The sequence below is a fragment of the Oceanobacillus sp. FSL K6-0251 genome (assembly GCF_038004725.1).
In the GTDB taxonomy this organism is placed as follows: Bacteria; Bacillota; Bacilli; order Bacillales; family Amphibacillaceae; genus Oceanobacillus; species Oceanobacillus oncorhynchi.
The window spans coordinates 834044-1064729 of record NZ_JBBORS010000001.1 but is presented as its reverse complement, the minus strand read 5'-3'; the positions used below and the strand labels follow the sequence as shown (position 1 = coordinate 1064729).

The following is a 230686-nucleotide window of genomic DNA, read 5'->3' as shown; positions in this document are numbered from 1 at the left end:
TCAATGGTGTTTTCAGCTCATGGCTCGCATTTTGAAAAAAGGTCTGCTGCGATTTCATATATTGCTCTAATGTCTGTGACATCTCGTAGACACTCTGTTCCACTTCTTTTATTTCTCCGCTGGCCCGGATCCGCTTCATCTGGTCAAATTGGCGGTTTTCCACCTTCTTCAATTCTTTCTTCAGCAAGGATAATGGTGTTACCAATTTATTCGTCATATAATAGCTTAAAATGACTGCCGCCAGAGCTCCAATTAAAAATACCCATGCTAATCGGAAGAAAAAGTTTTGCTGCACGGCTCGTAAATCGTTGATGGGTGTTAATAAAATCAATTCCATCCCGGACTGCTCCGGAGAAAATATAATTCGTTGCGTTACGAAACGGTCATTTCCATGCTGCCACAGTGTTTCTTCGTTGTCCTCAAAATTGTTTTCCTGAAAAAACTCATTTACAACCGAAATAGACATGGTCGAAAATAAAACTGTATCTAAGTTCCGGTCATATAAGAAAAGCTGCAATTCTTGATCCTTCAAGAAGTCATCAATATTTCGATATTCACTTGCATCATCATACTGTTCCGATAGAAAACTGATAAGTAATTCTCCTGTTTCTGCAAGCTGACGCTGTTCATCCTGGATGAGCACATCTAATACCAGCGAGTAAATAACCAGGCCCGCAGTGGTCATAATAACAAGCAGCAGCGCTGTAAAAGCAGCATTTAGTTGCGATTGTAATTTCATTATTATGCTTCCTCATCTTTTCTCAAACGATAGCCGAATCCCCATACTGTCTCAAGGGGAATATGCTCCATCTTTTTCCGAATCCGTTTCATTAAATCATCTACCGCACGGTCACTCCCAAAATAATCATCGCCCCATACCTTTACCAGCAATTCTTCACGAGAAAAAGCACGATTAGGGTTCTCTGCTAAAAGGAGCAGCATATCATATTCTTTTGCAGTTGTTTCATATTCGATTCCTTCAAAAAATACTCTCCGTTCATTTTTATACACAAGGAGCTGATCTACTTTTACCCGATCGTCCGGTTCTTTATATTCCGAAGACTTTGGCTGCACCCGTTTGAACAGCCTTTTCATTCGGGCAATCAGTTCTCTCGGGCTGAATGGCTTGGTTAAATAATCATCACTGCCCAGCTCCAGACCTAAAATTTTATCGATTTCCTCATCTTTCGCTGAAATAATAATAATGGGAACATCGCTTTCATTACGAATTTTCCTGCAAAATTCATAACCATCCATCCCCGGGAGCATAATATCTAATACCCACATATCCGGTGGATTATTTTCCCATAATGTCCAGCCGTCTTCTGCATTGTCCAGAACAGTTATCTGATACCCTTCTTTTTTTAAATAGGCAACAACAATATCTTGTATGTTTTTATCATCTTCTACTAAACCAATATGGTATGACATGTATTTCCCACCTCTTTCATCCTGTACTAAATTGTAGTTTATCAACTGCGGATTTGGCAAGATGCCGCTTCGGCAGACCCCAGCAATAAAACGAAACTTTATTCAGAGGGAGTTTTACGGACGATTCTCCGTGATAAAGCAATATACTTGATTATTTTCAGGCGTTTTCACGTTTATTAAAAAAAACAAATCGGGTAATTCTAATATAGGAAGAAAGAATATCCCCATTTTCAACAATCTTTCATTCTATACTATTTATTTTTACATGAACACCCTGCTTCTGACAAACGGGATTTAAGATTACACAGTTTTTACACAATTATACCAAAGGATTTCCCATGGTCGGTACTATAATAAAATTAAATCAAATAACTTGGAGGTGCTTTACAATGAGTAACAACGATTATGAAAATGAAAGAAATGAAAATGTATCGGGTGACCTTGAAAAGAATAATGAGCCTTTGACTGATGAAGCATCGACAATTGATAATAATAGATCAGAGCAAAATAGAACAACCGATGAAAAGCAGCAAACATATGTCGCTTCATCAGAAACCAATCCGCCAAAGCAAAAAAAATCGAAAGGCTGGTTCCGCGGTTTTTTTAGCGGAGCAATTGGAGGAATTATTTCTTCCGTACTTGTTGTCCTGCTCTTAGGAAATCAATTGCTGCCGGCTTCGGAGGGCATAATGGATTCCTCTGGAGGAGAAACTGCATCATCCAGTGCCTCTTCAGAATCTATTATCCCTACGATAGCTTCTGATGATGCAGACGTTTCTGCTGATATTACAGAAGTTTCCCAAGCTGTTGTCGGCGTTATTAATATGCAGCAGCAAAATTTATGGGAGGACAGCCAAGAAGCTGGTACTGGTTCAGGAATCATCTATAAAAAAGAAGATGGAAAAGCGTATGTTATCACAAATAACCATGTTGTAGAAGGCGCAGAACAGCTTCAAGTAGCTTTGAATGAAGAACATCAGGTAGATGCCACTGTACTTGGAACAGATGCATTAACAGACTTAGCTGTGCTTGAAATTGATGGAGAGCATGTTGATACAGTTGCAAATTTAGGATCCAGTGAAGATATTGAAGTAGGAGAAACGGTTATGGCAATCGGTAACCCGCTTGGTATGGACTTTAATAACAGTGTAACAAGAGGTATCATCAGCGGTTTAAATCGTAATGTTGAAGTAGATACAAACGGAGACGGCGCTCCGGATTGGGTAACAGAAGTACTGCAAACAGATGCAGCAATCAACCCTGGTAACAGTGGCGGCGCATTAGTTAATGCAGACGGTGATGTGATTGGCATCAACTCCATGAAAATTGCTCAAAGCCAAGTAGAAGGCATCGGTTTTGCCATTCCTATTGACGAAGCCTTGCCAGTTGTTGAAAAACTGGAAACAGACGGTGAAGTTTCCCGTCCATTAATCGGTATTTCTACAGCGCCATTAACCCAGGTTCCGCCTCAATACCAGCAAGAAATCGAGCTTCCTGAAGATGTAGAAGGCGGCATGGTCATTGCAAATGTTCAATCTGGTTCACCAGCAGACAATGCGAACCTGCAACAATTTGACGTCATTACAAAAATAAATGGGAATCCAGTCACTTCCATTATCGAGCTTCGCAAAGAGCTTTTTGATCAAGGGCAGGCTGGAGAACATGTAGAAATCGAATTTGCACGTGATGGAGAACTGCATTCCATTACATTAAAAATGGATGAATTAAAAGCCAGCCAACCAGAAGCAAATCAATAAACAGCATAAAGGAACACTTTCTTCAACGAGGAGTGATCTCACTGAATGCGGGTATAAGAATTACTAAGCTATCTATAGCAACGGAAAAAGCAGACTGTTGAATATCAGCAGCCTGCTTTTTCTATACACAGAAGGAAATATTAGGAGAATAAACCTATTTCCCCCTACCGATTCCCTGAAAAATCGTATATAATTAACTTTCAAAGCAAGATTTATCTTGCTGAATTATTGGAAAAGGAAGTGATTTTTTGATTTGCCCAGCATGTAATCAGGAAACGGAGGAAGGAAAGTTTTGTACAAAATGTGGTTCACCGCTGCATCCACAAGAAAAAACAGCAACAGAGGATCCATCTAAAGAAAATACTCCTGAGGTACATACAGAGACATCACAACAGGAAAATGCATCCACTGCAGAAACATCACAGCAATTCAATGCAACACTTGAAAAAGTAAAAACAGGTTCAAATCAATATTGGAGTTATTTTATTACCCGGATTAAAAATCCGAATGTCGCTTTTAGGGATAATGAACAGCACGTAACTAATTCTATTATTACCGCAATTATACTTACCCTTGCAACCACATTATTCTTTTGGGGACTTCTTAACACAATATTTCAAGACACTATCGGAGTCTTTTCCAGCAACGAGTCACTAAGCGATTATGTACCTTTTTTCTCAACCACGCTAAAAGGGATGCTTATTTTTATTATTCTTTTCTTTGCGGGACTAATTGCTAGCTTTATTACGCTTAATCTTGCGAAACATTCATCTTCCTTTGTGCAGCAGTTCACTCGTTACACAGGCACACTCGTACCATTTACAGGCTTATTTGTTGTGCTAGCTTTATTATCACTGCTGGGTATTGTTAAGATTGATATATCCGAAATGGATACGTGGATTCTTCAGCCGGAAGAAGCAAGTTTTCCATGGGGAATATCTTTTATAACCATTTTATTTATTATCGTGATGTACGTTAATCCGATTATTCATGCGCTTCATGCACTTACTCAAGAAAAAATAAAACACAGTTTTTATTTTACAATCGTATCGTTAGCCATCACCTTTGTTATTATTACAATTATGAATACCTTATTTATTTCGGATATCCTAACAAATATATTTGAATCAACATTATAATCTCTATATTTTACTAAAAACCGGACAGATAAAATTCCAACATAACGGGATTATCGTCCGGATTTTTTTGTGAATTACTCTTCTTCGCTATCCAATTCATCCTCATACGCCTCATGATTAGGCATCACGCCTGTATACTTGCCTTCTATATCAGCAGCCAAAAAGTCTTCCACCTCTATATCATCAGAGCTCTCTTCCCCATCTTCCGGCACCCCTGCACCGTCATGATAATCCGGAGTATAGCTGGATGTTCCATATTGCTGGACATCCTCCCAACTATTTTCTCCGCCATCTTCTCTTACTTTAAATACTTCTTTTGGCGGTGTCTCTCCATGAAATGTCCGCTGTTTTTCATGTTCGGCGCAGCAATCTGCAGTCGGTAATGCCTCCAAACGCTCTGGTTCAATATTTTCGCCGCACACCTTGCAAATTCCATAGGTTCCTTCTTCCATCGCATGAATGGAATTATTTATTTCTTCTAATTCTGATTCCGCATGTCGCTGCAGAGCACTGTCTTTTTCTCTTTCAAAAAGCTCCGTTCCTGTATCAGCAGGATGATTATCATAATTGGATAATTCACCTAACACCTCTTGGCTAAATTCATATTTCATTTCTGTTTTTTGATTTATTCGTTCAATTAACTCCTCTTGTCTCGCAAGCAGCCGCTGCTTTAGCCTTACCGTATCTACTCTCATCGTTATCCTCCCCTTCTATCTATATTTATTTAGGATTGAAGTTTCGTTTTATACTATATGTAAATGGAAAAATTCGATGCAAGGCAATCGTTGCCAAGTATATTTTAACGAGTGAAAAGAATTTATTGGAAATTCAGCTGTTTTTTCTTAATAATTATTTGCGTTTTTTGAATTTTCATGACAAGATTTAGATACAACATTTATACAAAGGAGAGAGACAATGATAACGGCATCAACGGCTACTATCGGTTTTATTGGTTTAGGTGTAATGGGGAAAAGCATGGTAAAAAATCTAATGGAAGCAGGCTACAAGCTTAATGTTTACACAAGAACAAAATCAAAGGCAGAAGAGTTACTGGAGCTTGGAGCTGCCTGGCATGATACACAAGCCAGCTTGGCAAAAGCAAGTGATGTCATTATTACAATGGTTGGTTATCCAGAAGACGTGGAAAAAGTGTATTTTGGAGATGAAGGTATTTTAAACCATGCAAATAAAGGGGCTTATGTCATTGACATGACGACATCTAAGCCAAGCTTAGCAATCGAAATTTATGAAGAAGCAAAAAAAACAGGTTTGACCGCTTTAGATGCTCCTGTCTCTGGAGGGGATATCGGCGCAAAAAATGGCACATTGGCTATTATGACCGGCGGAGATAAAGAAGCTTATGATGAAATTGCACCTATCTTTCGTGTCCTGGGAGAAAGAATTACCTTACTTGGACCTGCAGGAGCTGGGCAGCATACTAAAATGGCAAATCAAATTGCGATTGCGACCAATATGATTGGGGTCAGTGAATCCATTATCTATGCAAAAAAAGCAGGTTTAGATGCGGAGGAAGTACTCGCCACTATTTCTACCGGAGCTGCGGCCAGCTTCTCCTTATCCAACTTAGGTAAGAGAATGCTTGAACGGGATTATGAGCCCGGTTTCTATGTAAAGCATTTTATCAAGGACATGGAAATAGCTTTAGAATCAGCTCATAATATGGGAATGCCAGCACCTGGACTGGAATTGGCATTAAAGCTTTATAAAGAATTAGCTGACATGGGCGAAGCTGACAGCGGCACCCAAGCATTGATTAAATTGCTTGCATATGAAGCGGAAATGACACTGTAACAAAACTTTTTCCTCAGAAAAAACCTCGAATGTTTCTAGAAAACATTCGAGGTTTTTTAGCTGGCTTATCCAGCGTTTTATATCATTCGAATTAAAGACGAACAACGTTTGCAGCTTGCGGGCCACGGTTGCCTTCTACGATTTCGAATTCAACATCTTGACCTTCTTCAAGAGTTTTGAATCCTTCAGCTTGAATTGCAGAGAAGTGTACAAATACGTCATCTCCGTCTTCACGCTCGATGAAACCAAAACCTTTTTCTGCATTAAACCATTTTACTTTACCAGTCATTATCATGACCTCCTTATACAAGATATGCAAAGTCATTGAAACTTAAATACTTTTACACCGTCTTGAAAAAGAGATCGTAAAGTATTCTTGTAACTCCAATTACCTTTTGCAAGTATTATTTTAACCCCTTTCATAAAAAAATGCAAGTGAATATCGATGAAGATTATTAGACAAAATTCGATGTTTTTCAACGGAAGAAGCGTTTTCATATGACGATAGCGTTCTACACTATAAAATCCATTAATTTTTAAAATTGCTAAAAACAGGAATTATGCATAGTTTTCACCTATGAAAAGTATAAAATACCGCAGCTCTGTATATCTATTCTTAAATGAATAGAGCTCCCTTTAACAGTTTTATAAAGGGAGCTCCGGTAAAAAACGTACCGTTATTTTTCGCAATTAATGTTCTTATAAAATATCCAGACTTACTACAATTGCCAGCAGCAGCTGAATCAATAACTGAATATTAATAGCAATATCAATATCGGTAGTAGTGATATTTACATTTTTCGATTTTTCAACAATAGTTTTTTGACGGTTGCTTTGTTTCGTTTTCATCACTTGTTCTAAATCCTGGAAAACAGCCTTTGCCTTGTCTGAATCAGCCAATGTAATGCTGAGCACCACAGCAATAGCTACTTCAATCCCTACCTGTAAACTGATTGCTGCTTGCGTATCTGTCGTTGTTACTGTAACTCCCTCAGAGTCTTTAATGATAATCCATTCCTCAGAGGATTGCTTCGTTATATTCTTTTGTTTGGCTGCTTCCTCTACTTCTGCCTGGTTGTTTCGTTCGTCATCACAATAATCTAGGGCTCTCCACTCTTTTTTGTGCATCATGTTCGTCTACACTCCTTTCTATACCAAATTTGGATTACAGAATATCAATCATGATTACCAAAGCGATGAGGATTTGTAAAAGCAGCTGAATATTAACAGAAATATCTGTGTCGGTTGTTGTCACAGTTGCATCTTTTGTATTATAGATAAATATTTTTTGTTTATTTACCTGGCTGGCACTGATTGTTTGCATTAATTCTTGTTCTACCGCTTCCTCATCTCCAGAATCAGCAATGGATAAACGGATAACAATGGAAATAGCTAATTGCAGTGCTGCTTGTAAGGATGCGCCGATTTGCGTATCTGTTGAATTCACATTAATATTACAGGATTCTTTAACCCAGATAACCTCTGCAGATTCTTGTTCCATATACGAAAATTCATCTGCAGTTTGAACAACACTCGCCTCGCCAAAATTCGGGCTGAAGGAATTATCATAATAAGCCGGTGCGTATTGATTATCTTTTGTGTCACAGGCATTTTCTTCAGGTTGACATGCATAATCGTTTCCATATAAGTCATCGTGGAAACGGTTGGTCCCTTCTGTTTTACTTCTGTAGACAGACATCGATTAACACTCCTTTCTTAAAGTTCTAAATTAATTTATGGTATTGATAACTATACTTCCTGTACACCAGCACAAAGAACACGGAAAATAACAAAATCACCTAGTCCAATTTTTAGGGAATATGCAATGCTGCCGTTTTTGGAAAGCAGCACAAAAAATGTGAAGAAATCATATATTTCCTTCACATTTTAGATAGAAATTATTCTGCTTTAGACTCATTCTTCTTTTCCTGAAACTCCTCTACCTGCGCTTTTAAATCCGTCACCATTTCTTTTAACATTTCACGCTGTTTTTCAGAAAGGTTATTTTTCACTTCTTCTGGTTTAATCCCGTTCTTACGGAAAATACTGTCTACCATTACCTCAACCACTTTATTGGACATCATTGGGTCTTTAGATGATTCGCTCATTATTTCATCTCCTTCCTTCATAGATACTCCATCTTATGGAGAAAAAGTTCAGATTGACTATGCTCACGTCTACAGCGGGATAAATAATGAGAGGCGCGTTTGTCTTATGGACTGGAATCAAGCAATAAAACATGCTAAAATAAAGAATTGCAAGACGAAAAATGAATAAACGAAACCAGACTCATTTGTATCTTGCAAATATAAATGAACAGGTGGTAAACCAAATGGAAACAAATCAAGAATATCGCGTTTTACTTTATTACAATTATGTGCATATTGAGGATCCGGAAGCATTTGCGGCTGAGCATCTTAAATATTGCAACGAGCTTGGGCTAAAAGGACGTATTTTAGTAGCTGAAGAAGGCATTAACGGAACTGTTTCAGGGACAGTGGAACAGACAAATGCCTATATGGAGCATATGCATGCAGATTCTCGCTTTGAAGATATGACATTTAAAATAGATGCTCATGATAAGCATGCTTTCAAAAAAATGCATGTCCGTCCCAGAAACGAATTAGTTACACTGCGTTTAGAAGATGATATTAACCCGTTAGAAACAACCGGAAAATATTTGGAACCGAAAGAATTCTATGAAGCATTACAGGACGAAGATACCATCGTATTGGATGCCCGCAATGATTATGAGTATGATTTGGGACATTTCCGAGGCGCAATCCGCCCAGATATCAAGACATTCCGTGAACTGCCCGAGTGGGTCCAAGAAAACAAAGAAATGCTTGAAGATAAAAAAATCGTAACATATTGCACAGGCGGCATTCGCTGTGAGAAATTCAGCGGCTGGCTGAAGGATGAAGGCTTTGATGATGTAGGTCAATTACATGGCGGCATTGTTACTTACGGAAAGGATCCGGAAGTTCAAGGCGAGTTATGGGATGGACAGCTGTATGTATTTGACGAGCGTATCAGCGTTCCTGTTAACCAAAAAGAACATGTCATCATTGGCAAGGATTACTTTGACGGAGAGCCTTGTGAGCGTTATGTAAACTGTGCAAATCCAGAGTGTAATCGACAAATGCTTGCTTCTGAGGAAAATGAACATAAATACTTACGCGGATGCACGCATGAATGCCGGGTGACACCACGTAACCTTTATGTGAAAGAACATGATTTATCTACAGAAGAAGTGAAAGCCCGCTTAGCAGCGATTGGGGAAACACTTCCAGAAACAACAACGGTTTAATTATATAGATACGAAAACAGGCTGGAGAATTTAGATTCCCCAGCCTGTTTCTTATTTCTGATAAGTAATTGTCCATTCCCTATCTGACTTCTTCATCTCTACACCAAGATAACCTTCTTCGATCAGCTTCTCTTGCCCGTCAATATCGTTCATATTTATCTCCGTTTGATTTTCTGCCCTGATTTCTTTTAATTTTAAATCATTACAATAAACATAGCGCAGCTTTCCGCCATACTTCTCTTTTACTTTATAAATGCGCATCCCCAGTGCAAATTTATCTTTCATGCTTGGAATATTTCCGGGAGCTACTGTAGCTAAGACATAACGGAAAAGTGAAGTATCTAATTGATTCATAATGAATCGGCCCATTTGGGTTTGTAAATGGTTGCCCCGGTAATTTGGATGTACATTGGAAATCTCTGAATAAATGATTTCTGCAAATTCTTCTTCTGTCAAGCCGATATCGCTTCCTAGCCCTTCTTCATCAGCAGCTGGATTCAGAAAAGCCCGGAAAGCAATCAGCCTGTCTTGATGAAAGATACCGACCATCAGCGGCTCTCCCTCTAATATCGTCCGAAATTCACTTTCATCCAGCGTCTCCAGCCTTTTTTTATCCTCTAAAGCTTCATAAACAATCGTTTGCAATTCTAAAATATCGGGTAAATCCGTAGTAGTGAGATAACGTAAATAAGCATTTTTTTCATCCGTCTTTAATGGAATATCTTTTATTATTTTAGTCACAAATAAACGCCCTTTCTTGCTATAATACAATTGGAATTATTTTTAATGCATGTACATCTTATCATTTTTTCGAGGTGAAGTAATATGACAACCATCTATGATTTTTCAGCAAAAACAATGGAAGGCGAAGAGAAATCGCTGTCAGATTATGAAGGGAAAGTACTGCTCATCGTAAACACTGCAAGCAAATGCGGCTTCACCCCTCAGTTTGAAGGCTTACAAAGACTATATGAAAAGTATAAAGATCAGAATTTTGAAGTACTCGGTTTTCCATGTAATCAATTTGGTCATCAAGATCCGGGAGCAGACGAAGAAATTAACCAATTTTGCCAGTTGAACTACGGGGTTACATTTCAAATGTTTTCCAAAGTCGACGTAAAAGGAAAAAATGCGCATCCGCTTTTTGATTTTTTAACGACCGAGCAAAAAGGGATATTAGGCGAACAGATCAAATGGAATTTTACGAAATTCCTCGTTGATACGGATGGAAAAGTTGCAAAACGATTTGGTCCGCAAAAAAATCCGGATACGATGGAAAAGGATATCGAAGCACCTCTTAAATCGGAAAACAGCGGAGAAGGATAACATCCTTCTCCGCTGTTTTCTAACTAGTTAGACCAAAGCCTGCGCTTTATTTTTATTAAATTCTTCTTTCATTGCTTTCAAAGCTTCTTCATTTGTTAATAAATCATAGCCTGTTTTTGCTAGAGAGAGCGCTCCTTCGTACAAAGCCAAGTGCCCGTCTTCTGTAATCGTCTGGTCAGCAAATTCTTTCGTATGCCCAATCAACCCTTCTTTGTTTAAGCCGATATAAGGGTGGATTGCCGGAACGACCTGGCTGACATTTCCCATATCAATGGAGCCATAGCTTTCCTTTGAACCGTGCACAGGTAGTCTGCTTGTTTCTTTTAAATTTGCTGTAAATAGATCGGATAACACTTTATTTGTTGTCATATCATCGTAGCTTAATTCATAATTGGATATCTCTAATGTTGCTCCTGTCATGGAAGCGGCGCCTTCAGCAATATTTTTCACCTTTTCCACAACCTCATTCAGGTAGGTGCGATCCGCTGCCCGGACATAGAATTGAGCAACTGCTTTATCAGGCACCACATTGGCAGCCTCTCCTCCTTCAGGAATGACGCCATGAATACGGACATCTGATTTCACATGCTGTCTTAATGCGTTAATGCCATTAAATAATTGCAGTACGCTATCTAATGCATTAATTCCTTCTTCCGGAGCAGCTGCAGCATGTGCTGTTTTTCCATGATATTCAAACTGGATCGCATCCATTGCCAAGGAATCACCGCTCTCCTGCGAAACATCACTGGGATGTAAAATCATCGCAGCATCTACCCCTTCAAATACACCCTGCTCACTCATCGGCACTTTTGCTCCGTTTGTCTCTTCAGCAGGCGTACCGAATACATGAACGGTTCCGCCAATTTCATCGATCAGCTTGCTTAATACCACGCCTGCTCCGACACTCATGGTTCCAATTAAATTATGTCCGCAGCCATGTCCGATTCCTGGAAGCGCATCATACTCAGCTAAGTATGCAATCTGAAGACCAGGCTTTCCGCTTGAATAGGTAGCTTTAAATGCAGTATCACGGCCAACAATTCCTTTTTCTACGTCAAATTGATGTACTGTTAAATAATCTGTTAACCGCTTCATTGATTCAAATTCTTGATCTCCCAACTCTGGATGATTAAAAATTGTATCGCTTAAATCTGTTAAATCATGTATCACTTTATCTAATTCATTTTTTAAATTTGCTTTCATTATTATTCCCTCACTCAATGTATATATATAAATCAACATGTATATTTATAACATATTTATGCATGCTTATACAAGGTACAAAACAAAAAATATGTATTCAGATAATTATCCATTAGAAAAAACAGACTGAGCTATACACCCAATCTGTTTTCTCTTTTTATTAATAAGCTCTGGCCCAGTAAACCAATTCTTTTGCTTCTTTACCGCAGCATACACATGTTTCAGATACGCTTTCCGGTTCAAATGGGATACAGCGGGACGTAGCGGATGTTTCTTCTTTAATCTTTTCTTCACAGGCAACGTCTCCACACCACATTGCTTTGATGAATCCGCCTTTTTCAATTTCTGTTTTGAATTCATCCATGTCTGTTGCCGTATGAGTCATCTCTACCCGGTGCTCTAAAGCACGACTATAAAGATTAGCCTGTACTTCATCCAGTAATGCAGGAAGGCGCTCTTCTACATCTGCTAAAGCAACAAACTCTTTTTCCCCTGTATCACGGCGGACAAGAACAACCTGTTCTTTTTCAATATCCTTTGGCCCCATTTCGATACGGACCGGAATACCTTTCATTTCATATTCATTAAATTTCCAGCCCGGCATTTTATCACTGCCGTCAATATCAACACGGGCAATATCAGCTAACTGGTCACGTAAGGCATATGCTTTGTCCAGTACGCCTTCTTTGTGCTGCGCAATCGGTACAATCATCGCCTGTGTCGGAGCAACCTTTGGAGGCACTACTAATCCGCGGTTGTCGCCGTGTACCATAATTAATGCACCCATAATCCGGGTAGATAATCCCCAGGAAGTTTGATGAACAAATTGGCTTTCTCCATTTTCATCCAGGTACGTAATGTCAAATGCTTCTGCAAATCCGGAACCAAAATGATGAGAAGTACCAGATTGCAAGGCTTTTCCATCATGCATCAACGCTTCAATCGTTAACGTGAATTCAGCCCCGGCAAATTTTTCTTTATCTGTTTTCTTTCCTTTTAGAACAGGAATTGCTAGATATTCTTCCACCAGCTTGGCATAAATTTCAAGCATCCGGTTTGTTTCTTCCGTCGCATCTGCATCTGTCGCATGCGCTGTGTGACCTTCCTGCCAATGAAATTCAGAGGAACGCAGGAACGGACGGGTTGTTTTTTCCCAACGGACAACATTAGACCATTGGTTATACAGCTTTGGCAAATCACGATAAGAGTGGATGTTGTTCGAGTAATAGTCACAGAAAAGCACCTCAGAGGTTGGACGCACTGCGATACGTTCTGTTAATTCCTCATCTCCCCCATGGGTTACCCAGGCAACCTCGGGAGCAAACCCTTCTACATGATCCTTCTCTTTTTGCAGTAAGCTCTCAGGAATAAAAAGCGGGAAGGCCACATTGGTGTGCCCTGTTGCTTTAAACATACGATCTAATTCATCTTTGATGTTTTCCCAAATTGCATAGCCATAAGGCTTGATAATCATTGTACCGCGCACCTGACCGTAGTCCACAAGCTCCGCCTGCTTGACAACGTCTGTATACCACTGTGCGAAATCATCCTCCATCGCTGTAATTTTTTCTACAAATTGCTTATTCTTCTTACCCAAAAGTAAGCACCTCTTTCTTATTTTGCTCTTCTATTATTTGAAAATCCCATGTAAACGCAAAAAATCCTCCATCCAAAAAAGGGACCGAGGTTTAGTGGTGGTACCACCCTTGTTTATATATAAGCTGCTACCTATTATTTTATAGACGTGTCCAGCATATATATACACTTTATTGGATAACGGTCCAAAACCGCGCCAATTTCAGAGCAGGGCTCCTTATATGGCGAACTCGGAAGGCAGGTTCCCTTGTATGTCTAAGAAAAAGTCTCAGCATTCTTTTTCTCTCTGTTTTAGACATTTACAACGTACTATTCTCCGTCAACATTTCAACTATGCTTTTAATATATAGTTCTCACTGATGAAAGTCAAGAAGCTGACGATTTTTTTCATCTATCTTGGTTAGGCGAGAGGACTCCCAACCTCAAGGCAGGCTAACGTCGCAACGTCCTGGGGTTGCGATTACTCACCCCATCGAAAAGAGTTGTTGCAACGCCTGCACTAGTACATCCTGGGACTGCGATTACTCGTCCCATCGAAAACATTTGTACGTCGGAATGTGCAGGGTGAAACCCAATGAGTAGGTGGGAGGTGAATTGCCTTTTTATATTTACGAACATAAGTTTGCATGGTATAATGTTCTTGAAAGACGCTCTTTGAAAACTGAACATAGTAGGTTGTGGCGAGAATCGTTGCTTTGCCACGTAAAATGTTCAAGCCAAACATGTCAGCCAAGGCACACAAACGTGTGAACCTCATATAGGCTGAAAAGTAGTCTCAGGAGGCAGGACCAATGGGATAGCGGGGTTGGGTGTTTTTAGCACACCGATGTGTCAACTCCACTGGCGGTTAATCGTCATCTTGAAAGTCGACACCCCAGAAACCCCCACTTCAAATTTCTTTAGAAATTAAGTGGTGGGAGTATTCATGCTGTCTGGTTAAAACCAAATTGCGATCAAGAACCAGCCAATCATTATCAGCTGCAAGACTACTTTCGCAACCGATCCGCCTAAAAATCCTAAAAAAGAACCGATCGATGCTCGGATTGCTTCTTTTGCAGTCCTGCGCCGCATCATTTCAATAGCGAGAACTGTCAAAAATGGCACATAAATAATACCAAATGGCGGTGTAATAAATGATCCGACAATCACAGCAACCGCAGCTCCTCTTTCACCTGCCTTACTCCCTCCAAATTTTTTCACAAAATAACTGTTGGCGATAATATCCGCTACAAAAAGAATGACTGTGATAACTATCATTCCTGTCCAAAACCACCAGGTCAGGGACTCACTGTTTATAAAGAAATAATAGACTAAAAATCCGCCCCAAATCGCAATAACGGATGGAATCATTGGGAAAATAATTCCTAGAAAGCTTGCGATAAATAATAGGATAATGATAATCCATAATAAAATTTCCACCAAGTGCACGCTCCTTCATAATAAAACTTCCTTTTTAAATCTTTCTCTTTAAGCACTCTTTTTAAACATACTGGATAGTCTGGTCTCTTCTTTTAATAGAATCCGGCGATAATTTTCCATATGTTTGTATATACATAACAGTGTTAAAAAGATTACTACCAGCGCAGGTGCATTTCCAAAGAAATAGTAGGTTGTTATTAAAAAGGAAAGATACATAAACAGCACGCCGATAACAAGATAGTCCGTTGCAAAGGTAAAGAATAATAAGATAGCAATTCCAATTAATGCAACCCGCCAGTCAATGGCAATTAGCGCACCTACTAACGATGCCGTCCCCTTCCCGCCGCTGAACTTCATCGTAATTGGATAATTATGCCCAATAATAACAAATAGAGCCGTTAAATAAATGGATAAAGAAATTCCCGCAGCCGACATTCCAGCTTCATTTAAAATAAAAAGAACAAGTAAAATAGCAAGTGTCGCTTTAAAAATATCAATGATTGCAACAACAATCCCATATTTCCAGCCTAGCAGAATCGTTGTATTCGATGCTCCGGCATTCTTTACGCCTTCTCCTTTAATATCCCGCTTCTTTATTTTGCCAACGATTTGCGATCCATGAATACAGCCAAAAATATAGCCAATCAAACAGCTGATGAGGTAATACATTGGTTTCCCTCCATTTCTGTCAAGTTTATCTCATTATATGTCTAGATAAGTGAAGAAATCAATTTGCAAAACTGCCAGATTTCGCTAGTTGTTCAACCCTTCATCAGAAGCTTGTACATGTTATGATATGACTAGAGATTCTTTTTAAAGGAGCCCGAAATATCGAATGAAAGCTATAAAGCATTTTACGCTTTCTTGGATTGCCATTATTCTTTTTATAGGTTTGCTGTTCTGGCTTTACGAGCAGACAACCCCTTCTTATGAAAGAGTGGATGGAGAAGAAACGGTATCAGAACTTCATCCTGTTGTCCAAGAAGCGGTGGATACGTTAATCGATCGTGCGGATGATATAGATATAGAGGTCGTTATTACAGATGGTCTGCGTACAGAGGTAGAGCAGGAATCCCTGTATGCCAGAGGCAGAGAAAATGAAGAAGATATTGTTACCCATGCCAGAGGCGGGGAAAGTTATCATAATTATGGACTGGCTGTCGATTATGCGATTCGTAATCATGATGGAGAGGTTATTTGGGATATCCATTACGACGGGAATAATAATGGAGAGTCTGACTGGTTTGAAGTTGCAGACATTGCAAAGGATTTAGGCTTTGAATGGGGCGGAGATTTTAATAGCTTTACAGATTACCCGCATCTGCAAATGACATTTGGTTTGAGCATTTCTGAGCTGCAGCAGGGGTACCGTCCTCCTGGTGAAGGGGAATAAGATGGTCTGATTTATTATATTCAAATATATTTCACAAAAAGAAATGCAGGCAGAAAAAACTTCTGTCTGCATTTCTTTTTATCATCTTATTTTAAAACAGACGAAGTTCCTCGATTTCGCTCTTGGTTTTATCGGTTCCTAAATCATACAATTTGCGGTAGAGGGCAATCAATTCTCCCTCGTAATTATCACGCTTCGCATCGACAGGCTGTTCATCAAAAGGTTTTCCTACAAATTTAACGGCATCCTTTGCATTTTTTTCTTTTCTTGCAAACAGAACTTCCACTTCTTTTACCTCTTCCGGTGTCGCATATATTTCATACTCAATTCCGTTTTCAGGAAGCGAAACCTCTCGGATTTCCTCCGTATCTACTGTTACATAGTATTTCTTTCGTGCCATCTTTAGAAACCTCCTTTCTAAAAATATTACCTATTTTGGGAGGTCTAAAACTTCTCTATTGGATTAGGAAAAAATATGACTTGGATTGCCGTCTGTTTTTCACAGCAGGAGATGCCCTTTTAAACAGACAATACAGCCCGCTTTATTCCCCAATATATTGACCTTTATTTTGATCGTTTCCATCCACCGCTACGTAAATTGCCTGATTTGTAGAATAAAGCGAATAAAAAGCAAATAAAACACCAGCAGCTGCACATGCTGCAATCATAAATAATCCCATTCTCTTCATAGCTTTCTCCTGGATAACCTTATTTCTTTTCTTCTTTCTGGTTCTCCTCATTGCTGTCACTATCCTTCTTTTCCTCTTCACCGGGAAGCGGGTCTATTTTATGCTTATAGCCATACCCTTTTGATAAAGTAACCAAAGATAAAATAATAACCATCGCTACCACAATGACTGAAACAGCAATTACTGCGATATAGGGCCCCATAATATACCTCCATCATCTCTTCTTATCTTCTATCCTATTAAACTATGCATGCCTTTTCAATTAATTTCTATTTTCGTTTTTAGAAAATGGAGTTTTTAGTTATACAGAGAATATGAAACTATACCACCGTATATGTTGGTATCTGAAAGTTATTTACCATTCATCCCGTAAAACGGTAAATAAACCATATTTTTGCTAAAATATCCGGTTTGAGAATCTCCCTCTTTCTCTGTAACATATTTGTTAACTCATGTTGATTTCATGTAACATTCTTTCTTCAAAGAATAGCGGCATTGTTAATCAACATTTTTTATTATCTATTATTTTTGAGGGGGAGCATTTAGTTGAAGAATAAAATAATACTTATTGGATTGATTTTAATTCTAGCATCTCTAGCTGCTTGCGGCGGTTCAGATAATAGTCTGGAAAGCATTCAAGACTCCGGCACTGTCGAAGTCGGTTTCGCCAATGAATCACCTTACGCTTATGAAGAAGACGGTGAATTAAAAGGTGCGGCAGTTGATATTGCTACAGCGGTTTTTGCTGAACTTGGAGTCGATAATGTAGAAGGTAAATTATCCGATTTTGGTGAACTAATTCCAGGAGTACAAGCTGGACAGTTTGATGTTGTTACTGCTGGTATGGCTATCAATCCGGAACGTTGTGAAAATGCGCTTTTCGGTGAGCCGGAAATGGTATACGGAGAAGGGCTTGTTGTCGAAGCCGGCAATCCGTTATCCATTGAAAGTTATGAAGATATTGCAGATAACCCGGATGTGACCGTAGTTGTTATGGAAGGTGCCACAGAAATTGAATTTTTAAAATCAGAAGGTGTAGATGACGATCAAATTATTACTGCTTCTGATATTCCTGCAACCTTTTCAGCTATTCAAGCTGGACGCGCTAATGCAACAACTGGTACAGAAATGACTGTTCGCGAAGCATTTGAATCCGCTGATACAGAAGATTTAGAGATTGTTGAAAATTTCGAACAACCGGAAAATATTGACGGTGTACCAAGTTATGGGGCTGCTGCCTTCAGTCTTGAAAACGAAGAGCTTCGTGATGCCTATAACGAAAAACTAGAAGAATTAAAAGAAGATGGAACTGTTGCTGAATTACTAGAACAAAATGGATTCCATCCAGAAAGTAATTTTGTTGAAGCTGGGTCTGTAACAGCAGAGCAAGTTTGTAAAGGTGAATATTAATCTTGTAAGCTTATGAAACATATATTTTTCAGACTCCATAGGGCGGTTCCTTCACGCAAGGAGCGCCCTATCTTTCTTTTTAATAGAAAATAAGACATTCCATTCATTTTACACATAACGATTATGAAGGAGGTACTTACTATTAGTGCTATATTCGAAATCGCCCCGCAATTATGGCGTGGTGTTCAAATAACTGTATCTATTTTAATTGCTTCTGCATTGTTTGCATATGCTATGTCATTTATAGCAGGACTTTGCCGGCTGTCCAATAATTTTCTATTACGAAAACTGACCGGATTTTATGTAGAGGTATTTCGCGGGACGTCTTTGATAGTTCAGCTATTCTGGCTGTACTATGCAGTACCGATGCTATTTGGGATTAATCTGGGTTCGAATTGGTGGATTGGTGTCATTGCCATCGGTTTAAACTACGGCGCATATCTTTCAGAAGTTGTCCGCAGCTCCATTCTATCTGTATCCCAAGGACAGTATGAAGCAGCAACTGCGTTAAATATGTCTTCTTTTCAAAGGATGCGCCTGATTATTTTCCCACAGGCAATACGTATGATGCTCCCTGAATTCGGTAATTATACCATTCAAATTTTAAAAGGAACCTCTCTTGTCTCTTTAATTGGCTTAACAGATATTTTATATTATGGAGATGTGATGCGAAGCACCAGCTTATCTTTATCACCATTGATTTATCTAACTGTGCTTGTATTCTATTTCATTTTAGCCCTTCCATTAATTTTCCTTACCAGAAAGGCTGAAAAAATTGCTAAAAAGGGGGTAGCTAGCTGATGAATTTGAATTATTGGAGCTGGGATACATTTTTTGATGCGTTACCAGTGGTATTACAAGGACTTGGAATTACGATTGGACTGACGATAGCCAGCTATCTCTTTGCCTTGATTTTTGGTTTTTTGTGGACATTCTTACGCCGTATCCCAAATCGATTTATTCATTTTATTGTCACCTGGACCATGGAATTTATACGTTCTACGCCTCCACTCGTTCAATTGTTTTTTATCTATTATGCTTTGCCGGTAATACCTTATATTGGCATATCGCTCCACCCATTCGCTTGTGCCGTTTTGGGACTTGGTATACACTTTAGTACGTATATCGGTGAAATTTATCGATCCGGAATTGAAAGTGTGGATAAAGGACAATGGGAGGCTTCCACTGCACTGAATATTTCTACATGGGATAAATGGCGAAAGATTATTCTGCCACAAGCTATCCCGCCCACCATTCCGATGCTTGGAAATTACTTTATCATTATGTTTAAAGAGGTTCCGCTGGCATCCACCATCGGGGTAGCTGGTATTATGCTGCTCGCCAGATCATACGGTGCGGAAAACTGGTCCTATCTTGAGCCATTGACCATTGTAGGAATCATTTTCTTAGTACTAAGCTATCCTTCTGCAGTGCTGATTAAAAAGTTAGAGAATCGTTTCAACAGAAGGTTCCATAAAAATCAAATGATAAAAGATAAAGGAGCAATGCAATAATGGCAGAACCAATCGTTACTTATCAAGATGTTCATAAATCCTTTGGAAATGTGGAGGTATTGAAGGGGATTGATTTAGATATATATCCAGCTGAAAAAGTCGCTGTCATTGGTCCAAGCGGATCAGGGAAAACAACAATTATCCGGATGCTGATGACATTAGAGCAGCCAACATCTGGGGACATTATCGTAGACGGCCGCAATCTGTGGAAAATGGAGAAGAACGGAAAGTGGATGCATGCGAATGAAAGTCATCTGCGCTCTATTCGCGGTGAGATTGGAATGGTATTTCAGCATTTCAACCTGTTTCCGCATATGACTATTTTAGAAAATTGTATGACAGCACCTATTCATGTGAAAAACGAAGAAAAAAGTGATGTAAAAAAACGCTCGATAGAAATGCTGGAGCGTGTAGGACTCGGGAGTAAGCTGGATAATTACCCCAGCCAGCTTTCAGGCGGACAAAAACAGCGGGTAGCTATGGCCCGCGCCCTTGTGATGCGCCCTAAAATCATGTTATTTGATGAGGTTACCTCTGCGCTTGACCCCGAACTCGTCGGAGAAGTATTAAATGTCATCCGTGATCTTGCAGAAAATGATGATATGGCGATGGTCCTTGTCACGCATGAAATGGACTTTGCCTTGGATATAGCGGATAAGGTACTGTTTTTAGATGAAGGAATTATCGCAGAACAAGGAACGGCCAGCGAGGTTATCGAGCATTCAGAAAATCCTCGTGTACAATCGTTCTTGCAGCGTTTTAGAGGATGAGCGAATTTTTATATACTCCCCGGTCAGGTTTTATTTTTGAGCCGGGGTTTTATTTTATATGTACATTCTATAAATAGTCGTTTCTCTCTGCTATCTGTCTAGTTAAAAATGATACAGATGAACCGCCTTTATATTCAAAACATAACGTTTTGCTTCTGTCTGCGCCTGCCGGCTTGCCAATCGCTAAGTCTTCTTTTCACCCTCGGGGCATAAGTGCGACTTTAGCTCTGTCTGCGCCTGCCGGCTTGCCAATCGCTAAGTCTTCTTTAAAGGAGATGAGATTGGGGACCACGGAAAGCGGAGTGTATTTCTGGGAATTACTCACCCCATGAAACCCGTTGGAGCGGCTATATTCAGCATTTTTTATATGCTTTCCTATTCTTGAACCTAAAAAAACCAGCCGTCTGGCTGGTTTCTTGGTATGATAGGTTATTCAAAGTGATAGGGCATCAGCTGATCTTCTCAAGAAGCTTCTAACAACTCCGCTTTGTTTTTCACCTCATATTTACGTATGCACCGTACAAGAAGATAAACAAATGGCGTATCAATTATTGCCACCATCACCTTCCATATGTACTGCGATACAATCATCCCGATTAAAACACCTGTTGGAACAATCCCCCAAAATGCAATCGTAATAAATAGAACGGTATCAAAAAGCTGACTGGTCATCGTTGATAAGCTATTACGTAACCACAGCTTCTTTCTTCCATGCCGGTGCTTTAAGCGGTGAAAGATAGATACTCCTAAATGCTGACTGACAAAATAAGAAACTAAACTAGCTAAAATAACGCGAAAGCTTCCGTTAAAAATCGTTTCAAAAGCAGCCTGTTCCTGAAAACCTGCTGCTGGCGGAAGGTGTATGGCAATAAAAATAAAAATCATTGCAATAATTTGTGTGAAAAATCCTGCTTGTATCGTTTTGCGGGCAGCTTTTTTTCCATAAACCTCGCCAACCACATCCATTATCATATACGTAATCACATAAACAATCGCTGCAGCCGGCAATACAAAACTTCCCATTTGAAACAATTTGACCGACAAGACATTCGACAATAATAATAAGCCAACAAAGATGGCGTTAAAATAAATATACATTCTCCTGTTCCCTTCTCTTCAAAGGTGCAAGGATCTTAGTTTCCCTCTATCGATTATCAATCTTTTCCGGATACATATCATGCTGCATCAACCGGTTTTCTGCCATCTTTTCAAATTTTGTCCCTGCTTTTCCATAATTGCAATACGGGTCGATGGAAATACCTCCGCGGGGCGTAAACTTTCCTCTTACTTCAATATAACGCGGATCCATCAGCTCAATTAAATCGTTCATAATAATATTGACACAGTCCTCATGGAAGTCACCATGATTCCGGAAACTGAATAAATATAATTTTAAAGACTTACTCTCTACCATTTTGATATCTGGAATATAGCTGATATAAATCGTCCCAAAATCCGGCTGATTCGTTATCGGACAAAGCGTTGTAAATTCCGGACAGTTTAATTTCACAAAATAATCACGATTTGGATGCTGATTATCAAATGTTTCTAAAATCTCAGGTGTATAATCAAACGCATATTTCGTTTCTTTATTCCCCAGCAATTCAATTCCTTGAAGATCCTTCTCACTTCTTCCTGCCATACTCATCACCTCCTTTAGATATATTACGATAACAGAAATCAGTTATTTTCTATTACCTTGCAGTTCAAAACTTCCTCACATAGAAAAAGCCGTGCTCCCAAGGAACACGGCTTGATAATCGCAAGTTGTCCTTAGTTTTTTATAGAGGGTTTAAGCTAAGAACCTCTGCCTGAAGTTTAAAATAACACTTCATATTATAAGAATAGATAAAAGGCATGTCAAATTTTCTTTTTATCCCAGCCATCCTCTATCACAGCCAGAACCTGTGCCATGAGGCTATCCTTCCACATCCTCGCCAATAATCCGCACTTCCCGCTCTAACTGCACATCAAATTTCTCTTTTACCGTCGCTTGAACAAATTGAATTAAGGAAATATATTCGGAAGCCGTTGCATTTTGTTTATTTACAATAAAACCGGCATGCTTTGTGGAGACTTCTGCTCCGCCAATTTGCTTCCCTTGAAGATTACAGTCTTGGATCAGCTTGCCGGCAAAAAAACCGGGCGGGCGTTTGAACACACTGCCGCAAGACGGGTACTCGAGCGGCTGTTTGGATTCTCTTTTATATGTAAGATCATCCATCATTTCTTTAATTTCTTCTTTGTTCCCGGGCTTTAACGCGAATGTTGCTTCCAACACAATATAACCGTTGTCCGGGATGTTACTTGTGCGATAGCTGAGATCTAATTGCTCTGCTGTTAATGTCAGCAGTTCGCCGTCCTTTGTCGCAACTACCGTACTTTCCAGCGCATCTTTAATTTCTCCGCCATATGCACCTGCATTCATATATAGCGCTCCGCCGACGGAACCTGGAATACCGCAGGCAAACTCTAAACCGGCAAGCTCTTCATTTAAAGCAAAACGGGAAGCATCAATAATTCTTGCTCCGCTCTGAGAGATAACTTTATCTCCTTCTCTCCAAATAGCCGACAGCTGCTGCAGGTTCATAACGATTCCGCGGATGCCGCCATCCTTCACAATCAGATTAGAACCATTTCCAAGCATTGTAAATGGGACATTTTCCTGATTAGCAAAGCGAATAATCGCCTGTACTTCCTCGTAAGTGGACGGAGTAATGTAAAAATCCGCTTTCCCGCCTAATTTCGTATACGTATGTTCTCTAATCGGCTCATTCATCAATACATTCTCTTTTTTCGTATGTTGAATTAATTGATCATAAAGATGATGGTATTTATTCATGCTATCATTCCTTTAATTTGTCAAAAGCTTTTCTCTATTTGACCTTTATATTCTCATTCTTTTCCTACTTTGTTAAAAACAGGCATTCATCTTACTCCAGTTGAGCATTTCCGCATAACTGAAGTAAGATTATTTGATAAATCAATCCTATACCATTGTAGTTGATTCACTTTAATCTTGCCACAAAAAGCTATGAATCAATTTATCAATTTGCATACTTTCGTGCAGGGCACTGTGTGTCAGCTGCGGGTCATCAATAATCGTCTCTTTGAAATTTTGTTCGGGTATCATACTCCTCAGTGCCTTCACACTTTCCGGAACAGCAACGGAATCACCTGTACTGGCAATGCTGTAAACATCCACATCCGCAGGAAACATATTCTGCTGCAGCATATTTATCGCATGCGAATCGGGTTTCAAATCTTCTGCAGCTGCATCTTGATGAATTTCAAAATATCTTTCATTATAAATACCATCAAATGGACTGCCGATGGCTACAAGTTTATTAACAGATGGATAGTCATTCCTTGCATATTCCATCGTATATTTCACAGCAAGAATACCGCCCATAGAATGTCCGACCAGGTTAACTTCCTCCACTCGATAATTTTCCTTTAGATGAAGAAGCACTGCCGCAATCCATTCTGTACTTTCCTCAAAGCTTGCACGATTATCCTCTAAAACAATCTGTACAAACATGGGCGCATATCTCCCGTTATTTAAGTTATAATCGACAATATCTCCGTTCTCTGTCACATAGTAGATAAATCCTTTATTTCCCCATTGGTACGTATTTTCAAAACGGTCAAGCATATGACCAAATGAATTCTCCGTTCCTTTATAACCATGTATAAAAATCGTCGGTGCACCGGTATACTCCTCTGCTTGCGTTTCATCGTTCTGGTAAAAATAAATACCTGTTGCAATGGCGCAGATAACCAGGAGACCCAGGACAATACCTGCAATCTTCTTTCTCATTTATTTCCCTCAATTTCTGTTGTAAATCTAAGTACATCTCATGCTCTGAAGTACATAGCTATTATAACATCCTTCCTTTGCTGGAACACCATTTCTTCTACTTTATGTGTTTATTTTTTTACTTCATTGGCATATTTTTTATCAGGAATTAAAATACAAATTTTAAGAAAATAATGATTGAAAAATAAGTACCTGCAGGAAGCCCTCTGTTCATTCCTCCGCCATGGGTATCTATAAAAAGAAAGCAAATAGAATCTGCTTTTTAAACAGCATTCTATTTGCTTTCAATCATTATTGGGCAATCCGTTCATAAAAATATCCCGTCCGATAATCCATTTCTGCTTATAAGTCTTTATTGCCCTCTATTCATAATATGATTAATGATGATGGTCGTCATCTTCATGCTCATGATCGTGGTCATGATCGCCTTCCTCACCATCTTCATGCTCATGATCCTCGCCTTCATGGTCGTCAATCGTAATTTCTGTAACCGGAGACTTGGCAACTGGATTATGATCATCATCGTAAAGAACCGCAAGAACTTCCTGTCCATCTACTTCTGCATCACCCATATAAGAATCCCCGTATTGATCTTCTGCCACCGTCCATTCCTCTTCAGCAGAATCACGTATGTACCAGTACCAATAATCCAAATCTTCCTCTTCTGTTACTGCCTCTAATTTAAAAACATCGCCTGTATGGTAATGGTCGGATAACCCTTCAATTTCAATATTTTCCGGCACATCCTCGAAGGAAACCGCTTCGTCATCATGATCATGGTTATGCTCTTCTTCTTCATGATTTCCTTCTGTCTCTTCCTGGCTGGCTGTCCCTTCATCTTGATTATCTGCTTCTTCATTTCCGGACTGACAGCCAGCTATAAACAGGAAACTAATTAAGCCTAATATAATTCCTAATTGCCAAAACTTCTTCATAAAAAACACTCCTTCCGTAATGCGTAATGATTACGTTTCGTAACGATTACGATTAAAATTATACATAGATGCCTTTTAGTGGTCAAGTGATTTTTTTAAGGTACTATTCTTCATAGACATGAAAATATGCTGCCATACTACGCTGATCGAATGATATGATTGCTGCTGCCACTAATCGTTTGGGCAAAAATGGCCTGAAACCTGATTCAACCCTTATAAATAAAAGTCTCAAGCTCCCACGAACAAATATCCTGGGAGCTTGAGACTTTTATTTATCCTTTATTTCACAACAAGCACTTTACACGCTGCCTGATGAACGATTTGCGTACTGACACTGCCAAGAAGAAGCCTTCCTACTCCGCCAAGCCCCCGGCTTCCTATAACGATTAAATCTATTTCCTTCTCTTTGGCATATTCAATTACTTTATAACCCGGATTACGGAAAGAATAATCTATCAAAACCTCTGTTTCACATGTTATCCCATCCGCTTCCAGATCATTATATACTTCTTGAATGGCAGGGCGCGCTTCCTCTGCCAAATCATTCATAAAAGTGCGGGCAAGAGCGGCATTCACCGTTGGCCCTCCATTGGAGATTACGGTAACAACATGTACAACGGCATCTTCAGCAAGTTTCACCTGCTCTTTGGCTTCTTCTATTGCTTTTTTACTAAGGTCGGAGCCGTCATAAGCTACTAATACATTCATACTCATCCCTATTCCTCCCTATTTCGTATTATATTCCTACTATTATCGTAACACATTTCTGTTAAAACGGTTACATGTTCAATAGAAGTGTTGAAAAAGCGTCATTAATTTACGCAGTGTAACTGACTGTAAGAATCCCGACTCCTAAACCAAGAAATACGGTGTTTCATTGCGGAAGTTCTAACAGTCAGTAACGACCAATTAGTTCTACTTGCAGCCACCCCCGCTGAATTGCCTTTTTATTTTATGGAGTGATATTGGACCTCGTCTTCATTCATACTGCATATATAAGAAAAACCGCAATCTGTTAATATCTCTTTAGCCTCTTCAAAATGAGCAGCAATCTCTTCCGGACGGTGCGCATCAGAACCTAATGTGATAATTTCTCCGCCAAGCTTACGGTATAAGCGCAATAAATTTTTACTTGGCAGCGGTGCATTCATGCCATATTTATAGCCGGATGTGTTTAATTCGATTCCCTTGCCTTCTGAAATAACCAGTTTTAATATTTCTTCCATAATATCCTGCGGCACATGCTCCCAGCCCCCAGAGGCATATCTGCTGACTAAATCAAGATGGCCTAAAATATGATAGTTTTTAAAATTTTTCAGGCATTCATAGTACTCTTCAAAATAAATACGATATGCTTCATCTACGGTTCTATCTTCAAAAAATTCACCGGAATGCAAATCCTGTTTATTCGCAGAGTGCATGGAACAAATGATAAATTCCGGATCCAGCCGTTCAATAAAATCGGAAGTTTCCTTAAGCACATGCGGTTGCACACCTACCTCAATTCCCTTGCGGATTTTAATCCTGTCCTGATACTTCTCCCGCAGCCCTTCTAATTTTTTTTGATAAGCTTCTGTATCAAAGCTAAAATCCCACTCCTTATCCGGGTAGTCCACATCTAAATGCTCGGTGAACGCAATTTCCTCCATCCCTTTGTTTATTGCTTCCTGAACCATCTCCTCCATCTCTGCCTCACAATCTGCCGAAAAGCTTGAATGCATATGAAAATCGTACATAAAAGTTATGCTCCTTTCATTGACTTTTTTTCTGAACATTACTATAATACTAAATAACTTTAATTAGATAAAGCATTAAATTGATAAAGTGTTGAATACGAAGGAGAATTTTATGAGAAATAAACAACTGCTTCATACCATGTTTTACCCGAAACAATTTTCAAAAAAACGTCATGTTATCCATACATTAACCGGCCGCTTTTCTAAATTTGGATATCAGCAGGTGGAGACACCCATTTTTGAAAATTATGATTTATATAACGATGTTCAAGGGACCGTCAATACAGCCGATATGCTGAAGCTGATCGACCCATCTGGAAAAGTGCTCGTACTGCGGCCGGATGCAACCATCCCGATTGCCAGACATTATACCAATTTGCAGGAGGAAGTAGCAATCGGACGCCTCTCCTATGTGCTGGATATTTTCCGTTCCACGACAGAAGAACGCTCCCGCACACAAGCAGGTGTAGAGCTATTTGGAGAACGTACGCCGGAAGCTGATGCAGAGCTGATTGCATTAGCTGTAACCAGCTTAAAAGAATTAGAGATTCCTTCTTTTAAAATAGAAATTGGTCATGCTGCTTTTTATAAAGAATTATTACGCGAGGCTGACCTGGACGCCATGCAGCAGAAAGAACTGGATCAATATATTCAGTCGAAAAACATCTCGGAGATTGTTCCCTTTTTAAAAGACTTGGGACTGGAGGCTGCCTTAATTGAAAAGCTTCGTAAAATTCCAATGTTATACGGAGATGCAAGCTTTGTTATCGATGAAGCGGAGAATATTATCTCATCAGACAAGATGCGTGAAGAACTGGACTATGTATCAAGAGTGTACCAGCTTCTCCAGGATTATCAGGTGGATTCCTATATTTCGATCAACCTTGGCCTGATCAACCATATGAATTATTATTCCGGCATTATCTTTCAGGGCTTTGCGGAGGGGCTTGGCCAGCCCATTATGATGGGAGGACGCTATGATTATTTAACCCGCTCCTTTCATCAGGAAACGCCGGCAATCGGCTTTGCTTTTGAGGTTGATTTGCTTGTTGACCTGCTCCCTGGCATCTTTACAGAAGCTGAGATAATCCAGCTTCGTTATGAAGCTTCTGAACGCCAGCATGCTTTTCAACTCGCCGAATTGTTCCGGGAAGCAAATCAGACAGTCATTGTAAAGGCGTTCGATAAAAAGGAAAATCGCTCTGATTCACCGGAGATACTCGTAAAATCCGAAGAGATAGTATATAGTAAACAAAAAGAAGCAGCAGTGTTTAAGACAAATCAGGAATTACTAGATTGGTATTTTAGAAAGGACGTTAAATGATGCAGCCAGTAACTATCGCTTTAGCCAAAGGCCGCCCTGCAAAGCAATCGATTGATTTACTAGAAGCAGCAGGAATCCATTTTGAAGGGTTTCATGAAAAAACCCGTAAGCTCGTTTTTTTTAATAAAGATAAGACATTACGGTTAATCTTTTTAAAAGGGATGGATGTTCCAATTTATGTTGAAAAAGGCGCTGCGGATATCGGGATTGTCGGCAGAGATAATATTATTGAAACAGAAGCAGATGTTTATGAAATTCTTGATTTAGGGATTGGAAAATGTAAATTCTCTGTCGCCGGAAAAAAAGGAGTCTCTCTTCCTGATAATCAGTCGTTAACGATTGGCACCAAATATCCGAATATTGCCAAGAAATTTTTTGACAAACGTAATCAGACAATTGAGACCGTACATCTCAATGGATCCGTTGAGCTGGCGCCATTAATTGGACTTGCGGATTACATCGTTGATATTGTCGAGACAGGAAACACCCTGCATGAAAATGGATTAGAGGTATTAGCAGATATCGAAACCATCAGTACAAAATTTATTGTGAATAAAGCAAGCTTCGTAACACGTTCAAAAGAAATTCAAGATGTACTAAAAAAATTGGAACAGGTTGTGAGTGAGAAAAATGCAAATTCTCCGTTATGAAACATATAAACAAAATGCAGTAAATACTGAAAAAGCAACACAGCTGATGCAGCGAAATTTAGATGAGCAGGTTTTGGAAATTATCCGTGCTGTACAGGAGCACGGTGATGAAGCAGCACTTGCATATACTAAAAAATTTGATAAAGCTGATTTATCCTCCTTGCTCGTTTCTGATGAGGAATGGAATATTGCCTTTGATAAAGTAAAATCTGAACAGCCAGCTCTCCTTCAAGCATTAACAGAAGCTGCGGAAAACATTCGCCAGTACCAGCGACGAACCAAAGAAGAAGGTTTTCAGTTCAGCCCGCAGCCCGGCATTCGTCTTGGTCAAATAATAACCCCACTGGAGCGTGTCGGAGTCTACGTTCCCGGAGGAAAAGCAAGCTATCCTTCCACGGTATTAATGGATGTGATTCCAGCTGTCGTTGCCGGTGTCGAGCAGGTTGTGATTACAACCCCTCCCCGCCCCGACGGAACGATTGATCCTGTTGTACTGACAGCAGCAAAAATCGCCGGTGCGGATCAGGTATTCAAAATTGGCGGCGCTCAGGCTGTTGCTGCTCTGGCCTATGGAACAGAGAGTCTCCCTAAAGCTGACAAAATCGTTGGACCCGGGAATGCATTTGTCGCCCGTGCGAAAAAATGGGTGTTTGGCGATGTTGCCATTGATATGATTGCAGGTCCAAGTGAGATTTGTGCCTTTGCTGATAATACCGTCCCTCCTTCCTACGTTGCCGCTGATTTATTATCCCAGGCGGAACATGCAGAGGATGCTGCCTCAATTTGTGTGACAACAGATGCTGCTTATGCAGAGAAAGTACAAAAAGAGGTTGAGCGGCAAATTCCTTTACTGGAGCGGGCAGCTATTATCCGTGAATCGATTCAGACAAACGGAAAAATTATTATCTGCGAGGATGAAGCACAAGCAATCGAATTAATTAACACGATTGCTCCGGAGCATCTGCAATTAATGGGAAATAATGCGGAAGAACAAGTGGAGAAAATTAAGCATGCTGGAGCTATTTTTATCGGTCCGTATTCCAGCGAACCTTTAGGTGACTATTTTGCTGGCCCTAACCATACGCTGCCGACAAATGGGACCGCTCGCTTTTCCTCCCCGCTCGGTGTGTATGACTTCATGAAAAAATCGAGCACCATTCATTATTCAAAGGAACGGCTGCTGGATTATGCTGATACCATTATCACAATTGCTGAAGCGGAAGGCCTGACCGGGCATGCCAATGCAATTCGAATTCGAAAGGAGAACAACGATGCGTCAAGCTGAAAAAGAACGGCAAACCAAAGAAACGAATATATCCCTTGCTCTTAACGTAGATGGAGAAGGAAAATCAGAATTAAAAACAGGGGTCGGCTTTTTAGATCATATGCTGACTCTCTTTACCAAACACGGCGGATTAGATTTGCAGGTCGCATGTGACGGAGATTTAGAGGTAGACCAGCATCATACGGTAGAAGACATCGGCATTGTGCTTGGTCAGGCATTTAATGAAGCATTAGGAACAAAGGAAAGCATTAAACGCTATGCAACAGCAACAACACCAATGGATGAATCTCTTTCCTCCATTTCCATCGATATCAGCGGCCGCTCCTTTTTAGTTTATCGTGTAGACGGGTTAAAGGACAAAGTCGGGAATTTCGATACCGAATTAGTGGAAGAGTTTCTGATTGGCTTCACCAGCCATGCCAAGGTGACCCTTCATGTGGAAGTTTTATACGGAACCAATACACATCATATGATTGAATCCATCTTCAAAGGATTGGGCAGAGCAATTCGTGAAGCGGTATCCATTGACCCGACCATAAAGGGTGTTCCTTCTACGAAAGGAAGCCTATAAGATTAAAAGGAGGCTGGGATATGATTGCCATTATTGACTACGGTGCAGGAAATATTAAAAGCCTGCAATTTGCATTAGATAAATTAGGGAAAAACTCTAAATTGACCATGGATCCGGAAGAAATCCATCAGGCGGATTCCATTATTCTTCCAGGCGTCGGCGCCTTCAAGGATGCGATGGAAGCATTACAGCGCTACAAATTAGATACGATTTTGAAAAAAGAAGCGGCAAGCGGCAAGCCAATTTTAGGCATCTGTCTTGGGATGCAGCTTTTCTATGAATTCAGCGAAGAAAATGGTGGATGTACAGGACTTGGTCTTCTATCCGGTTCGGTAAAACGTATTTCAGACAGGGTCAAAGTGCCGCATATGGGCTGGAATATCCTGCAATCCAATCAGCCTCAGCGCTTATTACATCAGCTCGGAGAAAATCCATATGTTTATTTCGTCCATTCCTATGCAATTGATGAACTGGAAGAAAAAACATTGGTCGCCAGTGCCGATTATGGCGGACGCGTACCAGCAATCGTGCAGGATAAAAATATAACAGGAATGCAATTTCACCCGGAAAAAAGCGGGGATATCGGTATTGCATTATTGAAAAATTATGAGGAGATGATTTCATGATCATTTTTCCAGCAATTGATGTGAAAGATGGCAACTGTGTCCGCTTAAAGCAGGGCGATTATAATCAGCAGACAACCTATAATGACTCCCCGGTGGACACAGCCAAAAGATGGCAGGAAGCAGGCGGCACCTTCCTCCACATGGTCGATTTAGACGGAGCTAAAACAGGAGACCCCCAAAATAAAGAAATTATCCTTAAAACCATTCAGGCATTATCCATTCCTGTTGAAGTCGGCGGCGGTATCCGCTCCCTGGACACGATTAGAGAGTACGTGGAAGGCGGTGCTGCCCGGGTTATCCTCGGCACCTCTGCAATCACTGATTGGGACATGCTCACTAAAGCAATTCAATTATATGGAGATAAAATCGCAGTTTCTCTCGATGCTCGGAATGGTTATATTGCAACAGATGGCTGGACAAAAAATAGCGATAAAAAAGCTGCTGACCTTGCGAAGGAATTAGAAGCAGCCGGCTTAACAACGATTGTATATACGGATATTTTAAAGGATGGCATGCTGCGCGGACCGAATCTGGAGGAGCTGAAAGCGATGCAGGAAGCAACCAATATGAATATCATTGCTTCCGGCGGGGTTTCCCGAAAAGAGGATGTTGCCAGCCTTCAGGCACTTGACCTTTACGGGGCAATTATTGGAAAAGCGCTATATGATGGTACTATTCAACTGGAAGACGTTGTAGAGGAGGACAATCATGCTCGCTAAACGCATTATCCCCTGTCTGGATGTAGATAAAGGCCGGGTCGTTAAAGGTAAGAAATTTCAGGACATCAAGGACGTTGCTAATCCGGTGGAATTGGCTGCCCGCTATAACCGTGAAGGAGCAGATGAACTTGTTTTTTACGATATTACTGCCTCCAACGAAGAGCGAAACATTTTTCTGGATGTCGTTGAACAAGTTGCACGCGAAATTGCTATCCCTTTTATGGTCGGCGGCGGTATCCGTACCACCCAGGATATTCACAGTGTGCTTCATGCCGGCGCGGATAAAGTTTCGGTAAACAGTGCAGCTGTGCAGCGTCCAGAATTAATTAAGGAGTCCTCTGATAAGTTTGGCAGTCAATGTATCGTGCTCTCGATTGATGCAAAAAGAACAGCAGATGGTGCGTTCCATGTATTTATTAACGGCGGAAGAAAAGATACCGGGATAGATGCAGTGGAATGGGCGAAACGCGGAGAAGTACTCGGGGCAGGCGAGCTGGTTGTCAATGCCATGGATGCAGACGGTGAAAAAAATGGCTATCAAATCGAATTAACCAAGAAAATTGCAGATGCCGTCAATATCCCTGTGATTGCCAGCGGCGGCGCAGGTAAAATAGAGCATTTCTCAGAAGTTTTTGCAGAAGGTATCGATGCTGCACTTGCTGCATCTGTCTTTCATTACGAGGAGATTCCTATTCCGGAATTAAAAGAATATTTATCCTCACAAGGAATACCAATGAGGAGGAAAGCATAATGGAGATTTCAATCAAATACGATGAAAATGGACTCGTTCCGGCTATTGTTCAGGATTACGCAACGGGAAAAGTATTGACTTTAGCTTATATGAACGAGGTTGCTTTAGTAAAAACATTAGAAACCGGGGAAACCTGGTTCTATTCCCGCAGCCGTAAGGAGCTCTGGAATAAAGGGGAAACTTCCGGAAATAAGCAGATAGTCAAAAACATTTCAGTGGATTGTGATCAGGACGCTTTAGTTGTCCAGGTACAGCCGCTTGGCCCTGCCTGCCATAAAGGCACAACGACCTGCTTTGAAACAACCTTATCTGAAACAGAAAAACCGTTATTCTCTATCGTTAATGAGCTGACCGACAAAATCAAAGACCGTAAAGAAAACCCGCAGGAAGGCGCTTATACAACGTACCTGTTTAATAAAGGATTAGATAAGATTCTTAAAAAAATCGGTGAAGAGTCGACGGAGGTCGTTATCGGCGCAAAAAATAATGATAAAGAGGAATTAACCAATGAGCTAGCTGATTTATTGTATCACTCCCTTGTTTTAATGGAGGAGCAAGGCGTAAGTTCCAAAGATATTAAAAAAATATTGAACGAACGCCATATTGAAAAAGAGGGACAGCACCGTGAGTAGATTTTGGAATCCTTTAATCGAACAGCTGGAACCTTATATTCCCGGGGAACAATTAGATGATTCATCCATTATTAAATTAAATACGAATGAAAACCCTTTTCCCCCTTCTCCAAACGTTATTGCAGCGATTGAGGAGGAGGCAAGGACGAAATTGCAGCTTTACCCTTCCCCTGCTGTCGATAATCTCAGAGAGGAAATTGGAGGCTGCTATGGATTAAAAAAAGAACAGGTTTTTATCGGCAATGGTTCCGATGAAGTGCTTGCGCTTAGTTTTATGACTTTTTTTGAACCTGGGAAGGCCATTAAATACCCAGATATCACCTACAGCTTCTACCCTGTATATGCAAAGCTTTATCAGCTGGATGTAGAGGAAGTGGCGTTGGAGGATGATTTCACCATCTCTCCCCCATCACTCTTTAACGCAGAAGGCGGCGTTATTTTTCCCAATCCGAACGCACCGACCAGCTTATACATGGAGCTGGAAGCGATAGAAGAAATCTTAAAAAATAATCCTGATCAGATTGTGATTGTGGATGAAGCATACGTTGACTTTGCTAAAGCATCAGCTGCTTCCCTGATAGACAGCTATCCGAATTTACTTGTTATACAAACCCTGTCTAAATCCCGTTCGCTTGCCGGCCTCCGTGTAGGTATGGCGATGGGTCATAAAGATCTGATTGACGGATTAACGCGGGTAAAAGATTCGTTTAATTCCTATACGATTGACCGGTTAGCCATTGCCGGCGCTATGGAAGCATTCCGGGATACTGCTTATTTTGAAAAAACGAGAAACGAAATTATTAAAACGAGAGAGTACTTTCGGCAGGAATTAGAGAAAAGAGACTTCCATGTCCTTCCTTCTCAAGCCAATTTTGTGCTTGCTTCACCGGCAGGGATAGAGGCTGAGAAACTGTTTATGGAGCTGAAGCAGGCCGGCTTCCTAATCCGCTATTTTAATAAACCAAAGCTGGAAAACTATTTACGGATTTCCATTGGGACAAAGGAACAGATGACGAAGCTATTACACGCTATAGATTACATTATTGAAAAATAAGGTATTTATTTTAACCAAGCAGAATAGGTTCATGGAAAGCCGTTAGAGGAAATCCTCTAATGGCTTTTTATATAGCGAAAATTAAGGTTTATATATTTTTCAGAAGTGTATATATAAAATAAGGAATATTTTTAAATCTGTCCTTATTCCGGTGGCTTGATAAACAATCTATTTTCTATGATTGTTTAAGAATTAACAGATAAAACGAATTCTATTCAAAAAAGGAGAATGATAATGAGCACAAATATTTATGGCAATACACCGCCGCTGTTAGGAGCGAGAAATCTGACAAACCAAAAGAATCCTGATACCGATGTACTAATCTATGGCGTACCTTGGGAAGGCGCCTGTACATGGGGAGATTATACGGGCTGTGAGCTTGGTCCAAAGCAAATTCGTTTATCCTCTGCCAGATACAGTACATATCTGCCGGAATTAGACCATATCAATGTAGAAGACCATCTAAGTTTAGGCGATGTCGGCGATGTCAGCATCGTTCCTCATGATGTACCGGAAACCATGAATCGAATTGAGGACTTTGCAGAAAATCTGTGGAAAAGCGGGAAGTTTCTAGTCGGACTTGGCGGAGACCACGGTATTACTTATCCGATTGTAAAAGGCCTGACCAACACAGGCAAAAAAGTAGGTATTATTCACCTTGATTCCCATTATGATAATATGCCGCATCATGAAGGAGATAAGTTCGCCAGAAGCACCCCTTTTATGCGCTTATATGAAACGGAAGGTGTACGTAACGAAAGCTTGATTCATACAGGAATCAAAGGCCCGCGTAATAAACCGGAAACAGGCAAGCATGCAAATGAAGCCGGCGCTGTAACGATAACCATCAATGACATCCGCGAGCAAAGTGATTTAAAGAAATATGCAAATGAAATCTATAAGATGGCTTCCAAGGACGTTGATGTTGTTTATTTGACGATTTGCAGTGATGTGCTTGATTTTGCTTTCAATCCGGGCGGACCAGTGGACGGAAATGGATTGACTTCCTATGAGCTTCTGACAATGATTTATGAATTTGCTAAACGCGGCCTTTGCGGGATGGATTTTGTAGAGGTCTATCCGCAGCAGGATTTCAATCAAAATTCAGCACATTTTGTATCGACAGCCGTGCTGTATGTATTGGCCGGTCATGTTCATGGCGGGCAAGCCAAGTAAGCAGGAAAAGGGAGCTTCCCCTTCCTGCTTATCATACAAAGGAGGCGTTTTACTTGGCGCAATCAAAATTAGTTGAGAAGCTCAAAATCATTGGACCGGGTGCTATCATTACAGCATCTTTTATCGGCCCCGGTACAGTAACGACTGCGACAAGAGCAGGGGCAGGATTTGGTTTTGCTTTATTATGGGCAGTTATTTTCTCCATTATAGCGACGATTTTCCTGCAGGAAATGGTAGCCAGAATTGGAATTGTAACAAAACAGGGCTTAGGAGAAAACATTCGCGAATTATTCCAGAATCAAATTCTAAAATTCGCATCCGTATGGATTGTCCTTATTGCGGTTTGTGTAGGCTGTGCCGCATACATAAGCGGAGATTTATTAGGAACCTCTCTAGGTGTTTCTTACTTAACCGGCATCTCTGAAAATTATGTTGCGCCAATTATCGGAATTATTATTTTAATGCTCAATTTACTTGGCGGTTATAAATTTATTGAAAAAGTCATGATTTTTTTAATCGTTATTATGAGTATCACCTTTATTACCACGATGTTTGTCGCCGGACCTGACGTTCTCCACGTTCTTGACGGAGCATTTATTCCATCGATTCCAGACGGATCTATTCTGATGATTATTGCTTTAATTGGTACTACCGTTGTTCCCTATAACTTCTTTATTCATGCTTCTACAGTGAGTGAGAAATGGAACAATGTAAAGGATTTAAAAGCAGTAAGAACAGATACCATCCTTTCCATTACAGTGGGCGGTATTATTACCGCAGCAATATTAATTACAGCTGGTGCATTAATCCAAGGTACAGAGGTGACAAGCGTGGTACAGCTTGCTTCCCCATTAGAGCCCCTGATGGGAGATTTAGCTCCAATATTTGTTAGTATCGGTCTCTTTGCAGCCGGTTTTTCATCTGCTATTGCTTCTCCTATGGGCGCTGCGGTGACTGTAAGCAGCTTTATGAGATGGGAAGGCGGATTTGCTAATAAGAAATATAAAACGGTCTTTAGTGTCGTCATTATTTTAGGAATTATCACTTCTGCAATTGGTTTTGAACCTCTAGAAGTATTGCTTGTCGCACAAGCATTAAATGGAATCATCCTGCCGCTTATTGCAGTTTTCATCATGGTAGTTGTGAACAGGAAAAATGCAATGGGGAAATACGTAAATCCATTATGGTTAAATATCATTGGCGGTCTGGTTACTGCGGTTGTTTTCTTTCTCGGTACGTACAGTTTAGTAGATGCTATCAGCAGCTTTTTATAAGAAAAAAAGGAAGTGCTCTCCCTTTGGAGAATCACTTCCTTTTTTATTCATGAGATTTTTTTCTTCTGTAAAGGTTCATCCTGTCTGGTATCAGGCAATCATTCGCCGACCCTGACGATCCTTCCCAGAAAAAATTCTCTCTGCTGCTTTCTAAAAATAAATTGCTTCATCTTTAGAAAGTTTTAAATTTGTTCCTCTATCTCAGCAGATTCTTTTAATTCATCTACTTTATTGGTATAAGCTTCCTGCTGTTTGTTCTGGATAACCATTTGTTCCACATCATCTCTAATTTCATCCAGGTCTTGCATTTCCTGGTCACCCATTTGTGCAGATAACTGATCATACATTTCCTGCACTTCTTCATCTGTTACTTCTGTATCTACTTCTTCTTCCATATATTGCTGTGTTGCTAAATCAAATCTGAGCTGCTGTGCAAATTGTTCTTCTGTTAAATTTAACTGCTCCAGTGATTGTTGAAAGCCTTCTTCTCCGCCGCTTTCTTTCGCCGCATCTACTTCTTCTTGCACTTCTTCATCACTTACCTCGATACCGGCATCTTCTGCTTCTTGCATAATAAGCTCTTGTTCTACAAGATAATCAATCGTTTGATCCTGTACTGCTTCTAAATCTGAAACATCCTGACCGTATTGAGCAGACATTGATTTTACTAGAGAATAAGCTGCGTTATACGCTGCTCCATTCACTTCTTCTCCATTTACAACAACAACTGGTTCCTCTTTATCTAAAAATTCATCATCAGAGAATTCTACCGGATCCGGCTCTTGCGGTGCGGCTTGCTCTTCTCCCTGTTCTTGCTGCTCTTGTCCTTGTTCAGCGCCTTCTTGCTCGCCTTCGTTATCATCATTTCCGCATGCTGCTAGAAGCATGGTGATTATCATCAATATTGTTAGTGACAGTTTCTTCATTGAAACATCCCTCGCTTTTTTGATTTGTCATGTTCCATTCAATCATACATGCTTTCCCTGTTTCAAGTTTTCAAGCATTAATTTTTGTTACAGTTCTATAACAGTATGAGTCTGTCTGACTTTTTTTATTCTTTAAAATAAGCAAGAGCAGGATTTTACGCTGCTCTTGCTTAGGTTGACCCGGAAATATAATATGAAGCAGAACCGGTTTTTAATTATTTTTCTTTCCTTTTCTAACTTTTGAAATCAATGGAATGAATAAAGATAATGCCGCTACTGCTAAAATACTGAGAGCAATCGGGTCTTGAAAGAAAATAGACAAACTTCCATTCGATATCGTCATCGATTGACGGAAGGATTGCTCCAGCATTCCTCCCAGGATAAATGCCAATATAAATGGCGGCGCAGGAAATGAAAATAACCGCATTAAAAATCCGATGACGCCAAATAGCAGCAGCATGTATAAATCGAACGTATTGAAGCTGATTGCATAAACGCCAATCATACTAAACATAACAACCAATGAAATCAGCAGCGGTCGGGGCACCATTAATATCTTTGCTATGTAAGGAATTAACGGTAAATTCAGTATAAGCAAAAAGATATTGCCAATATACATACTGACGATGACCCCCCAAAATATATCAGGCTGATCGGTCATCAATAGTGGTCCAGGCTGTACGCCCAGTACTAAGAAAGCGCCTAATAATACAGCTGTTGTTCCAGATCCAGGAATCCCCAAGCTTAACAGCGGTACAAATGCGCCGCTGGTTGCAGCATTATTGGATGTTTCCGGAGCGGCTAATCCTTTGACAGAACCCTTTCCAAATTCTTCTGGATTTTTAGAGATTCTTTTTTCCGTAATATAGGAAATAAATGATGCAATCGTTGCTCCTGCACCAGGAAGCACTCCCAGGATAAACCCGATAATAGAATGCCTGGACATGGGCCCGGTCATATCCTTCCAATCCTGTTTGCTTAATTTCAAACTGCCGATTTTATGTGCATTTTGAATCGATTTATCTTTTCTATTTAATATCAACGTACACACTTCTGCCAAAGCAAATAACCCAAGCGCAATTACTAAGAAGTCAAGACCGTCTAATAAATTTGTATTTCCAAATGTAAACCGCTGCGTTCCAGATTGAGCATCTATTCCTACCGTGACGACCATAAAACCAGCTACAGCAGAAATTAATGCTTTTATTGTCGAGCCTTCAGATAAGCTCGAAATCGCAGTCAATCCCAACAGCATCAAAGCGAAATAAGCTGCCGGAGAGAAGGAAATAGCCACGCTTGCAAGCATCGGAGCCAGCAGCATAAGCAGCACAACACTCACCGTTCCGCCGACAAACGATGCTATCGCCGCTATCGCTAAAGCTTTCCCTGCTTCTCCGCGCTGCGCCATTGGATATCCGTCAAAGGAAGTAGCTACCGTTCCGGATACACCTGGAGCATTTAATAAAATAGATGATGTAGACCCTCCAAAAATGGCTCCGTAATAAACACCTGCCATCATAATCAATGCAACCGTCGGGTCCATTCCAAATGTAATTGGTATCATCACAGCTATTGCACTAATTGGACCTAAACCAGGCAGCATCCCGATAAACGTTCCAATAAATACCCCTATCATAACGAAAAAAATACTTTGCAAACTAAATGCTGTTTGTAACCCTGTTAACATTCCTTCCATAGCTCCCATAAAATTTCCCCTCCCTCTTTATAAAGGTAAGATTCCTGATGGTAAAGATATCTGTAATAGCGAAGTAAAAACAAAATAAATAAAAGCCGAAAATGCAATAGAGACAATACCATTAACGATATGGCTTCTATACCCTAAAAACAGCGAACAGAAAAAAATAAAAAGTGCTGATACCAAAATAAACCCGAGTATTTCTAAAAGGAAAATATATATAAATATGAGTGCGCCAACGCCGAGAAGCATCCCGATTTCTTTTTTAGGTATATTTCTTTTTTGTCGCTGCGCTTCTGTCTCATTATCCTTTGAAAAAAATAATAATATTGCTAAAAAGACTAACAGCCACCCCAAGGCTTTTGGAATAACATCCGCATCTACCTCCGTATAAGCGTAGGACGGCAGCTGATACGAGAAAATCAAATAGACAATAGCAATAACGAGCAACACCAGACTTACCCGGCTGTTTATTGACTTTAACAATGCAATCACCTCAAATCCAATTAATTGGCGGCAAAGCCAATGAAACAGATGGATACCGAATCATTGGCTTTGCGCATCTTATTCGTTATTTAAACCTAAATCATCTAACAATACTTGCACCTGTTCTTTTTGTTCATCCAAGAATGCCTTGTATTCCTCATGCCCCATGTATTCTTCATCCCAGCCAAACTGGTCGCGAATCTCTGCGAATGCTTCTGAATCACTCAACTCCTTAAATTTATCCTCATAATAAGCAATCGAAGCTTCATCCATTCCTGGAGGTCCAAAGAAGCCTCTCCAGTTAACAAACGTTTCATCAATTCCTTGTTCTATTGCCGTTGGGAAATCCTCGATAACCTCTCCTTCTAATCTTTCAGGAGCAGTAATACCCAGTACTTTAATATTGTCTGCCTTTACTTGCTCTACCGTCTCAGCCATCCCTGTAGAATATACATCGACACTGCCATTCAGCAATTGCGTAAGTGATTCTCCATCTTGCGCAGAAACATATCTGATTTTTGTTATATCTACCCCTGCAGCTTTTGCAATCTGTACAAATTGGATATGATCCATACTTCCCGGAGCTGATTCACCAACAACGGTTACACTTTCCGGATCCTCTTTCATATCCTCGAACAGATCATTTAAATCATCCCATTCCGCATCTTCCCGAACTGCAAATGCGCCATAATCAGCAATTAGATTCGATAGCGGTGTAAAGTCTTCATGACCGTATTCCGATTGCCCATTCAATGGAATCAATATAATCGGCGGGGAGGCAACAAATAACTTATGCGGATCTCCTTCATAATTAGCGATATAGGACCATCCTACAGCTCCGCCGCCGCCAGTTTTATTCACAACACCGATATTCTCTTCAATCATTCCTTCTTCACCCAATACTTTAGCAACCATTCTCGCAGTCGTATCCCAGCCGCCCCCTGCTCCGGCCGGTGCCACAATTTCTATGCTTTCTTCCGGCTCCCAGCTTCCGCCTTCTCCTGAATCACCTGATTCGCCAGCATCTGCATCATCACTGTTTCCACAAGCAGCTAGTACGATAATAAAAAAGAATAAGGCAATAAGTAACAACTTTTTCATTCTTCTTTCTCCCCTTTTATGAATTTATTTTCTGTCTTAAAAACACTATAGAGGATGCATCACATTTATGTAAACGTTTTCAAAATTAATCACAATGATTTCTTTCTGTTTATTTTGTTCATTTCGTTCACGCTATCCATTTGTTTTAAAAAGAAAAAAATTGCAGAGGAAGCTGCCCTGCAATTTTTTTCATATAAACTGCCGTAAAACTTCAGCTTAAGTGAAGTTTTGTTTTATAACCAATAATATCTGCGCTCCGGTCTGCCAACAGCCCCATATGCCAAGTCTGCCTTTATTTCTCCCAAAGAAGTAAGATATTCCAGATAACGCCGGGCTGTTGTGCGGGAAACACCTATGTGCTCTCCCATTTTCTCTGCTGCTACTCCTTCTTTAGTTTGATCAATCTTTTTTTTAATTTTATTTAAGGTTAAAGGATCAATTCCTTTTGGTGTCCGCTGCGCTTCTATTTCTATACTTCCTTTTAACCCAAAATGATTATCTAAAAAATGCTGATTAACCGTCTCCTCATTACTAAAACGCTCATTAAATAACTGGTAGCGTTTAATGGACTCAATGAGCCTCTCCTGTTTAATCGGCTTAATCATATAATCAAAAACACCCTTACGAACTGTCCGCTGAATCATATTTTTTTCGGATGCAGCTGAAATAATAATGGCATCAATTTCTCCTTGGATTTTTCGTAATTCCTCTAAAATCTCCAAGCCTGAAATATCTGGAATATAGAGATCCAGAATTACCAGATCAATTGGATATTTTTCTGCAAATCCAATTGCTTCTTTTCCATTTAATGCTTTGCCAACCAATTTTACATTGTCGAGATGTTCGATGAATTCACTGTGAATCTCAGCGATACGATAATCATCTTCTACTATCAGCGTTTGTATCATACATTCATCACCCCGTCTTTTTCGCCTGTTGCTTGGGAATAAATATGGTGAAAATGGTTCCCTCAGCCAGATTACTTTTGACTTCAATTCTGCCGTTTAGATTTTCAATTGTTTCCTTAACCATAGCTAATCCATACCCGCGCGTTGTTTTATCCTTTGTGGAGAATCTGCGGTGAAAAATACGATGGATATCTTTTTTACCAATTCCAACTCCATTATCAGCTACTTCAAAAATATAGTCATGACCGATATCCGTTGAGAAAAACTGGACCGTTCCGTTTTCTGTCTCTCTCACAGCATCCAGAGCGTTATCAATCACATTGCCTAAAATAGTAATCAAATTTGTCGGTTCAATATAATCTGCCATTTCGGACAGGGAACTATAATCATCAATCAGGAAATTAATTTTTAACTCGGAGGCTTTCCCTATCTTTCCTAATAAAATAGCCTGTATCGTTTTATCGCTGATTTGGTCGTATACGATTTTATTTTGCGTTTCTACCGTCTGTGTCTCTTTTTGAATCAATTCAATTGCTTCTTCAAAATTTCCAAGCTGGAGCATCCCTGAAAGTACATAAAGCCGGTTCGTATATTCATGCGTCTGTGCTCTGAGTTCTTCGGAATAACTTCTTACTTCTCCTAAGGTATCAATGATTTCTTTCAATTCTGTTTTATCACGAAAACTTAATACAGCCCCCCTTACTTGGTTCTGATTATAAATGGGAACCATATTAAATATGATATGCCGATCATTTACTTCCACTTGCTTATTACGGCATACTTGTCCGTTTTTAATCAGTGAGGATAATGGAAGCTCGGGCAGAACTTTTGAAATTGGCTGATTAAAAAATGCCTTTTGCTTGCCGCTGAGCAATTTCTCAGCAGATTGGTTCATTAATTGAATGACTCCATCTTCATTAACTGCAATCATTCCCTCGTGAATCGCTGAAAGAATAGCATTCCTCTCACGATACAAAGAAGTTATTTTATGAGGTTCAAATCCCATTAATTGACCGCGAATATTTCGAGTCAGCAGCAGTCCGCCGATTGTTCCCACAAATAGTACAATGACAGAAGGCAGAATTAATTTTTTAATATTTGATAAAATCGTTGCATTAATATCTTTTATCATATATCCGACAGAAACAACACCAACAATGTCACCTTCATAATTCCAGACAGGTGTCTTTCCCCTTAAAGATGGTCCCAGACTTCCTTCTGCGCGCGAAACATAGGATTCACCATCTATAAGCGCCGCATCATTATCGCCTCCTACCATGTTTTTGCCCAGCTTATCCTGATCCGGATGAGAATAACGAATCCCTTCCGTATTTCCGATAACAATAAATTCAGCCCCTGTTAATTTCCTCATTTCTTCAGCGATCGGCTGTATCGTTTCCTCAGGTGATGCTTGTGAAAAACCTTCACGAATGGAAGGTATATTTGCTACCATTTGCGCTGTTTGTAAAGCTTGTTCACCAATTTCCTCCTCCGTCATTTCTACTTCCATATAGCTGTAAAAAGCCGTTAGTAATATGGTTACAAATAAGATTAGTCCAATAATAAGTACAAGAATCTTGGTGAGTAGATTTACTTGGTTTAACCGGTTTATGATTATAATCACCTCCTATGGTAAGCGTTTACTATATTATTTATTATACTACCTTTATTTGTACTATCTACATTTTCTAAAAATTAAAATAAGAAAAGAGAGCATTTTTTACCAAAAAGTTCTATTTATAGAATGTCCCCATAGACAGACCGCACAAAAAATCCTCAAACCTGTTGAAAGCAATCACATACTGCTTTTAACAGGTTTGAGGATATAAAATATGAATAAACTTAAATTTATTTATCATAACGTCTTTCTCTTTAAGATAATAATTAAAAATGTTAGCCCGCCAGCAATTTCAATAATAATGGAAACGACGCCCTGCGCATTAAATACATGGTTCATAATAAAATATGCACCAGTTAATACCAAGAAACCAATAGCAAGAGCCATAGGAAAAATATATCTGTGGTCATACGTCTGTGCTAACTGATAACTCAACGTTGCAACCAAAAAACCAAAGAAAGTAAGCGGTCCAACTAAAGCCGTTGAGATGGACATTAAAATAGAAACTAGTACAAGAACATAAATGATACTAAATTTATGATTCAATCCTAATGAACTAGAAATCTCTTTTCCGAGCGATAATACATTCAATCGCTTAGAATACGCAAGAAGAAGAACTGCTACGATGATGACAATCGGAATCGCAATCGGAAAATATGCTGCATCCGCATTATTAACAGATCCAAACAGCTTTGCCTGTAAAATATCAAACTCGGAAGGCGCAAGCAGTTTTCTCATAAACGTTGATAAAGACCTTAGTCCTGTTCCAATAATGATACCGACCAAAAGCATAAGTTGTAAATTTCCATACTTTCCGGAAAGTAACCACCCATACAGTATCAAACACATCGCGACCATAATAGCTACTTGAAATAAAAACGATCCAGTACCCATATAACCTATAAATGCCGTGGTACCAAAGAAAAACATGGTACTCGTATGTATTGTGGAGTAAAGTGCTTCAAATCCTAAAAGCGAAGGAGTGATCACCCGATTATTCGTAATCGATTGGAATGCAACGGTCGCCAGACTCTGACAAACTGCAGCAATAATCATGGAAACAATAGCTACCATTCTTCTTTTAGCAACTGGGATAAAGGAAGGGGAGTCTACTGGAACCGGGTTATTATAAACTAAAAGTCCATACGAAGAAAGAATGCCTAATCCAATAAGCGTTATCAACAGTATCCAATAACGTCTTTCCTCCTTTTTAGAACGAAAAGCTTTAGATGGTTTATCATTTTTAAGAAGGCTAGAATTCATTTTGACATTTTTTTCATTAGTATATTCCAATTCGTTATCCCAGCCTCCTTCTTCTTAATAAAATAACAATAAATACAACTGCGCCCACCGTTCCAAGTATCAAGGATACAGGTACTTCAAATGGCATGATAACGGTGCGGGATATAATATCAGCGGCGGTTAGAGCCGCCATTCCGGACACACATACCCATGGCAGGTTACTTCTTAAATCATCGCCTCTAAACATGGAAACAATATTTGGTACAATCAAACCTAAAAATGGTAAGTTTCCAATAACAGCGGCAACAATTCCAACTGCAACAGCAATAAGAGCCGTACCAACAAGAACAATTGTATTATAACTTACTCCAAGGCTTTTTGTAACATCCTCCCCTAATCCAGCTAGTGTCAGTCTATTAGCATAGATAAAAATAAGAAAAGTAACTACAACAATCAGCCATAAATATTCATATCTTCCAACCTGAATCGATGCAAAAGAACCTACAAACCAGGTTTCAACACTTTGTGACATTTGAAAAACGAGCCCGACAAACGTGGAAACTGCTGAAATAACTGCGCCAAGCATAATCCCAATAATCGGAACAATTAAAGACGAACGAAGTTTAACTCTTCTCAAAAACAAAAAGAAAACCATCGTTCCTATAAAGGAAAAAATGATTGCTCCAGTCATTCTTTCAACTAAAGATGGTGCGGGAATTAATAAATAAACGAAAACCAACCCCAAGCCTGCCCATTCAATCGTTCCTGTTGTGGTAGGTTCAACTAAACGATTCTGTGTAATAAGCTGCATGACGAGTCCAGACATTGCCATTGCAGCCCCAGTAAGCATGAGTGCAGCTGTCCTTGGGATACGGGTAATGAAAAACATATCCATTCCATCTTCGCGTCCCCGTATGTCATAAACTCCGACAGACATGGAAATAACGCCTAAAATAATAACAATGAGGATTGCTAATATAAAAGGCTTTGTCCATATTTTTTGATGATTAGAATGCAGGGGCTGAGAATTCCCAGCCCCAAACATTTTTTGTTTTGTATTTTTAAGCACTATAGTTATACCCCTCTAAATTACTCTGCTAAAGTTTCTGCAAGATCTTCAAATAATTTAGTAAATGTTTGTATAGATTCATTTGTATACGTGTCTTCCGGTGCATAAACGATTTGTCCTTCAGAAACAGCTTTTGTGTTTTGAAGAGCAGGTGCATTATCGATTACATCTTGAGCAGGACTTGCTTCTTCTTCAGATGATACAGCAGCATCACGGTCCATGACGAAAAGCCAATCAGGATCGGTTTCTGCAATAGCCTCAACAGAAACATCATCACCTTGGTGATCTGCAGAAGCTTGATCAATTTCTAACGCCGGTGTCCAATCGAAAATATCATATAATGGGCCCCAAACCCGGCCGGAATGAGGAGCTGCAAAATTAATATCTCCTCCAGATACTATAACACTCATGATTGTATCTGTCCCGTTATAAGCTGATTTAGCATCTTCAATGGATTGTTCAAAATCAGCTATTAATTGTTCAGCTTCTTCGTTTTTATCAAAAATTTGTCCAAGAGAGATTGTAATATCTTTAAATCCGTTCTCTAAATTTTCTCCGGGTGTGTCAGCTTCCTCAGAAACATCAAAATTAAGATCAATAACTGCTGCATCTGGCACTAATTCTTTTATATCTTCATAAAATCCTCCAAACCTTTGGCCCACAATAACAAGATCAGGATCTGCAGCTGCGATAAGTTCAAGATTTGGTTCACGATGATTTCCTATATTTTCAATTGATTCATCACTTGCATAAGGTATATCCTCAGGTATTAAATCTCTTGGAGCAGCAGCTAATTCAACTCCCCAATCAGATAATGTTTCAAACGTTCTATTATCTAAAGCTACCACGTTCTCTGGATTTACTGGAACTTCAACGGTTCCGTGAGCATCCGTAATTTCAACCGTTGCATCTTCAGAAGAACCCTCCGTTTCAGCAGACTCATTCCCTTGGTCATCGGCTTCTTCGTTTCCACTGCCTGAATCGGAGCAAGCAGCCAACACCAAAGCAAAAATTGCGAATATTGCTATAATAAACGTTGACTTAAAAAAGTTTGATTTTCTCATTTCTCCTACCTCTTCCCCTATGTATATTTTTTTGATGAGCAGACTATTGGATTGATTAAATCAATACCCGCATTATATTTTGCGCTTGATTTAAAAAAATAATTCCTGTTTTACTATAGTGCATTGATATAACCTAACACATTGATAATGATAATCAATCTCAATTAGCTTGTTTAAAGTATATCAAATAAAAAAACATTGTCAACTGTATTTTTTAATCTTATCTCTTGTACGATTATCACCAATTAAAAATTCCATTATTCTCGTTTTATTCTCAACTGCAATTGCGCCAATCCAGATGAGAATAATTACTAAAACAATGGAAAGAAACCGCTTAAACACGATTTTCATGAGAATGTGCAACTATTTGGTTGAAAAACGATGTTTCAACATCATCGGCATGCGTACTCCTGACAAAAGGAGTACGCATGGATCAAATCAATCGTTTTCAAGCAGCTGCACCTGCTCAAGTTAAGTTATACTAGCAAAGATATATTCATTGAGAAAGCATAAGGTTTGGACATTTTTAAGAAAGCAATTATTGGATTTACCCATCATATATAGGGTTTAAACAATTAGCCGCTTTTACTTATATGTGAGTCAAAGTATACACAAAAACGACAGCCGTTTTGCATATGGACCGGAATATGCATATCATAGATTTCGTTTAATGCTTCTGAATTAATGATTTCATGTGTCGGACCGTTTTTTACCAGGCGCCCCTCTTTTAAAGCTACAATCTGATCTGAATAAACCGAAGCAAAGTTAATATCATGCAATACAATCACAACTGTTTTCCCCAGCTCATCGACAAGCTTGCGTAATATTTTCATAATCTGTACAGAATGCTTCATATCCAAATTATTCAACGGCTCATCCAATAAAATATATTCCGTGTCTTGGGCAATAACCATGGAAATAAACGCACGTTGCTTTTGACCGCCAGACAGCTCATCTAAGAATTTATGCTGGATATCTGTTAAATTCAAATATTCAATGGCTTGATCGACAATCCGATTATCTTCTTCATTTAAACGGCCTTTCGAATAAGGATAACGGCCAAAGGATACTAATTGGCGAATCGTCAGTTTCACAGTGAAAAAATTCGCTTGTCTTAAAATGGCAATGCGCTTCGCAAATTCATTTGATTTCATATTCTTTACATTGTTTTGGTCCAGTAATACATCTCCTGTGTCTGCATCAAGCAAACGGCTTACCATGGAAAGCAGCGTTGATTTCCCTGCACCGTTTGGTCCGATAAACGATGTAATTTTATTAGGCTGAATTTGAACCGATATATCATTTACGATAGATTTATTCCCATATTTCTTTGTCAATCCTTTAATATCAATCATGTCATCGCCCTACTTTCTTTAAGTATTAAATAATAAAATAGAAGTATGTGAAAAAAGGATAGCTAATGTAGTTAAGTGTAAAGCTTCATTAAATATAAGGCATTTCCACCAAAAATACATCAACCTTTCTTATCCTGAAATTTTACTTAAATTAATCTAGATAATAATTATTATCAAGTTCTAATTGTTCTAAATAAGAATGATATTCATTATCAATTAGATAACAATACCTAGTATATCAAATTTTCAGCCATCGTCAATGGCTGATTTATGTAAATATGACGATAATCAAAAAAACTGCCGTTTCCGGCAGTTTTTTTGATTATTCTGTTCAATTTTTCGTCAAATTTATTGATAATAGTTCGTTCAATCAGGGTACTCCCATTCATTTACAGGTATATATGGAATAGATTACTACGTTTATTTTTTCTCACAACCATCACCTGTACAATAGGAGGTTTTATTCTCATTTGGGTTCAATGATTGCAAAACAGGCGTTTCCTGTTCTTCCTGCCACACCTTTTCAAGTACCTGTGTAAAAGCTTCTTCTGGCTGTGCACCGGACACGGCATATTTTTCATTAAAAACAAAGAAAGGAACACCCTGGACACCAAGCTGCTTTGCCAAATCTATATCTTCATTGACTTTATTACGGAATTTACAGCTGTCCAATACATTTTCAACACACTCTCTCTCCAAACCCACTTCTTCCGCTAACTGAATCAGTGTCTTTTTATCACTCAACTGTTCGGAATCAGTAAAATAGGCTTGAAAAAAACGTTCTGTCAGTTCCGCTTCCTTTCCATTCTCGGCAGCTAATTTAGCAACTCGATGCGCGTCAAATGTATTCCCGTATTTCATCGTATCAAAGCGGTAGGTCAAGCCTACTTCTGCTGCCTGCTCCGCTACCTGTTTATTCATTTCATATACTTGTTCTAAAGACATTCCCTTCAGCTCAGAAAAAGTTTCTGCGAAGTTCTTTCCCGGAAGATGCTGTGCATCCGGATCAAGCTGGTAGCTTCTAAACTGAACTGCTACTTGTTCACGATGTGTGAATTTCTCCAAGGCATGTTCAAACCGGCGTTTTCCGATATAACAAAAAGGACATACAAAATCAGACCAAATTTCAACTTTCATTTATGTTCACCTCAATTTCCTCACTTATTTTAGCATAAGGAAACCTGGGAACAAAGTAATCTGCATTCCTTCTTTAGTCATATTTGCGAGTCTCTTCAACCGTCCCATCTGCACGATAAACCGTCAGGGAGGTTCCTTTATTTTTAGCAATATCTTTCGCTCTTTTCACCGCTTCCTCTTTTGTATCAAATCGTTCACTTGCCTGACTGGAACCGGAAGAGCCGACAGCCCATCCTTCTTCCTGCTTATAGACTTCCTCTCCCTCCTCCAGCCGCTCCGGATTATTTGTTTTTTCTTTTCCTTCCTTTGAGCGCTGGGTCGGTTTTCCGCCTTTTTCATAGCTTTGAATTTCTTCTTTATCCGCGTTCTTATACCATTCTTTAGCCTGCTCCGTAGCTATTGGAATTGCCCTGTTCTCCTTATAGCCATCATCCAGCATTGAATTTGCGATATCAATGGCCTTTTTACGGACAGGTTTTTCTAGGTTTTTCATTGAGCTTGGATAATCATTCATTGTCCAAACCATTAAAATGCCTCCTTTTTCCGTAGTGTAAGTAGCTGTAAGGGTCATTTTATAAGGACTTTTCCCTTTTCAAAACACATTAAACATTTTTATAACCAATTATTTCTTCTAAAACGTCACTTGGCCTTTAAGCATCGGTGTTCTTGCTGTATGGTAACATGTTCCGCCAAGATTCCTTTCTGTGCATCGAAGCGATTCCCTGTATTTCATATCCATACTGTCATGATTGGGTTGTTCAGACGAAAGCTGCTATTTCATTCAGCTCATTAAAATCTTATTTCTTTCATTCGCTGTAGAATCCTATCAGAGCGCAGGCCAACCACGTAGACTCCTAAGTGGTTTGCAGGCTAAACCCGTGACTCCTGTCACAACGCCTGCACTTGCACGTCCTGGGACTGCGATTACTCGTCCCATCGAAAACATTTGTACGTCGGAAAGCGGAGTGGTTGGCCGGAGCGGAGCTATGCACCATCACCAATTCCAAAAAGGCCGGATATTTCATCAAAATGCAAGCATGGTAATGGAGAACATGTTCACCCTGAAATAGCAAGATATATATGCTTATTCTTAGGTGCGAAAGTTGAGTATTTAAGAAAATTCACTAACCTGACAACATTGGTAATCGCAGTCCCAGTCCCAGGGTGAAGATCCAACAGGAAAAAAGTGAATTTCTTTTTTTACCCTTGGGGCATAAGTGCGACTTTAGCTCTGTCTACGCCTCTCGGCTTGCCAATCGCTAAGTCTTCTTTAAAGGAGATGAACTCGGGGGTCACGGGAAGCGGGGTATATTTCCGGGACCTAAAATAAAAAGGCGTGGAATTCTCCACACCTTCTAGCTTGCAAATTATGCATCTAACAGCGATTTTCCATTAATGGATACACGCTTTGTATTTTTTAGTTCATTTAAATCGGCTGCGCCAACGCCAAACATCGTCATCTTCAGCTCTAATTCCAATTGGTCCATTGTCTGAACAACGGCTTCTGCTGATTCTGTGGCTGCCTGGAGCAGATGTCTGGCATACCCGATAATATCTGCCCCAATCGTAATTGCCTTCGCAGCATCCACGCCTGTTTTCATGCCTCCGCTGGCAACTAAAGGCGCTTCAGGAAGCTCACTGCGTACAGTGACCAGACAATCCTTGGTCGGATTTCCCCAGTTATTAAATGCTTCCGCAGCTGCCCGCTTTAATGGGTCCTTCGAGCGCAGCTTTTCCACCTGGCTCCAGGAGGTTCCGCCCGCTCCAGCAACATCAATATAAGAGATGCCCGCATCATACAATCTTTTGGCAGCTTCCCCGTCAATGCCGAATCCTACTTCCTTGACCCCTACTGGCGCTTCCATCTGTTTACAAACCTGTTCAATTTTTGGCAGTAAATCTTTGAAATTCAAATCGCCGCCGTCCTGCACAGCTTCCTGCAATGAATTTAAATGAAGAACGATGGAATCAGCCTCTGTCTTATCAATAATACGCTGGCATTCCTCTGCTCCATAGCCATAATTTAATTGGACAGCGCCAATGTTTACGATTAATGGCACAGTTGGCGCCTGTCTGCGAATAAGGAAAGAATCCTTATGCTGCTCACTTTCTAAAAATGCTCTTGTCGAACCAATTGCCAGTGCCCAGCCTTTTTGCTCTGCCGCTATAGCCAAATTTTGATTGATTGTGGTCGCCAGTTCAGATCCGCCAGTCATGGAACTGACTAGAAATGGCGCCTGCAGCGCTTTGCCTAAAAATGATGTTCTCAATGAAATATCAGCAAAATCAATTTCCGGCAAAGCATTATGAAGAAAGTGAATGCCTTCCAGTCCTGTAGATTTATTTACACCCTCTACGTCTCCTTCCAGACAAAGGCGGATATGTTCTGTTTTACGTTGGTTAATTCCTTTTTCCATGAATGTCCCTCGCTTATCTCAAATTATCAAACTATTTTTTGCAGAGAGTAAAGGCATTTTCAATTATTCGTCCCCCTGCTTTTTAAATAAATATAGGTATGATTTTTTAATTTCCTTCGTTATCTTTACATCTAGTGTACTTGTTTCCTGCAATAATTGAAAGGCAAATGATGCTGTTTCAAAAGTTCACGTTCATTTGTCCTTCATTAAGAAAAAATTCAGTTGATACCTGTATTTTCTGTTATAATAGGACTACTTATTTAAGTTTTTAGGAGGATATAATGAAAAGAGATAATGCAAAAGCTTTTGCCTCAAAAGCACATCAAGGTCAAGCACGTAAAAATTCAAATGAACCGTACATAACCCATCCTGTTCGTGTTGCAGAACGTCTAGAAAAAGAAGGCTGTTCCGATGATTTAATCAGCGCCGGATACTTGCATGATGTTGTTGAGGATACCAATGTCAGCATCGAGGACATTGAACGTCAGTTCGGAAAAGAAATTGCTGACCTTGTTGCTTCTCATACGGAGGATAAATCAAAGTCTTGGTGGGACAGAAAAAAAGCGACAGTGGAACATTTAAAAGATGCTCCAAAGGAAGTGAAATATCTGATTATTGCGGATAAATTAGATAATCTTTTAGAATTGGAAAAAGAGCATCAACAGCTCGGCGATGATATCTGGAAGAACTTTAACGCCGGGTACAAGCAGCAAAAATGGTACAACGAGGCTATCGCAGAAGAAATGTATGCTCATTTATCTCCGGATGAGATTCCTTCTTATTTTAAAGAGTTTGAACAGGCTGTTAAACGTTTTTTCAAATAATAAAGGAAACACCTTCTCTCTTTAAATAAATGAAAGAAGGTGTTTTTTAATTGTAGTTTGTTAACGTGAATTCATTTCATTCGGATGCCATCCGCTGCGAATATTACGATCCAGCGCATCGATTGTTTTTATTTCTTCTTCGTTTAATTCAAAATCAAACACATCCAGGTTAGCTTCGATACGAGAAGGTGTTACTGATTTTGGAATGACAATCAAATCAGACTGTAAGTGCCAGCGCAGAATAACTTGCGCAATGGTTTTCCCTTTGTTCTCAGCAATTTGTTTTAGCGCTTCATCTTTTAAGACATCTTTTCCATTCATGAGAGGGCTGTATGCTTCTACATAAATACCTTTCTCTTTACAAAAGGCACGCAATTCTTTCTGTTGCAAGTATGGGTGGCACTCTACCTGATTTACAGCCGGTACAACCTCACATTCGTCTAGTAAACGTTCTAAATGCTCTATTTCAAAATTACAGACGCCAATCGCTTTTGCTTTGCCGTCTTTATAGATTTTTTCCAACGCTTTATACGTATCGATATATTGATCATGCTCCGGGGTCGGCCAGTGAATCAAATAAAGGTCCACATAGTCTGTACCCAGTCTTTCTAAGCTTGCATCAAAAGCTTTTAAGGTTTCATCATAACCATGATCTGCATTCCACACCTTTGTTGTAAGAAAGATTTCTTCACGAGGGACACCGCTGTTTGCAATTGCTTGTCCAACGCCTTCTTCATTCCCATAAACTTTTGCCGTATCAATGGAACGATAATTTGATTTTAATGCATGCTCCACAGCAGGGATAGCTTTTTCATTTTCTACCTTCCAGACGCCGAAACCAAGCTGCGGCATTTCTAAGCCATTATTAAGTGTAATGTAATTCATATTCCTGGATGACCTCCTGTAAATGATTTTATCTCTGTTTGTTTCACAATAGTCCCTAATGCATTTTTTAGTTTACAATAACAGGCAGATAAAACAAAGGAATGTGCTTGGTTCTATGATAAAGATACGATTCGCTTATAAAAATATCCGGTCAGCTGGCTATTCATCCACTCAAAAAACAATTTTTAGTATGGTCATTTACCATACCTGTCGCTTGCATAAAAGAGTAACAAATCACCGGTCCTACAAAGGAAAATCCTCTCTTTTTCAAATCCTTGCTTAGCTGTTTTGACAAATCTGTTTGAGCAGGCACATCCTCATGCTGTTCCCAATGGTTCACAATTGGTTCTCTGTCAACAAAGCTCCAGATATAATCATCGAATGAACCAAATTCTTTTTGAATCTGCTGGAAGGCCTTTGCATTTTTAATGACAGATTCAATTTTACGCCTGTTCCGGATAATCCCTTCATCCTGCATCAATGCTTCTACTTTTTCATTTGAATAAGCAGCAATAATATCGGCTTCAAAGTTGTCAAAAGCCCGGCGGTAATATTCCCGGCGTTTTAAAATTGTAATCCAGCTTAGTCCTGCCTGTGCCCCTTCTAATGTCAGCATTTCAAATAAATAGCGATCATCCTGAAAAACAGGCCGTCCCCATTCTTCATCGTGATATGCGATATAGACAGGCTCTTCACTGACCCAGGCACAACGTTCCTTATTCATCTTCCTCACCAATAGCGACTTCATTCTTTTCATACGAAATCCAATCGCTGAAGCTGCCTGGATAAAGCTTCACATTTTTAAAACCGGCATTATCCAGAGCCAGAATATTTGGGCATGCCGAAACACCGGAACCACAAGAAACGATAATCTCCGCATCTTTATCTAATTTGGAAAAATGCTCTCTTAACTGTTCCTCGTTTTTCCAAGTACCGTTCTCTTTTAAAACACCCTTCCAAAAATAATTGACCGCTCCCGGAATATGCCCTGCACGAGCATACATCGGTTCCTCGTCACCTAAATATCTTGCAGGTGCTCTGGAATCGATAATCGTTGTTTCTTCAGATTCAAGTTTTTCCTTGACCTCCTCCATATCAACATAGCGATTTTCCTTCTCGTTTCTGCGAAAGATGGTCGGCCGAAGATTGGGAACCGTTGATGTCAGTTCGCCTCCCTCTGCGACCCACCTGTCCAATCCGCCATCAAGAAGGTATACCTTCTCATGACCTAAATAATCAAGCAGCCACCAAAATCGAGGCGCGAACATATCATTTCCCTGATCATACACAACAACTGTTGTATTATTGGAGATACCTAGTTTTCCAAGTTTATTTGCAAATAAATCCCAATCGGGTAAAGGGTGATTTCCGCCATGCTTACCTGCTTTGCCGGATAAATCTCTATTTAAATCCATATAGACAGCACCAGGTAAATGCCCGTGTAAATAAGCTTTTCGCCCAGCATCAGCATCCATTAAATCAAATCGTACATCTACAATAACGACATTATTTTGCGGTAAACGTTTCTTTAATCTCTCTACGCTAATGATGTTTCTCAAAATCTAACCCTCCCATATGCTATTTTTCTAATCATATCATTCCTTATTTATTTTAACAGAAAAAATTTTCTGCAGAAATTAATAATTGAGCTTCATAAAGGGTATTCTTAAACTCTGTTAAACATGTCCACGTCCAGAAACTTTTACTGTTTTAAAGCTTTATACGTTACTTTTTGGACACGCATGAATACGGTTTTTGTGTTGAGTATGGTAAAATATACAAAGCGTTGTAAAATTAGAATAGCAGAAATTTTCGCTTCAAAGGAACAATCAAAAATTTATTTAGAAGGAGCCATTTTGATGAAAGAACAATTAATCAAGCGTTTAGAAACCTATGCAAAAATAGATACCCAATCGGATATGCATTCTCAAGCCACCCCTTCCACTCCAGGTCAGTGGGATTTGATTAAGCTATTGGAGAATGAGCTGAAGGAAGTTGGACTGGAAGAAGTATCTTATGATGAAAATGGTTATTTAATGGCTACATTGCCGGCGAATACGGATAAGGATATCCCGGCTATTGGCTTCTTGGCACATGTCGATACAGCAACAGACTTTACCGGCAAAGGGGTGGCTCCTAAGGTAATCGATTATAAGGGCGGGGATATTGTATTGAATGAAGATTTACAAGTCACCCTTTCTCCAAAAGACTTCCCTGAGCTTTCTAATTATGAGGGGCACCAGCTAATGGTGACTGATGGTACAACTTTACTTGGAGCGGATGATAAGGCAGGCATTGCTGAAATCATGACTGCCATGGAATACCTCATTCATCATCCGGAAATCGAGCATGGAAAAATCCGTATTGCTTTTACTCCTGATGAAGAAATTGGACGCGGGCCGCATAAATTTGATGTAGAACGCTTCGGCTGTGACTATGCGTACACCGTGGATGGCGGCCCTTTAGGTGAATTGCAGTATGAAAGCTTTAATGCCGCAGCTGCCAGAGTGACGTTTTACGGAAACAGTGTTCATCCGGGAACAGCGAAAAACAAAATGGTGAATGCAGGAAAGATGGCTGCGCAATTTATTAATAAATTTCCTGATAAAGAATCTCCCGAGCATACAGAAGGATACGAAGGCTTCTATCATCTTATTTCTGTAGAAGGCGATGTAGAAAAATCAACAGTCTATTACATTGTCCGCGACCATGACCGGGAAAAATTTGAAACACGCAAAGACACCCTTAAAAAGTACGTAGAAGAAATCAGGAACGCATATGGAGAGAATGCTGTAGAGTTAGAAATGAATGATCAATATTATAATATGCGTGAAAAAATTGAACCGGTAAAACATATTATAGATATTGCTGATCAGGCAATGAACAATCTTGATATTAAACCGGTTATTCATCCAGTCCGCGGCGGTACAGACGGTTCACAAATTTCATTTATGGGATTACCGACACCGAACCTGTTCACTGGCGGCGAAAATTTCCATGGCAAGTTTGAGTATATTTCTATCGATAATATGGAAAAAGCAGCAAAAACGATTGTTGAAATCAGCCGTTTGTTTGCAGAAAAAAAAGCAGAATAAGATGAAAAACAAGAGCCAATTTCACTGGTTCTTGTTTTTTTATTGTTCTTTTTCCTGAAATTATTTCTTCACTTTCCTTTCTTTTTCACTTCCATACATCATATAATATATATTGAAATGCAGCCTACGTTCACTGTTTAATAAGCAGAATTTATACTGCATCATTTCAAGGATTATGGGAATCAGCCTGCTGATTGTTTTCATCTTTTTTTCGAGTTTTCATATACCTCAAAACAGATTGGAAAACCATTCTCGTTACTGATTACCTGCAATTAATTTTTATAAAATAACTCTGCACTCCAAACTTATTTAGCAGATCATAGTGTTTGAGTTTCATTCATTCTATTAAAAGCAAGGAGTTAACATGACATGCGAGGAGTTAGTTGGATTATCCTTTCGGCAATTTGCTTTGTACTGATTGGCTGCGGAACACATGAGCCATCCCCATCACAGGAAGATGCTCCGGCATCGGAACAATCAGCACCTGAAGAGCAAAAAGATACAGATGATAAGCAAGCGGAAGGACAACAGACGGAAGAGCCAGAACAAGAAGAAACAGAGCCGCCTGATGCGGTGCTGCAGAAATTTGATACAGATGATGCTGTATTACAATTAAAGCAAGCACTAAATACCATCGGTTATGATTTAGAAGCAACAGATGAATTTGATGAAGAGCTTACTTGGGCTATAACAGATTTTCAATTGCAAACAGATGACACAGCTATTTCAGGTGTCTATGATAAAGCAACAAGAGAAGAGTTACTGCTTTATTATGAAAACGAAAAAAGTATTGAACCGGGAGAGGGCTTAGCTCCTCCCCCTGAAGAACCTGAAGTGACAGAAGCTGGAACAGAAGTTGTCGGTAATCCATACGATGAATTATCACTGGTGAATAAAAGCTTTGCACTTCCGGATGATTATATCCCTGAAGACTTGATTGTACCAGATGTGCCCTTTCCTTTCACAGAGGACTTACCTAAAAAATATCTGCGCGAGAACGCGGCACATGCCTTAGAAGAATTATTTGAAGGTGCTGAAGAAGCAGGATTAGAAATGTTTGCCCAATCCGGCTACCGTTCTTATGACCGGCAGGACGATATCTTTGCAGCGAATGCGGCACAGAATGGTGAGGATTATGCAAACACCTACAGTGCACGTCCCGGAGAAAGTGAGCATCAAACTGGACTGGCGATGGATGTTACCAGTGCAGAAGTCAATTTAGAGTTAGTAGAAGCATTTGGTGAGACAGAGGAAGGACAGTGGCTTGCTGAAAATGCTCCGGAATATGGCTTTATTATCCGTTTCCCTAAGGGTAAAGAAGATATTACCGGATACCAATACGAGCCTTGGCATCTTCGCTATGTCGGTGAAAAAACAGCGAAGTATATAACTGAACAAGGGATTACACTGGAAGAGTACTATGAAGAACAAGCTGAATAAAGTAATGAAGAAAACACCTTGAGAAGCAGATTTTCAAGGTGTTTTCTTTATCGAATAAAATGAATCGATATGTCATAATCACATTATTTATTTTTAAAATAGGAAGATAATCAATACAAAAAGAGAAGGAATAAGCAGCATTTCAATAATCAAAGGAATCCGCATTTTTCCGGCAGTTTTATATATCGTAATTAAATGCGCCAAAGACAAAATAGAAAAAACGGCCGCAAACAGATAGACAGAACCAATTGCAATATTCGTAGACAGAATAAGTATAGCTAATAAAAACAATACTAGTACTTTAAGCACACTGAATAAGATATCTGCCTTAAACCATGCAGGTATCTTTTTATTTTCCATTACATCGTCCCCCATTCCATATACATGTTATCGTATCATATTGGCGCACAGGATGGTAAGAATGAAAGTAACTGTTCACTTCTAAATTCCACCAAACATTCCTTTTCCTACTGATATGTTAAAATAGATATGGAAAATTAAATATAGAAGGGTTGATTATATGAATAATAATGAGTCTATAAAACTAACCGCTTTATCTTCTAAGGGCGGATGCGGATGTAAAATCGGACCGGCTGATTTACGGCAGGTTTTACAAACCCTCTCCCCTGCGACGGATAATCCTAATCTATTAGTCGGCTTGGATACCAGCGATGATGCAGGAGTTTACAAATTAAATGACGACACAGCCATTGTTCAGACACTCGACTTCTTCACTCCCATTGTAGACGACCCCTATTCTTTCGGGCAAATTGCCGCTGCAAATGCGATCAGCGATGTCTACGCAATGGGCGGAAAGCCGATTACAGCATTGAATATTGTTGCTTTCCCAATTGCTGATCTAGATAAACAGATTCTTTCCCGTATCTTAGAAGGCGCAGACAGCAAGCTGAAAGAAGCTGGCGTGGCCTTAGCCGGCGGACATTCCATCGACGATAAAGAACCAAAATTCGGATTGGCTGTTACTGGAACAATTCATCCTGATAAAATCCGCACAAATAGTGGCGCAAAACCCGATGATGTGCTTATTTTAACCAAACCAATTGGTGTAGGGATTTTGACGACTTCTATAAAAAGAGGCTTGTTACAGGAAGCAGAAATAGACCGGGTAACTAACGTCATGGCAGCATTGAATAAAACGGCTGCGGAAACAATGGATAACTATGAAATACATGCTTGTACCGACGTTACCGGATTTGGCTTGCTTGGACATGCTTCGGAAATGGCAAAAGGAAGCAACGTCGAAATCCAGATTTCAAATCAGCACGTACCTGTTTTGCCAAGAGTAAAAGAACTTGCGGAGAACGGCGCAGTGCCAGGCGGTACGAAGAATAACTTTAACTATTTAAAAGAGGATGTTACCTTTACGGAATCACTGGATCAGATTGACCAGTGGATACTATGTGATGCGGTTACCTCCGGAGGCTTACTTGCTGCTGTAAAAGAAGCAGACGCAGAAAAATTACTTTCGGATCTGCAGGATAAAAATATCGAGGCAGCAATAATTGGCCGCGTCACTGATAAGAAAAATGGACATATCACGGTTGAAGAATAATTCGTTTATTAGGAAGTGAAAAAATGTTTCAGGATATAGAGTTACTTGATTTATTAAAAAAACAAAAAGAAGAGACTATTTGCTTAGTTGATGTGCGCTCTCCACAGGAATTTGCTGCATTTCGTATTCCAGGAAGCATCAATATTCCTGTTTTTGATAATGAAGAGCGCGTTGAAGTAGGCACGGTTTATAAACAAGTCGGCCCTGAAGCAGCAAAGGAAAAAGGGCTAGAAATCTTCTCTATCAAGCTGCCGGAATTTATTGCCCAGTTTCAATCTCTTGGGAAAAAAAAGATTGTTTATTGCTGGCGCGGCGGCATGCGCAGTAAAACCGCTGCCACCGTTGTCGATTTAATGGGTCAACAGGTTTCCAGATTGAATGGCGGCATTCGCTCTTACAGACAATGGGTGGTAAACAAGTTAGAGCAGCAGCCGTTTTCTCCCAATATGTACGTGCTGAATGGTTATACCGGATCCGGAAAAACTATTTTGCTGCACAGGTTAAAGCAGCATGGCTATCCTGTGCTTGATTTAGAAGAAATGGCAAACCACCGAGGGTCTATCTTTGGCCAAATTGGACTGGAACCGAATAATCAAAAAACATTCGAGTCTTTATTAGTCCAAGAAATGGAACGCTATGACCAAGCGCCTTTTGTTCTATTGGAAGGAGAAAGCAAACGTATCGGCAAGGCGACACTGCCTTTGTCTTTACATGAAACAAAAGAAGCCAGTATGCAGCTGTTTATCCATTTGCCTTTAGAGAAACGAATTGAAAATATATTACGTGAATACAATCCTGAAGAGCATCAAGCGCAAATAATCGAAGCCTTCGGGCGAATACGGAAGCATATTCACACCCCTGTAGCGAAACAAATAGCGGAGGACTTGGAGCAGGGTAATTTCCCATCCGCTGTAGCGCTCCTGCTGGAATATTATTACGATCCCAGATATGAGCATACGCTCCACCACTATCCAGAAGACAAACAAATGCATATCTATGCCGATGATTTAGACGAGGCTTTCAATGCAGTTGTTAACTTAATCAAACAGAAAGAAAAGATAAATATCAAGCTGTAAGCAGTATTTGGATAAACTCTCCTCTGATTAATCGAGGGGAGTTTATTTATGCATTGAGCAAAATTTGAAACTTCAGTTCGTGAACGACGAAGCAGAAGCAGCTCCTTTTTCGTCAGCCTTCACACAATCAATGGCGACAACCAGTGCAATCATGCTGGTTTCCATCTCTTCCTTAACAACTTGCACCTTATAGCTGTCTCCCCAACTAAACCACTCTTTGCTCACTTCCCCGATGATTTCACCGTGCTGATATACCTGAAAGTTCATGTCCCACCAATTCCCGCGCACTTCAATCCCTGCCGCATCAATGGTATAACGCGCTTTGAAAAAGGAAAGCCCCTTCTTGATTGCTAACACTTCCTTTCCATTTACCTCCACAAAAAACTTCGGTAAAAAGCTGAGCGTTTTTTTCGTTATAAGCGCTACTTCCTCTCCAGTATCATTCTTAATGGAGAAAGTTTTGGGAATTTTCATAAAACTTCCTTCTACGTAATAAACATCTTTTTCATCCTGATTCTTTACGCTAAACTTTTCATTTAAACTAAATACTTTTTGCTTTATATAGAGTTGTTTCATCCTCATGTCTCCTTTATTATTCCGATTATATCTGAATTTTGCTATGGAACTTCAATTTCTTTTTTCACGCAGTTTAGAAATACATTTATTATGTATTACTTAAATTAAGCTGATAAAGTTTCATTCTATCTTCTTTTTATCAACTATCACCGAAGTATAATTTATAAAATGAAACTTCACTCAGTGGGAGTTGTCGGACGGTTCTCCGTGATAAAGCTTTTAGACAAGATTTTAAAGAACATTGCTTCCTCATTTCCAAACAACATCTCTCACTTAAATATCAGAGTCTATTTCATGCATAAAAAGTAATTATCTGAACAAATTAGGGATAATCCCAACAACGAGGTGTTCTGTGCTATGTCCTATCGTAAATTACGAAAAAAGATGCATTATAAAGAGCAAATTCCAGATTCAGCAAGCGATACCCAAAAAAGCATAGACACTTCGATTACTGAAAACCTGAACTTCATCAAACAAAAAACAGGCAACAGCCCTGATATCATTATCCGCACGCTTGCTATTAGTCACGATCCTAAGGTATCTGCTGCAATCATTCACGTGGACGGGCTGGTGGACAATCCTACGATAAATGAGTTTTTGGTGCAGACAATGGAAGATAGCGTGCAGGAAAAATTACAGGACGAAGATCTTTTTACCGTTTTCACCGAAAAAGTAGTTGCGGTTGGCAGTTTAGAAACGGTTAGCGATTGGGATACCTTATTTCAATCGCTGCTATCTGGTGACACAGTAATTCTCCTGGATGGAAAAAACGAAGCGCTGATTGCCAGTACCAGAGGCGGAGAAAGGCGTCCCGTTGAACAGTCTGATTCCGAAATAACGTTACGCGGATCCAAAGAGGGATTTACGGAATCCATTAACACGAATACTGCGCTCGTGCGCCGAATTATCAAAAACCCGAATTTATGGGTAGAATCCATGAATCTCGGGAAGCAGACGAATACAGACCTATCGATTATGTATATCAACGGGATAGTTGATGAAGACATAGTGAAAGAGGTCCGCCAACGCTTGGGACGGGTCGATCTCGATGCCATCCTTGATTCAGGCTATATTGAACAGGTGATTGAAGATGAAAGTTCAGGGCTGTTCCCAACAGTTACTCATACGGAAAGGCCGGATGCGGTTGCCGGAAACCTTTTGGAGGGCAGGGTGGCTATTTTTGTCAACGGAACCCCCCATGTGTTGATTGTTCCTGCTATTATGATTCAATTTTTTCAAACACCGGAAGACTATTACGTGCGCTTCCCAATTAGTACTTTGATTCGGATGCTGCGCGTTTTCATGTTTTTGATTTCATTAATAGGCCCTGCTTTTTATGTAGCAGTTACCACCTTTCATCAGGAAATGATTCCAACAGACCTGCTTGTTATTATTGCCTCACAGACGGAATCCGTACCTTTTCCTGCGATTGTTGAAGCGCTGATAATGGAAGTCACTTTTGAGATTCTTCGGGAAGCCGGCTTAAGGATGCCGAACAAAATCAGTGCGACCATCTCGATTGTCGGAGCACTTGTTATCGGGCAAGGGGTCATTCAGGCCGGAATCGTCTCTCCCGCAATGGTCATTGTCGTGGCAACTACAGCCATTGCCAGTTTAGCTACTCCAAATTATGACATCGCTATTTCAGCCCGTTTACTCCGCTTTGCATTTATGCTGGGTGCAGCGATTGCCGGGTTTTATGGAATCATCCTTGGATTGATTATGCTGATTGTTCATCTCGTCAGCTTGCGTTCATTCGGGATCCCCTATATGGCACCATTTGCACCATTGATACCGAAAAGCTTGAAGGATTCCATTATGCGCGGTCCGATATGGTCATTCAACGAAAGACCGAAGTCCTTAAATCCTCAAAATCGAGTTCGCCAGGGTACGGATCAAAAACCTCTGCCTCCGATAAAACGGGGAATGATGAGAGCGGAGACGAAAGAAGGAGATAAAAATGAGTCGTAAATGGATAATTCCTTTTTTCATGGCAGCCTGCCTCCCTTTCCTTTCTGGATGTTGGAGCAGTATCGAATTAAAAGAATTAGCGATTGTCTCGGCTTATGCGCTTGATAAAAAGGAAGATGGCACATATGTTGGCACATTTCAACTAATCAATCCAATGAACGTGCCCGGGGCGCTTCAAGGAGGAGCATCCGGGCAAAATCCAAGTATTGCCACCTATACAGCAACAGGAGACAATCCGCTGGAGGTAGCTGATCGGGCATCCACCATTGTTTCAAGAGACCTCTATTTTGCACATACCAGTCTGCTGGTCATCAGCGAAGAGCTTGCCAGAGAAGAAGGGCTTTCCTCTATTTTAGATGCGATGGAGCGGGGTATTGAGTTTCGGACAACGACGAAGATAGTGATTAGCCGGGATGTGAAGGCGGGTGAGTTCGTTCAAGTTTTAACGGCGATTGATCAGGTCCCTGCTGAAAAAGCAATTAAGTCCTTAGAATTCACTGAAGAACTGTATGGAGAAAATATAGCCACCAATCTCCAGAAATTCATCAATGCAGCTGTTTCGACAGGAAAAGAGCCTTTGGTCAGCGGTTTCTCTGTGGAGGGTGATATTGAAAAAGCGAAAACGATGGAACAACTGCAATCATCAGATGGATCAGCAACCATTAAAGTAAATGGCATGGGCGTTTTCAAAGAAGGCAAACTGGTTAATTGGATTGATGGCGAAAAGAGTGAAGGAACACTTTGGGTATTAGATCAAATTCGGCAGGCACCTGTAAACATTGATTGGGAGAATCATGAAGATGCCATCTCCTACAAGGTAGTACGCCAAAAAACAAATGTAGCGACAAAAATAAAGGATGGGAAACCGGCGATTTCCGTCCATATCCGTGCTGAAGGAGACCTCCGAGTGATAGAGGTGCCAGTCGATATAACTAACCCGCATGTATTATTCCGGATTGAGGGAGCATTGCAGCAGAAAATTCAGGCAGAGGCCAAAGCTGCAATTGAGGAAGCACAGAAAACCAAAACGGATATCTTCGGCTTTGGTGAAAAGCTGCATCATTCCGAACCCAAGGTGTGGCAACAGTTTGAAAAAGAGTGGCAAGATGTGTATTTTCCTGCATTGGACGTCGATGTGACAGTGGAAGCCTTTATTCGCCGTACTGGGATGCGAAACAATCCGTATCTTTTTGATTTGAATAAGAAAAGCGAATAAAAAGGAGGGAATTCGTTTATGGAAAAGGCAAAAATCAGCACAAGCCAATTGTTTATCGTTATGATTTTATTTCAGCTAAGCAATTCGCTGCTGATTCCACTTGCGATGAGAGCAGGCCGAGACAGCTGGTTAGCGATTCTTATCGCGACGGCGATAAGTATCTTCTTATTTTTTATCTATCGGGCGCTTTATCTGTATTATCCTTCACTCTTGCTGACGGACTATACAGAAAAGCTGATTGGCAAGGTTTTAGGACGAACATTGGCATTCCTGTATATCCTCTTCTTTTTATATTCGGCTGCGAGAGTATTACGGGAATTTGGTGTCATGCTGCTTTCTTTTGCCTTTCCAGAAACTCCTCTATTCGTTGCGAGTGCTCTGATGATTCTGGTGGTTATTTACACGATATATAAAGGAATCGAGGTCGTTGCCAGAACAGGAGAACTGCTTTTTGTCGTCATGCTTATGCTGGCATTCTTTCTATTTCTTCTTATTGCTATATCCGGCTTAATCGATATCTCCAATTTAAGACCGACTTTGGAGGATTCGCCAAAAATTTTAAAAACGGTCTTTACAGAAACGCTATATGTTCCCTTTGGTGAAATCATCGTATTTACAATGATTTTCCCATACTTAAATCAAGCAAAGAAGTTAAAAAAAACGGCTGTGGCGGCAATCAGCATAACTGGTGTCGCTCTCGCGTTCACCACCATTTTAAATATCAGCGTTCTTGGCGTCCCGCTTATTGAGCGTTCTCTTTTCCCTTTATTAACAACTATTCAGTCGATTGAAGTTGGAGAATTTTTAGAACGTCTGGACGTTATCTTTATTCTAGCTCTGATTATTGGAGGTTTTTTCAAAGTAGCGGTATATACATACTGTGCCCTTATAGGAACAGCAAGTTTATTTAATATCAAAGAACCCTCGAAGCTGGCTTATCCGCTTGGAATAACTGTTTTATTTACATCCATGGTTATTGCGAGCAATTATTCGCAGCATATTGAAGAAGGGCTAAATGCATTTCCAATCTATGTTCAGCTTCCTTTTCAAATTATTCTTCCTGTTTTCTTGCTTTTTATTGCCTTTATCAAGAACAGGAAAAAGTAAGCAAATTAGCAAATATGAATAGCTATCCAAATACGGATAGAAAAATGTTTAAAGGCTGATTGGAGAGTGATAGAAGTGAAAATCCTAGGTATTTCTCTGACTATGTTCATCCTATTAGCGGGTATTTCTTTTGGTATTGACTTTATAAAAGGATATAAAATACCCGCTATCAAATCGCTGAATCCTTTGTATGTGATGGAAATTCCTGAATTGGCAATCATGTATCTCCTTCTTCTTTTCTTATTTGTCGATCCTGTATTATCTTTTTTGCAAAAAAAACGCAACCGGAAGTAATGAAAAAGGAGCTTACCAATAGCCATCATGATAAGCTCCTCCATATACTATAGAGAATGTCAAATCCACTTCGTCGTAATCACTTTTTTCCTCGTATAAAATTGCAGCCCATCTTTTCCATTCGCATGCAAATCTCCGTAGAAAGAGTCTTTCCAGCCAGAGAATGGGAAAAATGCCATTGGGGCAGGCACACCGATATTGACGCCAAGCATTCCAGCATCAATTGTTTCACGGAACTGCCGAACCTTTCCGCCGTCTCTTGTAAAAATACAAGCGCCATTCGCAAAGCGTGATTGATTCGTTAAAGCTATCGCATCATCCAGATCTTTTACACGAGCAATTGATAATACGGGTGCAAAGATCTCTTCTTTCCAAATATTCATTTCCGATGTGACATAATCAAAAATGGTTGGGCCTACAAAATAGCCTTTTTGTTTTACAGCTTCGTCTTTTCTGCCGTCACGAATCAGCTTTGCTCCTTCCTTTTCTCCCGTTTCAATATAATTTAATGTCCGCTCTTTATGCTGTTCGCGAATGACTGGACCCAGGAAAACCCCTTCGTCCAGGCCATTGCCAATTCTAATTTCATTGGCTTTTTGAGTGAGACGTGCGATAAACGCATCTGCAACAGATTCCTCAACAGCTACCACAGATGCGGCCATACACCGTTCCCCTGCAGAACCAAATGCTGCATTCATGATTTGGGTCGATGCATTTTCTAAATTCGCATCACGTAATACAATGGAATGGTTTTTTGCACCAGCAAGTGCTTGCACACGCTTCAGATTATCCGTTCCGCGCTTGTAGACATATTCTGCTACAGGCTGGGATCCAACAAAAGAAATCGCTGCTACCTGTTTGTGATCTAATAAACCGTTTACTACATCATGAGCACCATGAACGATGTTAAATACGCCAGCAGGCAACCCCGCTTCTTCCAGTAATTCTGCTAACCGATTCGCTAAAAGTGGTGTACGCTCTGACGGCTTCATGACAAACGTATTTCCAGTTGCAATGGCCATTGGGAACATCCAGCACGGCACCATCATTGGAAAATTAAAAGGAGTGATTCCAGCAATAACACCAATTGGATAACGATACACACCAGATTCCAAGTCGGTGGCAATCGATGGAAGCTGCTCTCCCATCATGAGGGAAGGAGCTCCGGCAGCGAATTCTACGTTTTCAATCCCTCGCTGCACTTCCCCATACGCTTCCGTATAGCTTTTTCCATTTTCAATGGTAATTAATTTTGCCAGCTCCTCCCAATTGGCAACGAGTAATTGCTGATATTTAAATAGGATTCTTGACCGTTTAGGTACAGCCACGTCCTTCCATGTTTCAAAAGCTTTGTGAGCAGCCTGGATTGCATGTTCCACATCCTCTTGCGTCGAGATAGGTACATTTGCTATTGTCTCTCCAGTTGCCGGATTATAGACAGGTGCCGTTTTATCTGTCTTTGCTTCCATCCACCTTCCTCCAACATAGTTTTTTAATTCGTTTACTTTTGTTTGAGTCACCTGAAACCCTCCCGATATTTTAATCAATATTCTCCATTAGAAGATGTTCATCCCGGAATAGCAGGATATATATGCTTATTCTTAGGTAATAAGCTTTCGTTCCTTATTTAAAAAACATTAATTTACTTTTTCATGAAATACTTTTTTCAAGACGTTAATCATAAAATCAAAATCATCATCCGTACTGGACAATGGCGGGCTGAGTGTCAAAATATTATTATGCCCGGCGACGGTATCACCGTTTTTCCCAATGATTAATCCATTTGCCTTGCAAGCAGCAATCAATCCTCCTACACATTCTGGGGAGGCAGGCTTTTTGGTAAGCTTATCTTCAACGATTTCTATGCCGATAATCAAGCCTAAACCGCGGATATCACCTACAAAGTCAAGATTTCGAAGATCATCCAGACCGTTTAAAAGACGATTCCCTGCTTCCGCTGAACGGTTAAATAAATTTTCTTTTTCCATAATTTCAATGTTTTTTAATGCCAAAGCACATGCAGCGGGATTACCGCCAAATGTATTTACATGACGAAAATGACTATTTTCTTTACCATCCTTAAATTTTTCATAGATGTCTTTTCGAACAGCTGTAATCGATAATGGAAGATAAGCACTCGTAAGCCCTTTTGCCATGGTAACCATATCCGGTTTTATATTAAAATGCTGATGTCCAAAAGCTTTTCCTGTACGGCCAAAGCCGCAGATAACCTCATCGATAATAAGCAGGACGCCGTGACGGTTACAAACCTCTTGTACCTTTTCTACATAAACAGGATCTGGAACCAGTACACCGCCTCCTGTAATCAGCGGTTCCATAATAACTGCTGCAATTGTCTCCTTCTGCTCCCAAATAATCGTTTCTTCTAATTCTCTCGCTCGCGCTATATTATAATCCTCTATAGACATGCCTTCTGGTTTACGATAATTATCAGGTGGAGCAACATGTAAAAATCCGGAAGTAAGCGGCTCGTATTTATATTTTCTCAATGCTTGACCTGTTGCTGACAACGCTCCAGCCGAGCTGCCATGATAGGCACGATAGCGTGAAATCACTTTATAGCGGGTGCCCTCTCCCTTTTGCTGGTGATATTGACGAGCCATTTTGAAAGCTACTTCATTCGCATCGGAACCACTATTGGAATAAAAAATCACATAGTCCCCGCCAAGCATTTCGTTTACTTTTTCCGCCAGCTCAATGGCAGGACCATGGCTTTGTGTCATTGGCACATAAGCCATTTTCTTGATTTGTTCATACGCAGCTTGTGCTAACTCTTCCCGGCCATATCCTACATTGACACAAAAAAGCCCGGACATTCCGTCTAAATACTGTTTTCCTTGATGATCTGTAATCCAGGAGCCCTTCCCCTCTTCCACGACCATAGGCGGATTTTTTTCACTATACGGCGAAATATGATGCCAAACATTCTGACGATCTCTTTCCACTAAAGATTGTTTCTTCTGCACAGATTCCATCCCATCTTCTCCTTTCTGTACTTCAAATAATTAAAACAATCTGGTCAAACAGCATAGATTCATATCTGAAATTTTTGAACTTGACATAATATTAGGTATATTACATAGTTTATTCTATAACCAATTCATTTATTTTTCATTTTACAAAATGTCAATCATTTTACGTTCTGCTTTAACGAAATGAGGGGGCTCATATAAATGGAGAAATGGAGTATTCAAGTAAAGGACGTTCTTTCCAGGGATTTATTCCAACATGCCGTCGTAGTTGCCGGCAAAAACGGATTACACCGTGAAATTAAATGGACACATATACTGGAAAGCGGAGATATGGAATCTTTCATTAACGGAGGTGAATTAATCCTGACGACAGGCTCCGGGGTGAAATTTGACTCTCCAGAAGGCCTTTCCCACTTGGACAAATTGCTAAATAAGAATGTCGCAGGAATATGCATTGAACTAGGCACCCATGTTAAAGAAATCGCACCTGAAATTATTCAATACGGCAATGATCATGACTTACCTTTCATTATCTTCAACGAAATTGTTAAATTCGTAGACATCACCCAAGATCTTCACACCGTCATCATTAATCATCATCACCATATGCTGAGCCAACTCTATCATTTTTCAGAAAAATTTAATGAACTTTCCTTATTGCCAAATGGAACCTTAACTATTTTAAAAGAACTATATGCATATTTTAATGTACCGGTCTTATTTGTATCATTCGACTCAAAAGCTGATTACTATCCTCCAAAGATGAAAGAGCAAACACAGTTGATGAAAACGCGAATCAAACATGCCAAGATGCCAAGCCCCTATACAGGCTGTAAACTGGACAAGGATGATTACACCATTTTTCCTGTTAAAGGTCTCGGACATACCTGGGGATATTTATGTTTACAGATAGCCCCTGACACATTAGATAAATTCTCATTCTCTATCATTGATCGGGCAGCCCTGGCAATCGCACAAATTATGCTTCGGAATAAAACGATAGAAGAACGGAAACAAAATCAAGAAGAAGAGATTGTCAGAAGGATGTTAAAGGGAAAAGACATTGATGGCAGTGAAATCCAAAAAATATTGCCTTCTCCGGCAAAGAACTTATCTTATCGATTATTTTTGATTGACACGAACTCCTATAATATAACCAATAAAGAAGGCAATTGGGAGGAAGCCAAGCTGCAGCAAGCGATGATTATCCGCTCCCTGTTTCGAAAAAACGGGTTTATTCCTGCTGTAGCTGTCGGCCGGAATGAAACGGCTGTTATCGCTGCCTTCTATAAGCAGAAGAATGCCCCAAAAGATACGAATCGATTGACAGAAATTATTAATGAACTAAAGCATATGCAACAAAAAGAAAATTTTAATGGTAATCCATATACTTTTGGAATCAGTAATATTCATCTTGATTACGATACTTCTCCTACCAGTTATAAAGAAGCAAAAGATGTGATACTCATTCAAAACGCTAAATTAATCGAGACACATTTTTATGAAGAAATCGGTGTTTATCGCTTATTGATTGAAATGTATAACAGCAACAAGCTGGAAGTATACGTACAGGATTATTTAGGAGCAATTTTGCAATATGATAAAAAAATGAAAACAGATCTGCTTTCCACACTTTCTGTATACCTGAAATGTATGGGCTCCAAAAAAGAAACCGCTAACAAATTATATATTGTACGGCAAACCTTGTATCACCGTTTAGAAAAAATTGAAGAGTTACTGAGAACTAACCTTGCAGAGCCAATCAACCGGCAAGCAATCGAACTGGCATTAAGCGCTTATTATCTATTGAATTGGACATCGCTGGAGGAAGCATATCCCAATATAAAAGAACTTTGATAAAAGGAAACTTCATTAAATATGAGACGAAAAGAAATCCCAGCGGAATAATATTAAACTATCGAAGCGTTACCGGCTGCCCCGCTCCCGCTTAAAACTGACTTTTTCCTTCTCTTCATGCGGAAAGCTCACAGTCAGTTATATTGCATTAAATTGCTTTTAAGGGATTCCTATCTAATTCATAGACACTTTGTAAAATAAGGCTAGTACCCGTTTGACATTTTGCTGATTGTGGTAATTTAGCAGTTACTTTATAGTCAAATTAAATTACGTTAATTTTGAAAACAACAAACAATTTAAAAAGGGCGGTAACAAACTGATTATCTGTTCGAAATTAGAGGGTTATTCAATGATACACCTTAATTCGCAAATCATCTTTTTTTTACGTCTTGTTTTATGCTTACAAATCAGGAAAAGGGCGGTGAGTCTATGTTTAATTTGCCTCTAGAAACCGTATTATTAATGCTGCCATGGCCTTTCATATGGGTTACGCTGGCTCTGGTTATGTATTTTAAATTGCGGCGCGATGAAAAGCGCGAAAATCATAATGAATAAAGTATAAGACGTTAACAGAAGGGACTGGTTATGAAATGAATTTGGATATTATCATTTTTTTCACCTATCTGTTGGGAATGCTTGGGATTGGTTTATATTTTACCAGGAGTGCTTCTGCATCTGCTGATCATTATTTATTAGGCAACCGAAAAATCGGAGCTCCTGTCACTGCAATAAGTATGCAGAGCACATCTATGAGCGGTTTTATGTTTATGGGCGGACCTGCGCAAGCCTTTCAAGAGGGCTGGCATGCATTATGGTATGCCATTGGAGATGCCGGCGGATCTATTGTCAATTTATCTGTACTGGGGAAACGGATGAGACGATTATCTCAGCTTCTCGGAGCACTCTCACCAATCGAATACTTGGAGAAACGTTTTGAAAGCTTTGGAATACGCGTTTACGGCGCAATTATCGCAATCATATTTCTTTTCGCTTATGCATTCGCCCAGTTTATTGCTGCCGGTAAAGCATTATCGGCAATGTCAGGATTTCCGTATGAGTGGGCACTTATTCTTGGTGTAGGGGTTATTGTGATTTATACTGTGGCTGGCGGCTATCTTGCTGTGGCCGTTAGTGGTTTCATTCAGGGAATTATTATGCTGATTGGAGTCACGGCTATTGGTATTATGGTCTTGCCAAAGGTTGGCGGCCTGTCAGGCCTGAATGAACAATTGGCGGCGATTGACCCGACTTATTTAAGTATTTGGGGGAAAGACTTGATTTATTATGGCCAGTGGGGAGTGATTATAGGAGCTGTACTTATCTATGCCATTGGCTACATGGGGCTTCCACATGTCACGGTAAGACATATGTCGATGCAAAATGCAAATACAACAAAAAATGCAATTATTTGGTCTGCTGCCTTTAATCAGTTGTTCACATTTACACCGTATATTTTAGGTTTATCAGCTATTGTAATTATGCCTGTTGTATCGGATCCCGAAATGGTTATTCCAGAACTCGTATATATATTCTTCCCAGGGATATTGGCTGCTGTTTTACTTTCAGCCATCATGGCGGCAATTATGTCCACCTGTGATTCCCTGCTGATGCAAGCAGGTACGACACTTTCGCGTGATGTTTATCATCGTTTTATCAATAAAAAAGCCAGCCATAAACAGTTGCTTTTGGTATCCAGACTATGCATTTTATTTGGGGGCATTATCGGCATTATTGTTGCAACTTATGAACCTCCAACCGTATTTGCTCTTGTTGTGTTTGCCTTTGGTGTACTGGGAAATACATTCCTTGTTCCTTTTATCGCTTCCGTCTATGCAAGAAAAGCTAACAAAATAGGAATCCTTTGTGCCATGATCAGCGGCTCCATAATAAACATTGTTTGGGAGCTGTTCGCCTTACAAAATGCAAGCGGATTACATCCATTTTTAGCCGGCTTAATTGCTTCTCTCATTGCAATGTTTATTGGGAATCAATTTGGCACTCCTCCTTCCGATCCTATTCTGGAGGCATATGATTTAGCCAAGCAAAGTAAAGAGATTCCAAAAAATCTGGAAAAAGGGATTTTTGAAGACCTTGCACCGGAAGCACGTAATATTTCTAAATTTATCCAAAATCAGGATAATACAAATGCCGTTGAGAGAAAAAGGGATAAAGATATCGAAATAGAACCTGAAATCAGTTTAAGGTTAGAGGGGTAGATAGCTTGGGTGCTAACGTGTTAACACAATCTGTCGAATTTAATAAAGAACAAATTGAATCAAGTTTTAAGTGGTTACACCCTCATGCTAATTTTATTGCAGAACGTATCGTCTACTATCCTTATTATTATTTTTGTTATAACGTAAAAGCTAAACGCCTTTTCCTCCCCTTAAATGAAAAAGTAGGATGTGCCATTGATTCGATTAGCGGCAAGGGATCGCTCATTGATTATAAGCCGAAATGGAAAGCGATTGAAATTTCAAAAGAGCAGCAGATGCCCGAAATGTACTCCTTGGAGGATTGCACTTCCATTTCTGAATCATTCATCTATCGGTCTTTATCTTTAAAAATGAGAATGATATCATTTCCAGAACTAAAGAGAGAACAGCAACAAAGATTTTATCGTCCTTACTGGGTGGTTTGGAATGAAAGAGCTGAATCGTCGGATTTCATTGTTGATGGGGTGTCCGGACAATTTCATCCCTTGTAAAAATAAATGATAATAAAGAAAAAACAAGGATACCGCTTGGTCTTTAAATCACCGGTATCCTCGCCGAGCAGATGTCCACTCCGGGGAGTCGCTTTCTGCGTGCAACGCTTCAGCCTCCTCGGAAGAATACCGCTTCCTGCTCAGGTCTACCTGTTGCTTTTCCCGCAGGAGTCGACTTCCCGGAGCTCCCATCTAAGTGGAATTATGTTTTATTTGCTTTTTCACAAAGAAATAATGCAAATTCTAGTGATGGTTTTGATGGGACGAGTAATCGCAGTCCCAGCCCCAGTGGGAAGACCCCGCAGGAAAAAGTGTTCTTCTTTTTTCTACCCACGGGGCATAAGTGCGGCTATGCTTCTGTCTGCGCCTGCCGGCTTGCCAATCAGCAAGTCTTCTTTAAAGGAGATGAGCTCGGAGCCCACGGAAAGCGGAGTGTATTTCTGGGGCCTAAGATTTCTCACCCCGCGAAACCCGTTGGAGCGGCTATATTCAGCATTTTTTTATGCTTTCTTATTCTTTAACAAAAACAGGTAAAGGAAAAAAACCTTTACCTGTTTTTGTTACTATCTAATTCATTGTTAAATCCAAAACAGTCTGCAAAACCACGTTTACCCCTCGCTCACAATCTTCCCATGCAGTCAATTCATCTTCGGCATGGCTTTTTCCGTTAACGCTTGGTACAAAAATCATGGCAGCCGGCAGATAGGTCGCAATAAATTGTGCATCATGCCCTGCACCGCTTGCCATCCGTTTATAGGAGCAGTTCAGGGATTTACAGGACTTCTCTAAAGCGTCCACTAATTTGTTATTAAACCATACGGTATCACGGTCCCAAAGCTTCTTTATTGTAACATCACATTTTTCTTTGGCCTCCGTTTCCGCTAACCCTTGAATGATTTCTTCCACTTGGCTGATTACAGCCGCTTCTTTATGCCGTGCCTCCAGCGTGAAAATTACTTTATTCGGGATAACTGTATGGATATTCGGGCTCACATTCATTCGGCCAATCGTGTAAACGAGATCATTATCCAGTTTACTCATTTTCTCCCGTATTTCATTAATCAGATTATTAGAAGCAAATAAGCTGTCTTTTCTCATGGACATGGGCGTAGTTCCTGCGTGATCAGAATCACCAATTACCTCAATTTCATAGCAGCACATCCCCACCACACACTCCACAACACCGATATCAATGGATTCACTTTCTAATACTGGACCTTGTTCAATATGCAGCTCTAAAAAAGCTTCTGCCTCTGTTAAGCGGTTTTCTTTCCTTCCTTCATATCCGCTTTCTTTTAAAGCTTCTGCAAAGGTTATCCCGTTTTTATCGACCGACCGGAGCATGTTGCCCTTATCAAACTTCCCAGACATGACTCCCGAGGACATTAACGAAGGTTCAAACCTTGCACCTTCTTCATTTGTAATATTCGCCACAACCACTGGAATTCGTGGTCTGATATTACTTTCGACCAAGGTTCTCACTACCTCAAGCCCAGTTAAAACACCTAATACGCCGTCAAACCTGCCTCCTTTTTCCACGGAATCTAAATGTGATCCGATTACGACCGGTGGCTTATCATTTTCTCTCCCCTCCAGCGTTGCATACATGTTTCCCATATCGTCCCATTTTACAGTCAGGCCCAGCTCTTCACAAACCATTTTAAAATGGTTTCTCACTTTTATATCCGTTTCGGATAATGCCAATCGGGTTACACCATTATTTTCAGTTCTCCCGAAATCTGCAAAATCTTCAATGATTTGTTTTAGCCTCTCCCCATGAATGAATATTTTTTGTTTTTCCACTATATCTCCTCCCGCATTTATTGTTTTTGCAGCTGATGTTTGATTAGTAATGTCGTGATATATTTTCTGCTGTCAGCATTCTCAAGCAGGATGGACTGCTTCTCTGCCATACCCTCTTTTTCCAATTCGACCATATCTCCGTCCAATGTTCCAACCACGGAAGTGATTTTATAATTATTTTTCATCCATGCATCAACAAGCTGTTTTTCCTGTAAAAATTCTTGATAACTTGACAATGAATAACCTCCTCGTCCCCTAAATCATTCTGTTATTTGGCAGCTGTTTCCTCCTTTTCTGCATCCTCATCTAACGACCAATCCCTGCCGACGGTAATTCCTAAATATTTGTCATCATCCGGATCCGTAATCTCTGCTTGCGGGAATTTGTGGAAGTACCAATATTTCGTCAGCACATAGTAAACTGCTGCAGCAACTATAAAGCCGACAATAAACGAATAATTCATAAAGATTAAAGCAACAGCGCCGCCAATGGCCCAGGAAATAAAGCCAACGATGTTTACGCCGCCATGAAAGCGATATTGGCCCCTATTCTTATATAAGTCAGGAACATTCACTCTTCGTTTTCGGAGCAAATAGTAATCTGCAAACAGGATACCGCTGACCGAGGATAAGATGGCACCAATAATCAAGAGAACCTGCGTGAGTATTTCATAGACGCTCCAAGGCTGAATGACCGTACCGACAATGCCGGCAACAAAAACAGCAACTGCATGGGAAACTTTTGGACCTAAGACATTAGAGAAAACAGCAGCAGCAGGTAATACATTTGCAGCTGTATTCGTGGACCACTGTGTCAAAACTATCATAAAAAGTAACATTGCAAGCATCCACCCAGATGCGGTATCCTGCAGTGCTGTAACTGGATTCGAGGTCCCGGCAACAATAAATGCTGCGGCACCAATCATAATCATAAATGCTTCTGTAAGAGGAAGAGCGACGAGACTGCCGATTAAGGTTGTTTTATTCCGTTTAAACCAATTTCTTTCATACTTAGGAGCTTTGAAATGGCGGGAGATGGTCGGGATATCGCAGCCCAGTGTTGCCCAGAATCCCATATTAGCGAAAAGCACCACCATAAATGCCGTGAATGCAGCTCCCCCGGTTACCGGACTTGCTACCCAGGCCCAGACATCTGCCCCTTGTGCCTGAATATCTGCATTTAGTGTTTGGTAAATAATTAAAGACATGACAATAATAATTGGCGCAGCTACATCTGCAAAGCGTTCTACCCATTTGATGCCGGAAGCAGTATTGATAAGCTGGACAAGCGCAAAAACAAGGTAACATAACAGCCAATTATCAAATCCGGCAAACATCGTATGCAGTATTGCATTAATCGCTGTTGCACCGAAATAGGTGTTAATCCCGAACCAAAACGATGCCGTGACTGCTCTCGTTAAAGAAGGAATATGCGTCCCTACCGTTCCAAACGGCGCCCTCATATAAACCGGGAAGGAAATACCATGCTCTACACCGATATCACCAATAATGGTAATAAACGCTCCAATTGCTATACATCCAATCAACGTAGCTAAAACCACCCATGGCAGCGATATACCCTGGATGCCTGAAGCACCAATATCAAAAGTTGCCAGCAGGATGGCCATTCCTATCCACATCGCAAAAAATCCCATTACCCCAATCTTTCGCTCACCATGCTTCACCGGAAGTAAATCTGGAGACTTTAAGTAGGAATTACTTTTATCCTTTCCCTGCAATGCAATCGCCTCTCTCCTCTTTGATGAATCCAAAAAGCCGCTTCATCCCTCTCATTCCGCAAGCAGCTATGGATTGTTTATATTAACTTCTAGGTGCTGTTTCCTGCTTGTTCGTATGCGCAGAATCAAATTTAGCTCGTTTTAAGAACTTGCCTGCTCCTGGTTTAGCAACCAGCTCTTTATCCTTAATGACATACTCCCCGCGCGATAAAACGGTAACAGGCTGCCCAGTTACCTTCATTCCCTCTAAAGCGCTATAATCAACGGCGGAATGATGTGTACCTGCGGATATCGTACGCTCCACATTTGGATCGAATAACACGATATCTGCATCTGTGCCGGGAGCAATCGTTCCCTTTTGCGGAAATAAACCAAACAGTTTCGCTGCTTGCGTTGACACCATGTCTACAAATTGATTCATAGAAATGCGTCCTTTTTTCACACCTTCTGAAAATAGAATACTAAAGCGGTCCTCAACGAATGGTCCGCCATTTGGAATCTTGGTAAAGTCACCTTTTCCTAAATCCTTTTGTCCATCAAAGTCAAATGCACAATGGTCGGAGCCTATCGTTTGCAGCTCCCCGCTTTTCAGAGCATTCCACAGCACTTCCTGATTGGATTTATCACGTAATGGCGGAGACCACACATATTTTGCTCCTTCAAAATCAGGCTTTTCCAAATAGGTTTGGTCCAGTACCAAATATTGCGGACAGGTTTCCCCATAAACAGAGAATCCCTTACTTCTGGCTTCCGCAATTTGCTCTACCGCTTCTTTACAGGTGACATGCACAACATATAATTGGGAATCAGCCAGCGCAGTCAGTTTTGCTGCCCGGCCCGTGGCTTCCCCCTCCAGTTCTGGCGGGCGGGTCAACGCATGATAGATTGGATCGGTATTCCCTGCTTTTAATGCTTCTTGCGTTAAATGTTCAATTACGTCCCCATTCTCAGCATGCACCATTACTAATCCACCGTGGTCTCTAGCAGTTACTAAGGTTTGAAAAAGTGTTTCATCATCTGCTTGCAAAACATTTTTATAAGCCATAAATACTTTAAAGGAAGTAACTCCCTCCTCTTCAATAACCGCAGGAATCTCCTGTAAAATCTGTTCGTTTGCTTCCACGATTTGCAAATGAAATCCATAGTCGATTACTGCCCTGCCTTCTGATTTGGCATGCCAAATTTCCAGAGCATTTTTTAATGTTTTTCCCTTCTCTGTTAAGCAAAAGTCAATGATTGTTGTTGTCCCGCCATGCGCAGCAGCAATGGTTCCACTTTCATAATCATCTTTTGTTACTGTACCGCCAAATGGCATTTCCATGTGCGTATGCGGATCAATGCCTCCAGGAAAAACGTAAAGTCCTGTTGCATCAATAACTTCTGCATACACATCACTTAAATCCTGTCCAATCGCTTTCACTTTTTCATCTTCAATCAACACATCCGCTTGATATATGTCTGCTGCTGTAACAATCGTTCCATTTTTAATAATTTTTTTCATTTTCGATTCCTCCAGTAAAAATCTAAAGTCTCGCAATTAGCGTTTCTCAAGCATATGAATTGCTGCCTGGCGGTCATTCCAGGACATCGGCGGTTCCGTTGGTGTCAAATCAATCATGTCGATTGCTCCCTCTACCGGACAAACAATCGAACATAGATTACACCCGACACAGTCCTCCTCTCTTACACGTAAAATAGCATTTCCATCTTTATCTGTAAGCATGTCGATACACTGATGAGACGTATCTTCACAGGCAATATGGCATTTATTACAATTAATGCAGACATCATTGTTAATACGGGCCACCACTTTATGATTTAAATCCAGATTGCTCCAGTCTGTGTACTTTTCCACAGATTTTCCGATGATGTCGCTTAAAGCATCTATCCCTTTTTCATCTAAATAATTTTCCAGCCCCTCTGTTAAATCCTCAATAATCCGAAATCCATGATGCATTGCTGCGGTACATACTTGCACACCGCCGGCTCCCATCAGCATAAATTCCACGGTATCCTGCCACGTAGAAATCCCGCCAATTCCGGATATCGGAATATTAACTTCCGGATTTCTTGCGCATTCTCCGACCATATTTAAGGCAATCGGCTTCACTGCCGGTCCGCAATACCCGCCATGCGCTCCTTTTCCATTCACATTTGGAACCGTGTTCCAAGTATCTAAATCTACCCCTATCAAACTATTGATTGTATTAATTAAGCTGATGGCATCTGCCCCGCCCCGAGCAGCAGCTTTTGCGGTTGCTGTTATGTCCGTAATATTTGGCGTGAGCTTCGTGATAACCGGAACCTCTGCCGCTTCTTTGGCATACATCGTAGTTCTTTCTACCAGATCCGGATGCTGACCAACAGCTGCACCCATCCCTCTTTCAGACATCCCATGAGGACAGCCAAGATTTAATTCAAACCCATCCACTCCAACATCCTGCACTCTCTTTACAATCTCATGCCATTTTTCCCGCTCGGGTTCTACCATTAAAGAAGCAATAATTACCCGGTCTGGATATAACTTTTTCGTTTCATAGATTTCCTTTAAGTTTTCCTCCAATGGACGATCGGAAATCAGCTCTATATTGTTAAAACCGGCAACCCGCTGCCCGTTAAAGTGACTTGCACCAAAGCGGGAGGTGACATTTAATATAGGCTCACCCAATGTTTTCCATACTGCTCCTCCCCACCCAGCTTCAAAGGCACGCTGTACTTGATACCCGGTATTGGTCGGGGGCGCAGATGCCAGCCAGTACGGATTAGGTGATTTGATTCCAGCGAAATCAATACTTATATCAGCCATTTTCATCCTCCTAATCTTGAAATATCTTTTAAGATCTTTCTGTTACAGATTGCTTGAAACGCTCATGGACCGCCAGCGCTGTATCCTTTCCCTGCTGGGCAGCCGTCACCACCATTGCTTCTCCAATTCCTTTTCCAAAAATCACATCTCCTGCAGCATATACTTTGGGATGAGACGTTATAAACGTTTCCGGATCAACCTTCACAACGCCTCCACTATGCTCCAGACCAAAGGCCTCAATGATTCCCTGATGCCTCGTTTGTCCGATAGCCTTCACTACGATATCAATATCCATTAAGAATTCAGATCCTTCAATTTCCACTGGCCGAGGCCTTCCATCCTTCTCAGTCTCTTGTAATTCCATTTGTACGCACTCCATTTGTGTTACATGACCATTTTCATCACCGATAAGACGTTTCGGATTGGTAAGCCATCTAAATTCCACGCCCTCCTGTTTGGCAAACTCGTATTCAAAATCATAAGCAGTCATTTCCTCTTCCGTTCTGCGGTAAAGTATCTTTACGTTATCCGCGCCAAGTCTGACTGATGTCGTAGCTCCATCAATCGCTGTATTTCCTGCCCCGATGACCGCAACACGCTTTCCGATAAAATCCTCTGGATAATTCCCATTTTTTGATCTTTCCACTAAATCAATGGCATCGAAGTTCCCCTCTAATTCTTCCCCTTCTATTCCAAGCATTGGAACTTTGGACATTCCAATAGCAAGCACCACCGCATCATATTGATCAATAAGATCCGCCGGAAAAATATCCTTGCCAATTTCCGTATTCGTTCGTATTTCTACACCTAAATTTCTCACTTGCTCTACTTCCCAGAAGGAGATATCCTTAGGCAAACGAAAGGGAACAATTCCAAATGTATCTAACCCTCCCGCTTCCCTTTTTGCTTCAAAAATAGTTACTGTATAGCCTAGCCGGGCTAATTCGCGGGCTGTTGATAAGCCAGCAGGACCGCTTCCAACGACAGCGACTGTTTTTCCATTCTTTTTGCCAGCTTGAAAGAGAACCGCTTCATTTTTAATTGCCCAATCTGTCGCAAATCGCTGCAAATCCCCAATAGGAATGGGCTTCGTAGCGTCATTCAGGACACAAGCTCCTTCACATAATTCTTCTGTCGGGCAGACTCGGGCGCAGCTAGCTCCAACCGGATTGGAATCCATAATTGTTGTTGCAGAGCCCTTCAAGTTCCCAGAAGCAATTTTTTTAATAAATCCCGGAATATCAATCCCTGTCGGACATGCAGTAATACAAGGCGCATCATAACAATATAAGCAGCGATTCGCTTCATCCAATGCCTCTTGGGAATTAAAGCTTGGTTTCGTTTCCTCAAAATTCGCTGTAAGCACCTCACCAGATATAAAATTCTTTAATAAATCACTCAAGAAACAAACCTCCTTTAAAATACATTTCAAAAAAGATTAATTAAAATAGAAAGTTATTATATACTTATGTGGCAAGCTCTCAGTAAATTACCATTTCAACAAAAGCAGGGGTTTTTCTAAAAACTAATTATTAACTCAACTTTCGCACCTAAAAAGTAACGTCATTTCTATAGAAACAGGAGTTGATTGTTCCTTCGATAACCCCCTTGACAAAGATATAGAAGGCGAAGTGTAAAGCACCGGTCCGCCTCCGCTAGTAGGGTATTCTATACGTGAAAAAACAACTCACCAAACAGAAGTTTAATCAGATAGAACATATTTTTCATGCTGTATGGTAAAATGTTCGACCAAGATTACTTTCTGTGCTTCGAAGCGATTCCCTGTATTTCATATCCATCCTGTCATGATTGGATTGTTCAGACGAAAGCTGCTATTTCATTCAGCTCATTAAAATCTTATTTCTTTCATTCGCTGTAGAACCCTATCAGAGCGCAGGCCAACCACGCAGACTCCTATAGGAACAGGGCGAGCTGAAGATCCACTTGAAAAGCGGGTTTCTTTTCAAGTTAGCTGAAGCCGTCCCCATGGAAAGCGGAGTGGTTGGCCGGAGCGGAGCTATGCACCATCACCAATTCCAAAAAGACCGGATATTTCACCAAAATGCAAGCATGATAATGGAGAACACGTTCCCCCTGGAATAGCAAGATATATATGCTTATTTTTAGGTATGAAAGTCGAGTTATTAGAATTCGCGCCGATTTTATAGAGGGCAAAGATAGTGTGAGGTAAAATAAAAATGAGTAAAACGTATATCTGCTGAATTTTAAACACCTATTTAATATTATAAAATTTACAATATTCCCATTCATTGGACAAATGGTAAAATAGTCGTTATTATTTTTAGGCGAACTGTAATTATTTTTAGAAATACTGGCGGTTCTTTAAACACACGGTTAAAAATTCATTTGCAAAAATTTTATAAATTCGGTACAATTTAATTGATAATAATTATCAATTAAATTGTATAGGAGTTTATTTCATGAGTAGAACAGAACTTGCAAGATTAATTCGGGAACGCCGTGCTGTCAAAACAGGATATAATAATAAAAAAGTGACCAAAGAAACAGTTATGCAATTATTAGAGGAATCAATCTGGGCCCCTACCCATGGAATGAGACAGCCTTGGCGCTTTCTGTTCGTTGACAAGGATCACCTTCCCAGCTTTGCCAAAAAAATTGCATCTACATATCCTGAAGAAAGACAGGAAAATCGAGAAAATTATCTGAACGAGCCAAATGCTATTCTAGTCGTCATTATGGAAACCTCCGATATCCCCAAACAATGGGATGAGAATTTTGGTGCTGTTTCCGCAATGATCCAGAATTTTTGGCTGCTGGCATGGGAAGAAAAGCTAGGTATTGTCTGGAAAACAAATCCGCATATCTATGATGAAAAAGTAAAAGACATTCTCGGTGTGAAGGAAAACGAAAAAATTGCCGGTTTTATTCACATGGGTTACTTTGACGAAGTACCCGAAGAGAAAGAACGTATCCCGTTGGCAGATAAATTTGAAGTATTTGAAGGATAGGAAAATCAGATAATTTCACCTTTTTTCTATAAATCTATTGACAACCTCCTGTCCTTTCGTTTAGTATAGATTTCAATCAATTAAATGAAGTGGCGTTGATGAAGAAGAGTAATTACAGGTGAACTCTAAAGAGAGCTGATGGCTGCTGTGAATCAGTGAGTATCCTTGTAATGAATGGACTTCGGAGCTCCAAACCGAAACAATATCGGAGTAGGCTTTGGCGGAATGGTTTCTCGTTATGGAAACTTAGAAGATAGTAATCTTCTTTTAGAGTGAGCTGCACGTCAGCTAATAAAGGTGGTACCACGGTCCCTCGTCCTTTTATATATGGATGAGGGGCCTTTTTGATTTTTATGAGACAATATATTACAAACGATGATGAAGAGTAGTAAATAATTTTTCATGCATAACAGAGAGCTGATAGCTTGGTGGAATATCAGTATGCAGGAATTATTGAATGGACTTCAGAGTGTTTTTCCGAAAAATGCCCGCTGGCAAATGGAGTAGGAAAAAACGTATTTCCGACGTTACACGGATAGGGTATCGGACATTTCCTGTACCTGATAAAGATGGAAAGATGAATCTTTCTAACAGAGGTGGCACCGCGGCCCTATCGTCCTCTATAAGCACATAACTGTGTTTATAGAGGACTTTTTTATTTCTTAAATATGATTTACAGAATTTTCAACTATAAAGGAGAGAGAAATCATGACGGCACAGGTAACGCATCAAACGTATTCCATCGATAGATTAATTCCTATTCAGGTTTTTCAAAGCTTGCCGAAAGCAAAAAAATATCTGTTGGAAAGCAGCTTTCCACACGAAGAAAAAGGACGCTATTCCTTTATCGGCCTTCATCCTTATCAAGAAATCATTGGGCGTGGAAAAGAAACAACGCTAATCAGTGCTTCCCATGTAGAACCGCTGGTTGTTCATCAGCACGCATTGCATTTCTTACAAGAAACGATGCCGACGCTTGATTTATCTCTTTCCCTTCCCTTCTATGGCGGAGCGATTGGTTATATTGGCTATGATACGATTCAGGCTTTTGAAGATATCGGTCCAGCACCTTTTGATGACCGGAATATGCCGGATATTCATTTCATGCTTTTTGAAGATACAATTATTTTTGACCACGAGGAAAACAAACTGCACTTTGTTGCGATAGACCGGAACAGCGGAACAGAAGAAAATCGCGAACAGCGTATTCAAAGGCTGAAACAGTATGTTGATCAGGCAAGAAAAACCGAACTTCCTGTTCCGCAGACATATGCTTTTATACCGGAAATGGATCAGCAGAAATTTGAAGAGAACGTGCAGATTGCAAAGGATTATTTGCAAAAAGGGGAAATTTTTCAGGTTGTTTTATCCCAGCGTTTTTCAAGAGAGGTGGAAAATGAGAGAGAGTTTGGTCTTTCTTTTTACGAACAATTAAGGAGACATAATGCCTCCCCTTACATGTTTTACATTGATTTTCAAGATTACACCGTACTCGGGGCTTCTCCAGAAAGCTTGATAGAAACCAAGGGCAGCCACGTTGTCACCAATCCGATTGCCGGAACAAGAAAACGCGGACAGAACGAGTTGGAGGATCAGGCACTCGCAGAGGAACTGCTTGCCGATGAAAAAGAACGGGCCGAACACCGGATGTTAGTCGACTTAAGCAGAAATGATTTAGGTCGTGTCTGTGAGGTCGGCAGTATTGAGATTCCCGTTTATATGACGATTGAGCGTTACCAGCATGTAATGCATATTGTTTCCGAAGTAACCGGAACCTTGCGCCCGGATTATTCAGGGATTGACGCACTTATCTCCTGTCTGCCAGCCGGGACCGTATCGGGCGCACCGAAAATAAGGGCAATGCAAATCATTAATGAACTGGAAACCGTAAAGCGCGGTCCTTATGCCGGCGGAATCGGTTTTATCAACTTTGAACATGATGTGCATATTGCACTCGCTATCCGCTCGATTGTTATCAAGAACTACAGAGCTTATTTTCAATCTGGAGCCGGTCTCGTATATGATTCCGTTCCATTCAATGAATATATGGAAACCATTAACAAAGGAAGATCATTTATGGAGGTGCCTGAACTTGATTCTATTAATTGATAATTATGATTCTTTCACATATAACCTGTACCAATATGTTTCCGAATGCGGCGTACATGTGGAAGTGATCCGCAATGATGAAGTGACTGTCAAAACCATTGAAAAATTAGAACCAAAAGCCATTATCATCTCGCCTGGACCGGGTTCTCCAAAGGACGCCGGAAATTGCATCCAGATTGTGCAGGCTTTTTATAAAAAGCTGCCGATACTGGGAATCTGCTTAGGGCATCAAGTAATTATGGAGGCCCTGGGCGGCAGAGTTATTCAGGCATCTACCATTAAGCACGGAAAAACATCGCTGATTCACCATGATAACTCCGGGCTGTTCCAAGGGCTCAGCAACCCGGTTGAAGTCATGCGATACCACTCTCTTGCAGCGGAGCATATCTCGGTACCATCCGAACTGCGTATCACTGCAACAGCTTTAGATGATGATGAAATTATGAGCGTGACCCATCAGACATATCCTGTTTACGGACTGCAATTCCATCCGGAATCGATTGGAACGCTGGATGGAAAACAGATTATTTCTCACTTTGTTGAGAAATTGACGAAGCAAAAGGAGGAGGTACCCCAATGAAACCGTATTTTAATCAATTACTTGAAGGAACAGACTTATCATTTGAAGAAACAAAGGCATTATTTAATGCTTGTTTCCAGGAGGAAGTTTCCGATACAGAGCTTTCCGCTATTTTAGTAGCTTTAAAAATGAAGCAGCCGACAGCAGAAGAACTGGCCGGCTTAGCAGAAGTAATCCATACCAATTCACCTTTTCAATTTGAGTTGGAACTTCCGGCAATGGACAACTGCGGAACAGGAGGAGACAGATCAAACAGCTTCAATATCAGCACCTGTGCAGCATTTGTCTTAGCCGGCGCCGGCATTACAGTTGCGAAGCACGGAAACCGCCGCATCTCCAGCCAAACTGGAAGTGCTGATGTATTAGAAGAGCTTGGTGTTTCACTTGATTTAACCAAGTCGCAAATGAAATATATGCTGCAGGAAAATCAAATCGCCTTTTTATTCGCCCAGCATGTTCATCCTACATTGAAGCAGATTGCCGGTGTACGTCAGAAGCTTCGGACGCCGACCATTTTTAATTTGGTCGGCCCACTAACTAATCCGGTTGCTTTGCATTCCCAGCTGGTTGGCGTGTATTCAAATGATGCCTTGCCGATTGTAGCAAAATCTCTGCAAACGCTCGGCCGGAAGCGTGCGTTAGTTATTCATGGAGCGGGCGGAATGGATGAAGCCTCTCTGCAGGGGGAAAACAACTATATTTTACTGGAGAACAATGAATTAAAAGCAGGCAGCATCCATCCGGAAGAGGTCGGTCTTTCCGTCTATACCAACCAAGAGATTGAAGGCGGCGATGCAAAACGGAATGCAGAAATTTTGCTTTCTGTATTAAATGGAGAACCGGGAGCTTATCTGGATACCGTTCTATTTAATACAGCGATTGCTTTATTCGCCATCGGGCGTGTGGATTCCGTGAAGGATGGGATGGAAATTGCCAGACACAGCGTATTCTCTGGAAATGCCAAAGCAAAATTAGATACATTGGTCGACTATAGCCAGGAAGCAAAACAAGAGGTGGTATAAATGACGTTTTTAGAAAAAATTATTGATAAGAAAAAGCAGGAGGTTGCGGAACGTAAATTACAAGCAGCCGGAAAGCATACGCGAAAAAATCCAATTTACTCTCTCCATCAAAATGTTCAAGCAGCTGATCATATAGCAATTATTGCTGAAATCAAACGGGCTTCCCCTTCCAAAGGGGCAATTCAAATGGACGTCGATATACTGAAACAGGCAAAGCAATATGAACAGTCTGGGGCGGCTGCTATTTCTGTTTTAACCGATGAAAGTTTTTTTCACGGTTCATTAGATGATCTCCAAGCAGTAAGTGAAGCAGTCTCCGTCCCTGTTCTCTGTAAGGATTTTATGATTGATGAAATACAAATTGACGATGCGAAAAATGCAGGAGCTTCCATTATCTTATTAATTCTTGCCGCGCTGCCGCTGGAACGATTCCAGCGTCTTTACAACTATGCAACAGAGCAAGGGCTGGAAGTGCTTTGCGAGGTGCATAATGCGGATGAATTAAAGGACGCCCTGACAGTGAATCCGAAAATTATCGGAATCAACAACCGTAATTTAAAAACCTTTGAAGTCGATTTACAAACAACGGCGGAGCTTGTGCAGCAAATCGATAAAGGAGAGCTTACCATTATTTCTGAAAGCGGCATGCGTACGAAAGAGGATGCCGAACTGGCAAGAGATGCCGGGGCTAATACGATTTTGGTCGGGGAAACATTAATGCGCTCCAATCATGTGGAAACAGACATGCAGGCCTTGCAGGTACCCCTCTCTTCCACGAAAGGAGCTTCCTGATATGCTTGTCAAAATCTGTGGAATCACATCTCCGGAGACAGCAGAAATTGCTGCCCGTGCCGGGGCAGATTTTTTAGGCTTTGTTTTTGCCAAAAGCAAACGGGAAGTATCCGTGGAGCAGGCAGCCAACATTATCGCAGCATTGCCGGAACACGTAAAAAGTGTCGGCGTTTTCGTCAACAAAGATAAGAAGGAAATAGAAAAAATTGCTCGGGAAACGGGACTCGATTTTATACAGCTGCATGGAGAAGAATCTCCTGAAGCTGTCAGCAGCTTTACCTTTCCTGTTATTAAATCACTTCCTGGCACAGAAGAAGGTGTTAAACAAGCAGCGCAATATGATGCTGCTTACCTGCTGATGGATAGTCCTCCCCTGCCCCATGCGAATGGAGGAAACGGGGTTACATTTAACTGGTCTACATTAAAAGGAAATACGTTTTCCGAACGGCTCATTTTAGCTGGCGGACTGACACCGGAAAATGTCGCTAAAGCCATTCAGCAGGTAAAACCGATTGCCGTGGATGTTTCCAGCGGCGTGGAAACGGATGGAAGGAAAGACCCAGATAAAATAAAAGCTTTTATTCAGGAAGCAAAACGAACAACTGTAGAAAGGAATCGATAACATGCAATCATATACATTCCCAGACAAATCAGGAAAATACGGTAAATTCGGCGGCAGATATGTGCCGGAATTACTTATGCCAGCTGTCTTAGAGCTTGAAGAAGCTTATGAAGCAGCAAAAAATGATCCCTCTTTTCAGGAGGAATTAAATAATTATCTGACAGAATACATTGGCAGAACGACACCGCTATATGAAGCAGAACAATTAAGCAAACATGTAGGCGGTCCAAAGATCTATCTAAAACGGGAAGACCTTAACCATACTGGTGCACATAAAATCAATAACACGATCGGCCAGGCGCTCCTGACTTTACGAATGGGCAAAAAGAAAGTCGTCGCTGAAACCGGAGCCGGCCAGCATGGCGTAGCTACAGCAACCGTCTGTTCTCTGCTTGGTTTAGAGTGCATCGTTTTTATGGGTGCGGAAGATATTAAGCGACAGAAGCTTAACGTTTTTCGTATGGAGCTGTTAGGAGCAAAAGTGGTCGGAGTCTCTCAAGGCAGTGCAACCTTAAAGGATGCAGTAAATGAAGCATTGCGCTATTGGGTGAATAATGTCCACGACACCCATTATATTATCGGCTCTGTGGTAGGCCCGCATCCTTTCCCTCGCATTGTACGGGACTTTCAATCAGTGATCGGCGCAGAAACAAAACAGCAAAGCCTTGAAAAACAAGGAAAGCTGCCAGACGCAGTCGTAGCTTGCGTTGGCGGCGGCAGCAACGCCATGGGCATGTTCTATCCTTTTGTCGATGATAAGGAAGTTGCTTTGTACGGTGTCGAAGCTGCAGGGAAAGGCGTTACTACCAATGAGCACGCAGCTACGCTAACAGGCGGTTCTCCAGGCATGCTGCATGGCACGTTTACTTATTTATTGCAGGATGAAGCAGGCCAAATTCAAGAAGCTGCCTCTATCTCTGCCGGATTAGACTATCCAGGCATTGGACCGGAGCACAGTCACTTGCATGATACTGGCCGGGTAACCTATCCTTCTATTACAGATGAGGAAGCATTGGAAGCCTTTCAGCTGCTTGCAAAATTAGAAGGAATTATTCCTGCTCTGGAGAGCGCACATGCTGTTTCCTATGCATGTAAGCTTGCAAAGGAAATGTCTCCGGAGCAATCGTTAGTTATCTGTCTGTCCGGACGTGGAGACAAAGATGTAGAACAAGTCAAAGCAAAGCTGGAGGAGAATTCCGATGGGGAAGCATAAACTAGAAAATACATTAAATGAATTAAAAGCAACAGGAAAGCCTCTGTTCATTCCTTATATGATGGCTGGTGACGGAGGAATCAACCAAATCAATGAACACATTCAATTTCTGGAAGAATGCGGTGCGTCTGCAATTGAATTAGGTATTCCTTTTTCTGACCCAGTAGCTGATGGTCCTGTAATTCAGGATGCCGGACTGCGTGCATTACAGGAAGGAACCACGCTAAAGCTGGTTCTTGATGAGGTCAGAAAACAAAAAGAATCACGAAACATTCCAATTATTTTGATGACCTATATTAATCCTATTTGGAAATACGGCTACGAGCAATTCGCCAAAGACTGTGATACTGCGGGGGTAGATGGTATTATTATTCCAGATATTCCAATGGAAGAGGAAGAAGATATTGCAGCTGCGCTATCTAATCAATCCATTGCCTTTATCCGTTTAGCTGCGATGACCAGCCCGGATGAGCGTCTGGAGAAAATTGCACAGGACTCAGAAGGTTTTCTATATGCTGTTTCCGTGAACGGAACAACCGGAGAGCGTCAGCAGCATGATAAAAATACATTGGACTACTTGAAGAAACTAACCGCTTTAAGCAGCGTTCCCGTCTTAGCCGGATTTGGCATTTCTAATCCAGAACAGGCAAAATCGTTAGCCGCTTATTGTGACGGTGTCATTGTCGGCAGTAAAATCGTTCACTTATTTGCGGAAGGAAAGCAAACGGAAATCAAAGAATTGATCGGTGAAACCGTGCGATAAAATGAAACTTTATTTATCAGGTGTTTTGGGGTTTTTACGTGATAAAGTAAATGGTCCATCATGGAGGGTTTCTCTCGCCATGATGGATCAAACTTTCAAAACGGGCGCTTATTGGCTGCTCCTTTGCAATAAATGTATGTTTGCATTGATATAAATGTCGAGACAACCATTTCTTTATAGCATAAACTATATTAGAATCTAGACAACGTTGTCATTGATTCAAACCATCACAACAACCCATGCCTTGAGGGAGCTGTACGCCACACGCAGCTCCTGTTTTTTTTGGATAAATGAAGTACAAGCTAATCTGGTTCAATAACAGCTGGAAGCAAGATTGCGGCAGTTGCAGTCTTTTCACTAAGATAAACCAAGAATACCGCTTGGTCTTTAAAACATCGGTGTTCTCGCCGAAGAGATGTCCGCTCCGGGAAGTCGCTTTCCGCGGGCAACGCTTTAGCCTCCTCGGAAGAAGACCGCTTCCTGCGGGGTCTTCACCTGTTGCTTTTCCCGCAGGAGTCGACTTCCCTCCGCTCCCATCTAAGTGGAATTATGTTTTATTTGCTTTTTTACAAGGAAATAACGCAAATTCTAGCGGAAGAAATACACGGAGACTCCTGTGGGAATGCGCAATGGTCTTCGGTGGGACGAGTAATCTCAGTCCCAGTGGGAAGACCCCGCAGGAAAAAAGTGTTCTTCTTTTTTTCTACCCGCAGGGCATAAGTGCGACTATGCTTCTGCCTGCGCCTGTCGGCTTGCCAATCAGCAAGTCTTCTTTAAAGGAGGCTGAGCTCAAGCCCACGGAAAGCGGAGTGTATTTCTGGAGCGGATATATTCAGCATTTTTTCTTTCTTATTCTTTAAAAAATATGACTCTCCTATTTAACTAATAAAAATACAGAATAGAAGATACCCTCTATTCTGTATTTTTATCTTTACTTATCCTCAAATTCCATCTGATACAAATCAAAATACTGATATTGTTTCATAGAATCTTCTGCCTGAATAATCCCTTGATAAACATTTTCCCCTGTTTCCAAATCAAATACATTGATAGAAATATCCGCCACTGTCAGTGTAGAATAAGCAGGAAATACAACATAGAAATAACCATTATGAACATCTGTTAATGGATATACTTCTTCTTGCCCTATTTCCATTTCCGCATCAAACACATTTTCTTCAAAAACGGTTTCTTGTTCTTCTAAATTCTCATCGAACTTTGTTAACGTGTAATTTTCCCCTTGGAGCATCCCTGCATAAACTGTACCATCATAAATTCTAAGAAAATCTCCCCCATAAAAGTTTGCTTCCTGAAGATCAATGGATTGGAAGCTGTCTTGCTCTACATTGTATAAACGCAGTTCATATTTAAGCGGAGAATCCCCTACGTAAACACCATTCTGATCGACTTTATATTCATCATACGTATAGAGATAATGCATTTCTCCGTTGATCAGACCGCTGTCCTGATAGGTTAAAGAGGGTTCTATTCCTTCTTTAGACTCCATGTCCCTTTGTGGAAACCTTATATCCTCTATGGTTTGATTATTTAAATCTATCACAAGAATCCCATTTTCATCCGTATACACATCTGTTATTTCATCATACTGTCCTTCCATATATAATTGGACGTATAACTTATTATGATTATCAGCAGTTATAGAGCTTACACCATAGATTTGCTGATCCTCGACAGCCAGTTCGAATGAGCTGACGTTTTCTGTTTCTTTATCAAGTATTTCTACGCCAATATGATTCTGTTCATTCATATCCCAGTTGTTTTCATTCCCATCTACATAAATAAGCTGATTATCTGTTTCCGCAAAATTCTCACTCCATTGGTTTTTCCCGCGCATAAAGCTTTTATACTCTTTCACATATTTTTCTATTTGTAAGTCAGAATAATACCAGCCATAATATGATTCCCTTGATTGATCTATCCGCTTAGATTCATCCACAGATAACTGAAAAGGTTCTGACACCACACTGTAGTACGAAGCCATGCCGGGACTACTTTGCCCATCTCCAAGTATCGTAACATCCTTCACAACCGCTTCATCTCCAGATACGGTTTTCCATTTAAAATCAAGCGTTTCTTCATCCATTACATAAAAACTGATAAGGATAACCGAAATGAAAAGGAATGCAAAATATATAATCGAATAGCGCTTTAAATGATCCATCTCTATCACACCCTTATCTTTCTATTTAACAAATGATTACTAAAGAAAACCGATACTGCTGAAAGGGTAATTGCTATAGCAAATTGCATCCATAAAAGCTCCGTCTCATAAAAATATCCTTTTACGATTATCTGCAAAATATATGGAGAAAAGACCAGAATCAGAGCCCCTATCCCATAAAAAACCGCCATAAATACACCTTTAAAACGGTAGCTGCGTTCAATCAGAATCATGGTAAATAATATAATGACAAAAGCTGTTCCAAAACCGTAATTAATCACAAAATCAATAAATTTCTCCGGAAGCAGGAATTTTAAATAATAAAAGCTTCTAATCATCCCTTGAATCGTTAAATCCAACCGGTAATCAACCGGAATAATCAGCTTTAATATCACCTGTAACGCAGGGAGGACAGCTACTTGATAAGCAATCAGACCAAAAACGAAAATCAGAATCGCCGCCAATTTGGAAAAGAACAACTGAATACGTTTCACCGGAAGCATCAGCAAGCGGTAAATAAACGTGTTCTTGCCCAGCCAATCCCGATACCAGATAAATAAAACATAAATAAATATCGTCACTGCAGCGAGGACAATAGGCAGTGTAAACAGAAAACTCGACAATATATTCCCTATCGATACATAGCCATTATCTTGAAGAAATTGCTCTTTAGGTATTCCAAGCTTCATGACACTCTCTGTAATTTCCGATTTCACCATAAATGCATAATACAGCACCCCGGCAGCCTGCAGCAAAAACACAGCTGCAAGCAGCATAATATAAATCGGTAAAAATCGTCTAAATTCAAAGTTTACCAGTTTTCCAAAAAGCTTCATCCCTGATATACCTCCCTCATCACATCGATAACAGATTTACCCTCTTCTTCTCTTACCTGCTCCGTCATAAATTCTTTTTTCACCGCTCCATCAGCCAGTAAGACTGCTTTATCAATTAAATGCTCAATATCACTGATTTCATGTGTTGTGATGATAACACCGCGGTCTTCTACCAGATGACTGGAAAACACATCGGCAATCTGTTCTCTGCTAAAGATATCGATACCAGAGAAAGGTTCATCCATTAGAATATAATCAGCCTCCATCGCCAATCCCATCAATAAATTCACTTTCGCTGTATTGCCTTTTGATAATTGGGAAATACGTTCATCCTCTTTCAGCTTAAAAAATTCTAAAATCTCTTTTGCCCGCTCCCCATTCCAATTTTGATAGAAATCATCCATAAATTGAAAAGCATCCTTAATCCGCATTTTAGGCAAAAGCGTCATTGTATCTGGGATATATGTTATTTTCTCCATCATCTTTGGAGACAGCTTCTCCCCATCAATGGTAATCTCGCCTTTTTGGTAAGGAGTCAGTCCCATAATCGATTGAAGAATAGTCGTTTTCCCCGCACCGTTGATTCCAATTAAACACGTAATCTGGCCTTTATCTGCCTCAAAAGTAACTCCATTTAATATCTTTTTTCTGCCATACTTTTTCTCTATACCGGTCAATTTAATCATGCTTCTCTTCATCCTCCCTGCCAAGCTCATTTAATTTTGACTGGACAAGGTCAAAAACCTGTTCTTTTGGAATTTGCAAAGAGGTGATACGATCTACAAATTGATCAATTGCTTCGTCAATTAAACTTTCACGAATTTCTTTTATGCGGCCCGTTTCCTTTGTAATCATACTTGGTTTATTTCCATCCGTATAAATCAAGCCTTCCTCCTCCATTTCCTTATAAGCTCGCTGCACAGTATTCGGGTTTATTTTTAATCGCTGTGCTAATTCTCTGCGTGAAGGAATTTCCTGACCAGACTTTAATTCTCCAATTGCAATCTGTTCTTTGAAATACCTGATCACCTGAATATACACAGCTTCACGTTTATCAAAACGGATATCCATCCAATTTCTCACCTCATTCTTATCATGCTTTCGTGTATACTGTATTAATACACTAGTACATCTTGTAAGTGTATTATATGCATAATACAGAAGAAAGACAACTCTTTTCTTTGTTAAATTTAAATTTTTTATGTATGGTGGATTGTATTTCTTTATTTCAAACTGGACTCGTTCTTAAAAAGAGATATTTTTCATATTTACCTGGTATCAGCAAAGGAAATATATATAAGTATACTCGGTGTAATTTTGTTCGACGCTTCCACACCCATCGTGAAACAGCCGGCTCTCTCCACACAAAAGCAATCCCTTTTTCAGACAAATATGGTAGAATGGCTATCAGAATGATGTTAACAGGAAGGAAGATTTTCAAAATGAAGTTAGTTACATGGAATGTCAACGGAATCCGGGCCTGCGTTCGAAAAGGGTTCTTGGATTTCTTTCATGATATAGATGCAGATTTTTTCTGTTTACAAGAAACAAAACTGCAGGCAGGGCAGATTAATTTGGATTTAGATGGATATTATCAATATTGGAATTACGCAGAAAGAAAAGGTTATTCAGGAACAGCAATTTTTACCAAGCATGAGCCGCTTCATGTTTCTTACGGGTTTCAAGAAGGCGAGATAGAGCCTGAAGGAAGAATAATCACATTAGAATACCCTGACTTTTACCTCGTCAATGTCTATACGCCGAACTCAAAGCGAGATTTAACCCGGCTGGAAGAGCGTTTGGAATGGGAAGATAAGATGTTTGATTATTTGCGGGAGCTTGATTCAAAAAAAGCCGTTATTTATTGCGGAGATTTAAACGTAGCCCATCAGGAAATCGATTTGAAAAATGATAAAACAAACCATGGCAATTCAGGATTTACGCAAGAGGAACGGGATAAAATGACACGGATTCTGGCCAATGGTTTTACAGATACCTTACGCTTCTTCTATCCTGAACGCGATGATATTTTCACGTGGTGGTCTTATATGAAAACAATTCGTGAAAGAAACATCGGCTGGCGTATTGATTATGTGATTGTTTCCAGTCCATTAGAAAAATATCTGGAAAACATGGAGGTTCACCGTTATACACTTGGCAGCGACCATTGCCCAGTGAGTATGGAAATAAATCTTAACAGCAGATAAACCCAATCCATGTTTAGTCAAAAAAGGAGAAAAAGGAAATATCGAATGTCTGAAATATTTCTGGTATTAAAAATAGCCCAATGATTAGACCAAACAAAAAAACAAAAATGATGCGCAGTTTTTTTCGCATTCTCACCATACCTCTCTTTCCTGAAAAACGAAAAGGAACCAGCTTGTTGCTTCCTTTTCGTTTTTTTATCATTCAAGGAATATTATATAAACATGAAAGCATCCGCTTCCCATTTATTGTTTCTGAAAATAATCTACCATCCCAAGGGCACTTAATTGTAAATCAACATTAATCATCTGATAAACCTCATGGTCATCAGCAATCCCCTGCTCACGAAGCTCTGTTTGTACATATTTCAACAATCGGTCGGCAATTTCATCATAGCTTTGTCCTTCTGCAACTGCAGCTTCCCCTTCCCTCACAAAGATATCCAGCCATGCTTCTGCTTGCTCAAGAGCTTCTTCTACTAAATCTGTTCCTCCAAAATGTCCAAAAAAGATATAATCTAATTGTTTCTCACGGAACCTTTGTAAAGAATGTCTCATTGCCTCCGGATCAAAGTGATTGGGAGATGTAGATGGTAAAAAGAAGTTCAAGCCATGCGGAAATAGTTGTTCATATTGAATTCCGGCCGTATCCCCAGTAAACATCCCATTACTTATAGGATCATAGATTCCCAGGTGATGTCTGGCGTGGCCTGGTGTATCCCAGAATTCTAAGATGCGGCCTTCCTCAAGCTGCAGCGTATCTCTCTCTGTTTTCTTCACCACCCTTTCCTCATCAGCAGGGATAATGGGATCATATAATTCGGAAAAACGCTCGCCGTAAATCGCGCGCGCTCCAGCAGCCAGCTTTTTAGGATCAACAAGATGTCTCTTCCCCTTTGGATGAACGTATAAAAGTGCATTTGGACAAAGCGATAATAAACGTCCCGCGCCGCCAGCGTGATCTAAATGAACATGTGTAACAATAATATGTTTTACGTCCGCAAAAGTATATCCTAATTCTTCTAATCCTTTTTTAATATACGGTACAGAAGGGCTCGGTCCCGTCTCAATAATCGTAAGTTCATCTGCTTCAATGACATAAGCTCCTGTTCTGCCGCTTACGCCAAAATCAAAACCATCGATAAGTGAAATCCCATGATGAAGCTTCATCGTTTTTCTAGAGTGCAACTGCATAATAATCCCTCACTTCCACAAAATAATTGAAACACACTATACTCTTATTTTACCATTTAAATATACGTCTCCGTATGATTTTATCAGATATTTCATTTTTACTTTCCAATCCACCCTCTTTAGAAAATAGGAAATAGGAATGATTTTCTTTGCTTGATATTCAACAATAGGGTACATTAGATGGAGAATAATGATTATGTAATAATTGCTGATGCAAACCGCACAGCAAATTGAAAATAGATTAAAAGGATGAAATCGAATGAGTAAAAAGAATGTAGATGATTACCTTCAAGAAGGAATGTATGGAACGCGTCTGCCCAATGAGAGTGAACGGAAAATGTATCTTGGCACCTTTCGTGAGCGCGTTGCCTTTGTGTTAACCATTGGCGAGGTGATGTCTAATAAAGGACTCGCTGAATTAAAGCGCCAATTAAAGCAGCATCCGAAGGCAAAAATCTTATTGAACGGAAATATTTCATATTCATTTTTAAAGGAAGAAAAAGCACTTGCTGACCGCTTTTCCATTCCACATACTACGGTAAGTAACCAGGAGAATGATACAGAAATCGGTTTAGTGCTCACCTATCCTTATGCTGTAGATATAGACCAAATTTCCCTTAAAGATATTGAGGAAAAACTAGCTCCCAAAGAAAAAGAAGATGAAGAAGAAAAAAACAGCAATCCGTCAAAAGGAATCGTATCGAAGCTTAAAAACTTTTTCCACTAACCTGCCGTTGTTTCTCCCATTTAATACTGTGTAAATGTTAGAAAAGCCAAGAACACCGCTTAGTCTTTAAAACATCGGTGTTCTCGCCGAAGAGATGTCCGCTGCGGGAAGTCGCTTTCCTCGGGCAACGCTTTGGCCTCCTCGGAAGAAAACCGCTTCCTGCGGGGTCTTCAGCTGTTGCTTTTCCCGCAGGAGTCGACTTCCCTCCGCTCCCATCTAAGAAGAATTATGTTTTATTTGCTTTCTTACAGAGAAAAAAAGCTAATTCTAGCGACGCTTTTTGATGGGACAAGTAATTGCTGCCCCAATCCCAGTCAATCCCAGTGTGAATACCCCGCAGAAAAAAGCGAACTTCTTTTTTACCATCGGGACATAAGTGCGACTATGCTTCTGTCTGCGCCTGCCGGCTTGCCAATCAGCAAGTCTTCTTTAAAGGAGATGAGCTCGGGGCCCATGGAAAGCGTAGTGTTTTTCTGGGGTTGTGATTACTCACCCCATGAAAACCGTTGGAGCGGCTATCTTCAGCTTTTTTATAACTTTCCTATTCTTTAAAAATGCCAGTCAGCGGAAATGAGGCGATTTACACCCAATTCCTATGACCGGCACTACATTTCACCTTACATTTCCTGTTACTTCACACTGTATGATGCATCATTTATCATCAAAATCAATATTCTTCATTCTAAATGGTGTAATAATCAGTACAACAATCAGTACCAGTCCCATATAGCCAATCAGCGAATAAAATTTAGAGACTAAATCGGTAAAACCGACAAAGCTAAGTATAAAGCCTGCTACCAGGGTGATAGCTAATAATATATTAAATTTTTTCGTTTCTACTTTTGCAAACCTGGTAACAAACGCAAAGAACATACTAATTGCTGTGTTAAAAATCATTCCAAAAAGTACAAGCGCCATGATAATACCTAGCACTGGTGAAATATTATTTACAATCCCCAACATTGGCATCTCAAAATTTCCGACCTCTTCAATTTTAGCAAAAATCGCGAAATAACTAAGAAGAATTAATACACCCAGTCCCAGTCCGCCTACTAACCCGCCAATGGCTGCTGTTTTTCTATCTTTCACTGCTCCCCCCATAACAATGGACATCGCCGCGCCAACAGAAGTGTTAAAGGTAGCATAGTTTAAGCCTGCAACAAACCAATTTGGAAAATTCGGTCCATGGCTCTTTGCCGTACTATTTAATTCAGCTAAAGATCCATCCATTGTAAAAAAGCTGTAGATAGAGATAACGATAACAAATAAAATCAAAAACGGTGTAATACTGCTGATTACAGCAACCACTTTATCCACTTTCAGCATACCTGTCAGCAGTACCAATACTGTCATTAAAATCGCTCCTGCAACATGAGGCAGCCCAAACTGCTGATTCAGGTTCGCTCCAGCTCCAGCAATCATTACTACCCCTACGCCGAATAGCGTAAATACTAATACAGCATCTACTATTATCCCAATCAGGTTAATACGAGTGATTTTTTCAATGATTTTAAAATGGCTGATTTTATAGATAACATCATTATAAGAAGTTGTCTGTGCCTTGCTCCCTAACCAGACCAGCATCATTCCAACATATGCAAAAAACACTGTAGAAACAAATGCAGCCAGAATTCCCACTGTACCAAAGCTTGTAAAGTACTGCAGCACTTCCTGGCCGGATGCAAACCCGGCGCCTACGATCACCCCTATGAATGCGCTTGCAATTACAAAGATTTTCATTAGTTTTTTCATGTGCTTCCCCCTCTGTTCTTTTTATCTTATAAGTATCAGATGAAATCTTTTTGTGTATATACTAAAATGAAAGTATGTATATACTTATAACCAGTATATAAAAAAAGATTACTTATGGAAAATGATAGTCTATTCTACTAATAAAAAGCAAGTATACCAATTATTAAATTTATTCAAAATAATGCATTTTCTATTTAGACCATATCTTTATAAAGGGGTGTACTTTATGAACTCATCTCATATCGCAAAAAATAAAATAGCAACATTAAAGCAGCCTTTTTCATCTTTAGACGAGCTTGCCGATACAATCAGCGAGGTATTGTCATGTCCTATTACCATTGAGGATGCGAATCATTATGTTCTTGCATATAGTAAACATACCGAAAATATTGATGAAGCACGAATCGGCACCATCATGAATCGAAAAGTCCCTGATAAAGTTATTAACGGTTTATGGAAAAACGGAGCAATGCCCAAGTTGATTGATAGTAATCAGCCAGTCATTATTCCCGAAATCAAAGAAATTGGACTTGGAAACCGGATTGCTATATCCATCTGGAAGAAAAACGAAATTTTAGGTTTTATCTGGGCACATACAGGTGAAAATGAATATAGTAAGGATGATTTGGAAATTCTAAGTGAAGCTACCCGGCAGGTGAAAAAGTTTATCCTGCAGAAGCTGCCTGGCCGAAGAAATACAGAACAAGCTTATAAAGACTTTTTCTGGCAGCTGTTAACAGCAGATTTTGTCAGCGCCAGCACGATTCAATCCTACGAAAAACAATTTAATATAAAGCTGCAGGATGGCCTTGCTATCATTGTTTTTCATTTTGAAGATGCAATCACACCGCAGATTGAAAAGCACGCTTCCTACCTTTCAGAAACGGTCATGCAGGTGAATACGATTTTCCGTTTATTTGATGATCAAGATTTTATCTTATTGGTACGATTATGGAAGACGGATGATACATCCGATAAAATTTATCAGTTTATTGAGCAGTTTCAGGAAAAAATAAGCACACAGCTGCAATTGACCTCCATGCGCGGTGCAGGAAGCCAAATTTACGGTTCTGCAAAAGATATGACGAGGGCTTACGAGGAAGCGCTTCAGACAAATTCCCTGCAAAAGCAGTTTCCCGATGAACTGTCTTCTTGTTTTCTTTATGAAGACCTAGGCGTTTTTCAGTGGATAGACGTATTAAAAGAACATCGTCATAAGCGGCGTCATACAAATAAATACATTCAACGTCTGCAGCAATATGATCAGCGCCAGCAAAGTAATTTATTGTACACCTTAGAAAAATTTTTGGAGCATGACTCCAACGTACATCGTACAGCAAAAGAGTTGTTTATCCATCCAAATACCATGAATTATCGTTTAAAACGTATTCATGAAATTAGCAATCTTGATTTAAAAAATCCGCATCAGAAAGTAGCGGTTTATTTAGAGTTATTAGCTGACAAGCTGGAAAAATCATAGGATTTGTGTAAATACACAAACGTTTTGGACTCAATTCATTTATTTTAATAATGAATTCCCACAAAGAAAGCGTTACCATTATAAGTATAAAATGATAAACAAAGGGGCGAATAACATGATTATTGGGGTACCTAGAGAGATAAAAAACAATGAAAACCGTGTTGCCATGACACCAGCCGGAGTAGTAAACCTTGTTCAATCCGGGCAAACGATTCTAATTGAAAAAGAAGCCGGTTTGGGAAGCGGCTTTACAGACGAAGAATACAAGCAGGCCGGAGCAGAGATTATCGCAGAGGCCTCGGAGGTATGGGAACGGTCTGATATGATAATGAAGGTAAAAGAACCGCTGGAATCAGAGTACCGTTATTTCCGGAAGGGGTTAGTATTATTCACCTATCTTCATTTAGCTGCTGATGCAAGATTAACGGAAGAGCTTGTCGCGAAAGAAGTTACAGCAATCGCCTATGAAACCATTGTTGTAGGTAACGCTCTCCCGCTTCTGACACCGATGAGTGAAGTCGCCGGACGTATGGCTACGCAGATTGGCGCCCAATATTTAGAGAAATCAGAAGGCGGCAAAGGCATTTTACTTGGCGGTATTCCCGGGGTCAAACGAGGAAAAGTAACGGTTATCGGCGGCGGTGTTGTTGGCACGAACGCAGCGCGCGTAGCAATTGGTCTTGGAGCGGACGTTACGATTATTGATTTAAACCCGCAGCGTCTTCGCGAATTAGAAGAAATTTTTGGTTCGAGCATTCAAACATTAATGTCAAACCCGCTAAATATTGAAGAAGCTGTCACAGATTCGGATCTCGTTATCGGGTCGGTATTGATTCCAGGCAGAAAAGCGCCAAAGCTTGTATCAGAAGAAATGATTCAAGCGATGCAGCCGGGCAGTGTCATTGTGGATGTAGCAATTGACCAGGGCGGTAACTTTGAAACCGTTGACCATCCTACTACACATCAAGATCCAATCTATGTCAAACATGACGTCCTTCATTATGCTGTTGCCAATATCCCGGGAGCTGTTCCACGCACTGCAACGGTCGGACTAACAAATGTAACCGTGCCATATGCAGTCAATATTGCGAAACAAGGCGTCGAGCATGCGATTCAAAATAGCGCTCCAATCGCCAGCGGTGTGAATGTAATGAATAGGCATGTAACAAATGAAGCAGTTGCCAATGATTTAAATTATGATTATGTTTCTGTACAGGACGCTTTAAAATAATACGTATTCCAAAGCCATTTCCTTGTTAAACCGAGGTGATGGCTTTTTCTTGGCTTCAGCTCCGTTAAAAGTCGTCGGAATCGTTATTTTTACGCCAGTCTGTTAAACTATTTCTATAAAGAATGGAGGGATTATTTTGCGTTTACAAAACCAAAAAGTTATCGCACTTGTTGATCATGACTTTGAAGATCTGGAACTATGGTATCCCGTTCACCGTCTGCGTGAAGAAGGCGCTCAGGTAGATTTAGTCGGACAAGCTGCCAATCAAAAATACATTGGAAAATACGGTGTTCCTGCTGAATCAGATTATGCCTTTTCCGAAGTGAATCCAGAAGACTATGATGCTATCCTGGTACCCGGCGGGTGGGCTCCAGATAAATTGCGTCGTTTCCCGGAGGTTATCAGGTTCGTTCAGCATATGAATGAGCAGAAAAAGCCTATTGGCCAAATTTGTCATGCCGGCTGGGTATTAATTTCTGCCAATATTTTAGAGGGTAAAACCGTAACCAGTACACCTGGAATCAAGGATGATATGACCAATGCCGGAGCGACATGGGTTGATGAACCAGCTGTTTCGGACGGTCACCTTGTTTCAAGCAGAAGACCGCCTGATTTACCGGATTATCTCCGTGAACTGATTAAAGTGATGGAAGAATATCAGCGTTAAGGGAGTATACAAATGAAAATTGTTTCTATAGAACCGACACCGAGTCCGCATTCTATGAAAATCAATGTGAACGAGACGCTTCCTCCCGACGAAACGTATAATTACAGTAACAAGGACGATTTAGCTCAAGCTCCGGAGTATGTGCAGAAGCTTTTCGCTTTGGATGGGGTCAAAAACATCTATCGTGTCGTCGATTTTATTGCTTTGGCCCGAAATCCGAAGACACCCTGGGAGGAGCTTTTGCCAAAGGTCCGGAATGTATTGGGAACAAACGAAGCTTTTAACCAGACCGATGAATTATCTGCTGATGCAGAAGCACTTTCGGAAACATTTGGCGAAGTTCATGTTTTCATTCAAACATTTTTAGGGATTCCAATGCAGGTAAAGCTGGAAGAAGAAGATAAAGAGGAACGCTACGGACTCCCAGAGTGTTTTTCCAAATCCGTAATGGAAGCCTCTCCCGCTTCTGAAAATGTCATCATGGACCGAAAATGGGAAGAACAGCACCCTCGCTACGGCAATATGGATGAAATCGGTCAGGATGTTATAGAAGAGTTAAAGGCAAGCTATAACCAGGAAAGACTGGATACCCTTGTGAAATTAGCTTTACAAACTGATGGAAATACAAGCAAAGCCACAAACTACTATCAGCATGTTCCGATTGAAAAACTGGATAACCCGGATTGGCGGGAACGTTATGCAGCACTGGATCGTCTGGATCCGACCTTGGACGATCTTGCCCTTTTAGAAAAAGCGATTCACGATGAAAAAGCATCAATCCGTCGTTTGGCCACTGCTTATTTAGGCATGCTGGAGGATAAAGCTGCTTTGCCATTGCTATATGAAGCTTTGGCTGATAAAGCCGTGAATGTCCGTCGAACAGCCGGTGACTGTATTTCAGACCTGGGCTTTACAGAGGCGATTCCAAACATGATTGAAACATTAAAGGACAAAAGCCGGATCGTCCGTTGGCGCGGAGCAATGTATTTATATGAGGCGGGCGATGAATCTGCTATTCCTGCTCTTGAAGAAGCATCTGCTGAGGAACCAGAGTTTGAAGTACGCATGCAAATACAACTAGCTTTAGAGCGTATTCAAGGCGGCGAAAAAGCAAAAGGCTCTGTCTGGCACCAAATGACGCAGGCAGCAAAATCAAAATAGGATGCTTTCACAGATGAATCTAAACTAATTCAGAGCTATGCTCTGGATTAGTTTTTTCATATCTAAATGGAACAGACGATACATATCATTAATATATATTCTTTTCTCCTGTAAGCTACACGCTTCACTGCTGATCGTTTTATATTTTTCTCTTTGCTGTAAAACATATATTTTCCATTTCAATTCCTTTACGTATAGAAAGCGTTTTCCTATAATAGTAGTATCGGAGTACTTGAAGGGGGACATAACGAATGGATACACAAGAAGGTACGCTGCTTTTTGAACCAAGTAAAACACAAGTGGAACAGGCAAATATTACTTCTTATCGTACTTGGTTACAAGAATATAAACATATCCAGACTAAAGATTACTATCATTTATGGAAATGGTCTGTGGAGGATCTAGATACATTCTGGGAATCTATTTGGGAATATTTCAATATCCAGTCGCACCAGCCTTATCAAACGGTGCGTTCCGGCAATCAAATCATCGGAACAAAATGGTTTCCCGAAGCAAGCCTCAATTACGCAGAGCATGTATTCCGGAATAAAACATTAACAAGCCCTGCTATTATTCATACATCGGAAAATCGGGAGCTGCAGGAAATTTCTTGGGAGAAACTATATCAAGACACAGCTGCGCTTCAAAAAACATTGGAAAAGCAAGGAATTGAAAAGGGAGACAGGGTAGCCTGCTATGCGCCAAATATCTATGAAACGGTGGTTGCTTTCCTTGCAACGGCAAGCTTAGGAGCTATCTGGTCCAGCGCTTCTCCTGACTTTGGAACCCAGAGCGTGATGGAGCGTTTCCAGCAAATCGAGCCAAAGGCGATGATTACGGTCGATGGCTATACGTATAACGGCAAGAAATTTAATAGATTAGATGTAGTCAAGGAGCTGCAATCTGCGCTTCCTTCTTTAAAAACAACGATTACTATTCCTTACTTAAACAAGCAGGCAGATTTCGGTGACTGTATACAGCCGATTTCCTGGGATATTGCAACAGCGCATCAAGAAAAACTGGAAATGTCGTATACACCTGTTGCCTTTAACGATCCGCTCTGGATACTCTATTCCTCTGGAACAACCGGCAAACCGAAGCCTATTGTGCACAGTCAAGGCGGTATTCTATTGGAGCATTTGAAGGCTCTCCACCTGCACTTGGATTTAAGCCCCGGCTCCCGCTTCTTCTGGTTTACTACAACCGGCTGGATGATGTGGAATTTCCTTGTCGGCGGATTATTAACAGGCTCTACCATTATCTTGTATGACGGCAGCCCTGCTTATCCGGATAAACAGGTTTTATGGCGGCTTGCCGAGCGGACAAAAATGAATGTATTTGGCACAAGCGCCAGCTTTATCACAGCTTGTATGAACGATAATGTATCGCCGAAAAGCGAATTTGATCTATCTTCTTTAAGAAATATCAGTTCAACAGGCTCGCCGCTTTCTCCAGAAGGATTTCGATGGTGCTATACACATGTCAAAAATGATATCTGGGTTGCTTCGGCAAGCGGCGGGACGGATGTTTGCACCGCATTTTTACTCGGCTGCCCTATTCAGCCTGTTTATGCCGGAGAGATTCAGTGTGCAGGACTGGGAGCGAAAATTGAAAGCTTTGATGAAGACGGAAATTCGATTACAAATGAGATTGGCGAGCTTGTCTTGACCGCTCCATTTCCAAGCATGCCGATTTATTTCTGGAACGATGACTCCGGGCTGCGGATGTACCACAGCTATTTCGATACCTTCCCCGGCGTCTGGTGCCATGGAGACTATATCAAACTGACAAATCGAAATACAGCTATCATTTACGGCAGATCAGACGCAACAATCAATCGGGGCGGCATCCGAATTGGAACGAGTGAAATATATCGAGTCACGGATTATGTTACCGCTGTTGAAGACAGTTTAATGGTTGATTTACCAAAAGGAAACGGCGATTCGATTACCCCCTTATTTATTGTAATGAAAGACGGCGAAGCATTAAGCGAGACCATTAAACAGGAAATTAATCAGCAGCTGCGGACACATTGCTCCCCAAGGCATGTTCCGACCCATATTTATGAAGTAAAAGAACTTCCAAAAACTTTAAATGGAAAGAAAGTCGAAATTCCCGTTAAGAAAATCTTGATGGGTCAGGATGCAGAAGCCGTTATTAATCGAGGCTCTCTGATTAATCCGGATAGTCTCGACTATTTTATCGAATTAGCTAAGAACATCTAAAAAAAGCTGATGGAAGATAACCGTTATTCTTCCATCAGCTTTTTCAACAAATCCTTATTTTTAAATCAAAGAGAGATTAATACAATAATCAATGGAATAAGCACGACTAACGAGATAATCGTTAAAATCCCCATAATCAGCAATAATTTTCCATACTTATTTAATAACTCATTCACATTGCCTGCTGTAAAATCGTCTGAAGCTATAATATTAGAAGCCTCTACGCCTGTTTGATAAAAGAGATAGCCAGTTATAATAGAAATAATACCAGAAAGAATCATGCATCATAAAACAAATCCATAAATAAACGGAACTGGAAGAATGTTTAATAAATCGATTAAAGGTGAATATAGTAATAAAGTCACTATTAAGGAGAGGCGATTTGATGGATTATTTAAATATAGACCATTTAAAAAGAATTGCAACATGGGGGAAAATTGTTGGAGCGGCATCCATTATCATGGGGGCAATTTCGATTGTTTTAACTTTAACGGTTGATCCGACAAGAAATGCTTTATCAGCACATGCAAATCCGCAGTTTCGTTTATGCGATACGTGAAAACAGAGAGGCCCCATATGAAAAAATGAATCAGCTTGGGGAGCTGTTAGAGAAAAATGTCCGGTTTGAGGAGAGAGAAATCTTTCCAGTTATTGAAGAAGCTGTTCCAGGTAAATACTTGCATCAGGTGTATGGAAAGTTTCATCGTGATTCCTACAGCGGTTTTTAAATAAGAGAAGGAATGCTGATGGAAGGGAGCTTATCCTGCCATCAGCATTTTTCTATTTAGAGAGTTTGATTTGTATAACATAGGGCAGGAATCACACGTTTTCATCTAAAACATCAATTCGATTTCCGTTTTTTCAGCATAGACCTCATAAAGCGGCAGCAGAACCTCTTCCTCATCCCGGAAATGAAGGACGGCATCCTTTTCCCAATAATCAATAAGACCTCTAATGGATTCGCCTAAGGATTTATCGGTCTTTTCTGTACCGGCCTGCTTTAATTCCATTGCTTGTACTAATGCATGATGATGGTGATGTGATAATGGCTTCAGTGCATCATGCCGCTGTTTTTTCACAATAACCCACCTCCGACACTGTCTGATAAACTTCTCCAGCTAAAAACAGGGAGAAGCGTCTTCTCCTCTAGTATAAACCAAACCCTGTCTGCAGATATACGATTTCAGCTTGATATAGCTTCTTTTTTATATAATAAGCTTCCTGAAACAAATGCAATCAAAGCAAGCAGCATAGAGGTCACCACAGAATGCATCCCGAACGGCTGCGGATAAAATGTTTCAAAAATAATATAACTGAGGACCCCGGTAAGCATCGAAGCAATCGCTCCATACTTCGTCCCCCTTCTCCAATAAAGCCCGAGGATAATCGGCCAGATAAAAGCAGCCTCCAACCCGCCCATGGAGAATAAATTCAGCCAGATAATCAAATCAGGCGGCTGAAGTGACATCAATACAACAATGATTCCTATTAACGCGGTAGCACCCATACTCCATTTGCGAATCGTCTTATCATTCGCATCAGGACGGATATAGTTTAGATAAACATCCTTTACAATCGTCGAGCTTACCATTAACAGCAGCGAGTTAACCGTCGTCATAATCGCCGCCATCGGAGCTGCTAAAACAATTCCGGCAACCCAGCCCGGTAAAACGGCTTGTGCTAATTCCGGCATCACGGTATCACCGATTTCGATACCGGGAAGTACAGTCCTTCCAAACACTCCAATTAAATGCATATTCAGCATAATAAAACCGACTACGAAGGTACTAATAATAATGCCTCGATGCAGCGCCTTTGTATTTTTATAAGACATCGCACGAACCGCAATCTGCGGTAAGGCAACAACCCCGACACCGACCAATATCCAGAAGGAGGAAACATAAGCAGGGGTTAAACTTCCATCTGCGCCGAATGGTGTAATCAAATTGGGATTCTCCACAGACAAATCATGCATAATCTGAGATACACCGCCTCCTGCTATAATTACGGCTACAAGTAAAATAAGTGTACCTATAAACATAATAATACCTTGGATGCCATCTGTAATCGCTACTGCGCGAAAGCCGCCAACGACAACATAAACTAAAACAGCTAGTGAAAAAATACATAATGCTGTAAAATATGGAATCCCTGTCAAGGATTGAACCAGACGTGCCCCGCCAATCCATTGTGCCGACATCGCCGAAAACAAGAAAATCAAAATACTGGCCGCAGAAAGAATCACAACCCATTTGGATTGATATCTTTCTTTCAAGAAATCAACGATTGTAACAGCTTTATATTTTCTGGTGACAATCGCAAAACGCTTGCCGAGCACCATCAAGACAAAGTAGCCTGTTGCCAGCTGTGTCATCGATAACAGCACCCAGCCAAGCCCTTCATTATAGGCTGTTCCCGGCCCGCTCAGGAAGCTGCTCGCACTTCCATAGGTTGTTACCAGTGTCATCGCCAAAATAAAGCCGCCAAGACTTCTGCCGCCTAGAAAATATTCCTGTAAAAACGAATCGGAGCGGCTGACAAATTTGCCAGCCCAAATTCCTATCATAAAAATAATCGCAATAAATATAAATAGTGGTAAAACAGCTTCCCAATTCATGGTTAAACTCCTCTGATATCAAAATAAGACATTCTTTGTTTATTCTTCTTCGGCTTCTAATGACATATCTTTAAAAAAGAATTTAACAACAAATATCGTTAACAGCATCATTACGACAAAACCAAGAATGCAACTGAAGAAAAACCATGCCGGGAAACCAAATATGTACTGATAGGATTCTGGAGATTTGCTTCCAAGTCCATAAGCAAATCCAAACCACCAGATAAAATTAAAAATCACAAGCGCTACACCGGTCCAAGCTTCCCGGTTGGCAGTTTTGTAACGTTTATCCGTCCATTCTTTTCTCTTCATACTAAAAGCTCCTAACCATTCTGAAAAGATTATTTTCTTTCTTACTATAATCAAATTCCTATCAACTGTAAACTGGCAGCAATTTCAATTAGATCACAGACATAACAAATCCTTGTTCCACTTCCTATTATTTCATTACTAGTTTAAAGCATTGCTTCTGCCAACAGACGATAGGATTTTTTCTTTGCTTCAAAATCAAATGTATTATTAATGACCATAAACTCGTCCGTCTGGTATTTCTCCTGCAGTTCCAATAACTGTTGTTTCACTGTTTCCGGTGTACCGATAATACATCTTTCCCTGTTCTTTTGGATTATCTCTCTATCTTCTGCACTCAGTTTATCCATATCACGGTGAACAGCCTCGCTAGACGTTACTTTCGTTCCTAATCCTTTACTGACATTTAATAACCATTTATCCTGTGTCAGCGCATGCTCCTCCGCCTCTTCTTCTGTTTCTGCACAGACTATAAAAATACATACGATAGATTGCGGATTTTCCATACTGACAGATGGTGTAAAATTTTCCCGATACGTTTGGAGCGCCTTCACACCTTTTTCCGGATTGATAAAATGGCCAAAAATAAATCCTGTTCCCAGTTCTGCTGCATAGTTTGCACTTCGCGCGGATAACCCGAGTATCCAAAGCGGCGGTACCTGATTCACACGCGGAGTGGCCTTTACTAAACGAAAATCATGGTCCCGCGGGAGGGAATTATGCAAAAACCCCTGTAAATCAGCAGCCTGTCTCGGAAATTCAGCTAAACTCCGATTTTGATTATCTGTCAGCGCAGCCCTGGTCTGTGGAGAACCTCCCGGCGAATTTCCAATGCCAAGATCAATTCGATCAGGAAAAAACGCCACTAATGTTTTGCCAATCTCAGCGACTTTATACGCACTGTACTGCGGCAGCAAAATACCGCCTGAGCCGACACGAATACGGCTTGTAACAGAAGCGATTCTCGTCATCACAATTTCTGGAGCAGAAATCGACAGCCCATTCGTATTATGATGCTCTGCCACCCAATAGCGGTGATACCCAAGCTCCTCCGTCCATTTTGCCAGCTCCAGCGTATGCTGTAATGCCGCTTCTGACGTTTCCCCCATGGAAATTGGAGATTGATCTAGTACACTTAATTTCATGTTAAACACGTTCCTTTTTCCAGTTTAAAAACTTCTACAAATAATTAAAAAGCAGAAATGTCTTCCATTCAACATTTCTGCTTTTTACCGCTGCTCCGCTATTCTATTTTCTCCTTTATCCGCATGGACAGCAGCACACCAAGCAATGCCGTCACAGCCATCATCATAAATGCATACGTCGTCCCCCAATAGGTTCCTGTCCGCTCCGGTGCATCCATGACAGCAGTCGTTACACTAATAACGGTTGTCAGAATCACCACGCCAAAAGCCATTCCCAATTGACGCACGGTATTAACAATCGCTGAATTATGAGCCATTTCCTTTTCATCCAATACATTGACACTGACAGAAACTAGCGGCATCAGCGACAAACCAAATCCGGTCATAAAAAAGCAGAAATAAATCATAATCAAAAATGGAGAGCTGTCGATGCTTAGCATTGTCATCAGTACTAAGGACACAAGCGTAAAAGCAAAACCGATAACAGCTAAAATCCTTCCGCCATACCGATCATATAAATTTCCCGAAATAACAGAGACAATACAAAGCAGAATCGTGCCTGGCACTAATAAAAATCCAGATAGAAAGGCGCTCGTTTCTAAGACGTTCTGCGCAAACATCGGCAAAATCGTCTCTGCCGATAATAAGAGCATCATATCCATAAATATAAGCACCACAGCCAACAGAAATGTGCGGTTCTGAAACAAACGCACATTCAGCACAGGCACGTCATCTGCTAATTGCCGCTGGATAAAAAGATATAAAAAAACAGCACTGATACAAAATGGCAAAATAACGAGATACAGGTCCATGCCGGCAACACTAATATTACTGATACTAAAAATAAACAAAGAAAAAGCCCCTGCCGAAAGAATCACAGAGAGAATATCCAGCCTTGCTGCCTGTTTTTTCAATACATCCTTCATATAGAAAACCGCTAACAGCAAAAGTATCAGCACCAATGGCAGCATAAACCAATGAAGGATGCGCCAATGGAAAACATCAATAATCATCCCGGTCAAAGACGGCGCACTTGCCGGAGCGACATTAATGACGCCGCCCAGCAGTCCAAGTGCGAACCCTCTTCTTTCTTTCGGAAATACGGTAATTAAAATCGTTTGAATCACGGGCAATATGACGCCAGTTCCAACCGCCTGAATCGCTCTGGCAAGAATCAATTGGATAAAGCTTTGCGAAAAAGCGCCAACAATAAGACCGGCAGCCATGCAAAGCAATGCAAATACTAAAAGCGCTTTGGTTGAAAATCGGTTAGATAAATAGCCCGTCAACGGGATAAATACTATGGTTGTTAATAAATAAATCGTCGTCAGCCACTGTACTTCCGTGGCATTAATCTGAAATTCCCGCATAATCGCCGGGTAAGACGTAATCAATAGGAACTGGCAGAATGTTAATAAAAATCCTGTTGCCAGCGTAACAATAATAACCCCTTTGTTTTCTAATTTAGGCTGCATGGCTCCTCCTTATCCGTTGTGACGTTATATGTAATGCTTTAATTAAACTGCTTCACCATCAAATAATGCGGAATACCATCTTCTAAAAATTCATCTGACACCGTTTCATATCCCAATTTGTGATAAAATCCTTCCGCATGCGTCTGACCATGCAGCTTTGCGCGGGTTAATCCTTTTTGTAAAACAATCTCTTCTAAAGACTGCACAATTACCTTGCCAAGCCCATACTTACGATAAGGCTTTAAAATACAAATTCGTTCCAGCTTCCCGACTTCTTCTACCGCTCTCACTCTTCCTGTTCCTACAGGCTTGTTATCGTAATATACTAAAATATGATTGCAGTCCGCATCCAGCGAATCAAATGCATCAAACTCCTCGTCTTCGGACACTTCCTGCTCCTTTACGAAGATTTCTTTTCTAATCTCAAAAACCTTCTGTAAATCCTGTTCTTCTGTTACGATTTTATAAGTCACCTGAGTCTCCCCTCTCTGCCTCTGTTTGCATCCTGTTAAAAAATATGATTGCTACTATTGTAAAATAACTGACTATTGTTGTAAATGCAACAAATATAATAAGCTTGCTAAGTCTCTTAAAAAGCCTCCCAGCCTTATTTCGACTAAGAGACTTTACTATATTATTCCTCGTCTTCCACTCTATTAAAGATAGCTTCCGGAATCATTTCAAACCCTTCAATCACTGTGTTTTCTTCCACTTCAATCATTAAACAAAGCTTACCGTCAAGCGTTGTCTGGCGAAGATAGCGCAGATCCTGCGGACATACTTTAAGGTCAGCCACTTTTGTTTTGATTTTAATGGATTTAGACGTATACTTCGGAACTACACTGGTTGCTTTCAGCTCATACTTTTCATCATCAATAACCTTTTTAAAAGCAGACTCTACTTTATCCGGATCAATATCCTGTACACCGCTGCTTGTCAGCACCTTCTCTACATCCTTATAATCTAACATTGGCGCATCCGGCTCTTCATTTTCTTCCACCACACGCTGAATCTCATCATATACATTCGCCAATGTCGTCGTATTGATCTGCTCTCCTGCTACATCCTTAACAATTTCCTCAAACACGATTTTATCGTCCTCTGCGGTCATTGCTTCCTCCGCGTTCAGCACTTCCTCAATAAAGTGATAATCGAGCTCATACGGTTTCGAAGCGGAATAAAGAACATGGTTCACATCCGCAGCCCCGCCGGTAAAAGCAGGGAATAAGAACCCGCCGATAGGCTGTTTTAAATTAATCACCGGATCCACCACAAAATGATATTTAAATTCCTTCTCCACATAATCAAAAAGCAGTTCTTTTTTCGGGTCCATTGTTTTGTTGATGCTGCATAAGATAAATGGACTGGAATACACTCTGTCCCTGCTGCTTTCCTCCGATTCTTCATTACTCCGCTTCGTAGGCTTTGCATACTCTCCATGGATAAACGTAATAACAATATCCATTTCATACTGTTTATCCTTCAGCATTTTTGCTACCAGCTCGAGCATCTGCTCCTTCCATTCCCCAGTATCATTTGAGAGCATTCCCTTGTGAAGAATAAGCTGGCTGCTGTCTTCCACATCACGCTGGAATTTCAATTCAAACAATTTTTGATCCAGCTGCCCCGTCAGCACCTTCTTAAAATTCGCCATAAATAAATCTTTCTGTTCATCCTCCAGCATTTCAAACGGCGTACTTTCATAATGATAGATTTCACTCGATTCTTTCATGATATATACATTGAAAATATCCTGTATCTTTAATAAATCATTATTTACTTTGAATTGTTTTTTTATATCGGCAATATCTTTTTTATTCAAATTGGATTCTCCTCTTTTTCTTAATCGGCTTATCACTTTTGCTGCCAGCTTTCAACAGCGTCTATCTATTTTATCACAAATCAATAGGAGGTTGTTCTTTCATTCATTTAAGATTTTCAGAAGCAAAAATAACAAATAAATAAGCCTTCTGATAACAGAAAGCTCTTTCATTTGGATTTCTTTATTTACTTGTATTTTTTATGGTTACTTTCTATGTTGATAGTTTAGAATTTCTTTTTTATAAGCAGTAAGGTCGTCTAAGTGATTTTTTATTGATTTCACCCTATCAAGATTCCACGATGGATAATCTCGTATTGCAATATTTTTAAATTCCATTATCCCTCTTAGCCGCGTCTCTGTTCTTTGACTAATTATGTCATATTCCTGTAACCTAACTAAAATATCCTCACTCGTTTACGGCAACCTTAATCTTTCCTCAGAAACAATGTGCATTGCCAGCTGGAGAGCTGCTTCACAAGCCCTTTAAATATTTTAATTAATGGAGTCCTGCTTTATGAAAACTTTTAAATTCTCTGTATTATCATTATAAACTTTTTTCACGCGGATAAGACATCTTTCATAATCGCAACCTTATTAAAAATAACATCATTCTCCATACAATACACAAAGCCTCCCTCTTTAATCTTCTCCAGATTGGCGTGTTGCATGCCAATTGCTCCCTTTGATTACTTTTTATTTATTATATCATTTCATTAAACAATGGAATTCTTCTTTTTATTATTTCCAGGCAAAATCATTTAATCTGAATGTATAACAAAAATCTTGATACAATTTAGCGAAAAGTATATAATATGATTGTTCCAGATATTATTCATTTATCTTACATTTAATAACGGGGCTGTAGTTCAGTTGGGAGAATATTTGTCTGGCAGACAAAAGGTCACGGGTTCGAGCCCCGTCAGCTCCATTTAAAAAGCACTCTTGCTTATTCTAATTTTAGAAGTAGAAGAGTTTTTTTAGGTTGTAGAGCCTCATTTTTTTTATGGTAGTGAAATAAAGTCATTTGGGAGAATACTTGTCTGGCAGACAAGGGGTCACGGGTTCCAACCATACCCTGAAAAAATACTCTTCTTAATTAGAATTAAGAAGAGTATTTTTTAATAAATTTTTCTTCGTAAATATAATTATTTAGGGTATTAGAAAATAGTGTAAGAAGATATTCTCCAACTACTAAAATCAAAACAGGAAAGCACTTTATTTATAATTCCCCTGTTTGTTTCACAAATGCGCCTACTTACTGCACTATTGGCTGTCAGGTTCCAATTTCATCATTGCACCAAAATATTGTGAAGCCGTTGTAAAAGAAATAAACGCACATAATTCACTTATTTCCTCTTCAGTAAAGTGCTCTCGTAAAACATCAAAAGTTGAATCAGCTATACCACCCTTTTGTTTTAAAAAAACTTCTGCAAACCCTACTGCAATAGATGTTTTTTCATCAAATTTAACCAAATCTGGTTTTCCTTTAGCCTTACAATACGCACATCCGTTATTTTGAGCTAATGTTCTTCTTACTTGTTCCTTTAATTTAGAAGTTAGTGTTTTATCTCTTTCTAATAAATCACCTAAATGCCCCCATCCCTCCATTACATCTTTATTATGTCCCAATAGTTTTTGAAAAGGTGTTTTACCAAAATTAGATTCATCAATTCTTGCCATGATTAGCCCTCCTTGTTATATTTAATTATATAAAATAAAATAAATTAATCACATTAATTTCATAAACAAGTTCATATAAATTTCTTTCAAAATAAATGATTTTAGGAGGAAAACTTTAAAAATGAAAATAGATGATATTGACAAAAAAATTATAAATGAACTATATAATAATAGTCGCTTGTCAATGAGTGAACTAGGGAGAAAGGTAAACTTGTCCTCTCCATCCGTAACAGAACGAGTAAGACAGATGGATTCATTTGGTATTATAAAGAAATATACTTTAGAAGTTGATTATGAAAAATTAGGTATGCCAATCCAGTGCCTCATTGAAGCATCCGTTAAAAATAATGACTATAAACCTTTTAAGAATTACGTAGAAAAACTTCCAAACGTAGAATTTTGTTATCGCATATCAGGAAGTGCGTGCTATATGCTTAAAATGCAGTTTGAAACGTTTGCTGATGCAGAAAAATTCATTGATGATGTAAGTCCAATCGCACAAACTACAACACATTTTATCTTTTCACAAATTCCTATAAATTTAAATTTTAATATGGAGAGTCGCACATAATTAAAATTCTTAAACCAAACTCTCACGTTCTACAGGTTAATCTGAATACCAATTATTTTAAAAGATAGTAAATCTCCATTTTTTCGGCAGAAGGAGATAGCGGGTTCAATTCCCGTAAGCTCCATCATTGGGTTATACACTAAAACACGCTTACTTATTCTAATTCAGAATGAGAAGCGTGTTTTTTTAATGCACTACTTTATTCATACATTTAATTATTTAGTAATTGAAAAAATATTTGTTCTCTAACTTCCAAAATCAAAATAATAACAATTTTTTATTTCTTACATGTTACCCTGTTTGTTTTACAATCAATCCCGATTCTGGAAAATCAATATCCACTTTAAAATAAACTCTCCAAATAAAGCACAATCTGTGGTAAAAAGTAGATTAAAAAAAAAATTAAACCTATCACCGCTATTAAAAATAACCATATTTTTCTTACCCTCAACTGCACAAAAGCAGAGACTATGACAAGTACATTAAAAATGACGATAGCTGAAAACCAAACTCCATAGGATTTATCTGATACCCGGGCAGAGGGGTTATATTTACCATACACCCCAATAACAGTAGCTAATAAAAATAAGAATACATGCACTAAAAACACTGTGAACCGAAACAATCAAACCGCCTGCTCTCTTACTTATTCGCATACACCTGTTGGTTAGTTCAATCATCCTTATTCCACTAATTACTCTTTTTCTTCAACGTTAAACGCCGGTCTTTATTAAGGTATTGCATTCTATCCCAGAAGATTACTTCCTAAGAAGAGAATAAACATTTGTATCATATGCTTTTCCACCTTGATACATATAATCTCTTAAAACTCCCTCTTTTTGAAAGCCTGCCTTTTCTAATAATTTATTTAATGCTACATTTTCAATAAATACAACAGCACCTATACGAGTTAAACCCATATGAGCAAATCCATATGAAAGAACTTTAGATACAGCTTCTGAAGTATATCCTTTTCTCCATTGTTCCGGGTGAATTTCGTAACCAATTTCAGCCCGTTTATGTTTTGGAGACCAGGCATTAAAGCCAATCGTTCCAATTATACCGGAAGCTCCTTTCCGTTCAATTCCCCATCGGATGCCTCTTTTTTCATTATAGTTTTTTGAGAAGAAGTCCACGAATTTTTCTGCCTCTTCCATGTTTTTCAATGTTTCCTGTCCATAAAAACGTGTTACCTTATCATTTGAAAAACAAGCAAAAATGCCTTTTGCATCTTCCTTTATTAATTCTCGTAATTCCAGCCTTTCTGTCTCTAATACAGGAAACATTTAATCTCTCCTTTTATTTAATTTCGTTTCTTAATCTAGAAATTGCCCGTAATTAGCAATTATATAAACCCTATACTCCATACTACAAAAGCTGTTGAGAAATGATAACTTTATGTGCAGTAGATACAATTTTAACTTTTAGGAAGCTCTTTTTTGTAGATTCCTTTTTGTGAAAAGGTTAGACATTTACTACTTATCATTGTTAAACAATCATGCCCTTTTATGAAATAAACTTCATAATCTATTGCTTAAAATAAAATTACGATACAACCAACTTATAGTGTCTTTAAAATCATTAGCTATGTAATCAATGTTTACATCATTTAATTTATCGAAATGCTCATTTAGGGAAGACTTTCCAGCCCCAGTTTTAACAAGAATTTTAATACTCCCCACCTTTGCTGCGGCAACTATATCACTCCATCGGTCTCCTACAACGACACAGTTTTCAAGCGTCAATTCGTGTTTTTGCTGTGCTTCCATTAACATACCTGTATTCGGCTTTCTGCAGGAACACCCTTCGTCATGTCTATGCGGGCATATATATACATCATTGAAACCGAAACCTTTTAATTCCTGTACGAAATCCTGTCTTTTGGCTAAACCATTTGAAATTCCGGGTTGATTGGTAAATGAGAAAATTTTTATATTGTCTTGTTTTAATCTCTTGATTCCCTTCTCTACATATGGAAAAAGTTCAAATTCGCCTGGATAATGAACCGTGTCATCCCCGCCAATTGTTCCATCACGATCTAAAAAGATTGCTTCTATACGTCTCATGCTCATTTCCCCTAAATTTAATATTTTATAACCAGTTATACTCCCCCGTTTAAGAATCCTTTTCAATTAATTCTATAACATTCAGTTTACACTGAACTACTTATTTATGTAAGCCTAGCATCTGATGATTAGTGGGTGTTATTTGCTAGTGGATAAGAGAATCAAATAATTTGAAATATAAAGCAATTGGAAAGCAGTTAAGTAATCGTCATTAGTTTGACACCCTAGGAATACAAGGGTTTTATGTTCCATATCAAATGTGTTATAGGCAAGTATTGTATGCACAAATATGGAGTTTTTCGATGTTTCTTGATAATCTATGAGTATAAATAATTCTGAAAGGCAGGGATATAATGTTTGATTTAACTCGTAGAATCGCTATGGTCACCGGTGGAGCAAATGGGATTGGTAAAGGTATTGTGGAGACGTTAGCAAAAGCTGGAGCAACCGTTATGATCTGTGACATCGATGAAGAAGCAGGGAAGAAAGTGGCTGCAGAAGTGAGTGGTGAATTTCATAAATTAGACGTGACGGACAAAAATAATGCGGAACGGGTTGTTCAGGATATTTTAAAAAAACATGAAAGAATCGATATTCTGGCTGCAAATACAGGGATCTACCCGGATGTATCCATTGCAGACATGACAGAAGAAGATTGGGATAAAATTCAAAGCATTAACTTGAAAGGAATGTTCTTCACTGCCAAACCGGTATTAGAAGCGATGAAGAAGCAAAATTACGGCCGAGTCATCCTGACATCATCAATCACGGGTGATATTACCGGATATCCGGGCGGTTCGATCTATGGGGCAACCAAAACAGGGATTCTTGGATTTATGCGTAATGCGGCTTTGGAGTATGCACCATATGGCGTTACGGTTAATGCGGTTCAACCTGGAATGATTGCTACTGAAACCTTGAAAAAGGAACTGGGTGTGTTAAGTGAAAAAGGCGCGGAAGCTGTCCCAATGAAACGATTAGGAGACCCAGAAGACATCGGAACAACAGTTTCTTTCTTTGCATCAGAAGAAGCAAAATATATTACCGGTCAGTCACTTGTTATAGATGGCGGACAGATTTTGCCTGAAACACCAGATGTTATTTTATGATAGAAAGACGTCGCGGGATTCGGAAATGATACAATCTTCCTGCAAAAGATGCTTTCTTCCATACGTCATTTACAGAACATGGCGTTGACAGGATTTTTATGAAGGTTCGAAAACAATCAACGATTCAAAAAAACTAAATAGCTTGTTATCTCATACCTCCCAAGTAATTGTGACAGTTATAAGCTGCATCAAATAAATGAAAAAGAACCCGTTTCTATTAAGGTTAAAAGCGCCAGCAAATAACCAATAGAAAGGGTTCTAATAATGGCTGCTTTACCGCAAATCACACTTGATTTTAATCATAAAATAAAACTTTCTCTTGATGGAGGCGAATTATCCTCCGATACTGGTGAAATGATTTTCCGTGAATTGGATGAAAAAATCGGATTCTCTGCGGCCTTGGCAGAATAATATTTACAGCTTACCAATGAACTGCGCTGCTACATGTATGCGAATGAAGATTTACTTCGTCAGAAAATCTATCAAATCATCGCTGGATATGCAGAAGAGGATGCAGCAGATGTCCTGATGCACCATCCGGTATTTACGCAAATCATGGGAAAAGATGCACTTGCTTCTCAGCCAAGCTTGTCTCGTTTTTGAATTGCTTTGACTTGCATTCAAATACCTCTTTACTATAGCTTCAGTTGGAGTGATTGTAAAAAGAAACTTTTTATTCCTTGGAAGACCAAGGGATAAATCTGTCCAAAAACGGTTGTTTTTTCTTGTGAATACTATTTACCTCCAGCTTCCTACGATATTTTAGCTTTTTTCGCTTAAAATAGAAATCATAAACTACAAATTTTCGTTTGTATCTCTAATCTACAGGTATGAATAATTCGGGGTTATAATGTAAGTGACCTTTTTTTCTCTTTTTTAATCTTCTTTATCACAGAGAATCGTCCGTAAAAGAAACTTTATTTAGGCGGAAGTTCAGGTGAGCTAACTCCCTGAATCACTTAGGGCTAATGCAGTGGGAGTATGAAGGAAACAGATTAAGTTAGCGACGTTCTAGGGTTGTGGGACTGTGGTTATTCGTCCGATCGTAAAGAGTTGTACATCGAAAAACTCCCACTGAGTAAAGTTTCGTTTTATCATTTTTGGTATTTTTTCGTTGATTTTATTTCTTTCTCAGTCGGGGAAGAGCCTTTTATAACATCATAATATCTATCCGGATTTCAAATCATATATAAGTACACCTTGAGTCCCTTCGTCCTTCACCGCTCTGATTTCACTTTCATTATCCTGTCCATTTTCTCCCGCAGTCTCCATAAACGCTTCAAGGATATCTTTATTTTTCAACTCATTATTTTTGTATACAACATCATCTTCATTGGGAACATATTCTTCCAAAGGCTCTTCCTGGCTCTGTTCCTCCGCTGATTCATCTTGGCTTTTTCCTTTCCAATCTGAAAAAGAATCGGTTTCTGTTTCTGGGTCGATAGGAGATGAATCTTGTGTACTTTCTTGTCCAGGTAAATTGTCATTTTCGTTTTGCATCACATCATTATCTGATGACAGGCGATTGGACTCCGCATCCGAATCCTCTGTTACATTTCCACAAGCAGTCAATATAACAAATACAAATGCTAACATGCCCATTAAAAATTTAGTATTATTTTTCATTTAAAAACTTCCTTTCTCCGATAATACAGCTTTACAAAAGAGTGAATTGGCGCATGTTAATTGATAGTTTAATAACGTGTCAGCAAGGATGAACATTGCTCTCTAATACTAAATATTAACACAGGCATTCCAATTATGAAAAATCGGGAGGGATGAGTGCAGAAGGATTCCTTGCCCCTTTATCAGGCATGAATTGCTGATTTGCATAGAGTACAAGTGGTTAGTTTGTTATTTTCTACGTATTCATCATCCTTTCTCTTGCGCTATCGAACACGGACAAAAATACAAAAGCACAAATAGCCGGTGAAGTTTGAACTGGTCAGACAACACAATGCCTTATGGTAACACCATTCAATTTGTGATTTAATAGAATCTAAGAAATAATCCAAATGAATATAAGTAAAGAGAGATGATTGTTAGTGGGATTTTCATTTTTAATGTTTTCATTAATCGGTATTTTAATTGGTGTGCTATCAAGCATGTTTGGTTTTGGAGGCGGAATCGTCGTCGTACCAATCTTATTTGCATTTTTACCCGATTCCATTCCAAGCGAGTATTTAATGCATACTGCGATTGGTACATCATTAGCGGTTATGATTATAAATTCATTTAATTCAACATATAACCATGCCAAAAAAGGCAATGTGACATGGTCTGTCTTTAAACGATTAGCAGGATATATTGCAATAGGTTCTTTAATAGGCGGCGTGCTTGCAGTCTACATTGAGAGCGATTTTCTCAGGTATGCATTTATCGGCCTATTAATTTATGTCTTGATTTCGAACATGCTAAAAAAATCGTTCACAAGAGAAATCGAAGAACAAGCATTTCGTCTGCCTAAGCAGCGTTCCGCTTCTTTTATCGGGATAGGCATTGGATTTCTTTCCACTCTATTAGGTATTGGCGGAAGCACAATGACCATTCCTTATCTCAGAAATAGAGGGATGCGCATGATACATGCTGTAGCTTTGGCTACTCCATTAGGTCTGCCGATTGCTATCGTAGGAGCTTTCGCTTATTTAGTTACAGGATTGAAGATAGATGCGATGCCTTCATCAACGATAGGATTCATATACATACCTGCGCTTATTGGATTTACCCTCGGCGGATTTATTGGAGTGCCTATCGGCAGATCCTGGGCTCAAAAATTATCTGATAAACTCTTTTCCAAAATCTATTTAGTTCTTCTGTTTATTGTAGTTATCATGATGATTATAAGTTGATTGTTTGCCAATCGTGATAAATGGAATAACCAAAAAGCGAATAGTATTCAAACACCTCTTAGATTATTTTTTGTTTGGCAGCTAAGAGAGAAACCATTTCCAGTTTTGCCAAATCTATTTAAAAAGCACGCTTGCTTATTCTAATTACGAATGGAGAAGCGTGCCTTTTGTTCCTCAGAAAATAGTAAGGAAAAAATTCAGAGTTTAACCCTTATATTTATTTCATATTTCTTTTGGAATATGACAATAGTTATTTGGGCGCCTGCTTAATCTCTCTTGAAGTTCCTCAGCGCTTCTTACGTAATTTGTATGCGGCAAGACTTCAACCACCATACGATTATAATCATTTCTATTCTAATTAAAATCCTTGTCCACTAAGGGGTTACCTTCCTGATCCACCATAACAGTCAGCCCTGCTCCATAGCCTTCTTGATGCAGCATATACAAAACACCATTCTCATTATCACGAATAATCTTCGTATTCTTCATTTTCCCTTGAGAATAAACTTCTTCAAAACGATTGTTTGTCATTTTCAGCACTCCTCCTTCTAAAAATAAATAACCACATTGTTAAATAGAAACTAATTAACAATCATCCCTTTCTTCATTTTTTTAACCATTCCAGAAATTCATTCACGTTGTTTAGCAGCAGGTCTGGTTGAACACGAAATTCTAACGTTTGATAATTTGGCAGCCATTGTACTCCGATTGTATTTACGTCTGCTTGTTTACCGGCCTGAATATCCGCATCGCTATCCCCTAAAAATACAGCCTCCGTGTTTTTTATGTGCAGCTTTACCAATGCCTTGTTTAATCCCTCTGGATGAGGCTTGGGCATCGTAACATCATCACCCGTTATAATCACATCAAACAAATCATTCATTTGAAGACAATCTAAAGATATAATCAGACTTCTTCTTGCTTTCCCTGTTACAATCCCTAATTGATATCCTTCTTTTTTTAAAAAACGGAGCAAATCGTTCATTTCCTCATTTTCAACAACAAGCTCTCGATGCTTTTCACTATATTTATCATAATATAATTCAATTGCTTCATCCTGATTGGAGTCCAGCAGATTTTCTTTGATGATTCCTGTTTCAGAAGGACCGAACATCGCCTTTACTTCATCGGAGGTGACCTCCTTATTGTCAAATTCCTTAAACACAGCTTGAAACGCATAGAAACAAACCGGTAATGTATCAGCAAGCGTCCCGTCAAAATCAAAAATAATTGCTTTCATCATTCCACACCCTTTATCATCCTATTTGTATTCTAAGTTCTCTAAAAAACGCCTCGTCCCTATTTAGCGTACCATCCAACAGAGACCGAAAACCATATTTAAGTCCTTTCCCTTATTTATATTTACTTAACATTTCTTCTGGAATATGGCAATAATCATTTGGACATCTATCCAGCCTGTCTTGATGCTCCGCTGCACTTTTCACATAGTTGGTAAGAGGCAAGACTTCAACCACGATACGTTCATAATCATCCCTATTCCTAAGAAACGCCGTCGCCTCTTTTAAATGCTCCGGAGTCTCACTATATACTCCTGTTCTATATTTCTCGCCGACATCCTGCCCTTGTTTATTCAAACTGTAAGGATCAATAATCTCAAAAAAATATTTCATTAATTCTTTAATGGTTATAACCTCTGGATCAAAGCCTGTTTTTACACACTCGGCATACCCATCATAATCCCCCTCAAGTGTGTAACTTGTTCCATTCGCTCTCCCCGCTTCCGTGAACGTAACTCCAGGTAATGTTTTTATAAAAGCTTGTACTCCCCATAGGCATCCGCCTGCAATATATACTACTTCCATTTTGATTCTCCTTTTGTTTAAACACCAAGAATTTTATACGTATCGAATCAGGCAATTTTTCCTGACAAGATATCGTGTTATTCCTCTCTGCATAATGCCGAAACATCTTCCCAGCCATAAGCTACATCCTCTACCAGCATTCCTCCGACTTCATTTTTCCTGCGAAGATACGCCTTGCCTCCCATACGTTCGTAGAAACCAAGCCCGGACCTATTTTGTTCCATCACCCATACCATCATCGAATTCACGCCTTGTTCTATCAAATGCTTGGCAATAACTGAAACCAATTGCCTTCCTGTCCCTGTTCCTCTACTTTTTGGCAATAAATAAAGCGCATATAGCTCTCCGTCAAATTTGTCGTGATTCAGGCGTTTTCCTGCTGCAAAACCTATCGTTTTTCCTTCTTCATTAACTGCTATATAAATAAAAGGGTCATTTTCACTACTTAAAAATGACATCCACTTTTGCTCTGCTTCCCCATATGCTAAACTTTCCAAATAATTATCCGGTACGAAACCTTTATATGTAGTTTTCCAGCCATCAACGTAAACTTTAGCTATGGATTTTATATCTTCTTTACTTGCTTTTCTAATCTGCAACAAATTCACTCCTTGTATTACATCGCCTTTATGTAGAACTAATTTAATCGTTAAATTAAGAACAATCATTCACACACAAAAATATATATCATTTATTTCTATAAAAAGTATGCTTGCAAACTATTGAACTAATTTTAGCAATCAGAACCTCTTTTCACAAGTTGATAAATATAATGCTTTTATTATAAAGTGAAGCTTTATTCATGTTCCCTCCCCTGTATCCTGCTCCTGTTGATTTTAATTTTATGAAACTCCCCCATAATGTTTCAAAATAAAAAGGTAGGTTATATCAAAATTATAATGTTTTCTATCTACATATAAGCGGAAAAACGACCAGATTAAAGAAAGCGTTCTCAATAAAATATAATACGAGCCATTACAACCATTCTAAATATTATTTTATACATTATCTTAGCACTATCTATTACACTTTTAAAATAAATCTTATAATTTAAAACATTTCCTCACATCCTCTTGTATTTCCAGATTAAACGTATTATAATTAAATTGTGATGTAATTCACATTCTTTTTTTCTAAATAAGAAAGGAGCAATAAAATGAAAAAATTTCTAAGTATTCTAGGAACAAATTCGGATTATTCTACGAATCGCATTTTACTGCAATTTATTCAAAAACATTTTGCAGATCAAGCTGAAATTGAAATTTTCGAAATTAAACATTTACCTGCTTTTAATAAGCCGGAAGACAAGACAGCACCTGAGGAAGTACAAAAACTTGCGGATAAAATCAGAGAAGCAGATGGCGTGATTATCAGTTCACCGGAATACAACCATTCCGTACCAGCCATTTTAAAAAGCGCGTTAGAATGGTTATCTTATACAAATCAGGCATTAATTGATAAGCCTGTTATGCTGACTGGAGCTTCCTATGGCAGATTAGGCTCTTCCCGCGCACAAAGTCATTTGCGGCAAATGCTGGATGCACCTGAATTGAAAGCACGCATTATGCCAAGTTCTGAATTTTTGATTGGTTATTCGTTACAGACTTTTGATGATAATGGCACGTTAAAGGACCCACAAAAAATAGAAGAACTCGAACAAATTTTTAATGATTTTGTACATTTTGTGGATATCACGAATCAATTAGTCAATGCGAATGAAACGCATCAGAAGCAAGCAGCAAACTTCTCATGGGAGACCAATTAATTACTAGGGGGTATATTGATGAAACTTGTTGGAATCGTAGGATCAAATGCTGAATTTTCTTATAACCGTATATTGTTAAACTTTATCGCAAAAAATTTCAAGAAATTAGTTGATGTGGAAGTACTGGATATTAAAGATGTCCCAATGTTTAACCAATCAGATGATCAAACCAATAGTGAAGTGATTCAAAATTTAAATAATAAAATTATGCAGGCAGATGGCGTCATTATTGCTACACCGGAATATAACCACTCCATCCCATCGGCATTACAGAGTGTCTTAGAATGGTTATCGTTTAAAATACATCCGCTTGATGAAAAACCGGTAATGATTGTGGGAGCTTCTTATGATGTTCAGGGGTCTTCACGGTCCCAATTACATTTGCGGCAAATATTAGACGCACCTGGAGTAAATGCTATCGTTATGCCGGGTAATGAGTTTCTATTAGGTGAAGTCTATGATGCATTTGATGAAGACGAAAACCTGAAAGATGCGCAGACAGCTCAATTCTTAGAAACGTGTATCAAGAAATTTATCCGTTTTATCAATGTGGTCAAGGTTATCCATGCACCTGAAGGAATGCAGGATGTATCCGACACAGAGGATTTATATGCTACCGGGGCAATTGATACGACGGTGGAAGGCATCGATATGTCCGCCGATGACTGGCTGGAACAAGCTGCCGACGCAACACAAGCCGTGGAAGGCAATACCTACGTTAAATTAAATCGCGGGCTTTTAACCGTTAACCAGCTCAATCATTTCTTAAATTCCATGCCTGCTGAATTGACTTATGCAGATAGCAATAACCAATTCTTATTCTATAACCACACCATGGAAAAAGAAGATATGCTGGCAGGACGCAGACCGGAACAAGTGGGAAGCCCATTAGCAGAATGTCACCCGGAAAGAGTATTTAGCGGCGTTTCCTGGGTCATTCAGCAATTACGTACCGGAAAACAGGATGTCGTACGGACGCAGGTTCCTACCCATGGACCAGATAAATTTGTTGTACACAGCTATCAGGCCGTACGTGATGATGAAGATAATTATATTGGCATCAATGAATATGTACAAGATATCCAGCCAATCATTGACTGGTATTTAGAACAAACTGGCCAACAACTAACTGGAGGCGGTGTCGATGCCGTATCCGGAGCGACTTCGAAAGTAGATACCGTAGCTGGAGCAACAGTTAAAAGCTAAAGCTTGTTCATGAAAAAGAGGTCAACACGGCCTCTTTTTCAAGTGCTGTCTCCAACCTTTATTTGATTTATAGACGATGCTGCTGCAGAATGATTCTTCATGAAAATCGAAGCTATTTTCTGACAGGTATCCTTTCGTCTATTCAACGTATCCTAATGCAAAAGGGTGACAAGTATGACAATGCAAACACGTGAAATACATAGGATGGGGACAATTATCCAATTATCTGTTCAGCATGACTATGCAGATTTTATTTTGGATGAATTGATTCTTCGATTAACAGAATACGAGAAACGTTTTAGTGCGCACGATGCAAGCTCAGAGCTGATGGAAGTAAACCAAAATGCAGGGATAAAGCCGGTAAAGGTTAATCCGAGCTTGTACCAATTGATCAAAATCGGAAAGAAACACAGTACTCCGGCAGACAGTGCGTTAAACATTACCATCGGCCCCCTTGTTCAAGCTTGGCGCATTGGATTTGAAGATGCGAATGTTCCCTCGCCGAAAACCATTGCATCCTTGCTCAGCAAAACAAACGCTGAAAACATTATTCTTAATGAGGAAGAACAAACCGTATTTTTAAAACACACGGGGATGTTTATTGATTTAGGCGCCCTGGCAAAAGGATTTATTGCCGACCTTCTGATTCAGGATTTGGAATCGATGGACGTATCGGAAGCCCTGATTAATTTAGGTGGAAATGTCATCACTCATGGAAATTCCCCAAATCAAGCGGATGGCTACTGGCGCATCGGCATTCAACACCCGCTCCTGCCGCGCGGGAAGTATATCGCTGTGTTAAACGCTCTAAATCAATCTGTGGTTACCTCTGGCATTTACGAAAGAAACTTCACGAAGGATAACCAGACATACCACCATATTTTGGACCCTCGCACCGGCTATCCGATTGAATCAGAAATTGCCGGATTAACCATTGTATCCAAAAAATCAGTCGATGGCGAAATATGGACAAGCCGTTTATTCGGAAAGTCTCCCCGCCAAATTATTGATGCGCTGGATGCGTTAGAGGATATAGAAGGCATTGTTGTTACAATGGATGGGGAGATGTGTTATACCGAATCTCTTAAGCCGTATATTAGTGAAGCTGTTCCCTAATATTTTTGATCGAGTAAGGAACCTGTTAAGTTCTCTCAATCGGATAAATCAGCTTAACTTTCATGCAAATACGAAACCACGCTAGCTTATTCCAATTTTAAAATAAGCTAGCGTGGCTTTTATCTGCCGAAAGATTGCAACCCATCTATTTTACAAAACGCTTATAAATAAATATAAACAATAAGATAATAATAGAACAGCCGAAGATTCCTGCAGCCAGCATCCCAAGCCCCATGCCATACCAAGCATTAGCTGCTGCGGCTACCACAAAACTCGCAGCAAATGTCAGGATGCCAAGCGAAAAACTAATGATAGAAGGCAGATAGGCTTTACTAGCATAATGCAGAAGGTAAACACTCAGCAGACTCATCAGTAATATATACAGAATGGCAACCGTTAAGCTGTTTACCGCACGATCCAGCATTTGTATTAATTGATTATCTTCTTCTGATTGAGGTGCATCCAGTTCAACTGCTTCGATATCGTGAGTTGCTGTATCTATCGTCATCAATCGATATTCAGCTGGTTCCGCTGACCAGTTTGTATTCTCCAGAAAAGCGATTTTATTGTCCTCATGAAAAAATACTGGTGAGGTTACCGCTGTTTTCAAATATGTTAATCTCTCTACTTCCTGTGTCTCTAAATCTAGTAAAAATAATTCCCTAAATTGCAATATTAAATGCAACACTTTATGTGAAACCACTATATAAGGTTTTTTATGTCAATTTGTTGATTGTGTGGCCTAGGCCACACAATCAACAAATTGCGCAAAGTTTTCCTCCGGGGTCTCGTAGTTTAATATTTTCCGGGGGGATGTATTCATCCAATTGGCAACTTCTGCAATGTGCTGGTCTGAGTATGCATGGATGGGTTGACCTTTCTTTATAAAACGTCTGAGTAGCCCATTATGACGTTCATTCGTCCCTCTCTCCCAAGATGCATATGGATGCGCAAAATAAACATCTATTTCCATTTCTTTTCCTTGTTCGCTGAGTTCACTAAACTCGGATCCGTTATCAGCTGTGATACTTTTAAATGTCTGTTGAACGTTTGGGTATTCTTGAAATATACCTTCTAAAGCATCCCTTACTTCGGGTGCATTCTTACCTGGTATGCGTTGGACAATGGCCATACGAGTCTTTCTTTCTACAAGAGTTAGAAGTGCCTGGTCTTTAGATTTGTGGCCAAGAACAGTATCAATTTCCCAATGCCCGAATTCCTCACGTGTGTCAATGGATTCTGGTCTTTCTTCAATACTCGTTCCAAGGATTTTCTTATTACTTTTTGATTTTGAAGACTTCGTTTTACGACGTAGTTTCAAAACTAAATCCATATTCTTCACTTTTAAATCACTGTTATCAATCCAGTTATATAGCGTTTTCGAGCAAGGGACGGAATCGAATCCATCCCGTTTTTTTGCATGACCCACAACAACGTCGGGTGACCAGTTGTCTTTCAATATTTTCTCCTCAGCAAATAATATGAATTCCCAAGAAGCCATCAAGATAGTGGGAGCACCACAGTTTCTTCTGTTCTCCTCATAAACACGTGCTCCTGCATCAGGAAAGTATTTCTTGTAGGGTTTACGATTGGTATCGATTTGTTCGACTGTGCCCCGCTTTAGTTCTCGAGATATTGTACTGTGATCGCACCCAATTTTCTCTCCAATTTCCCTTAAAGACATACCTTGCTCTCTGTATGCAGCTATTTGTCCTCTTTCAATTTCAGTTAAATGTGTATAGTTTCGTTTTTCAGTGTTAGAATGAGAGTGAGTCATCGTGAATTACCTCCGTATGTTTATTTGTTTTCGTCAACATTAACTATACGTGGTTTCACGATGGCTTTCTATTTTTTTAGCTGTTGCATTTCATTTTACAATGAAGCAGTTCTACTCTCGTTAATTTTGATGCTTTGCAGAGAATAACATTTAAAGAGACTGGACTAATTAGCCCAAATAAAAAGAGGAATTTTGCATCGATTTTTCGGTGCAAAATTCCTTTTTTCTTTAAATCACTGACGTATTCTACCCACTATCTAAAATATTAGTCATCTCTCTCCATGGAAAAAGTATAGCTATACAAATCGTTTCGAAATACACCAGTTTCATAAAGAACTGGTACCCCATAATTATCGTAAGTAATACGCTCCATCGACAAACCGGCTGAGTTTTTACTGATACCTAAATGTCCAGCTACTTCTGCATTAATAATTGTTGCATTTATCGTATGTGTTGCAGAACGAATAACCTTACCGCATTGTTGCTCAATAAAGAAATATAAAGATCCAGGAATATTAAAATCCTCGGTAATTCCAATATTTAATGGAATATATCCACATACATATAAAATTGGAATATCATTTCCTGTACGAATCCTCTCAATAAATAAGACTTGATCATTCATATCTATGTCTAAATTTTTAGCAACTCCCTCTGTAGGTTGTATTATTTTGGCTTGCAATAAAGTGCTGTCAGGGATCATACCCTTTTCTTCCAGTTCTTGAGACAAGCTTTTTAAATTCGGTAAAACAATATGACTCTCTGGATAGCTAATTGAAATAAAAGTACCTTTTCCGGTAATTCTCATTAGATATTTTTGTCTAACTAATTCCTCAAGAGCTTTTCGTATTGTAGCTCTGCTCATTTGAGTTTCTTCCTGCAATAAACTTTCAGTTGCAAAAAAGCTGCCCGGTTCCAATTCTTTATTAACAATAACCTTATAAAGAGAATCATAAAGTTGTTGATATAAAGGCAAAGGATTATTTCTATTAATTTTTTGTAAACTTCTTTTAATTGGGTCAGCTAACAGTTTGTAATCAAAATACTTATCGTCCTCTTTTATATGGAAATTCTGCATAACTTACACTTCCTTCTTTAATTCAACAGCACTATTTTTAATAATTCACATGTATATTCTAACATAATAATTGAAATAGACTGAATAATTAATTTGACAAAACTTTTTTTGTATCTTAATATGATTATACGTACAAACGTTTAAAATATCAATGCAAAGGATTATTTTTTTTAGTTAAAATAAGAATTCTTCTAATTAATCCAACAGTGTAAGACATTCACTAAAATTACACCTGTGTATCTAGTTTCGCCAACACAATAAAACTTTTTTATTATCCTTGTATATTATATATTTTAATCGTTGTAAGTCTATTAAGCTGCTAATCGGTATAAAGAAAGGACTGAGCATATAATGTTGGTTTTTATAAAAATTTTTTAGTTCAGGCAAAACAAGGTAATTATGGAGTAGATGCACCAAATGTTTTCAATTTTGAGACTGTCCGTGCAGACTTTGAAGTGGCAAAACTTTTAAAGTCTCCAATTTAAAAGTTTACTTGACGGGAGTTCACAATGAACCAGTTAAATCAGAACTGCAATCAGATAAACCTAAAAGTGAATTTTATGATAATCCAGATTTAAATATTTTTGACAGCATCAAACACATCAAGAGAGGTTATGAAGAAGCACTAATCATTATATAAATCTATTCAGATCTGCCGACAAGGCCTTAATTGCAACCGCTTAAAACTAATAAATTTATTGTGTTGTCTGAATTAATAAGACTAGTCTGTTACAAAATGAGTAAATAATAATTAAAAATGAGGTGTTTACATGGTTTATATTAATGGAGAATGGCGACAAAGTGAAACAAAAATGGAAGTTCGTAATCCTGCCACTAACGAGATTATCGAGACTGTTTCTACAGTAGGAAAAGTGGAAACAGAAGAAGCAATAAAAAGCGCAAAGCAGGCCTTTAAATCTTGGAAAAAAACAACTTTTACAGAACGCGTTGCCTATTTGAAGGAAACTGCCAGATTACTAGAAGAACAAAGTGAAGAATTAGCACAGCTTATTACAAAAGAAAACGGTAAACCCATTGCTGATGCAAGATACGAAGTAGACGACGGGATTGCTTTCTTACATTGGTATGCAGAAGAGGCAAAGCGCATATATGGTGATGTTCTTCCAGCTTCTGCAAAAGATAAACAGCTCTTCGTTATAAGACGCCCAATTGGTGTATGTGCAGCAATCACTCCATGGAACTTTCCGTTTTCAATGATTACAAGAAAAATCGCTCCTGCCATAGCAACTGGTTGTACAATAATCTTAAAACCTGCATCTGTTACACCTTTGTCAGCGATTAAAGTATTTGAATGCTTTCATAAAGCGTGCTTGCCAAAAGGAGTCGTTAATCTTGTTATAGGTAAAGCTAGCGAAATTGGAAATACATTAACAAAGAATGAAGACATTAAAAAAATCACTTTTACTGGTTCTACTGATGTCGGAAAATTATTACTAAGAGACTCTGCTGAGACCGTTAAAGCCTCTTCAATGGAGCTTGGAGGTCACGCGCCATTTATTGTCTTTGCTGATTCAGATATTGAAGTTGCAACAGATGGCGTCTTAACCACAAAATTTACTAACTCTGGACAAACCTGTGTTAGTACAAACAGAATTTACGTTGAAAAAAGTATTGCTGAAGAGTTTACTAGTAATCTTGTACAGAAAGTAGAGAAATTAAAAATAGGCAATGGTTTAGATGAAGACGTTAATGTTGGTCCTGTTATCGATAGTAATTCCTTCGAAAAAATTATGAACCAGATTGCTGATGCTAAAGCGAAAAACGGAGAAATTATCTGTGGCGGTGGACAATACGATAATGGATTAGACGGTTATTTTATCGAACCTACTATTATTTCCAATGCTAATGAAGACATGTTAATCTCCTACGAGGAAACATTTGGACCAGTTGTTCCAATTTTTACATTCGAAGGTGAAGAAGCAATTATTGAAAAGGCAAACCATACTCATTATGGTCTAGTAGGATATTGTTACACAAAGGATTTAGGCCGTGCATTTAGAATGATGGAAGAATTAGAATATGGAATGGTTGGTATAAATGACCCTGCTCCATTTGCCATCCACAGCCCATTCGGTGGAGTGAAAGAAAGTGGACTTGGTCAAGAAGGTGGCAAATACGGTCTAGAAGCGTATTTAATTACAAAATACGTTTCATTTAATACAAATTACTAATTATAGACATGGAGCAACCTAACGAAAATGTTAGGTTGCTTCATACTACTTACTTAAGAAAAATATAGCCTAAAAAAGTAACATCTAAAAGGAAAGGAGGCATCTTATTGAGAGAACCCACACTTGAGAAACAAGAATTAGGAAAACATAATACCAATGTTCTTTTAATTATAGGGGTTTTCTTAGTTGCTCTTAACTTAAGACCAGCCCTAACTTCAATAGGGCCAATTATGGGGGTTATTAGAGATGAAATAGGCTTTGCAAATTGGAGTGTTGCATTACTTACAAGTTTGCCATTAGCAGCTTTTGCTGTTATGTCAATTACTTCATCATATATAGCTCAAAAGTACTCAAATGAGAAAACATTAATTTTTGGATTAATGATATTATGTATGGGTATCATTTTTCGTTCTTCTACTATAACGTTCCTTTTATTTCTTGGTACACTATTTATTGGAATAGGAATTGCAGTTTGTAACGTCCTTTTACCAGGAATTATTAAAGATAAATTTCCTAACAAACTATCAGTAATGACCGGATTATATTCCTCAATAATGGGGATTTCCGCTACTATTGCTTCAGCAATAAGTGTACCAATTGCCAAAAATATGGGATTGGGCTGGAGAAATGCTCTCTTAATTTGGGTAGTACCGGCGATTTTTGCAACTTTTTATTGGTTAGTGCTTATACGACGGAAACCCGCGCATCGTATAAAAGGAAGGTCCTTAGAAAAACCAAAGAATTTTCTAAGATCACCTTTCGCCTGGTTTATTGCTTTTTTTATGGGGTGTCATTCTCTTTTATTCTATATCACCATCTCTTGGTTCCCAGAGATATTAATTCATTTCGGAGCTAATAAAACAATCGCTGGTTTCTTATTATCCTATTTACAGTTAGTGGGAATAGTTTCTAGTTTACTTATTCCACTTATAGCTGGAAAACTTAAATCACAAGTAGGCTTAGTTATCAGCTTAAATATTTTATTAATAATAGGAGTTATTTATTTATTGCTTTATCATAATGATATAAGCTATATTATCTCCACAACACTAATAGGATTTTCTTTAAGTGGTAATTTTACAATTGCCCTTCTGTTACTATCTATTCGTACTAAAAATACAAAACAAGCTACACTTTTATCTGGCATGGCACAATCAACTGGTTATGCTCTAGCAGCTTTAGGACCTATAGTGGTAGGCTTCATCTACGATATTACAAGAGATTGGACCATCCCCTTATTCTTGCTAATATTACTTGCTATTTGCAGTTCTCTTTTAGGATTAAAAGTTGGGCAAAATAAATTTATTTAAAATAACATTTCAAAAATACAAAGGGGTTGTTCAAGGAATGCTTTGGCAGGGTCTACTCACTCTAAGGGGAAGCAGTCATCTGTAGCAAAAGACTATGGAGCCTAACCGGGATAAAGTGCATAAGGATGTTGGCAATACGTTATGGTTCACAACCACATCTGATTGGATACCATAATTGATAGAATCCAAAATAAAATAACAGTGGAAATCCGAACTATAAACGAATCCTTTAAAAAGAAATTGAATTCATAGTTCGGATTTCTCAATAGAATTTGAAACAATATACCATATCAAATCGTTTAATCACTTAAAATCATCATAAATATTTGGATCAGCACCTATTCGACCATTGTGATCAAGATTGGCAAGCTTATCCATATCCTTTTTTTCAATAAAGAAATCAAATAACTTAAAGTTTTCATTTATTCGTGACGGTGTAACAGATTTCGGAATAATAATTGTATTACACTCTAAATGCCACCTCAAAATAATCTGGGCAGACGTTTTATCATATTTTTGAGCAAGTTCTTTAATAAGTTCATCTTGTAAAATTGTTCCTTTGCCAAGAGGAGCCCATGCTGTAACGGCTATTGCTCTTTCTTCACAAAAGCTTTTTAATTCCTTTTGCTGAAGATATGGATGACATTCTACCTGGTTAACCATTGGCATTTCATTTACCTTATTTTCAAGTTGTAAAAGATGTTTTTTATGATGATTAGAGACACCTGGTACACGAATAAGTCTCTCTTCATACAATTTTTCAATTGCACGATAGGTATCAATAAATTTATCAGATAGAGGCCAATGGGTTAAATACAAATCTATATAATCAAGCCCCAGCAAGCTTAATGAACGGTCAAATGCACGTAATGTTTCATCATATCCTTGCTCATCATTCCATACTTTAGTAGTAATAAACAGATCTTCCCTTGGAATTCCGGTTTGATGAATTGCCTTGCCTACTTCTTTCTCATTTTTATAATAGCTAGCAGTATCAATCGCTCGGTATCCAGCTTTTAATGCTTCCTCAACAGCATTTACCGTTTCTTTCGGATCTGTCATTTTATAAACACCAAGCCCCACTTGGGGCATAAGTACACCATTTCTTAATTTTTTCGATATCATTTTTAAAGGTACCTCCTTTTTTGGTGACTTTTATCACTATTAGTAGAAGACTCGAAATGAATATTTAGTCAATAACAGCTAAACTAGTTTCTCCTCTAGCTCTTTTTCTTTACTCTTTTGGTAACTTTCAACAGCCTTAGCAATTACTTTTCTTACAGTTTTTTTATAACCATTAAGGTTTTCATTTTTTATACTCAATAAGTTTTCATTTATTAGTTCTTCACAACTGCGCCATGAAGAAAAAAAGGTTGCACCAGATATCAATAGACAGTCTTTAATATTGGCTTCCTTATCTAATTGAAGCATGATAATAACACCAAAAAAAATACCTTTCTTTCTCTCCACTAATACATTTCCTGTTTCTAAAAACTTATTATAGTGCGTATACAATAATTTTGTCTGTTTCACTTTAAAAAACCATTGTAAAATAACTAAAACAATAAAGAATAAAAATAGGATCTCCATTTTCTCACCTACTTAATAGTAATTTTCCCAAGATTGGATAAATCGCTTTCAAAACCCGGCGTTAAATGAATATGACCAGGTAATTGCGCCTCCTTTGCACCATCAAAACATAGTGAGACATGTCCAAGCAAATAGAGATTTTCATTAGCAACATCGCCAACAGACGTGACCTTATACTTACGATTCGCAATAGTCACAACATCATCAGACTCTACTTGTCCATCTTGCTTATTTTCTTCGGTAACAACACAGAATGGTTTTAAATCCTCAGGTGCACTTTGATTAAAAAGAATTAATAAACCAGTTTTTAACATATCCTCCACATTTGAACCAACTTCTACAATATTTACGTTATATTTCAAGTACATTACCTCCCTAATAACATTCACATTAAATATTATAACATATTATTTATCTTTTCCTTTTTGATATTTTATAAATCTATTATTTTACCCAATATATTAGCTGTAACTTCAAAAAATAAAGCGAGCTGAATTGGTTAGTCTACCATTTATACAATCCTATTAATAAAAACAGATAACTGTTTTACTAATTAAATGAAAGTAAATTAGCTTAAACCATTTACTTCCTCCATTCACCTACTGCTAATTTTTCTCTATGTGCGAATCTTTTAATTTTAATAGTTCAATCACTTTAGTTATAGAGTCCAATACTGAACAGGTATGCAATAACAACAGCAATAGGACTTGAAATTTGTCTCGCGATCAGGAATGCTGGTGTACCATATTCTATTGTTTTTGGTTTCGCCTGCATTAAAGACATACCTACAGGGAAGAAGTCTCCACCTACTTGTGCGTTGATAGCAAACAGAGCTGGTAATGCGAATTGTGGCGGAATTGCTCCTGCTGCAATTTGCGTACCTACTAGAACACCAACGACTTGGGCAACAGCTGCTCCTGGTCCCAGAATAGGTGACAAGAACGGGAAACTACAAATAATAGAAATAAGCAGTAATCCCCAAAGTGACGATCCGAGCGGGGTTAGAGCGTTTGCAATCCATTCCCCCATCCCTGTATATTGTACTAGGGCTACTAAAATACTAACGAATGCCATGAATGGTATAATCGTTTTCAATAACAAATCGACCGTTTTTCTACCAGAATCTAAGAACATGGAAACTACAGAGCCAACACCAGAACCAATTTGGGTTAATAGTTTAAATATCAGGTTATCGCTTTTTTCGGCTGCACGTTGTTTATCGACTTTTTTTGGTTGTTTCTCTAGTTCAGGTTCTACTACCGCAGCGTGTTCATGACCTGACTGGTCTGATTCTTGTACTATTGTAATATTTCCTTTTTTAACACCAGAAACGTATATTTCCTCTTTAATGTGCTCAGCTAAAGGACCAGATGGACCAATCGCATTTAAATTAATCGTGTAAATCCCTTTTTGCGGATAAACACCACATCTTAATGTACCGCCACAGTTAATAATTGCACAAACAATCTCATCGTCATTCGGTACCTCTTTAAATCCATCAACTGCTACACCGCCTATGGTATCTGCAATATATGCAGCTAAATCATGAATCCCTCCGCCTGTCATTGATAATATTTTGTTTTTTTTCCCTTCACATCGTAAATAAAGTGAGCCGCCCCAACCACTACCACCTTTTTCAACTTTGATCATTATATTTTCAGACATTTTTTGTCCCCCCTTGTTAAACTTCGTAGTTATTTCTTCTGGCAATAATTGTAAATACTATCTCAGTGATAATACCACTGATGACACCTACAACAATACCAGTAATAACGTAGCGAATAGCTAAAGCTCCAACTGGCAAACCAAGTGCCTCAATACCTTGGGCAACTCCTAGCCAAACAAATAATTCAGCTGGATTTGTATGGGGAAATAAACTAGTTAAGGGATGTCCATTTCTAAAAAACGCTTCCATTAATCCAGGTTTTGACTTTTCTGGTAGGAACCTTCCCATAGTACCACTTGCTGGGCTTCCAAGGAAAAATGCAGCAAATACCGGGAATATCGAATATTTTAATATGCTACTTTTTGCTAATACTTTTCCCATTCTTTCAATTCGGTTTTCACCAACAAGATTTACAATAAATTGAATTAAAGTTAGCATTCCTACAAGTATAGGAACAATACCAGTAAACATGCCGACAAACGTATCCCCTACAAATCCGAAAAAGTCCATAAACTGTTCCGCAAAATCAACGATAAACGACATAACTTCATCCTCCTTTTATTTGTTATACTGATTTTGATTGAGATTTTAAAAAATCTTAATGTCAAAAAATTAATTTATTATATGTTTACACTTACACCCAATGAAGAGAGAGTGTGTGCACCCCCTCCAATTACTTCATACATCGTAGTATTTTTTTGTAAAATTATTCTGACTCTTCTTGTAATAAAACACTTACACGGTAACTTCCTTGCGTACTGGCAATCTCGTAGCCCTTTTGGATTTTTTCTAGGGGTACTTTTGTTTCAATTAATTTTGACACATCAACTTTTCCATCATTTAATAAATTTGCTGATTTATTAAAGTCACATATATCTGCTCCGTAGGTCCCAATCAATTCCATTTTTCTATAATGGACTAAATTCGAATCTACATGTAGTTCAGGAGCAGGATATCCTGCAGCAAAAAGTAACAATCTACCATTTAAGTGCTTAACCATTTCTAATGCTTGATCATTTGCTTTTGTAGCTCCAACGGCAAGAATAACTGCATCTGCCCCTTCACTATTTGTTAATTCTTTTACTTTTTCTACTGGATCATATTCTTTCACATCGATAACATTTAATCCCATTGATCTTGCAGCTTCAATCTTCTTATCCATCATTTCAGTAACAATGACTTCTGTACCATATGCTGTAGCAGCTAATGCATTTAATATCCCCATTGTTCCAGCACCAATGACAACAACACGTTCTAATGCAGTAACCCTTAATCGTTTTAGGCCATTAACAACAGTTGCAAGCGGTTCCAAAAATCCGGCCTCACTAAACGATAATTTTGAATTCATTTTAATCACTGCATTTGCATCCTTAACATTATAAGTTGCAAAGCCTAAATGACCGTAATACCCTTCATCATTTTTATCTTTAAAAGGGTTTGATATTTCTATACACTCACTTGTTCTCCCAGTTTGACAAGCCGTACATTCTCCACAGTAATCATATGCAAGTGCAACATGATCCCCTACACTTAATCCATCTCTTACATTTTTACCCTTTGCGATAATGATTCCAGCACCTTCATGACCGCCTGCCATTGGATACGGTTGATGTTCCCTTAGTCCAAGCCATTGTCCGAAATCTGTTGTACAAATATTACAAGCTTCTTGCTTAATGAGGACTTGATTATCACCAACTTCTGGTATTTCCCCTTTATGTACCTCTGCATTTTTTGCCCTCGTTAAAACAGCAAACTTTCTCATTTTAGTCATCATAGTTCCTCCCTTAAGTTATTCTTGTACTAAATACTTCGTGTTACTTAATAATTAACATTTTTAGTTTCTAGGCTTATGGATAATTTCTGCAAATCTAGCTAACAATTCTTTTGCTTCTTTGGGCGGCCGTTGCCAAACATTCCTGCCAATTGCAACACCATTAATACCGACATTAATAGCATCATCTACCATATTCACTAAATCTTCCGTAGTCCCACTTTTACTTCCACCTAGTAGAATAATAGGAATATCAAAATACTTCACCCAATTTTCAAGTGTTTTTGTATCACCAGGGTGAGCTGCTTTTAATATATCCGCACCTAGTTCAAACGCAGCCCTATTCGCATCAGATAGAACTTTTGCCCGCTCTTTAGGATCTTCGATTGGCTTTGATGTAAGGGGCTCCACTAAAACCGGCATTTCCCATTTTTCTGCCTCCTCAATAACTGAGGCTATTAACTTCATAGAACGCATTCTTTCCTCAGCAGGACGATCCCAAAACAAGACAAGCTTTATACAATCATATCCTTTACGAACTGCAATCTCTGGACTGAATGTTAAATGATGTTCCATTCGTTCATTTTTTACTTCATAACTAAAAATATCCGAATTTAACATTCGGCCTGGTGCACCTTTTCCATAAAAAACTTCTTCAGCTTGTCTAGCAACACCATCATTTAGTAATATTGCGTCAATATCAGGTGTTTGTAACTCTTTAAGAATCTTAACTGGATCTTCTAACCCTTCAATACTTCCGCCAATTCCATGGTCTACAGGTAATATAAGTGCGTTACCTGTGTCCTTCCTAAAAATTCTTGACAGCCGTAACGATTTCCCCATTTGGTCGTCCACTCCTTAGATTATTTTTTATAAAGCATCAACCCATTATTGTTTAAATTATTTTAACTTAAACCGTTTGTACGTATAATGGTTTAAAATTATAATAGTATAATTAATGTTCTTTGTCAATTTATTATTTTAAAATTTCAATTTATTTGTTATTGATTAATGTCTGTAAAATGAAATGATCTCATAAAAACATTATTATTAATTCCTACCTTTGTAATAATTTCAGCACTTCCCCCATTCTCACCACTCAAATTCAAATTTTCTACTTGCATTTACCAAGATATTTACTAAAAATCACCTTACTTTATAGATACTTAGACAAAATAAATCAGATATACAATAGGAATAAATTATATATATCAGAAAAGAAACCAAACATATCTTTAGCTTGCTACAACGCTCTTCAAACAGTGAAGTTTAAACGTACAAAAAAACTTAATCTTTCTAAAAACGCCTTAGGATAATTTTCAATACATACATGATATTTTAAAAGATTTACTATTTATTTCCATTTATAAAGTAAATAAATAAAAAATAATATGATTTTTAACATAAAAAAAATAATTCATACTTAAAAAGAGAAGTTTCTTGAGATTCCTCAGATACCTCCGTAAACGCCAGCTGCTCTCCATCCGGAGACAATTGTGGTTTGTTAAATGACCGTGTGTTCGCTATCTCTTCAGGAACAACAGTCGGAGTCTCATTTACTGCGCCGTCTTCCAGGTCGTAGGAATAGACGCTTTCTTTTTCTCCGTTAAACTCACTAAAATAAATCTCCTCTCCACCAGATGAAAGAGAAAGATGATTCATGGAAAAATAATCGGCGTCGGTCAGTTTTTTCAATTCGCTTCCATCTGTATTGATTGAGAACAAGTCAAACCCTTCTCTTGATTCCTCACCCTTTTTAAATTCTTCCGCTTCTACTGCAACGAAAAAGATACTCTCTCCGTTCTGCGAAAAAATACTGTCCACAATATGAAGTTCATTGTCCGTCAATGACTTTTCTTCGCTTCCATCCGGATTGATTACTTGAAGCGTTTGAATCCCTTCTGTATCTTCCCTTAAATAAGCAAGCTTTTCACCATCAGGCGCATACTCCGGACTGCTATCCCGCTGCTCCGTTGAGCCGGTTAATTTATTTACATCCGTACCATCCGAATTCGAAGTGTAAATAGCTGATTACGGCCACTGGATTTTACCACCCTTGCCATATTATTTACCAGTAAACGCCATGGAATTTACCACTCTTCGCCAAGCGGCTTACCAGACAAAGAAAAACCCTACAGTTTATTATTTAATACTGTAAGGCTTTTCTTTTCACTTATTGGCTTTTATATATCTTCTATGTCAAAATACATCTCAATGTATTTTTGATATTTAATGACAGTCGGATAATCAAAAAAACTTTCATAAATATCACTGTGGAGTTCAAAGTAAGGAATTTCCTTGTCTTCCGGTGTTAATTCATTTACTTCTTCTCTAAGTTCAATAACCATTCCTTCCAACTTTTTTGAGTAATTTAATAGATTAATAATCAACTGAATATTATTCATGTCATCTTTATTCATGTTATCTTCATCGTGAAAAGGTTCATACATTGTCCCAGCTCCTTTTTATAGCCTGATGTGTGCCCTATATTGTTATTTTTTATTAAAATTCCCGTTTTATTCCATGACGCTCCCGCATAGAAATGTCTCCATCAATTAGGATTTGATAAGAATCATGAATAATTCGATCTAAGATAGCTTCTGCTATTGTTTCGTTCCCTAATTTCAGGTGCCATCCATTTGGATCGATTTGAGAACAATAAATGGTTGAAGCTATCTTATGACGGGCTTCTGATATTTCTAGTAAGATTGCGGCTTCATCTGTTGATAAATCTGTTAGGAGCCATTCATCTAGTATAAGTAAATCGACTTTTGTATACTTTTTGATTAATTTTCGATAGCTTCCATCTGCTGCTAATTTAGCTAGTGATAATTCATCTAGTAATTCAGGTAAACGAATGTATTTTACTTTATAGAATTGGCGGCAGGCAGACACTCCAAAAGCTCTCGCTAAAAATGATTTACCTGAACCTGTCGCTCCTTTTAATATAATATTATGACTGTCTAGGATATAGCTCCCGTTGGCTAGCTTCAAAATTAAATCTTTATCCAGTCTTCGATCTTTGTGGTATTCTATATCTTCAATACTGGCGTTAGGATTTATAAAAGTAGCTGCTTTGATTAAGCGCTGCAATTTATTGCTCTTACGACGGGAATGTTCTAAATCAACGAGTAATGAAAAACGGTCTTCAAAATTCATTTTTTGAAACTCCTTGTTCATTGCTTGTTCCTCATAAGCTTCAGCCATTCCACTTAATTTCATTTCGTGTAATTTCGTTAACGTTTGTCCATTCATCATTTATCTGTTCCTCCATAGTATGAAGCTCCACGCGTGAAGCCGTAGTTATCGTTGTTGTTTTCCGTCTTTCGTTTCAGTTCTTGCTCGGCATCGTTCTTTTTGTTACTTTTCAAAACGGTTTGTATACTTTTGACCGTTGGTCTATTCGTCATGGAGGTAAGCATTTTACATGCACGCTCAATTTCATATTTTGTATAACGGCGCTCCGATTTCTTTAACGAAAATATAGACTGTAATGCTAGTTTTTCTGTTTGTGAAGTATCTAAAATATATTGGACAATCTTTAAAGTAAACGTTCCGATACTTTCAGCCCATTCAATCGCAGCTTCCGGTGTTTGATCCACGAATAGTTTATGATTATCGGGCATATGATCACGAATAGTAGATAACTGACCGAATTTCCCATATAATCTTTTATGAGAAGCTATCCGCATATGATTAAAATAGATTTCAACGAAATCATCTGAGAGCCTCACTTCAACCTGCCGATTGATATATTCATATGGAACAGAATAAAACATACTTTCGACAGAGATGTGATAATCAGGACGTACTTTCGCTGTTTTCCATTCAGACATTTTGTAAGATGCGGATGGAAGAGGAGAAAGCGCAAATTTCTCCTCTTCTTCAAATGCAGAGAAACGGGTTCCTTTTTTACGTGTAAAAGGTCTATTGTTAAATTCATCTAATTTCTCCCAAACTTCTTTGTTCAATTCATCAATGCTGAAACACTGTGTATTTCTCAATGCCGCAATAATCCATATCGAAATAGCTCCTACAGATCCTTCCACACTCGGCTTGTCTTTTGGAGTTTGTACACGTGCAGGCATAACTACTGTATTATAGTGTTCTGTCATTTCTCTGTAGGTAGGGTTTAGCACCAATTCACGTGTAGTATGTTTTGTCACGCTCGCTTTAAGGTTGTCAGGCACAATAATCTGTGTAGACCCTCCAAAGTACTTAAATGCATGGTTATGAGCAGTAATCCATGCATGCAAATCCATAGATAAAGTTGCTTCTGCATACGATAATTGACTACAGGGAAGTATTGAAACAAAAATATATGCTTTTAATTTCTCCCCCGTATCTCTATCGATGATGAATGCTGTGGAACCTGCCCAATCGACTTCCATAATTTCTCCTGGTTTTCTACGTATTCGCATGGTTGCTTTATATTTATTTGCGTAAGCACTGTAATGACGTAAAAAACTCCTATGGAATCTTTCGATTTGCGCGACACGCAGTCTCATATTCGTGATGTAGAAGCGAAAGCGTCACGTTAGGCTTTGCCAATTCTTCATGAATATAATCAAAATCCAATGGCTGTCTTCCGGAAGCTTCTAAAGACTTTTCAGGAAAGAGAAACTCCTCAATCCACTTGTCTGTCATTTCATCCTCTAACGGACAGACTAATCCCTTTTTCTCCGCAAGGCGGATAATCTCAGTTACTTTTTGACGAGAGTTCGCTGTACTGGCTGCGATTCCTCTGAGACTGATTCCTTCATTATTTAATTCCAGAATCTTTCGATAACGAATCATAAAAAAATACCTCCTGTATAATAAATGTCACACAATAAGCATGCTTATTAATTATACAAGGGTATTAATTCAAAGTGGTAAACATCTTGTCGTTTACTGGTACATTCTTTGGCGTTAAGTGGTAAAAAGGATGTCAGAGGTGGTACATTTTAGTGGCCGTAATCAAATAGCTTCCTCACCGTCTACATAATAAGAAAAAGCAATTTCCGAATCGTCTGGAGCTACACTTATTTCTTCACCAAGCCCGGTAAAATAACGATACGGATCATCATCTTTTAAAATAGCATAAGTTAATGTCCCTGCCATTAACACAAAAATGATGCCTATTGTGATTAAAAGTATCCGTTTTTGTTTCATGACATTGCTCCTTTTCATTTAAACCTTGGCAAAAAATTATTTTTTATGATACTTCCTTGATTCAACATGTATGAAATAGCCATTCTTAAATGTTCCATAGCCTATCAACTATCCTGTACGCTGCTCCCCTAAAAATTTCTCCAGTTTAAACGCTATAAATACAAGCGCTCCTGCTCCCACACCTATCATTAAACCATCGGTAAAAAACCCAATTATTCCTCCGACCAAAACAAATGTCGTTACCTGCAATTTCATCATCACATGCTTGCCTCTTTTCTCCCAGATTGTCTTCCCAAACCAAGCTTCAGCATATCACTGTTACCGTGTACAAATGATACGTTTCTAAAATTATCCCCCCTATTTTAACATACAAAAATTAATTTTTATTCCAACAATTAGCAATAATATCTTTTCGTAAAACACGATATATAATTTTTACTTATTCCAAAGGATAACTTTTTGATATTTTCCTTATCTTTCCTTTCATGATAAGATAAAGCCATATTTAGTAATGGCGTAATTCAACTATGAAATATTAAGAATGAGGTTTGAAATGTTTATTTTTATTTTATTAGACGTGATATTTCCCATATTGATATTGACCCTGGTTGGTGCCCTTTTACAGAGAAAGTTTCAATTTAATCTGAAACAGATATCTACACTGATTACATATTGTTTAATGCCAGCTGCTGTATTTGTGAATATATATCATATCAATATAGAAATGGATATATTTTTCCAAATAATCTATTACATTATCCTTTATAGTTTGATTCTGATTATTGTAAGTCACATCATTGCCAAACTATTAAAATTAGATAGAGAAGAAAGCGCAGCTCTAAAAAATAGTATTTCGTTAATGAACTCTGGCAACTACGGTTTGCCAGTAAGCCAATTAGTTTTCAGCAGCAATCCTTTAGGGTTTTCGATTCAGGTTTTTATTCTTATTTTCCAGAATCTTTTAACATACTCTTATGGAATTTATAATTTATTATCAGCAACCAAATCAATCGGAGGGATTATTCAATCCTTTCTAAGATTGCCAGTATTCCACGCACTGCTATTAGGGATGCTGTTCCAAGGATTTTCCATTCCCATTCCTAATTCGATTATGATACCGCTTGATCAGCTTGCCGATGGTTTTGTGGCTATTGCCCTTTTATTACTGGGAGCACAATTATCTAATATTAAGCTGCATTTTTTCCATCGGGTCATTACATGGTCTTTGATTGGAAGACTGGTGATGGGGCCATCGTTAGCACTGGCTGTTATATACCTGCTGAATATTGATGGAGTCGTTGCACAATCCTTATTTATCGCAAGCTCTTTTCCGACTTCCAGGAATACATCAACGATTGCGATGGAGTATCAAATCAAGCCGGAATTGCACGCACAAATTGTTTTATTTTCAACACTTTTTAGTATTGTTACGGTAACTGTCGTGATTTATTTGTCTTATGTTTTGTTTTAAATTATATGTAAACAGCATTGATATTGGATAATTTGAGAAGCCGTAATGGAAGCAGTTACGGCTTTTTAGTTTCTATATAAGGTTTTATTATTATCTAAACAATAATAAAGAAAGAGCATAGCAACATTGAAACGCCATACTCCATCTTATTACTTCTCCACACCCTGAAACGTATAAGGAACAGCCTTTTCCAACAGGCTTCGAATCCCCGTTTTATGATAAGGCATCCATTTATCTGCTTCATCTATACTCATCCATGCGGTATCCGCAATTGTTTCTGTATCTTGTATTAGAATTTCTCCACCAACAACCCTAGCCATAAACGTAAAAAAGATGGTATGGTGATTGAACCTTTCCATAAATGCTTCATTTACAGCAAGAATGTCTCCCGCTTCAATCGTTAAACCTGTTTCTTCTCTCGCTTCACGGATAACTGCTTCAGTTAATGTTTCTCCAGCTTCCACTGCCCCGCCAGGCATCGACCAATTATCATGCTTTATATTCTGCACCATTAAAATCTTCTCTTCTGTCTCGTCTAAAATCAACGCATAGACCACATCTACTCTTTCCATCTTCATTATCCTCCTCTATTCCATCGCTTTTTCTAACAGTGAAACTGCGTATTCATCCATTCTCTCTATCATTACTTCCTCCGTAATATCCGTTTTCCCAAAGACTTCCCAGCCAGGATAAACTTCCGGCTGTCCTTCTAACACATCCATTAAGGAAACAATATCCCAATAAACATCATAGGAGAAATGACTCCCCATCTTCTCTTGATAAACTGCCAAAAAAGTATCTGCAGCTGCTACACCATAAAGCATGGCGAGGTTCCAGCGGCAATGTCCCACATCCACTCCAGTATGACCTAAGCAGCCATTGGCCCAATCCACCACACCGTTCACCTCAGCATCCTTCCAAAGTACATTGGCCGGGTGAAAATCGCGATGAATAAACACCGGTGTATAGCTCGGTTCTGGACGCAACACAACCTTTTTTAAAGCCTCCCATACTTCAAGCTTCCTTGACCAGATCGGAATTTCAATTTCATCTGCTTTTTGATAACGCTTATGCTTCCAGGGAAAATGATTTATTGTATTGTGGTGTATCTGAGCTAATGCTTCTGCAAGCTGATTCAACCATGCAGCTTGATTCGCCGGCAATATATCTACCTTGCCTTCCATTTTGCTCATTAAGAGAAGCGGTTTGCCGATTATTTCTCCTTCTGGATCAGCTGCAATATATTGCGGTGTTTCAATAGATAAAGATGCTGCTGCTTTTAGGCTGTCTGCTTCTTGTTTGATTTCTTTTGCTGTAAACTGGCTCTTTTCGTATTGCCGTAATACCAGTTCTTTCATTTCACCAGTCGGCAATTTAAGGTTTATTGCATACATCGCAGCTGTGGTGCTTCCTTTCAATGAATAAATATGCTGAATAGCTGTTTCCTTTGGAAAGTGAGAAACAATCCAGTTCTTTAATCTTTCAGGAAGTTGAACCATGGAATCTCTCCTTTTCTATTAAAAAATCCCCGCTACTTCCAAAAGCAAACGAGGATTTTTATTAATCATGATACATTATTTTCTCTGTCCATCTTCGCCTGTTCAACAGGAGATGGATCGAATTTGATAAAGAAATAAGCAATTAACGTACATAAAGACAGCACAGCAATCACGCCAAAGGCTACATTCACCCCGAAAATATCCGGACGGACAATGTTTTCACTGCCTTCTGTCATCGTAGCTGCAGATGTCATAATCGTTACAAGGATCGCAGTACCCACAGAAGCTGCCACCATACGCATCGTACCGTCTAATGCAGCACCGTGCGGAATAAGCTCTCTTGGCAGCTGGTTTAATGCCGCTGTCTGAATCGGCATCATAATCAGTGCAAATCCAAACATACGTACAGCGTACATTACAATTACAAAGGTAAAGGTCGTTTCAACATGAAGGAACATAAATGGAACGGTCGCTAACGTCACAATAATAAGTCCCGGCAGCACGATCCATTTCCCACCAACCCGGTCAAAAATCCTGCCGATAATCGGTCCCATAATACCTGTAATCAAAGCACCCGGGAGCATCGACAGCCCAGCTTCAAATGCAGTGAAGTCCCGCATATTTTGCATATACAGCGGAATCAAGGTCTCTGATCCAATCAGTCCCATAAACGTAATTGAACCAATAAAGACACTGAATGGGAAGATAGCATACTTAAACACTCTAAATTCAAGCATTGGATATTTCAGTTTTAACTGGCGCAAAATAAATAGAATCAGAGAAAGAATACCGATAGCTAAAGTTACCAGTGTAATCGGTGCTGCCCAGCCAAAGTTTCCGGCATTGGTTACCCCATAAAGAATTCCGCCAAATCCAAAGGACGATAGAATTACAGAAAAGACATCAAACTTGGTCTTCTTCACTTCCGTTACATTACGTAAGGCAAAGAAAGCAATAATAATATCAATAATAGCGATTGGTAAAATAATATAAAACAGTACACGCCAGGAATAATGCTCTGTCACCCACCCTGAAATAACAGGTCCAATTGCCGGTGCAAAGGAAATCACCAAACCAATCAATCCCATCACGGATCCCCTTTTATTAATCGGGAAAATCAATAAAAACACAGTTGTCATTAATGGCAGCATCACACCGGCGCCAATGGATTGAATGACTCTGGACATAATTAAAAATTCAAAATTCGGCGCTAGTCCTCCAATTAATGTTCCCACAGCAAACACACTCATTGCCGTCAAAAAGAGCTGCCTCGTTGTAAAACGTTCAATTAAAAAAGCACTGACGGGGATCATGATCCCATTTACCAGCATAAATACCGTAGTCAGCCACTGTGCACTGTTCGGTGTCACACCCATTTCATTGATAATTGGCGGTATCGCTGTAATCATCAATGTCTGATTTAAAATAGAAATAAAAGACCCTGCCAGCAAAAGCGCCACAACGGTCGGTCGATGTATTTGATTCATCTATCTGTATCCCTTCTTGCAGTTAAATTTGTATTTTGATTCTCGAAATAATAAACAGCTTACTATAGATTAAAGGAAAAGCGAAAAAGATGCTAGCTTTTTTTCTTATCCTTTTTGTTAAGAAATGAAAAGTCATTTTTCCATATGTTACAATTTATATATATTACCTGCTGAGAGGAGTAATGTTAATGCCAACGTGCCAGCACTGTCACCGAAAATGGACGTGGAAACAAACCATGAAAGTAACCACTACCTTAGATACCGCATATAGTTGCCCTTATTGTGAGGAAAAGCAATATGCCACTAACAAATCAAGAATACAGTTTTCCTTTTTAATGATTATTCCTTTAGCTGCCCTTCTTCTAAACTTTTTTAATGTACCTTTTTGGTTTATTTTCAGCTGGCTGATTTTAGGAAGCATTATTGTTCTTAGCCTTTTCCCTGCTGTATTAAAACTGACAAGTACAGAGGAATTTTTCTTTTGACTTTATACACATTACGACATTTCAAGCTGAAGAAAATGAAATCACTATTAGAATCGACCAGACGTCTGCCCATCCATGCTTCCATATCAATATTTCAATTCCACCATAGTATCCTTCACAGGAAGAAATGATGAAATTTCTCCGTATAGCATGTTTTACTTACTCCAACTGAGGGTAAACCTCCCATAAGATCGTAATAAAGGAGTTGGGCAAGATGAAAACATTTAGTGTCGTACCGGATGCAAATGAAACAAGCTGGTATGTAAAACTGGAAGATGTCGCACCTGAAGAAGTATATGGTTCAAAAGATGATGCGCTTTCTGCTGCAGAGCAAATGGCGAAAGAGAATACACCAAGCAAGGTGGAAATCAGAGACAAGGACGACAACATCCAAGAAGAAAAACGATTCTAGGATTTTTTATGTTTTGACCGTAAAGCAACAAGTTTATTAAATCGATAAAGAAAGGAGAGGTAGACAATGGAAAAAAACAACAAGTTTGGATTACTAGTAGGAGCTGGAGCAATAGCTGGTATCTCCTTCATCCTGCTGAACCCGAAAACAAAAAGTAAAGTAAAAGATACTTCCATGAATGCGAAAGATTCTGTTGTGTCATATACTCAAAAAATTAAAGATGATCCAAATGGTACAAAACAATATTTAATAGAAAATGCGAAACAAACACTATCAAGTGCACAGCAAGCACTGGAGAAAGTACAAAACGTTTGGGCTAATGAAGGCCAGGAAATAAAAGAAACAGCTAAAAATATTGTTGAAGATACAAAAGAGCTTGGCGACCACGCAAAAGATGTACAAGAAGGGATAAAAGATGCCAAATCCAACATTGATGAAGCAAAAAACACTGCAGTGAAAACAGGAAAAAAGATGAAGAAAGATAGTAAATCGAATAGTTCCTCAAACAATACTGATCATCATGTATTAGACGAACCCATTAACAAAATGTAGAAAAGGAAGCGCTCGGAGCAGCGCTTCTTTTTCTACATTTACGTTAGATGGATGCTTTTATTAAAAATTGGTTAATCAGAAAAAATGTGTAGATGAGGAAACATTACTTTGTTTGAAGATAGGCTGGATTCCCTCAGCCTGCCTCCAAACATATTTATTTTCCCCAAACTTCCTCAGCAACTTCCCTTACTAAACGTAATTTAGCCCATTGCTGCTCTTCCGTCAGAATATTTCCTTCTTCTGTTGAAGCAAAACCGCATTGTGGACTGACACATAAACGCTCAATCGGCACATATTTCGAAGCTTCTTCAATACGCTCCTTGATTTGTGCTTTATCCTCCAGCTCTGGAAGCTTGGAAGAGAATAATCCCAATACGACAAGCTTATCGTCACTAACATTAACGAGAGATTCAAATCCGCCGGCACGTTCGGTATCAAACTCTAAATAATATGCTTTTACTTTTTCTTGCGCAAATAGAATTTTAGCAATGGTGTCATAAGCACCTGATGAAGCCCATGTAGAATGATAGTTTCCGCGACACACATGTGTTGTAATGATTAGATCCTCCGGATGGTTTTCAATCGCTTTATTATTTAAACTCACATAAAGTGTTCCGATATCTTCTACATTTGCTCCATCATGACGGCTTGCCCAATAATTTTCATCAACAAGCATTCCCCATGTGCAGTCATCTACTTGTAAGTTTCTGCACCCTGCTTCATATAAATCTTGGATAATGGTACGGTATGCAGCTGCAATATCTTCTGCCAATTCATTCTGATTCGGATAAAGCTGATTGGTTATTTCTACATTTTCCGGGCGTTGCAGCTCTGCTAAAAATTGTGCCGGAGCAGGAATGGTCTGTCTTGCCACGACTTCCTCATCGGCAAATTGCTGTATAAATTGGAAATGCTCAACAAACGGATGATTTTCTCCGCTGATTTTCCCAGTTAAACGGGCTGTTTCCGCACGTGTTTCTTCGCCTTGAAATTGGTAGCCCTTTTTAATATCCTGCTTCTCTACCCCCTGCAGTCCCCACATAAAGTCAAGATGCCACCAGGAACGGCGAAATTCTCCGTCTGTAATTGCTTTTAAGCCGACTTCTTTCTGCTTCTGAATTAAATCCTTGATTGCTTCATCTTCTACAGCTTTTAGATCCTGTGCCGAGATGCTTCCCTTTGCAAAAGCTTCACGGGCTTCCTTTAGTTTTTCCGGTCTTAGGAAGCTCCCCACATTATCAAATCGGAATGGTGTTTTTGCACGTACGCCATGTTTACTCGCTACTGTCATTACGAATCTCTCCTTCGTTTCATTGGTTGAAATTAGTCTATCACAGAAAGCTTACTATCAGATAACACCTAAAATCTATCGTTTGTTATAGTTTTTTCCTATATCAAAGTGCTAATAGAAAGTATTCCACAGTAGTTTGATAGCAGCAGCAAATACGAACCTACATTCTATAAATAACACCTATTAAATTAATTCTATGTTATAATAATAAAACAATAGTATACGGTTTCTTCGAGGGTGGTCAGCTCATTCCCTATCGAAAGGGGGTGGTGCTGTATGACAGTTTTTGAAAGTTTAATGCTAGCAATAGCTTTTGCTTCCTTAATTATTGCGGTGCTGTCATTTAATCACAAAAAATAATCCACCCTTGAGTTTAGCGACCAAGGTGGATTATTTCCCTTAACATGCTGACCCTTAAAAGGGAGCCTTGCTATTGACTTACCGTTCGTGTGACACCACGGACGGTACTTCTATTATATTTACTTCTATACTTATTATACCCTATTTTTTTGATTTTTAAAAGTTCTTTCAAATAACTCGTGAACACTGCATCTCCGAACAGAGACAGACTGGAAACTCCAGCCTGTGCACTAGTTCTTCTTTTATTTCCCCCAAACTTCCTCAGCAACTTCCCTTATTAAACGTAATTTATCCCATTGCTGCTCTTCCGTCAGAATATTTCCTTCTTCTGTTGAAGCAAAACCGCATTGCGGACTGACACATAAACGCTCAAGCGGCACATATTTCGAAGCTTCTTCAATGCGTTTCTTGATTTGGGCTTTATCCTCCAGCTCCGGAAACTTAGAAGAGAATAATCCCAATACGATAAGCTTATCGTCACTAACGTTAACGAGAGACTCAAATCCGCCGGCACGTTCGGTATCAAATTCTAAGTAATATGCTTTTACTTTTTCTCTGCCAAATAAATGTTTGGCAATGGCATCATAGGCCCCGGATGAAAACCATTTAGAATGGTAATTTCCTCGGCATACGTGGGTGGTAATGATTAAATCTTCTGGTTGATTTTCAATGACTTTATTATTTAAGACTACGTATAATGAACCGATTTCTTCTATATTCGAATCATCTTCACAGCTGGTCCAGTGGTTTTTACCGACAAGCCTTCCCCACGTACAATCATCCAGCTGCAGATTCCGGCAGCCCGCTGCATATAAATCCTCAATAACCTTTCGATAAGCTGCAGCTATATCCTCCACGAATTCATTCAGGTCTGGATAGATACTTTTCGTCGTTTCTGCATTATCCGGACGCTGGGATTCAGATAAAAATTGCGCTGGAGCGGGAATCGTTTGTCTTGCCACGACTTCCTCATCAGCAAATTGCTGTATAAATTGGAAATGCTCAACAAACGGATGGTTTTCTCCGCTAATTTTACCAGTTAAACGAGCTGTTTCCGCACGCGTTTCTTCACCTTTAAATTGATATCCTTGATTAAGCTCTTGCTTCTTCACTCCTTGAAGCCCCCACATAAAATCAAGATGCCACCAGGAACGGCGAAACTCTCCATCTGTAATTGCTTTTAAGCCGACTTCTTTCTGCTTTTGAATTAAATCCTTGATTGCTTCATCTTCCACAGCTTTTAGATCCTGTGCCGAGATCCTTCCCTTTGCAAAAGCTTCACGGGCTTCCTTTAGTTTTTCCGGTCTCAGGAAGCTTCCCACATTATCAAATCGGAATGGTGTTTCTGCACGTACGCCATGTTTACTCGCTACTGTCATCACTGATCTCTCCCTTGTTTCATTTGGTTGTAGATTAGTCTATCACAGAAACCCCGATATCAGATAACACCTAAAATCTATCGTTCAATATAGCTTTTAACTATATCAAGGATTACGGCAAACTTTGCCTTTCTTCTTCAATACTGGACTGTAAATAAGCAATATAGGTTTGCGCCATTGGACTGAGCTCAATATCTTTATGAACGATATAGCCAACACGAATGACTTCATCAACCTTCAACGGAACCGCAATAATATTATCTCCATTCAGCCTCTGACTGATAACTCCCGTCGATATCGTATAACCATTCAGGCCAATCAGCAGATTAAACATCGTTGCCCGGTCACGGACATGAATATTTTTCGGTCGGGTCAGCGTGCTTAAAATCTCCTCTGAAAAATAAAATGAATTATAATCCCCTTGCTCATAAAGCAGATAAGGATACGGCTCCAAATCCTCCAGCGTCACATACGCTTTCTTCGCCAATGGATTATCCCCGCTGATAAACACATGAGGAGTTGCCTCAAATAAACGGTGAAAAGCTAAATTTCCTTCTCTTAAAAATTTACGGATAATTTGCTCGTTAAAATCGTTGATATACATGATCCCGATTTCACTGTTTAAATTTTTAACATCCTCGATAATTTCATATGTCCTTGTCTCCCGAAATGTAAAATCATATTCGTCCCGGTCATAATCTTTTAATAAGCGTACAAAGGCACTGACTGCAAAAGCATAGTGCTGCGCAGATACAGCAAAATGATGCTGCGGCGCTGCATTGTTAGAATAACGGTTTTCCAGCAATTCCGCCTGTTCTAAAACCTGTCTGGCATAGCCTAAAAACTCAGACCCTTCTTTGGTCACGTGGATTCCTTTGTTTGTACGCGAGAATATTTTGACGCCGATTTCCTTTTCCAATTCCTTTAACGCATTGGATAAGCTCGGCTGACTGATAAATAAAGCTTGGGCTGCTTTGGAAATCGAACGGCTTCTGGCTACTTCAATCACATATTTTAATTGCTGTAAGGTCATTTCTTTCTCCTTCCTCTGGTTTAATTTTTCCGATTACTAAACCATAACATTCTAGCAGCAAAGCGGACATTCTATGCACGCTTTGCTGCTAAAATCACATCATTGGGTAAACGTTGCCTTGACTCGTTTAGATCTGATAAAATAGCCAATCCAAATAAGGTTAATTAAGATAGCGCCCCCGGGCATTTCTCCTTCTACAAATATAGCAGGTATGTTCGATAAAATATTGATACTATAAGCTGTTATCATTAGCTTTGGTAATATTTGTTTCCTTTTGATCCATGTATAAATGATAAATAGATAAAAGAAAAACAGAATGATGCTTGTTATGTATACAACTAAACTGTAAGTCCCTAAAGAAGCAGGATTGACAGCGATGACAAGTAATACTACCGAAATGATACTGAACAAAATCATAATTGCCGGAATAATAAGCCATCCTGCAACGATTGCATAACGAGAATCAGTTTGAAATGCTGACTGATGTTCTTCCTTTTTTTCTTCCACTGCTACGTCCCCTTCTTTGCTCAATTAAAATAAATATAGCAAATTCAGGATATTCCTTCAACTGTGTATTAGACTGCTCAACTCTTTTTAGATTTTCTTATCCATCCTTCCTTTGGTATGTGTTTTCTATAAAACGAAACTTCACTCAGGGAGAGTTTTACGGATGGTTCTCCTCGATAAAAATATCGATTTATATCACGTTAAAAATAATTGGTACGCATACCTCTCTCCATTCTCAAAAGGAAGCTGGATGATTCCCTTGAACTTAAACCCCGCAGACAGAATAACATGCTGCATTGCCCGATTTTTTGGATGTGTATCGATCCGGATTTCCTTGATACCCTTTTCTTCACACGTAAACAGCAGCAGCTTCATAAACATTTTCCCGTAGCCCTTCCCATTAATGTCAGGGTTAATAGCGAATTTATGAATGGTTGCATAGTTATCCTCCTGTGATGTATCCCAATCCCCATATCTTATGGAGGAATAAGCCGGCTCTTCTTCATTCGTTATGATTGCTGTACCGATAATCTGCTTATTTATCGTAAAAAGATAATTATTTCCTTTTTCTACCTCTTCCCTTATGTCTTCCTCTTTCGGTGTATCTTCATCAGACCACTGTGGTGATCCGGATGCAGCCAGTTTATTTCTTGCACGATTAATTATTTGCATCATACCTTCAACATCCTCGAGCGTTCCATTTCTCATTTCTATATTCATGACAGGCACCTGCTTTTATTATTTTTACATTCTCTTCGACAGCTTTCTAAGCACTGAGAAGACAAAATGTATCTTTTATTTTAAATTATACATCTTTTTATTTATTCTCTAACAATAATTGCTTCCTTTTATATAAAAATTCCCAAAACGTACTGCCGCACCCTAAATATACCTGTACAATTCCCCAATTCAAACAGTTGACTTCTTTTTCCTTCTTTGATATATTGTCAATGTTATAAAAATTAAAACCGCATACATGATTTAAAGGAATGTAACCTTTAGAGGGCATAACCTGACAAGATAAAGCACGATTCGTGTACTTTATTTTGTCAGGTTTTTTTATTGGATATAGCTTACCTTTCACATAGAAGCAGGGGAAGACGTCCAAACTATATAAGATTTACGCAGCTTTTTAACGAACGTTACATTCTAAAATATACAAGGAGGAATACAAATGGGTTACGAAAAACTGGCAAAAGACATCGTGGAAAACGTCGGCGGCGATAAGAATATTAAAAATGTCGTCCACTGTGCCACACGATTAAGATTTCAACTCAGAGATAACAAGAAAGCAAACAAGCAGGTACTTGAGGAAATGGACGGAATACTCAGCGTTGTCCAGAGCGGCGGACAATACCAAGTCGTTATCGGTCCGCATGTATCCGAGGTATATAAAGAAGTTGCAAAAAATACCAATGTGGAAAACAAGCAGGATGATAATAATGACAGCGGCGAAAAAGCGAATTGGGTAGCACAGGTTTTTGATGTGATATCAGGAACATTTTCTCCTTTATTAGGAGCACTTGCCGGCGCAGGTATGTTGAAGGCGCTGTTAATCGTACTAACGATGACTGGAGTGCTCAGTGAAGAAAGCAGCACCTATTTGATTTTATCAGCTGCCGGTAACGCTATATTTTATTTCCTGCCAGTATTTATAGGTTATACATTATCTAATCGATTGGGAGCAAATCCGTTTGTAGGTGCGTCAATCGGAGCGGCCTTATTAGAACCAAACCTAACCGGTCTAATTGATACGAACGCATCCTTTTTAGGAATACCCGCTATTGTAGTAGACTATTCTTCTACGGTATTCCCTATCTTTATTGCCATTTTAATTTATGCTTTACTCGATAAAGGCCTAAGAAAGATTATTCATAAAGATTTACAAATGTTTTTGGTCCCTATGCTATCGCTGCTGATTGCTTTCCCGTTAGCTGTGCTGATTTTCGGACCATTTGGAACATATGTAGGAGATGGTATTGGAGCAGGCATCGAATTTCTTATTGAAAGAAGCGGATTATTAACGGGTGCTGTGTTAGGCGGAGGCTGGTCCTTCTTGACATTGTTTGGTTTACACTGGGGAATTGTTCCAATCTCCATTCAAAACCTTGCAACTGGCGGCGATCCGCTGACACCGATGTTTGCAACTGCAGTGTTCGCGCAAATTGGTGTAGCACTCGGAATCCTAATCCGGGCAAAGGATAGAAAATTAAAAGCATTAGCTGGTTCTACGATGTTACCAGGTGCCCTTGGCGGCGTCACAGAGCCAATTCTTTACGGACTTATCCTGCGTTATCGCAAGACGATTATCTATCTGCTTGCCGGCGGTATCATTGGCGGTGCAGTTAATGGTATGCTAGGATCTGAAGCACTTGCATTTGCTTTCCCTAGTTTCTTATCTATACCGGCATTCTCTCCTATCGGAACCTACCTAATAGGAGTATTAATAGCATTTGCAATTGGCTTGATATTAACATTAGTTTTCGGTTTTGAAGTAACGGACAAAAAAGCCGCTGGCAACGAAAAAGAACAGAATACACCTGCAAAGGCAGCAGAATCAGAGCCAGCACAGAAAAAAGAACAATTAATCGAACAAGAAGCCATCAGAAGTCCATTAACAGGTATCGTCAAGCCTTTAAGCGACGTAAACGATCCAGCCTTCTCCTCTGAAGCAATGGGAAAAGGAGCTGCTATCGAGCCGACAGTCGGTGAAGTTGTGGCACCAGTGAGTGGCGAGATTTCCGCTATTTTCCCAACCCATCATGCTGTTGGAATCACATCGGAACATCAGGCTGAAATCTTGATTCATGTTGGTTTAGACACGGTACAGCTAGAAGGAAAACACTTTGAAGCGCTGGTAAAGCAAGGAGACACTGTGAAACAAGGGGATCCACTGATCCGGTTTGATATTGAAAAAATCAAAGAAGCAGGATTTGATGTAACAACCCCAGTTATTGTCACGAATACAGATAAGTTCACAGACCTTATTGTAACGGATGATGTAGAAGTAAAAGCGAATGATGATTTTATTCGGGCAATTGTATAAGTAAGAAGCTGCTAAGCCTCCAAACTCCTGCCTTCCTTTAAGGTCCGGAGTTTGGAGGCTTTTTTCAATCATAAAAAGAAAAAGCCATTAATGAAGCTCCTCTCGCTCTTCAAATGACTTTATTCTTAATAAAACGTATTTACTTCATCTTTCATAACCCGGTTAATCCATCATTCGCTTCTTAAATGTAACGGCAGCCAACACTACCATCGCCGCAGCCCATGCTCCAATAATGGCAAATGGCTTCCACAGCTCTCCAAACCCAGCTCCTGCATCTTCCAACTCTACAATTTCCTGCAGCTGGAGTCCTGGTGTATATTCTAATATTTGTAAGAAAGCATATTGCTCCGCAAACATAATAAACATATTTCCCATCCCAAATATAAACATTACAGGCAGGATATATACAGATGCTTCTAACACACTTCTAGTAATTAAGCCCATCCATGTACCTAATGCAATAAAGAAAATCAAGGACAGAACAATTCCAGCCATTAAACCGATTCTGCCGGAGAAAGAAAAATCCATAATAAACATACTGATACCCGTTACAATCACGGTAATCAAAATCGTTACTGCACTTTTTCCCGACAATATTTCGGTCAATGTTGCCGGGGAAAGCATCAGACCGCGTAACGTGTTTTTCTCTTTTTCTTCTGCTATCATCGCACACTGCAGGAAAGTACCAACTAAAGCAAGCGACATGCTGATGACAAACAAATGCATCTCTATCGTTACATTATCCATTCGACCATATATGACGGCAAAGATAAGCGGCATCAATGCAGTAGACGAAACATACATATTTCGATATAAATCTTTTAAATCCTTTTGAAAAATGGCCATAAATCGTTTTACAGAAAATGTCATACCAGTTCCCTCCCTGTTACTTCAACAAAGATATCTCCTAATGTTGGTTCTTTTGTATAAATCCGCTCCACCATTTCCCGGGAAATATATTGTTGAATTTCCTCAGCACTAGATGATTGAAGTGGAAGCTCCAATTCTCGCCCATCTTTCAGTTCGAGTCCAATTACCTCTTCCCGATACTGTTTTTTTAGCTGTTTTGGTTCGTCTAAAAGCTGGACAACCCCTTTATTTAAAAAGGCTACCTGGCTGCATAGATGATCTGCTTCCTCCATATCATGCGTGGTCAGAAAAATAGTCGTTCCCTGTCGATTCAGTTCTTTTAAACCGTTATGAATATGTTTTGAATTCGCAGGATCCAATGCCGATGTCGGCTCATCTAAAAATAACAACTCAGGCTTATGCAAAAGTGTTCTTGCCAATAATACGCGCTGTGTCATTCCTTTAGACAGCTTAGCAACCTGTGTTTTTTTCTCCGAACCTAAATTAACTGCTTCCAGCGCCTCATCGATCCGCTGTAAAGATGTACCATATAAATCTGCATAAAGCTTTAAGTTATCATAAATAGTCAGCCGTGCGTATAAACCGCTATTATCCGTCACAACCCCAAAGCGTTTTCGATATTCCGGTGTATTTAATTTGGAAACAGGTTCTCCAAAGACCTTCGCTGTCCCTGCTGTCGGCCTCATTTGTCCAGTTAAAATTTTTATAGTTGTTGTTTTCCCAGAGCCGCTCGGACCTAAAAACCCAAATGTTTCACCCTTTTTCACTTGAAAAGAAACATTGTTTAATGCTTGCTTTTTACCAAAAATCTTCTCTAAAGATATCACTTCAATCATATTCTCCATCCCTGAAACCTCCTGTATCAGTTAAGTTGCCTGTGACTACAGAATAGCTTCTTTTCAACAATGGTGCAGTATATTTTCGACGAATGGAGTATATATCACATTGAATTATGCTTATTCTACCCCCAATAATTCTTTCAGCTCGTTCAACTTTGATTTCGATAATGGAACCTCAGAGCTTTTTTTATCTACAAGAGATAAGCTGTAGCTGTTTCTCGTCCATGTAATTACTTCTCTTATTTTTTGAAGATTCACAATATAAGAACGGTGACAGCGAAAGAATCCTTGATGAGACAAGCGCTGTTCCAATTCTTTTAAGGTAAAACCTGTAGGAAACCCCTCTCCGCGAGTATACAGATAGGATTGTCCTTCCTGACTTTCGATGTAATCAATCTCCTGCGGATCAAATAAAATAATCTTATCCTCTACTTTTGCGGAGATTTTATTTAACTGGAAAGTTTGCTTTATTTGAACCGCTTCTTCTGCTGTTTCTTTAACATTTGTTTCTGTGGAGGTTAAACGTTCTTTCTCCTCTGTTTCCACGTCCATTTGCTGTATCCCTTGCTCATTTAGACGATAGACCGTATCCGAAATGGTCACAGCACTCTCCGTACTTGTCGTTAAAATCAATACCGCTTTTTGCTGTTTCTGCAGCAATTCGACAAATTGATGGAGGACCCGTTTCGTTTCTAAATCTACATTGACCTCAGGCTCTTCGAAGATAACCACTTCCGCCTCCTGCATTAATATTCTGCCAAACTGAACACGACGCTTTTCAGAACGATTGAGCTGATGCATCTTCCATTTCGCTTTTTCCTCCAGTTGGATTTGCAATAGTACTTCCTTTATGGAAGTCTTGCTTTGATATAAAGAGCCGATAAATTTCAAATATTCCTGTACCTTCAATCTTTCATAAATGCCCTCTTCATACCAGCAAATCCCTAAAGAAGAAACGTATTTCTGCTTATCCTCCTGTAATGTCTGTTGCTTGATTTGAATCGATCCATTCCGCACATTTTCTTTTCCGATAATCATCTGCAGCAACACCGCACGTATATTAACAGTGGATTGAATTGCCTTTATTTCTCCAGGTTTTACTTCTATATCTATTTTCGGAAATAAGGTCTGGTCTCCCTGACGATATTCCATTCCGTTTATGCTTAACATGTTTCATTCCTCTTTCTATTGATAACATCCTTTATATGAGCTTGCAGTCTAATGATTATTTCATGACAAACCGTTGAATCTTTGATACAGTAGACTCAAAGATAATAATGAAAAGCAACTACTAGGGGAGCCCAACATCGCGGGCTGAGAGGGAAGCATGCTTACTTTCCGACTCTTACAAACCTGATCTGGCTAATACCAGCGTAGGGAAGTAGTCAATCAACATATGATTACTCTCAGTATACCAAATCAGGCTTCTCGATAAAGCCTGATTTTTTATTTTTACAAAGTAGTTACCTTTTCATTTCCCTTAAATTAGAAGGAGATGATTGGATTGAAAAATCGCACACGCCTGTTAACAATGATGGCTGTACTTGTTGCTATCGGAACGATTGGATCACAATTGCTCTGGTTTCCTGCCGGAGTTGCCAGAGCCTATCCTGTTCAACACGCTATCAATGTTATTGCCGGGATTATGCTCGGGCCGGGTCCGGCAGTTATTGTCGCATTGATGATTAGCCTGCTCCGAAACCTTTTAGGACTGGGAACCTTGGTTGCTTTTCCTGGAGCAATGATTGGAGCTTTTGCTGCTGGGGTATTGTATAAGAAAACGCAGAAATATCCAATGGCAGCTCTTGGAGAAATTATTGGCACCGGAATTATCGGCTCTTTCTTTGCAGTTCCGATAGCCAATCTGCTTATGGGAAGCTCTGCGGGAGCATTTGCCTTTATCCCGGCATTTGTTGTAAGCAGTGTCTCTGGTGCATTGATTGGCTGGCTGTTAGTCAGCCGTCTCCCGGCACAGCAGTTTTCTTTAACAAAATAATTTACTTTATTCTATCCAAGGAGGATTTTTATTATGAGTCAGGTTCGTTGTGCATTAACTATTGCCGGTACAGACCCTAGCGGTGGCGCCGGTATTCAAGCAGATTTAAAAACATTTCAGGAGTTAAAAACCTATGGCATGTCCGTGATCACTTCCGTTGTAGCTCAAAATACGACAGGGGTCCGCTCTGTAGAGCATATGCCTCTTTCCATGATTGAGGACCAGCTGGATGCAGTGATAGAAGATATGCCCATCCATGCTGTGAAAACAGGAATGATTGCAAGTAAGCAGATGATGGAATTAATCGTAAAAAAATTGGAGAAGGTTGATGCACCTTATGTCATGGACCCAGTGATGGTGGCTACCAGCGGGGACTCATTGATTGATGAAGAGGGCCGCAGCTTTTTACGGCAATACCTTCTTCCATTAACAACGGTTGCAACACCGAATATTCCGGAGGCAGAATTCCTGACTGGACGATCCATTACAACTGAAGATGATATGAAAGGCGCAGCCGAATACCTTGTTCATGAATATGGTGTAGATGCAGCCTTAATAAAAGGCGGCCATTTAAAAGGACAAGCAATCGATTTTCTTTATGACGGGAAAAAAATGCATAGCTATGCTGCAGAACGCATTGATACGAAGAATACGCACGGAACAGGCTGTACCTATGCCGCTGCGATTGCTGCTTATTTGGGGAAAGGCTGTCCGCTTCCGGAAGCAGTAAAAAAAGCAAAAGCATTTGTGACTGCTTCCATTTCGAAATCCTTTGACCTTGGAAAAGGGAACGGCCCGACAAATCATTGGGCTATCCGGGAAACCACAGAAAGGAAGATTACGCATGAATCCTGATATTATTCAGCAAGCCAGAAACAACACACCGCTTATTCATCATTTAACCAACCAGGTCGTCATGAACTTTAATGCAAATGGACTGCTGGCTTTTGGGGGCAGTCCTGTCATGGCAAAGGAAATACGGGAAGCTACAGATATGGCCAAGGCCTCCGATGCACTTGTCTTGAACATCGGCACCATTTTAGAAAGCGAAGCCGATGCAATGATTACTGCAGGCAAAGCCGCTAATGAAAAAGGAATTCCTGTTGTTCTGGATCCCGTTGGCGTGGCTGCGAGCTCTTTTCGAAAAGACATGGTCGAAAAGATTCTACAAGAGGTACGTCCAACAGTTATCAAAGGAAATGCAGGTGAGATTGCTTCCTTGGTCGATGCAAACATCCAATCACGCGGAGTAGATTCTGTCGGCGAAGGAAATGTAGATGAAATTGCAGAGCAAGCAGGCAGAAAATATGATACTGCAATTGTGATAACTGGAAAAACAGACGTTATCCATGCTGATCAAAAACTAATTTATAATCAAACAGGGCATCCGCTTCTTTCTAATATTACTGGTTCCGGGTGCTTATTAGGGTCTATTGCTGCCGCGTGCCTGACGACTTCTTACACCGTCTCAGAGCAGCTCAGCTCCGCACTAAGCTTTTACGGACTGGCGGCTGAACATGCAGCAAAACTGCCGCATGTACATGGTCCGGGAACTTTTTTACCAAGCTTTATTGATGCCTTATCCTTTACACCGAAGCAGTTAAATGGAGGATTGGAAGATGATTTTTAATCGAGAGCTATTAAGAAAATATTTTATTATGGGAAGTCAAAACTGTCATAGAGACCCTAACGCTGTTTTAGAAGAAGCGCTTGCTGCCGGTATTACCGCATTTCAATTTCGTGAAAAAGGGACTGGATCATTGAGCGGAGAGAAAAAGCTTCAGCTTGGCAGGGAGCTTAGAGAACGTTGCCGCGCACATGATGTTCCATTCTTTATTAATGACGATATTGAGCTTGCGGAGGAATTGGAGGTGGATGGGATACATGTCGGACAGGATGATATGCCTGTCAAAGAAGTTCGCACCAGGTTTTCAGATAAAATCATTGGCTTATCCATCTCCACACAGGAGGAACTGGATCGGAGTCCGCTTGAGCTGGTGGATTATATTGGTGTCGGTCCTATTTTTACAACGTCTACAAAAGAGGATTCAAAACAAACGGTCGGACTGGAGTGGATTCATACCATCCGCGCTCAATTTCCAGATATACCAATCGTGGCAATTGGAGGCATTCAGACAGAAAATGCCCCTTCTGCCATAGAAGCAGGTGCTGACGGTGTTTCCTTTATTACTGCTGTTACAGAGGCCGATGATATTAAGGAAGCTGCAGATAAGTTATAACGGGCACCCTCCATTTTTATTATCTGCTAATGGCGCCCATTCTGCCTATAATGAAGCGCAAATAACGCAGATACCTCATATGCTATTAGGGAACATCAGCCTAATAGAGGAGGAAAATTATGAATCATTTTCAACCACAGCATCCAAACGGGCAGGAAAACAGACAAAATAACCTGCCCGGACAGATGTTAAATAATTATTTTCAGCCAGCGCCGCAGCATGACTATTCCAATGGAGCTTTTACCGGCAGACCGGACGGAAAATCTGGCGGAGAGGGCGGCTATCAGGCAGAACCGTATTCTGCTAATTCTATGCCGCCTCAATACGATCATCAGCAGCCTGCTAATCCTATGGCGGCTCCATATGAACAGCAGCAGCCTGCGAACCATATGGTGCCTCCATATGAGCAGGAGCATCATTCATCGCCGGAGCGAATCGGCGGCTTTTTTCCTGGTGCACCAAATGGAAATGGAGCAAATTTCCCTGAGGGGATGATGGAACAAATGATAGATATGTTCCCTGAACCTCCAAATAACAATGGGAATGGAGGGGCCTTTCCTAATTGGCCGCCAGCTCCATCCTTCCCAAATTTCCCTGAGAACGGAGGAAATGAAGGACCTCAAGGGCAGCAGCCTGCACCGGCAGGAATGGGCGGGATGAACAGCCAGCCTCCGATGGGTCCGCCGCCTAATTTTGTGCCGCAAAAACAACAGGTGCAGACATTCGCAGTCGACCCTGGCGGTATCAGACATTGCATGTTCCGCTTCACCTATATTTGGCCAAATCATGGCAGAGGATTTTGGGCCTTCCCGACGTTCTTAGGAAGAAACTCGATTGCCGGATTTCGCTGGAACGGGTTCCGCTGGGTTTACTTTGGGATGGACTTAAATAGCATTGAATCCTTCCAATGTATGTAAGGATGATAACATCCGTATATAATGAAAAAAATGGACAGCAGAAGAGCATTGCCTTCGCTGTCCATTTTTTTCATTTCTTTATTTATATTTTTTATCTTCTTTTTTACGCATTTCACGCTGCCAGATCAGCCCTTGCTCCAGCGCCATTTTCTTTGCAATTTTCGGCGCGTTCCAAAGAGGCGGCAGTATCAGTAACGATACCGGCACAGCAGATATAACAATCGAGTTTTGAATCGATGTAATACTGTCTTCCCCAATGGAAAGAATAGCTGCTGTAAATGCTCCAAAAAGCACAGCCCAGCATACCCGTAACCAGCGCTTCGGATTATCATGGCCCGATAGTGTAGCTGCAACGGTATAAGACATGGTATCGGCTGTTGTAGCAACAAATACAATCGATACCAGCAAGAATGCAACGCCCATTACGGTGCCAAGCGGAAGCTGATCGGTAATTGCCATCACAGCTGCCGGCATACCGCCCTCTGCTAATGCAGTAGAAACAGAACCTTCATCCTGCATTTCAAAGAAAATACCTGTTCCGCCAACAATGGAGAACCAGAAATTCGTTACAAGCGGGGCTGCCACTGATACTGCAATAACCAGCTCCCGAATCGTTCTTCCTCTGGAAATCCGGCTGATAAAGACAATAAGCATTGGCGCATAGCCAATAAACCATGCCCAGAAAAAGAGTGTCCAGCCTGACAGCCATTCGCCGTCTCCTCGGTAGAACATCATCTCGAACATATTTTGAATATGCACACCCGTTCCGCCGACAAATCCATCAATTATAAATGCAGTAGGTCCAATAATAAGAACAATAACGCCAAGAAGAATGGTAAATTGGACATTCCAGTTACTTAAATGATAAATTCCTCTATCTACTCCAGTCGCTGCCGAAATTGCTGCTACCGCAACCAGAGCGACCACTACTACAATGCTCATTGTCAATGTGTTCGGAACATCAAATAAATGATTTAAACCATAAGAAATCTGCAGCCCCAAGAACCCGAGCGGGCCCAATGTTCCTGCTGCTGTTGCAATAATAGATACGACATCTGCAGCCGTACCGATAACACTTTTTTCAAAAATCTTCTCTCCAAAAATAGGATATAATAATCCACGCGGCTTTAATGGATAGCCTTTTTGATAATGGACATACATCATAACGATAACAGCTAAGGTACCAAGAATTGCCCATGCAAGGAATCCCCAATGCATAAATGCTTGAGCAAATGCCCCTTCAATAAAGTTAAATTGTCCTCCGCCAAAAAGCGGCGGGGTATCCATATAATGATACATTGGCTCGGCAGCTGCCCAGAAGACACCGCCTGCAGCCAGCAAGGTAACTAATATCATACTAACCCAGCCAAAATAGCTGTATTTAGGTTTATCCTGTTTTCCTAATCTTACTTTTCCATACTTTGATATCGCCAATCCTAAACCGATAGCGAAATTAAGGAATAAGAGTATTTGCCAATAAGCTCCAAACCAATCAGCAGACAAATTAAATAGGGTATTTACTGCATTATCCACCATATCACTGTTGATCAGCGACAGGATAATAAATACTACTAAAAATCCTCCACTGATATAAAAAACTGGCCAATCTAAACCTTTTCCTTTTCCTGACTTCACATTTTACCTCCTGTTTTGTGTAAGCGCCTATCCTTACATTTATATATCATGGATAGACCTGGGGATAAAAGCAGCTTTTCCGTAAAATCCTTGACACGCTTTTATCCTCTCACGTGTTTTATTAGCACATATCTTTCTATTATAGTTACGTGCTGCCTACAACACAACCCGCATTTTAAAGACCTATTCAGCGAATTACTTTGAATATAGAAGTATTTCCCTTATTAAACATTATTAAACCCTTCTCAGTCCCCAAAATAAAAAAATCTCGCGGAATATAGCGAGATTCTCTTCTGATAATTTTTATTTATTTTTTCAAGTCTTACGAATTAATAATTTTATCAACGGTTTCTTCCACTTCATCTCTGGACATTTTTTCTTTCCCGGTTTTCAGAGCATTTAGTGTTTTATGCGCAAGTGCCAGTGGAATACGGCAGAAAAGCAGGATATTTTTCGTAGTAATTTGCGTCATATATTGATCTGCTTTTTGCAAATTCGCTTCAGCGTAAGCAAACATTTCTTTTTTGGACCAGTCATCCGGAAAGAATCCGACTCCTCGTTCTGCGTCCTCGTCCACATTCCGTAATATATTCACAGCTTGTAATCCACGACCGTAGCCAATAGCCAAGTCACGATCTGTTTCGGTCCCATCATACCAATTCCATATATCAGACAGCATTACGCCGACAAGACCGGCTACATAATATGTATATTCATCTAAATCTTCTTTTGTCTGTACATTCCATTCTTTCCTTGTCCACTTGGCCATCCCCTCTGCCATTTCACTGGTTGAATCTTTTACTTTCTGCTCGATATCATCGGGGCAAAAATCAATCCAGTCCGGCAGGCGCAATGTCACCTCTGGAAGTTCCTTTTCATGAGGAGCTACCAACTGCTCATAAGCTCCACGCGGAAACACAGGTTCCTTCAACAAACGGCTTGTCTCCATTAATAAGTGCTGCTTTACTTCTGCATCCATTTCCTCGTGATCTTCTATCTCATCCACAGCGCGCATGCAGAGGTAAGCTGAACCAACTGTTTTCCGTAACGTTTTGTTCAACAGTTTAATGGGGATATAAAATGTTCTGCTCGTCTGTTTTAAAACCTTCATTGCATCTTTTTCTAATGTTGCTTTGCTGCTCACCCAAAACTCCTCCTTATTTCATGCGGTTAATACCAGTATAACAAACAAGTTTCTTTTTTTCCTTAAAAGTGTTGAATTCTCATTAATTTTCACATAAAATTCTTGTGCTATCTGTTCCTTTTAAGCTATGATAATAAATAGTGTTTTGTAAAACGAAAATTCATTCCGTGGGAGTTTTTGCTTTTCTTCGCAATAAGTATAGATGCTGAAAGCGTTTGTTTAGACAATCATAACTAATCCAAGATAATTATAGATAAGGCGTGTTGTTTTATGAATAAAGGTGTGTATTTGTTAATGACCATTTCATTCGTTGTCGGAATGGTTGAATTAATTATTGGCGGCATTCTCGATTTAGTCGCAACAGACTTAGATGTATCCTTAGGAAAGGCAGGACTTTTGATTACGATTTTCTCTCTGGTTTTTGCTGTTTCCTCTCCTATTTTACTTTATTTAACAGCTTCTGTGGAACGGAAAAAGCTGACGATTATTTCTTTATTCATCTTTTTGCTGGGAAATATACTAGCTGTTTTTAGTTTGAACTATACGATGATTTTTATTAGCAGAGTTATTTCCGCAGCAAGTGCTTCCTTATTAATTGTACTTTGTACAATGATGGCGTCCTCGATTGTGAAGCCTGCTTACCGCGGTCGGGCTATCGGCACCGTAAGTATGGGAGTAAGCGGATCTCTGGTTTTCGGAATTCCATTTGGTTTAATACTCGGTGAATCATTTGGCTGGCGGGCGCCGTTTGTACTTATTGCTCTCTTAACAGTTGCTTCTATTATATGTGTTTATTTGTTTATGCAGCGTGTTCCTTCTTCGGAAAAGCCCTTGCCGATAACAACACAGCTAAAAATGATTCGCAACCCAAAAATTCTTTTTATCCTGCTGACTACGTTCTTTGTGTTAGCTGGGCATACTGCGTTATACGGCTACTTGAATCCATTTGTAAAGGATTTTATGGAATTGGACGGCATCTGGTTAAGCGCCATTTATCTGATTTTTGGTATTTCTGCTGTCAGCGGCGGTGGTACAGGCGGCACATTATCCGATTTATTTGGACCAAAACGAACCATTCTTGCTGCCATTGGTTTATTTGTAGCTACGATTATAATTATCCCTGCTTCATCATTCCATGTGGTATTATTCCTTGTCGTGCTTATTCTATGGGGAATGCTCAGCTGGGCAGTCTCTCCACCGGTTCAAAGCTATTTGATTGAGACCTCTCCACAAAATTCGAGCATCCTGGTCAGCCTAAATAACTCTGCTTTGCATCTGGGTATTGCAGTCGGATCCTTTGTTGGAAGCATCGTCATTGAACAGGCCAGTGTAGATAAGAATGCCTATGTCGGCGGAGCAATCGTTTTATTAGGTCTGTTTACTGCTTTGATTGCCCTAAAGGGATATAAACGTCCGCAGGTTACAGCTGAATCTGAATAGTTTCTTCCTTTGTAAAGCTTTGCTGTTATATATGAACCCCTCTGAAAGCTTCTTTTTTTCAGTTTTCAGAGGGGTTCCTTTCTGCCCACACGCTATATTTTTAACGGAAAACAACAGCTGCCTCAGGAATACGTTTGTTTATCTTTCTCACCACATGAGCTCTTTTCCTTCTTTATAATAGTTCGTCTGTATATCACAATAGGAAACACTCCTAAAATAAACCCAGCCAGCGCAAAAATCTCTGTTTTCCCGATACTATAGCCAATACTTACACCCAGGCTTAAGAAAATAATAAATAATGCTCCGAGATGATAAATTCGCACAGTTCTCATCCCCTTTTTATCTATTTATATGAAAAAATAGCAAAAATGGCACAGCCGCTGGATTCATTCCGTTAAAACCATTCTAAAATGTGACGATTTTTTAAATCGCTGATTATTCCGCTTTAAGAAAACGGTTACATATATAAACGCTTATCTTTTCTAAAAATTCGCTATTGCCTTACTCTCTTTTTCATGTTTAAATAAATTCAATATACAATAGGAAGCGTAGAGGTGGTAAGATGGAAGAGAAGGTTTCAGTAGGTTTATTAGGTCTTGGTGTCGTTGGATCAGGAGTTATTCACTTGATTGAAGATCATCAGGAAAAATTAGCCCATCAATTAGGCTGTAAAGTCGAAGTGGATAAAGTACTTGTGCGTAATATCGAAAAGGCTCGGAATATTGATGTGGATCAAAGCCTTTTAACAACCAACCCCGATGATGTTCTGGAAAACCCGAATATCGATCTTGTTATTGAAGTAATGGGCGGTATTGATCATACAAAGGAATATATTTTAAAGGCCTTTTCCAATAAAAAACATGTTGTTTCAGCTAACAAAGACTTAGTGGCTGTTCATGGTCCTGAGTTACAGGCGGCTGCAGTAAAAAATAATTGTGATTTTTATTATGAAGCCAGTGTTGCCGGTGGCATTCCTATCCTTCGCGGAATTAACGAGGGTTTATCCTCTGATCATATTCAAAAAATTATGGGGATTGTCAATGGAACAACAAACTATATCCTGACAAAAATGGACGAAGAAGGCGTAAGCTATGAGGATGCACTTGCAGATGCACAGCAGCTCGGTTTTGCTGAAGCAGATCCGACATCTGATGTAGAAGGCTTAGATGCAGCCCGAAAAATGGCTATCCTTGGCCGGCTGGCATTCTCTACACCTGTTGATTTGCAGGACGTGGAGGTAGAAGGTATCCATGGCATTGAATTAAAAGATCTTCGTTATGCTGCACAGTTGGGATATACTATGAAGCTTATCGGATTTGCAAACTTTTTCGACCATGAATTAGAAGTAAGTGTCGAACCTACCCTGCTGGCGAAAAATCATCCGCTGGCAAGCGTTAAAAATGAATATAATGCAGTATACGTGTATGGTGAAGCAGTTGGGGAGACCATGTTCTATGGCCCGGGCGCCGGCAGCCTCCCGACAGCGACTGCTATTCTTTCCGATGTTATCGCAGCTATCAAAGCGATGCGTTTAGGCGTGTCAGGAAAGCAGTTAAATGACATGCAGTTTCCAAAAACATTGCGTCCAAAAGAGAAACAGCATGGTCAATATTATGTGCGCCTATGCGTGGAGGACAAAACGGGGGTATTCTCAGAAATCTCATCGATTTTCCATGAACAGGATATCAGCTTCCAGCGTATTTTACAGACACCTGTGGATGAAAAAGATTCTGCAGAGATTGTGCTGGTTACACATGATACACCATACTCTCATTTTGAAGAAGTACTGAATCAATTAAAATCATTTGATGCAGTAAACGAGATAAAAAGCTATTACAAAGTAGAAGGAGATGCGTAAGATGGCTTGGAAAGGGTTAATTGAAGAATATCGTGACTTACTTCCTGTCACAGATAAAACACCCGCTTTATCATTATCAGAAGGAAATACACCACTTTATCATTTTCCAAATCTGTCAAAGGAATTGGGAATTGAATTATACGGGAAGTTTGAAGGCTTAAACCCGACCGGCTCATTCAAAGACCGCGGCATGGTCATGGCTGTTGCCAAAGCCATAGAAGAAGGCAGTAACTCTGTTATTTGTGCTTCTACCGGAAATACCTCTGCATCGGCAGCAGCTTATGCCGCTCGTGCAGGTCTGCGGGCGATTATCGTTATCCCTAAAGGAAAGATTGCGCTTGGAAAGCTGGCTCAGGCTGTCATGTATGGAGCAGAAATCGTAGAAATTGAAGGCAATTTTGACCAAGCGCTGCAGCTGGTTCGTAAAATCAGCGAGAAATCGCCTATTACTCTAGTAAACTCTGTGAATCCATATCGTTTGGAAGGACAAAAAACAGCAGCCTTTGAAGTTTGTGAGCAGCTTGGAGAAGCTCCTGACATCTTAGCAATCCCGGTCGGCAACGCTGGAAATATCAGTGCCTACTGGAAAGGTTTTAAAGAATTTAATGCATCCAAAGGTACAGCCCTTCCAAAAATGTTTGGTTTTGAAGCTGAAGGTGCAGCAGCTATTGTCAGAGATGAAGTAGTTGAAGATCCGGAAACGGTAGCAACAGCCATTCGAATTGGTAACCCGGCGAGCTGGGATTTAGCAGTTCAGGCAAGAGAAGAATCAGGCGGAATGATTGGTTCTGTCACAGATGATGAAATTGTATCTGCATTTAAGCTTCTTCCGCGTAAAGAAGGTGTATTTGCAGAACCGGGCTCAGCGGCTTCCATTGCTGGCGTTATCCAACAGGTAAAAGCAGGTAAAATTCCACAGGGAAGCAAGGTTGTAGCTGTATTGACAGGCAATGGCTTAAAAGATCCGCAAACAGCTATTGACCAGCTGACCATCGACCCTGTATCCCTGCCAAATGACGAAACGGCTATCCTTGAATATTTAGAGAAGATGATTACGTCATGATGCCGTTTCGCATCTCTGTACCAGCAAGCAGTGCTAATCTTGGCCCTGGTTTTGATTCCATGGGCCTTGCATTAGGTCTGTATATTCATTTGGACGTAGAAACTTCTGATCATCATGCATTTTTCGCACACGGCTCTGAAAAACCCCAAGAAAATCATTTTATTTGGAACATTACAGAGCAGGTAGCTGCACGATACGGGACTGCCTTGCCTCCCTGCAAGGTGCAGGAGGTCAGTGAAATACCGCTGGCCAGAGGTTTGGGCAGCAGTGCTTCTGCGATTGTTGCAGGAATTGAACTGGCTAATCAGCTGGGAAACCTGCAGTTAACAAATGAACAGAAATTAGCATTTGGGACAGAAATCGAAGGGCATCCTGATAATATTGCCCCGGCTTTATTTGGAGGATTAACGATTTCTACTATGCTCGATAATGATATTCCTTCTGTCCGGCTTCATGATATTGAATTAGATTTAATTGCGTATATACCAGAAGTAGAGCTGAAAACAGAAGTTGCCAGAGATTGTCTGCCAGATACATATGAACGTAACTATGCAGCAAGAGCTAGTGCAATGAGCAACCTGGTTGTTGCTGCACTCTATTCCAAGGATTATCCATTGTTTGGGAAAATGCTCGAGAACGATTTATTTCACGAGCCTTTTCGTAAAACACTCATACCTAATTTTGATGCTATTCGTGAAAAAGCGAAAGAGCTTGGAGCATTTGGTACAGCTTTAAGCGGCGCCGGACCAACCATGCTTTCTTTTGTAGCAAAAGGAAATGGTGAAACAGTGAAAGAAACGATGGCAAAACAACTTGAAGGGTATCAAGTAAAGGTTTTAGAGATTGATACAAAAGGGGTTTCGATTTCTTAAAATAGTAAAAATGTGCAAGCGCAGATGGGAGACGCTTGCACATTTTTTATATGGTTTCATTATAGATCAGACCATTATCATTTTGAATATCAATGATTTTTAAGCGGTTATCGTCTTTGACAAAGATGGTTTTATAGTATTTCTCTCCATCGATTTCATAAAACATTACACGCGTTCCTTTATTATCTGTTTCGACAACCACATCATAGTCTCCCTCATCAATCTGTCCGCCAATGACTTCCTGCTCTTCATATTCATAGGAGGTGTCTGTATTATTATCAGCGGAAGTGCCGGTATCTGATTCATTCTCTTCTGTCGTCTCTTGATTCTCATCAGCATTATTATTTACTTCCTGCTCTGTATCAGCTTGACAAGCACTGACAATAAATAGTATACACAGCAGACCAATGATTTGTAATGTTCTTGTCATTTTATCTCCTCCTCCTCTTTTTTATTTCCTTTATCCAGTCATCTAAAACCCCTGGCCTTCTTTCTTTTTCGTTTGCTTTTTCCAGTAACCTTGTTCCCGGTGGGCCGATTTAAAAAATGAAACACCCATGAGGATAACTACGATGGAGAACGGAAGCGCCGCAATAATCAGCATATTTTGCAGACCTTGCGTCCCGCCGAAGTAAACAATAATTGCTGCAACAGCTGATTGCATCAGCCCCCACATAATTTTAACAGAATTGCGCGGATTAATAGTTCCTCCCGTACTTAACATTCCCAGTACAAACGTAGCCGAGTCAGCAGATGTAATAAAGAAGACGGCTACTACAATTATAGTAATGATAGACATCAACATCCCTAAAGGATATTCATTTAAAACTCCAAACGTGGAAGTTTCCAATGCAAATTCTGATATTTTAGCAATTCCATTCTGCTCCAAGTTTAAAGCGGAAGCACCGAAAACAGTAAAGAAAATAAAACAGACAATAGCGGGAACAAATAACACGCCCAGCATAAATTCCTTGATCGTTCTCCCTTTAGAAATACGGGCAATAAAGATGCCTACAAATGGCGACCAAGAAATCCACCATGCCCAATAAAAGATCGTCCAATCATTAATCCAGCCTCTCTGTTCTGCATTTTGAGGAGCCATTCGCAGACTCATCTCAAAAAAGTCTGATACATAGCTTCCTAATGTATGTGTGAACATGTTAAGAATGTATAAGGTAGGTCCAATGATAAATAGCAGGAGTAATAATACAAATGCCAGACCCATATTAAAATTACTTAAGTATTTTATTCCTCTGCCAATCCCGGACCAGGCTGAAACAATAAACAGGACAGTTGCTATGACTAAAATAAGCAGCTGCACCGGAAAAGTTCCAGGTGTACCAAATAAATAGGATAGCCCGCCATTAATTTGCGCAGATCCAAATCCTAAGGTCGCAGCAACACCAACGACAGTAGCAAATACAGCCAGGGTATCTATGATTTTTCCTGGAAGACCTTGCATTGCTTTCTTGCCGAACAGCGGGACTAATGTAGCGCTAATGAGTCCCGGGGTGTCTTTATGGAATTTAAAGTATGCTAATACCAGTGCCACCATGCCATATACTGCCCAGGCATGCATCCCCCAATGAAAGAAAGCATATTTTAAGCTGTCGTTAAGCGCTTGCTCTGAGCCCAGTTCTGCTCCAGGAGAACTGATAAAAGCATGGGAAATTGGTTCGGAAGTTGTCCAAAATACTAATCCCATCCCCATTCCTGCACTAAACAGCATAGTAAACCATGATAATAAACTAAACTCAGGTTTATCATGTTCTTTCCCTAATTTAATATTTCCATATCGTGAAAAAATAAGATACACACATAATACCAGCGTTAACATGACTAATAATAAGTAATACCAACCAAATTTTTCAGAGATAAACGTAGTAATCTCTAATGTAACCCCTTCTAAATTAACAGGAGCAAAGGAGCCCCAAAGAACTACAATAATACATAAAGCTAAAGCGTACCAAAACACGCTTGTTACACTTTTCATGCCTACACCTCTTCTATTTATTTGTTTTTATGTACAAGTATTCTAACTATTACCCGGGTCGCTATACTATCAAACCTTTGTATATCTCCTTCTTATTAAATCTCTTATTATAAGAAGCCCTCCCGGGAGACGGTTTGAAAACAGCAATTAATAGAGAATTACCGTGTTCCAAGCTATGCTGAAATTCCAATGTAATTAGTGAATAATACCTGTTTTAAAAACAACTTCCCTTAGTGTAGATAAGGTAGATTTTTCTTCGAATCCATACCCAAAGACTGTGCAGATGCAAGTAGTTTAAAAAGCGGTTTTACAGCGAAGATAAGCGGCCATTAATCGTATCATCCTTGTAATCGAAGGGAGGAAAAATTTCTAAAAGAGGATATTCAAAAAGTATTTAGAAATAAAAAAACAGGAAAGTCTGTCTTACTGACTTTCCCGCTTCATTATTTCTTCTATATTTATCCCATTAACGCTGTCATCAAAGCTTTTTGTGCATGCAGGCGGTTTTCGGACTGCAGGAAGACAACAGAATGCTTCCCATCAATCACTCCTGCAGATACCTCTTCTCCCCGATGAGCTGGCAGGCAATGCATAAAGGTGACATCTGCTTTTGCATTGGCAAGAAGTGCTTCATTTACCTGAAACTGCTGAAAGTCCTGCTCACGCTTTGTTTGCTCCGCTTCCTGCCCCATGCTTGCCCATACATCTGTATAAACGACATCTGCATTTTTCACAGCCTCGGCTGGATCATTACTCCATTCAATCGTTGCACTGTGTTCAGAAGCAAATTGTTTCGCTTTTTCCGTAACCTGCTCCTCCGGCTTATAATCAACTGGTGTTACTGTAACAATATGCATGCCCATTTTTGCAGCACCAATCATTAAAGAATGCGCCATATTATTACCATCACCGATATAAACCAGTTTCTGTCCCTGCAGCACACCTTTCACCTCTTTGATGGTCTGTAAATCTGCTAATACCTGACATGGGTGATAAAGGTCTGTCAATCCATTGATGACAGGGATACTTGCATACTTCGCCAGCTCCGCCACATCATCCTGATTATAGGTACGGATCATAATTCCATCCAAATAGCCTGAAAGCACCTGTGCTGTATCTGCAATCGTTTCTCCCCTGCCAATCTGTATATCCTTGGAGCTTAAGAAAATACCTAAACCGCCCAGCTGATAGATACCTGTTTCAAAGGATACACGCGTTCTTGTCGAAGCCTTTTCAAAAATCATTCCTAACGTTTTCCCCTTCAAGGGTTCAAAAATAATCCCTTCTTTACTTTGCTTCTTTTGATAATCTGCTAATTCGATCAAATAGTCGATTTCATCTTTTGTATAATCAGCAAGTGTCAGAAAGTCTCTTCCTTTTAACTCCTGCTGCTGAAATTGGATTTGATTTGTTGTCATTCACGTACACCTCTTCAATAAGTTGTTATGAATTATTATGCAATAAAAAGAATATTTATTCAATAGTTTTTGAGATTTTTTTTATTCCATCATATCTTGCTTAATTACTTTTAATATCTTGTATACTCTTTACTAACTTTTTAATCTATATACAAGTAAGAGAGCTCCCTTAAGATATAAGGTAATTTCACTGTTCAGCCTTAATTTTAAAAATTTTTAAATTAAATAGGTATTTTTACTTCATTATTTCTTAATCCGACCGAAATAAAGGATAGATATACTTATTTTCATATATAATAAAGGGAGGATTATCAATGACCAATAAGAAAATTAGATTTTTAATGATGTTAAGATGTTAAGCATCGCGATTTTATTATTTTTTAGCACAATAAGTACGGAGAATATTGTATATGCAGATGAATTTGATGAAACATCAAGTACTGATTCTGAAAACCTTGAAGAAATTAAAGAAATTCAAAAAAATTTGCAAGAAGCAGATAGTGACAATAACTTAGATTCAAGTGAAATTAAAAATGCACCTGTTAATTTAGAGAAAACAGGAGACACAAAAGAAATTCAGCAGGATAATGATGACCTGAGTAATAAAACAAAGGACACTATCCAGCCAGTTCAAGATTCAGATACAGTTCAGCCACAAGCACTCTATGAAATAGATGGTTTAATTATGAACGCAACAAGTAATCTATCTCAAGCCGACCCTACAGATATTTTTTTCTTTAGTCCTACTTCAGACAGAGGGGTACTGACAAGACTCTCGTCTGATAATGCAAATTATGAAGTAGAATTGTATATTGTTGATTGGGACAGCATGATTATGTATAACACTGGAATTATAAAAGGTACTGATCAATGGCTACTTGTTCCTAATCTTCCAGCAGGAGATTATGCATTAGAAGTAAGGTCTACAGGAGAAGTAGGCGATAATTATAATCTGAGAATGAATGCTTCTATTCCACCTAACTATACGAATATCATAGAATTTACAAGTTCACTTAGTCATGTAGTAGCTGAGTATGCAGATAGTTCGGTTTATGCAAACGGTACTCACGTATTGAATTGGAGCAGTAGTAATTCAAATTTAAGTTGGAAAAGAGAATTCTATTTTTCAGACAACGGTGGTTATAATCGGCGTACTCATGAGGTTTATAATGTTCAAGTAAAAGATATATTACCAAATGTTTATTCGTATAATTCTAACTATACAAGTTCACAGCAAGTACTTTTTCTTGCTTTAGACATAGACACTGGGTTTATGTACAATGAATCACAGTATCAATCTGGTACAAATCCAATTTACCATAATTCATTTGTTGACACCTTAGGTAAAAAAAACACCACGAAGATTAGATGTACACGATTTCAATTATGGAGAGCATATTTTAGTCTTTGATATCAGCACAGGTAAAACAATAGATTTTTTTAGCGGTTTAAATTTTTATTATGCAGCAGGTATAGAACCGCTTCCTACCTATTCACCTCGTTAATTTATATATACCGAAGAATTATCATCCGTTATCCTTCCATTCTAAGATTATTGGAGGAAGAAAGTTTGGTGGATGTTTCTCAATCATAATTTTTATACTAAGAAGAGGTGAAAATATGCAAATTGATGGTTATTATACGGGAGTCGGCACCCCATATGTATCAAAAGAAACTTCTTTAGCAAATGTCAAGAAAACCAATGCACATTTAAAAATGTCAGATTCCTTACTACTCTCTGATGAAGTAAAAACCTTAAGAGAGCAAATGGATAAAGGTCACGAAATCATGGTAAACTCCATTGTAAATCCAAATGCTGATCCTTCTGACCTTTTTTCTTATCGTCCGTATCATCAATATTTGGTGTTTAGTTAATATTTAAATGAAACAGGTTTCTATGAGGATCACGACAAAGATACTATTCAGAATATGGAAAATATATTGATGCAAGTAACGGAAGCCCTTGATAGTTTAGGACACTATCATGTTAATGGAAGAATGGGCAGTGGAGGTCGCGGCGGTGGAGAATTAATGTTAAGTTCAGCTGAAGCACAGCTGGAATTTGCTTCTTCCGTATCTGCACTTCACGTATTCAGCGATAAATTTCTAACAGATAATTCTAAGGTGAAAGAAGGTTTTGACCAGCTTATCGACCAATATACTACACATAATAAAGATGCTGTTACGAATCATCGCTCTGTTCATGAAAAATTTTTTGAAGCTCGTGCAAAAATGACTAATTTGCCACCTGTTTCATTAGATGCAGAACAAAGAAAAAATCTAACTATCACGAATAAGCTTGGCGTCACAGAATATACATCTGAAGAAATTATGGATATGGTAGACAAATATACTAAACAGTTTAATGAACTGAAAGATGCTTCTGAAGTTGATTTGCTTATGTTTCAATTACAAGAACAATTGGTGAATTATGTGACAAAAGGATTCTCATCAAAAGATTCAAATTTACAAACAGCAAAAGATTCTATTAAAGAGCAAACAAATAAAACAATTAGTCATATTTCTGATTATTGGAAGATATTATTATCGTCCTAAAGATATCTATTGTAAAAGCAGCAAGTAATGAATTCATTGCTTGCTGCTTTTATTTACATTTGATGAGATACATTGTTCTCATCACAATTAAAACTACTCACCCTTTACCTGAATCATAACCACTACCAAATAATTCCTCTGCTTAAAATGCTTATTTATTCAATAGTTTTTGAGATTTTTATTAGCATTTTTCTGAAATAATTATAAAGGGAAACTTCATCCATAAAATCAGATTGTATTCTTTTTCTTACCTACGCTTTAATATTGAATAATATTGTCTCTAAAGCATGCAAAGCCATATGACGGTACTTTGCTTATATTTATACTTTGTGTTAGGTTGTATAGAAGCGAGTAAAATAATTTTACTTAACAGAATATTTCAGAAACGGTACGATATTTTTCAAAGTCCTTAAAGATGTTCTATGCCATGGGCAATCTTAAAACTTACATTACTTGCGGGACGGTGGTGATGAAATGAAAGAATCAGATTCATCAGGGTCTAAGCGAATGTGAATGATACGATTATCGGATTTTGAATATATACTTAAAAATGACTTAAGATATTTCAGCAGCCATTTTTCAACATTTTGCTGCTCATATCATTAAGTGCTTACTTACCGATATCAACGACTCTGAGAATTTTGAAGATACCTGATAGTGGATGATTATATGGACTTTGATTCGATTAAAAACGTAGTACCAAACGAACAATTTCAGAAAGGTGTTGTCATTTGTGAACGCATTAAAAACATTGTCAGCAGTAGGTATAGCTTCTATTTTTCTGCTTGCTGCATGTGGTAATGATTCAACAGAGGAAGATTCAGCAGAGGCTGGAGGAGACATTAATTATAGTGAAGAAGTGGACTACACAATTACAGGTATTGAACCTGGTGCAGGTGTTACAGAAACCGCAAATAATACGCTTGATACTTACGATAATCTTGATGGCTGGGAGCTTGAAGAAAGTTCAACAGTAGGAATGCTTGCACAATTGGCTGATGCAATAAGTAATGAAGATCCAATTATTGTTACTGGCTGGATACCACACCATAAATTTCTCCAATACGATTTAAAAATGCTCGAAGACCCGGAAGGTACGATGGGAGAGAGCGAATCTGCCCATACAATCACACGCTTAGGCTTAGAAGAAGACATGCCGGACGCTTATAAACTGCTCGATGCATTTAACTGGGAGTTAGATGACGTAGAACAAGTAATGTATGAAGCAGAAGATTCAGATGTTGAAACTGCTGCTTCTAACTGGGTGGAAGATAATCCGGATAAAGTGGATGAGTGGACTGAAAATATCGAAGAAGCAGATGGAGAAAAAATCGAGATTGGTTCTATGCCTTGGGAAGCAGAGCAAGCATCTGCAGCAGTTATGGAACAAGTACTCACCGAGTATGGCTATGATGTTACCGTAACAGAAGTCGACCCTGCCATTTTATTTGAAAGCATTGCCGGTGACAGTGTTGATGCAACCGTTGCTCCGGCATTACCAATAACACAAGGGCATTTGTATGATCGCTACGAAGGTGAATTTGTTGACTTAGGTCCAAACTTGGATGGTCTTCAAAATGGTTTTGTTGTTCCTGAATATATGGATATTGATTCGATTGAAGATTTAGAACCAAAGGAGTAGCCTTCTATCAAATACTTTAAAAGGACTGTTGTATCATCGATTACTTGACGATACAACAGCCTCTTTTTTTGTTTTTGCATAACTACAGTGTTATGCATCAATCTTTTACTTGAATCACGATCACTTTCAGATAATCTCCCTGCTTAAAATGCTTATTCACCGCAAAATCACCCGGCAATGAGAATTCTTCCAGAATCGTATATTTCTTTTGTTTAGCCTGAAACCCGCGCTGGATCATCTCTTTGAATTTCTTCATTCCAAAAGAAGCAGTATTGGTGGATGCAATAATCACACCGTCCTTTTCCAGCAAGTCAATGGAATTCTCTATCAGCTCCGGATAGTCCTTTGCTGTCCGGAAGGTTCTTTTCTTAGAACGCGCAAAGCTTGGCGGATCCAAAACAACGACATCGAATTGCAGCTTCTTCCGCTTCGCATATTTGAAATAATCAAATACATCCATCACGATAATATCCTGCTGTTCAAAATCAACCTCATTTACACTGAACTGTTCAATGGTTTTACTTTTACTCCGTTTTGCTAAGTCTACGCTGGTGGTTTTTGCTGCTCCTCCAAGTGCAGCGGCTACGGAGAAAGCGCCGGTATAGGAAAAGGTGTTTAATACATGCTTTCCTTTTGCGTATTTATCGCGTAATGCTTTACGGACATCGCGCTGGTCTAAGAAAATGCCCACCATCGCTCCATCATTCAGGTAAACCGCATAGTTCATGCCATTTTCCTTTACGATAAGCGGGAATTCGCCTCTTGTCCCTTTTACAAAATCGTCACCCTCTACATACTGTCCTTTCGTGTCAAAGCGTTTCTTTTCGTAGATTCCCTGATAGTCACCCAATTCATCAAAGACTTGTATAACCCAGTCTTTGAACGCATAAATCCCTTCACTGTACCATTGGATAACATAGTAGCCTTCAAAATAGTCAATAATCAAGCCGCCGATTCCGTCTCCTTCTCCGTTAAACACACGAAAGGCAGTTGTTTCTTCTGCCTGATAATAGGAGCGGCGCTTATTTATCGCTGTGAGCAGCTTTTGTTTAAAGAAGCCTTGGTCAATGGTGTCTTCTTGTTTAAACGTTAACACCCAGCCCATTCCTTTATTTTGGCGACCTGTATAAGCCTGTGCCAAAAATTCTCCCTGCTGTGTATGAAGGGCAATGATTTCTCCTTCATGAAGCTTATCCGCTCCATGAATAGCTTCTTCTAAAATCAATGGATTTTGCTGTTTGATATGTTTTACATGCGTTTGTTTTACCGTTACCCGCTTCATTGCTTCACCCTTATTTCTTAACTATATTCGGGTCTTCAATCACTGCAAAAATGCAGGTATCTCTCAGTTCCCCGTTTTCTTCTATAACATCATTTCTCAAAATTCCTTCCAGTTCAAAGCCGGATCGTTCAGCAACTGTTTTACTTCTGCTATTTTTAGGATCACATCGGATTTCTACCCGATTTGCAGCGAGCTCCCGAAAAGCAAAGGAAGTCAGTCCTTTTACCAGCTCTGTGACATAGCCTTTTCCACTATGCTTTGTATCAACCCAATATCCAATCTCAAATTTTCTTACATCCCAATTAATGCGATGCAGACCGCTGGAAATCATAAATTCTCCAGTTTCTTTATCAAAAGCATGGAAACGTAAATCTTCTCGCGAAAGAAAGTTCAAATAAGCTTCCTTTGTTGTTTTTTGCACATCCTGCTCCGTCTGCTCCTGACGTGCAAATGGAAGCCAGGGCTTCAATTCATTGATAGAAGCCTGCATTGCAGTATAAATAGGCTTCCAATCTTCAGGCTTTGGCGCCCGGATAATTAAACGCTCTGTTTCAAATTGGTCTGGAAAGGATAATAAGATTGGTTCCATTGTATTGTTCTCCCCCACATCATAAAAATTATTTTTCACGCAGCTTCAAATAAAATTCACTTGTATTACCTTTTTCATATAAATTTGTCATAGAAGTAGAATATTCGTTGATAGTCGCGGAAAAAGCTATGGATTTCTCCGGGATTTCCACCTCAAAATCATTTTTATAAAGCAAGGATGTCACGTCATGATAGGTTTCACTAATTACATCAAATGAAAATGCAACCTGCTTTTTGTCAGCTGTTTCATCCAATTCAACCTGTTTCCCCTCAAACGATTGCCCATTAATTTTGATTTCCATGTAATCTCCTCCCTATTTACATCCTACGCGTTGGCTTCGACGTTCCACAAGTACAACATCGCGCCATCTGCCGTCTTCCATTTGTCCAATTTTTTCACGAAACCCGACCTTGCGAAAGCCCATCTTTTCATGCAGCTTCATGCTTCCTGTATTTTCCGGAAAGATTTCGGATTGCAGTGTCCACATTCCTGCTTCTTCACTTGCTTCAATCAATGCTTGCAGCAGCTTTGTTCCAATGCCTTTTCCCATAGCATCTTTATGCAGGTAAATACTTACCTCGGCAACGCCCTGGTATGCTTCTCTTGCAGAAATAGGCAGCAGCGATGCCCAGCCAAGAATTTTCTCTCCCTCGCGGAAAACCAGCCGGCACTGCGGTAAATGATCTCGGTCCCAATCATCCCAGGATTTCCAGTCAGGTTCATTCATTTCAAACGTTGCATTCTGTGTTTCCATTCCATGATAGTATATTTCCAATACCTGTTCCCAGTCTTCCGGCTTCATTTGTTCAATGAAAAAACTCATACATCCAAGCTCCTTTTTCACGATAGATAGTGATTCATATATTACAGGCTTTTGATATGAATTTCTAGTGGATAAGACAAGTTACATAATTATTTGCTACAATAATTAGAAACGTTGAAAAAAGGAAGTGAATCAAATGAAAGTCTATGTCGATGCAGATGCCTGCCCTGTCAAAAACATTATTATAGAGGAAGCTGGTCACAAGAAGGTTCCTGTTGTGCTGGTAACGAGTATCTCACATTTTTCTTTACAGGAGTATCCAGAAGGGGTGGAAACCATTTATGTAGACACAGGTGCAGATGCTGCGGATTACCGGATTATGCAGCTGGCGAAAAAGAATGATATTGTCGTTACACAGGATTATGGACTGGCTTCGCTTGCACTTGCGAAGGGCTGTTATGTACTGCATCATAAAGGGTTCGCCTATACCAATGATAATATCGATCAGCTGCTGCAGTCCCGTTACTTGAGTGCGAAAGAGAGACGGAGCGGGAAGCACACTAAGGGCCCTAAAGCATTGACCGGAGAAGACCGGCAAAAGTTTCTTGAGCTTTTTCAAAAATATCTGCCGGAAAAGGGCTGAAAAAAACACTCTTTCTGTTTTCTTAACCTTCATTACCTGTTAGAAAACGTTAGAGTGCTTTTTTGTTACATTATTCCTCTTCCGTAAAAGCTGCATAATTTGTGGAGAATAAATGCTTTATCGGATCTTCCGGGTCAGCGATTTTTTTCGCATGATTGACTGCAATCGGTCCTTCATTAAACGCTCCGGCAATCAATCCAAGCTTATCCGGGTAATGCGCGATATCACCGATTGCAAATACTCCTTCAACCGATGTCTGCATGCTGGAATCCACCGCAATCATGCCATCAATCATTTCCAATCCCCACGTCGTGATTGGTTCCAGATTGATTTGAAAACCGTGATTAACCACCAGCCGGTCAACCTGAAGCTCTTTTTCCTCCGCTTCATCCTCTAAATGACCAAGGACCGCCTTTTCAAGCTGTCCATCTGTGCCATGCAATGCTTTTATTTCATATGGTGTCATGATATTCACACTTGAATTTTTCAGCTTGGTCACACTGCTCTCCAGCCCTTTAAACTGATTGCGGCGATGAATGAGCGTCACACTCTTTGCTATATTTTCAAGCTCCAGTGCCCAATCTACCGCACTGTTGCCGCCACCGGAAATCAGGACATGCTTATCATAATAATCTGCCAGCTTTCTTACCGTGTAATGCAGGCTTTTCTCTTCGTAATAGACTGCTTCCGGATGGTCCAATTTTACAGAATGTAAGGTTCCAAACCCGGTTGCCAGCATAACTGTTTTCGAATAATGAACATTTCCGTTGCTGCTTACAAGCTGAAAAATTCCATCTTCCATTCGCTGCATATCCACGACCTGTTCTCCTAAAACAATTGCCGGGTCAAATGTCATCGCCTGTTCTACCAGCTGTTCTGTTACTTCTTCGCCGGTAGCCTGCGCAATACCGCCAATATCGCGAATTACCTTTTCCGGATAAAAGTAAGGCACTTTTCCGCCAAGGTATGGCAGATATTCAATAATTTTGGTCTTCATTTCCCGCATTCCGCTATAGAAGGCGGCAAACAATCCGGCAGGTCCGCCGCCAACAATCGTTACGTCATAAAATTCTTCCTTCATGATTACCTACGTCCTTTCCCCATTTTTATTTTGTCTTCATCAGTAGATAAACAAAATAAGGTGTACTGACGATTGATACCACAATTCCCACTGGTATCGTAGTCGGTGCTAAAATATTACTTCCAATCATATCAGCTGTCATTAATATAAATGCACCCAGCAAGGCGGAAATCGGAATCACATAATGGTGCAGCGGTCCAACCAGCTTGCGGACAATATGTGGAACAACTAATCCTAAAAAGGCAATCGCTCCGCCTGCCGCAACGGATGCTCCTGCTAATGCGACAGCAATTAATAATAAGACGCCCCGCTCTCTCTCTACATGCGTTCCAAGACCAGAAGCAACATCATCTCCTAAATGAAAAACATTTAAGTTTCTTGCTTTTTTTATAGCAACTGGAATCAGAATCAGCATCCAAGGTAATAATGCTAAAACAAAGCTCCAGTTCTCACTCCAAATCTCGCCAGATAGCCAGATGGTTACCTGACGATAATTTTGTGGATCCATTCTTAGCTGTAGAATAGTCATAAGTGCGCCAAATGCTGCGTTTACCCCGATTCCGACCAGCACAAGCCGAATCGGTGATACTCCTTTTTTCCAGGCAATGGCATAAATCAAAACGGCCGCCGTAAAAGCTCCAATTAACGCAACAAAAGGAAGCATGTAAGTGCTGAGCGCACTGGTTGCCGGAATAACTCCCTGAAAGAAATAAAGGAATAAGACAATGGCAAAGCCCGCGCCTGAATTAATTCCCAATATCCCCGGATCAGCAAGTCCATTTTGGGTAATGCCCTGCATAATGGTTCCGGAAACAGCCAAGCCGGCTCCAATTAATAATGCTAAAATAATACCCGGCAGCCGAAATTGAAACAAGACAAGCTCCTGCCTGTCTGATCCCTGTCCCATTAACGTTTGAATGACTTCTCCGGGAGAAATCGAAATGGCACCCAGATTTAAACTGATAAAGGAAAAAACAATCGTTCCGATAATCAATATGCTTATTATCATCCAAAACCGAAATCTCTTTTGCTTTTCTACTGTATTCATTTTCTGTCACCCCCGCTGCCTCTGGCTAAATAGAGGAAGAATGGAACACCGATAATCGATGTAATCGCTCCTACCGGTGTTTCAAAAGGGGCATTGATGATTCGTGCAATCAAATCTGCATTTACCAGCAATAAAGCTCCAAACACTGCGGAGGTCGGAATAATCCAGCGGTAATCTGTGCCAATAATAAACCGTGTGATATGCGGGATAATCAGCCCCACAAACCCGACGGAACCCGCAACCGAAACCGCCGCACCAGTTAATATTAAAACAACCGCAATCCCGGCAATTTTAATAAAGGTGTTATTCTGCCCCAAGCCAGTAGATAAATCATCACCAAGACTTAAGACCGTAATTGATTTTGCAATGGATAATGCCAGTACAATCCCTATCACTCCTGCAACAAGGAGGAGGCTTATCGCATTCCAGCCCGCTCCATCTAAACCGCCTGCAAGCCAAAAGCCGATATCTCTCTCCAGCTGAAAATGCAGAGAAAGTATCGAGGAAACAGATCGTAATAATGTACCAATTGCTACTCCAGCCAGTGCCAATTTAACCGGTGTTAACCCGCTGCTGGAAAAAGAGCCGATTAAAAATACCAGTGTTACTGCGATACCTGCCCCAATAAATGAAGCAAACATTAAGCCCACATTCGAAACTGCCGGATAAAAAGCAAGAATGATTACAAGCATAAATGCAGCACCGTCTGTTACCCCCATAATCGATGGAGAGGCAAGCGGATTCCGTGTCATCCCCTGCATCACAGAGCCCGATACAGCTAAAAACGCCCCTACCAGCACTGCAGCCAGAGCCCGAGGAATCCGGAGCTCCCAAATAACCTGATGCGCCTGCTCTCCTTCACTAAACTGGAAAACAGCCTGCCAAACCGTATGTAAATCTACTGTGGTTGCACCATAAGAGATAGACATGCCAACCGAAAAAACAACGAGACAAATGCCTATCATATTTATCAATACTTTTCTTAATTGAGAAGAATGTGAAAACAATCTCATTTCTTGTATACTCCTATTATTTCTTCATAGAATATGATTGTGCTATGATATCACTTTTTAAAGTGCAAAACAAAAGTCCTTTCCTATTTCTACGTACTAAAAACAATGTATCCCTATTGTGCTGTAACGTATTGACTTTCTAATTGAAAGTGATTATCATTATCGTTAGACGTTCATTATAACATAAAAGGAGAAAAAGAGATGAACAAATTAAGGCAAAAAAGATATTTATTTATATTGATACTTACTGCCCTCTTACTTCTTGCTGCTTGCGGCAACAGTAATGATGGCGAATCTGATGATGCAGATACATCCGGCGATACCGACGAAGCAGCTGAAATTACTGTTGATTCGGAGATGGGGGAAGTTACTATTCCTGCAAATCCCGAAAAAATCCTTGCTTCCTATAATGAGGACACGTTAATCGCGCTTGACGAAACGCCTGTCGCAAAATGGGCAATCGGCGAAAGTGTCCAGGATTATTTGGAAGAAGATCTTGCAGATGTAGAAACCATTGAATGGACACTGCCTCTAGAGCAAGTGCTAAGCATAGAGCCTGACCTTATTATATTGGACCATACCTTAGATAACTATGAAGGCTCTTATGAAGACTACGCAGCAATCGCTCCAACCTATGTACTGTCCGAAGAAGAAGTAAATGATTGGAAAGTACGTTTACAAAAATTTGGAGAAATCCTTGGAAAAGAAGATGAAGCGGAACAAGCATTGGCAGATTACGATGAAAAGGTAAACCAGGCAAAGGAAGAGCTTAATGACACATTAGGCGATGAATCTGTTGCAATGATGTGGGTTGTCGGCGGCAAATATTTCTTGTTTGAAGAAAACCGTCACACGGCAGATATGATTTACAATGAATTAGATGTAGAAGCTCCTGAGATTGTAGAAGAACTTGGAAAAGGCGAAGAGGCTTGGAACCCAATTTCTTTAGAAAAGCTTTCTGAAATGGATGCCGATCATCTGATTATTTTAGGCTACGAAGACGATGAAGGCATCGAAGCATTGAAAAACAGCAACGTCTGGAATAATACCGACGTTGTTCAAAATGATCAGGTCTACTACATTGAAGACGAAAGTAACTGGACAAACAGCGGTCTCGTTGCTTCAGAACAAACCATTGACATGCTTGTTGATTTATTTAAATAAGACATCAAGTTAAATAAAACAACATGCTTTATCATTTAGAACCCTTATGAAATCAAATGTATTCTCATTGATTTCATAAGGGTTTCTTTTTTTAATCAGGTTAATATAAGGTTCTCTTCGCCTCCTCTTTCTCATATATTTTATTAAATTGTCACCTAATTGAAAACTATTATCATTGACTATTTACCCTTCTAGCAATAAAATGAAGTTAGTAGCTATACGCACCTTTTTAGGTTAGGAGGCGTTTTCATTGAACTCATTAACAGCAAGCAACTTAACACTTGGGTTCGGAGATCGGATTATTATAGATGAATTAGACATTGCTATCCCTAAAGGGGAAATCACTGTTTTTATTGGCCCAAACGGCTGTGGAAAATCAACTTTATTACGTTCTTTGGCACGTTTATTAAAGCCAAAGCAGGGATCTGTTATATTAAATGGACAAAATATCGCTAAAATGCGTACACGAGATGTTGCGCAGAATATGGCTATTCTGCCTCAAGCGCCGACCAGCCCCGAAGGATTGACGGTTTATGAACTTGTCAAACAAGGCAGGCACCCTTATCGCAAGGTGATGAAGCAATGGTCCAAAGAGGATGAAGACGCGGTACAAAAGGCATTAGAAGATACAAATATGTCCGATTTAAAAGATCAGTCTGTCGATTCGCTGTCGGGCGGACAGCGTCAGCGTGCATGGATTGCCTTAACGTTAGCACAGGATACAGACATTATTTTATTGGATGAACCGACTACTTATCTTGATTTAACCCACCAAATCGATGTGCTTGACCTTCTGTTTGAATTAAACGAAAAAGACGGCCGTACAATTATTATGGTACTGCATGATTTGAATCTGGCAAGCCGCTATGCGCATCATATTATTGCGATTAAAGATAAAAAAGTATATGCACAGGGAAAGCCGGAGGATACCATTTCCGCTGAGCTTGTCTCCGCCGTTTTCCGGATGCGGTGCAATATTGCATGTGACCCGATTTTTGGTACGCCAATGTGTATACCGCATGGACGCGGAAACTGTTTGATTAAAGATGCTGTACAGGAGAATTCCATCCATAAGACACCAAGAGCTTTATAATAAGACTGGAAAAACCAGACAATGATTTTATCAAAATCGAAGTTTGTCTGGTTTTTTCTTTGTTCCTGCAGGGATGATTATTATACAAGGAATCATGGTTCAAGGAGGAAAGAACAATGAACGGATCAGCGGAAGGATATATAGAATTTTTTGTATATGTTATCGGAATGGGAATCGTTATATTCCTGCTGAGTATGCTCCTAAAGGAAAAAAGAATTATTCTTCCTTTGATTACTTGTCTTTTAAGCTTTTTACTCATCCTGGCAAGCTTTTTTGTTACAGACGGCTGGCAAGGATTAGGACTGCTATTTATAGGAGCTTGCGCTTTGTTAGCCTCCATCTTAAATATCTTACTAATGGCTGGAACCACATGGTATAAATCGAAAAATGAGAAAGAGTAATTACTGGCTGTATATATTGAAGTAAGAAGTTACATTTTTGTATTACTCATTAAAGTGAATGATGATTGAAGCAGTAACCAGCGGAAGAAAAACACGGAGACTCCTATGGGAAAGCGCAATGGTTTTCGGTGGGGCGAGTAATCGCAGTCCCAGCCCCAGTGTGAAGACCCCGCAGAAAAAAAGCGTACTTCTTTTTTTCTACCCGCGGGGCATAAGTGCGACTTTGCTTCTGTCTGCGCCTGCCGGCTTGCCATTCAGCAAGTCTTCTTTTCACCCGCAGGGCATAAGTGCGACTTTGCTTCTGTCTACGCCTGCCGGCTTGCCATTCAGCAAGTCTTCTTTAAAGGAGATGAGCTCGGGCCCATGGAAAGCGTAGTGTTTTTCTGTAGCGTAGCTTTTAATATTAAGTTAATATTAATTTCAATTTATGTATCCATTTTCTTTTAATGACAAAACTTCTTATTTCCGCTATACTGTAATCAACAATAATCGAAAGGGTGAACAAAGGGAACATGAAGTACTAATCCTGTTTTTTTAAAAGAATGAATTTCATAAGAGGATGATAACAGCAGATCGGAAACTCAGAATCCGTGTGCCCTCTTGCTGTATTATTTTTCATGCTCTCATGGAACGATTTCAGAACAGGATTAGCCTTTTATCCTTTGTGATAAATACCCGTATGAAATGAGCGATACGTATGCCCATTTCATTTTTTGGCGACTCCTGTTCTGAATGCAGAATAGGGGTTTTTTTATGCAATTAACTCCCCTATTCCCATCCTTCATAGATACGGAGATGATTTTATGAGAATTTTAGAAGCACATCATATCAAACACAGTATCAAAGATCGGGAATTATTTTCGATAGAGCATTTGGTTGTTCATGCCAAAGACCGGATTGGTTTAGTCGGAAAAAATGGCTCGGGCAAAACAACGCTGCTCAACCTGCTTGCCGGTAACATTCCACCGGAGCAAGGTACGATTCATATGCATACTTCGGTGGAATTATTGCCACAATTAAAAGAGAAGCGTGATCAAAAAAGCGGCGGCGAAGTGACGCAGGCGTATATTGTAGAAGCTTTACAGAAACAAACCGGTCTCCTCCTTGCTGATGAACCGACAACCAACCTGGATACTGCTCATATTGAATGGGTTGAAAAGCAGCTGTCCCATTGGCAGGGGGCATTAATTATCGTCTCTCATGATCGTAATTTTTTAGATAAACTATGTCAGCAAATTTGGGAAATTGACGAAGAGCACATCCAAATTTATTCCGGCAATTATACAGCATACCGGGAGCAAAAGGATAAAGAACTCGAAAAACAACGGCTGGATTATGAGCATTATCAGCAGAAAAAAAGGCAGCTTGAGCGTGCGATAGAGAAAAAAGAACAAAAAGCACAGCGGGCAACCAAAACACCGAAAAGCAAAATTGGCTCTACGGAAGAATCCTTAAAAGGGGCGAAACCCTACTTTGCGAAAAAGCAGAAAAAGCTGCAAAAAACATCCAAAGCTTTAGAAAGCCGGTTAGATAATATGGAAAAAGTGGATAAGGTAAAAGAAGCTGCTCCCTTGAAAATGACACTTCCCCATCAAGAGAAATTACAGCAGAAAATTATTTTACGGATAGAGGATGTAGAAGGTGCTGTTCCCGGAAAGCAACTATGGGAAAAAGCCAGTTTAAATATCAAAAATGGAGATAAGGTTGGCATCATCGGTCCAAATGGAGCAGGCAAAACCACGTTTATTAAAAAAATAATGCGTAAAGATGCCGGTATCACCTTAAATCCGTCTATAAAAATTGGTTATTTTCAACAGGATTTATCTACCTTAAACCAGGAAAAGTCGATTCTGGAAAATGTCAAAGAAACATCTAAGCAGGATGAAACTCTGATTCGGACGGTTTTAGCGCGGCTGCATTTCTATGGTGATGATGTTTTTAAGCCTGTCCATGTACTCAGTGGCGGAGAGCAGGTTAAGGTGGCATTTGCAAAGCTTTTTGTCAGTGATATCAATATGCTGATTCTTGACGAGCCGACAAACTACCTCGATATCGAGGCGGTCGAAGCATTAGAAGATCTGCTTCAAGCCTATGAGGGCACTGTTTTATTTGTATCCCATGATCGGCAGTTTATCAATAATATCGCAACCAAGGTCATTAAAATAAGCCAGCAGCAGCTTACCTTTTTTGATGGAAGCATCCAGCAGCTCCATAAAGAATCAACAGAAAAAGAAACACAGGAAGATCCAATCGAACAGCAGTTAATGATTATTGAAACAAAGATAACAGAAACATTAAGCAAGCTCAGCCTGGAGCCGTCGGATGAACTGGATCAGGAATTTCAAAAGCTTCTCCAGCAAAAACGCACGCTTTTAAATCAACAAGAGGAATGATAGAATAAGATTTGTTCAGCAGGAGATTCTCTCTCCTGCTTCTCTTCTATACCCATTTCAGAAAGGAACTTCACCATGGAGCAAACAATGAAATCAACCGATAAAGCAGCCATAGAACTAAACCATGTCAGCTATTCTGATGAAGATTTAGATATTATTAAAGATATATCCGGCTTCCTGTCTGAAGGAAAAATCACCACCTTTGTCGGCCCTTCCGGAGCTGGAAAGACAACGATATTCCGCTTATTAAACGGATTGATTTCTCCAACCAAAGGGGACATCTATCTATTTGGAAAAAACATTCAAACCATGGAACCGACTGCGTTACGGCGTACCGTTGGCATTGCACTTCAAGATGCGACGATGCTGCGGGGGAGCGTTTATAAAAATCTGGCTATGCCAAAAACACTTCAAAACCAAGAATTAGAAAAAGAAGAGGCAGCGCATTTGCTTACGCAGGTTGGACTGGATGCTTCTTTTCTCCACCGGGATGTTACAGATTTATCCGGAGGCCAGCGGCAAAAGGTGTCCATTGCACGTACGCTTGTCAATCGTCCAAAGGTCTTGCTGCTGGATGAGATTACCTCCTCCCTCGACCGGGTATCCACATCGGATATAGAGCAGTTAATCCAGCATATTAATCAGAAATTCTCTGTGACCATTGCCTGGATTACTCATAATTTAGAACAAGCTTTACATATTGGCGATGATACATGGGTCATGATGAACGGCGAACTCGTTGAGGCAGGCAGGAAAGACTTATTGAAAAATCCGGCTGACTCCCGGGTACAGGAATTTGTGAAGGGGGAATGGCAATGAGCGTCCTAAACTTGAGCTTATCGCTTATTTTCGTCCTGATTCCTTTAATCCTTTCTAAAACGTTACGTCTCGGCTTGGAAAAAGATACGTTTATCGCAACCATTCGATCGATTATTCAGCTTATAGCTGTCGGCTTTATTTTAACCTTTGTCTTTGAATCAGACAGTTATCTTTTTATTATCTTAATGGTTGCTCTCATGATTGGCGCAGCCACACATAATGCACAGAAAAAAGGCGCATCAATCAAGGGAGTCATATGGAAGCTGATTCTGACATTTGTTTTTATTGAGCTGCTGACACAGGGTATTCTATTGGGATTTCAAATTACACCGCCGACTGCACAATACATTATCCCTATCAGCGGAATGGTTGTCGGTAATTCCATGGTGCTTGCCATTCTTTTTCTGAACCGTTTCACATCAGAAATCCAAACACAGAAAAAAGAAACAGAGCTCCTGCTTTCTTTAGGCGGAACACCAAAGCAGGCTATCCATTTGCCCTTGATTCATTCTATTAAAGCGAGCTTGATTCCCACGATTGAAAGTCAAAAAACAATCGGTCTCGTTCAACTGCCGGGAATGATGAGCGGGCAGATTATTGCTGGAGCTGACCCAATCCAAGCAGTCCAATTCCAGCTGTTAATTCTCTTTCTATTATTGACAACAGCTGCTGTAACCAGCATTATGCTTGGTTTTCTCTCCTATCCGACACTGTTTAATGAACGGATGCAGATGCATAAGATTAAAACGGATGAAGAAAATTAAAGCTCTAAAACTGTTATGTCATTATATCTCTATAATATCGATGATAAAATAGCTGGAAAATACAAGGGGTTTTCAGCAAATACATCCTTGCTGAAAATTCCTGCTAAGTTAGATACAAATATAGGCAGGAAAAGAAGCAAATCAAACGCAATTCCTGCTGCATCTAGATGTTCTTCAAATTTATTCTTGCTCACATTAACTCTCCTTCATTTCTCAATCATCAATCTTTCTTATCGTTTTCCCTACCATGTGTTCCGCGACACTTTTTCTTAGGTTAAACAGCCGCCCTGTAAAGAACGCTGTAATGACTGTAACACCAGAGGATTTTTGATGCCGCAAAGCACATACCTCTCCCTCGCTCACTTGACAAATTAGTTATCATTCATTATTATTTAATTACATATATCTTAATTAAATATATTTTTATATCACAAAAGAGAGGTGATTATTTTGGCTGAAAATTTATCATTGAAAGCTTTCGTCATTACCATGAAGGCTTCTAAAGCGTTAGAAGAATTAACAAAAAAAGATATCAAAAATCACGGCATGCGCGCATCTGACTTTGCTATTTTAGAAGCATTGTATCATAAAGGCAGACAAACTATCCGGGAAATTTCGGAATCCGTATTGATCAGCACAGGGTCGATAACCTACGTCATTGATAAGCTTGAAAAAAAAGAGCTCTTAATCCGGACAAATTGTCCTGATGACAGAAGAGCAGTTTATTTAGAAATTACAGCAAAAGGAAAACAAATGATGGATGAGATTTTCCCGAAGCATCAGCAGGTGATTGAAGAGATGTTCCAAGGAATTTCAGAGAGCGATAAAGCGACTGTTATCGAGGTATTGAAAAAGGTTGGCCATCAAGCCGCTGAAAAAGAATAACGCAAGTGGGAAGGATGAACATCAATGAAGTATATCTATGAAGAAAAAGCGGGTCCGACTGGTCCTACCCTGCTTCTCCTGCATGGAACAGGCGGTACAGAAAATGATTTATTACCTTTAGCGAATATCATTGATTCAGAGGCAAATGTTTTGAGCGTTCGCGGAAACGTGTTGGAAAACGGCATGCCCCGTTTTTTCCGCCGTTTGGAGGAAGGTGTTTTTGATGAAGAAGATTTAATCAAACGCACAGAAGAATTACATGATTTTTTAAATGAGGCTAGCCAAAAAGAAGGTTTTGACCGAAAACAAGTTACAGCAATCGGCTATTCGAACGGAGCTAATATTGCCGGAAGTCTTTTATTCCATTATAAAGACTCCCTGCAAAAGGCAATTCTTCATCATCCGATGGTACCGAGAAAGGGCATTGACCTTCCGGATTTAACTGGTACAGACGTGTTTATTGCTGCGGGTAATAATGATCCGATGTGTCCTCCGGAAGAAGCGGAGGAATTGCAGCGTTTGCTGGCAAACGCCGGGGCTAAAGCTGAGATCCATTGGGAGAGTAATGGACACCAGCTGACGATGAGCGAAGTTAAAGCAGCTGCCAGCTGGTATGCAAAGTAAAAGAAGGAGACCGGGTCTCCTTCTTTTTTAATTTCTTATAATAATGTAGACGGTATATGCTACATATATAAGAGCAAGTATAATCCCTTCTCTTCTTCCAATTCGAAAGCTTGTTCTGGAAAAAATCAATAGAAGGATGGTCAGCACAATCATTATCCAAATATCTGTGAAGATAACAGGGTTGATGGATAAAGGAGTAATCAGCGATGCTGCACCAAGAACAAATAAGATATTAAAAATACAGCTGCCGACCACGTTTCCTAAGGCAATTTCACTTTCATTTTTAAGCGCTGCAGATATCGAGGTAACTAATTCGGGCAGGGAGGTTCCTACTGCGACGATGGTCAGACCGACCAGCGCCTCACTCATCCCCCATGACAGAGCAATTTCTGTTGCATTGGTTACAACGAATTGCCCTCCCAAAATAATGGCAGCCAATCCGAGAAGCGTAATGAAGGTGCTCTTTCCCCATTTTACATTGGAATCTCTGACTGCTTTGGTTTCTTTTCTGCTTTTCAAACCGACCTCAATGATGTAATACATAAAAATTGCTAAAAACAGAAAGAAAATGATTCCATCGCCTCTGCTGAGGATATCTGCTCCCGAACCTTGCAGCAGCACATCGCTACCTAAGGCAAACAAGGCTACTGCCGCCAGTAATGCAAAAGGAATCTGTTTGACTATCATTTCATTTTGAACCCGAAGCGGATAAATTGCAGCTGCCAAACCGATAACAAGCGTAATATTAAAGATATTACTTCCCACGACGTTTCCAACTGCTACATCGGCTGTTCCTTGCACTGCTGCAATAATACTTACCGTTGCTTCCGGTGCACTTGTCCCTAAGGCAACAATCGTTAATCCGATTAAAATCGGTGGAACGCGCAGCAGCTGAGCAACATTAGAGGAGCCGTCAACAAACCAGTCTGCCCCTTTTACTAACAATCCAAATCCAATAATTAATAAAATATATTCCATGGAGGTGCTCCCATCTCTCGCTGTATATTGTGTTTTTATTCTACCTCAATTGGATTTACCTATCCACTTTTTTCAAGCAGATGTTTTTTATTTTGCTGCAACAGTTAGAAAAATATGATTTCCTGCAGGGTCCTTTACCATTCCTTCATCAGCCGGATAACCTAATGCTGCCAATCTTTGAACCACTTTGTCTATCTCCTCTTTATTCGGGTACGTTATTGTAAAAAACTGCATCCCAGCCGCTTGTAAATCTGGAATCGGTGCTCCTTCCCCATTCCATGTATTAATCGCAATATGGTGATGATAACCGTTGTCAGATAAAAAAGATGCTCCAGGAAATCCAGTTACCTCTTGGAACCCTATTCCCTTAATGTAAAATTCCTTTGCTGCCAGCAAATCATTCACATGGAGATGCACATGTCCAATACGTGTTTCCACAGGCATCCCCTGCCAATCACCAGCAGCCTCTGCCAGCAGTCCATCTGCATCAAGCGGATTCGTACTCATTTGCACGGATTCATCTATCCACTTCCAGCTTTTAGACAATCGGTCTCTGGCAACTTCGATTCCATTTCCATCCGGATCAGAAAAATAGAGTGCTTCACTGACAATATGATCGGCAGCCCCTAATTGCAGGCTGTATGCTTTCCCTGCCTGCAGAAGATGTTTTAAAAATGCCGCCAAATCCGCTCTTTGAGGCAATAAAATGGCAAAATGATAAAGCCCTGTGGTTTTGCCTTGTTTCGGCAGCACTCCTTCCGGCTGTTCCAGTATGATTAAAGCCTTCTTTCCATCAGCAGAAAGGATGGCCTGGTTTTCTGTCTCCTCCATCACTTGAAAGCCTAGAAAAGTATGATAAAAATCGAGGGAACGCTGTAAATTCGCTACTTGAATGGTTATATCTGATACATGCATTGTCGGAGATTCAAAAAATTTATTTTCCATATAGTATTAGTCACCTTTCTTAATTGATTTATAATTAACTAAAAATAATAAACTTACTTTATGTAACTTATTATAAATAAAGTAAGTACGATGGTCAAAATATTTGCAGGTTTTTCTTTTTGGCTCTTCACCAAAATCTATGGGTGACATAGTAGATATATATTTGCTGTAAGCGACCGCTACGGAAATACACTACGCTTTCCATGGGCCCCGAGCTCATCTCCTTTAAAGAAGACTTGCTGATTGGCAAGCCGGCAGGCGCAGACAGAAGCATAGTCGCACTTATGTCCCGCGCCTTCCCATAGGAGTCTCCGTGTTTTTCCTCCGCTAGCTTGTTGCTTTTATCACATTTAATTCTATTTTCCAACCATAGATTTTGGTGTTGATTCTTCTTTTTTAATGTTTTTTCAAACGGAAACATTTTTTTAAAACTGCCGTTGAGAGAAAACGCATGAACCCTTCCCTTTATGCCTGTCATTTGGGCAAGATTTTATAATTCATTTAATAAAATACCAAACGTATCACAATACAAGTTCCCTTGACGCTTTTTTTCGCATAATATATAATCCTTATAAGTTTACTTGTATTTATTTATTATTTTGAAGGAGAGGTTCTTTATGAAGGTAAAACTGGAGCAGGTAAATAAAAGCTTCCCCAAAGGCAAAACGGATTCGCTCCATGTCCTGCATGATATCGATCTCCAAATTGAAGCTGGCGAATTTGTTTCTTTGCTTGGACCTTCCGGCTGCGGCAAGTCTACGATTTTGAATTTAATCGCCGGTCTGGACAGCCCGACTTCTGGAGAAGTATATGTGAATGATAAAAAAGTTAAAGGACCGGGGACTGACCGGGTCGTTGTTTTTCAACAAGGCGGTTTATTTCCATGGATGAATGTCATGGATAATGTTACATATGGACTGCTGTTGAAAAAAATGAGCAAAAAAGAAGCGGAAAAAAAAGCAATGGAAGGGCTTCGAATGGTGCATCTCGGAAATTTTGCGCATGCTTTTCCCCATGAATTATCGGGCGGCATGCAGCAGCGTGTAGCAATTGCGCGTGCTCTCGTGATGGATCCTGACGTTCTTTTGATGGATGAACCATTTGCAGCCCTTGATGAACAGACACGGCTTATTTTGCATCAGGAGCTGCAAGAAATTTGGCAAAAAACCGGAAAAACCATTCTCTTTATCACGCATAATATTCGTGAAGCACTCACGCTTTCAGAACGGGTATTGCTTATGAGCACGAGACCTGGAGCAATCAAAAAATCTTTCAGAGTACAGGCGGCGCGCCCGCGTAACCCATCAGATAGTGTAATTGTAGATTTAGAAACACGTGTGATGAAGGAATTGGAAGAAGAAATGGAAAAAGTGTTGAAGGAGGAGTTCGGGGATGATTACCGCCTTAAGACGAGTGCTGTTCGTGATCGTGATCGTGACTATATGGGAGATCATATCTAAAACCAACCTGTTTCCGACCTTTATGTTTCCCCCTTTGCTTATCCCGAATGATCCCGGCGGAGTCACGGTGTTAAGCACATTAGTGAACGGTCTGATTTCCGGGCAAATACTCGGAGCTACAGGAATGACGCTCGGGAGACTGCTGCTCGGTTTTTCCATAGCAGTAATTTTAGGTCTGATTTTTGGGTACTTAATTGCCCGTTATAAATGGGTGGATGATACGCTTGGATTTTTTGTGACTGCGTTACAGTCCATTCCGAGTATTGTCTGGTTCCCTCTGGCTATTGTCTGGTTTGGACTTGGGAATGTAGCCATTTTATTTATTGTGACTATTGGAGCAACCTGGACAATGACAGTAAATGCAAGCACCGGATTTAAAAATGTGCCCAATCTTTATTTAAATGCTGCACGTACATTAGGTTCGTCGGGTACGCATCTTGTGCGAACCGTGATTCTTCCGGCATCCGTACCGCATATTATCTCTGGTCTTCGTGTTGCTTGGGCTTTCGCCTGGCGCGCAATCATGGCTGGGGAGCTTCTCGGTGGAAACGGCGGCCTCGGGTATCTGTTAGATATGGGACGCTCCTTGCAATCAATGGATTTAGTACTCTCTATTATGATTGTGATCGGTATCATCGGTACGATTATGGATAATCAGGTATTTCTTAGAATGGAACGCTCTGTTGCAAGAAAATGGGGCGTTGGAGCTTAATGGAAAGGATGAGGGATATGAAAAAAATATTATTCGGCCTGGGTGCGCTTCTTTTATTAGGAGCGGCAGGCTGTGGTTCAGAAGAAGCTGCCGATGAAATACACATTGGATATTTCCCTAATTTTACACATATTACTACGGTAGTTGCGCTGGAAAATGGTTACTTTGAAGAAGAAATGGGAGAAGAGGTAAATATCGAAACCTCCACATTCCCGGATGGCAGTGCCTTTATGGAGGCTATGTCCACACAGGATATCGACATTGGTACTGTTGGCCCGTCTCCGGCAACAACAACTTATTTAAGAAATCCGGAGCATGAAATCATTGCCGGAGCGGTGAATGGCGGGGCTGTCCTTGCCACTCGTGAAGATTCAGGGATTGAAAGCGTTGAAGATCTTGACGGCATGCGCGTAGCCATCCCGACGATCGGTTCCACGCAAGACATCATGCTGCGAAAAGCATTAGATGAAGTCGGACTCGGAGTAGATGACGATGGTGGAACCATTAGCTTAGTACCGCAGGCGCCTGCCGATACATCCACGCTGTTCCTGCAGGGTGACGTTGATGCTGCGGCCACACAGGAGCCTTGGGGCGTATACCTGGAAAATCAGGCAAACGCCGACATCCTCCTTGATGAAGAAGAATTTGCATGGGGTACAGAATCAACAACAACTGTTGTTACTGCGCGAAAATCATTTACGGAAAGCAATGAGGAATTAACACAGGCCTATTTGCGTGCCCACGCCAGGGCGGTAGAATTTATTGAAGAGAATCAGGAAGAAGCAGTTGAATTATTTGTCAATCACATTGAAGAAACGACAGGCAACGAGTTGGATTATGAGGAGACGCTGGAAGCAAGCGAACGTCTCAATCCGACGTATGAAATCAACGAAGAAGTGCTGCAGGAAATGGCAACGATCAGCTACGAAGCTGGGTATATGCAGTCAGATGAAATTGAAGGATTGGTTAATCGGACATTTTTGGAAGCAGCACTGGAAGAATAACCTGATAACGACGAACTCCCGATTTGACAGCCGGGGGTTTGTTTTTAGTTTCGTTTCTTTTCCATGATGTCACTTCATTTATTTTGTCCGCTCCCTGTTAAACTTGTTTTTATGTTTAAAGGCTTCGCGTTTTCCAAATCATTACATATACAAAACGATTGTTTTCCTTCTTCGATACTGGTATGATAGGCTAGGTTCAACGTGGTTCGTAACCATCCCACGCTAAAAAACTAGGAGGAAAACAGGATATGAATATAAGGACACTTGTGATTAACGGGATTATTGCAGCATTGTATGTCGCCGTATCCCTACTGGTCTCCCCAGTTGCATTTGGGGCGATTCAATTTCGAATATCAGAGATGTTTAACCATTTGATTATCTTTGATAAGCGTTACTTTTTCGGCATTACGATTGGTGTATTTGCATCTAATTTATTTTCAATGGCAGGCGGATTGGATCTTTTATTCGGGACAGCACATACCGCCATATCTTTAGGAATTATTATTTTCTTAAAAAAATATATTAAAAACAAGCTGACACTGCTATTTCTAAATACATTGATTTTCAGCTTTAATATGTTTATTATTGCCTTTATGCTAAATATAGCTTTACAATTACCGTTCCTGCTGACATGGCTTACAACCGGAATCAGTGAATTGATTGTTTTACTGATCGGCATTCCGATCTTCTATACTTTATATAAACGGATACATTTTGATAAAATGATATAATACAGAGAAAAAGACGGTGGAGAATGTAATCCATCGTCTTTTTTAAGAATGGAGAAGTAATTTTTTTAATGATATGAAAAGCTTCCTGGGGCTCTTTCGTTCTCCATGCAATCAATCACAAGGAAGGGAATGAGTAAAATGATTATCCGAAATCAGAACGGCCATTTTATTTTTATAACACAGGTAGACCATGCTTCTGTATCTGGAGAAATAGTTAAAAATCTGGCCTCGGGTTATTTCGAGCATACGCCTTATAAAGATTCTGTTATCTATGCAGCTTATCAGCATGACTGCGGCTGGGAGGCCTTTGACAAGCAGCCTTTTTGGAATGATCAGGCAAATCGTCCCTATTCCTTTATCGATTTTCCAGACATACCAAAAACCGTCTTGTACACGCAGGGTATTGAGCAGGTCCAGGAAAAGGACAGGTATGCCGCATTATTATGCAGTGAACATTATAAGCGTTTTCTCGTAACATCCACGCTCCCTGAAGCAAAAGCGTTTGTTCAGCAGGAAGCAGAGCGGCAGGAATGGCTGATCAGCAGGATGGATCATTTTAATCAAGCGACGTTTGAAATGGATTATACGCTTTTACAGTTTTCCGATAATCTATCTCTGTTCGCATGTATGAATGAGCCGGGAGCCGCGGATAAAGACCTTCATCCTTTTTTTAAAAACGGGATATCCGTTTCAAACACCGCATCCTCCTTTCCATCTGCTTTTTCTGTCAGCTGGGAAGATAAGGAGACAATAACCATGGAACCTTTTCCATTCTCAGCAAACTTTCCAATTACTTTGCTGTATAAAAGTATTCCTAAAACAACCATTCAGCAGCAGGGATTGATGAATGCTTATGAGCATGCCTCTGTTTTATCAAAAACGATTAGGATAAACACCAAAAAATAAGGCTGGCAGCTGCTTCAGCCTTATTTTTTGGTGTTTTAAAAAAGGACCAGACGCATCCAGTCCCTTCTCTGCTTCATTCAATCTATTTTTACTCTTCTCCCCATACATAAGGGGTTTCTTGATACACATAATAATTCAGCCAGTTGGAAAACAGCAGGCTGGAGTGACTCTTCCAACGATGCTTCGGCTGTTTTTCCGGATCATTATTGGGATAATAATTTTCCGGCATAGCTGTATCGATTCCTCGTGCATGGTCTCTTTCATATTCTTCCTTCAATGTATTTGCCATGTATTCTAAATGCCCGGTTGCCATAATATGCTTTCCATCCTTAGAAGCAAGTAAAAAGACTCCTGCGTCATCGGATACAGCAATCAGCTGCAGTTCAGGATGATTTTCGATTTCTTCCAAAGAAACCGTTGTATAGCGGGAATGCGGGGCTAAGAATACTTCATCAAACCCTCTTACCAGGCGTTCTTTTGGTGTTAACACATCATGTTCAAAAATCCCAAAGCATTTTTTCGGAAGCGGATGCTTATCAATGCCATAATGATGATATAAAGCAGCCTGTGCTCCCCAGCAAATATGCAGGGTGGATGTCACATGATCATTCGTCCAGTCCATAATTTCCTGCAGTTCCTCCCAATAATCCACATCGGTAAAAGACAGATGCTCTACCGGGGAGCCCGTAATAATCATACCGTCAAATGTTTTATCCCGTACCTCCTCAAAGGTCTTATAAAAAGTATCCAGATGATTCTGGTTTGTTGTTTTTGATTCATGTGAAGCCATTCGTAAAAAAGAAATGCGCACCTGTAACGGTGTATTTCCTAAATATCTTAACAATTGCGTTTCTGTTTTTTGCTTTTCCGGCATTAAATTAAGAATAAGAATACTAAGCGGACGAATTTCCTGTGCATCCGCGCGCTGTTCATCCATCACAAATATATTTTCCTCTTCCAGAATTTCTTTTGCAGGCAACTCTCTCGGAATTTTAATCGGCATTGTCTGACCTCCACTTTTTAAGCTTAACTTATTTCAAACGTTCTATTATCAATATGGAATATAACCGTACTGAATGTACAGCTTTTCCAAATTATTTGTCTATTTCTATTGTAATAGCTGGCAAGAAAAGTTCAAGTCCTCTCCCTTATTTTCCTTTAGAAAATCAAAAATGAATTGGATTTGAAAACATCAGGAGGAGCATTTTGTTCTTTTTGAAAATAGTCCAAACTCCCTTACGCTGCATTTTTTTCCATCTCAGATAATAATCCTCCAAAGATACGATTAATTTTATTTGGATTGGCAATGCTAATGAGAAGAAATTTATAATGGAAATGAGGATAAATCTATGGCTGATAAAGAAAAATCCACGCACCAAACCAACATGGAAAATGATAAAACCTTAACTACCCGTCAAGGGCATCCGGTAACCAACAACCAAAATATCCGGACCGTCGGCAATCGTGGTCCTGGAACGCTGGAAAACTATGATTTCATTGAAAAAATTAGTCATTTTGACCGTGAAAAAGTTCCAGAACGTATTGTTCACGCACGAGGCGCAGGAGCGCACGGCTATTTTGAAACCTATGGAACGGTCGGTGATGATCCGGTTTCCAAGTACACCAGAGCAAAAGTTTTTCAGGATAAAGGGAAGCAGACCCCTGTATTCGTCCGCTTTTCAACAGTGGTACACGGCAACCATTCGCCGGAAACCGTTCGTGATCCGCGTGGTTTTGCAGTCAAATTTTACACAGAGGATGGCAACTGGGATCTGGTCGGCAACAATATAAAAATATTCTTTATTCGTGATGCAATGAAGTTCCCGGATATGATTCACGCTTTCCGTCCAGATCCCGTAACAAATATTCAGGATTCCGAGCGTTTCTTTGATTTTTGTTCCAATTCTCCAGAGTCCTTTCATATGGTGACCTTTATTTACTCCCCATGGGGCATTCCTGCCAACTACCGCATGATGCAGGGATCTGGTGTAAACACCTATAAATGGGTCAATGAAGCAGGTGAAGCAGTGCTGGTCAAATATCATTGGGAGCCGAAGCAAGGGATTAAAAATTTAACCGCCAAAGAAGCAGCGGAAATTCAAGGTGAAAATTTCAACCATGCGACACAGGATTTATATGACAGCATTGAAAATGGAGATTATCCAGAATGGGAGCTGCTGGTGCAAATCATGTCAGACGATGATCACCCGGAGCTTGATTTTGACCCGTTGGATGATACCAAACTATGGCCAGAGGATAAATTCCCATGGCTGCCAGTCGGGAAAATGGTATTAAATAAAAATCCGGAGAATTATTTCACCGAGGTAGAGCAGGCGTCATTCGGCACCGGTGTATTAGTTGACGGACTGGACTTTTCGGACGATAAAATGCTTCAGGGACGGACCTTCTCTTATTCAGACACACAGCGCTATCGTGTCGGAGCGAACTATTTGCAAGTGCCAATCAACGCAGCGAAAAAACGAGTGGCAACCAATCAGGAAGGCGGACAATTACGTCAGGAAAATGATAAAGCCCCGGGACAAAACCCGCATATCAATTACGAGCCGTCTGTACTCGGCGGTCTGGAGGAAGCAGAGCAGACCGGAAAAGAATATAAACCTTTTGTAGAGGGTCATCTTGTACGCGAATCCATTGACCGCAATGATAATACAAAACAGGCAGGCGAAACCTTCCGTCAGTTTGAAGACTGGGAAAAAGATGAATTATTGTCCAATCTGATTGGCGATTTATCGACCTGTGACAAGCGTATTCAAGATAAAATGATTGCACTCGCAGAAGATGCAGATGAAGAATATGGACGCCGCCTGCGAAAAGGATTAGAACAGGCGAAAAAGCATGGCACCAGTCAAAATCCATTAGGAGCAACGGATGCCGAGCAGGCTCCGAAGCACGCAGAAGAGTTAGGACATGACGCCGACCCTTATTAAAATAAAACAACAGTACCTCGACAATTTCAGTTTGAGGCACTGTTGTTTTATTTCTCTTCATTCAAAAATGGATTAATCTTTTTTTGATATGCTTTATAATGTGCTTCCCATGATTCCTTTGGAAAATCCATTGGTTTCCCTTCCAGCGCTGCCTGGAACATCTCTAAACATACCTGCCATCCGGCTAAATCCTTCGGGATATGATCGTTCAGATCCGGAACATATTCCTTTAATAAAAGAACACATTCATTTTCTACTGGCTCCAGTTCAAACCGGACAGAACCGTCTCCCCATTCAAATTGCCAATAGGACTGCGCCTGAAAATCTAGAATAGCAATCTCAAAGGAGTTACCTGTTCCATCATTCATATTGAATTTCATTGTTCCGTTTTTACGCAGGTCTACCACTTCTAAGTTCGGCATCCACTGCTGCAGTTTATCATTTTGTGTTAATGTGCTCCACACTGCTTCAACAGAGCTTTTAAATCTTCGTTCAAAGGTTGCTAAATAGCCTTTTTCTGTTTTTTCTACAATGGCTAACATCTATTTTCCTCCAGTAACTAAGTATTAATTCAACTTGTATATATTATAACCGTTTTCCAGCTGTCTAACGATATGCTTCACTCATTTCATCAGGAATCCCCAGTAATAAATGATTCCGCCGGATAGTAATTGATTATTTTACAAAGCTGATTTGCCATATAATCCGGCGATTGTTCAAAATCGTTTTTAATCCAATCTAAAATAATGCCTAAAATCCCATAAGCGTAAAACGAGGTATACATATTATTATCCAGCCCATCATGACACGGGGTAATCAGATTAATATCCTGTTTGAAAAATTGCGTGATAGATTCCAAAAAAGTTTCATAGAATCCTGGAATATCCTCAAATTCCTTCCAAAGCCCATAAAAATGCTTGTTTTCGAGAATATGGTTAAAAATAACAATCTCTGAAGGAGCTAAGGAACTTAAGTGAATATAGTTATTTTTCTTATAAGGAATGCTGAAGGCTTGAATAAGACCATTTGTCTGGTCCGTGATTATTTCCTTCACTAAATCTGCCTTTTGATTATAATGCCGATAAAAAGTAGCCCGGTTATAATCCGCATAATCAACGATATCTGTCACTGTTATTTGCTCATAATGCTTTTGCTGCATCAATTCAAGCAGCGCATGCTTCAGTAATTTTTTCGTTCTTCTTACCCGCCTGTCCATTATCATATCCTTCGTAACCACACAAACCACCCCAAATCCTTTTTGTTTTTAAACATATTGCAGCAATCTGTTGTTTATGTGTACAGACCATAATATATTACTGATTGAAAGCGCTTTATTAAAAATTTATACTTAGGTTAACTCGTACTTATAGCTTATCATAATTTTAAGATTGATTGGGAGGTCATAACATTGGAAAATCAGTGGAATGAGCAATATGATGTCGTTGTTGTGGGTTCAGGCGCTGGCGGATTAACAGCTGCTTTAACAGCTTGCTTGCGCGGATTATCAGTAATTGTCATTGAAAAAACTGCACTATTTGGCGGCTCCACTTCCAAATCCGGCGGAACCATCTGGATTCCCAACAACCTTTATCTGGAGGAGGCCGGGGTGAAGGACACGTATGAACAGGCAAAATCGTATCTAGATGCTACTGTCGGAGACCGCGTTCCAGATGTATTAAAATCGGCTTATCTGCAAAAAGGACCCGAAATGGTAAAGTATCTGCATGAGAATACAGCACATTTCCGGTGGGAATACACTCCTAAATACTCCGATTATTATCCTGAATCACCTGGAGGTTTAGCATCTGGGAGAGCCGTAGAAGCTCAGCTTTTTGACCTTCGCAATTTAGGAGATGATTTGAAATATTTACGTACTTCCGGCTTGCCAACAAAAGGGATGGTACTAAAATCAAGTGAATTCCACAAAGTAAATATGATCATGAGAACGTGGATTGGAAAAGTAAAGGCAATGAAAGTAGGAATGCGCCTAATTCGCACACTCCTTTCCGGGTATAAACCTACTACCTTAGGAGAAGCTGTTGTTGCCCGCCTGTATACCTCGCTCAAAGAGGCTGGCGGGGAAGTTTGGCTTAACACCCCATTTAAAGATTTGATTTATGAAAATAATCGCGTTACAGGGGTTATCGCCGAAAGAGATGGAAAGGAACTCAACATTCAGGCCCGGGAAGGTGTGGTTTTTGCTTCTGGCGGGTTTTCCCATAGTCCGGATTTACGGGAGAAATATTTACCGCAGCCTTCCAATACGGAATGGACACTGTCAGCTGAAGAGCAGACAGGTGATATTATTGCAGCAGGAGTCGAACTGGGCGGACAATTGGATTTAATGGATAAAATGTGGGGAACTCCTACATCAGCACCACCTGGAGCACCTGCATTTATGCCGGTCGCTGAACGCGCCACGCCCGGCTTGATTATCGTCAACAGCAATGGCGACCGCTATATCAACGAATCAGTTCCGTACCATGAATTTGTTGATCAAATGTATGAAAATAATCATGAAAAGAGCTCCACGATACCATCATGGATGATTTTTGATCAACGGGTGAAGAATCGTTATCTGGTATTCGGAATCATGCCGTTACAGCCGCTTCCTAAAGAATGGTTTGAGACAGGATATGCCAAAAAAGCAAAAACTCCGGAGGTATTAGCCGAGCAGATCAATGTGTCTCCAGAGAAGCTGGCTAATACCATTTCCAGATTTAATACATTTGCAGCCAATGGGCAGGACGAGGATTTTGGACGCGGGAATAGTGCTTATGACAGATATTATGGTGACCCGACACTGGATAACCCTAACCTTGCTCCGCTGAACAAAGCACCATACTATGCAATCCCAATCTACCCGGGCGATATTGGCACCAAAGGCGGTTTGGTCATTGATGCAGCAGCCAGAGTCGTCAGAAAAGATGGCAGACCAATTACAGGATTATATGCTACTGGAAATTGCACCGCTTCTGTCATGGGAGAAACCTATCCCGGACCTGGCGCAACGATTGGGGCATCGATGGTATTTGGTTATGCGGCTGCAGTGGATATAGCTGAAAATATGGGAAAGCAAGACAGCCAAATCCCTAAAGTAACCATGACAGTTTAAGTGTATTTCTGATTTCAAGATGCAGATACAAGATTTTTTGAAAGGTATCCTAACTGAATTACAGTCTAATGTAAAAAGAGGATTCCGATTTACAGATTGCTAAATCGACATCCTCTTTTTTCCTGTATTTCATTCTACTTCATCTCTCCCTTCAAACGAGCAGCGGAAGTTTTCCAGATCTTTTCTTTCTTCTTTTTTGGTTTATTTTTACAAAGCTTCCCTGACTTCCTTACATCCTCCATCCGATAATCAATATGACTTTTCATAGACTCATACGTAAAAAACATGGGATAAATCAGCTCCTGAGAATAAGTTATTTGATACATTTATTGTATCGGCTTACCCTCTCCCGCACATCGGGTCGGTGACTGATTTATCCCTTGAAATTTCCGCTGCTTCAGATGGAAGAAAAACTCCGACTTCCGGCTGAGGGCAGATCCATCCTTCTCAAATTCACGTAGATCTACCTTTCATTAAACCAGTTAGCTTACATCCATCGATTTCTCAATTACCTCCAACACCTGTCGCAGTTCCTGAACTGGAACCTGCCCGGGTGCTGAAGTTCTTTCCCCTGCCCCAAAGGTTAAAACAGATCCGAAAACCTGGCCGGACAGCCGGCTGATTACACCAAGCGGCCCCATCGCCATTGTAATCATGGGCTTCGTGGTATATTCTTTCATCTCATTAGTTGCTGTGAGCAGCTCTAAAACATCCGCAGTCTGATTCGGCATCACGGCAATTTTTAAGATATCACCGCCAAGCTCCTCTGCCCATTTTAAACGGCGGACAATTTCCGATTTAGGCGGTGTTTTTTGAAAATCATGATTGGAAACAATCACATATGTATGCTGCTGATGCGCTGCAGAAATCAGATTTTTAACTGCATCCTCTCCCTGATACAATTCCACATCTACCAAATCTGCAAGCCCTGTCTGGATCACAAATTGATTCAGAGCGATATAATCCGCCTTGGAAATCTTCTTCTCTCCTCCCTCTTGATGGCTTCGGAAGGTAAAAATAAGCGGAATTCCCTTTAAAACTGCCGTTAAATCTTTTAACATCTGTTCCACTGCTGTATGATTTTCCACTTCTTCAAATATATCGGCACGCCATTCAACAACATCTGCTCCTTCTTGCTGATAACGCTCCACCTCTTCCATAAGTGCTGCTTTGTTAGAAGATGTTAAAGGAATACAAATACTTGGTTTCCCCTCTCCTAAGGTTACGTTTCTAATTGTTAATGCTTCTGTCATCATACAACCTCCATTCTTTATTAATTAAAAACCCGATTCTATCACGCAAGATAGTTATCTTTTTTCTTCCCAAAAAAGTGAAAAACTCCCCATGCTCCTCCTACAAATAACATAACCATACTTGAAAGATAAAATACGGCAGAAATTCCATTTAAATCAATAATAATAAATGACAGTAAAGGACCAATTGCTGCGCCTAAATCAACAGCTACTGTATGCAGCGTCATCATCTTAACAGGATTTGTTTTAGCTGCAGCATCTCCTGCCAAAGTATCTGTTATCGTTATAAAATCGTTGTTATCACTTGAAAAAACATGATGATGTTTAACAAAGAAATAAAAGATTCCACACTGCCTAACATTAAAAAAGCAGCGCTGCCAAGGAATAATGGAATAAGAATCCAATGATACTTTTGCTTTTGTTTATCGACAAAGCTTCCTATAACAGGGGCAAAAAAGGATCCCAAGCCCAGCGAACTGCTTGAATGATTCCAGCCAGTGTTGCTGCCCCGATAACCATGCCAAATACGGACCAATGCAGATGATACGACTGTTCAATCAAGGGGCTCAAGGTAGAGTTAAAAATACCCATGGTAATATAACCCATCGTTCCTACGGTAATAATGATGAGAATAATATATGGCTAGACGTATCGATTGCTTCTCCTTTTCCGGCACATGACGATTTACAGCAACCGTATCTTTCTCTGCAGTCGTATTGTTTTTAGGCACCAGTTTGAAGATAAAAGGAAAAACCGCCACAGCTGCCAGCGCAAACAATGTCGTCACAAAAGATATCGGCAACTGATCTGCTAAAAACCCTCCTGCCAGCATACCGGCTAAACCTCCTAATCCCCACAAACCATTATACAATCCCATATACTTTCCTCTCGTTTGTTCCGTAGAAAACGATACAACGGTAAGCATCCCACCCAGCTTCACAAATGACCAGGCGATTCCCCATAAAATTCTGGCAAGCAGAAGGAGCCAAAATCCTTGAAATTGGCCATAGAAGAACGTGCTTAATGCTGCAAAAACCACAGAAATCAATACACCCGAACGGATATCGAACTTGTTGTAAAATATTCCTACAAATGGGGTAATCGGCAAACGGACAAAACGATTAATAGATAACAGGACACCGATTTGCCAAATAGCTGTTAATCCAAAATCCTGTCAGTGTAAGGGCAAGACGATAAAAAGCATGGCATCCCCCAGCAGCGTGATTGCTGTAATCAGGGCAATCCCGATAACTTTTCCTTTATCACTCATGCAAATTGCCCGCTAAGATTAAATGACAGCGACCTTTTTTCATCATCCGTCCCTCCTGCCTTTCTTTTAACATTTCTGCTTCTTATATGTTTAACTTATATTCCAATATATCATAAGTTCCAAAAAAATTTCTTTGTAAATTTATTATTTTTAGAAAAGCCTCGTTTCGTTTTATCGAAGCCTATTTTTCAGAAAGATTTCTATATTTTATTGACAACTAACTGTAACACTGTTATGGTTATACACATAAGTATATAACCATAACACAGTATGACTTAACTATTAATTTATAAAGGAGAATGTATATGGCTTATCCCATTGAAGTACGCCATTTAACGGTACATTATAAGAAATACAAAGCGTTAGAAGATGTAAGCTTCACGCTGTCTCCAGGGAAAGTTCACGGAATACTGGGAAGAAACGGAGCCGGAAAAACAACCCTGTTAACATATCTTGCTTCTTTCCACAAGGTAAAGCGGGGCACGATTGTCATTGACGGCGAAGACCCTTTTGAAAATGAACGAATTTTGCAGGGAACATCTTTTATTTATGATAAAGATAATACCTATGACTACGATAAAATCGCTAAAATACTCAAGGGTATGCTTTATTTCCGTCCGAATTTTGACGAAGCTTATGCCAAAGATTTAGCAGCTAAGTTTAACATTCCGATGGATAAAAGTGCCGACCAATTATCCAAAGGGCAGTATTCCGCTCTACAGGTTACCATTGGCCTGGCAAGCAGAACGCCGCTCACCATTTTTGATGAAGCCTATCTCGGAATGGATGCGCCGGCAAGAGAGTTATTTTATAAAGAAATCTTATTAGAACAGGAGAGACATCCGCGTACAATTTTATTTTCCACCCACCTTGTTTCCGAAATGGAGTACCTTTTTGATGAAGTGCTTATTATCGATAACGGGAAGGTTTTATTGCAGGAAACAAGTGAGCAGCTTCTGGAAAAAGGCTTCTCTATTACAGGGCCTGAAGAAGATGTCGATTCATTTACAGAAACATTGGAAGTGATTCATGAGAAGTCGCTCGGCGGCACTAAATCTGTAATGGTGTATGGAACGTTGACAGAACAAGAACAGCGGGAAGCGGCTGAGCTTGGCTTAGAGGTTGGTACATTATCTTTAAATAATCTATTTATTCATTTGACAAAGGGAGGTGAGGAAACATGAAACAATCTCAATTAGGCTGGTCTTTATTCGTAGAACAGCTAAAATGGGCAGCTTGGTTTTTTGGTATTATGATTATTTTGACGATTGGAATTACGGCATCAACTCAATGGGGTTTCTTGGATAATCTCGATGTCAGCAATACAACTTCGAATGTATTTTTGTTGATTATCGGATTGCTTTATTCTTATGGTTTTTTAGACTACTACTTTAAATTGGGGATCTCCCGGAAAAAGTTCTTTAAAGCTTCCTTATTCGCGTCCGTGTTGCTTTCCGTTATTTTAGCTTTTGCCATGAGTCTCATGATTGGTTTATTTGAGACACTTGTTCCAGCTTTAGGCTTTACTGTCCCATGGTCAGATTTATTGAGCAGCGGCGGCGTATTATCTTTTATAAAAAGTATAGCCGATTATTCTGTCAGTCATTTTTTCTATCTTTTAATTGGCTGGTTTATGGGGCTTGGTTTTTATCGTTTTCGCTGGAAGATTGGATTATTGTTTATCCTTCTTTCCTTTCCATTTTTCGGCGTATCCGCATTGTTGCAGGATCAGGATGACATTGCACATACGATTAACTTTTTCACCTCTAACTCGCTCATTATCAGTATGGGACCCTATGTTATTTTCTTTATCATGATAGTCATTTTAATTATCTGTAACTACCGTCTGACCAAGGACGCACCAATTCGATTATAAAACCCTGCCAGAAAGGAGGCTATACACACGATGTCTACACAATTTCGAAGTGATAAACCTATCTTTGTTCAAGTTCGTGAACAGATTGAAGACCAGATAGTTAATAATCAGCTAAAGGAAGGTGAACAGGCTCCTTCCACCAATCAGCTGGTTCAATTTTACAAAATTAATCACGCCACCATCTCCAAAGGCGTCACACAGCTTGTAGATGAAGGCATTCTATACAAAAAGCGAGGTGTCGGCATGTTTGTCGCAGAAGGAGCAAAACAAAAACTCGTTCAAAAACGGAAGCAGGCGTTTATGAATGATTACGTTATCGGTTTAGTCCAGGAGGCAGAAAAGCTTCTTATCACTGAGGACGAAATTATTGATTTAATCAAAAAAGCAAGAAAGGGGGATAAAGCATGAGTTATGCCATCGAAGCAAAGGATGTCAGTGTACGATATAAAGATTTCACCGCCATCGATCAAGTCAGTTTTCAGCTGGAATCGGGAAAAATCCATGGTTTGCTAGGTAGAAACGGAGCGGGAAAAACCTCCTTATTATCGGTTCTATCCGCTTTTCGAAAAACAGATACAGGCAATCTTATCATCGACGGCGAAGACCCTTTTGAAAACCCAAGAATCATGCAGGACACGATTTTCATATTTGATCAGCACAAGGATTTGGAATACAGCTATGATAAGGTTGGGGAAACATTAAAGGAAATGGCTTACTTTCGTCCAAATTTTGATGAAACCCTTGCCCTTCAGTTAGCTGAAAAGTTCAAGCTTCCTTTAAATAAAAAAGTGAATCAGCTGTCAAAAGGAAAAAAATCAGCATTTCAGGCTATTATCGGCTTAGCGTCTAGAGCTCCTCTAACTATTTTTGATGAAGCTTATCTCGGTATGGATGCGCCGACAAGAGAAACTTTTTATAATGAAATTTTAAATGATCAGGAAAAGCATCCAAGAACGATTATCTTTTCAACCCATCTCGTTTCGGAAACCGATTATCTTTTTGATGAGGTGCTGATGATTCATAACGGAAAGGTTTTATTGCAGGATACCAATGAGCAGGTTATTTCCAAAGGATTCTCCATTACTGGTTCATTGGAGCAGGTGGATGATTTCACAAAAGAATTAGAAGTCTTAAACAGTCAGCTCCTTGGCGGAACAAAATCTGTCATGGTATACGGCGAACTCTCTGAACAGCAGAAAAATGCAGCAAATCAAGCCGGGCTGGACATCGGTCCCCTCTCTCTTCATGATTTGTTTGTGCATTTGACAAAGGAGGAAAAGGAATGAGTGCGATTATCTTATCACCTGCAACAATGGCTAGATTCTTATTTATGGAACAATTGAAATGGACCATGTGGTTTCTTTCCTTTATGTTTGTAATTTATATTGTTGTCGTCAGCTTTGCTTCTGGCCCCCATTCCAGTTTTATTGATTTGGTAAACTTTTCTAATGGGTCATCATCTATTTATATGTTCGTCCTTGGCATTCTGACAACATCCTCCTTCTTTTATTATTACATGCAGCAGGGAATAACCAGGAAAAATTTCTTTCTCGGTACGATGTTATCATCTGTTCTGCTCTCTATTGCCATAACGATCATCCTGGTTGTGTCAGGCTTTATCCTTCAATTCATTTCTGGGTGGGCAGGCTGGAATATCCATACACAGGAATTTGATTATACAAGCAGCTTTTCCGCATTCCTTTATGTCTTTGGCAGCCTGGTTATGTTGCACCTTATTTACTTTTTAATCGGCTGGATGATAGGTCTGACTTTCTATCGTTCAGGCTGGCGATATGGACTGCTCTCTATTGCATGCAGCATTCTTATTATCGCAATAGCAGGCATTTTTATAGAGGCCACTCATTTTTCCTTTTTCACAAATATCATCATGGTGCCGACGTTTATAGCGATGCCAGTGAGTATTGTATTAATTGTTCTGCTTCTTGGCGTTAATTATCGTTTGATTAAAGATATCACGATAAAAATATGATTTGGTACCTGTTTAAATACAGCACTAAAAAGAACAGCGCATTTCTTCGATGAAGAACTATGCGCTGCTCTTTTTTCTATTTCAACTGCTGTTCCGCAAAAGAACGATACAGTTCATGTGACTCCAGTAATTCCTGATGTGTTCCTTTCCCGGTAATCTCTCCATTTTCAATAAAGATAATTTGATCCGCATCAATTATCGTTGCTAAACGATGGGCAATCACAAATGTCGTTCTTCCCTCCATTAATCGCTGCAGGGCTTTTTGAACCACCTGCTCCGATTGACTGTCGAGACTTGCCGTTGCTTCATCAAGCAATAAAATCTTCGGATCACGTAAGAAGGCTCTGGCAATATTAATACGCTGGCGTTGTCCGCCGGATAATTTCGTACCGCGCTCGCCGACTTGCGTGTCCATTCCATTTGGCAGCTCTTGAATAAATTGTGCGGCATAAGCCATTTCCGCAACGGCCCAAAGCTTTTCATCAGCAATTTCTTCTGCATCTTCCAGGCCATAGGTTAAATTATCTCGAATCGTACCAGACATCATCGAGCTTTCCTGGGACACATATCCGAGCTGGGAACGCCAGGACGCCAATGAAATATCCTGAATTGATTCGCCGCCAAGCAGGATAGCTCCCTCATTGGGCTCATAATAGCGTTCAATCAGACCAAATACAGTGGTTTTTCCTCCGCCGCTCGGCCCGGCAAATGCCACCATTTCTCCTGGTGCCGCAGAAAATGATAAGTTGTTTAAAACCTGCTCGCCCGCTTCATACGAAAAGCTCACTTCTTCAAATGCCAGCGGAAGCTCGCTAATTTGTTTTGCAGAACCAGGCAATACTTCTTCCTCTTCTTCCCGTAAAATTTCTGAAATTCGTTCCGTAGCACCTTTTGCCTTTTGCAATTCTGTAAAGAACATCGCAAAGGTTGTAATAGGAAAGACAATCTGGAATAAATACAAGAGAAATGCGACAAGCGATCCCGTTGTCATCGTTCCCTGCTCCACGCGAATACCGCCGTAGCCGATAATCATCACGATGACAAGCATCACAACCATATACATAAACGGTGCAATGACTGAGAATATCTTCGCTTCTTTCAAGCCTGTCTGCAATAGCTTAAAAATCCCCTGTAACCCCCGCGTTTCTTCCTTCTGTTCCGCCGTGGAAGATTTCATCAGTTTGATTTCACTGACGGTCTGCTGGATCTCTCCTTGAAAATTAGCTGTTTGATCCTGCAGACTCCGGGATACTTTTGCCATCTTATTCCCAAGCGGCAGCATTACAATCAGCGTAATCGGGACAGCGATAAACATGATCAATGTCATTTTCCAGTCCATAAACAGCAGGATAATGACCGCTCCAATAATGGAAATCAGACCGGAAATAAATTGCGGAAAATGCTGAGAAACCAAATCCTTTACAATCCCCGTGTCATTGATTACACGACTGACGGATTCCCCGCTCGGCTGCTTTTGAAAATAAGAAACCGGCAGGCGAATCAGCTTTTTCCACAATATTTCTCTGAGTCTTGCCACTACTTTTTGCCCGACATAAGCCAGTGCATAAGCTGACAGCCCATCCACCAGCGCATGTACGATAAATACGCCGATGATTAGAACAATAAAGCGCCAATCTAAATCTGCAATCGAAAAACCGTCCACAAGCTCCCTTGTCAACAGTGGGATGGTCAGCCCTACCAGCGTAGTCAGCACACTTCCAATTAACCCTAAAATTAATACAAGCTTCGGTATCCTAGTAGATAGTAACAGCTTGATAAAATTACTTGATGATTGTTTCGATGCTTTCATTTAATTCTCTCCTTCTTCCTCATCCCATAATGGACCCATATAATCTATTATCATTTGCTGCAGCCAAGCTTCTTCCTCTTCTGTGATTGGTGTCGGGACAAGACGCTCTATCTCTTGAATATACGTATTTATGCGTTCTTCATTCTCTTTGTCCCCCATATCCAAGGAAAAGATATCCGCAAGCTCTTTCAACGAATTCACATCCGTTACCTCCATGATAAAGCGGTAAAAATCATCCAGCATTTGTTGGACTTCAGGATGATTTGCCGGTTTTCCACAATGTTTCCTGACTCGTTTGTAAAATGTCAGTAATCTTTGTTCAAAGAACATTTTCTCCTTCGCTGTCTGCGGAAACATTTTCTTTATAATATCATCCTTAATAATTCCTTTAGCCAGCTCTTCCTGCTTTCTCTCATTTTGCATACTTGCCAGTAAGCTGATGAGAACAGCCTGATCCACTTCTTTTTCATTTTCCAGAAGATGCACCGTGCGCTGGATGGCCTCCAAAGCAATATCAATCTGTTCCCTATCCTTGATCAGCTTCGATTCCTGCAGCCTTAACGTGTCGATAAAGCTTAAATCGAACGTATCTGGCTGCATATGATGCTTGATGTCATCCAAGCTCATCCCTAAAAATTTCATCGTCATGATTTTATGCAGCTGGATCATATCCTCTTTTTCATAAATACGATGACCTCTATATTTATCCCGTTTTGGCTTTAATATATCCTTCTCATCATAATAATGCAGTGTCCGCACAGATACGCCTGTTGATTTAGCAAATTCGCTGATGGAGAATGTTTCGTTTTTCATTTCCGCTCTAATCTCCTCTCACTTGATAGCTCTATCATACCACCTCACGTAACGTCAGGCGCAAGCATAAAATAAAACTTCATTCAGTGGGAATTTTTGCTTTTTTCCCGCTGAATGAACCTGAATGATTCAGGGAGCTAGCTTACCTGATCTCCCGCCTATATAAATTTATTTTTACGCTTTATTTTGAGGCGGGAGTTTTACGGACGATTCTCCGTGATAAATTTTTTATTATAAAGAATTGGCGGGAAAACTGCTCGAGAAGGAAGTTCGTTTTATTTATAATACGCAACTAACGTTAACATAAATCGTTACCCTGCGTTGGTTGTTTCCTTTTCGTTAACGGGTAAAATAGAAGTATACCCAAACGAAAGGGATGCATGAAATGAATAAAATCACTTTATCACGAAATCTTTCTTTTTTAAGAAGGGAAAATAATTACTCTCAAGAAGAATTAGCAGAAAGAATTGGCGTTACCAGACAATCCATTGCGAAATGGGAAAATGGAGAATCTTTACCCGATATTATCAATTGCGATGCGCTTGCCTCTCTATTCGATGTCTCTTTGGACAATTTCATTCATTACGATCAAAAAGACAGCGGCTTTCCCATCCCTCCAAAGGGAAAGCATATGTTTAACACAACCCCTTTGGAAAAGGATGGTTATGTCAAATTACCGAAAAAGGCTTTGGATATGGTTCGTATGCAGGAGGGCGATCAGTTTATGGTGTTAGGCGATGAAAATCCAGAAAGTATTGGCATCGCCCTGGTCCCGGCAGAATTTTTTACCACCATGGCAGCCGGGATTTTGAATCGTACAAAGGATACTAAAAAATGACGGAATATATTCTGGAAACAAAAAATATCTCCAAAGCCTATAACAGCTTTCAAGCATTAGAAAATGTATCAATATCCTTGGAGAAAGGGAAAATCTATGGATTGATTGGTCAAAACGGAGCCGGTAAAACAACATTTATGCGGATTATTACCGGCCTTTCCTTCCCTACTTCAGGAGAGCTATATCTCTTTGGTCAATCCAGCCCAAAAGCATTGCTGAGCGGCCGGAAACAAATGGGGAGTATGATTGAGAACCCGAGTATTCTCGGGCATATGAGCGCAAAAGATAATCTCCGTGTCCACAAAACGATGAAAGGAATAAAAGATGAAAATGCGGAACAGCGTGTGCTCGATATTGTTGGATTAGCGTCCACTGGCAAAAAGAAAGCAAAAGATTTTTCCTTAGGGATGCGCCAGCGCTTAGGCATCGCTATCACATTGCTAGGCAATCCAGAGATATTGATGCTTGATGAGCCGATTAATGGTCTCGATCCAAGCGGCATTGCTGAGGTTAGACAGTTAATAAAGGAACTAGCAATGAAATACCAAATGACGATTCTGCTATCCAGCCATCATTTAGCCGAGCTTCATCAAACTGCGGATGAATTTATTATTGTAAACGAAGGGAAAATCCTGAAAACGCTCAGCCATGACAAATTAGACCAACAAATCGATAAGCATCTTCTAATTGCTTGCAACGAACCGGAAAAGTTGCAAAAGGTGCTGAGAGAATCGCTTCATACAGAGAATTTTATCGTGCAGCCTAATCAAAGCATTAAATTATATGACTTCACGGATAAAAAAGAGGAGCTGTCCAAATCCCTGATAAAACATGATATTATCATTACCACTTTTACAACACAGGAAGAAACGTTAGAAAGCTATTACCTCCAATTAATAGGAGGTGTAAGCTGATGCAGCTGTTAAAAGCCGATTTCTTTAAATTAAGCCGGTCGATTTCACCATGGGCACTATTTCTTTTAGCTCTTATCAGTGCCATTATTTTTGCTGCCTGCTCCCATTATGTTGCGACAGACAGCTTAAGCATAGAAACTGCGTCCGGCAGCTTGTCTTTATTTTCCGAAACGCAGATGATGGCATTATTAGGAAGTATTGCAGCAGGAATTTGCCTGACGACTGATTTTGAAAATAAAATCATCGAAAATGCCGTTTCTGGCGGACATAGCAGGAACGCGATTATTATCAATAAAATGATTTCCTTTTTTATTTTAATTGCATTATTATATCTGCCTTACGCTGCCATTACACTTCTCTTTGCTTTTACAGATGCAGCATTCAGCGGCTTTCTCCCCACACCGGCCTTAAACATATTATCTGGAGCAGCAGAACAAATATCAACAGCCGGTTTATTCGGGAAAATCTTATTGATAAACGGCTTATCCCTCTTTATTTTTATCAGCCAGCTGATGGTCAGCATCTTCTTTATGTTCCTGTTTAAAAAGGCTGTTCTTGTTATCACTGCTACGTATATGACAAGCTTGATTCTTGGACCAGTCTCCAGTTTGAATGAAACCATTCATTCTGTAATGGCTTATACTCCTTATGGAATTGATTTATCTCAGCTGACATTTCACATGAGTGGTAAATTTATCTGGGAAAGCTTTCTTATCAGTTTCGTATTTATCCTTGTTTTCTATCTGGCGAGTTTTCTTATCTTTCGGAAAGCAGAAGTAAAATGACGTTACTATTTTATCTGCAATCTTTTCATATTTGTTTTCTAGAAATCCGGACATCTGCTTTGTCCGGATTTTTTAAATGGAGCTTTTTCTATTTTCAGAGTGCTTTTGCAATACTGGAATCTATTAAACACGATGCTTTATCTGCCGGAAACCGAAGTTGATTTCTTCATTCTTTTCTGCACCATTGTTACAATGACTAAATAAGCCACAGGCAATATCCCCGCCAGCCAAACAATGGCATGCCAGCCCGCTTGATTCCAAACAGGGCCTACTGCCGTACTTCCGAATGCTACGCCGATATAATAGGAGACAAGGTATAAGCTGGATGCACTTCCTTTATGGTGTGCTGCCTGCTCAGTTACGAAGGTTGCCGTTAAAGAATGCGCTGTAAAAAAGCCGAGACAGATCACACATAAACCGGCAATGATCCAAGGGAATGAGACAATGCCTGTCATCAAAATACCTGCGGACAGGACAATAATTCCCGCAATACGAACTCTGTTCAATCCTAAAGAGCTGGCACGCCAGCCGGCAATCGGCGCGCCGACGACTCCAAATCCATATGCCAGAAATGTATACGAAATAGCCTGCGACGAAAGAGAAAATGGCTCTCCTTCCAAATAAAACGGCAAATAAGTCCATACGGAAGTAAACGAAACCTGAAAAATAATTCCCATACCAAAAAACAAGAGCATTACCGGACTTTTGATATGAAAAAGCATCCCTTCAATATCTTTTTGGAACGGAAGATAACTGCGTTCAAAAAATTGCGATTTAGGCAGAAAGAGGATTACTGCTATTGCAATTATCAGCCCTATCCCTGCAAAGATATAAAATATCGTCTGCCAGGCTTGCTCTTCAGCTAAAAAACTCGCCAAAAATCTGCCGACCATTCCTCCAAAGGCATTACTTGCTATGTATAAAGCTGTTGCAATTCCAATACTCGAACGGTCAATTTCTTCATTGATATAAGCAAGTGATGCTGCAGGCAGACCCGCCATAGCAAATCCTTGGATAAATCGCATCAGAATGAAAAAAGTAAAGGAATCAGTCATCGGAATCAATAGAAATGGAATAACCGAAATAATTAAGGAACATTTGATAAGCGGGACCCTGCCGATTCGGTCAGAATAAAACCCAAGAATAATCAAGCCGAGAATCAATCCAAACACATTCACAGACAAAGGTAACGTGGCTTCTGACACAGACACATTAAAATCTCTGACAAACAAGGGCGCTAACGGCTGCACCACATAAAGACTAGCAAATATAAAAAAAGAAGCTGCGGCTAAGCATAAGGTGATTTTCCAAAAGTAGAAATCTTTTTTATTGTACTTTCGCTTTTCCATTCCATAACACTCCCTATATTTCATTATACTAATAAAATGGAAATATTCATCCTATTTCAAATGAAATATTTATTGAATACTTTTATATAAGAAGTGTATTTACAGTCTACTATTATGATGAAGTGGTTTACTCTTGTTTTAAAAACTTTTCCGTAAAAAAATCGCATCTTAAAAGCTGAATTTTTTGTCCAGCTCTTAACATGCGACTAAATATAATCCTTCTTTTAAACAAAGCTCCCCAGCCATATCGCGGTTACAAAAGCAAGAATAAGCAGCTTTTTCTCATCATTTGTTACTTTTTCTACGTCGTCAATATCCATTTTTATCACGAGATAAATTGCATAAGTCAGTAGAATGCCAGCTCCTATTGCTCCAGCCGGCCGTGTAAAAGCTGTCCAAATAAGCAGCAAACCAATCAAGATAAAATAAAGCATGGCAGGCAGTTTAGCACCGCTTGCTCCAAACTTATTCTCTGCCCACACCACAGAGGTTTGCTTCAGGGGCACTGCTTTTCTATCCGCATGCCGGTCTGGAATATGATGAACCATTACCCACGCCATACACCAGATTGCATTGATTATTGCATTTTGCCATGTCCAGGCAGGAACTTGTCCGAGTAAAATCCAAGGAGCAGCGATTCCCAGCATCAGCATAGTTGGGAATAAACTGAGCCATTCTCCTGCAAATGGATAGTAGGCTAACTGAAATGGTTTTAGTGAGTAAGATACTGCTCCCCAGATACCGACCAAGGTTAATACAGCAAATTCCGTAAGGCCGAGAAAAGCAAACAGGATAGCCATCAGCAATAAGAATATCGTCATCCAAATACCTAATTGCTTGAGCATTCCTACAGACATTGTGCCTGTCTGCAGCACTCTGCTGCCTCCGGAAAGTACACCGGGGCTGTATTGATCTGTGCCTGATTGATAATCTGCAATATCATTCAAGGTGTGAGTCAGCATGCCATGAATAAATACAGCGCCGATTAGTAATACGGAAGCAACGGTCATCACAGCGCCGGCCGACAAATCCGTATAAAATAAAAGCGGCAATACCGTTGATAAAATAGCTGCTATACTGGAAAAAACAACAGCAACAAGACGTAATAACATAACAATACTTTTTCGGGTGATAGCTGGTTGTGCTGGAATCATTATCATCATCCTTTTATAAGAAATCCGTTGATATTCATTTCCTTTTCTCTTAGCATACTAAACTTTTCTATCTTTTATACTAGTTCACTGCTAATAAAACAGCAACGTATCTTCTCAGGTTTCCATCCTTAACGGAAATTCAAATTTACTGCGCTGGATGTGCATACCCGAAAATGACTTTTCATAATCAATATATGATGTTTTGCTTTGTACAAGAGCTTGGATAAAGGCGCCAATGGTTTGTATCCAGCTGCCAACAAAATCAATATGTTCTCCCCGCTCCCCTTTTAGTTCAATCATGCCTGACAAACCCTGTAACGCATTTCCGATCGATTGAAGCAGTGCTCCATAGATTTCATATAGCGTATCCATAGTTATCTCAGTGGTATCCAATAAATCAGGAAGAGCCATGCTGCTTCCGACAGCTTGAAATAAATTACCTTTGATGGTTACTTTTCTCTTTGTTTCTTCAGTAAATGAAATGACTATCCCGCTAATCACAACGGCGTTTCCAATCGCTTGAACTTGGTTTCCGAATTTGTTTAAAGTGAGCTTTTTTTCACTGTCGGCTGCTAAAGCACTGCCTGTAGCCTGCATGACATTTCCTGCTAAATCCAAATTCGTTTGCAGCGTTTCATTCAGTTTAGAGGAAGGCGTACTGGCTATAGCAGAAAGAAGGGTGCCTATGGCAGCCTCCCACGAACTGAATAACGCTTTCAGATTATTATCCATATTAAACGTCCTGCCTTGGGATTATTTAATAATCTATTCTAATGAACATAATTGGCAACGACAAATAGCAGCTATTTAAGCGGCGCTCCTATCCCCCTTATTTAGGTCCCCGGCTAAATAATTGTCAGCTGTTTAAATCGTAGGCACAAAGCTTCCGAATCATTCACTTGTGCAGTCATCAATAATAAAAAAGAGATGCTGCCGCTTTCTATACACTGTTCCCTGATTAAACATGGCTCGCCTGAAAATTTATTACTCATCCAACTTCTTTAACCGTTCATTTTTCATTCCGTTTTGTTCTGAAATGCATCTAATTTCCTTTCTATTGCAGCCAGTCTTTCCTCCAGCTGCTGGTCCTTCTCATTTTGCTCTTCCGATTCCTGTAAAAATTCATCGATTGCCAAGCTGGCAGCATAGGTGCTGATAGCATCACCCAATGTAGCTAACAGACCGCCAATCAAAGCTAATTTTAAGCTATAAGAAACTTGTATATCTTGATCTGAATGGTTAGAATGATTATCCTTTTTTTCATCCATTTCCCCTCAACCTCTCGCTTCAAATCATCTTCCGTTATTTATCGCAGTGTAACTGGCTGGGACTGGGACTGCGGTTACTCGCCCCACCGAAAACCATTGCGATTACTTGCCTCATCGAAGGGCTTTTGTAAGGCTTCCACTTTAAGAATAGAAGGAACTGGAAAATTCTAAGTGGGAGACCCAACAGCCAGTAACGGCCCGATTCATTCAGCTAACAACTCTTTATGATGGGGCGGGTAATCGCAACCCCAATCAGTGGGGATGAAAAGAAAACCCCCACTGATTGAAGTTTCACTTTATATTATTCAAACTAGACGTTTATCGTTAACATCCTATCAAGAAAAAACGTCACAGCGATTAAACTGTGACGCAGATTTTCAATTATATTTCCATCACTCCGCCAGTGTTCGCAGAAGTGACAAGTTTAGAATAGCGGCCAAGCCACCCTTTTTTCACTTTTGGCTCAAAGCCTTTCCAATTTGCTTTGCGTTTTTCAAATTCTTCATCCGAAACAAGTAAATTCATTTCACGGTTTTCGAGATCTAATTCAATTATATCTCCATCCTCTACAAAGGCAATTGGACCGCCTTCTGCAGCTTCTGGTGAGATATGGCCGATAGAAATCCCTCTGGATGCGCCGGAGAAACGTCCGTCAGTAATTAAACCAACCTTCGCACCAAGCCCCCGTCCTACAATCTGTGAGGTCGGCGCAAGCATTTCCGGCATTCCCGGACCGCCTTTAGGGCCTTCATAACGTATTACCACAACATGCCCTTCTTCTACTTTGCCGGATTCAATTCCTTCTAATGCTTCTTCCTGTGAATCAAAGCAGACAGCCGGCCCTTTGAAATACCCGCCTACCTCTGGGTCAATAGCGCCTACTTTGACGATAGAGCCATTTGGAGCCAGATTCCCAAACAATACGGCCAGTCCACCTCGTTCGGAATGCGGGTTATCTAATGTATGAATAACATCTGTGTCCAGAATTTCCGAATCTTGAACGTTTTCCCGGATTGTTTTCGCAGATACACTTAAATTGTCTCCATGAAATGCCCCTGGCTTTTTCAATAATTCATTAATAATTGCACTGATTCCACCCGCTCTGTCAACATCTTCAATATGATAATTTGATGCCGGAGCAACCTTAGCCAAATGCGGCACACGATTTGCGATTTCATTAATACGTTCCAGCGGATAATCTACTTCTGCCTCATGGGCCAAAGCCAATGTGTGCAATACTGTATTCGTCGATCCGCCCATTGCCATATCTAATGCAAAGGCATTATCGATTGCTTCCTTCGTTACGATATCGCGCGGTTTGATATCTTTCTTGATTAATTCCATTAATTGTTTTGCAGAACGTTTTACAAACTCTTTACGTTCTTCTGCAACAGCAAGAATTGTCCCGTTTCCTGGAAGCGCAAGTCCAATTCCTTCTGCCAGACAGTTCATTGAATTCGCTGTAAACATTCCCGAACAAGAGCCGCATGTCGGACATGCATTTTGCTCTAACTCTAGTAATCTTGCTTCATCAATTTTTCCAGCTTGATAGGCTCCTACTCCTTCAAAAACAGAAGTCAGGGAAAGCGGATTACCAGCACTGTCTGTACCAGCCTTCATCGGACCGCCGCTGACAAAAATAGATGGGATATTTACACGAAGAGACCCCATCAGCATCCCCGGTGTAATTTTGTCACAGTTGGGAATACACACCATTCCGTCAAACCAGTGCGCATTTGCCACCGTTTCCACAGAATCGGCAATCAGCTCCCGGCTCGGCAGGGAATATCTCATTCCAATATGCCCCATCGCAATGCCATCATCTACCCCAATCGTATTCATTTCAAATGGTATCCCGCCAGCTTCCCGAATTGCTTCTTTTACAATTTTTCCGAATTCTTGTAAGTGAATATGTCCTGGAACAATGTCTATATAAGAGTTGACCACCAGAATAAATGGTTTTCCTAAGTCTCTTGTTTTTACTCCTGCAGCATGTAGCAGGCTTCGATGCGGTGCACGATCCACACCTTTTTTTATCATATCGCTGCGCAATTCCGCCAATTTCCTTACCTTCTTTCTAAGATTTTTACTAAAAGATTAGAGAATAGCTCTCTTCCCTTGCTTATTCTGGAATGCCTCAGACACATCACTTATCTGAAATAATTTTCAACAAATTAAGTTTTCTAACTATTTCAAGCTACTGCTTCTAAAAATGATTGTATCGAAAATAAACATTCTAATTTTTCTTATTTTACTACTTCTGGATAGAAATTTATATACTAAATGACAAATTAAATGAAAATATTAAAAGATTTTGGCAGATTATGTAACAAAATAGCGAAATCTTTACTTTTTATCGCAGTGTAACTGACTGGGACTGCGGTAAAGTAAATATATTCTTTAAAACCTGAATATTCTATCCGGATCAAAATTCAAACAAAATTCTTTATCGTATATTCTATTTCATCTATCCATTTCCGTCTGCCGAAAACAACAAATTGATACCTCTCCCCATTCCTTAAGGTGACTGTTAAGCCATTTGGGATAGGAATAAATAAAAGCTTATTTGCGGTTGCTTCTACCTGCTCAATCTCGTCTAAACCGATTGAGATGACACCGGATTGAATATTTACAGCATGCGGACGATGCGTTAATTCTGTTTCCGATAGAAATAACGTTCCTCCAGCTGCTTCGTACCCTTTCCAAAGGTTCGCCTTTCCTTTTTTGATTATATGTTCTGACATGCTAAACCTCCCATTTTGATTCCTCCATTTATAAAATGCAGGAATTGTATATAACTAAACAATTCCTGCATTCTGAGTAAACTAAACCCTTTCGATTCCCTTTCTTTATCGCTTAAAAAATTTATTAATCAGATAAAATTTTTCGTCTTCTGTTTCGTAATCAACGTCATTCGGTTTCACCTAATAATAAGAGGCACAAACTTCCCCATATAAAAGAGACAATCTCTGGTAAGCGATTGTCTCTTTTATATATAGTGTCAAATAGTGCCTTCCTAAATAACACCCATGAATACTGCAATAATTACTAAAACAATACTTAACCCCCACAACCAAGGAAGAGAATATTTGATATGGCGTCCCATTTCCAAACCTGACAAACCAAGCGCCAGCCAAACTGCAGGAGCAAGCGGACTAACAAAGGTCCCTACGATGTTTCCAATAATCATCGCGTATGCAGTAGATACGGATTCTACGCCAAAGCCTGATGCAATCTGTTCCACAACTGGAAGTATTCCGAAATAATATGCATCTGTACTTGTGAGCAAGTCAAGAGGTACTCCTAGGAAGCCGATAATCAGATGTAAATATGGCCCGACGGCTTCCGGCATGATGGACACACCATCTTCCGCTATAGCATCCATCATTCCTGTCCCTGTTAAAATCCCCAAAAATGTTCCAGCAGCTAAAATAATCGTTGCCATCGTTAAAGCACTTGAGGCATGTGCTTTAATTCTCTCCGTTTGATCATTCATTTTTGGATAATTGATTGGTAATGCAAAACCAAGTCCAATCATAAACGCAAGTCCAGCCGGGATAATCCCAGTTACTAACAGTGCAATAACACCTAATGTAATAATCGTATTTATCCAAAGCAATTTGGGACGCGCGTTCGGATTTTTATTGGGGGAACTTTTCTCCCCGTCAGCGCTGTCAATATCTATATTTTCTGCAATATTCTCCAGTGCTGCAGCAGCCTCCATTTTCCCAAAGCGCCGTTCAATTCTCTTTTTTTCCCTAAATCCAAGAAATATAGCTATACCAATCATTAATACCATTCCAATGATTTGTACTGGTATAAGAGGATACCATAATTCCGTAATATTCATACCTAAAACAGAAGCAGAACGCCCTAAAGGCCCTCCCCACGGAACCATGTTCATGATGGCTGCACTTCCTGCAATCAAAAGAAGCAGCAAATATGGATTCATGTTCAAACGTTTATATAGCGGAAGCAGTGCGGGAATCGTAATGAGAAATGTCGACGCTCCAGAACCATCCAACTGTGCAACAGCTGCAATAAATACAGTAGCTACACTAACGGCAATAACATTCCCGCGGGAAATCGCAACCATTTTATTAATTAATGGATCAAATAATCCAGCATCCGACATCACCCCGAAGAAAAGAATTGCAAAAATGAACATAACAGCAACGTCGATTACAGTAGCAATTCCTTCATTAAAAAATTCTCCAATTTCTCCTAAACCAAAACCTGCAATAAATGCACCTAAAATAGGTATTAATACCATCGCAATAATCGGCTGAACCTTACCTCGAATCAATAAAATAACAATTGCCAGTATTGTTAAAAATCCTATTAAGCTTAACATCCCTATCTCCCCTTATTTCATACTATTGATTATCCCTCGTAATTACTAGCTAGTTACGCCCTTTTTTGAAAGCGTTAACAAATTTTTCGATTAATAAATAAAATAGCATGAAAAAAAAGAAGGCGGAACCTTCTTCTCATAAGTTGTTTATTTGTTATATTATTCATTTTGTTCATAAGTTTCACGAAGTATATATTCTCGTTCTGGTCTGCCGACAGTACCGTATTTTAATGTTGTTTGGACCTCTTTCGCAGATACCAGGTATTCCAAATAACGGCGTGCCGTAGACCTGCTCGTTCCAATTTTACTGCTCAGTTCCACGGCAGTAATCCCATTCCCTTGATCTGCTTCCAAAAGTTGTTTAATATCATTCAACGTAATCGGATCAATTCCTTTAGGCAAAGTCGTATTAATGCTGTTCAAATTAGATGGATAGCTGGCGTCTACAGCACCTGTAAAAGCGTCAATTTCCATTTGTCCTAACGTCTCTTTAGCAGAAAAAAATTTCCGATATTGCTTATACCGCTCCAAGGACTGCGCAAAACGCTCCGCATCGACAGGTTTTACAATATAATCAAAAGCACCTCCCCTTAGTGCTTCTTCAATGGTTACTGTCTCATTAGCAGCAGTAACAGGAATCAAATCAATTTCATGATAGAGATGACGTATTTGCCAAAGCAGATTCAATCCTTTTACATCAGGAATGTATATATCAAGCAGAATCAGCTGTGGAAGATACGTACACTTTTTAAGAAAAGCAAGCGCCTCTTCTCCTGTTTTCACTACTTCCTGGACCATATATCCTTCTATCCTCTCTACATATCTCCGGTTGATTTCAGCAATTCGAAAATCGTCTTCAATAATAAGAACCTGTATGCTGTCCTTCATCCGAGTCGCCCCCATTTTTAGGTATAATCATTACAAAACAGGCACCGCCCATTTCTCCTTCTTCCAGCATGATTTGACCGCCTTGCTTTTGGACGGCATGCTGTGTCAACGCTAATCCTATTCCACGATTTTTCTCTCCTTTTGTGGAATACCCCTGTTCAAAGATATGGGCAGCTGCCTCCTCTGATATACCCTGACCAGAATCATCCACCTCTACCACAATATCGTCCCCAATATCTGTAAAAAAAAGATTAATCTGCCGCTCCTTCTCCTGATTACCTTTTACGGCTTCCAGCGCATTTTCAAGCATATTTCCAATTCCAGTAATTAATGTCTCCTGTTTATCCCCGCCGTAAACATGATTGAGTTGACTGTCCGGGTGGATGGAAATAGTCACCCCAAGCTCATTCGCCTGATTGATTTTCCCTTGTAAAAGTCCCTGAACTACCGGATTGGCTGCATGCTTCGTTAAGATTTGCGATTGCTTCTCTTGAATATTTCTTTTCTTTTTAATAAAATCGATGGCTTCTTCTCGCCCCCCTAATTGAAGCAAGCCGAGAATGGTATATAAACTATTGGAAAATTCATGTGTTTGAGCACGCTGGGCATTTGCATACTGTTTAATTTGCTGAAGCTCCTGCGTCACATGCTCTATTTCCGTTTTTTTCCGGAAAGTAGAAACCGCCCCAGCTATTTCCCCTTCCATATAGACAGGTACTTGATTTACTAAAACAATGGATTCACCAAATATCATTTCTTTGTCGTACTGGCTCTTCCCGCTTTTCAATACTTCAAATAAACCCGTATTGGGAATGAATTGATCAATTGATTTCCCAGAAACATGCCCAAACTGCTGATCCTCACGAAACAGGATTTGTTTTGCTGCTTTGTTTATCATCGTTATCATTCCATTATGATCAACCGCTATCATTCCTTCATGCGTGGATTGCAATATTGCTTCCTTTTGCAAAAGTAAATAAGAAATATCTTTTGGCTCCATATTGAATAATAGCTTTTTGATATGATGGGCAATAAAAATGGCACCTGCAATACCTAATACAACAATTCCTATCATGGTAAGCCACAGGGACTTGCTCTGATTCGCTATAATGCTTTGGACATCCTCATTTAGAAAGCCTACGGATACTACGCCGATGATATTCCCTGTCTCATCTCTTACTGGCACCTTTCCGCGAATAGACAATCCAAGTGATCCCTCGCTCTGAGATACATAAGCTTCTCCTTCTTGTAAAGCACGAGCATTATCTCCGCCAATCATTTTTTCCCCGATTCTTCCTGGGTCTGGATGGGAATAGCGGATTCCTTCCTTATTTCCCACAACAATAAATTCAGCAGCCGTTTCTTCCTGAATCGGAGCAACAATTTCCTGAATGACTGAAGCAGGATGATTTAACTCGAAGGCCGAACTGATTTCTGGTATATTAGCGACACTTTGAGCTACGCTTAGCGCACGTTTCCCAACCTGGTCTTCAATGGTGTTAGAAATAAACGAGTGGAGAAACCAAGTAAGAAGAATAAAAATACCCAAAATCAACAGGCTAATCAGAATAATCATTTTGCTTTTTAAACTCAATGTTGCTTTAGGTTCCAAATTTCTCTTATTATTTGGCTTATGAAAATGAAACATATTGTTGATCTCCTCGTTATGTAAAGCTTGCAGGAAAGATTGTGTATAGGCAGCTTTAACCAAATCTCCCTGTCTCAAGCTTTTCTAATTATCTCTGCCATTCTATTATAAGGGGAAAGAGATAAGTATGTCACTTTTTCGATAAACATACTAGCCTTGTATAATCCCCATTGCATTTATCTGATCATTGATTGTAAGTCCTTATCTCTAACTTCTTCCACAGAGTGTCCTTGACTATTTTTTCAAGGCGGCAGATGTCCTTTTCCTATGGTTTTCTCTTTCTTGACAGTACACATCATTTCGAATGCATATTGATTTCCTTTTTCACATTCTATTATTTTGTAAATAAAAAAAGTAACCCCTTACGGCAATCGAGTTAAAGAGGTTACTTTCTATTAAATTATCATTATATACCGGATTTTAACGTTGTATGAATTTTCTGCAGACATGATTTTTCTATCTATTATCCTTCTATATCACGTCGCTTATATCCCCATGCACCAATAAATATCAATAATACACCTATTCCAGAGAGAATCAATAGAGAGGCATAAGACAGTTCCTCACTGGGGTAAACTGGAACATGTTCATAGACCGATAGCTTTCTTACCCAATCCGGAAGCTCTAAAATATCTCCTAAATAGATGACGATAAACCCGTAAACGAGGAAGAGCCACACAAGTGAAATTGCTCTGGGAAGCCAGCCGATTAATAAAACAGCCAAGCCTAACACAAGCAGAACCGCTGGAATATACACAACGGAAGCTCCCATGACATCTCCAAGAGGCATCATGTCCTCACTGATAACCGTTCCCACACTCCATAATGCAAACGCCTGTAATATCGGCAGCAGAATCGCAATTAGAATAGCCGGAACAAGATAAGCCCTCAGCAGCTGCATCCGTGACACTGCCCTGCTGAATACAAGTTCTGTCCGATTGGATTTTTCTTCTCCGCGCAGCCTCAA

General features: G+C 39.7%; 234 protein-coding genes, 1 tRNA gene, 3 pseudogenes, 3 riboswitches and 3 other annotated features (2 of these 244 cut by a window edge). Of the genes and pseudogenes, 103 read left to right on the top strand and 135 right to left on the bottom strand.

The window, feature by feature from the left end:
• Both MKY45_RS05350 and MKY45_RS05345 read right to left on the bottom strand, forming a co-directional pair.
• Window positions 1–739 carry the 5' portion of a sensor histidine kinase gene (locus MKY45_RS05350; RefSeq protein WP_256705785.1) on the bottom strand. The gene continues 632 nt to the left of window position 1, outside the view, so only the first 739 of its 1371 coding nucleotides appear in the window; it begins with the start codon at window positions 737–739; its stop codon lies beyond the left edge, outside the window.
• 2 nt (window positions 740–741) lie between these two features.
• Complete coding sequence (locus tag MKY45_RS05345; protein WP_042532329.1) at window positions 742–1431, bottom strand: response regulator transcription factor; 690 nt, start codon at window positions 1429–1431, stop codon at window positions 742–744.
• Between the two features lie 389 nt (window positions 1432–1820).
• Between MKY45_RS05345 and MKY45_RS05340 the strand changes: the two genes are divergently transcribed.
• Together MKY45_RS05340 and MKY45_RS05335 are read left to right on the top strand one after the other, a co-directional pair.
• The gene (locus MKY45_RS05340) at window positions 1821–3188 is read left to right on the top strand and encodes a S1C family serine protease (protein ID WP_341172637.1); all 1368 of its coding nucleotides are present in this window, start codon (window positions 1821–1823) and stop codon (window positions 3186–3188) included.
• Between the two features lie 248 nt (window positions 3189–3436).
• Window positions 3437–4327 (top strand): zinc ribbon domain-containing protein, encoded by an 891-nt coding sequence (locus MKY45_RS05335; RefSeq protein WP_256705784.1) that lies wholly within the window; start codon window positions 3437–3439, stop codon window positions 4325–4327.
• 74 nt (window positions 4328–4401) lie between these two features.
• On the opposite strand, the gene MKY45_RS05330 is transcribed toward MKY45_RS05335, so the two are convergent.
• Entirely contained in the window at window positions 4402–5022 is a 621-nt protein-coding gene (locus MKY45_RS05330) for a TraR/DksA C4-type zinc finger protein (RefSeq protein ID WP_042532323.1), read from the bottom strand.
• Window positions 5023–5242: 220 nt separating this feature from the next.
• Between MKY45_RS05330 and MKY45_RS05325 the strand changes: the two genes are divergently transcribed.
• Window positions 5243–6139, top strand: a complete 897-nt coding sequence (locus MKY45_RS05325) for an NAD(P)-dependent oxidoreductase (RefSeq protein WP_289584760.1) — start codon at window positions 5243–5245, stop codon at window positions 6137–6139.
• A gap of 91 nt (window positions 6140–6230) precedes the next feature.
• Here MKY45_RS05325 and MKY45_RS05320 read toward each other — a convergent pair whose 3' ends face one another.
• The 4 genes from MKY45_RS05320 to MKY45_RS05305 all read right to left on the bottom strand — a co-directional run bounded on the left by MKY45_RS05320 (window position 6231) and on the right by MKY45_RS05305 (window position 8247).
• Window positions 6231–6431 (bottom strand): cold shock domain-containing protein, encoded by a 201-nt coding sequence (locus MKY45_RS05320; RefSeq protein WP_198048619.1) that lies wholly within the window; start codon window positions 6429–6431, stop codon window positions 6231–6233.
• A 407-nt stretch (window positions 6432–6838) separates the two neighbouring features.
• The gene (locus MKY45_RS05315) at window positions 6839–7270 is read right to left on the bottom strand and encodes a spore coat protein (protein WP_084612924.1); all 432 of its coding nucleotides are present in this window, start codon (window positions 7268–7270) and stop codon (window positions 6839–6841) included.
• Between the two features lie 34 nt (window positions 7271–7304).
• Window positions 7305–7838 carry a spore coat protein gene (locus MKY45_RS05310; RefSeq protein ID WP_042532318.1) on the bottom strand — a complete coding sequence of 178 codons (534 nt, stop codon included), beginning with the start codon at window positions 7836–7838 and terminating at the stop codon, window positions 7305–7307.
• A gap of 199 nt (window positions 7839–8037) precedes the next feature.
• Entirely contained in the window at window positions 8038–8247 is a 210-nt protein-coding gene (locus MKY45_RS05305) for a hypothetical protein (protein WP_042532316.1), read from the bottom strand.
• Between the two features lie 224 nt (window positions 8248–8471).
• Here MKY45_RS05305 and trhO point away from each other — a divergent pair, with 224 nt between their 5' ends.
• Window positions 8472–9449, top strand: coding sequence for an oxygen-dependent tRNA uridine(34) hydroxylase TrhO (gene trhO / locus MKY45_RS05300; protein WP_256705781.1), 978 nt, complete (start codon window positions 8472–8474; stop codon window positions 9447–9449).
• Window positions 9450–9500: 51 nt separating this feature from the next.
• Here the strand turns inward: trhO and MKY45_RS05295 are convergent, their stop codons facing one another.
• Window positions 9501–10190 carry a hypothetical protein gene (locus tag MKY45_RS05295; protein ID WP_341172636.1) on the bottom strand — a complete coding sequence of 230 codons (690 nt, stop codon included), beginning with the start codon at window positions 10188–10190 and terminating at the stop codon, window positions 9501–9503.
• Between the two features lie 84 nt (window positions 10191–10274).
• On the opposite strand from MKY45_RS05295, the gene MKY45_RS05290 reads away from it, so the two are divergent.
• Window positions 10275–10775 carry a glutathione peroxidase gene (locus MKY45_RS05290; protein WP_256705780.1) on the top strand — a complete coding sequence of 167 codons (501 nt, stop codon included), beginning with the start codon at window positions 10275–10277 and terminating at the stop codon, window positions 10773–10775.
• Between the two features lie 27 nt (window positions 10776–10802).
• On the opposite strand, the gene MKY45_RS05285 is transcribed toward MKY45_RS05290, so the two are convergent.
• From MKY45_RS05285 to MKY45_RS05270, 4 genes are all read right to left on the bottom strand, one after another.
• The gene (locus MKY45_RS05285) at window positions 10803–11978 is read right to left on the bottom strand and encodes a M20 family metallopeptidase (protein WP_256705779.1); all 1176 of its coding nucleotides are present in this window, start codon (window positions 11976–11978) and stop codon (window positions 10803–10805) included.
• A gap of 160 nt (window positions 11979–12138) precedes the next feature.
• Window positions 12139–13575 (bottom strand): proline--tRNA ligase, encoded by a 1437-nt coding sequence (gene proS, locus MKY45_RS05280; RefSeq protein WP_256705778.1) that lies wholly within the window; start codon window positions 13573–13575, stop codon window positions 12139–12141.
• 76 nt (window positions 13576–13651) lie between these two features.
• Window positions 13652–13906: a binding site (T-box leader), on the bottom strand.
• Between the two features lie 604 nt (window positions 13907–14510).
• Window positions 14511–14996 carry a DUF456 domain-containing protein gene (locus MKY45_RS05275; protein ID WP_256705777.1) on the bottom strand — a complete coding sequence of 162 codons (486 nt, stop codon included), beginning with the start codon at window positions 14994–14996 and terminating at the stop codon, window positions 14511–14513.
• 45 nt (window positions 14997–15041) lie between these two features.
• Window positions 15042–15662: a glycerol-3-phosphate acyltransferase gene (locus MKY45_RS05270; RefSeq protein ID WP_256705776.1), complete on the bottom strand. Its 621-nt coding sequence runs from the start codon at window positions 15660–15662 to the stop codon at window positions 15042–15044.
• Window positions 15663–15828: 166 nt separating this feature from the next.
• Between MKY45_RS05270 and MKY45_RS05265 the strand changes: the two genes are divergently transcribed.
• Window positions 15829–16386, top strand: a complete 558-nt coding sequence (locus MKY45_RS05265; protein WP_341172635.1) for a M15 family metallopeptidase — start codon at window positions 15829–15831, stop codon at window positions 16384–16386.
• A 91-nt stretch (window positions 16387–16477) separates the two neighbouring features.
• Here the strand turns inward: MKY45_RS05265 and MKY45_RS05260 are convergent, their stop codons facing one another.
• The 3 genes from MKY45_RS05260 to ytzI all read right to left on the bottom strand — a co-directional run bounded on the left by MKY45_RS05260 (window position 16478) and on the right by ytzI (window position 17277).
• On the bottom strand, window positions 16478–16786 hold the full coding sequence (locus tag MKY45_RS05260; protein WP_256705774.1) for a hypothetical protein: 309 nt from the start codon (window positions 16784–16786) through the stop codon (window positions 16478–16480).
• A 142-nt stretch (window positions 16787–16928) separates the two neighbouring features.
• Window positions 16929–17075 carry a hypothetical protein gene (locus MKY45_RS05255; protein ID WP_256705773.1) on the bottom strand — a complete coding sequence of 49 codons (147 nt, stop codon included), beginning with the start codon at window positions 17073–17075 and terminating at the stop codon, window positions 16929–16931.
• Window positions 17076–17094: 19 nt separating this feature from the next.
• A complete protein-coding gene (gene ytzI / locus MKY45_RS05250) occupies window positions 17095–17277 on the bottom strand; it encodes a YtzI protein (protein WP_256705772.1) in 183 nt (60 codons plus the stop codon).
• Window positions 17278–17621: 344 nt separating this feature from the next.
• On the opposite strand from ytzI, the gene ehuB reads away from it, so the two are divergent.
• The 4 genes from ehuB to ehuA all read left to right on the top strand — a co-directional run bounded on the left by ehuB (window position 17622) and on the right by ehuA (window position 20769).
• On the top strand, window positions 17622–18485 hold the full coding sequence (gene ehuB / locus MKY45_RS05245; protein ID WP_256705771.1) for an ectoine/hydroxyectoine ABC transporter substrate-binding protein EhuB: 864 nt from the start codon (window positions 17622–17624) through the stop codon (window positions 18483–18485).
• 123 nt (window positions 18486–18608) lie between these two features.
• Window positions 18609–19286: an amino acid ABC transporter permease gene (locus tag MKY45_RS05240; protein WP_256705770.1), complete on the top strand. Its 678-nt coding sequence runs from the start codon at window positions 18609–18611 to the stop codon at window positions 19284–19286.
• Window positions 19286–19999, top strand: coding sequence for an ectoine/hydroxyectoine ABC transporter permease subunit EhuD (gene ehuD / locus MKY45_RS05235; RefSeq protein WP_256705769.1), 714 nt, complete (start codon window positions 19286–19288; stop codon window positions 19997–19999). The genes MKY45_RS05240 and ehuD overlap by 1 nt, the downstream gene beginning before the upstream one ends.
• A complete protein-coding gene (ehuA, locus tag MKY45_RS05230) occupies window positions 19999–20769 on the top strand; it encodes an ectoine/hydroxyectoine ABC transporter ATP-binding protein EhuA (RefSeq protein WP_256705768.1) in 771 nt (256 codons plus the stop codon). The genes ehuD and ehuA overlap by 1 nt, the downstream gene beginning before the upstream one ends.
• A 462-nt stretch (window positions 20770–21231) precedes the next feature.
• Here ehuA and MKY45_RS05225 read toward each other — a convergent pair whose 3' ends face one another.
• From MKY45_RS05225 to MKY45_RS05195, 7 genes are all read right to left on the bottom strand, one after another.
• Window positions 21232–21867 (bottom strand): queuosine precursor transporter, encoded by a 636-nt coding sequence (locus MKY45_RS05225; RefSeq protein WP_256705767.1) that lies wholly within the window; start codon window positions 21865–21867, stop codon window positions 21232–21234.
• 46 nt (window positions 21868–21913) lie between these two features.
• Complete coding sequence (gene queF, locus MKY45_RS05220; protein WP_193064429.1) at window positions 21914–22411, bottom strand: preQ(1) synthase; 498 nt, start codon at window positions 22409–22411, stop codon at window positions 21914–21916.
• A gap of 125 nt (window positions 22412–22536) precedes the next feature.
• Window positions 22537–22583: riboswitch (PreQ1 riboswitch) on the bottom strand.
• Between the two features lie 104 nt (window positions 22584–22687).
• A complete protein-coding gene (gene murB / locus MKY45_RS05215) occupies window positions 22688–23611 on the bottom strand; it encodes a UDP-N-acetylmuramate dehydrogenase (RefSeq protein ID WP_193064430.1) in 924 nt (307 codons plus the stop codon).
• A gap of 171 nt (window positions 23612–23782) precedes the next feature.
• Complete coding sequence (locus MKY45_RS05210) at window positions 23783–24589, bottom strand: alpha/beta fold hydrolase (RefSeq protein WP_042532283.1); 807 nt, start codon at window positions 24587–24589, stop codon at window positions 23783–23785.
• A 377-nt stretch (window positions 24590–24966) separates the two neighbouring features.
• The gene (locus tag MKY45_RS05205; protein WP_256705766.1) at window positions 24967–25524 is read right to left on the bottom strand and encodes a hypothetical protein; all 558 of its coding nucleotides are present in this window, start codon (window positions 25522–25524) and stop codon (window positions 24967–24969) included.
• Between the two features lie 279 nt (window positions 25525–25803).
• A complete protein-coding gene (locus tag MKY45_RS05200; protein ID WP_193064432.1) occupies window positions 25804–26238 on the bottom strand; it encodes a universal stress protein in 435 nt (144 codons plus the stop codon).
• Window positions 26239–26471: 233 nt separating this feature from the next.
• Complete coding sequence (locus MKY45_RS05195; RefSeq protein WP_193064433.1) at window positions 26472–27260, bottom strand: histidinol-phosphatase HisJ family protein; 789 nt, start codon at window positions 27258–27260, stop codon at window positions 26472–26474.
• A 112-nt stretch (window positions 27261–27372) separates the two neighbouring features.
• On the opposite strand from MKY45_RS05195, the gene hisZ reads away from it, so the two are divergent.
• From hisZ to MKY45_RS05140, 11 genes are all read left to right on the top strand, one after another.
• A complete protein-coding gene (gene hisZ, locus MKY45_RS05190) occupies window positions 27373–28584 on the top strand; it encodes an ATP phosphoribosyltransferase regulatory subunit (RefSeq protein WP_341172634.1) in 1212 nt (403 codons plus the stop codon).
• A complete protein-coding gene (gene hisG, locus MKY45_RS05185; protein ID WP_226895022.1) occupies window positions 28581–29234 on the top strand; it encodes an ATP phosphoribosyltransferase in 654 nt (217 codons plus the stop codon). The genes hisZ and hisG overlap by 4 nt, the downstream gene beginning before the upstream one ends.
• Entirely contained in the window at window positions 29215–30519 is a 1305-nt protein-coding gene (gene hisD / locus MKY45_RS05180; RefSeq protein ID WP_256706280.1) for a histidinol dehydrogenase, read from the top strand. Before hisG ends, hisD begins: the two co-directional genes overlap by 20 nt.
• Window positions 30506–31090 carry an imidazoleglycerol-phosphate dehydratase HisB gene (hisB, locus tag MKY45_RS05175; RefSeq protein ID WP_042532273.1) on the top strand — a complete coding sequence of 195 codons (585 nt, stop codon included), beginning with the start codon at window positions 30506–30508 and terminating at the stop codon, window positions 31088–31090. The genes hisD and hisB overlap by 14 nt, the downstream gene beginning before the upstream one ends.
• Window positions 31091–31110: 20 nt before the next feature.
• The gene (gene hisH / locus MKY45_RS05170; protein WP_042532271.1) at window positions 31111–31716 is read left to right on the top strand and encodes an imidazole glycerol phosphate synthase subunit HisH; all 606 of its coding nucleotides are present in this window, start codon (window positions 31111–31113) and stop codon (window positions 31714–31716) included.
• On the top strand, window positions 31713–32435 hold the full coding sequence (hisA, locus tag MKY45_RS05165; protein WP_042532269.1) for a 1-(5-phosphoribosyl)-5-[(5-phosphoribosylamino)methylideneamino]imidazole-4-carboxamide isomerase: 723 nt from the start codon (window positions 31713–31715) through the stop codon (window positions 32433–32435). The genes hisH and hisA overlap by 4 nt, the downstream gene beginning before the upstream one ends.
• Window positions 32425–33186 (top strand): imidazole glycerol phosphate synthase subunit HisF, encoded by a 762-nt coding sequence (gene hisF / locus MKY45_RS05160; RefSeq protein WP_042532267.1) that lies wholly within the window; start codon window positions 32425–32427, stop codon window positions 33184–33186. The genes hisA and hisF overlap by 11 nt, the downstream gene beginning before the upstream one ends.
• The gene (hisIE, locus tag MKY45_RS05155) at window positions 33186–33818 is read left to right on the top strand and encodes a bifunctional phosphoribosyl-AMP cyclohydrolase/phosphoribosyl-ATP diphosphatase HisIE (RefSeq protein ID WP_042532266.1); all 633 of its coding nucleotides are present in this window, start codon (window positions 33186–33188) and stop codon (window positions 33816–33818) included. The genes hisF and hisIE overlap by 1 nt, the downstream gene beginning before the upstream one ends.
• The gene (hisC, locus tag MKY45_RS05150) at window positions 33811–34872 is read left to right on the top strand and encodes a histidinol-phosphate transaminase (RefSeq protein WP_042532264.1); all 1062 of its coding nucleotides are present in this window, start codon (window positions 33811–33813) and stop codon (window positions 34870–34872) included. The genes hisIE and hisC overlap by 8 nt, the downstream gene beginning before the upstream one ends.
• Before the next feature lie 234 nt (window positions 34873–35106).
• Window positions 35107–36048, top strand: a complete 942-nt coding sequence (locus tag MKY45_RS05145; RefSeq protein ID WP_042532262.1) for an agmatinase family protein — start codon at window positions 35107–35109, stop codon at window positions 36046–36048.
• A 53-nt stretch (window positions 36049–36101) separates the two neighbouring features.
• Window positions 36102–37322 (top strand): Nramp family divalent metal transporter, encoded by a 1221-nt coding sequence (locus MKY45_RS05140; RefSeq protein WP_042532261.1) that lies wholly within the window; start codon window positions 36102–36104, stop codon window positions 37320–37322.
• A 182-nt stretch (window positions 37323–37504) separates the two neighbouring features.
• On the opposite strand, the gene MKY45_RS05135 is transcribed toward MKY45_RS05140, so the two are convergent.
• The 13 genes from MKY45_RS05135 to fni form a co-directional block, all read right to left on the bottom strand.
• Window positions 37505–38248 (bottom strand): SurA N-terminal domain-containing protein, encoded by a 744-nt coding sequence (locus MKY45_RS05135; protein WP_042532259.1) that lies wholly within the window; start codon window positions 38246–38248, stop codon window positions 37505–37507.
• A gap of 211 nt (window positions 38249–38459) precedes the next feature.
• On the bottom strand, window positions 38460–39953 hold the full coding sequence (locus MKY45_RS05130) for a tripartite tricarboxylate transporter permease (protein ID WP_042532257.1): 1494 nt from the start codon (window positions 39951–39953) through the stop codon (window positions 38460–38462).
• An 18-nt stretch (window positions 39954–39971) separates the two neighbouring features.
• Entirely contained in the window at window positions 39972–40439 is a 468-nt protein-coding gene (locus MKY45_RS05125; protein ID WP_338112844.1) for a tripartite tricarboxylate transporter TctB family protein, read from the bottom strand.
• A gap of 69 nt (window positions 40440–40508) precedes the next feature.
• Window positions 40509–41531 carry a tripartite tricarboxylate transporter substrate binding protein gene (locus MKY45_RS05120; protein ID WP_042532252.1) on the bottom strand — a complete coding sequence of 341 codons (1023 nt, stop codon included), beginning with the start codon at window positions 41529–41531 and terminating at the stop codon, window positions 40509–40511.
• A 233-nt stretch (window positions 41532–41764) separates the two neighbouring features.
• The gene (locus tag MKY45_RS05115; protein ID WP_341172633.1) at window positions 41765–42439 is read right to left on the bottom strand and encodes a response regulator; all 675 of its coding nucleotides are present in this window, start codon (window positions 42437–42439) and stop codon (window positions 41765–41767) included.
• 7 nt (window positions 42440–42446) lie between these two features.
• Window positions 42447–43937: an ATP-binding protein gene (locus tag MKY45_RS05110; RefSeq protein WP_244882370.1), complete on the bottom strand. Its 1491-nt coding sequence runs from the start codon at window positions 43935–43937 to the stop codon at window positions 42447–42449.
• Between the two features lie 357 nt (window positions 43938–44294).
• Window positions 44295–45320 (bottom strand): iron chelate uptake ABC transporter family permease subunit, encoded by a 1026-nt coding sequence (locus MKY45_RS05105; RefSeq protein WP_042536012.1) that lies wholly within the window; start codon window positions 45318–45320, stop codon window positions 44295–44297.
• A gap of 34 nt (window positions 45321–45354) precedes the next feature.
• Complete coding sequence (locus MKY45_RS05100) at window positions 45355–46344, bottom strand: ABC transporter permease (protein WP_042536011.1); 990 nt, start codon at window positions 46342–46344, stop codon at window positions 45355–45357.
• A 44-nt stretch (window positions 46345–46388) separates the two neighbouring features.
• Window positions 46389–47432: a siderophore ABC transporter substrate-binding protein gene (locus MKY45_RS05095; protein WP_341172632.1), complete on the bottom strand. Its 1044-nt coding sequence runs from the start codon at window positions 47430–47432 to the stop codon at window positions 46389–46391.
• A gap of 575 nt (window positions 47433–48007) precedes the next feature.
• Entirely contained in the window at window positions 48008–48787 is a 780-nt protein-coding gene (locus MKY45_RS05090) for an iron ABC transporter ATP-binding protein (RefSeq protein ID WP_042532246.1), read from the bottom strand.
• Between the two features lie 420 nt (window positions 48788–49207).
• Window positions 49208–49924 carry a DsbA family oxidoreductase gene (locus MKY45_RS05085; protein ID WP_256705759.1) on the bottom strand — a complete coding sequence of 239 codons (717 nt, stop codon included), beginning with the start codon at window positions 49922–49924 and terminating at the stop codon, window positions 49208–49210.
• Window positions 49925–49997: 73 nt separating this feature from the next.
• Window positions 49998–50450, bottom strand: coding sequence for a DUF2188 domain-containing protein (locus MKY45_RS05080; protein ID WP_042532242.1), 453 nt, complete (start codon window positions 50448–50450; stop codon window positions 49998–50000).
• Between the two features lie 841 nt (window positions 50451–51291).
• Window positions 51292–52341, bottom strand: coding sequence for a type 2 isopentenyl-diphosphate Delta-isomerase (fni, locus tag MKY45_RS05075; RefSeq protein ID WP_256705757.1), 1050 nt, complete (start codon window positions 52339–52341; stop codon window positions 51292–51294).
• A gap of 281 nt (window positions 52342–52622) precedes the next feature.
• Here fni and MKY45_RS05070 point away from each other — a divergent pair, with 281 nt between their 5' ends.
• Entirely contained in the window at window positions 52623–53165 is a 543-nt protein-coding gene (locus MKY45_RS05070) for an HD domain-containing protein (RefSeq protein ID WP_256705756.1), read from the top strand.
• A 60-nt stretch (window positions 53166–53225) separates the two neighbouring features.
• Here the strand turns inward: MKY45_RS05070 and MKY45_RS05065 are convergent, their stop codons facing one another.
• The 3 genes from MKY45_RS05065 to MKY45_RS05055 form a co-directional block, all read right to left on the bottom strand.
• Window positions 53226–54050, bottom strand: a complete 825-nt coding sequence (locus MKY45_RS05065; protein ID WP_256705755.1) for an aldo/keto reductase — start codon at window positions 54048–54050, stop codon at window positions 53226–53228.
• 163 nt (window positions 54051–54213) lie between these two features.
• Entirely contained in the window at window positions 54214–54774 is a 561-nt protein-coding gene (locus tag MKY45_RS05060; protein WP_341172631.1) for a DNA-3-methyladenine glycosylase I, read from the bottom strand.
• Window positions 54767–55609, bottom strand: coding sequence for a sulfurtransferase (locus MKY45_RS05055; protein ID WP_341172630.1), 843 nt, complete (start codon window positions 55607–55609; stop codon window positions 54767–54769). Before MKY45_RS05055 ends, MKY45_RS05060 begins: the two co-directional genes overlap by 8 nt.
• Window positions 55610–55909: 300 nt before the next feature.
• Here MKY45_RS05055 and pepT point away from each other — a divergent pair, with 300 nt between their 5' ends.
• Entirely contained in the window at window positions 55910–57145 is a 1236-nt protein-coding gene (gene pepT / locus MKY45_RS05050) for a peptidase T (RefSeq protein ID WP_256705752.1), read from the top strand.
• A gap of 369 nt (window positions 57146–57514) precedes the next feature.
• Window positions 57515–58585 (top strand): D-alanyl-D-alanine carboxypeptidase family protein, encoded by a 1071-nt coding sequence (locus MKY45_RS05045; RefSeq protein WP_341172629.1) that lies wholly within the window; start codon window positions 57515–57517, stop codon window positions 58583–58585.
• Between the two features lie 93 nt (window positions 58586–58678).
• Here MKY45_RS05045 and MKY45_RS05040 read toward each other — a convergent pair whose 3' ends face one another.
• The gene (locus tag MKY45_RS05040) at window positions 58679–58945 is read right to left on the bottom strand and encodes a hypothetical protein (RefSeq protein ID WP_042532224.1); all 267 of its coding nucleotides are present in this window, start codon (window positions 58943–58945) and stop codon (window positions 58679–58681) included.
• Window positions 58946–59105: 160 nt separating this feature from the next.
• On the opposite strand from MKY45_RS05040, the gene selD reads away from it, so the two are divergent.
• Window positions 59106–60158 (top strand): selenide, water dikinase SelD, encoded by a 1053-nt coding sequence (gene selD, locus MKY45_RS05035; RefSeq protein WP_042532222.1) that lies wholly within the window; start codon window positions 59106–59108, stop codon window positions 60156–60158.
• 23 nt (window positions 60159–60181) lie between these two features.
• The gene (gene mnmH / locus MKY45_RS05030; protein ID WP_332093843.1) at window positions 60182–61234 is read left to right on the top strand and encodes a tRNA 2-selenouridine(34) synthase MnmH; all 1053 of its coding nucleotides are present in this window, start codon (window positions 60182–60184) and stop codon (window positions 61232–61234) included.
• A gap of 72 nt (window positions 61235–61306) precedes the next feature.
• On the opposite strand, the gene MKY45_RS05025 is transcribed toward mnmH, so the two are convergent.
• The gene (locus MKY45_RS05025) at window positions 61307–61810 is read right to left on the bottom strand and encodes an LURP-one-related/scramblase family protein (protein WP_289584771.1); all 504 of its coding nucleotides are present in this window, start codon (window positions 61808–61810) and stop codon (window positions 61307–61309) included.
• Window positions 61811–62167: 357 nt separating this feature from the next.
• Here MKY45_RS05025 and MKY45_RS05020 point away from each other — a divergent pair, with 357 nt between their 5' ends.
• The 3 genes from MKY45_RS05020 to MKY45_RS05010 are packed head-to-tail and all read left to right on the top strand — an operon-like array spanning window position 62168 to window position 66104.
• On the top strand, window positions 62168–63781 hold the full coding sequence (locus tag MKY45_RS05020; protein ID WP_212928636.1) for a spore germination protein: 1614 nt from the start codon (window positions 62168–62170) through the stop codon (window positions 63779–63781).
• Complete coding sequence (locus tag MKY45_RS05015) at window positions 63771–64997, top strand: Ger(x)C family spore germination protein (protein ID WP_256705746.1); 1227 nt, start codon at window positions 63771–63773, stop codon at window positions 64995–64997. The genes MKY45_RS05020 and MKY45_RS05015 overlap by 11 nt, the downstream gene beginning before the upstream one ends.
• Before the next feature lie 18 nt (window positions 64998–65015).
• Entirely contained in the window at window positions 65016–66104 is a 1089-nt protein-coding gene (locus MKY45_RS05010; RefSeq protein ID WP_042532215.1) for a GerAB/ArcD/ProY family transporter, read from the top strand.
• 5 nt (window positions 66105–66109) lie between these two features.
• Here the strand turns inward: MKY45_RS05010 and MKY45_RS05005 are convergent, their stop codons facing one another.
• The 3 genes from MKY45_RS05005 to MKY45_RS04995 form a co-directional block, all read right to left on the bottom strand.
• Window positions 66110–66427 (bottom strand): hypothetical protein, encoded by a 318-nt coding sequence (locus MKY45_RS05005; RefSeq protein ID WP_042532213.1) that lies wholly within the window; start codon window positions 66425–66427, stop codon window positions 66110–66112.
• 30 nt (window positions 66428–66457) lie between these two features.
• Window positions 66458–67918, bottom strand: coding sequence for a CoA-acylating methylmalonate-semialdehyde dehydrogenase (locus MKY45_RS05000; RefSeq protein ID WP_256705745.1), 1461 nt, complete (start codon window positions 67916–67918; stop codon window positions 66458–66460).
• 117 nt (window positions 67919–68035) lie between these two features.
• Window positions 68036–69394 carry an aspartate aminotransferase family protein gene (locus MKY45_RS04995; RefSeq protein WP_042532210.1) on the bottom strand — a complete coding sequence of 453 codons (1359 nt, stop codon included), beginning with the start codon at window positions 69392–69394 and terminating at the stop codon, window positions 68036–68038.
• A gap of 198 nt (window positions 69395–69592) precedes the next feature.
• On the opposite strand from MKY45_RS04995, the gene MKY45_RS04990 reads away from it, so the two are divergent.
• From MKY45_RS04990 to MKY45_RS04980, 3 genes are all read left to right on the top strand, one after another.
• Window positions 69593–71248 (top strand): PucR family transcriptional regulator, encoded by a 1656-nt coding sequence (locus tag MKY45_RS04990; protein WP_042532209.1) that lies wholly within the window; start codon window positions 69593–69595, stop codon window positions 71246–71248.
• Window positions 71249–71838: 590 nt separating this feature from the next.
• The gene (locus tag MKY45_RS04985; RefSeq protein WP_042532207.1) at window positions 71839–73464 is read left to right on the top strand and encodes a sodium/proline symporter; all 1626 of its coding nucleotides are present in this window, start codon (window positions 71839–71841) and stop codon (window positions 73462–73464) included.
• A gap of 5 nt (window positions 73465–73469) precedes the next feature.
• The gene (locus tag MKY45_RS04980) at window positions 73470–73955 is read left to right on the top strand and encodes a hypothetical protein (protein WP_341172628.1); all 486 of its coding nucleotides are present in this window, start codon (window positions 73470–73472) and stop codon (window positions 73953–73955) included.
• A 567-nt stretch (window positions 73956–74522) separates the two neighbouring features.
• On the opposite strand, the gene MKY45_RS04975 is transcribed toward MKY45_RS04980, so the two are convergent.
• From MKY45_RS04975 to MKY45_RS04950, 6 genes are read right to left on the bottom strand one after another with little or no spacing between them, the layout of a single operon-like run.
• Entirely contained in the window at window positions 74523–75758 is a 1236-nt protein-coding gene (locus MKY45_RS04975; RefSeq protein ID WP_341172627.1) for a Zn-dependent hydrolase, read from the bottom strand.
• Window positions 75759–75775: 17 nt separating this feature from the next.
• Window positions 75776–75994 (bottom strand): hypothetical protein, encoded by a 219-nt coding sequence (locus tag MKY45_RS04970; RefSeq protein WP_341172626.1) that lies wholly within the window; start codon window positions 75992–75994, stop codon window positions 75776–75778.
• Window positions 75995–76026: 32 nt separating this feature from the next.
• Entirely contained in the window at window positions 76027–77529 is a 1503-nt protein-coding gene (locus tag MKY45_RS04965; protein WP_256705741.1) for an NCS1 family transporter, read from the bottom strand.
• Between the two features lie 49 nt (window positions 77530–77578).
• Window positions 77579–78997, bottom strand: coding sequence for a dihydropyrimidinase (gene hydA, locus MKY45_RS04960; RefSeq protein WP_212928633.1), 1419 nt, complete (start codon window positions 78995–78997; stop codon window positions 77579–77581).
• Window positions 78998–79033: 36 nt separating this feature from the next.
• On the bottom strand, window positions 79034–80302 hold the full coding sequence (gene preA, locus MKY45_RS04955) for an NAD-dependent dihydropyrimidine dehydrogenase subunit PreA (protein WP_042532194.1): 1269 nt from the start codon (window positions 80300–80302) through the stop codon (window positions 79034–79036).
• A gap of 28 nt (window positions 80303–80330) precedes the next feature.
• Window positions 80331–81704, bottom strand: a complete 1374-nt coding sequence (locus MKY45_RS04950) for an NAD(P)-dependent oxidoreductase (protein ID WP_419880318.1) — start codon at window positions 81702–81704, stop codon at window positions 80331–80333.
• A 1039-nt stretch (window positions 81705–82743) separates the two neighbouring features.
• Between MKY45_RS04950 and MKY45_RS04945 the strand changes: the two genes are divergently transcribed.
• The 8 genes from MKY45_RS04945 to trpA all read left to right on the top strand — a co-directional run bounded on the left by MKY45_RS04945 (window position 82744) and on the right by trpA (window position 90393).
• Window positions 82744–83292 carry a nitroreductase family protein gene (locus MKY45_RS04945; protein WP_193065229.1) on the top strand — a complete coding sequence of 183 codons (549 nt, stop codon included), beginning with the start codon at window positions 82744–82746 and terminating at the stop codon, window positions 83290–83292.
• Window positions 83293–83378: 86 nt separating this feature from the next.
• Window positions 83379–83616, top strand: a binding site (T-box leader).
• A 42-nt stretch (window positions 83617–83658) separates the two neighbouring features.
• Window positions 83659–83916: a binding site (T-box leader), on the top strand.
• Window positions 83917–84000: 84 nt separating this feature from the next.
• Window positions 84001–85401, top strand: a complete 1401-nt coding sequence (gene trpE, locus MKY45_RS04940; protein WP_193065228.1) for an anthranilate synthase component I — start codon at window positions 84001–84003, stop codon at window positions 85399–85401.
• Window positions 85385–85981, top strand: coding sequence for an anthranilate synthase component II (locus MKY45_RS04935; RefSeq protein WP_193065227.1), 597 nt, complete (start codon window positions 85385–85387; stop codon window positions 85979–85981). Before trpE ends, MKY45_RS04935 begins: the two co-directional genes overlap by 17 nt.
• A complete protein-coding gene (gene trpD, locus MKY45_RS04930) occupies window positions 85978–87003 on the top strand; it encodes an anthranilate phosphoribosyltransferase (protein WP_193065226.1) in 1026 nt (341 codons plus the stop codon). The genes MKY45_RS04935 and trpD overlap by 4 nt, the downstream gene beginning before the upstream one ends.
• Entirely contained in the window at window positions 87004–87795 is a 792-nt protein-coding gene (gene trpC / locus MKY45_RS04925) for an indole-3-glycerol phosphate synthase TrpC (protein WP_341172625.1), read from the top strand. It begins immediately after the preceding gene.
• A gap of 1 nt (window position 87796) precedes the next feature.
• Complete coding sequence (locus MKY45_RS04920) at window positions 87797–88417, top strand: phosphoribosylanthranilate isomerase (protein ID WP_341172624.1); 621 nt, start codon at window positions 87797–87799, stop codon at window positions 88415–88417.
• 1 nt (window position 88418) lies between these two features.
• The gene (gene trpB, locus MKY45_RS04915) at window positions 88419–89630 is read left to right on the top strand and encodes a tryptophan synthase subunit beta (RefSeq protein ID WP_256705740.1); all 1212 of its coding nucleotides are present in this window, start codon (window positions 88419–88421) and stop codon (window positions 89628–89630) included.
• Window positions 89617–90393, top strand: coding sequence for a tryptophan synthase subunit alpha (gene trpA, locus MKY45_RS04910; RefSeq protein WP_341172623.1), 777 nt, complete (start codon window positions 89617–89619; stop codon window positions 90391–90393). The genes trpB and trpA overlap by 14 nt, the downstream gene beginning before the upstream one ends.
• A gap of 931 nt (window positions 90394–91324) precedes the next feature.
• Here trpA and MKY45_RS04905 read toward each other — a convergent pair.
• Genes MKY45_RS04905 through MKY45_RS04890 form a run of 4 tightly spaced genes read right to left on the bottom strand, consistent with a single transcriptional unit; the run spans window position 91325 to window position 94482 of the window.
• A complete protein-coding gene (locus MKY45_RS04905) occupies window positions 91325–92575 on the bottom strand; it encodes a hypothetical protein (protein ID WP_341172622.1) in 1251 nt (416 codons plus the stop codon).
• 5 nt (window positions 92576–92580) lie between these two features.
• Complete coding sequence (locus tag MKY45_RS04900) at window positions 92581–93411, bottom strand: hypothetical protein (RefSeq protein WP_332093852.1); 831 nt, start codon at window positions 93409–93411, stop codon at window positions 92581–92583.
• Window positions 93408–94097, bottom strand: a complete 690-nt coding sequence (locus MKY45_RS04895) for an ATP-binding cassette domain-containing protein (protein WP_193065535.1) — start codon at window positions 94095–94097, stop codon at window positions 93408–93410. Before MKY45_RS04895 ends, MKY45_RS04900 begins: the two co-directional genes overlap by 4 nt.
• Window positions 94090–94482, bottom strand: coding sequence for a GntR family transcriptional regulator (locus MKY45_RS04890; RefSeq protein WP_042532170.1), 393 nt, complete (start codon window positions 94480–94482; stop codon window positions 94090–94092). Before MKY45_RS04890 ends, MKY45_RS04895 begins: the two co-directional genes overlap by 8 nt.
• 371 nt (window positions 94483–94853) lie before the next feature.
• Here MKY45_RS04890 and MKY45_RS04885 point away from each other — a divergent pair, with 371 nt between their 5' ends.
• Complete coding sequence (locus tag MKY45_RS04885) at window positions 94854–95618, top strand: exodeoxyribonuclease III (protein ID WP_341172621.1); 765 nt, start codon at window positions 94854–94856, stop codon at window positions 95616–95618.
• 243 nt (window positions 95619–95861) lie between these two features.
• Here the strand turns inward: MKY45_RS04885 and MKY45_RS04880 are convergent, their stop codons facing one another.
• Window positions 95862–96803: an MBL fold metallo-hydrolase gene (locus MKY45_RS04880; protein WP_445667634.1), complete on the bottom strand. Its 942-nt coding sequence runs from the start codon at window positions 96801–96803 to the stop codon at window positions 95862–95864.
• Window positions 96804–97068: 265 nt separating this feature from the next.
• Here MKY45_RS04880 and MKY45_RS04875 point away from each other — a divergent pair, with 265 nt between their 5' ends.
• Window positions 97069–97536 carry a YueI family protein gene (locus tag MKY45_RS04875; RefSeq protein WP_341172619.1) on the top strand — a complete coding sequence of 156 codons (468 nt, stop codon included), beginning with the start codon at window positions 97069–97071 and terminating at the stop codon, window positions 97534–97536.
• A 651-nt stretch (window positions 97537–98187) separates the two neighbouring features.
• On the opposite strand, the gene MKY45_RS04870 is transcribed toward MKY45_RS04875, so the two are convergent.
• Window positions 98188–99288, bottom strand: a complete 1101-nt coding sequence (locus MKY45_RS04870) for a YkvI family membrane protein (RefSeq protein WP_193063958.1) — start codon at window positions 99286–99288, stop codon at window positions 98188–98190.
• A gap of 226 nt (window positions 99289–99514) precedes the next feature.
• On the opposite strand from MKY45_RS04870, the gene MKY45_RS04865 reads away from it, so the two are divergent.
• From MKY45_RS04865 to MKY45_RS04845, 5 genes are all read left to right on the top strand, one after another.
• The gene (locus tag MKY45_RS04865) at window positions 99515–100768 is read left to right on the top strand and encodes a PucR family transcriptional regulator (RefSeq protein ID WP_193063959.1); all 1254 of its coding nucleotides are present in this window, start codon (window positions 99515–99517) and stop codon (window positions 100766–100768) included.
• A 115-nt stretch (window positions 100769–100883) separates the two neighbouring features.
• On the top strand, window positions 100884–101999 hold the full coding sequence (ald, locus tag MKY45_RS04860; RefSeq protein ID WP_341172618.1) for an alanine dehydrogenase: 1116 nt from the start codon (window positions 100884–100886) through the stop codon (window positions 101997–101999).
• Between the two features lie 136 nt (window positions 102000–102135).
• A complete protein-coding gene (locus MKY45_RS04855; RefSeq protein ID WP_193063961.1) occupies window positions 102136–102666 on the top strand; it encodes a type 1 glutamine amidotransferase domain-containing protein in 531 nt (176 codons plus the stop codon).
• Between the two features lie 12 nt (window positions 102667–102678).
• Complete coding sequence (locus MKY45_RS04850) at window positions 102679–103827, top strand: conserved virulence factor C family protein (RefSeq protein WP_341172617.1); 1149 nt, start codon at window positions 102679–102681, stop codon at window positions 103825–103827.
• Window positions 103828–104078: 251 nt separating this feature from the next.
• Entirely contained in the window at window positions 104079–106052 is a 1974-nt protein-coding gene (locus tag MKY45_RS04845) for an acetoacetate--CoA ligase (protein ID WP_341172616.1), read from the top strand.
• Window positions 106053–106117: 65 nt separating this feature from the next.
• Here MKY45_RS04845 and MKY45_RS04840 read toward each other — a convergent pair whose 3' ends face one another.
• The gene (locus tag MKY45_RS04840; RefSeq protein ID WP_341172615.1) at window positions 106118–106333 is read right to left on the bottom strand and encodes a hypothetical protein; all 216 of its coding nucleotides are present in this window, start codon (window positions 106331–106333) and stop codon (window positions 106118–106120) included.
• 104 nt (window positions 106334–106437) lie between these two features.
• On the opposite strand from MKY45_RS04840, the gene MKY45_RS04835 reads away from it, so the two are divergent.
• Together MKY45_RS04835 and MKY45_RS04830 are read left to right on the top strand one after the other, a co-directional pair.
• Window positions 106438–106611: a hypothetical protein gene (locus MKY45_RS04835; protein ID WP_341172614.1), complete on the top strand. Its 174-nt coding sequence runs from the start codon at window positions 106438–106440 to the stop codon at window positions 106609–106611.
• A gap of 25 nt (window positions 106612–106636) precedes the next feature.
• Entirely contained in the window at window positions 106637–106780 is a 144-nt protein-coding gene (locus MKY45_RS04830; protein WP_341172613.1) for a hypothetical protein, read from the top strand.
• Between the two features lie 105 nt (window positions 106781–106885).
• On the opposite strand, the gene MKY45_RS04825 is transcribed toward MKY45_RS04830, so the two are convergent.
• The 8 genes from MKY45_RS04825 to MKY45_RS23245 form a co-directional block, all read right to left on the bottom strand.
• Window positions 106886–107131 carry a hemerythrin domain-containing protein gene (locus MKY45_RS04825; protein ID WP_341172612.1) on the bottom strand — a complete coding sequence of 82 codons (246 nt, stop codon included), beginning with the start codon at window positions 107129–107131 and terminating at the stop codon, window positions 106886–106888.
• Window positions 107132–107235: 104 nt separating this feature from the next.
• A complete protein-coding gene (gene panF, locus MKY45_RS04820; RefSeq protein WP_341172611.1) occupies window positions 107236–108669 on the bottom strand; it encodes a sodium/pantothenate symporter in 1434 nt (477 codons plus the stop codon).
• Window positions 108670–108708: 39 nt separating this feature from the next.
• Window positions 108709–108981, bottom strand: a complete 273-nt coding sequence (locus MKY45_RS04815) for a YhdT family protein (RefSeq protein ID WP_193063966.1) — start codon at window positions 108979–108981, stop codon at window positions 108709–108711.
• A gap of 143 nt (window positions 108982–109124) precedes the next feature.
• The gene (locus tag MKY45_RS04810) at window positions 109125–110123 is read right to left on the bottom strand and encodes an LLM class flavin-dependent oxidoreductase (RefSeq protein WP_341172610.1); all 999 of its coding nucleotides are present in this window, start codon (window positions 110121–110123) and stop codon (window positions 109125–109127) included.
• A 98-nt stretch (window positions 110124–110221) separates the two neighbouring features.
• Window positions 110222–111598 (bottom strand): DHA2 family efflux MFS transporter permease subunit, encoded by a 1377-nt coding sequence (locus MKY45_RS04805; RefSeq protein ID WP_256705736.1) that lies wholly within the window; start codon window positions 111596–111598, stop codon window positions 110222–110224.
• Window positions 111599–111636: 38 nt separating this feature from the next.
• Complete coding sequence (locus MKY45_RS04800; protein ID WP_212928617.1) at window positions 111637–112071, bottom strand: GNAT family N-acetyltransferase; 435 nt, start codon at window positions 112069–112071, stop codon at window positions 111637–111639.
• A 161-nt stretch (window positions 112072–112232) separates the two neighbouring features.
• Entirely contained in the window at window positions 112233–113420 is a 1188-nt protein-coding gene (locus tag MKY45_RS04795) for a DUF4317 domain-containing protein (protein WP_042532137.1), read from the bottom strand.
• 204 nt (window positions 113421–113624) lie between these two features.
• A complete protein-coding gene (locus MKY45_RS23245; protein ID WP_193064053.1) occupies window positions 113625–113822 on the bottom strand; it encodes a HepT-like ribonuclease domain-containing protein in 198 nt (65 codons plus the stop codon).
• Window positions 113823–114275: 453 nt separating this feature from the next.
• Here MKY45_RS23245 and MKY45_RS04790 point away from each other — a divergent pair.
• A tRNA-Ala gene (locus tag MKY45_RS04790) sits at window positions 114276–114348 on the top strand.
• 335 nt (window positions 114349–114683) lie between these two features.
• On the opposite strand, the gene MKY45_RS04785 is transcribed toward MKY45_RS04790, so the two are convergent.
• A complete protein-coding gene (locus MKY45_RS04785; RefSeq protein ID WP_332093859.1) occupies window positions 114684–115100 on the bottom strand; it encodes a carboxymuconolactone decarboxylase family protein in 417 nt (138 codons plus the stop codon).
• 121 nt (window positions 115101–115221) lie between these two features.
• On the opposite strand from MKY45_RS04785, the gene MKY45_RS04780 reads away from it, so the two are divergent.
• On the top strand, window positions 115222–115671 hold the full coding sequence (locus MKY45_RS04780; RefSeq protein ID WP_193063969.1) for an Lrp/AsnC family transcriptional regulator: 450 nt from the start codon (window positions 115222–115224) through the stop codon (window positions 115669–115671).
• A gap of 758 nt (window positions 115672–116429) precedes the next feature.
• Here MKY45_RS04780 and MKY45_RS04775 read toward each other — a convergent pair.
• Both MKY45_RS04775 and MKY45_RS04770 read right to left on the bottom strand, forming a co-directional pair.
• The gene (locus MKY45_RS04775) at window positions 116430–116957 is read right to left on the bottom strand and encodes a GNAT family N-acetyltransferase (RefSeq protein WP_332093860.1); all 528 of its coding nucleotides are present in this window, start codon (window positions 116955–116957) and stop codon (window positions 116430–116432) included.
• Between the two features lie 234 nt (window positions 116958–117191).
• On the bottom strand, window positions 117192–117737 hold the full coding sequence (locus tag MKY45_RS04770; protein ID WP_341172609.1) for an HAD-IIIA family hydrolase: 546 nt from the start codon (window positions 117735–117737) through the stop codon (window positions 117192–117194).
• A 353-nt stretch (window positions 117738–118090) separates the two neighbouring features.
• On the opposite strand from MKY45_RS04770, the gene MKY45_RS04765 reads away from it, so the two are divergent.
• Together MKY45_RS04765 and MKY45_RS04760 are read left to right on the top strand one after the other, a co-directional pair.
• Window positions 118091–118846, top strand: coding sequence for an SDR family NAD(P)-dependent oxidoreductase (locus MKY45_RS04765; protein ID WP_341172608.1), 756 nt, complete (start codon window positions 118091–118093; stop codon window positions 118844–118846).
• A gap of 264 nt (window positions 118847–119110) precedes the next feature.
• A pseudogene (locus MKY45_RS04760) lies at window positions 119111–119446 on the top strand (transposase); the annotation flags it as partial.
• A 567-nt stretch (window positions 119447–120013) separates the two neighbouring features.
• Here the strand turns inward: MKY45_RS04760 and MKY45_RS04755 are convergent.
• On the bottom strand, window positions 120014–120472 hold the full coding sequence (locus MKY45_RS04755) for a hypothetical protein (protein ID WP_341172607.1): 459 nt from the start codon (window positions 120470–120472) through the stop codon (window positions 120014–120016).
• Between the two features lie 437 nt (window positions 120473–120909).
• Here MKY45_RS04755 and MKY45_RS04750 point away from each other — a divergent pair, with 437 nt between their 5' ends.
• The gene (locus MKY45_RS04750) at window positions 120910–121695 is read left to right on the top strand and encodes a sulfite exporter TauE/SafE family protein (RefSeq protein WP_193063974.1); all 786 of its coding nucleotides are present in this window, start codon (window positions 120910–120912) and stop codon (window positions 121693–121695) included.
• A 222-nt stretch (window positions 121696–121917) separates the two neighbouring features.
• Here MKY45_RS04750 and MKY45_RS04745 read toward each other — a convergent pair.
• The 5 genes and pseudogenes from MKY45_RS04745 to MKY45_RS04725 form a co-directional block, all read right to left on the bottom strand.
• Window positions 121918–122046: pseudogene (locus tag MKY45_RS04745) on the bottom strand (peptide-methionine (S)-S-oxide reductase); the annotation flags it as partial.
• A gap of 3 nt (window positions 122047–122049) precedes the next feature.
• Window positions 122050–122226, bottom strand: coding sequence for a DUF6440 family protein (locus MKY45_RS04740; protein ID WP_175297035.1), 177 nt, complete (start codon window positions 122224–122226; stop codon window positions 122050–122052).
• A gap of 73 nt (window positions 122227–122299) precedes the next feature.
• Window positions 122300–122938 carry an HAD family hydrolase gene (locus MKY45_RS04735; protein WP_341172606.1) on the bottom strand — a complete coding sequence of 213 codons (639 nt, stop codon included), beginning with the start codon at window positions 122936–122938 and terminating at the stop codon, window positions 122300–122302.
• A 109-nt stretch (window positions 122939–123047) separates the two neighbouring features.
• Window positions 123048–123518 carry a peptide-methionine (S)-S-oxide reductase gene (locus MKY45_RS04730; protein ID WP_341172605.1) on the bottom strand — a complete coding sequence of 157 codons (471 nt, stop codon included), beginning with the start codon at window positions 123516–123518 and terminating at the stop codon, window positions 123048–123050.
• A 77-nt stretch (window positions 123519–123595) separates the two neighbouring features.
• Window positions 123596–124117 (bottom strand): GNAT family N-acetyltransferase, encoded by a 522-nt coding sequence (locus MKY45_RS04725; protein WP_445667619.1) that lies wholly within the window; start codon window positions 124115–124117, stop codon window positions 123596–123598.
• 557 nt (window positions 124118–124674) lie between these two features.
• On the opposite strand from MKY45_RS04725, the gene MKY45_RS04720 reads away from it, so the two are divergent.
• The 3 genes from MKY45_RS04720 to MKY45_RS04710 all read left to right on the top strand — a co-directional run bounded on the left by MKY45_RS04720 (window position 124675) and on the right by MKY45_RS04710 (window position 127605).
• Window positions 124675–125283 (top strand): NADPH-dependent FMN reductase, encoded by a 609-nt coding sequence (locus MKY45_RS04720; RefSeq protein ID WP_341172603.1) that lies wholly within the window; start codon window positions 124675–124677, stop codon window positions 125281–125283.
• 18 nt (window positions 125284–125301) lie between these two features.
• Window positions 125302–126489, top strand: coding sequence for an NAD(P)H-dependent oxidoreductase (locus MKY45_RS04715; RefSeq protein ID WP_341172602.1), 1188 nt, complete (start codon window positions 125302–125304; stop codon window positions 126487–126489).
• Window positions 126490–126663: 174 nt separating this feature from the next.
• Window positions 126664–127605 (top strand): FAD:protein FMN transferase, encoded by a 942-nt coding sequence (locus tag MKY45_RS04710; protein ID WP_341172601.1) that lies wholly within the window; start codon window positions 126664–126666, stop codon window positions 127603–127605.
• Window positions 127606–127750: 145 nt separating this feature from the next.
• Here the strand turns inward: MKY45_RS04710 and MKY45_RS04705 are convergent, their stop codons facing one another.
• The 3 genes from MKY45_RS04705 to MKY45_RS04695 form a co-directional block, all read right to left on the bottom strand.
• A complete protein-coding gene (locus MKY45_RS04705; protein ID WP_341172600.1) occupies window positions 127751–128293 on the bottom strand; it encodes a hypothetical protein in 543 nt (180 codons plus the stop codon).
• A gap of 54 nt (window positions 128294–128347) precedes the next feature.
• Window positions 128348–129382: an IS30 family transposase gene (locus MKY45_RS04700; RefSeq protein WP_341172599.1), complete on the bottom strand. Its 1035-nt coding sequence runs from the start codon at window positions 129380–129382 to the stop codon at window positions 128348–128350.
• Window positions 129383–129647: 265 nt separating this feature from the next.
• Window positions 129648–130460 carry a GntR family transcriptional regulator gene (locus MKY45_RS04695; RefSeq protein WP_341172598.1) on the bottom strand — a complete coding sequence of 271 codons (813 nt, stop codon included), beginning with the start codon at window positions 130458–130460 and terminating at the stop codon, window positions 129648–129650.
• Window positions 130461–131230: 770 nt separating this feature from the next.
• On the opposite strand from MKY45_RS04695, the gene MKY45_RS04690 reads away from it, so the two are divergent.
• Window positions 131231–132652, top strand: a complete 1422-nt coding sequence (locus MKY45_RS04690; protein WP_341172597.1) for an NAD-dependent succinate-semialdehyde dehydrogenase — start codon at window positions 131231–131233, stop codon at window positions 132650–132652.
• Window positions 132653–132759: 107 nt separating this feature from the next.
• Window positions 132760–133962 carry a CynX/NimT family MFS transporter gene (locus MKY45_RS04685; RefSeq protein ID WP_341172596.1) on the top strand — a complete coding sequence of 401 codons (1203 nt, stop codon included), beginning with the start codon at window positions 132760–132762 and terminating at the stop codon, window positions 133960–133962.
• 303 nt (window positions 133963–134265) lie between these two features.
• Here MKY45_RS04685 and MKY45_RS04680 read toward each other — a convergent pair whose 3' ends face one another.
• The 13 genes and pseudogenes from MKY45_RS04680 to MKY45_RS04620 all read right to left on the bottom strand — a co-directional run bounded on the left by MKY45_RS04680 (window position 134266) and on the right by MKY45_RS04620 (window position 144404).
• A complete protein-coding gene (locus MKY45_RS04680) occupies window positions 134266–135087 on the bottom strand; it encodes an aldo/keto reductase (protein ID WP_341172595.1) in 822 nt (273 codons plus the stop codon).
• A gap of 78 nt (window positions 135088–135165) precedes the next feature.
• Window positions 135166–135552 (bottom strand): transcriptional regulator GutM, encoded by a 387-nt coding sequence (locus tag MKY45_RS04675; RefSeq protein ID WP_341172594.1) that lies wholly within the window; start codon window positions 135550–135552, stop codon window positions 135166–135168.
• 8 nt (window positions 135553–135560) lie between these two features.
• Window positions 135561–135914: a PTS glucitol/sorbitol transporter subunit IIA gene (locus MKY45_RS04670; RefSeq protein WP_341172593.1), complete on the bottom strand. Its 354-nt coding sequence runs from the start codon at window positions 135912–135914 to the stop codon at window positions 135561–135563.
• A gap of 292 nt (window positions 135915–136206) precedes the next feature.
• Complete coding sequence (srlE, locus tag MKY45_RS04665; protein WP_341172592.1) at window positions 136207–137217, bottom strand: PTS glucitol/sorbitol transporter subunit IIB; 1011 nt, start codon at window positions 137215–137217, stop codon at window positions 136207–136209.
• A gap of 16 nt (window positions 137218–137233) precedes the next feature.
• Window positions 137234–137761 carry a PTS glucitol/sorbitol transporter subunit IIC gene (gene srlA, locus MKY45_RS04660; RefSeq protein WP_341172591.1) on the bottom strand — a complete coding sequence of 176 codons (528 nt, stop codon included), beginning with the start codon at window positions 137759–137761 and terminating at the stop codon, window positions 137234–137236.
• A gap of 163 nt (window positions 137762–137924) precedes the next feature.
• The gene (locus tag MKY45_RS04655; protein WP_341172590.1) at window positions 137925–138989 is read right to left on the bottom strand and encodes a zinc-dependent alcohol dehydrogenase; all 1065 of its coding nucleotides are present in this window, start codon (window positions 138987–138989) and stop codon (window positions 137925–137927) included.
• 63 nt (window positions 138990–139052) lie between these two features.
• A complete protein-coding gene (locus tag MKY45_RS04650; protein WP_341172589.1) occupies window positions 139053–139832 on the bottom strand; it encodes a class I fructose-bisphosphate aldolase in 780 nt (259 codons plus the stop codon).
• A gap of 555 nt (window positions 139833–140387) precedes the next feature.
• On the bottom strand, window positions 140388–140837 hold the full coding sequence (locus tag MKY45_RS04645; RefSeq protein WP_341172588.1) for a TolB family protein: 450 nt from the start codon (window positions 140835–140837) through the stop codon (window positions 140388–140390).
• A gap of 335 nt (window positions 140838–141172) precedes the next feature.
• Complete coding sequence (locus MKY45_RS04640; protein ID WP_341172587.1) at window positions 141173–141439, bottom strand: hypothetical protein; 267 nt, start codon at window positions 141437–141439, stop codon at window positions 141173–141175.
• Window positions 141440–141491: 52 nt separating this feature from the next.
• Entirely contained in the window at window positions 141492–142247 is a 756-nt protein-coding gene (gene istB / locus MKY45_RS04635) for an IS21-like element helper ATPase IstB (protein ID WP_341172586.1), read from the bottom strand.
• Window positions 142244–143786: pseudogene (gene istA, locus MKY45_RS04630) on the bottom strand (IS21 family transposase). Before istA ends, istB begins: the two are co-directional and overlap by 4 nt.
• Before the next feature lie 162 nt (window positions 143787–143948).
• Window positions 143949–144143, bottom strand: coding sequence for a hypothetical protein (locus MKY45_RS04625; protein ID WP_341172585.1), 195 nt, complete (start codon window positions 144141–144143; stop codon window positions 143949–143951).
• A 108-nt stretch (window positions 144144–144251) separates the two neighbouring features.
• Complete coding sequence (locus tag MKY45_RS04620) at window positions 144252–144404, bottom strand: hypothetical protein (RefSeq protein ID WP_341173499.1); 153 nt, start codon at window positions 144402–144404, stop codon at window positions 144252–144254.
• A gap of 292 nt (window positions 144405–144696) precedes the next feature.
• Between MKY45_RS04620 and MKY45_RS04615 the strand changes: the two genes are divergently transcribed.
• Window positions 144697–145614: an AEC family transporter gene (locus tag MKY45_RS04615; protein WP_341172584.1), complete on the top strand. Its 918-nt coding sequence runs from the start codon at window positions 144697–144699 to the stop codon at window positions 145612–145614.
• A gap of 149 nt (window positions 145615–145763) precedes the next feature.
• Here the strand turns inward: MKY45_RS04615 and MKY45_RS04610 are convergent, their stop codons facing one another.
• The 3 genes from MKY45_RS04610 to MKY45_RS04600 all read right to left on the bottom strand — a co-directional run bounded on the left by MKY45_RS04610 (window position 145764) and on the right by MKY45_RS04600 (window position 148600).
• Window positions 145764–146186 carry an NUDIX hydrolase gene (locus MKY45_RS04610; protein ID WP_212928610.1) on the bottom strand — a complete coding sequence of 141 codons (423 nt, stop codon included), beginning with the start codon at window positions 146184–146186 and terminating at the stop codon, window positions 145764–145766.
• Between the two features lie 15 nt (window positions 146187–146201).
• On the bottom strand, window positions 146202–147113 hold the full coding sequence (locus MKY45_RS04605) for a phosphotransferase family protein (protein WP_212928609.1): 912 nt from the start codon (window positions 147111–147113) through the stop codon (window positions 146202–146204).
• A 65-nt stretch (window positions 147114–147178) separates the two neighbouring features.
• On the bottom strand, window positions 147179–148600 hold the full coding sequence (locus MKY45_RS04600; protein ID WP_042532105.1) for an MDR family MFS transporter: 1422 nt from the start codon (window positions 148598–148600) through the stop codon (window positions 147179–147181).
• 188 nt (window positions 148601–148788) lie between these two features.
• Here MKY45_RS04600 and MKY45_RS04595 point away from each other — a divergent pair, with 188 nt between their 5' ends.
• The 3 genes from MKY45_RS04595 to MKY45_RS04585 all read left to right on the top strand — a co-directional run bounded on the left by MKY45_RS04595 (window position 148789) and on the right by MKY45_RS04585 (window position 150049).
• Window positions 148789–149085 (top strand): TIGR04104 family putative zinc finger protein, encoded by a 297-nt coding sequence (locus MKY45_RS04595; protein WP_042532103.1) that lies wholly within the window; start codon window positions 148789–148791, stop codon window positions 149083–149085.
• 214 nt (window positions 149086–149299) lie between these two features.
• Complete coding sequence (locus MKY45_RS04590) at window positions 149300–149497, top strand: DUF2188 domain-containing protein (protein ID WP_042532101.1); 198 nt, start codon at window positions 149300–149302, stop codon at window positions 149495–149497.
• 66 nt (window positions 149498–149563) lie between these two features.
• Window positions 149564–150049 carry a YtxH domain-containing protein gene (locus tag MKY45_RS04585; protein WP_193063983.1) on the top strand — a complete coding sequence of 162 codons (486 nt, stop codon included), beginning with the start codon at window positions 149564–149566 and terminating at the stop codon, window positions 150047–150049.
• Window positions 150050–150203: 154 nt separating this feature from the next.
• Here MKY45_RS04585 and MKY45_RS04580 read toward each other — a convergent pair whose 3' ends face one another.
• Complete coding sequence (locus MKY45_RS04580) at window positions 150204–151340, bottom strand: 5-methyltetrahydropteroyltriglutamate--homocysteine S-methyltransferase (protein ID WP_289584789.1); 1137 nt, start codon at window positions 151338–151340, stop codon at window positions 150204–150206.
• Window positions 151341–151616: 276 nt separating this feature from the next.
• On the opposite strand from MKY45_RS04580, the gene MKY45_RS23240 reads away from it, so the two are divergent.
• Entirely contained in the window at window positions 151617–151700 is an 84-nt protein-coding gene (locus MKY45_RS23240; protein ID WP_226894940.1) for a putative holin-like toxin, read from the top strand.
• A 242-nt stretch (window positions 151701–151942) separates the two neighbouring features.
• On the opposite strand, the gene MKY45_RS04575 is transcribed toward MKY45_RS23240, so the two are convergent.
• From MKY45_RS04575 to MKY45_RS04560, 4 genes are all read right to left on the bottom strand, one after another.
• On the bottom strand, window positions 151943–153082 hold the full coding sequence (locus tag MKY45_RS04575) for a 5-methyltetrahydropteroyltriglutamate--homocysteine S-methyltransferase (protein WP_413465451.1): 1140 nt from the start codon (window positions 153080–153082) through the stop codon (window positions 151943–151945).
• A gap of 109 nt (window positions 153083–153191) precedes the next feature.
• The gene (locus MKY45_RS04570; RefSeq protein WP_193063986.1) at window positions 153192–154112 is read right to left on the bottom strand and encodes a LysR family transcriptional regulator; all 921 of its coding nucleotides are present in this window, start codon (window positions 154110–154112) and stop codon (window positions 153192–153194) included.
• 99 nt (window positions 154113–154211) lie between these two features.
• Entirely contained in the window at window positions 154212–154619 is a 408-nt protein-coding gene (locus MKY45_RS04565) for a DUF2569 family protein (protein ID WP_339182785.1), read from the bottom strand.
• Window positions 154620–154814: 195 nt separating this feature from the next.
• Window positions 154815–155339: a GNAT family N-acetyltransferase gene (locus MKY45_RS04560; RefSeq protein WP_341172583.1), complete on the bottom strand. Its 525-nt coding sequence runs from the start codon at window positions 155337–155339 to the stop codon at window positions 154815–154817.
• 454 nt (window positions 155340–155793) lie between these two features.
• Here MKY45_RS04560 and MKY45_RS04555 point away from each other — a divergent pair, with 454 nt between their 5' ends.
• Window positions 155794–157665, top strand: a complete 1872-nt coding sequence (locus MKY45_RS04555) for a beta-glucoside-specific PTS transporter subunit IIABC (RefSeq protein WP_042532087.1) — start codon at window positions 155794–155796, stop codon at window positions 157663–157665.
• A 162-nt stretch (window positions 157666–157827) separates the two neighbouring features.
• On the opposite strand, the gene MKY45_RS04550 is transcribed toward MKY45_RS04555, so the two are convergent.
• From MKY45_RS04550 to MKY45_RS04540, 3 genes are all read right to left on the bottom strand, one after another.
• Window positions 157828–158535 (bottom strand): ABC transporter permease, encoded by a 708-nt coding sequence (locus MKY45_RS04550; RefSeq protein ID WP_042532085.1) that lies wholly within the window; start codon window positions 158533–158535, stop codon window positions 157828–157830.
• Window positions 158532–159380 carry an ABC transporter ATP-binding protein gene (locus tag MKY45_RS04545; protein WP_042532083.1) on the bottom strand — a complete coding sequence of 283 codons (849 nt, stop codon included), beginning with the start codon at window positions 159378–159380 and terminating at the stop codon, window positions 158532–158534. Before MKY45_RS04545 ends, MKY45_RS04550 begins: the two co-directional genes overlap by 4 nt.
• 111 nt (window positions 159381–159491) lie before the next feature.
• Window positions 159492–160544: a LytTR family transcriptional regulator DNA-binding domain-containing protein gene (locus MKY45_RS04540; protein ID WP_042532081.1), complete on the bottom strand. Its 1053-nt coding sequence runs from the start codon at window positions 160542–160544 to the stop codon at window positions 159492–159494.
• A gap of 113 nt (window positions 160545–160657) precedes the next feature.
• Window positions 160658–160771: riboswitch (TPP riboswitch) on the top strand.
• A gap of 134 nt (window positions 160772–160905) precedes the next feature.
• Here MKY45_RS04540 and thiW point away from each other — a divergent pair.
• The 5 genes from thiW to MKY45_RS04515 all read left to right on the top strand — a co-directional run bounded on the left by thiW (window position 160906) and on the right by MKY45_RS04515 (window position 164527).
• On the top strand, window positions 160906–161370 hold the full coding sequence (gene thiW, locus MKY45_RS04535) for an energy coupling factor transporter S component ThiW (RefSeq protein WP_276325313.1): 465 nt from the start codon (window positions 160906–160908) through the stop codon (window positions 161368–161370).
• Between the two features lie 33 nt (window positions 161371–161403).
• Entirely contained in the window at window positions 161404–162225 is an 822-nt protein-coding gene (thiD, locus tag MKY45_RS04530) for a bifunctional hydroxymethylpyrimidine kinase/phosphomethylpyrimidine kinase (RefSeq protein WP_341172582.1), read from the top strand.
• Complete coding sequence (thiM, locus tag MKY45_RS04525; protein ID WP_042532076.1) at window positions 162215–163000, top strand: hydroxyethylthiazole kinase; 786 nt, start codon at window positions 162215–162217, stop codon at window positions 162998–163000. The genes thiD and thiM overlap by 11 nt, the downstream gene beginning before the upstream one ends.
• A complete protein-coding gene (gene thiE, locus MKY45_RS04520; protein WP_256705720.1) occupies window positions 162990–163610 on the top strand; it encodes a thiamine phosphate synthase in 621 nt (206 codons plus the stop codon). Before thiM ends, thiE begins: the two co-directional genes overlap by 11 nt.
• A gap of 119 nt (window positions 163611–163729) precedes the next feature.
• Entirely contained in the window at window positions 163730–164527 is a 798-nt protein-coding gene (locus MKY45_RS04515) for a hypothetical protein (protein ID WP_341172581.1), read from the top strand.
• Window positions 164528–164605: 78 nt separating this feature from the next.
• Here MKY45_RS04515 and MKY45_RS04510 read toward each other — a convergent pair whose 3' ends face one another.
• Both MKY45_RS04510 and MKY45_RS04505 read right to left on the bottom strand, forming a co-directional pair.
• The gene (locus tag MKY45_RS04510) at window positions 164606–166162 is read right to left on the bottom strand and encodes a BCCT family transporter (protein ID WP_042532072.1); all 1557 of its coding nucleotides are present in this window, start codon (window positions 166160–166162) and stop codon (window positions 164606–164608) included.
• A gap of 322 nt (window positions 166163–166484) precedes the next feature.
• On the bottom strand, window positions 166485–167306 hold the full coding sequence (locus MKY45_RS04505) for a squalene/phytoene synthase family protein (protein ID WP_042532071.1): 822 nt from the start codon (window positions 167304–167306) through the stop codon (window positions 166485–166487).
• 270 nt (window positions 167307–167576) lie between these two features.
• On the opposite strand from MKY45_RS04505, the gene MKY45_RS04500 reads away from it, so the two are divergent.
• Window positions 167577–168746 carry an MFS transporter gene (locus tag MKY45_RS04500; protein ID WP_341172580.1) on the top strand — a complete coding sequence of 390 codons (1170 nt, stop codon included), beginning with the start codon at window positions 167577–167579 and terminating at the stop codon, window positions 168744–168746.
• A 122-nt stretch (window positions 168747–168868) separates the two neighbouring features.
• Here the strand turns inward: MKY45_RS04500 and MKY45_RS04495 are convergent, their stop codons facing one another.
• Window positions 168869–169069: a hypothetical protein gene (locus MKY45_RS04495; RefSeq protein ID WP_042532067.1), complete on the bottom strand. Its 201-nt coding sequence runs from the start codon at window positions 169067–169069 to the stop codon at window positions 168869–168871.
• Window positions 169070–169308: 239 nt separating this feature from the next.
• Here MKY45_RS04495 and MKY45_RS04490 point away from each other — a divergent pair, with 239 nt between their 5' ends.
• From MKY45_RS04490 to thrB, 3 genes are read left to right on the top strand one after another with little or no spacing between them, the layout of a single operon-like run.
• Window positions 169309–170604: a homoserine dehydrogenase gene (locus tag MKY45_RS04490; RefSeq protein WP_042532066.1), complete on the top strand. Its 1296-nt coding sequence runs from the start codon at window positions 169309–169311 to the stop codon at window positions 170602–170604.
• Between the two features lies 1 nt (window position 170605).
• Window positions 170606–171667: a threonine synthase gene (gene thrC / locus MKY45_RS04485; RefSeq protein WP_042532064.1), complete on the top strand. Its 1062-nt coding sequence runs from the start codon at window positions 170606–170608 to the stop codon at window positions 171665–171667.
• Entirely contained in the window at window positions 171664–172539 is an 876-nt protein-coding gene (thrB, locus tag MKY45_RS04480) for a homoserine kinase (protein ID WP_193063995.1), read from the top strand. The genes thrC and thrB overlap by 4 nt, the downstream gene beginning before the upstream one ends.
• Before the next feature lie 46 nt (window positions 172540–172585).
• On the opposite strand, the gene MKY45_RS04475 is transcribed toward thrB, so the two are convergent.
• The 3 genes from MKY45_RS04475 to argF all read right to left on the bottom strand — a co-directional run bounded on the left by MKY45_RS04475 (window position 172586) and on the right by argF (window position 175950).
• Window positions 172586–172969 carry a hypothetical protein gene (locus MKY45_RS04475; RefSeq protein ID WP_052484982.1) on the bottom strand — a complete coding sequence of 128 codons (384 nt, stop codon included), beginning with the start codon at window positions 172967–172969 and terminating at the stop codon, window positions 172586–172588.
• 42 nt (window positions 172970–173011) lie between these two features.
• Entirely contained in the window at window positions 173012–174532 is a 1521-nt protein-coding gene (locus MKY45_RS04470) for a BCCT family transporter (protein ID WP_193063996.1), read from the bottom strand.
• Between the two features lie 458 nt (window positions 174533–174990).
• Window positions 174991–175950: an ornithine carbamoyltransferase gene (argF, locus tag MKY45_RS04465; RefSeq protein ID WP_341172579.1), complete on the bottom strand. Its 960-nt coding sequence runs from the start codon at window positions 175948–175950 to the stop codon at window positions 174991–174993.
• Window positions 175951–176302: 352 nt separating this feature from the next.
• Between argF and MKY45_RS04460 the strand changes: the two genes are divergently transcribed.
• The 4 genes from MKY45_RS04460 to MKY45_RS04445 all read left to right on the top strand — a co-directional run bounded on the left by MKY45_RS04460 (window position 176303) and on the right by MKY45_RS04445 (window position 180148).
• Entirely contained in the window at window positions 176303–177361 is a 1059-nt protein-coding gene (locus tag MKY45_RS04460) for a hypothetical protein (RefSeq protein ID WP_256705718.1), read from the top strand.
• 209 nt (window positions 177362–177570) lie between these two features.
• Window positions 177571–177825: a hypothetical protein gene (locus MKY45_RS04455; RefSeq protein WP_341172578.1), complete on the top strand. Its 255-nt coding sequence runs from the start codon at window positions 177571–177573 to the stop codon at window positions 177823–177825.
• Window positions 177826–177894: 69 nt separating this feature from the next.
• On the top strand, window positions 177895–178506 hold the full coding sequence (locus MKY45_RS04450) for a hypothetical protein (RefSeq protein WP_341172577.1): 612 nt from the start codon (window positions 177895–177897) through the stop codon (window positions 178504–178506).
• A gap of 733 nt (window positions 178507–179239) precedes the next feature.
• Entirely contained in the window at window positions 179240–180148 is a 909-nt protein-coding gene (locus MKY45_RS04445) for a glycine betaine ABC transporter substrate-binding protein (protein ID WP_042532056.1), read from the top strand.
• A 97-nt stretch (window positions 180149–180245) separates the two neighbouring features.
• Here MKY45_RS04445 and MKY45_RS04440 read toward each other — a convergent pair whose 3' ends face one another.
• Genes MKY45_RS04440 through MKY45_RS04425 form a run of 4 tightly spaced genes read right to left on the bottom strand, consistent with a single transcriptional unit; the run spans window position 180246 to window position 182842 of the window.
• Window positions 180246–181430 carry a class I SAM-dependent rRNA methyltransferase gene (locus MKY45_RS04440; protein ID WP_341172576.1) on the bottom strand — a complete coding sequence of 395 codons (1185 nt, stop codon included), beginning with the start codon at window positions 181428–181430 and terminating at the stop codon, window positions 180246–180248.
• 10 nt (window positions 181431–181440) lie between these two features.
• Window positions 181441–182019 carry a GNAT family N-acetyltransferase gene (locus MKY45_RS04435; protein WP_042532052.1) on the bottom strand — a complete coding sequence of 193 codons (579 nt, stop codon included), beginning with the start codon at window positions 182017–182019 and terminating at the stop codon, window positions 181441–181443.
• 28 nt (window positions 182020–182047) lie between these two features.
• On the bottom strand, window positions 182048–182320 hold the full coding sequence (locus tag MKY45_RS04430) for a DUF3219 family protein (RefSeq protein WP_042532050.1): 273 nt from the start codon (window positions 182318–182320) through the stop codon (window positions 182048–182050).
• A 12-nt stretch (window positions 182321–182332) separates the two neighbouring features.
• Complete coding sequence (locus tag MKY45_RS04425) at window positions 182333–182842, bottom strand: GNAT family N-acetyltransferase (protein WP_341172575.1); 510 nt, start codon at window positions 182840–182842, stop codon at window positions 182333–182335.
• A 136-nt stretch (window positions 182843–182978) separates the two neighbouring features.
• On the opposite strand from MKY45_RS04425, the gene MKY45_RS04420 reads away from it, so the two are divergent.
• The gene (locus MKY45_RS04420) at window positions 182979–183425 is read left to right on the top strand and encodes a YaiI/YqxD family protein (protein ID WP_042532045.1); all 447 of its coding nucleotides are present in this window, start codon (window positions 182979–182981) and stop codon (window positions 183423–183425) included.
• Window positions 183426–183495: 70 nt separating this feature from the next.
• Here the strand turns inward: MKY45_RS04420 and MKY45_RS04415 are convergent, their stop codons facing one another.
• Genes MKY45_RS04415 through MKY45_RS04405 form a run of 3 tightly spaced genes read right to left on the bottom strand, consistent with a single transcriptional unit; the run spans window position 183496 to window position 186567 of the window.
• Window positions 183496–184506: an NAD(P)/FAD-dependent oxidoreductase gene (locus MKY45_RS04415; protein ID WP_341172574.1), complete on the bottom strand. Its 1011-nt coding sequence runs from the start codon at window positions 184504–184506 to the stop codon at window positions 183496–183498.
• 25 nt (window positions 184507–184531) lie between these two features.
• Entirely contained in the window at window positions 184532–185554 is a 1023-nt protein-coding gene (locus tag MKY45_RS04410) for a FecCD family ABC transporter permease (protein ID WP_042532041.1), read from the bottom strand.
• Entirely contained in the window at window positions 185551–186567 is a 1017-nt protein-coding gene (locus MKY45_RS04405) for a FecCD family ABC transporter permease (RefSeq protein WP_042532039.1), read from the bottom strand. The genes MKY45_RS04410 and MKY45_RS04405 overlap by 4 nt, the downstream gene beginning before the upstream one ends.
• A gap of 201 nt (window positions 186568–186768) precedes the next feature.
• On the opposite strand from MKY45_RS04405, the gene MKY45_RS04400 reads away from it, so the two are divergent.
• The 7 genes from MKY45_RS04400 to MKY45_RS04370 all read left to right on the top strand — a co-directional run bounded on the left by MKY45_RS04400 (window position 186769) and on the right by MKY45_RS04370 (window position 193201).
• Window positions 186769–187731, top strand: coding sequence for an iron-hydroxamate ABC transporter substrate-binding protein (locus tag MKY45_RS04400; RefSeq protein ID WP_341172573.1), 963 nt, complete (start codon window positions 186769–186771; stop codon window positions 187729–187731).
• Window positions 187732–187981: 250 nt separating this feature from the next.
• Window positions 187982–188824 carry an ABC transporter ATP-binding protein gene (locus MKY45_RS04395; RefSeq protein WP_042532033.1) on the top strand — a complete coding sequence of 281 codons (843 nt, stop codon included), beginning with the start codon at window positions 187982–187984 and terminating at the stop codon, window positions 188822–188824.
• A gap of 116 nt (window positions 188825–188940) precedes the next feature.
• A complete protein-coding gene (locus MKY45_RS04390; RefSeq protein ID WP_193064004.1) occupies window positions 188941–189225 on the top strand; it encodes a YesK family protein in 285 nt (94 codons plus the stop codon).
• Window positions 189226–189343: 118 nt separating this feature from the next.
• Window positions 189344–189601 carry a hypothetical protein gene (locus MKY45_RS04385; protein WP_341172572.1) on the top strand — a complete coding sequence of 86 codons (258 nt, stop codon included), beginning with the start codon at window positions 189344–189346 and terminating at the stop codon, window positions 189599–189601.
• Between the two features lie 427 nt (window positions 189602–190028).
• Complete coding sequence (locus MKY45_RS04380) at window positions 190029–191618, top strand: Vga family ABC-F type ribosomal protection protein (protein ID WP_042532028.1); 1590 nt, start codon at window positions 190029–190031, stop codon at window positions 191616–191618.
• A gap of 75 nt (window positions 191619–191693) precedes the next feature.
• Window positions 191694–192437: an ABC transporter ATP-binding protein gene (locus MKY45_RS04375; protein WP_244882365.1), complete on the top strand. Its 744-nt coding sequence runs from the start codon at window positions 191694–191696 to the stop codon at window positions 192435–192437.
• The gene (locus MKY45_RS04370) at window positions 192434–193201 is read left to right on the top strand and encodes an ABC transporter permease (RefSeq protein ID WP_341172571.1); all 768 of its coding nucleotides are present in this window, start codon (window positions 192434–192436) and stop codon (window positions 193199–193201) included. Before MKY45_RS04375 ends, MKY45_RS04370 begins: the two co-directional genes overlap by 4 nt.
• A gap of 29 nt (window positions 193202–193230) precedes the next feature.
• On the opposite strand, the gene MKY45_RS04365 is transcribed toward MKY45_RS04370, so the two are convergent.
• Window positions 193231–193395, bottom strand: a complete 165-nt coding sequence (locus MKY45_RS04365; RefSeq protein ID WP_193064009.1) for a hypothetical protein — start codon at window positions 193393–193395, stop codon at window positions 193231–193233.
• A 256-nt stretch (window positions 193396–193651) separates the two neighbouring features.
• On the opposite strand from MKY45_RS04365, the gene MKY45_RS04360 reads away from it, so the two are divergent.
• Window positions 193652–194086 carry a MarR family winged helix-turn-helix transcriptional regulator gene (locus MKY45_RS04360; RefSeq protein ID WP_052484979.1) on the top strand — a complete coding sequence of 145 codons (435 nt, stop codon included), beginning with the start codon at window positions 193652–193654 and terminating at the stop codon, window positions 194084–194086.
• Between the two features lie 24 nt (window positions 194087–194110).
• Window positions 194111–194710 (top strand): alpha/beta hydrolase, encoded by a 600-nt coding sequence (locus MKY45_RS04355; protein ID WP_341172570.1) that lies wholly within the window; start codon window positions 194111–194113, stop codon window positions 194708–194710.
• Between the two features lie 27 nt (window positions 194711–194737).
• On the opposite strand, the gene MKY45_RS04350 is transcribed toward MKY45_RS04355, so the two are convergent.
• Window positions 194738–195688: a calcium/sodium antiporter gene (locus tag MKY45_RS04350; RefSeq protein WP_212928597.1), complete on the bottom strand. Its 951-nt coding sequence runs from the start codon at window positions 195686–195688 to the stop codon at window positions 194738–194740.
• An 87-nt stretch (window positions 195689–195775) separates the two neighbouring features.
• Window positions 195776–196633, bottom strand: coding sequence for a VOC family protein (locus MKY45_RS04345; protein WP_212928596.1), 858 nt, complete (start codon window positions 196631–196633; stop codon window positions 195776–195778).
• A 617-nt stretch (window positions 196634–197250) separates the two neighbouring features.
• Here MKY45_RS04345 and MKY45_RS04340 point away from each other — a divergent pair.
• The 5 genes from MKY45_RS04340 to MKY45_RS04320 all read left to right on the top strand — a co-directional run bounded on the left by MKY45_RS04340 (window position 197251) and on the right by MKY45_RS04320 (window position 201446).
• On the top strand, window positions 197251–198093 hold the full coding sequence (locus MKY45_RS04340; RefSeq protein WP_341172569.1) for an ABC transporter ATP-binding protein: 843 nt from the start codon (window positions 197251–197253) through the stop codon (window positions 198091–198093).
• Entirely contained in the window at window positions 198026–198805 is a 780-nt protein-coding gene (locus tag MKY45_RS04335) for an ABC transporter permease (RefSeq protein ID WP_193064014.1), read from the top strand. The genes MKY45_RS04340 and MKY45_RS04335 overlap by 68 nt, the downstream gene beginning before the upstream one ends.
• A gap of 17 nt (window positions 198806–198822) precedes the next feature.
• On the top strand, window positions 198823–199809 hold the full coding sequence (locus MKY45_RS04330; RefSeq protein ID WP_212928594.1) for an ABC transporter substrate-binding protein: 987 nt from the start codon (window positions 198823–198825) through the stop codon (window positions 199807–199809).
• A 195-nt stretch (window positions 199810–200004) separates the two neighbouring features.
• A riboswitch (PreQ1 riboswitch) is annotated at window positions 200005–200049 on the top strand.
• 8 nt (window positions 200050–200057) lie between these two features.
• Entirely contained in the window at window positions 200058–200540 is a 483-nt protein-coding gene (locus MKY45_RS04325) for a QueT transporter family protein (protein ID WP_042532008.1), read from the top strand.
• 129 nt (window positions 200541–200669) lie between these two features.
• Window positions 200670–201446: a DUF3891 family protein gene (locus MKY45_RS04320; RefSeq protein WP_226894937.1), complete on the top strand. Its 777-nt coding sequence runs from the start codon at window positions 200670–200672 to the stop codon at window positions 201444–201446.
• Window positions 201447–201534: 88 nt separating this feature from the next.
• Here the strand turns inward: MKY45_RS04320 and metA are convergent, their stop codons facing one another.
• Window positions 201535–202449 carry a homoserine O-acetyltransferase MetA gene (metA, locus tag MKY45_RS04315; RefSeq protein WP_042532005.1) on the bottom strand — a complete coding sequence of 305 codons (915 nt, stop codon included), beginning with the start codon at window positions 202447–202449 and terminating at the stop codon, window positions 201535–201537.
• Window positions 202450–202795: 346 nt separating this feature from the next.
• Between metA and MKY45_RS04310 the strand changes: the two genes are divergently transcribed.
• Complete coding sequence (locus MKY45_RS04310) at window positions 202796–204394, top strand: catalase (RefSeq protein WP_042532002.1); 1599 nt, start codon at window positions 202796–202798, stop codon at window positions 204392–204394.
• A 47-nt stretch (window positions 204395–204441) separates the two neighbouring features.
• On the opposite strand, the gene MKY45_RS04305 is transcribed toward MKY45_RS04310, so the two are convergent.
• Window positions 204442–204936 (bottom strand): SRPBCC family protein, encoded by a 495-nt coding sequence (locus MKY45_RS04305; RefSeq protein ID WP_042532000.1) that lies wholly within the window; start codon window positions 204934–204936, stop codon window positions 204442–204444.
• 89 nt (window positions 204937–205025) lie between these two features.
• Window positions 205026–205631: a TetR/AcrR family transcriptional regulator gene (locus MKY45_RS04300; protein ID WP_042531999.1), complete on the bottom strand. Its 606-nt coding sequence runs from the start codon at window positions 205629–205631 to the stop codon at window positions 205026–205028.
• 171 nt (window positions 205632–205802) lie between these two features.
• Here MKY45_RS04300 and MKY45_RS04295 point away from each other — a divergent pair, with 171 nt between their 5' ends.
• Complete coding sequence (locus tag MKY45_RS04295) at window positions 205803–207509, top strand: FAD-dependent oxidoreductase (RefSeq protein WP_042531997.1); 1707 nt, start codon at window positions 205803–205805, stop codon at window positions 207507–207509.
• A gap of 482 nt (window positions 207510–207991) precedes the next feature.
• On the opposite strand, the gene aroD is transcribed toward MKY45_RS04295, so the two are convergent.
• From aroD to MKY45_RS04275, 4 genes are read right to left on the bottom strand one after another with little or no spacing between them, the layout of a single operon-like run.
• Window positions 207992–208762, bottom strand: a complete 771-nt coding sequence (gene aroD, locus MKY45_RS04290) for a type I 3-dehydroquinate dehydratase (protein WP_042531995.1) — start codon at window positions 208760–208762, stop codon at window positions 207992–207994.
• A 41-nt stretch (window positions 208763–208803) separates the two neighbouring features.
• Complete coding sequence (locus tag MKY45_RS04285) at window positions 208804–209166, bottom strand: hypothetical protein (RefSeq protein WP_341172568.1); 363 nt, start codon at window positions 209164–209166, stop codon at window positions 208804–208806.
• Window positions 209167–209200: 34 nt separating this feature from the next.
• Window positions 209201–209353, bottom strand: a complete 153-nt coding sequence (locus MKY45_RS04280) for a hypothetical protein (protein ID WP_212928592.1) — start codon at window positions 209351–209353, stop codon at window positions 209201–209203.
• A complete protein-coding gene (locus tag MKY45_RS04275; protein ID WP_175297031.1) occupies window positions 209340–209870 on the bottom strand; it encodes an MFS transporter in 531 nt (176 codons plus the stop codon). The genes MKY45_RS04280 and MKY45_RS04275 overlap by 14 nt, the downstream gene beginning before the upstream one ends.
• A 467-nt stretch (window positions 209871–210337) precedes the next feature.
• Here MKY45_RS04275 and MKY45_RS04270 point away from each other — a divergent pair, with 467 nt between their 5' ends.
• Genes MKY45_RS04270 through MKY45_RS04250 form a run of 5 tightly spaced genes read left to right on the top strand, consistent with a single transcriptional unit; the run spans window position 210338 to window position 213898 of the window.
• Window positions 210338–211216 carry an ABC transporter ATP-binding protein gene (locus MKY45_RS04270; protein WP_341172567.1) on the top strand — a complete coding sequence of 293 codons (879 nt, stop codon included), beginning with the start codon at window positions 210338–210340 and terminating at the stop codon, window positions 211214–211216.
• The gene (locus MKY45_RS04265) at window positions 211213–211908 is read left to right on the top strand and encodes a hypothetical protein (protein WP_042531988.1); all 696 of its coding nucleotides are present in this window, start codon (window positions 211213–211215) and stop codon (window positions 211906–211908) included. The genes MKY45_RS04270 and MKY45_RS04265 overlap by 4 nt, the downstream gene beginning before the upstream one ends.
• A gap of 30 nt (window positions 211909–211938) precedes the next feature.
• Window positions 211939–212316 carry a GntR family transcriptional regulator gene (locus MKY45_RS04260; protein WP_042531986.1) on the top strand — a complete coding sequence of 126 codons (378 nt, stop codon included), beginning with the start codon at window positions 211939–211941 and terminating at the stop codon, window positions 212314–212316.
• Window positions 212313–213194, top strand: a complete 882-nt coding sequence (locus MKY45_RS04255; RefSeq protein WP_193064022.1) for an ATP-binding cassette domain-containing protein — start codon at window positions 212313–212315, stop codon at window positions 213192–213194. The genes MKY45_RS04260 and MKY45_RS04255 overlap by 4 nt, the downstream gene beginning before the upstream one ends.
• Window positions 213191–213898 carry a hypothetical protein gene (locus tag MKY45_RS04250; RefSeq protein ID WP_341172566.1) on the top strand — a complete coding sequence of 236 codons (708 nt, stop codon included), beginning with the start codon at window positions 213191–213193 and terminating at the stop codon, window positions 213896–213898. Before MKY45_RS04255 ends, MKY45_RS04250 begins: the two co-directional genes overlap by 4 nt.
• A gap of 76 nt (window positions 213899–213974) precedes the next feature.
• Here the strand turns inward: MKY45_RS04250 and MKY45_RS04245 are convergent, their stop codons facing one another.
• Complete coding sequence (locus tag MKY45_RS04245) at window positions 213975–215708, bottom strand: ABC transporter ATP-binding protein (protein ID WP_256705715.1); 1734 nt, start codon at window positions 215706–215708, stop codon at window positions 213975–213977.
• Entirely contained in the window at window positions 215709–216521 is an 813-nt protein-coding gene (locus MKY45_RS04240; protein ID WP_212928591.1) for a MerR family transcriptional regulator, read from the bottom strand.
• A gap of 385 nt (window positions 216522–216906) precedes the next feature.
• Between MKY45_RS04240 and MKY45_RS04235 the strand changes: the two genes are divergently transcribed.
• From MKY45_RS04235 to MKY45_RS04225, 3 genes are read left to right on the top strand one after another with little or no spacing between them, the layout of a single operon-like run.
• Complete coding sequence (locus tag MKY45_RS04235) at window positions 216907–217359, top strand: helix-turn-helix transcriptional regulator (protein ID WP_212928590.1); 453 nt, start codon at window positions 216907–216909, stop codon at window positions 217357–217359.
• Window positions 217356–218273 carry an ABC transporter ATP-binding protein gene (locus MKY45_RS04230; RefSeq protein ID WP_341172565.1) on the top strand — a complete coding sequence of 306 codons (918 nt, stop codon included), beginning with the start codon at window positions 217356–217358 and terminating at the stop codon, window positions 218271–218273. Before MKY45_RS04235 ends, MKY45_RS04230 begins: the two co-directional genes overlap by 4 nt.
• Window positions 218273–219058, top strand: coding sequence for a hypothetical protein (locus MKY45_RS04225; protein ID WP_256705712.1), 786 nt, complete (start codon window positions 218273–218275; stop codon window positions 219056–219058). Before MKY45_RS04230 ends, MKY45_RS04225 begins: the two co-directional genes overlap by 1 nt.
• A gap of 137 nt (window positions 219059–219195) precedes the next feature.
• Here MKY45_RS04225 and MKY45_RS04220 read toward each other — a convergent pair whose 3' ends face one another.
• The 10 genes from MKY45_RS04220 to MKY45_RS04175 all read right to left on the bottom strand — a co-directional run.
• Entirely contained in the window at window positions 219196–220407 is a 1212-nt protein-coding gene (locus tag MKY45_RS04220; RefSeq protein WP_341172564.1) for an MFS transporter, read from the bottom strand.
• Between the two features lie 224 nt (window positions 220408–220631).
• Window positions 220632–221561, bottom strand: coding sequence for a prenyltransferase (locus MKY45_RS04215; RefSeq protein ID WP_212928587.1), 930 nt, complete (start codon window positions 221559–221561; stop codon window positions 220632–220634).
• Window positions 221562–221675: 114 nt separating this feature from the next.
• Window positions 221676–222293 carry a DUF6944 family repetitive protein gene (locus MKY45_RS04210; protein ID WP_341172563.1) on the bottom strand — a complete coding sequence of 206 codons (618 nt, stop codon included), beginning with the start codon at window positions 222291–222293 and terminating at the stop codon, window positions 221676–221678.
• A 284-nt stretch (window positions 222294–222577) separates the two neighbouring features.
• A complete protein-coding gene (locus tag MKY45_RS04205; RefSeq protein WP_256705709.1) occupies window positions 222578–222829 on the bottom strand; it encodes a hypothetical protein in 252 nt (83 codons plus the stop codon).
• A gap of 381 nt (window positions 222830–223210) precedes the next feature.
• The gene (gene ilvD, locus MKY45_RS04200; RefSeq protein WP_256706275.1) at window positions 223211–224881 is read right to left on the bottom strand and encodes a dihydroxy-acid dehydratase; all 1671 of its coding nucleotides are present in this window, start codon (window positions 224879–224881) and stop codon (window positions 223211–223213) included.
• 380 nt (window positions 224882–225261) lie between these two features.
• Entirely contained in the window at window positions 225262–225573 is a 312-nt protein-coding gene (locus MKY45_RS04195) for a hypothetical protein (RefSeq protein ID WP_042531967.1), read from the bottom strand.
• Between the two features lie 272 nt (window positions 225574–225845).
• Window positions 225846–227183 (bottom strand): CitMHS family transporter, encoded by a 1338-nt coding sequence (locus MKY45_RS04190; RefSeq protein ID WP_042531965.1) that lies wholly within the window; start codon window positions 227181–227183, stop codon window positions 225846–225848.
• A gap of 159 nt (window positions 227184–227342) precedes the next feature.
• Window positions 227343–228071: a response regulator gene (locus MKY45_RS04185; RefSeq protein WP_341172562.1), complete on the bottom strand. Its 729-nt coding sequence runs from the start codon at window positions 228069–228071 to the stop codon at window positions 227343–227345.
• Window positions 228040–229719 (bottom strand): sensor histidine kinase, encoded by a 1680-nt coding sequence (locus tag MKY45_RS04180; RefSeq protein WP_341172561.1) that lies wholly within the window; start codon window positions 229717–229719, stop codon window positions 228040–228042. Before MKY45_RS04180 ends, MKY45_RS04185 begins: the two co-directional genes overlap by 32 nt.
• 463 nt (window positions 229720–230182) lie before the next feature.
• A protein-coding gene (locus MKY45_RS04175; RefSeq protein ID WP_341172560.1) for an ABC transporter permease crosses the window boundary here: on the bottom strand, window positions 230183–230686 show its end. It continues 1089 nt past the right edge of the window; the window shows 504 of its 1593 coding nt (coding positions 1090–1593); its start codon lies beyond the right edge, outside the window; the stop codon is at window positions 230183–230185.

Excerpts from the sequence above, each read along its gene's own strand:
- MKY45_RS04885 (WP_341172621.1), top strand. The coding sequence starts at position 94,854 with ATGAAGTTAGTTACATGGAATGTCAACGGAATCCGGGCCTGCGTTCGA.
- MKY45_RS04810 (WP_341172610.1), bottom strand. The coding sequence starts at position 110,123 with ATGAAATTAAGTGTACTAGATCAATCTCCAATTTCCATGGGGGAAACG.
- MKY45_RS05265 (WP_341172635.1), top strand. The coding sequence starts at position 15,829 with ATGAAAGCTATAAAGCATTTTACGCTTTCTTGGATTGCCATTATTCTT.
- mnmH (WP_332093843.1), top strand. The coding sequence starts at position 60,182 with ATGTTTCAGGATATAGAGTTACTTGATTTATTAAAAAAACAAAAAGAA.
- MKY45_RS04435 (WP_042532052.1), bottom strand. The coding sequence starts at position 182,019 with ATGGAACCAATCTTATTATCCTTTCCAGACCAATTTGAAACAGAGCGT.
- MKY45_RS04255 (WP_193064022.1), top strand. The coding sequence starts at position 212,313 with ATGAGTTATGCCATCGAAGCAAAGGATGTCAGTGTACGATATAAAGAT.
- hisD (WP_256706280.1), top strand. The coding sequence starts at position 29,215 with ATGCAAATTCTCCGTTATGAAACATATAAACAAAATGCAGTAAATACT.
- MKY45_RS04990 (WP_042532209.1), top strand. The coding sequence starts at position 69,593 with ATGGAGAAATGGAGTATTCAAGTAAAGGACGTTCTTTCCAGGGATTTA.
- MKY45_RS04905 (WP_341172622.1), bottom strand. The coding sequence starts at position 92,575 with ATGGATCATTTAAAGCGCTATTCGATTATATATTTTGCATTCCTTTTC.
- MKY45_RS05020 (WP_212928636.1), top strand. The coding sequence starts at position 62,168 with ATGTCCTATCGTAAATTACGAAAAAAGATGCATTATAAAGAGCAAATT.
- hisF (WP_042532267.1), top strand. The coding sequence starts at position 32,425 with ATGCTCGCTAAACGCATTATCCCCTGTCTGGATGTAGATAAAGGCCGG.
- hisH (WP_042532271.1), top strand. The coding sequence starts at position 31,111 with ATGATTGCCATTATTGACTACGGTGCAGGAAATATTAAAAGCCTGCAA.
- MKY45_RS04500 (WP_341172580.1), top strand. The coding sequence starts at position 167,577 with ATGAATAAAGGTGTGTATTTGTTAATGACCATTTCATTCGTTGTCGGA.
- MKY45_RS05095 (WP_341172632.1), bottom strand. The coding sequence starts at position 47,432 with ATGAGAAAATCAAACTTTTTTAAGTCAACGTTTATTATAGCAATATTC.
- trpE (WP_193065228.1), top strand. The coding sequence starts at position 84,001 with ATGACGGCACAGGTAACGCATCAAACGTATTCCATCGATAGATTAATT.
- MKY45_RS05085 (WP_256705759.1), bottom strand. The coding sequence starts at position 49,924 with ATGAAAGTTGAAATTTGGTCTGATTTTGTATGTCCTTTTTGTTATATC.
- MKY45_RS05045 (WP_341172629.1), top strand. The coding sequence starts at position 57,515 with ATGCGAGGAGTTAGTTGGATTATCCTTTCGGCAATTTGCTTTGTACTG.
- MKY45_RS04345 (WP_212928596.1), bottom strand. The coding sequence starts at position 196,633 with ATGGAAAATAAATTTTTTGAATCTCCGACAATGCATGTATCAGATATA.
- MKY45_RS04325 (WP_042532008.1), top strand. The coding sequence starts at position 200,058 with ATGAATATAAGGACACTTGTGATTAACGGGATTATTGCAGCATTGTAT.
- MKY45_RS04715 (WP_341172602.1), top strand. The coding sequence starts at position 125,302 with ATGAAACTTGTTGGAATCGTAGGATCAAATGCTGAATTTTCTTATAAC.
- MKY45_RS04945 (WP_193065229.1), top strand. The coding sequence starts at position 82,744 with ATGAGTAGAACAGAACTTGCAAGATTAATTCGGGAACGCCGTGCTGTC.
- MKY45_RS05070 (WP_256705756.1), top strand. The coding sequence starts at position 52,623 with ATGAAAAGAGATAATGCAAAAGCTTTTGCCTCAAAAGCACATCAAGGT.
- MKY45_RS05305 (WP_042532316.1), bottom strand. The coding sequence starts at position 8,247 with ATGAGCGAATCATCTAAAGACCCAATGATGTCCAATAAAGTGGTTGAG.
- MKY45_RS05080 (WP_042532242.1), bottom strand. The coding sequence starts at position 50,450 with ATGGTTTGGACAATGAATGATTATCCAAGCTCAATGAAAAACCTAGAA.
- MKY45_RS04545 (WP_042532083.1), bottom strand. The coding sequence starts at position 159,380 with ATGGAGAATATGATTGAAGTGATATCTTTAGAGAAGATTTTTGGTAAA.
- MKY45_RS04560 (WP_341172583.1), bottom strand. The coding sequence starts at position 155,339 with ATGAATATAGAAATGAGAAATGGAACGCTCGAGGATGTTGAAGGTATG.
- preA (WP_042532194.1), bottom strand. The coding sequence starts at position 80,302 with ATGGCTGATATAAGTATTGATTTCGCTGGAATCAAATCACCTAATCCG.
- MKY45_RS04185 (WP_341172562.1), bottom strand. The coding sequence starts at position 228,071 with ATGAAGGACAGCATACAGGTTCTTATTATTGAAGACGATTTTCGAATT.
- MKY45_RS04875 (WP_341172619.1), top strand. The coding sequence starts at position 97,069 with ATGAGTAAAAAGAATGTAGATGATTACCTTCAAGAAGGAATGTATGGA.
- ehuA (WP_256705768.1), top strand. The coding sequence starts at position 19,999 with ATGGCAGAACCAATCGTTACTTATCAAGATGTTCATAAATCCTTTGGA.
- MKY45_RS04380 (WP_042532028.1), top strand. The coding sequence starts at position 190,029 with ATGAGAATTTTAGAAGCACATCATATCAAACACAGTATCAAAGATCGG.
- hisZ (WP_341172634.1), top strand. The coding sequence starts at position 27,373 with ATGAGAAATAAACAACTGCTTCATACCATGTTTTACCCGAAACAATTT.
- MKY45_RS04650 (WP_341172589.1), bottom strand. The coding sequence starts at position 139,832 with ATGGGGAAATCGTTACGGCTGTCAAGAATTTTTAGGAAGGACACAGGT.
- MKY45_RS04490 (WP_042532066.1), top strand. The coding sequence starts at position 169,309 with ATGGAAGAGAAGGTTTCAGTAGGTTTATTAGGTCTTGGTGTCGTTGGA.
- MKY45_RS04845 (WP_341172616.1), top strand. The coding sequence starts at position 104,079 with ATGGATACACAAGAAGGTACGCTGCTTTTTGAACCAAGTAAAACACAA.
- MKY45_RS04755 (WP_341172607.1), bottom strand. The coding sequence starts at position 120,472 with ATGAAAAATAATACTAAATTTTTAATGGGCATGTTAGCATTTGTATTT.
- MKY45_RS04730 (WP_341172605.1), bottom strand. The coding sequence starts at position 123,518 with ATGGAAGTAGTATATATTGCAGGCGGATGCCTATGGGGAGTACAAGCT.
- aroD (WP_042531995.1), bottom strand. The coding sequence starts at position 208,762 with ATGACAGAAGCATTAACAATTAGAAACGTAACCTTAGGAGAGGGGAAA.
- MKY45_RS04805 (WP_256705736.1), bottom strand. The coding sequence starts at position 111,598 with ATGCAGCCTAAATTAGAAAACAAAGGGGTTATTATTGTTACGCTGGCA.
- thiM (WP_042532076.1), top strand. The coding sequence starts at position 162,215 with ATGAATCCTGATATTATTCAGCAAGCCAGAAACAACACACCGCTTATT.
- MKY45_RS04750 (WP_193063974.1), top strand. The coding sequence starts at position 120,910 with ATGTTTTCATTAATCGGTATTTTAATTGGTGTGCTATCAAGCATGTTT.
- MKY45_RS04205 (WP_256705709.1), bottom strand. The coding sequence starts at position 222,829 with ATGGATGAAAAAAAGGATAATCATTCTAACCATTCAGATCAAGATATA.
- MKY45_RS04310 (WP_042532002.1), top strand. The coding sequence starts at position 202,796 with ATGGCTGATAAAGAAAAATCCACGCACCAAACCAACATGGAAAATGAT.
- MKY45_RS05105 (WP_042536012.1), bottom strand. The coding sequence starts at position 45,320 with ATGAATTCTAGCCTTCTTAAAAATGATAAACCATCTAAAGCTTTTCGT.
- ehuD (WP_256705769.1), top strand. The coding sequence starts at position 19,286 with ATGAATTTGAATTATTGGAGCTGGGATACATTTTTTGATGCGTTACCA.
- MKY45_RS04920 (WP_341172624.1), top strand. The coding sequence starts at position 87,797 with ATGCTTGTCAAAATCTGTGGAATCACATCTCCGGAGACAGCAGAAATT.
- MKY45_RS04595 (WP_042532103.1), top strand. The coding sequence starts at position 148,789 with ATGCCAACGTGCCAGCACTGTCACCGAAAATGGACGTGGAAACAAACC.
- MKY45_RS04230 (WP_341172565.1), top strand. The coding sequence starts at position 217,356 with ATGACGGAATATATTCTGGAAACAAAAAATATCTCCAAAGCCTATAAC.
- MKY45_RS04675 (WP_341172594.1), bottom strand. The coding sequence starts at position 135,552 with ATGGAGATCCTATTTTTATTCTTTATTGTTTTAGTTATTTTACAATGG.
- MKY45_RS04190 (WP_042531965.1), bottom strand. The coding sequence starts at position 227,183 with ATGTTAAGCTTAATAGGATTTTTAACAATACTGGCAATTGTTATTTTA.
- MKY45_RS04425 (WP_341172575.1), bottom strand. The coding sequence starts at position 182,842 with ATGAGTTTTTTCATTGAACAAATGAAGCCGGAAGACTGGGAACAGGTA.
- MKY45_RS04330 (WP_212928594.1), top strand. The coding sequence starts at position 198,823 with ATGAAAAAAATATTATTCGGCCTGGGTGCGCTTCTTTTATTAGGAGCG.
- MKY45_RS05065 (WP_256705755.1), bottom strand. The coding sequence starts at position 54,050 with ATGAATTACATTACACTTAATAATGGCTTAGAAATGCCGCAGCTTGGT.
- MKY45_RS05120 (WP_042532252.1), bottom strand. The coding sequence starts at position 41,531 with ATGAAAAAGTTGTTACTTATTGCCTTATTCTTTTTTATTATCGTACTA.
- MKY45_RS04550 (WP_042532085.1), bottom strand. The coding sequence starts at position 158,535 with ATGACATTTTCTGTAAAACGATTTATGGCCATTTTTCAAAAGGATTTA.
- MKY45_RS04890 (WP_042532170.1), bottom strand. The coding sequence starts at position 94,482 with ATGGATATCCGTTTTGATAAACGTGAAGCTGTGTATATTCAGGTGATC.
- MKY45_RS05025 (WP_289584771.1), bottom strand. The coding sequence starts at position 61,810 with ATGAAACAACTCTATATAAAGCAAAAAGTATTTAGTTTAAATGAAAAG.
- srlA (WP_341172591.1), bottom strand. The coding sequence starts at position 137,761 with ATGTCGTTTATCGTTGATTTTGCGGAACAGTTTATGGACTTTTTCGGA.
- MKY45_RS05200 (WP_193064432.1), bottom strand. The coding sequence starts at position 26,238 with ATGAGTATGAATGTATTAGTAGCTTATGACGGCTCCGACCTTAGTAAA.
- MKY45_RS04350 (WP_212928597.1), bottom strand. The coding sequence starts at position 195,688 with ATGGAATATATTTTATTAATTATTGGATTTGGATTGTTAGTAAAAGGG.
- MKY45_RS04265 (WP_042531988.1), top strand. The coding sequence starts at position 211,213 with ATGAAACAATCTCAATTAGGCTGGTCTTTATTCGTAGAACAGCTAAAA.
- MKY45_RS04720 (WP_341172603.1), top strand. The coding sequence starts at position 124,675 with ATGAAAAAATTTCTAAGTATTCTAGGAACAAATTCGGATTATTCTACG.
- MKY45_RS04895 (WP_193065535.1), bottom strand. The coding sequence starts at position 94,097 with ATGATTAAATTGACCGGTATAGAGAAAAAGTATGGCAGAAAAAAGATA.
- hydA (WP_212928633.1), bottom strand. The coding sequence starts at position 78,997 with ATGAAAAAAATTATTAAAAATGGAACGATTGTTACAGCAGCAGACATA.
- MKY45_RS05015 (WP_256705746.1), top strand. The coding sequence starts at position 63,771 with ATGAGTCGTAAATGGATAATTCCTTTTTTCATGGCAGCCTGCCTCCCT.
- MKY45_RS04840 (WP_341172615.1), bottom strand. The coding sequence starts at position 106,333 with ATGATTCTTTCTGGTATTATTTCTATTATAACTGGCTATCTCTTTTAT.
- MKY45_RS04390 (WP_193064004.1), top strand. The coding sequence starts at position 188,941 with ATGAACGGATCAGCGGAAGGATATATAGAATTTTTTGTATATGTTATC.
- MKY45_RS04740 (WP_175297035.1), bottom strand. The coding sequence starts at position 122,226 with ATGACAAACAATCGTTTTGAAGAAGTTTATTCTCAAGGGAAAATGAAG.
- MKY45_RS04615 (WP_341172584.1), top strand. The coding sequence starts at position 144,697 with ATGTTTATTTTTATTTTATTAGACGTGATATTTCCCATATTGATATTG.
- MKY45_RS05340 (WP_341172637.1), top strand. The coding sequence starts at position 1,821 with ATGAGTAACAACGATTATGAAAATGAAAGAAATGAAAATGTATCGGGT.
- MKY45_RS05135 (WP_042532259.1), bottom strand. The coding sequence starts at position 38,248 with ATGAAGAAACTGTCACTAACAATATTGATGATAATCACCATGCTTCTA.
- MKY45_RS05145 (WP_042532262.1), top strand. The coding sequence starts at position 35,107 with ATGAGCACAAATATTTATGGCAATACACCGCCGCTGTTAGGAGCGAGA.
- MKY45_RS04850 (WP_341172617.1), top strand. The coding sequence starts at position 102,679 with ATGAAAATTGTTTCTATAGAACCGACACCGAGTCCGCATTCTATGAAA.
- MKY45_RS04340 (WP_341172569.1), top strand. The coding sequence starts at position 197,251 with ATGAAGGTAAAACTGGAGCAGGTAAATAAAAGCTTCCCCAAAGGCAAA.
- thrC (WP_042532064.1), top strand. The coding sequence starts at position 170,606 with ATGGCTTGGAAAGGGTTAATTGAAGAATATCGTGACTTACTTCCTGTC.
- MKY45_RS05315 (WP_084612924.1), bottom strand. The coding sequence starts at position 7,270 with ATGATGCACAAAAAAGAGTGGAGAGCCCTAGATTATTGTGATGACGAA.
- trpD (WP_193065226.1), top strand. The coding sequence starts at position 85,978 with ATGAAACCGTATTTTAATCAATTACTTGAAGGAACAGACTTATCATTT.
- MKY45_RS05005 (WP_042532213.1), bottom strand. The coding sequence starts at position 66,427 with ATGATGGCTATTGGTAAGCTCCTTTTTCATTACTTCCGGTTGCGTTTT.
- trpC (WP_341172625.1), top strand. The coding sequence starts at position 87,004 with ATGACGTTTTTAGAAAAAATTATTGATAAGAAAAAGCAGGAGGTTGCG.
- MKY45_RS04420 (WP_042532045.1), top strand. The coding sequence starts at position 182,979 with ATGAAAGTCTATGTCGATGCAGATGCCTGCCCTGTCAAAAACATTATT.
- MKY45_RS05225 (WP_256705767.1), bottom strand. The coding sequence starts at position 21,867 with ATGTATATTTATTTTAACGCCATCTTTGTTGGCTTATTATTATTGTCG.
- ald (WP_341172618.1), top strand. The coding sequence starts at position 100,884 with ATGATTATTGGGGTACCTAGAGAGATAAAAAACAATGAAAACCGTGTT.
- MKY45_RS04270 (WP_341172567.1), top strand. The coding sequence starts at position 210,338 with ATGGCTTATCCCATTGAAGTACGCCATTTAACGGTACATTATAAGAAA.
- MKY45_RS05110 (WP_244882370.1), bottom strand. The coding sequence starts at position 43,937 with ATGACGGAGGAGGAAATTGGTGAACAAGCTTTACAAACAGCGCAAATG.
- hisB (WP_042532273.1), top strand. The coding sequence starts at position 30,506 with ATGCGTCAAGCTGAAAAAGAACGGCAAACCAAAGAAACGAATATATCC.
- MKY45_RS04335 (WP_193064014.1), top strand. The coding sequence starts at position 198,026 with ATGATTACCGCCTTAAGACGAGTGCTGTTCGTGATCGTGATCGTGACT.
- MKY45_RS04835 (WP_341172614.1), top strand. The coding sequence starts at position 106,438 with ATGGATTATTTAAATATAGACCATTTAAAAAGAATTGCAACATGGGGG.
- MKY45_RS23240 (WP_226894940.1), top strand. The coding sequence starts at position 151,617 with ATGACAGTTTTTGAAAGTTTAATGCTAGCAATAGCTTTTGCTTCCTTA.
- fni (WP_256705757.1), bottom strand. The coding sequence starts at position 52,341 with ATGGAAAAAGGAATTAACCAACGTAAAACAGAACATATCCGCCTTTGT.
- MKY45_RS04280 (WP_212928592.1), bottom strand. The coding sequence starts at position 209,353 with ATGGGTATTTTTAACTCTACCTTGAGCCCCTTGATTGAACAGTCGTAT.
- MKY45_RS05010 (WP_042532215.1), top strand. The coding sequence starts at position 65,016 with ATGGAAAAGGCAAAAATCAGCACAAGCCAATTGTTTATCGTTATGATT.
- hisA (WP_042532269.1), top strand. The coding sequence starts at position 31,713 with ATGATCATTTTTCCAGCAATTGATGTGAAAGATGGCAACTGTGTCCGC.
- MKY45_RS05260 (WP_256705774.1), bottom strand. The coding sequence starts at position 16,786 with ATGGCACGAAAGAAATACTATGTAACAGTAGATACGGAGGAAATCCGA.
- MKY45_RS04180 (WP_341172561.1), bottom strand. The coding sequence starts at position 229,719 with ATGTTTCATTTTCATAAGCCAAATAATAAGAGAAATTTGGAACCTAAA.
- MKY45_RS04570 (WP_193063986.1), bottom strand. The coding sequence starts at position 154,112 with ATGACCTTACAGCAATTAAAATATGTGATTGAAGTAGCCAGAAGCCGT.
- trpB (WP_256705740.1), top strand. The coding sequence starts at position 88,419 with ATGCAATCATATACATTCCCAGACAAATCAGGAAAATACGGTAAATTC.
- MKY45_RS04900 (WP_332093852.1), bottom strand. The coding sequence starts at position 93,411 with ATGAAGCTTTTTGGAAAACTGGTAAACTTTGAATTTAGACGATTTTTA.
- panF (WP_341172611.1), bottom strand. The coding sequence starts at position 108,669 with ATGAATTGGGAAGCTGTTTTACCACTATTTATATTTATTGCGATTATT.
- MKY45_RS04240 (WP_212928591.1), bottom strand. The coding sequence starts at position 216,521 with ATGAAAAACGAAACATTCTCCATCAGCGAATTTGCTAAATCAACAGGC.
- MKY45_RS04610 (WP_212928610.1), bottom strand. The coding sequence starts at position 146,186 with ATGGAAAGAGTAGATGTGGTCTATGCGTTGATTTTAGACGAGACAGAA.
- thiW (WP_276325313.1), top strand. The coding sequence starts at position 160,906 with ATGATGGCTGTACTTGTTGCTATCGGAACGATTGGATCACAATTGCTC.
- MKY45_RS04870 (WP_193063958.1), bottom strand. The coding sequence starts at position 99,288 with ATGAAAAAACTAATGAAAATCTTTGTAATTGCAAGCGCATTCATAGGG.
- MKY45_RS04320 (WP_226894937.1), top strand. The coding sequence starts at position 200,670 with ATGAGTAAAATGATTATCCGAAATCAGAACGGCCATTTTATTTTTATA.
- MKY45_RS05240 (WP_256705770.1), top strand. The coding sequence starts at position 18,609 with ATGAAGGAGGTACTTACTATTAGTGCTATATTCGAAATCGCCCCGCAA.
- MKY45_RS04415 (WP_341172574.1), bottom strand. The coding sequence starts at position 184,506 with ATGAAGGAAGAATTTTATGACGTAACGATTGTTGGCGGCGGACCTGCC.
- MKY45_RS05040 (WP_042532224.1), bottom strand. The coding sequence starts at position 58,945 with ATGGAAAATAAAAAGATACCTGCATGGTTTAAGGCAGATATCTTATTC.
- MKY45_RS04995 (WP_042532210.1), bottom strand. The coding sequence starts at position 69,394 with ATGGAATCTGTGCAGAAGAAACAATCTTTAGTGGAAAGAGATCGTCAG.
- pepT (WP_256705752.1), top strand. The coding sequence starts at position 55,910 with ATGAAAGAACAATTAATCAAGCGTTTAGAAACCTATGCAAAAATAGAT.
- MKY45_RS04195 (WP_042531967.1), bottom strand. The coding sequence starts at position 225,573 with ATGTCAGAACATATAATCAAAAAAGGAAAGGCGAACCTTTGGAAAGGG.
- MKY45_RS04250 (WP_341172566.1), top strand. The coding sequence starts at position 213,191 with ATGAGTGCGATTATCTTATCACCTGCAACAATGGCTAGATTCTTATTT.
- MKY45_RS04400 (WP_341172573.1), top strand. The coding sequence starts at position 186,769 with ATGAACAAATTAAGGCAAAAAAGATATTTATTTATATTGATACTTACT.
- MKY45_RS04580 (WP_289584789.1), bottom strand. The coding sequence starts at position 151,340 with ATGACAGTAGCGAGTAAACATGGCGTACGTGCAAAAACACCATTCCGA.
- MKY45_RS04455 (WP_341172578.1), top strand. The coding sequence starts at position 177,571 with ATGCAAATTGATGGTTATTATACGGGAGTCGGCACCCCATATGTATCA.
- MKY45_RS05115 (WP_341172633.1), bottom strand. The coding sequence starts at position 42,439 with ATGATACAAACGCTGATAGTAGAAGATGATTATCGTATCGCTGAGATT.
- MKY45_RS04625 (WP_341172585.1), bottom strand. The coding sequence starts at position 144,143 with ATGAAACAAAAACGGATACTTTTAATCACAATAGGCATCATTTTTGTG.
- MKY45_RS04600 (WP_042532105.1), bottom strand. The coding sequence starts at position 148,600 with ATGAATCAAATACATCGACCGACCGTTGTGGCGCTTTTGCTGGCAGGG.
- MKY45_RS04770 (WP_341172609.1), bottom strand. The coding sequence starts at position 117,737 with ATGAGACGTATAGAAGCAATCTTTTTAGATCGTGATGGAACAATTGGC.
- MKY45_RS04450 (WP_341172577.1), top strand. The coding sequence starts at position 177,895 with ATGCAAGTAACGGAAGCCCTTGATAGTTTAGGACACTATCATGTTAAT.
- MKY45_RS04245 (WP_256705715.1), bottom strand. The coding sequence starts at position 215,708 with ATGAAAGCATCGAAACAATCATCAAGTAATTTTATCAAGCTGTTACTA.
- MKY45_RS04470 (WP_193063996.1), bottom strand. The coding sequence starts at position 174,532 with ATGAAAAGTGTAACAAGCGTGTTTTGGTACGCTTTAGCTTTATGTATT.
- thiE (WP_256705720.1), top strand. The coding sequence starts at position 162,990 with ATGATTTTTAATCGAGAGCTATTAAGAAAATATTTTATTATGGGAAGT.
- MKY45_RS05325 (WP_289584760.1), top strand. The coding sequence starts at position 5,243 with ATGATAACGGCATCAACGGCTACTATCGGTTTTATTGGTTTAGGTGTA.
- MKY45_RS04775 (WP_332093860.1), bottom strand. The coding sequence starts at position 116,957 with ATGTTTCCTGTATTAGAGACAGAAAGGCTGGAATTACGAGAATTAATA.
- MKY45_RS04680 (WP_341172595.1), bottom strand. The coding sequence starts at position 135,087 with ATGATATCGAAAAAATTAAGAAATGGTGTACTTATGCCCCAAGTGGGG.
- MKY45_RS04815 (WP_193063966.1), bottom strand. The coding sequence starts at position 108,981 with ATGAAGAGAAAAGAATGGACGGATAAACGTTACAAAACTGCCAACCGG.
- MKY45_RS04700 (WP_341172599.1), bottom strand. The coding sequence starts at position 129,382 with ATGACTCACTCTCATTCTAACACTGAAAAACGAAACTATACACATTTA.
- MKY45_RS04405 (WP_042532039.1), bottom strand. The coding sequence starts at position 186,567 with ATGAGATTGTTTTCACATTCTTCTCAATTAAGAAAAGTATTGATAAAT.
- thrB (WP_193063995.1), top strand. The coding sequence starts at position 171,664 with ATGATGCCGTTTCGCATCTCTGTACCAGCAAGCAGTGCTAATCTTGGC.
- MKY45_RS04710 (WP_341172601.1), top strand. The coding sequence starts at position 126,664 with ATGACAATGCAAACACGTGAAATACATAGGATGGGGACAATTATCCAA.
- MKY45_RS04780 (WP_193063969.1), top strand. The coding sequence starts at position 115,222 with ATGAAAATAGATGATATTGACAAAAAAATTATAAATGAACTATATAAT.
- selD (WP_042532222.1), top strand. The coding sequence starts at position 59,106 with ATGAATAATAATGAGTCTATAAAACTAACCGCTTTATCTTCTAAGGGC.
- MKY45_RS04690 (WP_341172597.1), top strand. The coding sequence starts at position 131,231 with ATGGTTTATATTAATGGAGAATGGCGACAAAGTGAAACAAAAATGGAA.
- MKY45_RS04655 (WP_341172590.1), bottom strand. The coding sequence starts at position 138,989 with ATGACTAAAATGAGAAAGTTTGCTGTTTTAACGAGGGCAAAAAATGCA.
- MKY45_RS04215 (WP_212928587.1), bottom strand. The coding sequence starts at position 221,561 with ATGATTCCAGCACAACCAGCTATCACCCGAAAAAGTATTGTTATGTTA.
- MKY45_RS04305 (WP_042532000.1), bottom strand. The coding sequence starts at position 204,936 with ATGTTAGCCATTGTAGAAAAAACAGAAAAAGGCTATTTAGCAACCTTT.
- MKY45_RS04355 (WP_341172570.1), top strand. The coding sequence starts at position 194,111 with ATGAAGTATATCTATGAAGAAAAAGCGGGTCCGACTGGTCCTACCCTG.
- MKY45_RS04440 (WP_341172576.1), bottom strand. The coding sequence starts at position 181,430 with ATGAAGCGGGTAACGGTAAAACAAACGCATGTAAAACATATCAAACAG.
- hisIE (WP_042532266.1), top strand. The coding sequence starts at position 33,186 with ATGGAGATTTCAATCAAATACGATGAAAATGGACTCGTTCCGGCTATT.
- MKY45_RS05090 (WP_042532246.1), bottom strand. The coding sequence starts at position 48,787 with ATGATTGATATTAAAGGATTGACAAAGAAATATGGGAATAAATCTATC.
- queF (WP_193064429.1), bottom strand. The coding sequence starts at position 22,411 with ATGGCAGGAAGAAGTGAGAAGGATCTTCAAGGAATTGAATTGCTGGGG.
- MKY45_RS05290 (WP_256705780.1), top strand. The coding sequence starts at position 10,275 with ATGACAACCATCTATGATTTTTCAGCAAAAACAATGGAAGGCGAAGAG.
- istB (WP_341172586.1), bottom strand. The coding sequence starts at position 142,247 with ATGATGAATGGACAAACGTTAACGAAATTACACGAAATGAAATTAAGT.
- MKY45_RS04375 (WP_244882365.1), top strand. The coding sequence starts at position 191,694 with ATGGAGCAAACAATGAAATCAACCGATAAAGCAGCCATAGAACTAAAC.
- MKY45_RS04785 (WP_332093859.1), bottom strand. The coding sequence starts at position 115,100 with ATGGCAAGAATTGATGAATCTAATTTTGGTAAAACACCTTTTCAAAAA.
- ytzI (WP_256705772.1), bottom strand. The coding sequence starts at position 17,277 with ATGGGGCCCTATATCGCAGTAATTGCTGTTTCAGTCATTGTGGTAGCG.
- MKY45_RS05205 (WP_256705766.1), bottom strand. The coding sequence starts at position 25,524 with ATGAAGAAGTTTTGGCAATTAGGAATTATATTAGGCTTAATTAGTTTC.
- MKY45_RS04765 (WP_341172608.1), top strand. The coding sequence starts at position 118,091 with ATGTTTGATTTAACTCGTAGAATCGCTATGGTCACCGGTGGAGCAAAT.
- argF (WP_341172579.1), bottom strand. The coding sequence starts at position 175,950 with ATGACAACAAATCAAATCCAATTTCAGCAGCAGGAGTTAAAAGGAAGA.
- MKY45_RS04210 (WP_341172563.1), bottom strand. The coding sequence starts at position 222,293 with ATGGATAATAATCTGAAAGCGTTATTCAGTTCGTGGGAGGCTGCCATA.
- MKY45_RS04865 (WP_193063959.1), top strand. The coding sequence starts at position 99,515 with ATGAACTCATCTCATATCGCAAAAAATAAAATAGCAACATTAAAGCAG.
- MKY45_RS04385 (WP_341172572.1), top strand. The coding sequence starts at position 189,344 with ATGGTTTTCGGTGGGGCGAGTAATCGCAGTCCCAGCCCCAGTGTGAAG.
- MKY45_RS05210 (WP_042532283.1), bottom strand. The coding sequence starts at position 24,589 with ATGAGAAAGAAGATTGCAGGTATTGTCCTGGGTCTCCTGGTTATCTGC.
- MKY45_RS05330 (WP_042532323.1), bottom strand. The coding sequence starts at position 5,022 with ATGAGAGTAGATACGGTAAGGCTAAAGCAGCGGCTGCTTGCGAGACAA.
- MKY45_RS05060 (WP_341172631.1), bottom strand. The coding sequence starts at position 54,774 with ATGAATAAGGAACGTTGTGCCTGGGTCAGTGAAGAGCCTGTCTATATC.
- MKY45_RS04430 (WP_042532050.1), bottom strand. The coding sequence starts at position 182,320 with ATGGAAATCAAAATTAATGGGCAATCGTTTGAGGGGAAACAGGTTGAA.
- MKY45_RS04225 (WP_256705712.1), top strand. The coding sequence starts at position 218,273 with ATGCAGCTGTTAAAAGCCGATTTCTTTAAATTAAGCCGGTCGATTTCA.
- MKY45_RS04460 (WP_256705718.1), top strand. The coding sequence starts at position 176,303 with ATGTTAAGCATCGCGATTTTATTATTTTTTAGCACAATAAGTACGGAG.
- MKY45_RS04555 (WP_042532087.1), top strand. The coding sequence starts at position 155,794 with ATGGGTTACGAAAAACTGGCAAAAGACATCGTGGAAAACGTCGGCGGC.
- MKY45_RS04540 (WP_042532081.1), bottom strand. The coding sequence starts at position 160,544 with ATGTTAAGCATAAACGGAATGGAATATCGTCAGGGAGACCAGACCTTA.
- MKY45_RS04515 (WP_341172581.1), top strand. The coding sequence starts at position 163,730 with ATGAATCATTTTCAACCACAGCATCCAAACGGGCAGGAAAACAGACAA.
- MKY45_RS04235 (WP_212928590.1), top strand. The coding sequence starts at position 216,907 with ATGAATAAAATCACTTTATCACGAAATCTTTCTTTTTTAAGAAGGGAA.
- MKY45_RS05195 (WP_193064433.1), bottom strand. The coding sequence starts at position 27,260 with ATGTACGATTTTCATATGCATTCAAGCTTTTCGGCAGATTGTGAGGCA.
- hisG (WP_226895022.1), top strand. The coding sequence starts at position 28,581 with ATGATGCAGCCAGTAACTATCGCTTTAGCCAAAGGCCGCCCTGCAAAG.
- trpA (WP_341172623.1), top strand. The coding sequence starts at position 89,617 with ATGGGGAAGCATAAACTAGAAAATACATTAAATGAATTAAAAGCAACA.
- MKY45_RS05130 (WP_042532257.1), bottom strand. The coding sequence starts at position 39,953 with ATGGGAGCTATGGAAGGAATGTTAACAGGGTTACAAACAGCATTTAGT.
- MKY45_RS05100 (WP_042536011.1), bottom strand. The coding sequence starts at position 46,344 with ATGTTTGGGGCTGGGAATTCTCAGCCCCTGCATTCTAATCATCAAAAA.
- MKY45_RS04985 (WP_042532207.1), top strand. The coding sequence starts at position 71,839 with ATGAATTTGGATATTATCATTTTTTTCACCTATCTGTTGGGAATGCTT.
- MKY45_RS04830 (WP_341172613.1), top strand. The coding sequence starts at position 106,637 with ATGAATCAGCTTGGGGAGCTGTTAGAGAAAAATGTCCGGTTTGAGGAG.
- srlE (WP_341172592.1), bottom strand. The coding sequence starts at position 137,217 with ATGTCTGAAAATATAATGATCAAAGTTGAAAAAGGTGGTAGTGGTTGG.
- MKY45_RS05310 (WP_042532318.1), bottom strand. The coding sequence starts at position 7,838 with ATGTCTGTCTACAGAAGTAAAACAGAAGGGACCAACCGTTTCCACGAT.
- MKY45_RS04695 (WP_341172598.1), bottom strand. The coding sequence starts at position 130,460 with ATGCAGAATTTCCATATAAAAGAGGACGATAAGTATTTTGATTACAAA.
- MKY45_RS04410 (WP_042532041.1), bottom strand. The coding sequence starts at position 185,554 with ATGAATACAGTAGAAAAGCAAAAGAGATTTCGGTTTTGGATGATAATA.
- MKY45_RS05270 (WP_256705776.1), bottom strand. The coding sequence starts at position 15,662 with ATGTATTACCTCATCAGCTGTTTGATTGGCTATATTTTTGGCTGTATT.
- MKY45_RS04640 (WP_341172587.1), bottom strand. The coding sequence starts at position 141,439 with ATGTATGAACCTTTTCACGATGAAGATAACATGAATAAAGATGACATG.
- trhO (WP_256705781.1), top strand. The coding sequence starts at position 8,472 with ATGGAAACAAATCAAGAATATCGCGTTTTACTTTATTACAATTATGTG.
- MKY45_RS04735 (WP_341172606.1), bottom strand. The coding sequence starts at position 122,938 with ATGATGAAAGCAATTATTTTTGATTTTGACGGGACGCTTGCTGATACA.
- thiD (WP_341172582.1), top strand. The coding sequence starts at position 161,404 with ATGAGTCAGGTTCGTTGTGCATTAACTATTGCCGGTACAGACCCTAGC.
- MKY45_RS04370 (WP_341172571.1), top strand. The coding sequence starts at position 192,434 with ATGAGCGTCCTAAACTTGAGCTTATCGCTTATTTTCGTCCTGATTCCT.
- MKY45_RS04605 (WP_212928609.1), bottom strand. The coding sequence starts at position 147,113 with ATGGTTCAACTTCCTGAAAGATTAAAGAACTGGATTGTTTCTCACTTT.
- MKY45_RS04590 (WP_042532101.1), top strand. The coding sequence starts at position 149,300 with ATGAAAACATTTAGTGTCGTACCGGATGCAAATGAAACAAGCTGGTAT.
- MKY45_RS05285 (WP_256705779.1), bottom strand. The coding sequence starts at position 11,978 with ATGAAAGCAAATTTAAAAAATGAATTAGATAAAGTGATACATGATTTA.
- MKY45_RS04475 (WP_052484982.1), bottom strand. The coding sequence starts at position 172,969 with ATGACAAGAACATTACAAATCATTGGTCTGCTGTGTATACTATTTATT.
- metA (WP_042532005.1), bottom strand. The coding sequence starts at position 202,449 with ATGCCGATTAAAATTCCGAGAGAGTTGCCTGCAAAAGAAATTCTGGAA.
- MKY45_RS04260 (WP_042531986.1), top strand. The coding sequence starts at position 211,939 with ATGTCTACACAATTTCGAAGTGATAAACCTATCTTTGTTCAAGTTCGT.
- MKY45_RS04220 (WP_341172564.1), bottom strand. The coding sequence starts at position 220,407 with ATGGAAAAGCGAAAGTACAATAAAAAAGATTTCTACTTTTGGAAAATC.
- MKY45_RS05345 (WP_042532329.1), bottom strand. The coding sequence starts at position 1,431 with ATGTCATACCATATTGGTTTAGTAGAAGATGATAAAAACATACAAGAT.
- MKY45_RS04585 (WP_193063983.1), top strand. The coding sequence starts at position 149,564 with ATGGAAAAAAACAACAAGTTTGGATTACTAGTAGGAGCTGGAGCAATA.
- murB (WP_193064430.1), bottom strand. The coding sequence starts at position 23,611 with ATGAATAAATACCATCATCTTTATGATCAATTAATTCAACATACGAAA.
- MKY45_RS05255 (WP_256705773.1), bottom strand. The coding sequence starts at position 17,075 with ATGAAGAGAATGGGATTATTTATGATTGCAGCATGTGCAGCTGCTGGT.